We start from the raw sequence: 225,130 nt of genomic DNA, 5'->3' as shown, positions 1-225,130 counted from the left end.
TCTTGGCCTGTAAACATTCTTTTACTCAACAAGACCATCCCCCATATATTTAGTTAATTCTAAGTATACATAAAAGTACCCTATAGAGAGACTTTTTTTAAGTGTCTACTCTATAGGGTACATTTTAAACACTTGTCCAGAGCAGATGCTTTTTCTTTACTTATCTTTCTTCCGGTTTGACTTCTTTATCGAAATCCGCTTACCTGGGGCTTGCTTTTTCACCCATTTAAGGTACTTCTCCATAGTTGGGTGTTCAGACAGTCGCTCTATGGTGTTATAAAACCCAGCTAATTCTTCATTAGTAAAGGTGGCGTGGATTTGCTTGTGGCATGCTATACATAACTGTACCGTGGGACCATCAGCCCCGCCATATTGCTTTGGTATCAAATGGTGTATGGTCGTCTCTACAGAAGCTCTTCCGCATAACTCACATATTGTTTCCTCCACAATCCTCACCTCACTTAACGCGAATGGTCGCTGGTCCATTAAAGAAGTACAAATAGGTTTGGTGGACAGGCTGTTTCCAGATGCGTTCGAGTGCTTCCGCATACAAAGTGATTTGTGTATTGTAACGCTCTTTTAGCTGTTCTTTCACCTTATCTGTTACTTCGCCCGCTATCTGATCTGTTTTATAATCGACAAGAAGACACCCATCATTCGTTTGTACAATACAATCGATTACACCTTGAATAAATACCTTCTCCTCAGATTCTTCTGTCCAATCCGCATACACTTCATGAGCAGGAAGCGTAAGAGTAAATGGTACTTCCCTGTGAATATGCTCCGCTTCTATGAACAGCTCCCCAATTTCGCTTTCGTAGAACGCCTCAATCGCACTGATATCAATGGCGTCTGCTTCCTCTCTGGAAATGATTTCGCTCTCTACATAACGTTCCACATATTCCTCAATCTCATCCTTCGATAGTTTTCTTTCAAATGGAAGATGTTGCAGCACCGCGTGCATGGCTGTACCTTTTTCTGTTGCAGTCAGCTCTTTATTTTGCTGCATGAAACGCGGTCGCTGGACAATCGGACGTTTGATTGGCTTCATTAATGTATCAGCACTATATTCATCCTTTGCTTCTCGCTGCCTTTTCAGCTCTGTAACTGATTGCTTGGCGCGATGAGAGATGGCATGTTGGTGTGGATAAGTATAGGATAAACGCCTCTCCACCTCATCATTTATTTTCTCATTGGATTGAATAGGCTGCCATTTTGTGACTGCTTGCTTAAGCGTCTCGTAATCTTGCTCCTCTACCGTTTCAGTGTGTGCGAAATCACTCGCATGATGAATCGATATGCGCCAATTAGATGCATCGTTGTATATGTCCTCAGGTATCCGATGGACAGATGCTTCTCCCCTTAGAGCCTCATTCTGTTCATGACGAATGAGAGCAGGAGCAACCCAATCTATATAGGTCTTTGATTCCAATCGATATTGAGCTGGCAGCACCCAATTAGGGTGGTCTATCCATTCTTGCCACTTCTGGTATTTCTTCTCAAGGGAAGCAACTGTCCCCACCATGACAAGCTTTTCTTTAGCACGAGTTAAGGCGACATAGAGCACCCTCATCTCTTCGGCCAGAAGTTCGCGTTGCTTCTCTTTCTTTATCGCATGGTACGCTAGGGTTGGATACATAATTCGTTTTACAGGATCGATATATTTCGTTGCAAAACCTAAATCCTTATGCAATAAATAACGTGCCATAAGATCACGCTGGTTGAATTGCTTATCCATCCCTCCGAGCAGCACAGCTGGGAACTCAAGCCCCTTACTTTTATGAATGGTCATAATTCGAACAACATCTTCCTGCTCACCAAGTGCACGAGCAGCGCCAAGATCTTCTCCTCGTTCCTCAATTCGTTCAATAAAACGAAGAAAGCGGAATAACCCACGGAACGAGGTAGACTCATACGTTCGCGCTCTGTCATATAAAGCACGCAGGTTAGCTTGGCGCTGTCTTCCACCTGGTATGCCACCGACAAAATCGTAGTAGCCTGTTTCCCGATATATTTGCCACACAAGCTCAGACAAGGAGCCTTGTCGTGCACGAATACGCCATGCTTCCAGGCGGTACAGGAAGAGCTCCACTCGTTCGATTAATTTCTGATTCTCTCCAACACGACGATATTGCTTCAATGCATCGTAATAGTTCCCCTTTTGGTCCGCTAAACGAATGTTGGTCAACTGATCTTCATTGAGTCCGACAATTGGGGAACGGAGAACCGAGGCGAGCGGTATATCCTGTCTTGGGTTATCAACCACCTTCAATAAGCTGAGCATAATTTGGATTTCTATTGCTTCAAAGTAACCTGTAGACAACTCCGCATAGACCGGAATTCCTTGCTGCTTCAATTCCTCTACAATTGTTGGAGCCCACGTCATAGAGCGCTGCAATATCACAATATCGCGATATTGAATACTCCTCTTTGCACCTGTCCCCTTATCGACAACTTGCAGAGCTTCCTTGTCACCATGCCCGAGCCATTCCTTGATTTTCTTCGCATAGGCTCTTGCTTCTATTTGAGCCTTTTCCATATCCTGAAGGCCCTCCTGATTCCCTTCCTCCTTCTCATCAGAGGTCTCCCTGTCCACTATCATAAGCTCGGCTTCAGCATTATTTGATGTTAATTCATCGTAAATCGTATTACTGTAAATCAGCTCGGCATCCTTATCATAAGCCATATCTCCAACCTCTTCATCGAGTATTTGTCGGAAGATATAGTTGGTACCTGTTAGCACTTCAGCACGACTTCGGAAATTACGGGCAAGATCTATTCGCTCGGCAGGATGCTCTTTTGCAGCAAATTGTTTATATTTCGCAATAAACAACGAAGGCTCTGCATGGCGGAACCGATAAATACTTTGCTTTACATCTCCCACCATAAATAAGTTACCTGCATGCTCCCCAAACGATATAAGCTGTAAGATGGTCTCTTGGACAAGGTTTGTATCCTGGTACTCATCAATTAATAATTCAGAGAATTGGTTTTGATAATTCCTCGCTACCTCTGAAGGGACAATATGCTCTGGGGTAGAGCTTTCATCCATTAGTACTTGAAGACAGAAATGTTCTAGATCTGCGAAGTCAACTAATGCCTGATCCTTTTTCTTTTGCTGATACCTTGCGTGAAAATCTTTCACCAGTACCATCAGCTGCTCCACGACTGGTGCTAAGGCTTGCATATCCTGAAGATACGCTGGTAAGGAGCGAGAAAACCATTCCTGACTCATGGATTGCCATCGTTTTTTATAGCGGTCTCGTAAGGATTTCACTTGTTCCTTTTTGTCTGGATCACAATCTACCTTTTTCCCTGATAGCTTTTTGAAGCTCCCAGTCTGTTCCATAAAGGCTTGAAGGTCTTGCCAGGATAGCTCCAATAGCCCCAATGCCTCCTGCATTCTTGCTTTATCATCATCAATAGCATCCGCATAATGATAAGGACCGTCACTCTCTCTAGTCACATCAAGGGCTTGCTCAGCATCAGCCATCATAGCATGTAGCTGATTACGAACCTCCTTCTTCAAAATGTTCAGCCAATCAAGGTCCCCCTCCTTTGTATCAGGTGTTACCTGATACATCGCAACAACATCCTCCATCCATTTGTCTGGATAAGGGTTCTGCATGGCAAACTGATATACATTCATCATCAGCTGCTCTACCTCTACATCACTTCGATCGCTGGAGAAGCGATCGACAACTTCAAAAAAATGCTCCCGTTCTTCTCCTTCCTTCCCGTACCATTCCTCAAATAAATCCTCTACAATTTCCTGACGGATTAAATCTGCTTCAATATCATCGGCAATACGAAATTGCGGATCAAGATCAAGCAAATACGCATAATGCCGAACTACTTCCATACAAAAGGAGTGTAAGGTGGAAATAGAAGCTCGCTGCAGCAAGGAAAGCTGTTTTTGTAGATGGAGTGATTCTGGGTTTTGCTCCAAGGCTCCCTCTAATGCTTCTCCAACTCGATTACGCATTTCCTGTGCGGCAGCATTAGTAAAGGTTACAACCAGTAAGGAATCAATATCTGTAGGCTCTTCCTTGTTCAGCAGCTTTTGGATAATCCTTTCTACCAGTACAGCTGTTTTACCGGACCCTGCAGCAGCTGCTACTAGGACATCCTTGCCGCTTGTATATATAGCCCGTTCTTGTTCTGGAGTCCATGTAGGCATTAGTTTTCCTCCTCCCGTTTTGTGATTTCTGCCATAATATCTTCCTCTTTCTTCGCTTTAAGAGAGCGGTAGCTGTTCTCTTTCAAGGAAGCATCAAATTGACAGACGGACCGAAATTCACAGAAATCACATGCTGTCTGCTGATCTTTTTGAAACGGATTTAAATGCACTTTCCCCTCCGTAATGGATTGTCCGGCCTCTGTCATTAACTCTCGAATATATTGCTGTAAATGCTGGAATGAAGCTTCTTCCGCCGTTTTAGAACCGCTGCGGAACTCTCCATTCTTCTTTAAACCTGCAGGAATAATATCACTTGAACCCGTATCCAGAGTGGTATCCATCATTTTGACAATTTCTTCATCTTCAAGCAGCAGCCCTTGCATCTTGAATTTCTTAAACAATTCCTTTTCAATATCCAAATCGCTCAATAGCTTATTATCAGATATCATTGGATTATGGACATGGAAGTACAATACACCAGCAGGAGTAGCCTGAGCACCAAGCCACTGTTCAGCATTGGTTAATACGACATCCAAATAGGCAAGCATTTGTAACGCCAGGCCATAATACACCTCCATGAGATCAAGACCCTTGGCACTGGATTTATAGTCAATAATGCGCAATAACAAGCCATTATCCCCCATCGCCCGGTCTACCCGGTCAATACGTCCACGCAGCATCATCTCAAAGCCATTTTGTAAATCAAGCTTCATTGCTGGAATTTTTTCATTTGGGCCAAATCCTAGCTCTAAGCCAACAGGAGAAAACTGACTGCGCTTGGCTTGCTCTGATAACATATACGCAGCTCGCGCAACTACATCTTGAAGCTTCTGCTGAATGTACTGATAGCGATTAGAGCTGTGTAGAATTTGGTGCTGCAATACTGGTGACAGCTCGTGTACAGCCCGCTGCGCGTACTGAGAGGTATCTTGCTTGGAGATTGTCTGCCAATCCCGCCCTTCTGATTGAATCCATTCCGTAATTTGCTTGAGCGCTTCATGGAAAAGCGTCCCTATATCCGGAGCATCCAACTTATAAACGGATCGTTCCTTTAAGCCGAGCTCATACTTGGCAAAATGCTGATAGGAACAACGATAATACGTTTCCAGCCGCGAGACGCTTGCGTTCACCTGTTTAGGAAACAACTCCCTTGCAGTACTCTCTTGAAGATTGGAAGGAGTATTTTCATAGAATAGGCTCTCTAAAACCCGCTTCGTATCTAAATGGTTTCGATCGCGCTGAATGAACCAATCGAGCACATCCCACCAAACGTCCTTTACTGGATAGCCACGGAGATAACGAGAAAGCTGAGCTGTCAGGACGGACCTTGTTTTCTCAGGTGTCGTGATGAAGCGCTCTGTGTCCTCATGGTCGTCATCCTCTTGCAATAGCAGCTTCTCCTCGGCATGAGGAAACAATTCCTGTACTCGTTTAATCATGGAGGATGGTGTCTTGGACTTTCCTTCCTCATTACTTAATGGATAACTCACCCATAAGTAGTCTGATGGAGCGGTGAAGGCTAAGTACACATAGAAGTAATCATCTAGCAATTGACGCTTCGAGCTTTCTGCAAGCTTCATGCCATGGGTGGACAGAAGCTCTCGCTCCGTTTCGGAAAGCATTCCTTCTGCTGGAGGCTTCATTGGCCATAATCCTTCATTAACGCCTAACAGGAAGGCACACTTTATCCCTGTTATTCGGGAACGATCCACGCTTCCGACAATGACGTGATCCATACTTGGTGGAACGTGGGCGAAATGCAGCGACTCAAAACCAGTTTCTAACGTAGTACGGTACAGCTGCAAAGATAATGTGTCTTCTCCAATCATTTCTACCATTTCCTCAAAAAGCTGTATTACTGCATCCCAAACCTGTTCCTGCTCTCGGCCCTTTTCCGTTAACCCTTGATCATCATACTCGTCTCGCCAACTGTTCAGCGTTTCTGGTACACCAAGCTGTTCTAACCAGCTAAACAGAGCCTGACAACGTTCTTGGACTGTTTTCGCTTCCCGCATAGCTTCATCAAATGGAAGGAGGGCATTCGTTACCTGATGACGAAGTCTGTTCAAACGTTCCTCCTTCTCTTTCTCTTGATCCGTCTGAGACCCTTGTTCGAACCCACGAAAACGCTGATAGCGCCATCGATACTCACTGGTCCATCGTTTCTTCGTACGAATACCGTATTCTAAACAGTAGTTTTCCAGCTCATCAATTGCCTCTTGATTCAGCGGATGCTCTTGATCTGTTGCTGGTATGAAGTCTGTTTTTAGTAACCGAAACATAGCGTCATAGCGCCAATTCCCTTCTACTACATCCATAGCTGAGCGCAGAAATTCGATTAATGGATGATTCATCATGGTTCGCTTCTCATCGACAAACACCGGAATCTGGTAATCTTCAAACACCGTCATAATAATGTCATGATACACTTCTGGCTCCCGAATCAACAATGCCATATCCTTATACCGATATCCTTTATCCCGGACAAGCTCCATAATTTCCTGAGCTACCCCTTCGACCTCAGCCCTAGGGTGTACTGCCTGCGCTACAGTTATGGGCGCTTCTTCCGTGTAGGCAGGGGCAGGACGTGTGTGAAAATAGTGTTCCATGTGTTCAAATGCATGCCGCTCTTTAAAACGACCTACCTCTCCATATAAATGCTTAATTTCCGTCACAGGAACCTGTACTTCGTTGGCAATAGATTCAATGTCCTGGAAGGTGTGCGCTGTCTGATGAAAAATATCCAGTTCATCAATCTCCCCGTAGCGGGGTTCATCTAAAGTCAGAGCAATCGTGACACGACTAGCTTTTGTCATTAAAGCTTGCAGCACAAGCAATTCCTGAGGGGTGAAGCGGTGAAAACCATCCAGATAGATTTCTGCCCCCTCCAGAAAATCCGCCTTCTCTATTTTGTTTGCAAGCAGCTGTAGCTGATCCTCACTATCAATATACTGATCTCTTAATGCATATAACAGCTCTTCATATATGTAGGATAAATCCTCAAGCTTATGCTTCAGTGTTTCTTCCCCAGGCATTTTATGAACAAAGCGGTCCATATCTTGCATTTGCTGTGTTAACGTTTGCGGGGTCACTCGATATCGCTTAAATTCTGTAATCATCGTTTCCAGCTGTTCAATAAACCCTTGCTTCTCTATTGCTTTTTGGAAGACATTCCAATCCGATTTACGCTGCTCGGTAATCTTCCGAAGCATCATCTGCACTCCAGTAGAGGTGAGGAATTTTTTCGTACCGCCACCTGTTTCCTGAAGCACTCTCCAGGCTAATCTAGAAAAGCTAAAGACCTGCGCGCGAATACTCCCTTCTATCCCCTCTTGATTCAGCAATGCGTATTCCTGCTGGAAGGTCATTTGCTCTGGTACCATATATATAATAGGCGGACCGTCTGGAGAATCCTGCAATAAATCTCTCATTTCTGTTAAACATCTAGTACTTTTACCAGAACCAGCCCGACCAAGTAAAAATCGAATACTCATCTTCTTCCCCCAATCTTGGAACCATTTTATTCATTTGGCATAGGGTAACCCAAACGCATTCAAGGAGTGATTCCATGCAGCGGCACTTTTGGATGGGTATATCCCTTGTCCTAACCGGCATCTTCATTGCCAGCAATTTATATACGATGCTTCCCCTACAAAAGGAGCTTTCCGAAACATTTCATGTGTCAATAGCACAGGCATCCCTCGCCAGCACTTTTTTTATACTTCCTTATGCAATCGGACTTTTCTGCTTTGGATTACTGGCAGACCGCTTTTCCCACAAGCGTTTGTTACTTACAGGAATGGCCTGTCTCACCATTGTAACGCTGCTAGTCGGCATGGCACCATACTACTGGTTGTTCCTTCTCCTTCGAGGTTTTCAAGGTGTCCTGGCAGCAAGCTTTGCCCCTACCGCCTTTGCTTATACCTTTCAGCATTTCCAAGGAAAACAACAGGCCTTTGTCATTGCTATGATTAATACGGGCTTTTTGTTTGCAGGGATTTTTGGACAGATGATTGCTGTTTACCTGACAGGAGCGGGAGACTCGTACCAGACTGTGTACGTTGGATTTTTCTTCTTTTACCTACTATGCTTATGCAGTATGGCAGTAACACTCATCCAGTCTAACAAACCGATTAAGAAAACAAGGATTTCTATCTCTCCTATTTTATCATTTTTTCGGTTTCCACCCTTACTAAAACTCTATGGTATTTCCTTCTTTTTACTTATGGCCGTAATGATGTTCTATGGAAGCTTTGAAGTGTACATGACTACCGATCACATTTCCTTTCCATTTTCCTTGCAAACCTTTCGTCTCATTGGATTAATTGGTATCCTTCCTGCCTTTTTTGCAGGCCCGCTCCAGCAATTATATGGGGCAAGGAGTGTACTCGCAGCCTTCTTATTATGTATGACCGCTGGTATTCTTTTACCTCTTTGGACATTTGGGACCATCACACTTGTCATTGCATCCATTTTTATGATTGCTTCCACCTCGATTACAATTCCAATGGTCATCTTATTAATTGGAACCTTTGCAAAGGAGTCTCGAGCCAGTGCCGTGTCCATCTACTCCTTCACCCTTCTGACAGGAGCTAGTATTGGAAGTATTCTAGCAGCTATTATGCCGTTTCATTTTGTGCTAGCATGCATCGGACTTACCTTTGCTTCCTTATCCTTATTAAGCTTGACCATTGAAAAACCTCCCTTCCTATCGCAACAAACTAAACAATCGGAGCAAACCACCTTTTCCAAATAAAGAAGCCCTGCCACATACTAGCGCGGACAGGACTTCCCTTTTTATTTATGGTTTTAAAACGTTAATGCCAACTGGGATATCGGCCAGTAGCGTACATCGACTTTGCCGACAATGGTTTCGATAGGAACAAAACCAAAGTATCTGCTATCCAACGATTCTCTTCGGTTATCTCCCATGACAAACACATGCCCTTCCGGAACCTCCGTCATCTCTGTAACTTCCTCTAATCGGAAAGATTGTGTAAGTGGCTTTCCATCCTGTTTACGATACGGGTTTAAATAGTCTTCCTCCACTGCCTTCCCATTTAAATAAAGCGTATCGCTTTCATAACGAATGCGATCTCCTGGTAATCCAATAACCCGTTTCACATAATCTTCTTCCTGATTGGCATGAAACACAACCACATCAGAGTGATCGACATCTGTCCAATCATACACGACCTTATTCACCATTAACAAATTACCATCATAAAGCGTCGGCTGCATCGATTTTCCATCAACGATATAGCTTGCAAAAAGAAATGTACGAAAGGCCATTGCTAGAACAACTGCAATTAGAATCGTGCGAATCCATCTTCCAATGGTTTTTATATTCATGTTTTGTTTGCCTCCAGGTAGTACTAACAACATCTTACCCGGATTCCATAAGTCCTAATCGTGCGCCTGTACTTTTTCCTGTTCCTTCTGCTGCAGACGCTTCTCAATATATTTACCTATCAGCCAAAAAATCGCGATACACACACCGACGACAATAGTCTTCACTGGATTTTGGGCAAATTCCGTAATACTGTGCCCTACATACGCAATCGTAAAAATCATAACTGCCTTCCCTAGTACAACTGCAAGGACAAACTGCTGAAAGCTAATTTTAGACAGCGCCCCCACCACATTAATAATGGCAGAAGGAGAAAATGGAAAACACATAAGCAGAAACAACGGGCCAAAACCGTGCCGCTCCAGCCAGCTCATCACCTTCTGCACCTGTTTATGACGCCTCACAAAATGAAAAAATCGCTGCTGACCCAATCGCCGAATTACCCGAAAAACAACGATTGCCCCGAGAGACGCTCCAATCCAGGAATAGAAAAACCCCTTAAGCAGCCCGTAAGCTATGGAATTTCCAATTACAAATACGAATAACGGCAAAAATGGGAGAATAGCCTCCAAAAACGGTAGCACAATACCAGGTAACGGGCCAAGTTGTTCGTATTGATCTAATAGCTGCATAATAAAGTCATCAAATGTATCATCTTCCACCATTTGCTTTAACGATTCGAGGTCTAATTCTTGTAACCTTTTCATATGTATGCTCCTTACCGCTCCATTAGGATTATATCAACGTCTCCTGACCCATTACTGCTGTTTACATCAAGTATGGCACTATTATTGTAAATCAAAACGTACCTCTCTGCCTACTTCCTCTATTTTATTTCGTTAAAACCACATTCAATGTACTTGATGGAAGACCCATTTCGGCTACAGCAAATAGGACTATTTTCATAGAAGGAACGAAATTCCAGCATATATAGGTTTATTTTCTCATATATATCGGGTATAATAGAACATGCGTTCGGTTATGCAGGAGGGAAAACAATGCGTTACTTAAACGAAGAAGACCGTGAGCTTGCTTCTCGGTTTCTGTTCCTTTCCATGGCTCTTGTTGTAATGGCTCAGGACATACGTACCATCGAGAACGGGCCCCATAAGATAAAAGAACCGTATCTAGAGCTGTTACGGAAAATGGAACACAAAGGAAAGTCAGAGCGCAGCTATTTACGCCAAATAATGCAGCAAAAAAAAATACATGTCATCTTTTTAAATAAGAACGAGTCCTTTTCTTCCTACTTGTTTACTGCAGATGGCTATGAAGAAAAACGAAATTACTTCAATCCTGCCATTCGTAAAAACGTAGAGACAATTCTATTCGAGCTGATGCGAAAAGCTCTCCTTCCCGCCCAGGACCAGCGAGCTTCATCCTATATAGGTGACGCTCGTTAAAGAGAACGACTATAGAAGACCGAGCTTCTTGACACTTCTTTACCGATAATTTCAGAACTCCATCCTCAAGTAGATAAGTCGCAATCGACCTCAATTGCGACTTGCTTGCAGGAGCTAACTAATGGCAAAGCTGTTGTACCGCCAATTGCAATTTCTACAATCGGTACAACGGAGTCACAGATAACGATTGTTATCTGTGCCAACGAATAAATCAAGCTGTCATATCCATCGGCTGAGCTCATAAAAAAAGCTGTCAAATAAACGACAGCATGGAAGTTATGTTTTATTTTTCTCCTTCGACGTAATTTGACCTATACCTAGTTCTTTTCCTTCTTTATAAATTGCTTTAACAAAGCTGAACACCATTAGCAACATAATGATAGAAAAGGGTAGAGCAGCGATAATCATCGTGTTTTGCAGAGCTTGAAGACCTCCGGTATATAGCAAGGCTAGTGCCGTTGCAGATAAAAGGCCTCCCCAAGTTAATTTAATAGATGTACCTGGAGTCTCCGATCCTCCCGTCGTCATCATCCCTAGCACAAAGGTGCCTGAATCAGCAGAGGTTATAAAGAACGTTGCGATTAAACACATTGCGACAATAGAAGCAATCCACCCGAGAGGGATGTTTGAGAATACCCCAAACAATGACTCCTCTGTTGCCAATTTTGAAATGGTATCCACACCTGTATGCTCGAGATGGATAGCTGTACCGCCAAAGGTCGAAAACCACAAGAAGCCAATGACTGATGGGACAATTAAAACAGTAAAGACAAACTCTCTAATGCTTCTCCCTCTTGATACCCTTGCTATAAACACACCGACAAATGGTGACCAAGCAATCCACCAAGCCCAATAGAAAATAGTCCAGGAATTAATCCATTCCCTCGTCTCCTGATCTAAAGGAGCAATTCGAAAACTCATCTGCGGAAGGTGCTGTATATAGCTTCCGATAGAATTTGTAAACAAATTTAATATAAGCATCGTAGGTCCGACGATGAAAACAAGCAAAAATAGAACACTTGCTAGGGCCATATTCGCATTGCTCAATATTTTAATCCCTTTTCCAAGACCACTCCAGGCTGAAATCATAAAAAGAACTGTAACTATTGCTACTATAATAAATTGAACCAGGATACCTGTTGGTACACCGAACAGATAGGACAGCCCTCCGTTAATTTGAACCGCACCAAAACCAAGCGTGGTAGCCACCCCAATCACCGTTGCTATGACAGCAAGGATATCAATGACTTTTCCAAAAAGACCATTAGCTGATTTTTCCCCGATTAACGGCTTTAGCGTTGCACTAATTAAACCTGGTTGACCGTGGCGAAAGTTAAAATAGGCTAAAATAAGCGCAACAATTCCATATATAGCCCAAGCATGGATGCCCCAATGGAAATAAGTATATCTTAATGCATCTTTAATAGCTTGATCAGTACCCGTTTCTCCTGTTGGAGAGCTAATTGCATAATGACTTATTGGTTCGGCCGTCCCCCAGAAGACAATACCAATCCCCATTCCAGCACTAAAGAGCATCGCAATCCACGTAGGTCTTGAAAATTCTGGTTCATCTCCTTTTTTACCCAACTTGATTCTCCCAAGTGGCGTAAACAGAAAAGCCAGACACACTATAACAAACAATGTAACGCCAATTAAATAATACCAGCCTAGCTTATTTGCGATAAAAGACTTTATGGTGGTTGTCATTCCTTCCAGGCCATCTGGCCAAACAACACCGATAATAACAAGCACTAGCATGACGGCTGCTGAAATCTTAAATACCGTTGTATATTTACTTAACACCAATTCAAGCTCCTTTCTGAACATAGACATATCTTTAGTATTGATTACAAAGCTGTTCTTATGCGGAGCCTGTTCGTACTGCTCATATTGGTATTCCCCAATGCTAAAGTTGCTTGTATGGCGCTAATGCACAAAAATTCCCCCTTTAGAAAAAGGGGGAAGCAATAGAATATTGACTGGTCATAAATATTTTTAGTTACTTAAAAAAACAGAAATATATTTCTTTTCCAGCTACAGGAACGGTATGTCCTATCCTATATATATTAGTAATAATAACATGCCCATTATTAGTGAAATAAATAGGCTAACAAACAATTGTAACTTACCATATAAAGAATGTTTATTATACTTACCAAAACTGACAAATATACATATCAGAGAAAATACAAACAAGATTATGGTGGTAACCATTCTCACATCATATTGACCACACTTTAAAGACATAAAGCGAGAGCTTAATAGGTTCATTTGTATAATACCTAACCACAATAATACCCATGCTACATTAGGTTTGTTCGTTGAATACATAAATTTCATCCAAGCGTAATCAAATCCACGACGTTCTAACATTTTCACCAACTGATAACCTAAACCTAAAGAAATTACATACATTATCATTACAGTCAGTATGGATAACCAAAGATTTTGTGCTTGGAACACAATACCCGGAGAGTCATCATAAGGATTAAATCTAAAGAATATGTACTGCTTATTAGAATAAAAAGTGGTAATGGTATATGCTTCCACCCGGTAAAAGGGAAAGGGATATCCAAAACGGACTACTTCCCCTTTAATAGGAGAAGGAAAAAAGAAAGCTGAATAAAACACAAAAAAACATATCAATAGAGGAATAAACAACAATAACGTTCATTTTATTCTACTCATAATCTCCCCCCCCAAAACATGCATTGACTAAACTTTCTAATAAAGTGTAAGGTAAAACAATATATCCATCAACTAGATTCATCCCAATGCTTACAATGTAAAAAGACCCTCCTTCTAAACTAGGAGGATCTTATATATACATAATGAGCTATCCTGGTAAGAATGATTTCTCTCACCCAAAAGGCTCTGCTACCTGCTCATGGCTTCCGTGTCTTGGACTATACTGAAGTCGTTCATTGAGTTTATAGCGAAATTGAGCTGTTCGTTGTATCTGGTTACCGATAGAGCCCTGTGACACCACTAGTGCAACTGCTTTCTGGTTGGTAAACGCAATTATTGTCCTTAGGTTATCATCACTACGCTTAATGTAATCGATATGGGAATGCGCAATCCACGAGCACAGTTTATTCTGCGGGGAGGTCGTGGGGAAGAAATACATTCCACTAGCAGGGTCAATGGCAATAGGTGCTTTGTGTGTAATACCGCAAACGTCTTTAGTACCGTCCTGTCGTCCCCTTAAACTGCTTCCAAAAAACTTGCATGCTTGGTCAATAATCTTTTTAGGACTTTCCTTTACATAAAAGCTCTCGTTTTTCTCCACGATGAAGGAAATAAGATCCCCCTCGTCTGTTTCTTCTGCAAGAATGGCTAGTGTATAAGGTGATACTTCAAATTCCGTTTTCCATTGTTCCATATCATTCATCCTCTCCTATTTCCATTTACAGTTAAAAAGTAGCATACTATTACAGGTAATAGGAGATTTTAGGTAAAAAAATGCAGTTTTTTAATTTCTGCAAAGGCTATCTCACTTAAAAAATGGTCTCCCGGCCTCCTGCATCATTTGTTACACTAAGAGAAGGAAGCGGTTTCCTGTTTTAGTGGAGCCATGCCAGGTTGGTCTTTGGCATGCATAATCTCCCCTTCATCATTCATCCCAAAATCAGGATTTAAGATAGTGTATTTTTCGAGCTCTGCTTCCATCTTTTCTATTTGTTCCATGGTGTATGCCTCCTGTATGAACGCTTTTCCTTCTAGGGTGTGCGAAACAGCCAGAATTTAAACGCAGCACAGGATGCGATTGAGGAGAAAAAAAAGGAGGATATTTTATGTGGGGAAGAAAAAAGAAAAAGGAAACTAAGGATCATTCCCGTGATAAAAAACAGGATTTACCGATGAGAGATATTTCGTTATACGAGCTTCGCCAGGCTATTCAATCGTTCACAGCTAACCTTCCAGAGGGTATTGAGCTGCAAACGATTATTAATACGGATAATACGATTGACTATCATTTTCTAGCTCCTTATTTGAAGGCTATCCCTCATCAAACCTATTACATGTCTCGAGAAACGTACGATGTGTTTGAAGATAAGGACCGTCAGATCGCGATTGATTTAGACCGCATTCAGCAGGCGGTGGATAAGTATGTGCAGCAAAATAGTGAGCTGCCTATCATTGAGGGAGACCCCTATCGAAAGGTGAACTTTTTTAAATTAGAAAGAGCAGGTCTTCTTACGGAACGTCCCGACCGTGCTTATTACATCACAAAGGACGAATACATGATTACGTATCAGCAGCCTGGAAGCGAATAAGGCTGTTGTTTTTCGTCTATATCCTATTAGTTGTCTTGTAATGAGCTTCGACAAAAAAAGGACCAATGCTACAAGAGCATTGGTCAAAAAGAGACGACTGGTTAACTTTTGAGTGAGGGAATTACTCGTGAATAAGTGTTCTCATATCGAAAAGACCTATTCACCAATTGCGCTTATGACCCGTAGTCTAAGCACATAAGACGTATAAGCTCCAGCATATTCGAATTTCAGAGACAGGAAATCCGTAATATCTGTTGACTTATTTGCCTTAAGTTTATTTTAATATAATCTTGTACAAAAGTAACCGAAAAAGATTTGCGGGATACCGCAACCAATTGCGTTAATGTAACAAATTGTCAATGTTGTTAGAACAAGTTGATTGCCCATATTCTTGAAAAAGTCTGTCAATTCTTGTCGGAATTTCTTCCAATTTGATGTTATATTTGTATAACTTTATTCTTGTCGCTACTACTGGTCCTCCTTTTCCTTAGCCTCCCTAATCCTTTCTAGCCTCTCTTCAATCGGCGGGTGGGTGTAGCGCAGCCATTTAATCCATGAAGCGGGCTGCACATCACTGTGGGATTGTTTGGCGAGTGCTCGGTATCCCTTTAAAGCTGGTTCTAAATTGTCTGTTTGTTCTATCGCATATTGATCCGCTGCGATTTCCATCTCTCTTGAAACCCATAACGACAATGGCTGTGTCGCAAATAACAGAATAGAGGTTACTAGAAGTAATAGTGGTATGTGGGTTAAATGTGATTGCGGTATGCTGCTTCTTTTACGAGTGTTACGGACTACGACTGGAAATAGACGAGATAACACAAATAACAGCAGGAGACTAAACAGTAAATACCCTGCTATCCCAAGATACACATGATTCATGACGTAATGAGCAATTTCATGAGCCAGAATAAATAGTACTTCATCAGGCTCCATCCCCTGTAGGGTAGTATCCCATAACACGATTCGCTTCTGTGGTCCAATCCCTGTCACATATGCGTTAAAGGTGGTAACTTTCTCGCTCATGTTAACTTGATAGATTTGCGTCTCCGAAATTCCCGCTTCACTTGCAATGTCAATAATATCTTGTTTTATTTCGGAATCCTGCAGTGGTTGAAAATCTTCAAATAGGGGATCAATCCAAATTGGCTGCACATACATTAGAAAAACTACCACCGGCAATGAAATAATCCATACGGCTACCCACCAAAAACGTTGGTATCTCTTCATACACCATCTTGCTATGCAAATTACAGTGCTTATTGTCAGGACAAAAAATAGGGATTGTAACCCCCATTCACCTAACCAGTCCAACAATGACTGCTCTCGAACCCCAGCCAGTGTTGATAATCCATACCCTGCCAAATCAAGTGGTAAGGCAATAATTACATAGCTACCTGCAAGCATTGCTCCGAATAATACGGATCTTAGCCACTCCCTCCTGCATGCTCCCAGCAGCCAATTCCGCCATACCTCGGGATATTCGGAGGTGGACAATAGCCATAGGAATAGCCAGGGAAATGTTGTCTGTGTGAAGGAATAGGCATGCCAATATGCACCAAAACGTGAGTCAGCATACGTCTCTAATGGATACAAAAAAGCGAAATAACTCCATAGTATTAATAGAAAAAAACTGTACAGCCAAACACTCCGTCTCATGCTATCTCTCCTCTCCTCTACCTCTATTATAATTAGCCTCCTGTCCCTTATACAAAAAATAGCCACACTTTTGTCATCACTTGTTCATCATTTAGCACGAGAAAAGAACGTTTCCTGCTGTAATATGAAAGTAACAACTGGAAATATTTATTGAACCGGAGGGGAAGGACTCATGCATAAAAAATGGTATGTTCTCTTTATTTCTATTTTAGTGACTGGAATTGTCAGTGGTATAACGTATTTGGAATTCTTCCGCGATGCAGGGGTTAAGCTCCCAACAGATGTGAATATGACCACTGCTAGTGGAGAGGCGTATGACTTAGCTCAAATGGATAAGAAGGTTAGAATTGTTGAGTTCATGTACACAGCCTGCCCAGATGTTTGTCCGCTCACTTCCCAGCGCATGATGCATTTAAAAGAACAATTTAAGGAAGCTGGGGTATATGGAGAGCAGGTGGAATTTTTATCCATTACCATCGACCCGGAAAATGATACCCAAGAACGTCTACACAAATACATGGAGGTTTACGATGCCCACGATGATGAATCCTGGACATTTATAAGGGGTTCCCTAGAGGATACGAAGCAATTAGCCGAACCATTCCGATTTTTATTTAAGGATAATGGTACTGATTATTTGGTTCACACCTCCTACACATATGTATTGGATGAAAGGAATAGCCTTGTTGCCAAATTCCCTATGGGGGAAGGATTTGAGAAGGAGCGTGTGTACGCTCAGGTTATGAACCTTGTTCAATAGGCGAGAAAGCTCCTAATCCTCACAGCAGGATTAGGAGCTTTCTATGTGGGTGTGCTCATATTCAAAGGATCAGCCCATCGTTCATAGGAATCTCCTATACACTGAATGAGATTTCCATAGGCTTTCCTACTGATTTCGGAATGGTTGACGGTTATTAGTACACGCACGTTCTCTGAAAGAAAGCAGCATGTAGAAAACATTTTACTTCATATTGCTTTAGGTGATAGATACTAGGATTGTTGAACCGTTTCGCGCAGACTCTTACGCAATATCTTACCTGTTGTATTCTTCGGCAATTCCTCCAGAAATTGAATAGATGCCGGAAGTTTATACTTAGCTAGGTGGCCGGTGCAATAATCATATAACGCCTGCTCTGTTACGTTTGGATCATCTACTACGACAAACGCTTGAACTGCTTCTCCTAGATTCGGATCAGGAGCACCAATGACTGCAACTTCTGTAACATTCTCATGACGATAGAGTACCTCTTCTACCTCACGAGGATAGACGTTATATCCTCCGACAAGGATCATGTCTTTCTTCCGATCGACAATGTAAATGTATCCTTCCTCATCCATTCTAGCCATATCCCCTGTATAAAGCCAGCCATCTCGCAATGCAACAGCTGTTTCCTCAGGCATTTTATAATACCCTTTCATTACATTAGGGCCACGCACGACAAGCTCGCCAACTTCCCCAGCAGGAAGCTCCTCGCCAAGTTCATCTACTATTATATTTTCTACATTCCATATGTTTGTTCCAATCGACCCAGGCTTTCTAGGGCGATCAAGTGGGTTGAAGCTCGTTACTGGAGATGCTTCTGACAATCCATACCCTTCGGAAATAATAACGTTAAAGGTTTCTTCAAACTGCTGTAATAAAGCAACCGGCATGGAAGCGCCGCCGGAAATACAAAGTCGTAAGCTTTGTAAGGAGGCTTTATGTTCTACTCCACCTTGCAGCAAATAATTGTACATGGTGGGAACTCCTGCGAACACGGACGCTTGGAATTTTTCTGTTACTCGGAAAACTTCCTGTGGAGAGAACTTTGGCATGACTAATACCGTCCCACCATTCATTAATGGAGCATTTAACGAGACTGTAAGACAGAAGACGTGGAACATAGGGAGAGCTGCTATTACTGTGTCGTCATTATTCATTTGCAGGTAATCCGCTACATCCTTCGCATTGGAAAAAATATTTCTATGCGTCAGCATTGCCCCTTTAGGAGACCCTGTTGTACCAGAGGTGTACAGGATAACACCTATGTCTTCTGCATCGAGTTTTGGGCTGATAAAATCCAGACTGCCTTCACTGATCACCTTTGTAAACGATTTCATTTTACCAGATAGCGACCTTTTCTCCCATGGAATGCTAGAGTCTGTTTCTGCCACAATAATATGCTCGACCTTCGCTATAGAGCTCGACATTTTTTCGAACGTTTCTAAAAACAAATCCATTGAGATAACTGCCTTCACATCACCATTTTCCAGCATGTACCCCATTTCTTCAGCTGTATATGTAGGATTAACTGGAATTACAGTTAAACCAAGCCGAAGTGCACCGTATAGACCGATAATAAAATATGGACTATTCCCTGTCACCAGAGCAATATGGTCCCCTTTTTGAAGACCCATTTGTTCTAAGCCTGAAGCAAATTTGGTCACCGATCCTTCCAGTTCTTGATAGCTTGTTTCCTGATCCTGAAAAATATAGGCTGTCTTTGTTGGTATTTCTCTCGCTGTGATCGCCAATTGATCACTAATGTTCATGAATACCTTCCCCCTTACCAGTGAATGAATAGTCATTCATTTTATGGCAGCATTTCCATCTATATTATAAAATATTAAAAACTTTCTGACAAGCAATACTCTCATTAAGTCGAATTGCTGGAACAGAAAAAAGCCTACAGACTTCTCCTGTAGACTCTTCTTGCAGTATCCTTAATTTATTAACGCTTGTAAAGGAGCTGGAATACGTCCGCCCCGATTAATAAACGCTTCAGAGCTAAAGCCATTTACGCCCATGACTGGTGCTCTTCCTAATAATCCGCCAAATTCCACCATCGTTCCCTCTTCTTTATCCGGTACTGGAATAACCCTTACAGCAGTGGTTTTCTTATTGATCATGCCGATAGCTGCTTCATCTGCAATGATTCCAGATAGCGTTGCAGCAGTAGCTTTACCGGAAAGAGCAATCATATCAAGGCCAACTGAACAAACACAGGTCATAGCCTCGAGCTTTGGAAGAGTTAAGGATCCATCGTTCACACCTTGTATCATCCCATTATCCTCGCTGACTGGAATAAAGGCTCCGCTCAATCCACCTACGTATGAGCTTGCCATCGCTCCGCCTTTTTTCACTGCATCATTCATTAGCGCAAGAGCAGCAATGGTGCCATGGGTACCTACGCGCTCTAAACCAATTTCCTCTAGTATTTCTGCAACACTATCATTCATAGCATTGGTAGGTGCAAGAGAAAGGTCTAAGATTCCAAACGGAACACTGAGACGATCGGCAACTGTTCTGCCTATTAGTTCTCCAGCTCTTGTTATTTTAAATACCGTCTTTTTAATGATTTGCGACACCTCACCTAAATCTGCTTCAGGGTGGCGTTTCAATGCACTCAATACAACACCGGGTCCACTTACTCCAACATTTAGGACGGCTTCCCCTTCTCCGGTACCGTGGAAGGCTCCTGCCATAAAGGGATTATCCTCTACCGGATTGGAAAAGACAACCAGCTTCGCACAGGCAATACCGTCCTGGTCTCTAGTGCGTTCAGCGGCTTCTTTAATAATGGCCCCCATTTGTTTAACCACGTCCATATTTATTCCTGTCCTAGTAGTAGCAACCGAAACAGAAGCACAGACTCGTTCTGTGACAGATAAAGCTTCTGCAAGGGAGTCCAATAATGTCTGATCTCCTTTGGTAACCCCTTTATGGACAAGTGCGGAGTAGCCTCCTATGAAGTCAACCCCAGTATCTCTAGCTGCCTTATCCAGCGTTTTAGCTACCTCAATGGCTTCTTCTCTCGTCGCGCCACCAAGAATTTCTGCTATTGGTGTTACAGAAATGCGTTTGTTAATAATGGGAACTCCATACTCTTTTTCTACCTGTTCGGCATAGGGCTTCAAATCCTTGGCATAGCTGACGATTTTATCATAAATGCGTTCTTTCATCTTCTCCACATCGCTATCAGCGCAATCTCTGAGATCGATTCCAATAGTAACCGTTCGTATGTCTAGGTTCTCCATCTGTACCATGCGAATGGTTTCAGTAATTTCATTCAGTTCAATATTCATTGCTTATCCTCCTATACACGATGCATTGCCTGGAATACTTCTTCCAGCTGTAAATGGATTTGGACACCCACTTCGTTTCCTATAGTGTCTAAACTTTTTCTAACTCCATCTAAATCCTGTGCTGCCCCAACATCGACTACCATCATCATGGTAAAAAACTCTTCCACAATCGTCTGGCTTATATCCAACACATTAATATTCTTATCTGCTAGTACAGTAGTTACTTTCGCAATGATACCTACTTGATCTTTCCCTATTACACTTACTACTGCTCGACGTCTCTCCATCTTGTTTGTCACCTCGGTCGTGTTATTGTATATCTAATTAAATTTTGCTGGTCTTTTCTTCTAAAGAAAGCCAATTAAAAAAAGATTGGAAGCAGCTCCAATCTCTTATGAATCACTAATGAACACACATAATGCATGAGTTGTTGTGTTCTCTCGCGATTCTGTCCATTTGCCTGAGATTGTGAACCCTTCGGCGCCACTACTAAAGTGGTCTCTCCAGAATGTGCTCCTGCTATAGTGTTACCCACAGCAATCGTAGCCACTATTATTTTAATGTACTAAAGTCATCATACCAACCAAATAGTTGTCGGTCAACGGCTAAACAAGCTTATCTTTTGCCTAATTCATGAATGGTTAGTTCACTTCGGACAAGAAAGCGGATATTCAAATTCGATTGCCCTATCCCTTTGGAAATGTAGAAATGTCCTTTATCGTGAGGATGTTTACCCTGGTATTTACCAGAACGCGCTACACTTCCCATATTTACCAACTTAAAAAAATATGGGATATTTACTTGTTTTCCATGGAGGTGGCCAGCAACAAGCATCGTAAAAGGACGATCCAATTCTGTCATGATTTCAGGATCATGGGTTAAAACGATAACATCTTTTTGTTCAGGGTTAGAGAAGGAAAAGCTTGTTTCCATATCGTGCTGCCCCTCCCCAAAATCATCAATGCCGACTAGAAAGACATCTTCTTTTTCCACCCATTCGTTTTTTAACAACGTAATCTGATGGGAGCGTAACAAATGCTCTAAGTCATCCAACGATTGGAGATAACGGTCATGATTTCCCAGCACAGCATATGTTTCCACGCCAGTGGTTGCAATCATTTCGAGGAAGGAATCAAGCTTCAATAGTTCAGCTTCGTTTTCATCAATAAAATCCCCAGTTAGAAAGATGTAATCTGGCTGTTCGCTTTCAATGACCCCTTTAATAGTGGATAGAGGAACTCGAAGATGCTTCATATGAATATCGCTGATTTGTACAATTTTTTTCGTGACCTTTGTTTCCCAGCCTATACGTTCTACTTTTAACCAGCGCGTTGGAACAATAAATAACAGAAAGAAACTGCCCATTAAAGAGGCTACACCAATAATACTCCATAACAACTGCTTCATGCTTGTTCACCTACTATTTAGATTTCCTTTATAACATAATCTACCAGAAATGAAGGAAGATAGATATCATTGTTTTTGGAAAAAAGTAAAAAGAGCGAGCCTCTTGGTAGGTTCGCTCCTGTAATGGGTTTAATAAATGAGAGACAAGAAGTCTTCACGAGAAATACGTCCAAGATAGTGAGAGATATCTAAATCTTCAATAGCTTCATCAATAGATGCTCGTTCATAACGGGCACCAATGAGTCGGTCCTCAATCTCACTCACATCTCCAACACCAAAGAAATCACCATAAATCTTGGCATTCTCAATGATTCCCTTTTTCACGTCTAGACGAACATCCACCGTACCTCCATCGAATCGATGGGAGTGTTGAATATTTGCTGCAGGAGATTTTCCATAATTCCATTCCCACTGTTGATAGCGTTCGTTTGAAAGTTCATGAATCTTCTTCCAATCGTCCTCAGTCAATGTATATTGTGGTACATCTTCTACTGATTCCACATCAAAAATGTAGCGAAGGATTAATTGTTTGAATTCGTTCATAGACATCGATTCATCCATTAGTTCAGAAACATTAGCTACACGGCTGCGAATAGATTTGATTCCTTTAGAGCGAATTTTTTCGGACTTTACGCGAAGTGCTTGTACAACATTTTCAATTTCTGAATTAAACATTAATGTTCCATGACTGAACATACGGCCTTTGGTAGAGAATTGGGCGTTACCGGATATCTTTCGTCCGTCCTCTAATTGGATATCATTACGACCAGACATTTCAGCCTTAACTCCAAGCTTCTGGAGCGCATCTGTTACAGGCTGTGTGAACTTCTTGAAATCATTAAAGCTATTACCATCATCCTTCGTCAAGAAACTGAAATTCAAGTTTCCTAAGTCATGGTACACAGCTCCCCCTCCGGACAGCCTGCGAACTACCTTAATACCATTTTCATCTACATAATCGGTATTAATCTCTTCTATTGTATTTTGATTTTTACCGATAATAATGGATGGCTCATTAATGTAAAACAGTAAGTACGATGTATCATTATCAATTTCTAGGTTCTTTAACACATATTCCTCGATAGCGAGGTTAATTTGCGGATCTGTAATTCCCTCATTGTCTACAAATAACAACATTGCGTTATTCCTCCTTCAGTTTTCCAGCGACTCTTCTATATTTTAATGGAAAGTGAGGGCTTGTTCAATTGTTATGGGTTATCTGTCCTATGACGATTTACTTTCCCACATTAAGCCGTCTCCTGCTAAACGTATTGGCCCCTGGTAATGCTGCTGTGCCTGCTGCTGCAACTGTGATAACTCTCCGAAATGAGGAAGATGACTAAGCCACAGCTCTTTCACATTTGCAGCAGTTGCAATATGAGCACATTCAGAACTCGTCATATGACCAGGCTTCGACCCATCCATCCCTTCATAGAAATTGCTATCCGTTATTAATAGATCAGCATCTTGGCTAAAAGGAATAAATTCCTCTTTAAAGCTCGAGTCAGCAGTGTAGACTACACTTGCCTCATCATCAGAAATTTTCATTGCATAACATGGTACTGGATGATTCGTTTGCAGAAATTCTATACGAAATGGACCAATGGTTACACCCTGATCGGGATGATATTCCATACCTTTTGTATATTCATGTGTGAGAGCGGCAAACCCTGACTTATCCTTTTTATGACCATAGATGGGAAGTGTACGATTCGTATTGTGAAGGATATTCTGCACTTTCCACGCATATTGCATCACTCCAATATCTGCAACATGGTCAAAGTGATAGTGAGATATAATGACAGAATCCAGTTCCATCACATTCATTTTGGACTGAAGCTTTGACAGTGCCCCACTGCCAAGATCCACCAGCAAGTCAAAGCCATTTGAAGATATAAGATAGCTGGATGTTGCTCCTTCTGCGGCAGGGTATCCTCCCCAAAATCCGTTAACCGTTACTTTCATGTTTACTCCTCCTTCTGTTGTGGTACAGATATTCATTTCATAAAGCTACAAAGGTTGATGTAATGCGATTTGAAAAAAAGTACAAGTTGTTATAATACAAAAGGTTGTATTTTTCACCCTGTTGTAATACAATAAATGTAACAATTAATTGGAGGGATTTTCAAATGTTGAACGCTCTTGAATTCTTCAAAAACCTACCGGACAAAAAATGCTCTAAATGCGGAAACACCATCCAGGAACAAGCAGATTGCTACGGTAATCTTTGCGAAGAATGCGACGATCCAGCTCGTTAAAAAACCAACTGTCCTTCATATTGCCCCAACTAATTTTCTCTAAACACCCTACTCGACACATCAACAAGATTCGGTACTCTATGCCTACACTGTACGACTTCAGTAAGGAAAATGAAAGAAAAACTATTACTCTACTATAAATAAAACAGATAGCCTTATGCTATCTGTTTTATTTATAGTATAACAGTTTGAGTGGTGTGTTTTGCATTTTGTTGGCGATTCGTTTCTTTCTACAAAAAAGCAGCCTTCCTTTGGAGGGCTGCTTTTTCATTACATTGGCACAGCTATATTTCTCATCGTCGAGTTCCTTTGCTGTAATGTATGGTCAAACACATATTCTTCTCTCTTTTGACGAAGGTGTTGTTCAATGTGCTGAATTAATACTTCCACTGATTTATTGGCCATATCCACAATTGGCTGCTCCACTGTAGAAATGGATGGGTTCATCAGCATGGAGATGGTTTGATTATCAAATCCCACCACCGCCAAATCCTCAGGAATTGATATTCCTCGTTGTATGGCTTCATAGATAATGCCGGCAGCTACTTCATCAGATCCTGTGAATATTCCATCAATCTCCGGATCCTCCTCTTGTATTATGGAAAGGATTTCACGGCCATTATCCACATCCATCGCTTCTTGAAAGGAATCATGCTCCACAAATGCTACCCCTCTATTATGAAGCGCTTTCATAAAACCGCTTCGACGTGCCCTTGTGATGGAGCTTTCTGTATTGCCACATAGAAACGCCAGCTTTTTACATCCTTGTTCCACTAAATGCATCGTTGCATCGTATGCCGCTTGCTTTTGGTCTATGTGAATGATGGCTGTATTAGCTTCTTCCATATTTTCATTACACAACACAATTGGACCAGAAGCTAAGTATTCTTCAATCTTCGTCCAATCATTATGAACCGATGTCATTATTAGCCCGTCTACTTGCTTTTTACGCAGCAGTTCTAAATAATCTATTTCTTTATCGGCAGAATAGTGGGTTTGGCATACAATAACCTGATATCCCCATTCAGAAGCTTTCTTCTCCATTGCCTCCATCATATGGCTGAAGAACGGATTTGTTATTCTTGGAAGTAGGACAGCAATAGTCTCTGTCTTTTTATTTCGTAATCTTCGAGCCGAAGAATTTGGGACATATCCAAGATCACCCATGGAGCTTAATACTCGTTGCCTTTTTTCTTCACATACGTAAGGTTGATTATTAATAACTCTTGATACGGTTGTTCTCGAAAGTCCGGCATGCCTCGCTACATCTTCAATAGTTGGCATTCTAACTCCCCCTGCTATCTATATTTAACAAATTGAAACCGTTTTCATATAAAAGTTTACTAGTCTTTGGAAAATAACGCAAGATGAAATCGCTAATTCATAGTTGATGAACAGTCGCTGCATAATAAAAAAACTCTGGCCCATCACCAGAGTTCTCTTAAACAGATATTAGGTTGTCTGCAAAAATTGCTTCCGTTTTATAAACAGCAGGACGCTTAATACCAATATGCTGAGTACAGTTAAGAAAGAGCCGAGTCGTAATCCTGTCATAAAAAGAGTTTCAACTGTTCCATAGGAATAAATCGTCCAGCCCAACACTGCACATGCCCCTAACACCACATTCAAGGTTGCAGCTACAAACGAATGCGCCATCATCTGTCCAGTTTTCTTAATCATAAAGAAAGCGTACTGATACGTTAAAAGAAAGATAAGAACAAAACCACCAACATACAATACATAACTGACATCCGGGTTCATCGCATCGTCTCCTCTTTTTAAATTGGGCAACGCAAGACTTTCTCTATATATAAAAATAGTTCTTCCTCTAGTATCAATACCCTTCTACAGAATGAAAAATAGGCTAATGGAACTACTCGTTCTTCTCCAAGTCCCTAATCAGATTCATCAGCATGAAATAGCTCTCATTCACACATAACTAATACAACAAACTTTTGTAGTGGGGAAGGGACTGATGTGTTATGGTTTTAAGCTTTATTGGGTTAATTGGTGGACTAGCACTACTCGTATATTTAACATTAAAGGGGTTAAACCTGCTCGTTGTCGCCCCTCTTTGCGCATTGCTGGTAGCCGTATTGAGCAACATTCCTATTTTCCCACAGCTTACAGATGGGGATGGGGCAACGTTTTTACAAAATTATATGAACAGCTTTGCCAATTTTGTAGCAGACTGGTTTCCTATGTTTTTACTTGGTGCTATTTTCGGTAAGGTGATGGGAGATAGTGGAGCAGCTCAAAGCGTTTCTAAGTGGGTGATTGGGAAATTAGGGATAAAGCGGGCTGTACTAGCCATTGTTCTTGCCTGTGCTGTATTAACCTATGGAGGGGTCAGTTTATTTGTGGTAGCCTTCTCGGTGTATCCCATGGCAGTCAGTCTTTTTAAGCAAGCTAATCTTCCGAGACGATTTATCCCTGCCACTTTGGCATTTGGGTCGGTTACATTTACGATGACGTCCGCAGGGTCCCCAGAAATTCAAAACTGGATTCCCATTGAGTACCTTGGAACCAGCCCCTATGCAGGCTGGGAGGTTAGTATAATTGTGGCCATCTTCCTTGCCCTGACTGGTTATTGGTGGCTTCAGACGTTAATCTCTAAAGCACAAGCAAATGGAGAAGCATTTGAAGAAAGAGAGGAGGACCCGGCTACATCTAACCGCGAACTACCTAATCCTCTGTTTAGTATTATCCCACTTGTTATTGTGCTTATTTTATCTTTCACTTTACACGATGCTTTAGAGAAATCAGCCCTCATTGTTGCATTGTTAGGCGGAGTACTGTCTCTTTATATATTAAATAGAAAGTATTTTCAGGATTTCTCAACAGCATTGTCTGAAGGGACTACTGGAGCTCTCGTTGCCATAGGCAATACAGCTGCTGTGGTTGGCTTTGGAGGGGTAGCGAAGGCCTCCAAAGCATTTGAGCAATCAGTGGAGGCAATGACCAGCATTCCTGGCAGTCCTTTAGTAGGGGGAGCTATTGCTGTTAGTGTTATAGCTGGGCTTACTGGATCGGCTAGTGGCGGGCAGGTTATTGCCTTGCCTATATTGGCACCTCACTATTTGGATATGGGAGTAAACCCTGAAGCATTACACAGGACCATTACCATTTCCTCTGGGGCACTCGACTCCCTTCCTCACAATGGATATGTAGTAACTACCATTCGAGCTATTTGTGATGAAACTCATCAACGCGCTTATTGGGCAATGGGAGCATTGACGGTAATTTTGCCGCTCATTGGAGCAGCCATAGCAATTCTTCTTTTTTCCTTAGGCCTAGGTATATAAAAACCGCCTAATGTGGTTGATTAGGCGGTATAGTATTAATCTGTAAATATGGAGCTGATTGTATTCATTTCCTCTGTCTTTAGATTCACATCCAAAGCGGTGAGATTATCCACCACTTGCTCGCTTCGTTTCGCTCCAGGGATAACCGCATTAATGGATGGACGCGTAAGATACCATGCTAACACTACGTGTGGTACACTTACTCCTTGATGCTCAGCAATATTTTGAAGCTGTTCTACCTTAGCAAGATTTTTCTTGAACATTTTCCCTTGAAACATTGGACTATTGGCGCGAATATCATCCTCTGGAAAGGTTGTATTTTCATCATATTTACCAGCTAATATTCCTGAAGCAAAAGGAAAATAAGGAATGAATGAAATATTGTGTTCAGCCGTGTATGGGAGCATTTCCTTCTCCGCTTCCCTATGCAGAAGATTATAATGAGACTGGATAACGTCAACGTACCCATCTTTGTTCGCTTCCTTTAACTGGTCTAGAGAGAAATTCGAGACTCCAATGGAGCGAAGCTTTCCTTCATCCATTAATTCCTTGAGAGCCCCGACAGCTTCATCCTTTGGAGTAGAATCATCCGGGAAATGAATGTAGAACAAGTCAATGTACTCCGTACCAAGGCGCTTTAAGCTCGCATGTACAGCTTCCTTTAAAAAGGCTGGAGAATTATTATATACAACATTTTCTCCTGTCAGCTCATGGGCACCTTTTGTAGCCAGTACAACATCGTCACGATTAAACTCCTTTACGACCTGGCCTACTAGCTCCTCAGAACGCTCTGGCCCATAGATAAAGGCTGTATCAAGGAAATTCATTCCGTTCCGTAATGCTGTTCGCACCACATCCTTACCTGCTTCTTCATCTAGGTTAGGATAGATATTATGTCCGCCTACCGCATTTGTACCTAACCCTATCGGATTCACAAATAAATCAGATGCACCTAGTTGAACTTTACGCATTGCATTCACCTCTTTCTCTATTAAGAAAACACTCTAAAAATGTAATACCACATTTAGCAAGGGGAGAAACAACTAAAGGATGTATGTTCGTTTGTCTATACGAAAACCGTACTTTATATTACAATAAACTCATCATCAATAAGGAGGAATAAATATGGCACAAGGAACATTTGCTACTGCTATCAATTGCATGGACGGGAGAGTTCAAGACCCTGTCACAGAATGGATGCGAAGCCAGTATGCTGTGGATTATGTAGACATGATTACAGAGGCTGGTCCGACGAAATATATGCTAGAGGCAGATGGGGAAGCCCTGGAAGCCCTTCAGGCAAAAGTACGCATTTCTGCTCACAACCATGGTTCAGAGGTCATCGCGATTGTCGCCCATCATGACTGTGCCGGGAACCCTGTCTCTAAAGAGGAGCAATACATACAGGTACGCGATGTTGTTGAGATGATTCAGGCGTGGGACATGAACCTGAAGGTTATCGGACTGTTTGTGAATGAGAATTGGACGGTCGAAACCATCACAGAAGTATAATAGAGTACCATTTCCTAAAGATATAGAATTTCGATAGCATATGCAGCATATTAGTCACGATACTAAATGTAACCATATAGTTAGCACATACTAAAGCTTGAGATCTTGTCTCAAGCTTTTTTCCATTACTGTATTCCTTTGTCTCAGGACAAGCCTCCTAATTGTTAATGTTCTTATTTGTAAAAATGAAGTGATACAATATCCTCTTCAACGTGTTTTATTAATCAAGTCAATATATTGTGAATCTCCGTAGCCTACAGATGGAAACAACGTCATAAGCTTGTTGACTAAAGCTGTAGTTGACAACTCCTTATTCCTTTTAATATACGTTACAATCACATTGTCTTCTTTTAGCATATCTAAGTAAATATCTATCGCTCGATTCATAACCGGAAGCAATACATAAGAAGGTTTTTCATGACTTACCAATACTTCTTTATACACAGATTCATAATGACCTAGCTTAACTTCAGTTTGTTTCACCTTAAACTCTTCCTCTTTGAAGCTATGTACATACACAGTTCCTTTATAGCTTGATTGTTCTAGATAGGAAAGTATAGTAAGTAGGTTCATTTGGCAAAACATGTCTTCCCCAAACCATAAAACGAGACAGCTATACTCTTTATTAAAAAGACGAGCTAAAGGTTTAATCACCTTTTCCTTATATCCTTCTACAGAATCCCGATGTCCTGACGCTCTTGTGGTTATAAATTTTGGACCAAAAACGTGCTCTGTAGTCGCGTTCACACACATCGCTTCATTAAAAGGAGCATAATTAGAATCAGAAAGCAGGTTGTTAGCTTTCCATTCCTCGTACATACACTGACCATTCAAAATGTGAAGTACATCTTTGGTAAACAACTCACTCTTCTCCTGTTGTACTGTTTCCATCTCCTCTTTTCTAGAAACAATCATGTTTTCCATCCCCCACATTAGTGTAAGCTACGTACATAAACGGTCTTTCCATAGCACCCTCATTACAACGATGAGGTATCTTTATTATCATCAGTTGATTTGGGGGTGCTATTAGCTTGGAGAAAGTTCAGGGTTCACTAGACAAACGGAACCTATCAAGAACAAGCTAGACCTTTTTACTAGAAGATTTTCCTGATGTACTGTTCAAGGAATTAATCCAGCTCCATTTCCTTCCTTTGTTGGAGGAAGGCGGTTAATTCTGCATAAAGGTCAGGATCTAATTCCCTTGCCTTATATACTAGTTCCAACTGATCTGTTGCAACAGCTATTTCATAGGTTGCTAAATTTCGCCACAATTGCAGAATGGACTGTGTTCGTAGTATCGACTGTAGCCCCGGCCAAGGTATGACGACAATTTCCCTTTCTAATAATCTGCTTGACGTCACCATTTTTCCATCCACTGTTTGAATACCATTATCCCTATAGCGGAGCTCTGATAAGTAGGCTAGTAATGGAGTGACTAGAAGGAGCCACCATATCGGATTCCATAGAAACCCTGCACCCATACATAAAATGGTTGGAGCAATTACTCCACGAAAGTAGAAACGAATTCTTGCTCGTTTCGGGGAATGAACAAATCGCGGCTGCACATAGTATTCCGGTACAAGCCGCTCAATGAGACTCCATGTTCGCTGTTTTCTTACTAACGGGAGTAGCAAGGCTTTTTGAGTGTACTCATCTCCATCATAGCCAATACTATCAAATTCTACAGAATGAAATCCGAGCCAGCCTCGTAAAACACCTTCTCGAATGCGAATGGCTTGAATGCGATTGACCTCAAGCGCTACATTCTTCGTGCTCCACAAGCCATAGGCTATATGAAGTGTGTCCTGATCCCGGATTACACGGTAGTTAGCATAGCGCAGCGCTGTTATGATGGTTCCAGTCACCCACGAGATAAGAGCAGCAATACCAATCCAGGAAATAAACAGCAGTGGCTTCGTTACTATTATTTCACCAAGGTCTAGCTTATTCACTCCTGCAAATAGAGGAAATTGAATAAGGAATTCTCCAAAGGTATCCATGACTTGAGAGATAGACGAGGTTATTACCGTTAAAACAACGAACATCATCCTAGATGTTGCACTCATTACAAATAAATAACCCCATGGCAGCTTAAAATCAGGCTCTTCCTTCCTTGGTTTATCTTCTTCAGATACTTCGGCATTACCTTGTTTCTTTGCATAATAAACAATATTTTCTTCTATTACTTTAGCGTCTGATTCTTTCAGGAAAAGCTTGGCACTAGAGTCCTCTGACTTGCCTGCTGTTTCAATGGCAATGGTAGTAAGCCCTAGTAATTCCAGAATGCGATTAGAGCTATAGTTTACACCTGAGATTTTAATATGGGGATACGTTTCATACTTTTTAGCAAATACACCTTGATAGATATAAAATTGTTCCTCATCCATATCATATTGGAGAAAGTACCATCGTACCCAGCCAATAATCATACCTAGTACAATTAACCCTAGAATAAATAGAATGGGATACAGGTATTCTCCATTTCGAAAATCATTAAAAGATAGAATAATAAATAAAAAAATCGTACCTCTGATGAATTGAAATCCATAATGGATGAAGGCGAAGGGATGTTGTCTTTTCAATATTCCTCCCTCTCCTTTGCAAGATCGATGACTCGATCACGTATATCCTCTGCCTTATCCTCTTCCACAGCTGGTATATCATAAGAGCTTCCAGCAGTAAAAAAGGTTGTGTTGGCTAACGCATACATTCGTAACAGTGGTCCTCGTTTAACCGTAACGTGTTGAACACGAAACATCGGAATCGTCACATGGTGCTTTTCCCACACTCCTTTATGTATAACAAGTCTATCCTCATAAAGCTGGTACCATGTGTTTTGTCTTCTTCTCTCTGCGTACCATAACAAACGATAGCAGCCCCATATTATAATTAATGCATATAACCCATAGGCTACCGACGGCACCCAGTCGATTTGTCTAAAAATGAACCAGCCAAATGATACAGCTACTGCACTTATGACAATTTCTAACAAATATGTTATTCGAAAGTAAGTCGCGGCACGCTTTGGCAGCGAGACATAATCTAATTGCTCCATTCGTTATCCCCTTCCATACAAAACTATTGCTTTCTCCATTGTATCAATTGATTACAAGATTTGGTATGCATGAAACAAATACATATTAAAGAAAAATCCCTACTACAGCTAAAAGGGATAGTTATATGAAAAGCCTCAAATGTGTTAAACACATCTGAGGCTAAACAACTTCTATGCAATTAACTGTAAGACATATCCACCTGCAACACCAAGAATAACAATGAGCCATGCGGGAACCTTCCATATGTTCAAGAGACCAAATAAAATGATAGCTAAAGCGAAATCCGTCGCGTCCATAATCGAGCTTTTGATTACAGGATCATAAAATGCTGCTAGTAGAATTCCTACAACACTTGCATTTACCCCCATTAACACGCCCTGGAACGATTTCCTTTGTCTAAGCTCATTTAAGAAAGGAAGTGCAGCTATCAGAAGAAGAAAGGATGGTAAAAAGATGCCAGCTGTAGCAACAATTGCTCCTCCAACCCCTTCTATCATCGTCCCTAGATAACTTGAGAACGTAAATAAGGGTCCAGGTACAGCCTGCGCCATTCCATACCCTGCAAGAAATTCATTTGAGGTGAGCCAGCCTTGTGGTACAATTTCTCTCTCAATCATGGGAAGTACAACATGCCCCCCGCCAAATACAAGCGAGCCAACACGGAAGAATACATCAAATAGCTTTAAGAGAATCAGGTTAGAGGCGCTAGCAATAATCGGTAAAATGGCTAACAATACTACAAGTACACTTAAGGAGGCCACCCCTGCTTTTTTAGAGATACCTATAGCGAGAGGCTGCACCTTGGTGTCTGCTTTTTCTTTAAAGAGATACAACCCTATTGCTCCTGCTGTAATAATAATAGCAATTTGCATCCAAGCTGATGGGATAAGAAGCATAATGGTTGCCGCCCCGAGAGCCATCCCAATGCGAGTTTTATCCGGAGTTAACTTTTTGCCTAACCCAATTAGGGCATGCAGAACTACTGCAGCAGCAACTACTTTCAAGCTATGGATAAAGATGGCATCTTCTAATGAGAAAGTTTGATACAGCATAGCAAATAACACTAAGACAATAATAGATGGTACCGTAAATCCGAACCAGGACACTAATCCTCCTAATACTCCACCACGAAGCATACCGATTGATATGCCAACCTGACTTGAAGCAGGTCCGGGCAAGAACTGGCATAAAGCAATAATATCTGCATATGTTTTTTCATCTAGCCATTTACGTCGGTCAATATACTCCTCTTTAAAATAAGCAAGGTGCGCCACGGGACCACCGAATGAGGTTAGACCAAGTTTAGTAGAGGCTAATAATATAGTTAGTAATGTCTTAAAGTAATGTTCTTGTTTCATTCCGCTATCCCCTTTACTTAATTTCTTTAAATAGCTCATATGCCTTAGCTCGAGCTTCTGTTAGTACATCCTCCCCCTTAAGAGTAATGCTGTAATATTTACGAATCTTTCCTTCTACTTTTCGCTCCTCCATCCTTAAAAGCTCATCCTTTTCCATATTGTGCAAAATAGGATAAAGCGTACCCGGACTAATATCATACCCATGCTCCTGTAATTCCTCGAGCATCCAGGTTCCATAAATGTGTTCCTCTTTGGCATGATGAAGAATATGTATTTGAATAAACCCAAGGAACAATTTGCGTAATACTTTATTGTCCACCATCTTCCCCCCTTACCTTAATATCGAAATCCGTTATCGATTTTCGATATTAAGTGTATAAGAATCGTAAAGTGAATTCAATCCCTTGTTTGTTAAAAATGTGTAAAGGTTTTTCGATAGAGATTTCCTCTTTCGATTTTTTCCAGTATGTTGAAAAAAGATTCCATAAACGAGAGCGTTTTTCAGCAAAAAATAACAACAAGAATTAACAAACTCTTATATCAGAAATTGCACTTTCTTTAAAAAATGTTAGTGTTTCAATCATTTCAAGATTGAGTCCATTTTGATTTATGAAACAGTGTGCTAATCAGAGTGAAAAGCCAACGTAAAAAAGGACGAAATCATCTCTGATTTCGTCCGTGATTGGGATAAGTGAAGCTACTAAATATGTTGGCAAGTAACTCAATAATATAATCGTTCCATAAAGCTAGTTCACTGCGATGTGTGGTTCGGCATGCTGAAGGTATTCCAGCACCTGCTCCACAGCGGTTTCCCCTTGATCTATACAGTCGGGTACACCTAGTCCGTTGTAGGAAGCTCCTGCAAGAAAGACACCTGGCAGCTGTTCTCTCAAATGATGAGTGATGTGCTCCATCCGCTCTTTGTGTCCTACTGTATATTGAGCACGGGAGTTCCTCCATCGAGTAACGACGGAAAACTCCGGCTTATGATTAAGCTTCATTATTTTATTTAAGTCGTTCCAGACTATATCTACAATTTCTTCATCGGTTTTAGATACGACGTCCTGATCATCAGGCTTACCAACATAAGCTCGCATTAAGGCCTTGCCTTCTGGAGTTGTGTGCGGCCATTTTTTATGAGTCCAGGTACACGCGGTAATACGATAATCACTATTTCGAGAAACAAGAAAGCCTGATCCGTCAATGTCCTTTTCAATCGCTGATTGATCAAAGGCCAGTGCTACATTAGCAACAGAAGTGGCAGGCATGTCCCTCAATGGATTCAGGAAGTCATATTGAGACAGCATCCGCTGAGCTCGATAATGCGGGGTCGTCACAACTAAACTATCAGCCTTTAAAACTTCTCCATTATCTAATAACAAATGGTAGCCATCATCTTTTTTCTCAATATGATCTACCGCTGTATTCAGCCTAACTGTTCCATCTTCTAATTGTTCCTCTACTGCATGAACAAGAGAGCTGAGTCCACTACGGAGCGTTTTAAATACACTAGGTTTCTTATCTGATTTCTTACGCTTTGGAACTGTTTTCTTTAATCCTTTTACAATGCTGCCATGCTCTTGCTCTAATCGATAAAAGTTTGGAAAGGTAGCCATAAGGCTTAAATTGTCAATATCTCCAGAATAGATACCAGAAAGAAGCGGTTCAATTAAATTTTCTACCACTTCATCCCCTAAACGGTAACGGAAAAACTCTCCTAACGATTGATCATCTTTCGAAGTGCTTTTCTTCTTCATGAAATCTCCTGCTGCTTTGAGTTTCCCTGCTGGGGAAAACAGACTTGAGAAGAGAAAAGGGCTGACTTGTGTAGGAATTCCCATATAGGATCCATGAGGAATTTCATGAAGCTTCTCCCTAGCATGGACGTACGATTTACCAGTTGATACGGATACAAGCTCCTCCTCAAGACCAACGTCCTGAATTAGGCGAAAAACGCTCTCTTTCCGGGCAAGTAATGAGTCAGGTCCCCTTTCGATTGTGAACCCGTTCTTTTGTTCTGTGTGAATCATGCCTCCAAGACGATAACTTGCTTCAACTAATCGAACTGTGTACGGGAGTTTGTGTGCTTGTATTTGTTTTTGTAAGTAGTAGGCGGTGGATAGTCCAGTAATTCCGCCGCCTATAATGACAATCTGCTTGTAATCTTCCATGTTTATCCCCTACTTTTCAGCTTTTTTCATCACTACGTTGGCAAGGGTTTGAATGAACAGTGGGTGAACATTAGGCATTTCCGGACGATAATAGCTTGCGCCTACCTCATCACATACCACTTTACACTCATAATCATTGTCATACAGTACTTCTAAATGATCTGATACGAAGCCTACTGGTGCATATACGAAAGTGGTGTACCCTTTTTCGTTATACAAATCCCTCGTTAAATCCTGAACATCCGGACCTATCCAAGGATCTGGCGTATTTCCTTCACTCTGCCATCCAATTTCATAGTGTTGAATTTGCAGTTGATCGGCAATAAGCTTCGCTGTTGTTTTTAATTGTTCTGGGTATGGATCGCCATTTTGTAAAATTTTCAAAGGCAGACTATGCGCAGAAACAATTAGTACTGCGTTGTCTTTTTCCTTCTTTGTCATTTGATCATATACCTTCTGAATTTCATCAGACCAGTATTGAATAAAGCCAGGCTCGTCATACCAGCTTTCTACGGAATAGATAGTCGTTACCCCATGCTTCTCTGCTTCCTCCTGGGCACGACCGTTATAGGATTTAACACTAAATGTGGAGTAGTGTGGAGCGAGCACGATAGAGACAGCTTCTTCAATTCCATCCTGGGCCAATTGTTCCACAGCTTCTTCAATAAACGGTTCAATATGCTTCAGACCGATATACAATTTGAATTCAATGTCATCCTGCATCTCGTTTAGCTTATGCTGTAACGCTTCTGCCTGTTGGTCTGTGATACGAGCAAGCGGTGATATACCGCCAATTGCATTATATCGATCGCGCAGCTCCTCCAGTGCCTCAGTGGAAGGCTTTCGGCCTCTGCGTATATGTGTGTAATAAGGCTCTAAGTCTTCTTCTTTGTAAGGAGTTCCGTATGCCATTACTAGCAATCCCATTGTTTTCTTTGCCATTTGAAAAACACCTCTTTAGTAGATCATTTTAGATTAGTTTCGGCTGGAATATTCGTGCACTAATGAAGTTAGACGCTTTAAAGTTTCCGGTTTAATTTCAGGAAACACACCGTGGCCTAGATTGAATACGTAGCCTGGTTGTTTCATCCCTTGATCCAGAATCGCTTTGGCTTTAGTTTCTATCGTATCCCAATCAGCAAGCAGCACAGATGGATCCAAATTACCTTGAAGTGTTTTCTGGATACCTAATTGACGGGCTTCTTCAACAGAAGTACGCCAATCCAGTCCAATAACATCTATCGGGAGATCGTCCCATTCTTTTAAGAGGTGACCCGCTCCTACACCAAATGTAATTAATGGGACATCTTCCTTTCGTAACTCTGAAAAGATGTATTCCATTGTAGGCTTAATAAAGGTGCGGTAGTCCTCCACGTTCAATGCACCTACCCACGAATCAAAAATTTGTATCGCCCTTGCACCGGCCTGTATTTGAGAGCGGACATAGCGAATCGTCATATCTGCGAGTTTATCCATTAGAAGAAACCATGCTTTTGGCTCACTATACATCATGGCTTTTGTTTTCGTATAATTCTTGGAAGGTCCGCCTTCAATCATATAGCTTGCTAGTGTAAATGGTGCTCCACTAAAGCCAATCAATGGAACATTCAGCTGTTCTTCTGTTAACAACCGAATCGTATCCAATACATACGGTACGTCGCTCTCTGGGTCAATTTGTCCGAGCTTCTCTACGTCGTGGACAGAGCGAATTGGATTGTCAATAACCGGCCCTACCCCTTTTTGAATCTCTACATCTACACCGATAGATGGTAGTGGGGACATAATATCTTTATACAAAATTGCAGCGTCCACATTGTAATTCTCTACCGGTAAACGAGTTACATAAGCACATAATTCCGGTTGATGGGTAATTTCAAATAGAGAATATTTCTCCTTTAAAGCACGATATTCTGGTTGGGAACGCCCCGCCTGTCTCATAAACCATGCTGGAACGTGCTTTGTTTGTTCTCCCTTGAAAGCTTTTAAGATAGTGTCATTAAAATTAGTCATTCTGTCTCACCTTTCACATCGATCCAATAATTACTCTTTTTACAATATAACTGTTTCCGCTTGCAATGTATAGTGACGCAGGCATATTGTCATGAATTCGCCCAATTTATAATTCTTTTCTAATTAGAATAATTATTAATTACAAATTCTATTGTACACTTTTTGTATATAAAATCAATCACTTAATATGTTCCGATCTAGAAATGAAAAAAGCCACCCCTAGGTGAGGTGACTATCTCCATTTCACTTCTACTTCATTAGAAGGATTTCCTTCTATTTTAGTCAAAGAATTATACGGTACAACATAATAAGAGGCTTCACTGAAAAGCCCTACACCTTCAATAGCATACTCTCCTTGTCCCGTTACTTCTCCTACCAATTCATCCTCCGAAGACCCATTCTTATAAATACGATACACCACCCGATCATCTGGTGATGGAGTCCAGGTTAATTTCGCTCTCACCGAAAACACTCGAATATCTAATTCACCTTCTAAATCAGTAATAACTGGAAGCTCTATTGGACTTTGCAGTTCGTCCACGTCATCTGGCTTCACAAATTCAGATTGCAGCTCCTCAGACTGATTCATTCTCGTCAATATATCTTTCATTAAACGTGTAGGCTCAGAGCTTCCTTTCGTTAAATAATGATCTTTGTCAATTTGATCATACCCCATCCATACCGCTCCTACATATTGGGGGGTATAGCCTACAAACCATGCATCATTCGTCTTCCCTTCAGCATAAGGATGCTGCGTAGAACCTGTCTTACCAGCAAGAGCCTTGTTATAGCTGCCAGCTGTTCCCGTCCCTTTTTCCACTACTGCCTCAAGCATACGTGTCATATTCCATGCAGTCTGCTTAGTAAATACTTGCTGAGCTTTTGTGGAAGAATGCGAAACAAGCTCGTCTTCATCATTGTACACCTGTAATATGGTATGTGGTTCCACCACTTCCCCCTTATGAGCGAATGAACGGTAGCCTTTTACAAGGTCGATTGGAGTCAGCCCTTCCTCAAGCCCTCCTAATGCGAGGCTAAGTCCATTATCAGCAATGGATAATCCCATTTTCGATAAGTACTCTTTGGAGTAGCTGACCCCCATCTCATTCATCAGCCATACTGCTGATGCATTTTTAGACAGCATTAACGATTCATACATAGAAATCGATCCTGCATACTGGCCATCATAGTTAGCTGGTCGATATTCACCGTAGGATAGCTGTTGGTCGACTAACATGGAATAGGGCTCATACTGGTCTAATTCCAATGCAGGACCATAAACAGCAAGAGGCTTCATCGTAGAACCTGGTTGCTGTTTTTCATATAAGCGGTTCAAATTACCCTTTTGGAAATCCCGCCCTCCATGGGCTGCGACAATTACACCTGTTTTCTCATCCATAAGCACAAAAGTACCTTCTACACCGTTGGTAGAACCGTTAAAGTATTGATCATCCTGCAAGGCTTGATAGGAAAGCTGCTGTACGCCTTCATCAACACCGACGACAATTTGGTATCCACCCTCATACAGTTCATCATTGCTCAGTCCATACTCTTCCTTCGCTTCCTTTACCACCATATCCAGGTAGCTTGCTAAATAAGGCTTCTTATCTGGATTACCGAGGTTAAGGTTAATCCCTTTCCTTTTTAGCTTCACAGCGTCCTCAGCAGAAATCATGCCCGTGTCATGCATCCGATTGAGAACAATGTTACGCCTTTCCTTGGCACGTTCCGGATGATCGGAGGGATCGTAATAGTTAGGACCTTTTGGTAAAGCAGCAAGTAACGCTCCTTCCTCAACGGACAATTGACTAACTGGTTTATCAAAGAAATATTGAGAGGCTGTTTCAATTCCATATAACCCATTTCCAAAATATATAGTGTTTAAATAGAACTGCAATATTCGATCTTTGCTCACATTGCGCTCCAGATATATGGATGCCATAACCTCTTTCGCTTTTCTCGCCCATGTCTTATCATTGGTAAGAAATAAATTCTTCGCAAGCTGCTGTGTGATTGTGCTTCCACCTTCTACCTTTTCCATGGCTATTAAATCGCGATAGATAGCTCGCATAGTGGATTTAAAGTCAACTCCAGCATGCTCATAAAACCTACTATCTTCAATGGCGATAAATGCATCCTGAACATGAGAGGGTATTGCATCAATGGAAACAACGGTCCGATTTTCCCTGTACAGCTTTCCAAGCTCTTCCCCCTCTTCATTGACGATGGTAGTAGCTTCCTCCAGTACAAACAGTCGCTCATCTACTATCCGCTTTCCCCCATATAGCAACCCCATATAAGCTGCTATTGATAACATCCCAATAACTGCTATAGCAATAATCGGCCATTTCCAATTCGTTTGCTTCCACCAGTTAAATATCGTTTCTTTATTCCACTCCATGCTGTTCACCTCAAAGGAGTTATTTTTCGTTTGATACTCGCTCTATAATGATTATCCTCTTATTATACGATACAACACTATATCCGAGAAACCAGCATCTTCTAGCTTGCTTTTTATTTCTAGGAGTTGCTACACTATGGAATAAGTAAACCGCGTTCATTCACAAGAGGAGAGGAGCTAAAATAAATGAGTGTTTATATGACAAGTGGTACATATGATTATTTGGCAGCACTAAAAGAAAAACACCCTGAACAGTCTGTTTATCTACTTCAAGGCGAAGATAATACAATTGCTTATACAGAAGGTAAGAATATCTTCGATGAAGCCCGGGCATATGAAATCGTAGATCAGGAAGGGACGTTACAGAATGAAGGATATGTGGTCATGAACAATATCCCAGTAACAGATGAAGGCCGTCCCCTTTTTGAAGATCGGTTTAAACAGCGCGCAGGAGCTATTGAGGATTCACCAGGATTTCAATCCATCCGAATCCTCCGCCCTGTACAAGGTAATACGTATATTGTGTTAACCCTGTGGCAAAATGTACAAAGCTTTGAAGACTGGAAGAATTCCCAAGCCTTTCAAAAGGCCCACCAAAATAACGGTCCGCAAAGCAAAGAGAAACCCTCCTATGTTGCTGGACCAGCCTACTTAACAAAATATCATATGACCGAATAGGCGTTATTAGAACGAAACAAAGAGCGATACCCTTTAGTTAGGATATCGCTCTTTCTTTATGACTATTTACCAGCTCTTAACACTTGAACATGGAGAAGGAAAATAATCGTAAACGCCGTAAAGGACAATAACGGTATCGTAATAAAGCCCAGGAGATTTATGTATTCTCCAGAACAAGAAACAGGTCCACACCCACCACCAAAAGCAGGCTGTAAGGCGGGTAATTTCTGTAATCCATAATGGTATGCCGCAAGCAAGAATCCTATGCCGCTCATAATAAGTCCGGCACCTGCGTATCGACTATCCTTCTTTACTAAAGCCAAGCCATATAATAAAACGAGTGGATACATTAAGATCCGCTGATACCAGCATTTTTCACACGGGATAAACTCTAATACCTCTGAAAATATTAAACTGCCAATCATCGCAATAAATGCTTGGAGCCATGCAAAAAATAATAACCTCTCTACTTTTTTCGTCATAAACCAACACCCAGTTCCAGTTTATTATGCTAACAGTATAAATCAATTTTCTCGTTTTCTCTAGTAAATAGAGAAATCGAGACCTCTTACCAAAAAATTCTCGATAAGTTCAATGACAAACTTTTGTGGAAGACTTGCATTGGAGCTGTAAAGGGGCCGTTGCTTTAGTGTGAGGAAGTATAATTTGGAAGACGCTCACTTTCCTAAGGATGAGTGGATATGGCTACTATTATACCTCTCCATATTGCGTGTCTATATCATCATGATGAAACTACTAAGAAACATAAGGATACTAGCGTTTATAACGGATACATACTGTTCGCATGACAAAAGATTCATTTGGCTTAAAGTTGTATAATGCTAGAGCGTTCGCTTATACGTTGATTGTACTGAGCGCATTCAACTCTTCCTACTTTTCTCCACACTATCTCGAAAACATGCCTTCCACTGTCTCTACATGATATGTGACGTACCATATCAGGAGCATTTTCAATACCAAAGGAAAAACGGCTGCTTAATAGCGATTTTTGAATAAACCATTTTTGTGGGCGTACACGGCCGCTTGTGTGCGGTCCTGTACCCCTAGTTTACTTAAGATATTACTAACGTGGGTTTTAACTGTTTTAATACCGATATACAATTTATCGCTGATTTCCTGGTTAGTGAGGCCATCGCCAATACACATCAGCACCTCTAACTCACGGGTAGTTAGCTCTTCGTGAGCTAATTTCTCCATAGTACGGAATCTGGTCATCATCTTATTAGCTACTTTTTGCTCAATATACGGCTCCCCTTTTACAGCTTTCTTAATGGCAGCTGCGATTTGGTCTGCTGAAGATGTTTTTAACATGTAGCTGAAAGCCCCAGCCTCAAGGGCCGGAAATACTTTCTCATCATCATAATAACTAGTTAAGATGATTACCTTACACGATGGATGGGATGCAAGAATTTCTTCCGTCCCTTCTATTCCATTACCATTTTCCATCATTAAATCCATGAGCACCACGTCCACTTGTTCCTTAATTGCAAATGCTGCCCCTTCTTTTCCGCTAGACGCTTCTCCAACTACCTCTAACCCTGGCTCAGTCATTAGATAGGCTATTATTCCTTTTCGCACGACATCATGATCATCCACTACAATTACTCGAATCACTGATTCACTCACGATCATCACTCTCCTGCACTGGTATTCGAATATCAATATACGTACCTTCATGAGGTTTAGACCTAATAGTAAAAGTACCACCGATTTCTTCAGTCCGTTCCTGCATCGTCTTTAATCCGTAGGAAGTTTTCTTATCTTGATCTAGTTCAAATCCCTTGCCATTATCTCCTATGTGTACAAACAATTCTGTTCTTTCCTGTTTTAGTCTTACATCCACTTCTGTTGCTTCAGCATGTCGGAGAATGTTTGATAATGCCTCCTGTACAATCCTAAACAGATGATCCTCTGCGCTTTCTGGTATGTTTTCCATATCATCCATATGCACGTCAAAACGAATTTGGCATTTATCCTGCAATTCGCTTATTAGGTTATGGATACCTTGTTTAAGAGGTTCGCCAGATAAATGGACAGGGCGTAAATGTAACAATAAGGCTCTCATCTCCGTTTGAGCCTGCAGGGCCATTGAGGTTATTTCCTCCAGCTGCTTTTTCGCTAGTTCAGGCTGCTGGTCAAATGATCGCTGTGCAGCCTGTGCCATCATAGTAAGTGCAAATAACTGCTGACTGACTGCATCGTGTAAATCTCTTGCCAAACGCTGTCTTTCTTCTATTGCTGCAGCCTTGTGTGCAGATTTAGCAAACTCGGATTTCTCATCCGCCATGCGCTGTAACGACTTCACTTGACTCTTGAGCTTATTTCCGAGCTCGTTTAATTCAGAGCCAATCCTTGCTATCTCATCATCAGGTGTAAGCCTTATACGGGAATCATACTTTCCTTGGGATAAGGCTCGGATTAAAGTAGATAGTCCATCAATACGTTCTTTCATATCCCCGCTAGATTGAAACCCAACATACAACGATACGAAGAAGGATACGAGCAATAAACTGCCTACAAAAAGGAATATAGCTTCCTTTGACAGCCACTCCGGATTGTACATGACGAAAATGGCTAAAAAGAAAGAGAGCAGAATCATTGTAGTCAAGAACAACCCGTATATATGAGATCGAATGAACTTGTAGCGAACGCTATTTAGTTTTTTCAACACTCAGACCACCTACACTTCATCAACTTTAATGTCACCGAGCACGAAATCAATTTTTAATGTAAGCTTCCTTGTTGCCTCATCATAGCCTGGCGTTTTATACGTTAATATCCTGTTAATGCCATCTGATTTCTGCTTCAATATTCGAATATCTCCGGCCTTGACCTTCGCTTCTATCGCCAAATCCACGTTATCAGGTACAATTACCTTCACATCGCCTATCCAGCCTGTAATAGTCATAGATGTATTTTTATCTGGTATAAATGCTTTCGTAAAATCAATATAATAGTCACCAATAGCATTCCATGTCTTCATCGGCTCAACGGTCCAGTTTGGCTGGTCAAACCGATGGTCTCCAATGGTCATATGTTTGGTCATTTTAAACGATTTGTTGCTCTTCTCCTCCCAGTTGTCAGACTCATCATCCCAATAGGAGGAATCGTCCCATGCATCGTCCGATGAAACAAAAATGGAGGGACCGTTTTTTTTATACGGCAGAAAAAAGCTCACTCCCAAAAACACTAATAAAAGCGGCCAAAGTCGCCAAATATCAAAAAATTGAAAGGCTATTACCTGAAACCGATCAAGGACCAGCAAAATACCAAAAATCAAAAAGAACGAACCCGCTCCAAGTTCATCGCGCTTACCCGCTAAGCTCTCCAGTAGATAAAATAATGAGATTAGTACAATCGCAAACGGATAGGCATAATAGAATGCAGAAGATAGATCAAAGGAAACGATATTGAAATTAGTTAGTACGAGCAGTAATCCTACTACTATGAAGCCAAAGGCTACTATATAGGTTGAAATTCTCCTCATAAGTCATCATCCTTTAACAACAAATTTCTAAGTAGACATCAACAAATGCTCCCCTTTAATGTTGAGAGATTGGCATCCATGTTTTATACATCCATTATATAAAATAAAAATCCAAGCTCCTACAATCCCCAGTTGGTTTATCTATCGGTCTAGAGACGGATATCTTGATCTGATTCTATCCATGACCGAGACAACTGATCCACACCAATAACCACTAACAGAAATAAAAAGCCAAAAAGAAAACCAGCCAGCACATCTGATATATAATGCGCCTCTAATACAAACCTGCTTATCCCAATTAGAAAGGTTAGTATAAACCCTGCTATCCCAATCCAATATACGGCTTTTCTACTTTGTACATATCTCCTTAGATAATAAACAATTAACCCAAAACAGATCACGGATACCATGGCATGACCGCTAGGAAAACTATAGCCAAGTGCGTCAATAGCTCCATCTATCCTCGGTCTTTCTCTTCTTGTACTTTCTTTTATGAAAATATTTAGTTCATTGCCTAGCAGGACACCTATAAATAGCAGGAAGGATCCCAACCAGTCCCGTTTGAGGCATAAAAAAAGAAGGAAGATCATCATGAAGAAGATAATTCCATTCCGAGATCCAAGCTCGGTAATCATAGTAAAGAAATCTCTAATCCTTGCATGATGAAAGGCGGGCAGTATCGCTTCTCCCCACTTATCCATCCATAATGACTTATCTATCACAACAGCATACGTTAGATAGCTAGCCCCTATAATGGCAAGGGCAAGAATAATGAATAAATTACTCCTTCTTTTCATCAAGGATATACACCCTCTTTCTTCTTTATTTTACCTTTTATGGTCAGGAATGTTTAGATTCTTTTTTGTGGGGAAATTTATATTATGTGCCTAGCAGAATTCAAAATATTTATAGGGGTGAATTAAGATGGATAACAAACTTCAAGAACTCATTGATGGACTAAACGTAGACTTAGCACATGAATACGCAGCAAGTATTATGTACACGTATAACGCTGCTGTCGTTGAAGGCTTATATTATCAAGTCTTAAAGCCTTTCTTCCAAAGTGAAATTGCTGATGAACAAGGTCATGCTCTTTACTTAGCTGAAAAAATTAAAACACTTGGTGGTACCCCAACCACTAAGCCAGCAGAAGTGAAACAACTACAAGATGTTAAGGAAATGCTTGAAGAAGCAAAAAATGCAGAGGAAGATACCATCAGTCGGTATGAAACACGTAAGCAGCAAGCAGAAGAGCTTGGCTATACCGAACTAGTTGTTAAACTAGATGACATGATTGCAGACGAAACAACGCACATGGAAGAAATGAACCGTCTGTTAGCTGACCCACGTCTTCAATAATACACCATGCATGAACAAAATCCTGGCAGATTACTGCCAGGATTTCTTTATGTTCTAATATAGCCATTTTTTTATGATGGGGATGAAAACATCTGTTATAATATTCAGAAAAGAAGGGATGGATACTATGTGGGAAACGGTTATGAACGATATTGATCATTTATATGAGGAAATGGTACATATTCGAAGGCATTTACATCAGCACCCAGAGCTTTCTTTCCATGAAACAGAAACAGCAGCCTATATTGCCCAATATTATGAAGAACTAGGAATACCGTATGAAACAAATATAGGCAAAAATGGAGTCCTCGCTCGTTTAGAAGGTGGCAAGCCAGGAAAAACTGTAGCGTTACGAGCGGATTTTGACGCACTCCCTATTCAGGATGAGAAGGATGCACCTTACAAATCAACCGTTCCTGGGGTGATGCACGCTTGTGGACATGACGGTCATACTGCAGCGTTATTATGCCTTGCCAAGGCGCTCCAGCCCTATCAAGAGGATATACCAGGAACCGTAGTATTTCTTCATCAATATGCAGAGGAAATAACTCCTGGAGGAGCAAAACCAATGATCGAAGCAGGAGCTTTAGAAGGGGTTGATGCTGTATTTGGTACGCATCTATGGATCAACACACCGGTCGGAACTATTGAAACTGCTCCTGAGTCCTTTTTTGCAGGAGCTGATGCATTTGAAATTAAGATACAGGGGAAAGGCGGTCATGGTGCCCAACCGCATCAAACAAAGGATGCGATTGTTATCGGCTCTGAGCTTGTAACCTCACTACAGCAGATTGTCAGCCGTAAACTGGACCCTCTCAGCTCCGCGGTTGTCACAGTCGGAACGTTTGAAGCCGGAAAAGCTTTCAATGTAATTGCTGATACAGCGACTTTAAAAGGAACGGTCCGTACTTTTAACTCTCATAATCAGGATTTAATCATTCAAGAAATGGAGAAGCATATTAAAGGTGTCACTGCTACCCATGATGCAAGTTATGATTTCCATTATCAAAAAGGATACCCACCACTTGTAAACCACCGGAAGGAAGCAGACCTTGTGTTACAAGCAGCTCATGCGACTCCTGGTGTCGAGCAGGCTAATTATGTGGGACCTGTAATGACTGGAGAAGACTTCTCCTACTATATGCTGGAGCGTCCAGGGGCCTTTTATTTTACAGGTGCTCAAAAGGAGGGGCATGTTTATCCACATCACCATCCGAAATTTGATTTTGATGAACGAGCATTGCCGTTAAGCGCCAAGACATTGTTCCAATCCTATCTTGCTTATCAACAACAACCTTAATTTGAGGAATAAAGCTTACGGAGACGGTAGCCATTTTTAGCCGTCTCCCCTAACTGCTCTAATAATCGAGTATTTCCAATCGCCCCGACAATCGCTCCGAGCCCCGGCACAAGCTGGAGCATTTTCACCAAATCAATGGTGTCCCTATATTCCATTTGTAATGTGCGCCAATCCACTTCTTTTAAATGTTCCTTTTCCCTCTCCCAATGGATGACAGTCTGAAGAACTTCTTTTCTTTTTGAATCGCTGGAAAAGGCTAACATAAATAGATGCAGAATAAACATTCGCTCCTCGTATTTTGTCACATCGTATCCATATAACTGCCCTACATCAAACAAAAACTTCATCTTAATACTTAACAATAATGGGAAGTCGGCTAATCCTAGCATAATTCCTCCGGCACCTGTCCCCGCACCTTCTATAGCAGCCGTTCGTTTATACTGTTGCAGCCTCGTATTAATCATTTCTTCTCTTTCCTCCAGACTGGCTCCATCATGAATGGAAGTTGGATAAATGTACTTGGAGGAAGTGAGAGAAATTTGAATCATTTGCTTTACACTTTCTGTTACCACTTGATGGACACGGTCCGGAACACGTTTATTGATATTAGTTTGAATTTGTTTAGATGTTCGTTGTAATAGGGACGATTTACGATTCATCTGTTTAGCAAAACGACGTGCTTCCTTATACACCCGCTCTTCATAAGGTGTCTGTCTCATCCTTTCACCTCCATCCCTATTTGTTTAAGACCAACGTTCATGTTAGGTTAATCTAAATAATCGGAAGATAGTGGAATACTTGATTTCAAGATAGTTTTTATTAGAAAAGGCCCCCTTCTAATTTTAAGAGAGCCCTTAACCATTACACTGTCATTCGCTTTACAAAATAAGAATATACCATCCAATAGCTAAATAAGCCTCCACCTAACCATACGAGAGCTAAGCCTATAAAGTTTCCACTTATTAAGAAGGCAATCCCTAGCACAAACGTCTTACAAAGCATTAACTGAAACAGCCATTTTAACAAAGCTTGCTTCCTGTATGTAAATGGAACAGGATAAAGCTCCAGCCAGTCCAATTGACGATGGTGATGCCAAATCGTAACCATTTGGAACCCACTCATGTAAAGAAATAGGAAGGAGAACCCTAGCTGCATCCACAGGTTTGGCAGGAAATAGATGAGCGCAAACGCAATCACAAGTAAACGGAGGTATAGCCCTAAATAATCACTGCTTCGGATAAACGTTATGCGATATAAATAATCAAACGTTTTATCCTGTTGAAATGGAACAGGTTGCTTTAGCAAGCGAACAAGCCAGTGACGCTTCTTAATTGACTGCTTTAGATGAGGAACATCTGTAAATAAATTAGCAACCCTGTAAAAGGCTTGCATTCTTGCTTGTTCTTTCACAATTAAGAGATCCCAAGCCACTCCACGACGTTTTTTAGCGAGGCTGTAATCATACATCATCATCCCAAATAGTAAAACAGTTGTTATTGCAGCATATAGCCACGCCTCTCCAATAACCACAAAGTAAATCGTTAATCCATTCAGTAAGAAGCGGACACCAGCATCAATCCACCCACTGACACCATCGCGGCTGTTCAACTCCCACCAATGAGCGAGCACATTCCACGCCTTTAATACAACGATTACGGCTCCAATAACGATATATTGGGAAATACTTCTCTCCTCAAAGGAAGTAAAGTAAAGCGGACCTGCTGCTACAAATACAAAAAGGAATGGAAACATTTGCATAATGTAGCTGTAAATAAGCCCGTTCCGGAAAAACGGGGAAAGCTGAAATTCTGCAGGCAACAGGAACACTAAATCCGGTTCTTTCAGCATCGTTCGAATCGGACTGTACGTTAAAAGCAAACCGAAAAGCACAGCAAGTACAACAGCCGTAGGAAATCCATCAGGTAAGTCTTGCAGCCACTGCTGATACACATATGATAGGCCAGCTAGAAAGAAAAATAACGCAATGGAGAAATGATCATTAAACATGAGACGTAAATATCGGTTTAATTCCTTATAGTGACTGCCAAGCCGTTTCTTCCACAAATCCTTTGCATTAATCATGTGAATCTTCCTTCGTAAGCGCCACATAAATATCGTCTAATGTTGAACCGGGCATTTGAAAGGAATCCTGTAGCTCCTTCAACGTCCCCTTTGCCCTCACTTCGCCATCATGGAGAATAACAAAGCGGTCACAATACCGTTCGGCTGTAGCCAGAATATGAGTAGACATAAGTACACCAGCACCCTGGTCTTTCATCTCATTCATGAGTTGTAAATAGGATTGAATCCCAAGTGGGTCCAGCCCGACAAATGGTTCATCAACAATATATAAAGAAGGCTCCACTAAAAAGGCACACATAATCATAACTTTTTGCCGCATTCCCTTGGAAAAATGTACTGGGAACCAGTTGAGCTTCTTCTCCATCCGAAATTCTTTAAGAAGAGGCTGAAGACGCTGTTCAAAAACTTCCTCAGATAGTCCATATGCCATAGCCGTTAAGCGTAAGTGTTCCTTGAGTGTCAATTCATCATATAGTACAGGCATCTCTGGTATATAAGAAAATTGAGCTCGATATCCTTCCGGGTCTTCTTGGAATGTTTTCCCATTAATCTTAACCTTACCTTTTTTTGGCTGCATCAACCCGATAACATGCTTAATGGTTGTGCTTTTTCCTGCACCATTCAAGCCAATTAATCCAGTTATTTCTCCAGGCTTTATTTCAAAAGAAATACCATGCAGTACATTCTTGTTAGTATAACCTCCAACGAGTTCCTCTATATGTAATAATGAATTCATCTGTACCCCTCTTTTCCTAACCATTCACTTTTCTAAATTTTATCATTCCCCTTCTCCTTTTCCAAAAAAATTACCCTAAATTCGTATAGAAGCTCTTATCCTGCACATACTATCCTTGAAGGCGACAGGGGGAGCTGTCCAAAACGTCACTGCAAACTTTGTTGATAAGGTTATTAAGTTTAGGCTTAACAATCGAAATGAGGTGTCAGTGAAAGACCAGGCTGAAATCGATCTCCACCAATAGGTTTGAGGTTGCATCACACACATTTAATGGTTAAATGAGGTGTTCACAGCAGGTATTGTAAAAGCTTTGTTTACGTAGGTTGTGTTTCCCATCAAGAAATGCAGCCACATAGTGGTAACCCCGCGCGTAGCAAAGTAAACCCCGTATCTATCCTTAACAGATAGGTGGACGGCTTTCCCAAGTCTTCCCATACAGAGTACCTCTCCCTGAGGTACTCTGTTTTATTTATATTTATTGTTACATACCACAGCAGTAATTGGTATGTTATCCACGCAAGATCAATTTATGAAAGTTACGTTTCGTACACACCTCACGTAGTATGATGCAATAGGAAAGCGAATGTCTGCCCGAATAGAGTGGTTCCCACTAAAACCCTTATAAGAGAAGAACCTCATCCCTTATTGTTCCATTCACCTTAATCGTTCTGTTATGATAAACATAACCTAAGAAGAGTGGAGGAATGAAGATGAGTCAAGATTGTATCTTTTGCAAAATTATTGACGGAGATATCCCTTCGGCTAAGGTGTATGAGGATAAAGAAGTGTACGCATTTCTCGACATTAGTCAAACCACGAAGGGACATACATTAATTATTCCAAAGCAGCACGTAAGAAACATATACGATGCTGATGCTTCAGTTGCAGAATCCTTATTTGCACGTGTTCCAAAAGTAGCCAATGCGATAAAAGAAGCGTTTCAACCAGTTGGCTTAAATATATTAAATAACAATGAAGAAGCAGCTGGCCAATCTGTTTTCCATCTACATATTCATTTAATTCCTCGGTATGGAAAAGAAGATGGCTTTGGAGCAAAATGGGAAACTCATACAGAGGAATATAGTAATGAAGACCTGCAGGACATAGCTTCTACTATATCTCATCACATTTCATAGCAAGGATGCTGCCTCTGGATAGAACATGGAGGCAGCATATTTTAGGTTTTTAAATCAAAAATATTTGATTTAATACTCATTAGGCTTCATACTTAGATATATTACATCAACAATTTTTGATTGATATATTCAGGAGGAAGCTATGCTCTTGTACATATGATGCAACCTAACTGTTCAGAGGGTTTACTATGAGGTATAGCCGTAGACCAGTCATTGTACTTTCTTTAATTACGGCTCTTTGTATCATTGGAGATTCCATGCTCTACATTGCACTTCCTATTTATTACAACGAAGCAGGGTTATCGACACTGTGGCATGTCGGTCTCGTATTATCCCATTAACCGATTAATTCGAATACCTCTCAATCCTTTAATTGGGTGGATGTATAGAAAAATCTCCATTCGAACAGGTATGTTTCTTTCTGTGGCACTCGCTTCTTTGACCACGATAGGATATGCCATTGCTGGAGCTCTTCTATGCGTAGCTCTTTCAGTACTTTGGTATAAGAATAGAAAAATGTTTAATAAGTACCAGGATCTCCATGACCAAAAAGAAAACACTGTTTTTCAGTAAAGCATATGTACTTTTATTTACTTTTTCGAGAAATTTGCTACAATAGGACTAGACTTTCGCAGTTGGTCACAGGACACAGCTGGAATGTAGTCGAGATTAGTTTAGAAGAGGAGAGAATTAATATGAACAAACGTTTAGACACAAGAGTATTGGTATTGCTGTCGTTATTAGCTGGAATTGGAGCGGTGTTACACATATTTGCTCCGCCTGTTCTTTTCGGAATGAAGCCGGATATGCTGTTAGTAATGATGTTTCTAGGTATTATCTTATTTCCTAAGCTTCCTTATGTATTGTTACTATCCTTTGTCACCGGTGGTATTTCCGCACTAACTACTTCCGCTCCAGGAGGACAGATTGCCAATATTATTGATAAACCATTAACAGCATTCATTTTCTTTGGTTTGTTTGTAGTGCTCAGTAAGGTCATCAACACCACCATAGCAGCTTCCGTTCTAACAGCTGTCGGAACAATCATTAGTGGCTCTATATTTCTTACTGTAGCCGTCATGATTATCGGTCTTATGGAAGGGTCGTTTACTGCTCTTTTCCTAGCAGTTGTTCTTCCTGCCGCTGCATTCAATACTATCGTCATGACTATCATCTATCCTATCGTTCAAAAAATATTTGTTCGTACGAATATTGGCAAGAGCACCGTTACCTCTAAGGCCTCTTAATTCTAAATGTTCAGCCTCTGACTCAGTCAGGGGTTTTTATTTATTTTATATGGGGAACAGTAAGAATACCTATGTTTTACATAGACAGCATAAACTTTCATTAACCGCTAATTAGTCCTCTACAGGACAAGAAAAAACGGATATAATAGAAGTAAGAAAGGAGTTTTTTGATTATGGGAAAAAGTAAATCATTAGTGCTAGGATTCGTAGTTGGAGGCGTTGTAAGTGCGGCGGCTACTTTACTTTCCACTCCTTCTTCAGGAAGCCAATTTCGTTCGCAAGCAAAGGATTCAACAGAGCGGTTAAAACACACACTAGACAACTTGAGAGATCAGGGAACACAGTTAACGGAACAAATTTCTCAAACTTCCAGAGAAGGTGCCACATTACTAAAAGACCTTTCTACCGATGTAAAACAGTCCATTGAGAGCTGGAAGCAAACCATTGAGCCTCATCAGAGAAAAATTCAAAAGCATTTAGAGGAAATTGAAGACAGCTTAAAAGAGCTAGAAGAAAAGTCCAAAACCAACGATCATGAAATTCAGGTAGCTTCCGATGAAAAACCTGTACCTCAAGACGATGAGGACTCTAATCCCCTTCAGTAAATGTAGGATAGAGGATACCCATATATGGGTATCCTCTTTTGTTTGGCAATAAAAAATATCGAGTTATCAAGGAATGTAACATTGCTCTAAATACTCAAAAAACGTCCGACAAAATGAAAAAAGCCCCCATAATACATAAAACCTGCTCTCCATACTAGAGAGCAGGTTTTTGATAAAGAGGGTTGTTTTAACAAGAGAAATTATTCTTTTAAGTCTTCAATAGATTCGATGTCCATATATTCAGGAACTACAAGTCCGATTTTGGCACCTTCTAAATTCGGTCCAAGATCTGTTACTTGATCTTTAAAGTTCTCATAGTTCTCGCCATGGGTTCCAGGTAACCATGCAGCCACCATTCCGTCCGCTTCGCCTTCTGCAACTGCTTGCCACATTGTAGCATTTTGTACTTGTGTTATTTCCACTTCAAAGCCTTGCTGACGCAGTACTTCAGCAATTACGTTAGTAGATGCAATTTCTGAATCCCAAGATACATATACTAGCTTAGCCTCTACACCATCTACTTTCTCTGCACCTTTCGTCCATTCAGAAACTTGGTCTGCATTTTCTTCTACCCATTTTTTCGCTGCTTCTTCAATCGGAGTTCCATCTTTACGCTTTAACATAACACTTTCCATCTGACTGGCATCCCAGCTAAATTGATCCAGGATTTTGTTTAAGTTCGGCTTTTCTTCCTTTAAGCCCTGCTTAACCATGGTATGGATTTTCTCTTCACCACCAAATACTTCTTTAGGGTCTTCTAAATATTTCAGGTCATACTTAGCAAACTTCCAGTGTGGAGTCCATCCTGTTACAATGATTGGTTCTTCATCTTCAATAGCATTACTTAGCTCTTCTGTCATTGCACCGCCAGAGGATGTCTGTACCTCCCACTCCTCCAAGCCATACTCTTCTACAGCTTTCTCAGAGGCTTTTACTACTCCAGCTCCAGAATCAATTCCAGTAATCTCATGATTCAGAGATTCCCCAACTGAGGCACTGCTTTCACCTGACCCTTCATCAGAAGATCCTCCTTCTGATGAAGATCCGCACCCTGCTGCTACGAGCGATAAAGATAATCCTGCTATAAGCCCTACACGTTTCCAGTTTGTTTTCATCATTACTTATGTTCTCCCCTTTTTCTTTGTATATATTTGATCATTCCCCTTAGTTGATAGAAATGTTCAAACTAGCATTATTCCCCTTTTTGGGTATTTAAGCTTTGCGTAAAACGGTCGATGATAATGGCTAATATAACGATACTGACACCTGCTACGAATCCTAAACCAACATCATTACGAGAAAGTGATTCAATAACTCGCTGACCTAGTCCTTCTGCACCGATCATGGATGCGATAACAACCATAGATAGTGCAAGCATAACCGTTTGGTTAATACCTGCCATTATTGTCTTCTTAGCCATTGGCAATTGTACTTTATATAGTTTTTGAAAGCCTGTTGTACCAAAGGCTTCGGATGCTTCAATTAATTCCTTGGACACTTGTCGAATACCTAAGTTGGTAAAACGAACCGTTGGTGGTACTGCAAAGATAACAGATGCGAATACACCAGGTACCATCCCTATTCCAAAGAATGCAACAGCAGGGATTAAGTAAACAAAGGCTGGCATAGTCTGCATGAAGTCAAGAATTGGGGTAATAATAGCTTCCACAATTCTACTCTTAGCCATCCAAATTCCAAACGGGACACCAATTATAACTGATATTATACTGGCTGTTATTACGAGAGAGAATGTGTCCATCAAATCTTCCCAAAGGTTCTGGTTAAAGATGAACCACAGTCCAATTAAGGTGAAAGCAGCCAGGCCAACTTTTTTCCCTGTTATAAAGAATGCTGCAATAACGATAATAGCAATAAAAATCCATGGATTAATCCACTGCAGAGCGGAACTTAATCCCTCAATAAATTCTCCTAAGTTATCTTTAATTGGTTCAAATAGAAATTCAAAATTATCTGTAATCCAATCGGTTAATCCATCAATCCAACTCTTCATTGGTATTGTCTCAATTAACTTCATTAATAGACACCTCACTTCCGGCTAATGCGGCAATTACTGCTCCTCGAACGATAACACCTTGTAGTTTACCGTCCTCTACTACTGCGATTGGTACTGGAGAATCATGAATCAAGTCAAAAATCTCCTGCATGGAGGTATCCGGTGAAACGGTTGGCACTCCTGTTTCCAAAATCTCATTCAAATCTGTAATATTATTCTTCACAGCATCGGAAGCTTTGTCAGCCGACACTACCCCTTTAAGGTTTCTAGATCTATCCGTTACGTATATGCTGGACAGACCCTCTTCTCTCATTCTTTCTAGAGCTACACGCGGACCATGTCTGTCTATGTTCACCGCTTCTGGGCGTTTCATTATATGTTGAGCATTCAATACTTTTGAGCGATCCACATCTTCTACGAATTTCTCCACATAATCGTTTGCTGGATTCACAAGGATTTCCTCTGGAGATCCAATTTGTACAATTCCCCCATCCTTCATAAGAGCAATACGATCCCCGATTCTTAACGCTTCATCCAAGTCGTGCGTAATAAAGATAATAGTCTTCTGCATACGCTCCTGAAGATCGAGCAGCTCGTCCTGCATTTCTTTACGAATCAACGGGTCTAATGCGGAGAAAGCCTCGTCCATTAATAGTACTTCAGGATCATTCGCAAGAGCTCTTGCCAGTCCAACACGCTGCTGCATACCACCAGACAGTTGTCTTGGATATTGTTGAATCACTTGCCCTAAACCAACAAGCTCTAGTGCGTTTTTAGCTTTTTCACTTCTTTTACTTTTATCTATACCTTGTACTTCTAAGCCAAACTCTGCATTTTGTAATACCGTTCTAAATGGAAATAATGCAAAGCTTTGGAAAACCATACTCATTTTCTCTCGACGGACGCCTCTTAAATCGTTCCCACTCATATTAGAAAGGTTTTGTCCATCTACATATACGCTGCCTTCCGTTGGCTCAATTAATCGGTTCAACAAGCGAACCAGTGTAGATTTACCACTACCGGATAATCCCATAATGACAAATATTTCGCCTTCTTCTACTTCAAATGAAGCACGGTTAACACCGACTGTATTTCCCGTTTTGTCCAGTATCTCTTCTTTCTTTTTACCTTCATCCAGCATCTTAATAGCCTGAGAAGGGTTCTTACCAAAGATTTTTGATAAGTTCTCTACTTTGATGATCGGCACTCATGCTCACCCCTTGTATTTTTTACTATGATGTGTAACTTGATGTAGTACATAAGTCATTGAATCGAATTTACCTTTTTAACTATATAGGATTTGAATGAAATGAACAAACTATAAATACTTTAATATAAGAACATATAAAACGTACAGTTAAAACTGTACAAATTATAAACAATAATTGCTTCAAAATGCTCTCTTTTTCTTCAAAATACTACCCTTTTCGTTATTTCCTTTTTTTTCTGTAATGTTGTATGGTTGGTATTAGCCAACGACAGAAGGAGGATCCTTCCATGCCAGACATAGATAACAACACTGTTATAAGCGAAGTTCAATACAACGCTATTACCGAATTTTCTAAAACACTAGAGATGTTTAGCCTAACCCCATCAGAAGCGAGGCTTTTTGTTACCTTATATATTGAAGGTAAACCGATGACGCTTGATGAAATGAGTGAAGCACTTGCTAAGAGTAAAACATCCATGAGTACAGGTATTCGTACCCTGGTAGATCTAAATCTTGTAGAGAGGGTATGGAAAAAAGGAGTAAGAAAGGACCTTTATCAAGCCAACGAAAATTTATTTCAAAAATTCATGTCTTCTTATGTTCATCGTTGGTTAGATGCTGCTTCAAGGCAAAAAGAGTCCCTAGAAGAAACAAAAGCTATGTTAGACGAAGAAGCAGAGAATCAAAATCAAACGTGCGTTAAAGATTTACAGTCGCGCCTCGACGATATGATTGAATTCCACACTATGGTTACTAAGGCGTTTGAAGAAATTAACCCTTAGGCTCTCACAAGGTTATTATTCCTTCATCTATTTGAATCATTCCTAATGCGATGGGGTATTTATCTTAGGTAAATCCTACCAATTATATTTACCCTCTCCCCCCTTTGTTCAAACTTTTTTAACATTTGATGTATTTTTTGCACATCATTTCTTTCAACTTAGAAGTTTTCCTGAGATAATATAAGTGAATACATTACTAATAGGAGCGTTTAGCATGAAAAGGGGGGTACTAAATGAGTCATAACTCTTCTATACAAGAAGCAATTCTCTATAGTCATAAAATGGCACAATTAAGTAAAGCTCTTTGGAAAACGATTGAAAAAGATTGGCAGCAATGGATAAAGCCCTTTAATTTAAATATAAACGAACATCACATACTTTGGATTGCCTATCATCTCAAAGGTGCCAGTGTATCAGAAATATCCAAATTCGGTGTTATGCACGTATCCACAGCATTTAATTTTTCCAAGAAGCTGGAGGAAAGAGGTCTTCTCACTTTCTCGAAAAGAGAAAACGATAAACGGAACACGTATATTGAGTTAACCTCGAGTGGCGAGGATTTGTTGATTGAAACTATGAAATCCTATAATCCAGAAAATAACTCCTTACTAAAAGGAACGGAGCCGCTTAAACAGCTGTATGGGAAATTTCCAGAATTCTTAGATTTACTCGCGTTAATTCGTGAGGTTTATGGATCCGATTATCTTGAAATATTAGAACGCTCCATGAAGAATATTGAGGATGAATTTGACGAGGAGGATGAAATCGTCAGGACGACATCGCAATCCTTGGAATAGAACATATTACCTTTGAAGTTTCCTGATTGTATCAAGCTCCTCCATCAACTCCCGATGAAACCCTTCTTGCCATAAGGCGCGAATGGTTTCATCGGGATTTAATTTTATATTTAACATTCCAGCAAAGTGAAGTAATAGGCTAGTAAAGTCTAACAGCCCCTCTTCTTTTTGCTCCTTATATTTTACCTCTAAAGTTTCCAGCAGATCCACTAGCGCTATGTATTCTGATTCAGTAAATTCTTTTTCAATTAGCATTTTTGAAAACGGATACTGTTCTCCATCCACCATATAGGACAATAGCCTTATTTGAAAATCACATTTCTGCCGATTTTGGCCCTTCACATTCACTATAACTCTCTCCTCTAAAACCCTTTAAACTAACCATTCGCTAATGCTCGTCATGGCGCTTTTCGGTGACTATTATACTTTTTACAAAAACCCTATTGATTTCTTCTCCAAAACATCGTATCATTCCTAAGGATTAACCAATTAATTGATTCAAAAAACGTATGTACTATTTCATGTATATTACGAATGAAATCTAACAATTATTTTACTATACACCTAATGATATTGTCACAATAAAGGGGGTTGATGAGGATGAATCTAAGTTGCTGGAAATCCTTTAACATCACTAAAGAGTTTGGTTCAGACCGTATTTATTTAATGAGCCTGATACTTGGCACACTTTCGTTTATATTCTTGTATTTACCAGCATCCATGTACCATCAAAATCATACTATGGAAGAATACGGGCTTCTCCCTATCACAGTAGCTTTATTTATGCTACCTGCAGTGCATAAGTTAATGCACCTGCTCCCTTTGGTTTTGTTAAATAAAAGACTACGAATTCGTTGGAAGTTAAAACGAGGCATTTTTCCAACTTTCTCATATAGAACACAAGCATCTCTGTCTAAAGGCACTTCTATTCTTATGGCATTAACACCTACGTTGTTTTTGACCATACCGGGACTTGTAACTAGCTACATGTTTCCGAGCTATTTTGCTTATATCATCCTATTCACATCTGTGAATATCGCATTGTCTTTTACGGACTTTTTATGCGTTCGTCAATTCCTCTTAGCACCAAAGAAATGTATAATTGAGAACGCAAAAGATGGATACGACATTTTAATCCACAAATAAAAGAAACCTATTATTCGTTCAAGCTCAACACATGTTAAAATGTTTCTATATGCTGCTGATAAAGAAAAAACACCCTGCTTATAGGGTGTTTTTTCACTAGAGAACAGATTTTTAACTGTTCAAATATATGATTTTTTGATACAGTAATTCCATAGGTGCAAAAGGAGGTTCTTAATCGTGACAGTATTTTTTGTACCGTTTGCGCTAGTCATTTTGTTTGTTTTTAACTCACTAACCCATTCCTTGTGCTTAAAAACCGAAATGTCTAACGAAAAACAACCACGAGTATTTCGAACAATCAATATATTGATTACCATATTGCTAATTTCTTCTTATGTAGAAGTACTCTATACGTAACATTTAAATAGGAATTGCATTACGTTGAGAAGTTGATGAAAGCTTATTCGCCTCTTGCTCTTTATACTCTTTCATGATTAGTCTAAGGAAAAGCGAAAAGCGTCTTGCACCATCTAAAGCAGTCGCTAGAGCTTGCATCAAGAATCTTATTCTTTAACAAAAGAAAAGACATCAACTTCTCATGCTACAACTTGAATCGTTTATGTCTTTTCTTTTGTTTCAGAAGACTATCCCCGGATAGTCTTCTTTTTTGTTTATGGCTTTCCTCCGAAATATATGTGAATAACAATATTCCTTCCAGTTGTTCATTCTTTTACACAAATGTCTGCACATGCTTGTTTATTTTTCTGTATAACTCCCTTTTTTTAAAAAAAGAAGGGCTGAAACTCTCTTTACAATATCTAGAATCCAAATCTTCCACTATCTCCCCCCATTGGATGGATTACCTAACTATTTTTTACGGTATAGAACCTATACTTACATGTAAAAATCCAATGGAAGAAAGCTAATCAAATCATTTAGCATACATAAAAATACGACAAGCTGATTAGCTTGCCGATAAGATAAAATATTACTATTTATGCCCGTTATGGTATTAGGAGGGGTTTAGCACAACCAAGATGCACCTACAATGATCAACAAGATGAACAATACAACGATTAAAGCAAAGCCTCCGCCGTAACCTTTACTCATTAGAACACCTCCTTTACTTGGTAACTAAGATATCCTATGCACATGCCCTTGTTCCTGCTTAGGCATAAGCCCAAATCCTAGTAAAGTTTTGTTAAGTTGAGGAGGACACCTATTGCTTTCTGGCTAAATATGTTATATTATTTTGGAGATTAACCCGTCCTATCTTTACATAGGAAACCCAAATATAGGAGTGTTTTATGGATGAAAAAGATTGCTCTTACTACCACATTAGCTGCTGGCCTATTGGCTCTTACAGCTTGTTCAAACTCTGAGGGAAATTCGGAGGTAGTGGTGGAATCCTCCAATGGAAACGTCACTAAGGAGGAACTCTACACAGAATTAAAGGATCGTTACGGTGATCAGGTCGTGAAAGAAATGGTCATGACAGAAGTATTAAGCGATGACTATGAAGTTACCGATGAGGAAGTAGAAGAGGAAATGAATAAGATGAAGGAGCAATATGGTGATCAATTTGGTGCTGTCCTTCAACAATCCGGTTTTAAAGATGAGGAAGCATTTAAGAAATTCCTTAAAGATAGAATGTTAGAGCAAAAAGCAATGAAATCCACCATCGACGTAACGGACGAAGATGTCAATAACCGTTATGAGCGTATGCAGACAGAGCTTGAAGCAAGCCATATTCTTCTAGAATCAGAGGAAAAGGCAAAGGAAGTTGCTGAGATGGTTAAAAAGGGCGACAAAAGCTTTGCAGAGCTAGCGAAAGAACACTCTACTGGACCATCTTCCAGTAAAGGCGGCGAGCTAGGCACATTTAGCGCAGGTACTATGGACCCAGCATTTGAAGATGCTGCATACTCCCTAGATAAAGGTGAGGTTAGCGAGCCTATTAAGTCTTCCTTCGGCTGGCACATTATCAAGCTAACAGGCAAGAGTGAAAAAGAAGAGGCTAAGCCGCTTGATGAGATGAAAGAAGACATTAAAGAGGAAATCCGCTCCCAGAAGCTGAGCTCTATGTCTGAAGAAGAACGCCAGGCTATTTTGGACAAAGTATTAGAGGATGCAGATGTTCAAGTGAAAGACGAGCAATTTAAAGATCTATTTGAAGCAAGCTCTTCTGAGGAATCCGACTCAGAGAGTTCTGATTCAGAGGAGTAATCATTAAAAAAAGGCTGATTTGCATAGAAGCAAGTCAGCCTTTTCTCTTTGGTATTAAGACCCAGAAGCAACAGAATGCTCTTTTTTATCTTCTTCTTTTGCTTCTCGTTCTTTTTCAATTCTACGCATATACTTTTCGCCTTCTTGCTCGATAAAATGGCTTTCTATTCTTTTCTCTTCCCTGATTGCTCGAAACGCCATGTATCCACAAAAAATAATAATAGCTACTGTTGCTAGTACCCACCAGGGAAAACCTGCTATCATCATAACGAGAACCCCCTTGTCCTTTTTTATTACAATTTATGCTGCAGGGAGGAATCTTATGACTGAGTGCTACGTTGCTACCTGCTCTTTTTGCTTCTCATACAGACGAAAAGTCATATAATATGTAAAAGCACTTAACAGGGACAGCATTCCAAGCACAGCGAATACCATAGAGTAGGAAAGCCATTCTAATAACACTAAGCTTGCAGGTGCTAACAATCTTCCAAAAGTAAATCGGAGGCTTGCTGCAGAATAGTATTGTCCTCGTTTATCTTCTGGAGCAATTTTCGCAATAAAGCTTTCCTGAATTCCTGCAACCATCAGCTCAGCTAGAGTAAATAAGGAAATAAACATGATCATCAGCCAAAAGCGATCAGTTACACCATATAACGTAATGGCAGCCGCATAAATAATACTCGACGTAATAAAAATATGCTGCTCTTTAAAATTATTCATCTTTCTCGTTATGTACACAGTAAACAGGGCAACTAACAGGCCATTCACTGCCAATATAATGGAAAAGGCTCTCTCACCACTTACTGTAAGGGCAAGATTTCCCGCCTCGAAAATCGCTCTATCCTGGATAGCTTCACTCGTATATACTGCTATAAGCACATCTAGCTGCATAAAGGTTTGGGCTACCAATACCCCAGAGAAGATAAACAATAACAACGTGGTGTCCTTTGCAATTACTCGGTAATCATACAGCTCGTCCCATACAGCCATATACCAGCTCTTCTTTTCATTTTTATCCCGAAGTATTGGTGTACTTGTTTCATGAAGGAAAATTTGAAGCACCAGCGTTAGTACTATCGATAGAACGACCCCCATAAGCATCATTTCAAAACGATATGTAAAAAATATAAGCCCACCAATTAATGGCCCAACTACCACTGCAATATTCAACGTCGTGTAAAAAACCGCAAATACAGAGGATCGATTCTTTTCCTGTACGACGTCCGCCACCATCGCATGAGAAGCAGGCCAATAAAGAGCATGAAATACGCCTAATAAACTAAATGCAACAAAGGTAAGAAACGAAGAGGTAAGCCATGGTGAATTCGCATAGGCGAATAGAAGAAATGTGAGGCTTTCTCCAATCGTTGCCAGCACCATCATTCGTTTCCTCCCAAATCGATCGGCACAATACCCACCTATCAGGTTAGCAGCGACCGAAACTGCTTGAGATACCATTAATAAAAGCCCTGCTTGTTTCTCACCAAATTCATCGCGAAATATAATAGTCATAAAAGGAAAAAAGGACCAGAACATAAAGTTCATGACCCCTTCTCCATACAGGCGAATCTTTAAGTTCCGGTCCCAATCTTTCCACTTCATCCCCATCGGCCCTTCCTGAACTATTAATCTGTATAGTGATCGGTAAATAAAGGCTTGTAGAAGCTGCGATTATCCATAGCAAACATACGCTCAGTAAATTCACCAGGCTGCACTTTATCCAGCGCTCTGTTTAACATATTCATTTTAGCGTCTATTAAATCTATCAGATGGAGCATTTCCGCTTCCCTTAAAAGAGGAGGCTTAGGACTTCCCCATTCAGCCTTTCCATGATGGCTCAGTACCATATGTTGAAGCATAGTCACCTCTTCTCCTTCAATTCCTAATTCCTTAGCAACGGTTCCAATCTCCTCGACCATCATAGGTATATGTCCGATCAGCTTTCCTTCCAGCGTGTAGGAAGGAGCGGTTACTCCTGATAGCTCTTTCAGCTTTCCTAAGTCATGAAGGATAATACCAGCATATAGCAAATCTTGATCAAGCTCTGGATACAAAGCTTTAAATTGTTTGGCTAGATTCAACATGGATACAATGTGATGAGCTAGCCCTGATACGTATTCATGGTGATTCTTCACTGCCGCTGGATAAGTTAACAATGCTTCCTGATATACTTTGACAAACTGGCGAGTGATACGCTGCAGGTTTGGATTCTTCATCTCAAAGATAGCTTCCGTTATCCGTTCCATTAAATCTTCCTCAGAAACGGGAGCTTTTTCTACAAAATCAGAGGGCTTTACTCCATCTGTTGTTTGAGCCGGACGTATGGATTGAATCTTCAGCTGTGGCTTCCCGCGAAACTGGTTCACTTCTCCAAAAATTCGTGCCAGCTCTTCCGCTACAAACGTCTGCTCATCCTCTTTCGTTGCTTCCCAAAGCTTTGCTTCAATTTCGCCTGTCTGATCTCGTAAAATTAAAGTCAGAAAAGGCTTTCCATTACTTGCTACACCCTTCGTTGCTGATTTAATCAGCATAAAATCGTCAAAGGTATCCCCTATTTGATGATGTCTTATCCCTTTTTGATTCATACCCATTTCCTCCTCCCACTTCTTTACAGGTTTTTGCGTATAAAAAAGAAGAGCGTGTGGCCACGCTCTTACTTTTCGTCTTCTCTTGGTACGTATTTGAAAATTTCGCCCGTTTCCACAACTCTGATAAACTTCATTAACCAACGATAATAGCTTTTAGCATATTCTAAACGATCAATGTCTCTTTGTATGCTATTTCGCAAATCATCATCATCCGAGTTGTTGGCGATGGACTGCAGCTCTGAGATCGCTTCGTCAGCCTCTTCTATGTTAGTTTCTGTGTGATGTCTCCACCGATTTCCAAATAAAGACGTGAACGCTTTATACCAATCTTCTTCAGATTTATATAAGTCCTTCCTGATTCCTTTGCGGAAGGCCGGTTCTACCATTTTCATTTCGGATAAAGAACGTACTCCAGTTGACATGCTTGTTTTACTCATCTCTAGTGCATCACGCATGTCGTCGAGAGTCATTGGTTGGTCGGAGAAATATAACGTGCCGTATAAGCGACCTACAGAAGAAGTAATACCATAGACACTCATGTTCTTGGCTATTACTTGGATAAATTTTTCTATTGTTTCTTCATATTCTGCCCATTCTTGATTTTTATCTACCAATGGACGACCCTCCACTAGCTTTATTCGACATGTACCTAGAGTATTTTATCACTATTATTCCAAACATGCGAGGTCATGACAAATAAAAACTTAATTTTTATTGGATTTTTTATAAAAAAATGATTTGCTTTTTATTCAGAATATCCTGAATATGTTGTCGGCAAGATAGTAGAATTACCTGCTGAGTACTGGAAAGCTCTTGGATAAGATCTATAAATTCCCTTGTCCTATCCTCATCAAAGTTAACATAGGCATCATCAATAATAAATGGTAAGGAATGCTGAGAGCTCATCACACGACTCAACGCGAAACGCAATGCAATATATAATTGTTCTCTGGTGCCCTGGGATAGTTGGGAGGCCGAAAACCGATCCCCCGAATGATGTACCACGATAAACCCTTCTTCTGAATCTGGCAGAAAGACATCACGATACGTATTATTGGTTAGGATGGTAAAAAAGCGGCGACAATATTCAAGAACGGAAGGCATTCTTTCTTCTCTGAACACTGATTTAGCATCCTCTAGTACTCTGTTAGCTACTTGATACACAGCCCATTGCTTTGCTTGCTCCTTCAGTTTTGCCTTTTCCATTTCCAATTGATGCTTCATGCTTGAAATGGCTTCGTCCCCTTCGAGCATTCTTATACGTGAAGTTATGTCAGAAAGTGATTGTCTGGTGCTTTCTATTTCTTTAGCTACTGTGTCTAAAGTGGATTGCAGTTTTTCTCTTTCTTTCTGAGTAACACTTGGCACGAGAGGAGAGGAAATCATTTCTTCCACAATATCTCTATACTGAAAGATTGACAACAGTTGATGATAGTAATCTTTTTTCATTCTGTCTATTTCCTTGTTTCGCTCTACCTGCTTGCCTTTCTGTATATAAGCTTCCTCATTTTCCACGTTGGCAAACGTAAATAGACTATTAAATTCCTCTTGGTAAGGTTTCATTTTCACTCGCAGCTCTTGTTTTTGTTCTTTTATCGATTGAATCCACTTCGAGTAGTTCGCTGCTTCCTCTTGTATCATTTCACCTTTTTGCTGATATGCCTCTAAAGCACTTAAGATATCCTTACCTTCTGCTTCTTGGGATATATTTATTTTACCTGCAATCATATTGGCTTGCTTCTCTAGGGATGCTATCTCTGTCTGTAGTTGTCTGATGTGTTGTTCCGTATCTTGAAGCTGTACTATCTTCTCTTGAAGGGACGCCAATCGCTGATATGTCTTAGGCCAATACGCTACCTCTACCTGCTGCAGAAATGGGTATGCCTCCAGCTGCTCCTCAATTTGCTGCTCCCATCTACGCTTCTGATGATAGAGACTATTATCCCTTTCCTCTAATTTAATCAGCTCGCTATCTACCTGCTGTTTATTCCTCTTCATTCTCTCTCGTTCCTGCAAAGCTTTATCATGCCTTTGCAAAGCTTCGCGGAATTTCTTTATGCTTGAAGAATCAACCAATTCGGGTTTTTGCTTAAATGGAGAAGACGTTGCTGGAGTAGGAATTGATTGGCGAAGGCGGTAGACGGAAATAAGCGTAAAGACCACTGTCGCCACCCCAAATCCAATAAAAAGCCATTGAGACGTCCAAAACCCAACCGTTAAAAGTAAAACACTAAGTAGTATCCCGCCTGTCAGCAGCTGTTTAATCCATTGTGTCGTTTGGTGCTGAATATGATGATGGTATGATAGGTCAGACTGTTGTCCAGCCCCCATTCTTTCCCATAATTCCTGTTCCTGCTCCTGCTGAACGGCCATTTCTGCTTCTCTATACTCCGAGTCCGATAATATATCTTCTGAAAGTTTTTCTATTTCTTCCGTTAATTGACGATGCTGTTCCTTTGTAGACTGTAGGTGTTGTGTATGCTGCTCTTCTTCCATTTGCAGCTTTCTCTCTTGTTCCACCAGGTGACCCCAGTGCTCTTCAATATAAAATGGAAAAGAAAGCTCATTCATATCAGCTATCGTGAGACCCAGCCCCAGGGAAGCAAGCTCCTCTTCTATTTGCCGCTCCTTGTCTGTATAGAATTGCTGATGTTCATCTAACCGACTATCCTTCCATTGCAGGGTCTGTTTATCCTGTAGGATATTCTTCACTTCAGCAAGCATTTCTTCGTCCACCTGCTCCTGTTGATCCCATTTCCTTTGATACTTTTGTTCATTTTGCTCCATTACTACCCATTCGCTTTGAAGAGGCAGCCAGAGCTCCTTTACATGCTCATATCGATGTAAACCATCCTCTGGGAAATGAACGTCATCGGGCATCCTCGATTGTTCTTGTAGCAGCTGCTGATAACTTTCCAGCGGCTGTTTTGCTTGGGCAAGGCGTTCCTGCTCTACACGCTGTGCTTGAAGTCTAGATTCCTCCTCTTGCAGCCGTGTCAACTCCTCCTGATAATGCTGTTCTTGCTTTTTAAGCTCGTGATAGGATTCTTCCTTCTCCTTTGCGTCAAGATATGTCCTTTCCAGGTCCTTCACTTCTTGTAGCTGTTGATTCAGTACAGGTTTTTTTCCTTGCTTTTTAAATCGTCCTTCCAATTCCTTTTCCAGCTGTTTTTCAAGCTCCTGAATTTGATTGGAACCTGTCATCCCCACCCCAAACAATACATCACCTATATCATTCGTGTTCAGATTCTGAACAGCCTGTATATCTTGTAAATCAAATGAAAAAATAGACTCATATGTCGATCGGTCCACACCATTTAACAACTGCTCCAGAAATTCCTCTCCGTACTCCTCCCCATTGACGAGTGCACAACGTGCTTTTCCATTAGAGTGATCTGGTGTTCGTTCAATAGTAATGCGGCCATAGCGTTTATCCTCCACCACCAGCTTTCCTCCAATGCTGCCTCCTCGTTTGGGCTGATATTCTTTCACCTTCCTTGGTGGGAGGTTAAACAATATGTAAAGCATAAATTGATGAAGAGTGGTTTTTCCTGCTTCGTTTTTTCCATATACATAAGTTAATCCTTCATTGGTGAAAGGGATCGTCTCATTCATCCACTTGCCAAATCCGTATATGTGTGCTTCTTTTATTATCATCTCTACTCCTCCTTTAATAAATGAGGTAATAGAACCTGCTCAGCCAGTTGAATTATTTCTTCTTGTTCCTCTTTCGAAAAAGGGGACAGATATTTTCTAATTTGTTTGTGGTATAACAAATCGTGAATATCCTCTTGAATCCCAGAGCGATTATCCAACTGGCGAAGCACCTCTGCTACAAAATGCGAGCCTTCTCGGAGCTTATTTCTGTTCCATGCAGGTATTACATGTGCTTTCATATTAGTTATGTGTACCCATGGCTCCCCTTCCTCTTGTTCATTCCAAATTTCCTGTAGTTCTTCCAGCATATTTACTTGTTCCTTATCATGGAATGGAAGAGAGCCTGAAAGCTCAAGCTGAAGTAGCGTTTTAGTAGAAGTGGATTTACATTCCTGCTTCACATGATTCACCTGTTCTTCTAAATCCTGAAGCGTCCCCTCCTCTAAAGCGAGCTGTACAGAACGAAACCGTATGACATCTGTTTCCAAAAAAGTGAGCGAAGCATTGTGCTGAGATAGCTCAACTAAATAGCATCCCTTCGCTCCTCCTTCATTTCGATGACGTGCCTGTATGTTCCCCGGGTAAACGATAGGAGGGTCCTGATGGAGCATTTCTCGTTTATGAATATGACCTAGTGCCCAATAGTCCATTTCACGCTTCAACAACTCATCTACTGTAAACGGGGCATAGGTGTCGTGAACCGTGTTGGTAGCAAGGCTGCCATGCAGCATCCCAATCTGATAAGTATCATCCTGGATTTTGTTATATTCGGCATGTTTCGGCTGCAGGACCGAACGTCTTTCATAGCTGAAGCCATGGATATTCGCAACTTTTTCCCCTTTTTTGTAGACCGGAACAGACTGTACTTCTTCGGACGAAAATATAAAAACGTTACCTGGATACTGAACAGGATAATAAGAAGCATCTAAATAATCGTGATTGCCGTGAATGATATAGACATCAATATTACGCTGATCAAGCCGCTCTAGCTCTCTCTTAAAACGGATTTGTGCTTTTAGACTACGGCCATCCTGATCAAAAATATCCCCTGCCATTAAAACAAAATCCACTTCGTTCGTTATAGCATGCTCTACAATATTCGCCAATGCTTGAAAGGTACTATCCTTCACCTCTTCAAAATGGCTGCTGGGCAAATTATAATACCCTTTAAAAGGGCTATCTAAATGCAAATCGGCACAGTGGATAAATCGAACCTTCCTCTTCATCCAATATCTCCTTTCCTACTTTCTATTGATTTGATTGTACCAAATCAAGAACACGAATGCACGTTCGCTTCATAAGATTCGCTTAAGTGGTGAAGCTATACCTATGGAGGTGATACGATGGCAAAAATCAAGAAAAATCCATCTGAAAAAGGAAAGAGCGCCGCAAGTGTCAAAGGCTCACCAAATAGTGGTCCTGTTGAACGCTTCCGGGATGACCCTGACCATCAAACAACAAACATGCAATTTAAGAAGAATAACACCGCTGATCAAGGCTAATCGTATCAACAAGCTAAACTTACTCATCTTTCCATTCAAAAGAGCCCTTTCTTCTATTGAAAGGGCTCTTTCACATGCTCGTTATTTATTCTTTTTTCGATAGCTGCACTGCTTTCCGTATATCCTTTAGAGAGGACGAGCGACCGTACAGCAGCACTCCGCCTCGATAGACTCTCGCTCCAATAAAACCTAACAATGCGATAGTACCAACTAATAAAAGAATAGCTATCGCTGTTTCCCAAACCGGAACATCCAACATACCGACGCGCAGGAACATCAGCATAGGGGTGAAAAATGGAATGTACGATGTCACCGTAACAAAGGAAGCTTCTGGAGTGTTTAACCCGACCATTGCAAGCATAAAAGCAGCCACAATAAGTAAAATCATTGGGGTCATAACCTGCTGTGCGTCCTCCGTCCTGCTGACTATGGACCCTAGCATAGCTGCGATGGTGGCATATAGCATGTAACCGAGTACAAAGAATACTATGGCATATATAAGTGTACTTATTTGGACGTTGGAGAAACCAAAGTAACTTGTAAATGCATTCCCTTCCAGTTCACTCATGTTGCTTTTAACTGACTGATAGCCGACAGCAAGAATTAAAATAAACTGGGTAATTCCTAGTAAGGCTATGCCTAATATTTTTCCAAACATCTGCTTCACTGGAGACACACTGGATATAAGAATTTCCATTACACGCGATGACTTTTCTGTAGCTACTTCTGTTGCAATCATATTGCCATACATCATTACACCAAAATAAAGGAGAAATAGCATAATGTACACCAAGCCTCTAGTTTCATTCAACTCTTCAAAGGATTTAGCATCATCTTTCAATGCAATTTGCTCGAATCCTACTGGCTCATAAATCTGACTAATGGTTTGTTGATCCACCCCAGCATTCTCCGTAGCAACCGCAACCTTAAGCTGCTGCAATGCCTGTTGTATTGCTCCACTCCTGCTCATTTCACTTATTTGATTAGAGTATAGCTTACCTTCTGGTAATTGATTATTAGTTGTTGAAAGAACAAGCAGTCCTTCATAATCTCCCTCTTTCACAGCGGCCTTCGCATCTTCTTCCGTACCCTCATAAGATTCCAGCACCATTTCAGATTGCTGTGAATCCAGCTGTGCTTGTAATGCAGGCAGGTAAGCATCATTCTCGTCTATAACAGCAATCTTATCATCCTGCTCATCACCTGAGAATACATCAATGATTTTCTGAAAGTTGGATAATCCAAGGACCAATACTAGGGTAATAATAGTAGAAATAATAAATGCCTTTGACTTTAGTCGATTCATGTAGGTATGGGAAAGAATAATCCAAAATTTATTCATAGGACGCACCTACTTTCTCAATAAAAATGTCGTTCAGAGTAGGCTCCTCTAAATCAAAGGTTCTGACAAACCCTCTCCCAGCCAATGCTTCAAATACCTTGGAAGCAACGGACTCTGACTCAATTTGAAGCTCACAGCCCTCTGTTACTGCTTTGTATTTCATAACCCCGTTAATATCGTTAAGATAGGTTAAATCGAAGTCTGCATGGATGACAATATTCTTCTTACCAAATGAACGTTTAACATCTTTGAGACTCCCGTGCACAACTGGTTTCCCTTTATGAAGAATGCACAGATGCTCACATAACTCCTCCACGTGCTCCATGCGGTGCGAGGAAAACACAATGGACGTACCCGCTTCCTTTAACTCTACAACGGCTTGCTTTAATAGCTCTACATTGACTGGGTCCAGCCCTGAGAAAGGTTCATCCAATATTAGTAAACGTGGCTTGTGAATCACTGCTGATATAAATTGGATTTTTTGCTGGTTTCCTTTTGAGAGCTCCTCTACTTTCTTATTACGATATTCCGTCGCATTAAACCGCTCCAGCCACCGATCTAGCTCTGTTAAAATATCGTTCTTACTCATCCCTCTAAGCTTTCCTAAATATATAAGCTGATCTTTCACTGTTAACTTAGGATAAAGCCCTCTCTCTTCTGGCAGGTAACCAATGAGGTGGCTTTTACTGTAATCGATAGACTCATTATGCCAAGTTATCGATCCACTGCTATTATCCATCAATCCAAGAATCATGCGGAAGGTAGTCGTCTTTCCAGCCCCATTAGCACCTAGAAAACCAAAAATTTGTTTTTCCGGTATGACAATAGATAAATCATCTACTGCAGTAAACGATCCAAACTTTTTCGATACGTGATCTAATTGTAATGTCATATGTATTTCTCCCCTTTCTCCATTAGTATAAACGATTCAACTCCCCTAAAGGTTCCCAATTTCCAAAATCCGTTTTTAATTTTGCGTCATTTTCATAATAGGTAAGAAGGAAAAATCATGTCGAATTGCGAAAGTATACAATAGAGAAGAAGAGGAGGATTGAACGATATGAAAGCTTATGTGCTAACCGCATTCGCACCAGATGGAAGTAATTTATTAGATGAAACATTTGAGGCTCAAACTGATGACGATGCAAAAAAAATCGGGGAACAGAAGTTAAAGGACGAAGGCTTTGAGGAACATACCCATCGGTGCGTAGCACCAGATGGCCGGATGATTTTATTTCACAGGTAAATATAAACAAGGAGGCTTTATGCCTCCTTCTAGAAAGTCTATTATTCTCCCTTGAAAATCGGTTGTCGTTTCTCCATAAATGCTCGAACCGCTTCTTTATGGTCAGCAGTATAACGTAAATCATGCTGCCATAATCGTTCCTCCTGCATAATTTTATTCAGCTTGTGTAAATTATTTCGATGGTACACTTGTTTTGTACCAATCATCGCTTGGAGAGGCCGAGCTTGCCATTTCTGTGCAATTCTCATTGCCTCCTGCTGTACATCCCCCTCTGTATGAGCATCTACAAGGCCTTCCTGGAAAGCCTCCTTCCCATTGAGGGATTTCCCTTCCCAAGCAAATGTCTTAGCCTTATGTGTTCCGAGACGCTCCTGCAGCCAGAAATGCCCACCACCATCAGGTACAAGCCCCATACCAATAAAATTCATGGATAGCTTAGCATCCTCATGCGCAAGTACATAGTCTGTGGATAAGGCAAGACTTAATCCAAGACCAACAGCCGGTCCGTGAACAGCACTAATGACGAGCTTTGGCATAAGGTAAATCTGCGTCATAACATCTTCTATATCATCCATCACGTGTTGAAAGGAATGTTCGCTCCCAATGTCCTCCATAATAGACACATCTCCGCCAGCACAAAATCCCTTTCCTTCTCCAGATAGAATAACAATAGAGTCATTCGATTCCTCAATCGCCTGCAAATGTCTCTTTAATTCCTGGAGACTCTCATGGTTAAGCGCATTCATTTTTTCAGACCGTGTCATGGTTAAATGAGAAATTCCATTCTCGCTTGTTCGTGTGTAATAGCTCACAAGCACAACCCCTCCTTCAAACTGAAATCCTTGCTATTATGTATCATTCTCGTTTCAGCAGCTATATTCCTCCCTCCCAGATACATAAAAAAATCCCCCCGTAAAATACGGGAGGATATCGTCAAGCTTTTACTGTTGACCTTCTTGATCAGTGCCGTAAAGCTCTTCAAGAGGCTTAGTGATAATACGGCTAACGTCGTTGATGACTTGGTTAAGACGCTGTTCTTCTTCCATAAGTTTAGAGATTTGCTCGTGCTGTTGTACAGTTTCTACTACTTTACGAGCCTGCTCTACTTCTTCTTCAGAAATCTCTTCGCCTTGCATTTGTTTTTGTTGAAGTTCTACTTGAGTGTTACGGAAGTTATCGAACATTTGCTTTGCTTGCTCATCGTTCATAACTGCATCATAAGCTTGTTGTAAGCCTTGAAATTCGTCACTCTCGCGGATTGCTTTCTCTAGTGCATAAGCGTTATCGTAAATATTAGCCATTGTGTATGCCTCCTAAATTTTATTCCTTCATTAAGTCGCTCCCTAACACTATAACAAACGTGTACCGGTGTGTATAGGAATGCGACTAAATTGTTATCCAATCAACATTACAATCATACCCTGAACAAATCCTATTAAACCTCCAAGGAGGGCACCAAGGTACGTAATCATCTTAAATTCTCTTCTAGAAATACCTAGTACCATATGTTCAATGCGTTCCACAGAGAAGGACTCCACCTCTTGCTTAACAATGTCAGACAGATGAAGCTTTTCCATTATTTGCGGGATACGTTCGGACAGGTAGGCACCCATATAACTAACAAGCTCAGGAACCATCTCTTGCACAATATAGGGGCGGATTTTTTCCGAATGCTCCTTAATGGAACGATCCATCCAGTCTTTGACTGGAACAGCTTTCGTCACTGCTTTTGCAAGCCAATCTGATAGTGTATCTGCCCCTATTCTGCCTTCAAAGTAAGCTATGTCCTTTTCAGTCCATTTGTCATACTCCATCTCCAGCAATGAGGTCAGCCATTCCTTCGCTTCATCAGAAGTAATATACCTGCTGATGGCTGGCTGAATCCGATCTGCGATACCATCGTTTCCAAGGAAAGAAGAAACCATATTCCCTAAAAATCCTTGACCTTCTAAATATTTTTCAATAATACTAGTTAACTTTTCCTTACCTGCATCACTAGAGATATAACTATCTATTTGCTGAAGCACATAACCACTTATAGCTGAGAGGCTTTCTTTACCTCGAATAACCAGCCGGTCTCCCGCAATATCTTTTAGTGCTTCTTTACGGTACGTCTCCATAAGTTCGTTATAGCGTTGAATAGTCAGATCGTGCAGGTATCTTTTAATACGATCTTCCGACAGAGGAATGTGATGCTGCTTTGCAAACTGTTCCAAGGTTTGATCTGAAGTCAGCACTCTTTCTACTTCGGATTGCACCCATTTCTCCATTTGTTTTTGAAAGGAAGCATCCAAAAATTTCCTCCTCAATCCTTCCGGGGTAAGCAGATGCTCCACTACCATATCTCCGAGCTGATTTGCTAATTCCCCACGTCGTTTTGGGATGAGGCCGGGAGTAAACGGTAATCTCGTTTTCCCAATATATTTGGCATGAAAAGGCCTAAATAACATCTTAATGGCCAAAGAGTTTGTTACTCCTCCAATAGCAGCCCCTATTGCCATCATCAACACAATAATAAGTATTGTTTTTAACATCCTAATCGACCTTCCTCTATGTACTCAAGTCTCTCTTAAAGCATTAGTATATCCAAAACAAGCTTAGATGAAAAGGAAAAGCATTATTTGTCCAGCCCCATCATAGGATAATGATGAAATGGTCATTCAGGAGGCTAAACCTATGAAATCTTTCCACTTTCACCTTCAATCCTATCGAAGTCACAAAAAAAGATTAATTGTCCCTAAGTCTGTTTACCCTTACCTCAAACAAGTGCAAACTATCTTATATGGGAATAGATCCTGCCCTGTAGAAATTATGACCCACCAAAAAGACGAAGACCACCTTTTTTTCTCAAAAAAAATTATGGAAGACCTGCACTTATATGAGCAGGAGACTGTTTCTTGTTATGTGGAGGGAGAGGCACTATTAGTACAGCCCCTTTTAGGTGTGTTTACTGCAGGGTTTGAAAGTGAGACAGACACCCCGCTGGGGGATAGAACACAGGTATTTGAAGCAATGGCTGTCACAGGACAGTCTTACGGTTTTGACACTATATTCTTCGGTCATCAACATATAAACACTGAGGAAGATACTGTAACAGGACTCACCTTCCGGGACGGTTCGTGGCTTTTCCAGACCTCTCCTATTCCTTATGTAATCTATAACCGTGTACCGAATCGGAAGACTGAAAATCATCCTGCGATTAAGCACGTTAAACAGGTACTTCAATCCTCTACTATTTGGTTTAACGATGGATTCTTCAATAAATGGAAGACGTATGACCAACTGATTCAATCTGGTAAAGTAGCACACCTGCTCCCTCCCACCACATTGCATCCATCTAAAGAAAAGCTAACCTCATTATTACAGCAGCACGGCAGTATATATATTAAACCCATTCATGGCAGCAAAGGGACAGGCATACTAAAATGCACCCTTGTTGAGGAAGATGTGGTGGAATGTATGTACTATGTGCAAGAGAAAAAAATACATCAACGATATTATGATATGAACCATCTAATGGAGCAGCAATTTCCCAGCGGGACACAGGGGTATATTGCACAACCCTCCATCCCCCTACACACCCTACGCTCAAGCCCGATGGATTACCGGGTCCATACGAACAAAAATGAGCGAAATGAATGGGAAGTGACCGCAGTTTGCACAAAATTTGCCGGTAAGGGAAGCGTTACCACTCATGTGAAAAGGGGCGGATCTCTGCACACCCTTACAGAGCTATTTGATGATAAAGAAAGTCAGGTGATTTTTACGAAACTAGAGAGGGCGGCACTGTTAGTTAGTAAAGCATTAGAAGAAAAAACATCAGGAACACTCGGAGAAATCGGATTTGATTTTGGGATAGATAACGAAGGAAAGGTTTGGCTTTTTGAAGCAAATTCTAAGCCGGGCTTTGCGATATATGACCATCCTTCCTTTCACGAAGAGCAATCTGTAATCCTTTCCTATCCTTATCGATTTGCAAGACATCTCTACCTAGAGCGATTACAAGCCAAGCAACCACTGTCTCTCCACTAATAGGAGAGACAGTTTTCTTTTATTATCCAGCTCTATTTAGATAAAAGACAATACTACATTAGAACAGCAAATTGACTGTTATATGTAACATAAAGCTTCCTTCCCATTAGAAGAACGGTCTAATAGCTAAAACAATGCTGACTGCTGCTAAAAGGGTTAAAATAGAAAAAATAATGCGGTTGTTTCTTACCTTTAGACTATAGGCAATAAAAATCACAGCTGCTGCTAACTTAGAGACACTTTCGAGATATGGATTATTAGACAACGCGGAGCTGCTGAATACAATCGTTATAAAAAACATCGACAGGATTAGCACCTTAAACCAAATCGCCTCGATCATAAATGCTTTTACCATAAACTTAATACGATCCACCATATCCCCCCAGTATTAAATGACTTTTTTATCCGATTCCATTACAGCAAAGTAATTATCCTCATAATCAGAAAAGTTAAAAACTTTACCAGTAGGCATGTGGACAATTTCCCCTACTGTCACCTGTTTGGCTTTTAAATCCTCATGAAGAGACTCAATATCAAGGGAATAGAACATCAAAGAAGGGGTTCCAAGATTCAATTTCGGTTCCATCTTCGCTATTAATTCCTTATCATGCAGCACAATACTAGTTTCGATATCTTTCGAAGGTGCTAACTCAATCCATCTCATCCCTTGACCATCGTTCTGGTCAGAAATAACACTAAAGCCCATTTTCTCTGTCCAAAACGCAACAGCCCTTGTTTGATCGGAAACATATAGCATAACTTGCCCAATCTTCTCAATCATCCTCATCGCCTCCTATTAATTATCCTATCTTAATGCCTTTTAACTTCTATAATACTCTTGCAAAATCCTTTATTTATTAGAGCTATCATTTTAAAAGCGCTTTTAATTTTTAAAAATAGCACCTAACCTAAATGTTCAGGAATGGCTCTTAAATGTTGAATATCACTCTTAAGCCCTGCAGAGGCTAAACATAGAGAAAATCAGCTAATAAATAAAGAAAAGCTCCCTTCCCTATTAAAGGTTCAGGAGCATTTTTGGATGAGGAACCATATTGCATGATAAAACCACTATTCACATAGTAGTTTCTGTTTATCCAAAGAAGAAGTCTATTACATTCCCTGAGGCTGAGGCATTCTTATTATAAAATTCAGAGTACCCACAGCTTTTGCAGAATACGACTGTAAACTTATTATGCTGGACATCAAACATTTTGGAGAATCCTGACCCAGTCATAGCTACTTCTTTCGTACCAGCGTCTTTACTTCCACACTTTACACAGCCTTTTTCGCCACTCATATCTATTCTCTCCTTTGCTTCATTTCTATTAGGTAATACGGTCGGACCCCGTTTTCGGTTTCATCGGTAATACATATCCTAGAGGACCATGGCAACAATAACGGAAAAAGGAGGGATTCTCAGTGACAGATCCGAAAAAGGACAATCAGAAGGAAAGCCGAGAACAGTACGAAGTAGATGTAGATCGCATGATTAATGAAGGGCTTGCTGGTGGTACGGTTCACTCTAAATATGACCGCGAGCAATTAGAGGAAGCAAGAGATTTACCAGAACAATCTCAATAAAAAAAGCACCACCCCGCTTTTGCGAGTGGTGCCCATTTTCATTTATCTACTTTTAACAAGCATTTGAACTGCTTCTTGAATCAATTCGTCGGTTGGTTCTCCGTTTTCTTCGGAGTTACGGATACATGTCTCTAAATTTTTGGCCACGATATATCCAATAGATCGATCCATTGCCGATCTAGCTGCAGAAAGCTGTGTAATAACATCCTTACACTCTTTCTCTTCTTCCATCATTTTTAGGACACCGCGAATTTGACCTTCCACACGCTTCAGGCGATTTTTCATATCCTGCGTATATTGGTTCATTTCAGCTGTTTCCATCACGATTACCCCCTTTATAAGGTCTATCTATATTACAGTGACTTCGTATTCTACCAATTCTTCACTATATTATACAATACCAGCGCATGGAAAAAAAGGCTGAGGATTTAGTCTATGCGCTTCCCTTGTTATACTAGAGACAAAAAGAAAGAGGTTTTCCCTCCACATGTATGAAAAATTAAAGCAATTGTATCCAAACATGATTCTTTTGACACCAAACTTACATATTTCAATCGATCAGTACTATTGGTTTAAAACCGATGATCCTTATATTGTTGGATTTCTCAGGCAGAATTTATCTGAACAAGAGTACAATTTGTTATCTGCTTTTCTCGAACCGTATGAGCTGGATCGCTCTGGTTTATCAACGAGAGAACAACTTTGGCACGAGTGGATTTACCATCAAGGAGAAGAGAACTTACCAAGTATTAGAGAAACATTTCCATATCAGTATCGCTATATCTTCTTTTCTTTACGAGGCGATGAAGTGGACTATGAAGCGTTCTATGAAGCCATTCAATCCATGTTTCCACACAAAATGCCACTGCTCTGGGAAAATGATCATCAAGGGTTTATTATTGAGGAACGTTTTGAAAACAAGGAGGAAGAGGTTTCATTCGAGCAAATAATTGATGTGTTAATGAGCGATTTTTACATACGGCTGCAATTATACATATCTCCCTACTATTCCTCTAAATCCTATATTCAGAAAGGGTTTACATGGGGGAGCCGGTGCTTCCAGCTCAGCTCCTTTATAGCAAAGCCAGTGGTAACCTATCAGGAAATAATGCCTTTGATATATACCAATAGTTTGAATCAGATAGATAGAGAATATATTCACCATACTATTCTCCATAGCGTAATGGATGAACCAGATTTACTCCATACCATCCAAACTTTTTTAGAATGTAACTCTAACGCCACCTCTGCAGCGAAGCAGTTATTTATGCACCGCAACAGCCTGCAATATCGGGTAGACAAATTCACAGAAAAAACAGGTATAGATGTAAAACAATTCCACGGCGCTATCATAACCTACCTCGCCATCCTCCAAGTCCGAGACGCTTTATAAAAGATAGAGTGCACAAAAACGCAACACTTTCTTTGTGCACTTATACCATTTACCATGAAAGCGTTCTCCTATACACTATGGGTAATTGATAAATCGCTTACATAACAAGGAGGACATAACATGGCAGAGATTACGCTTAGCAACATTCAAAAGGTATATGATAAAAACGTAACTGCAGTACAAGACTTTAATTTAGATATTGGCGATAAGGAGTTTATCGTTTTTGTCGGTCCATCTGGCTGTGGTAAATCTACTACTCTACGGATGATTGCCGGTTTGGAAGAGATTTCAGACGGGGATTTCTATATTGATGAAACACGCATGAACGAGGTAGCCCCAAAGGACCGCGATATCGCAATGGTATTCCAAAACTATGCATTATATCCTCATATGAACGTATATGACAATATGGCCTTCGGCTTAAAGCTTCGTAAGTTTAAGAAGGATGAAATTGAACGTCGTGTAAACGATGCTGCTAAGATACTAGGACTAGAAGGATATTTAGACCGTAAACCAAAAGCGCTATCCGGCGGTCAGCGTCAACGTGTTGCTCTTGGCCGTGCCATTGTCCGTGATGCGAAGGTATTCCTTATGGACGAACCTCTATCTAATTTGGATGCTAAGCTGCGTGTACAAATGCGTGCAGAGATCCAGAAGCTGCACCAGCGTCTTCAAACAACTACTATTTATGTTACACACGACCAAACGGAAGCGATGACAATGGCTACCCGCCTAGTCGTTATGAAAGACGGGATAATTCAACAGGTTGGCCGTCCAAAAGAAGTATATGACGAGCCGGAAAACGTATTTGTTGGAGGCTTTATTGGCTCACCTGCCATGAACTTCCTTTATGGCAAATTGACAGAAGGGTATTTCGAAATGGAAAATACCAAGCTTAAAGTCCCAGAAGGCAAAATGAAACTAATGCGTGAGCAAGGGTATGTTGGCAAGGAGATTATTCTTGGAGTTCGACCAGAGGACATCCATGATGAACCTGTCTTTATCGAATCAACCCCAGATACCCAGCTTCAGGCAAAAATTGATGTAGCAGAATTAATGGGATCTGAAACCTATCTTTATACCTCTGTCAGTGGTCAAGAATTTGTCGCAAGGGTTGATTCTCGTACTGATATTGATGGCGGCCAAACAATTGACCTGGCATTAGACTTAAACAAAGCGCATTTCTTTGACAGCGAATCTGAACTGAGAATTCGCTAAATCATTAACTCTGTTTCCCCTTTTATTTATATATATATTCACAAAACCCCCTGAGGCCTATTTCTAACCTCAGGGGGTTTTGTGTGGGGGTTCCCAATTCAGTCATAAGGACGAACGAAAGCGTGCAAGACTTCCGTTGAAAATGGATGATGATCAGAAACTACGCATTGGGTGGGACAAGCAGGAAAGTAAGTGTTTTTATAACGTTTCCAACCTCTCACCTATATACATTTCTTCAAACCGCACCCCGCTGTTATGGATAAACCTTACATTAACATTGGTCTTTAACCAGCCCTCTAGTATAATGACCATATTCATTTAGTCGTTTTCAAACTTCATTTCTAACAAATTATAAAGAAATTCTTAATTTTTATATATAAGCCTATTAGAAAGATAGGATGAAATTAGAAAGAGAGGAAATAGCATGAGCAAACCTATTTTGTTAATAGAGGATGATCAGGAAATTGCAAGGATTATTAGAGATCACTTATCAAGAGAAGGGTTTACTGTAACCTGGGCTTCTACAGGGAAAGAGGGGTGGGAGGATTTTCGGGAACAATCGTATCACCTAGTTATTGTGGATTTAATGCTTCCTGAAATGGATGGTATTACAGTATTAAAAAATATCCGACTTCAAAGCGATGTTCCTATTATGATAGTCAGTGCTCGTCAAGAAGATGAACAAAAGATTCAAGGATTAAAGCTGGGAGCTGATGATTATGTTACAAAGCCTTTTAGCCTAAATGAATTAACAGCCCGGGTGGAGTCTCAGTTAAGAAGATATCACCAATTCCATCAACCAATCTCTAATGATGCTAATCAACACTTTTCTGATGGGTTACAGGTGAACCTGAAAGCACGAATAGTTCAGGTTCAAGCTAGTGAAGTTTACTTGACTAGTAAGGAGTTTGAGCTACTTCGCTTACTATCCACCTATCCATATCGAACATTTTCCAAAATTGAATTATATGAACACGTATGGGGTCAGCCGGATGTATCAGATAATAATACGATACATGTTCATATGAAGGGACTCCGTACCAAACTCAAAGACAGTGTTAAGTCACCGAAATGGATTGAAACTGTTTGGGGAACTGGATATCGTTTCATTGGGGAAAAGCTTTCATGAAAATTAGAACTTGGTTAATGGTTACGTACCTTATTGTTATGACTCTTCCTATTATTGCTGCTTATGGTTTTTATATTCTACTCCAGGAATGGGATAAGGAACAGGGGCTTCAGAATTCTTTTGAATTAACCTCTTATATACATGAACTCGAGGAGAAGCTCCAGGATCCTGACTTATATAAAGTTCAATCTAGCGAATCATTTATGAATAAGCTATTTCCTGCTTTCCAAAATGAAGATGTTGAATTGAAACTATATGAAAATACAGGATTATATTTATTCAATTCAAAGGAGCCCAATAATGCCATTACCTATGAAACAAACCGAGCTACCCTGTTCAAGGATTTATATCAATACGATTTCTCTTATCGAAGCGTTGCTATAAAAAAACCTGTATTCCTCGAAGATGAGATGATTGGTATTTATTCATTGAATGTAGAAAGAACAGAATGGATTGAAGGGGTTCAATCCAGAAGAACGTGGATAATTATCTCTTTTTTTACTCTTTTCATCAGTCTTTACTGTTTAATGATTTGGCTTCTACATAAAAGACTTAATCAACCTCTCTCTCAGTTAATGGAGGGCATGCAAGAATTTGCTTCCACCCATAAGCCCGTTACTTTTTCGTACAGGAAACAGAATGAAATCGGGGAATTAATACAACATTTTGAATCTATGCAGACTCAGATAGAAGAAGCACAACGCACCACAAGAATAGAACAGCAGGAAAAACAAACCATGATAGCTTCTCTTTCACATGATATAAAAACACCTCTTACCTCTTTACGCGCTTATGCAGAAGCCCTTGCATCAGAAGAAAGCTTGACCCAAGAGCAACGAAAGGAGTATGTACAAACTCTTATACGTAAATCCACTCATTTACAAAATATGATGGAGGATCTAACCATATTTACTCAACTACAGTCATCCACATATTCTTTTGACCTTCAACTAGTAGACGGTGCTGAGTTTGTAGATATGTTATTTGAAGGATATGATCAATGGGTTCGAAAAGAAAAAATAACTCTCCATACTCACAATTCTATAAAGGGTTCGTTCTGTATGAATGACCGCCAAATGATTCGATTTCTTGATAATTTATTATCCAATGCTCTTCAGCATACGCATTCTAAAGGTCATATTTGGATTGGTGCATTTCCTTCTGCGGAACATGCATTACCTGATTGGATATTTCCGGAATCTAAAGAATACATCCAAAATATTCCGGATCATCACTGCTTAATCGTTGTCCAAAATGAAGGTAAAGCAATTGCTCAGAAGGATTTAGAGCATATTTTCACTCCTTTTTATCAAGGGGAATCGTCCCGCACACAAAAAGGAAATGTGCATGTGGGGCTTGGTCTTAGTATTGCGAACAGAATTGTCGAACTGCATGGTGGAAGATTTCATGTGTGGTCTGTGCCAGGTAAAGGCACTATCATGGGAATGTCAATAAAGCAATATAAAGAAGGAGAAATGGACTATGAATAAATTTATCCTTTTCATTGGAATAGCGAGCATATTTATCGTTGGAGGATGCTCTACACAAGCCTCTACTTCCTATTCCCCTAGTGAAATTGTTACAAAAGCCGTAGAAGATAGAAGCAATTTGAAAGGGTTTTATATGAAAGGAACTTATAAGATTACTAAAGGAGGTAAGACAATAGATCGAACAGAGATGGAACAGTGGCAGGATTATGAGAGAGGTAACATTAAAGTAATATCAAAAAACAAAACTGGAGAAAAGACGCAATCGTTAAACGATGGAAGCAGTATTATTTTCTACAATTCTAGCCAGAATAATGCATTTAAGACAAGTTCTCCCCAACTATCGTCCGAATGGGTTGGCAGTAATCAACGGGAACAAATTCAACAGACTCTTAACCAAACGATGAAGAGTCATAATATGGAACTAGTTGGCGAAGAAGCCATTAACGGGAAAGATACGTATCATCTAAAAGCCACACCTAAAGAAAGCAATTCGATACGTGGGGAAGAAGAGTACTGGATTAGTAAGGAAAGCTGGATGATTATGAAATCCATCTCTAAATCAGGCGACGTTCAAGTTGATTATACCGTCTCTGAATTAACACTGAACCCTTCCTTTGAGGAGGGAACCTTTACTTTAGATATCCCTAAAGACGTTGATACTAAATCGCTTGATGAATCAAACCTTACCAAGTCCATTACACTCGAGCAAGCGGAAGAAGCACTCGGCCAATCCATTCTACAAGTAACAGATAAATCTTATGAGAGATTGAATATTGAAAAGTATGATTCTACAGGATTTAACAGGACCGAAGTTTCTATGGAATATATAAAAGATAATAAACTCCAATTCGCCTTAAGTGTATTTCCTGCCCCAGAAGAGGACGATGAGCCTTTGCCTAATATAGATCTAGTCGAGGTACGAGGGACAGAAGGAGAATATATGTCAGACGGTATTCAAAATTTAAGCTGGAATGAAAAAGGACTTCGCTACAGTTTATTAGCACAAAACAATAATTTAGCCAAAAACGAGCTCATTCAAATTGCTGAACAATTACAATACAAATAAAAATGATCTATTAAGGAGGACATTATGAAAAAAACTTGGCTAGCCGGACTACTATCCTTCCTAATTCCTGGGATAGGGCAATTTTACATCGGGAAAATAATAAGTGGAATCGCATTTATCATCCTTTACGTAGGTTGTGTTTTATTACCAACTATATTGGGTGAGGAAATGTGGTGGATTGGATTAGCTCTCGCTCCACTTATATGGATCATCAATGTTATTCATGCTATTTTCTCTTCTATCAAAACGAATAAGCTTGTGGCAGAGGCATAAAAGGAATGACCCGCCATTACATCTGTAAAGAATCACCAAAACATTGCATGGAACCGGGTTTTATTGTGTACAATGCAAACCATGAATTTGCCAACAAAATAATTCCATATTATAGTAATTCAGTACAAAAAGCAGCTGCCTTCGGTTTAGGGAAGGTGACAAACGGAGGTGCAGAAGTCTTTAATGTCAAAATCATTGAACGATTCAACACATTTTCCATAGAGAAACGACCATTTTATAAAAATGTTACTAGAAGTCACTGGATTGTCATGAACAATGGAACTCGTGTTGGAACATTACAAACGTTACTGCACCTCACCCATCACCAACTCGTTTTCCACGACGAGCAAACGGAAAGTGTTATTCATTTCTGGACAGAAAAACATTCACATAAAACAATTGGTGTATTTCAAGACGAGCTTATTTTAGGTGCCTCTATCCAAAATAGGAAAGACGACAGCGAGCATGAAATCATGATCCACTCGTCTTTCTACTATGATTCGTTACTCATTGGAATATATCATCTATTTTATATGTTTCTGCATAAATAAGTAAAAGGTGGCTCTTTGGGCCTCCTTTTGTTCTATATTCTACCTATCTAACTCTGAGATGGGATAATCCATATGGTCCTGACACGTTCTACAATAAAATAGGTGTACACATTCATGTTCCTCGGAAGAATCAGTGTCTCCATCTACAAGCTTTAATCCTTCATCATCTAAATAGGGACTATAGTCATCTAAGTAATCTACGGAACGTCCTTTCTCTTCCATCTCAGTACTACATGTCTTGCACCGAACCACAACCTGTTGCATTCCATTACAGGCAGGACAAATAAACATAGCTGATGCTCCTTCCTCTATCCTTCCCTTGTCGATATACCCTGCAATTCTTATGTAAAACTTGACTACGTGGAAAAGAGGAATGGTCGCCCATTCCTCCTTAAGCCATCATATGAATGAATTATTTTTGTCCACCGCTGTATTGTTGTTCAGCCATTTGAACAAGACGTTTAGTGATTTCTCCGCCAACAGAACCGTTTTGACGAGAAGTTGTATCAGGACCAAGTTGAACGCCGAACTCTTGAGCGATTTCAGTTTTCATTTGGTCTAGAGCTTGCTGTACACCAGGTACTACTAATTCGTTAGAGTTGTTGTAAGCCATGTGTCTCACCTCCTGTGTATGCTTATTGTGACCTAAAATAAAGCAATTATTTAAAAATTATTTTGGTAAATTTTATTAAAGTTTAAGCTATTTCCTAATTTTACTTCCTATACTTACGCTATTAGGTAAACATTGGCTGACATATATTTTTTTCTTTCTCACATAATAGGATTACTCACACCACAAACATTACAACAAGGGCTAGTAGAATTGGCTGGTGCAAATCCAGCAAGCCCACCAAAAACAAATAAGAGGTGAAATGTTATGGCGTATAACAACTCTAACCAGCTAGTTGTACCTGGCGTACAACAAGCACTTGATCAAATGAAAACTGAAATCGCTCAAGAATTTGGTGTAAATCTTGGGCCAGATACAACTTCCCGTCAGAATGGTTCTGTAGGTGGAGAAATTACTAAGCGTCTTGTACAAATGGCTGAACAGCAGTACAGCGGTAAATAATTTCATAAGAATGGCAAAAGCCCTCAAGACAGCTTGAGGGCTTCTTTATATTAAGAGCTTGGTTTAGTCATAGCCTTCACATCTATATACTCTTCAAATTGCTCCTCTGTAAGCTGACCAGTCTCCACAGCAGCTTCCTTCAAGGTTAGTTGCTTTTCAAAAGCATACTTCGCAATTTTCGCAGCATTTTCATAGCCGATGTAAGGGTTCAAAGCAGTAACAAGCATTAAAGAATTACGCAAATGCTCGTCTATCTTTTCTTGATTTGGTTCCAATCCTACAACACACCGCTCATTAAAGGAATTCATAGCGTCGGACAAAAGCTCGGCAGATTGCAGGAAATTATAAGCAATAACGGGCTTAAATACGTTCAACTCAAAATTCCCTTGACTGGCTGCGACACCGATTGTAGTATCATTCCCCATTACTTGCGTAGCTACCATCGTAACTGCTTCGCTTTGTGTAGGATTTACTTTACCTGGCATGATAGAGCTTCCAGGTTCATTTGCTGGAATAGTAATCTCACCAATTCCTGAGCGCGGCCCACTAGCAAGCCAGCGAACATCGTTTGCTATCTTCATTAAGTCACCAGCTAAAGCTTTTAACGCACCATGCGCATGAACCAGCTCATCATGGCTTGTGAGAGCATGAAATTTATTTGGTGCGGAAACAAAGGAATTACTTGTCACTTCATTAATGGCACGGCATACTCGATCAGAGAATTCCACGTGTGCATTCAGTCCTGTGCCAACAGCTGTACCACCAATTGCAAGCTCTCTTACATAGGTTAAACTATCCCGAAGCATTCCTTCTGTTTTTTCGAGCATACGATGCCAGCCGCTGATTTCCTGCCCCAAGGTTAACGGGGTAGCATCCTGTAAATGAGTTCTGCCGATTTTAACAACCTCTTCAAAGGCCTCCATCTTTTCTTTTAACGTATTCTTCAGATTTGTTAAAGCAGGAATAACATGCTCCTCTACTTTTAATACTGAAGCGATGTGCATAGCAGTTGGATACGTATCATTAGAGCTTTGAGACTTATTTACATCATCATTCGGATGTAATCTTGTATCATAATTTTGTCCTTCCAGCCATTCATTACCAACATACGCAATGACCTCGTTCACATTCATATTTGACTGCGTACCGCTACCTGTTTGCCAAACGACTAATGGAAAATGTTCTTCTAATTCTCCTCTTATAATTCGGTCAGCTGCATGTGCAATCGCTCTGGCTTTCTCTTGTTCTAATAAGCCTAATTCATAATTAGCTTGTGCGGCGCTTTTTTTCAAAATAGCGAAGGCATGTATTACCTCACGAGGCATTGTTTCATTACCAATAGGGAAATTCTGAACACTTCGCTGTGTTTGCGCTCCCCAATATTTATCCGCTGGGACTTTCATTTCTCCAAGAGTGTCTTTCTCCGTACGGTATTCCATTTCTATTCATCCTTTCCATTACAATCTATACCTAGTTATGTATAACCGTAAACGCTGTTTAACAACGCTTACATAAAAACAAAAATGAAATAGCATTAAAGAAGCTTCACACTATTTCTAACTTTCTATCATTATTATAACATTCCTAGTTCTGAAAAGAAGCGATAAATGTTAGCGTTTGTAGATAGAGTAGTCCATCTGTCCTGTGCTGCGTTCTGTTTCTAAAAACTCCATGCCGCATTGCTTTAGTTTACCGTTTGTCTCTTGGATAACTGTCCTCACCAATTCATACATGATTTGTCCCTGCTCCTTCTGATATTCTATTTTCTCCTCCTTTTTCACTTTCTGAATTTGTTCCTCACAAAACCGATAAGCAACAGCGAGCTTTAGCAGCTTTGGTGAGGCATATTGTTTGTTATTCATAATACAGGTCACCATTGCCATTGATGAAAAATCAATCGAATTATCTACCGGACACTGTTGTAAAGTGAGCTTATCCTGCACCTCTACAAACGGAAGATCCATGAATGAGAAGCTATGGTGAAGCCCATAATAATACTTTAAAAATTCAGATTGGGATACAATACCATATACTTCTAAATACAGCTCCTGCAGCTGATTGTAGGCATGCTCTCTTTGGAAAATACCAGATGCATGAAACCACTCAAACCTAGACCTCAATCGTTGGATGACGATATTAGCAAACAACGTTACAATAATAGAAATGACCGCAACCATTAACGAATTGGAAGCACTCATACTGTTCACCCCCATCCTACATATATAGATATACCTCAGAAATTATGCTCCCTTTCACAAGATAGTAAGATTTTTAATCGTAATAAAGGAATCATTTCTCTTATAATAGAAGTAGTCCTTATTAATGAAGGAAACAGGTCCATCAAAAGGAGGGAAAGCTATGCCTAATTTGTGGACACATATCTTATTTTGCGAGGAAATTATGGAGTCCGTAAACACGGAGAATTCCCAGGAGGAATGGAATACGGTTCAACCATTTTTGAACCTTGGAGCACAAGGACCAGACCCCTTCTTTTATCATCATTTCTTACCGTGGAGGAAACCTTCTGCCGTCAATGAACTTGGAAGTGTTTTACACTACTACCACTGCGGTCCTTTTTTAATGAGTCTGATTGATAAAGCCATCGGTGTCTCCACTGCAACAAAAGCATATATATTAGGGTTTGTTACTCATCATATTCTTGATCGGAATACACATCCATTTATACATTATTTTTCTGGTTACGAAAAAAACAAGCATCAAGTGCTAGAGGTTACTATAGATACGATTATGATGGAACGATACCGACATCTACAGACGTGGAAAACGCCTGTATATAAAGAAATCAATGTAGGTGCCTCCATCCCGCAAGAAATTGAAGATATGATAGATGAAGCCATTTCCATTTATTATCCAGATGAACACAACAGGACAGAGAAACATTATGTACAGGCTGCCTATAAAGATTTCAAGCAAGCACTACGCATATTATATGATCCATATGGCTGGAAGAACATTCTTCTTGGTTCTACCATAAACCCTTTTTCTCACCAGCCGATAACATCAAACCATGACTATTTGAACGAAGCAAGAGAACAATGGCGACATTCTGCAACGTACGAGACTCAGCATGAAAGCTTTATAGACCTTTACGATCAAGCCCGTGCGGAAGGAGTGGAAATCATCAATGAACTACTACACTATTGGAAAGAACCAACTGAAGACAAACGCCACTACCTTGAAACCCTTCTTGCAAACATTTCGTATGATACAGGAAAACCAGTAGAGGAAGATTGGTCTAATCAATATAGTAACCCTGTTGTATAAAGAAAAGCTGCTCCCATCGGATGGGAGCAGCTTTTCTTTGTTTCTGTATAGTTTACTAATACGAAGGCCTGGAAATAGAGGTAGTTTGAACTCCCCTCCTCAAACCAGTACATTCCTTTATCTAAACGGTGCTATCCTTTTCTTACTTATCAGGAGCTCTCCCAAATCCCTTATTAACTATGCACATCAAGAGGATTCTCGTTTCTTGTCGCTTGTTGCGCTTCTTTCGTACCTTTATCAATGTCCAATCGGTGGAGGAGGAATATTCCTGCAACAAAAAAGATGACAAGGGAAAAGATGCCTAACCGGCTGGACCCTGTCAGTTGTCCAACGAGGGCAAACAGGAATGGTCCGAAGATAGCTGCAAATTTTGAGGAGATACCATAAAACCCAAAAAATTCTGCATGACGATCGGCTGGAACCATACGCCCGAAAATGGATCTGCTTAATGCTTGTGCCCCTCCTTGAACGAAGCCCACACATGTGGCTAGAATGTAAAAATGGAGTGCAGAAATCATAAAAAACCCTAAAATTACGATACCGATATAAATGTATAATGCCAGTAATAATGCTCGTTTAGCAGTCCATTTCTTGGCTAGCCATCCGAAAAAGAAGGAAAATGGTATGCCGACAAACTGAGTAATTAACAAGGCTGTAATCAGATCAGAGGTTCCGATACCGATAGAAGAACCATAGCTTGTTGCCATTTTTATAATTGTAGATATGCCATCATTATAAAGCCAAAAAGCGACTAAAAAGAGAAGCAGCTGTTTGAATTGGTTCAGCTCCTTAAATGTAGTGCCGACTCTTTTGAACCCAATTTTCACATAGGAGCGAGATTTTTTAACAGGATGTTTCGGCTCTTCGATGACATTTTTGAACAGGGGGATGGAAAAGGCAAACCACCAGAGTCCGACAGAGATAAAGGAGATTTTCGTACCCATTTCTGTAGAGGGCAAGCCAAACCACTGATATTGTTGAATGAGCAATAGATTGAAAGCTAATAGGAGCCCACCCCCGATATACCCATATGCAAATCCCCAGGAGGAAACTTTATCCATATCCTCGTCCTTTGCTATTTCAGGAAGAAATGCATCATAGAAAACATTGGCGCCCGAAAAGCCTACTGTCCCAATAATAGTGAGCAATGATGCAAATAAATACTCACCTGAATCGACAAATGCTAACATGATACTAGCGATCATTCCCATGTAAGCAAAGAAACGAAGAAACTTTTTCTTAGCAGCTGAATAATCACTAATAGCACCGAGTATTGGTGCTAAAATTGCGACGATTAATACAGCAATAGATTGGGTATAGCCCCAATAACTAGTTGCTGTTGCTCCATCTACATTAGAGGCAGCTACTTGAGAATAATAAATCGGCAATACAGCAGCCATCATAGTAGTAGCAAAAGCAGAGTTTGCCCAATCATATAATGCCCAGCTTCGTACAAGTTTTTTATTCATGAGTTTAGACCACTCTTTCGTTTAGGTGTAATCTCAGAATAGCAAATGTGTAGAACAGCATGGGCTATTTTACGAAATTTTACAAAAAATTTATCCAAATATAAAGGAGCTATGTATGAACATTACTATTTTTGGCGCCACTGGCAGGGTCGGAAGTAAGCTAACTAACCTACTTCTCGAGCAAGGCCATCATGTCCGCGCCCTCGTTCGTAACCAAGAGAAGGCAGTGGAGGTCATTCCACATGCAGAGTTAATTATTGGGGATGTGAGGAATGAAGGAGACGTTCAAAAAGCCATTCGTTCTAGTGATGCTGTAGTCTCAGCTTTAGGTACAGATCGCACCACAACACTCTCCGAGGCGATTCCTATAATAATTCGACAGATGATGCAGGCAGGTATCAATCGTATTGTTACGATAGGAACGGCTGGGATATTAGATAGTCGTTACGAAGCTGATAAATATCGATTTCAATCTTCTGAGTCTAAACGAACGAAAACGTTTGCCGCTGAAGAGCATTTAAGCGTATATCAAACGCTACAGAATACTAATTTCGATTGGACGATTATTTGTCCCACCTATCTTCCTGATGGGGATGCGGAGGGCAGTGTCAGATTTGAAGAGAACCTTCTCCCTATTGATGGGAAGAAAGTGACCACAGGCGACACAGCAGTTTTTACCTATGAAACACTACTTAATAATTCCTTTTCACAAAAGAGAGTTGGCATATGCTACTAGTCACTGGATTGCACAACGTTCAGAATCAAATGTTACTCTCCCCTTTATAGGGAACAACTCAACATCAACGTTGGTTCGTAACAGCGTCATTTGAAACAAGCTGGTTAGGTAAATCACCTTCATAATTCCTTAGTGAATGTAAAGGATCAAGCTCGCACACCATGTATAGGCAATATTACACACTATAAGCCTTGCAGCCAAAAAAAGCTCCCAATCCTTCTGCCGGAATGGGAGCTTTTTTCACTATTCTTTAGACCCGAATATGTGTACCCTTTTAATAGTTTTTAGGAGTGGATCCTATACGTTTATTAGAGTAAGAAGTGGTCTGAAAAACACTCGCTTTTCAGAAACGACCTCTTAATATCTCGACTGGACATCGGACGCTATACGGAAAAAAGCTAGTAGTAAAACCAAGTTTCTACTAGCTGAACATCCTAACATGATGTAAGGAAGCTACCATTATTCCGGTACTATTCCAAAGTATTCCTCAAGGGTAGAGGTGCTGTTGTGTATTTCGGTGGCAAGCTCCTCCCCTACAAATCGTAAGTGCCATGGCTCATAACTATAGCCGGTGATGCTCTCTTTTCCTTCTGGGTAGCGGATAATGAACCCATACTCATGTGCGTGGTTCACTAACCACATGCCAGCCTCTGTCTTCCCAAATTCCTGTATTAGCTGAAAGGACACTTCTCCATTCGTGACGTCCATGGCCAACCCTGACTGATGCTCACTATGTCCAGGCTGAGCGGAAACCTGATTGGCTTCTTCTTCTCCCATGTTTTCTACATTTCCTTTATAAATTGTCTGCTGGCGATCAAAGGATCGATAGCCGGAAGCAGCTACTAACTCAATGCCTGCTTGTTCAGCATCTGAAAAGAGCGTCTCTAGATGCCTTGCAGCTTCCTTTCTCATCTGCTTCTTCGGGTGAAACTCTTCAAAATAAAAAGGCACATCTGGAACAACTAAATCGGATGGCACATAATCCTTGGGCAGCTGGCGTTGTTTGTTAATAACGGCAGTTACACTTTTGTGTTCTTGGAGAACTCCATTCTCATTTGTAGCAGAAGGTTGAGCAGCTGAATCTTCCATCGAGGATTGATCATCTTGCTCTATGGAATCATTCCCTTGTTTTTCGCTATCTTCTTCTGAATCATTAGAATTGGTATCATTTTCCTCAGATGACTCTTCTTTTGGTTGTTCCTTCTCTTCAGGCGTTGCTTCCCTTTCTGATGAGGGGGTTTCTTCTTTTTTTTCTGAACCATCCCCACCGCTCCATTGGCACGCTGAAAGGACAATAGCAACGACAAGAATGGAAGGCGCCAGTATTCGTTTTGTCATGTGGCAGATCCTTTCTATTCTATAAACTTATTCCTTAAACAATATAACACTTTCTAGCATTTCATAAAATATGTATCTCTTTAGAGCACAATAAAATCCTAGCACTCCCTACTAGAGTGCTAGGATGGATTCCCAGTATGTTTGCTACGTATGTCATCTGCTTCAGAATATGTGACCAGCCTACTATTCGTAGGTGTACGGCTTATATTGCTGACTTAACACCATGAAACGTTCTTGATCTCTCTTATCTATCGCTTCATTAATCTGTGTTTCCAGATGTTGTTTATTCCACATGTAGCACAATTCATCGAGAACTAAAGAGGACGCCAGCTTGACTTCAAAAGGTAATTCCTTCTTGGCATGGATTACTTCTCTTCCTTTAAATAGATAACATTTTAATTGAAACGACACCTTATGTCTTTCCATGGAACATACCCCCTTGTTCCTTTTTTATAGTATATTACATAACATCAAAAATTGAAACAATATTCTGAAAATACTTCTTGTAATTTTTATTCCCTTTTATCTTGGATTCAAAACAAATAGGGAGAAATATTGTCCATACCCTTGTCTTTATTAGAATTAATACCCATTTTCCCCAACAATCCTTTTTCTAATCATAAAAAATAATTTCAAAGTGATATTATTCCTACTAAAGAGAAGCATCGTTACTACAATATATGGGTTTCTTCTGGAAAACGATTATGGTCAACACAATCATGCTTCTAGAAATAGAACTTTTTCTCCTGAAAGCGCAGTACTAAGAGCTTACTATAAAAAAAAAGGGGGGGACCGCTCATAAATTCGAAAATTCGCTCATATTTTCTGATATCCGCCCATAAATAAGAAAATCCGCTCATATTTTTCGATATTCGCCCATAAATTTGAGAATCCGCTCATAAATGCTGCTGCCATACGGTTTTCCGTATGATAAAAATACAGCATGCAGAAAAACAGAGGTTTTTCTGCATGCTGAAGAGAGAATAGCTCCTCTCATTTTTCCTACACTTATCAATTATTAGCGATTCGATTTGTAATATCCACTGTTCGCTTGGCCTGATGTTTAACTGCTGCTTCCACATCTTCCTGCATATTGCCCTCTCCATCTACGGTGACACTAGTACCATATGGATTTCCTCCAGCTGCAAATATGGAGTCATCAGAATAGCCTGGAGTTGCTACAATGGCACCCCAATGGAACATGGTTGTGTAAAGGTTTGTAATCGTTTGTTCTTGTCCTCCATGGGAGTTCTGAGCAGAAGACATAGCGCTTACAACTTTATCAATTAATTTCCCTTGGAACCAAAGTCCACCAGCGCCATCTAGCACGCTTTTAACTTGAGATGGAACGTTACCAAAACGGGTTGGAACAGAGAATATATAGCCATCTGCCCACTCTAGATCATCATTAGTTACTTCCGGAACATGCTCTGTAGCCTCAAGGTGCTTCTTCCAAGCAGGGTTTTGTTCAATGGCTGCTTGGGGAGCATTTTCAGGCACCTTCAGTAGTCTTACCTCTGCACCCGCTTCCTTGGCAGCTTCTTCTGCCCATTGAGCTAATTGATAGTTCGTTCCTGTAGAACTGTAATAAATTATCGCCATCTTTGTCATCGTCATCGCTCCTTTATTCATAAGTAAAACAACCGTAGCCTTTCAACAGTAACGGTTACCTATGATATATACCCAGCTGCACAATATTTCAAAACCAAGAATTTCAAATTCAAGGTATTTTTTTGTGCATATATTTTATGGAATGCAGATCTATTCCCAATATTTTCAAATAATTCCACCTTCGCCTTATGAAAGTATTCCTCGTACGAAAAAAAGCACGTCACAATACTAAGATAAAGCAACATGCTTAGGAAGTATCTATATTCTTAATAAAAATGAATTTGACCATCTCATCTACTAGAACGCTCTAAATATTATGTTAGAATCATGACAACCCATCTAGAAAAATACATTAATAACCTATAGGTCTTGGAAGTAAAAAACTATATTAATTATAACCCAATCCGATTGACCGTAAGAGCGGCATTCATATATGTTGCATCTCCGTCTACCCTATTAATTACAACAGTGATTATTTCTTGACTAGCAAGTCGAACTTGAATAGTCTTCCCTGAGAAATGCGTGCTTTCAAAAGTAGTATAATAAGTGAAATTTGAATTGGGTATTGGTATATCATTATTCCTGATATCCAATTCACTGAAAACTTGGTTTAGCGTGGTGACTTCCATACCAGCACTTATTTCGTACACTCCACCTTCTAGCACCTCAATACCGTTTGAAGTATTATCGAAAGAAGTTCTTTCTAAAGGTCCACTTACATTAAATAAGACACGTCCTTCCTCTAATAACCCACCACTACTTAAATAAAGTGACCCAAATGCTGGAGGTACCCCAGGACCTGGAGGACCGGCTGGACCTGAGGGGCCCTGAGATCCTTCAGGACCAGCGGGGCCTTGTGGACCTGGAGGGCCCGGTGGGCAATCACATTTAGACGGGAAGTAATTACAATCCTCCGGAGGTAAGAATGAGCTTTTGGGTAAATACCCTATTCCTTTTTTTAACTCTGGTAACTTTCTATTCTTAACATTCTTTTTCATTATACATACACCTCCACTCCTGTAACTACACTACTTCACTTTATTTGTCATCATAACTGGATGTGCTAGGGTGCAGTAATATTTTTTTATTCAAAAGATAATAAGTTCAAGCACAGTCATTACACAAAGGTTTTATGCCTCCATCTGTCCTTTTGTTTTCTGGATTTTCAATATGAAAAACAGTTGTTAACTTATCTCAATTCTCCATGACTGTCTCAGACAGCAGACCCTTTTAGCTTTACATTATCAGTAAACAACAGAAGATAAAATTCAGGAAATTCGGTATGTGTATAGGTTTAACTCATTCAGTTAAAACTCACAACTTATACATGCATTGCTTCCAACCATTCTCTTACCTTTTTAGCAAACGTATTAGAGGTACACTTCAGTTCATCCAACAGATTGGAGATGATGCCACAAACGATTTCCATACTTTATAACGTATGGTCTCTAGCTTTACTAAACAGTGTTTCTATAAACAATATGGAAAAGCCAGCAGTTGTATTTAGGCCCTCTAATTTAATCGTTGAGAATTTAGCTAATAAAGGAAGGAGGTAAGGAACATGAGAGCAAAAAAAATAGCTGACTAAATAGCCAGCTCGATTTCTAGGATTAAATTACTAATTCATAATATTGTGGGAAGGTCCAATAGGAATCTCTCCAACCTCTTTGTACTGCTAATTCTTCAAATGAGTTCGCATGACTATCAAAAAATTTTATAATAGCTTCTTCAATTTGTTCCTCATTTGGGTTGTATTGAAGCAATACCGGTTTAGAAAACCTCATTCCTTGTACAGAGCCTTCAATGATAACTGTCTCTTTTAACATGAATGTCCACCCCTTCTAATTATTTTCTACACTCGGTTGCTTGTCATTATAAATATAAAGTAATAAATGATTTCTTAGTATGTGCTTACCCCTTTGTACAAAAAATAATCTTGATTTCTAGCTATCTGCATATCAAGACACTTATTTAGGTCTTTAGTTCTATATGTTTTCTCTTAGTATGTAAAGTTGCCCAAAGCAAAATTACTTTAATGCCCACAATACATATGGATGCAGCAATGTATGTTGCTCTAGACCCAGTTGATGTCCATTTGGTAAGCTATATATTGCTAAAGTGAGTTAACGGAGGTCTGTACAATGAATGAGTATGAACAACTTAAAAAAGGGGAACAGGGTGCGTGGATAAGTATAGGTGCCTATCTCGTTCTGTCAGTTGTAAAGCTCTTAATTGCTTACAGCGGTAACTCTGAAGCACTAAGAGCGGATGGATTGAACAATGTTACTGACGTCGTCGCCTCCCTAGCGGTACTTATTGGCCTGCGTATCTCCAGAAAACCACCTGATCGAGACCACCACTACGGTCATTTTCGTGCCGAAACGATAGGCTCCCTCATCGCAGCTTTTATCATGATGACAGTTGGCTTGCAGGTCCTTTATGAGACTGTCCGTCAGCTTGTTTCTGGGTATGAACAACAGCCAGCCATGCTGACAGCCTGGACTGCTCTAGGTGCTGCGGTTGTTATGTTTGCTGTTTATCGATATAATTTAAATCTTTCCAAACGAATTAATAGCCACTCTTTATATGCCGCTGCACAGGATAATCGGTCCGACGCCCTTGTAAGTATTGGCGCATTTATCGGTATAAGCGGAGCCCAATTCGGTGCATTCTGGCTTGACCCTGTAGCTGGTTTTATTGTCGGGGTACTCATTTGTAAAACCGCTTATGATATTTTCCGTGATGCTTCCCATGCTCTTACAGATGGGGTGGATGAGCAATTATTAGATGATGTCAAACAAACCATCGCTCAAGACCCTGGGGTGAAACGGGTAGAGGATGTAAAAGCACGGTTACTTGGGAATCAAGTGCTTGTGGATGCAACAATCCATGTTGCACCAGATTTAAGTGTTAAGGAGAGTCATGATATTACGGATCGAATAGAGGAGACGTTAGAGGAAGTCCATCATATTAAGCATACTCAAATTCATATCGAACCATATAACGAAACAGGCAAACCCGTTTAAATAAGAATAGAGCCCGTTTTATTGACTAAGCATATTTAATAAAAGCAGATTGCCGATTACCGGCAATCTGCTCATTTGTATGGAAATATAATCTCTTTGCTCTTAGTATCAGCCTTTTATAGAGAAATGTTATTCAGCCCCTTTTCACAGCAGAAAAGGACACTCATTTGTTCATAAGACTCCATGAATCATTTTTAACAAAACATCATTTACAACCAATGAAGTTAATTCGCTTTAGAATAATTGATAGTCTCCAGTAATTTGTCCATATTCTTCCACCCGTACGCTGTTTCTTCGTACGTTCCTTTCCCAATGGTTACTTTTTCAGCTTCAATAGGGGCTGCTCCATATTTTTCGTAAAATCGTTTGTATGGATTTTGAGTTAATACCCAAACCAGCAAGGATGTGTACCCTTCATGAGCCATATTGTACACAAATGCGCTAAATAATCCACTGCCTATTCCTTTACCCTGGTAGTCTTCCAACAAGTATATAGCATATATTTCAGCATCAAAGCCATAATTTTTGGTTCGCTCTTTTCCACCCGAAATGAACCCCACAATATGATCCTCCACTTCAGCAACAAAGACCATTTGACCATTAATTTTTTTCTTCAGCACTGTTTCCCACAGGGTGATTCTGTTCTCCAGCGTTAAATTTTGCATATCCTGTTGTTCAATTAAATGTTGATAGGCTGATTTCCAGCTTGATACATGCACATTGGCAATTGCTTTTGCGTCTGACAGTTGGGCCTCTCGAATAACCATCGCTAGTTCCCCTTTCTATCCTTTCTCTATCTCCTATATGTATATGCAGTGAAGAATACCAATTTTGTGTATAGTTTAGAATTTTCCCCCCTAAAAAATAAAGCGCTTACATACATTCCTTTCTCTAACATAATACCTCTCCCTGTCCTTTTGCAACTATTTCATTTCGACAAAAAAAGAAACGCCACCTGGTGATGACGTTCCTAAGCTTTAATAACAAGAAAATGAAGCTATTTGCCTCGTATCAATTCCGTAATAAACCCATCTTTGCTGTCTTCTTCTCCAACGATAGCCGGCTACAGAGGTTCTGCCAATATATGTTGGATAATACCAGAAAGTTCTTCCATTATTTAAACGAATCCATGTGTACCGATACAAGCAGCCGTATAGTGCTCCCGGGTCTACTGCTAATACATTTGGTTGGCCACCAACACCTTGCTGCCCGATTGGCGGAGTAGAAGGTGGTGGTCCTGGTGGTGGTCCCTGAGGGCCTCCTTGTGGTCCGCCTCCCCCTTGACCTGGTGGAGGTCCAGGAGGTTGTTGACCTGGAAATCCGCCTCCAGGTCCGCCAGGAAAGCCACCTGGTGAACCGCTACCAGGAAAAAACATTTGCCCTAAACCACCTAACCATTGCTGACGTGGATCATACATCGGTGCGTTTCCCCTTCCCGAATGGAATTCCCTATACTATATGCAGAAGCCCAATCCATGTGACAAACGTCTAGAAAACGCTGTTCATTACAAAAACAGAAAGGATAGCACCAAGTACTACAATAATGGTATTTACCTTTATTACTGCTAGCACTACCGCTACGATTCCCCCTAGGATTCCAATCAATGGTTTACCCTCAATTACCGTTGTGATCCAAGGAAAAATTAAAGCTCCGAGTGCAGCATAAGGTATGGCATTCAGCCACCGACTGACCCATCTAGGATAAACCCACTTACCTATAACAAATGCTGGCAGAACCCGTGGGATCATAGTGACGAGAGCCATACCAATAATAATTAGCATCATGAAGCATCCTCCTCAGGTAGAAGCCAGATTCCGCTTGCACCAGCGCCAATCGTTGCAATAACAATGGACCATCCCTGATTACTGGTTAGCTGATAGGCGGCTACATTAATAATCATGGCAAGAAGAGCTATCATCCCTATTCGCCACTCCGCTTTCACAGATGGAACAAGTAACGCAATGAACATAGCGTATAGTGCGATTCCCATACTCTGACTTAGAGCATCAGGAATTACTTCTCCCAGTACCCCACCGGCAAATGAACCAACAATCCAAGCAAGATAGGAGATGATAATCATGGTGCCATAAAACCACATTCCCTCCTTCTGTCTTGCCTCCGAAGAGTTTAAGGAGGCTACAGAAAAGGTTTCGTCCGTTAAACCGAGACTAATGGGCACCTTCCATTTTAAAGGAGCCAGACGGAGACGTTCCATGATGGAAAAGCTCATTACAAAATGACGCAGATTTAATATAAATGTGGCTAATACAATTTCAGCAAAGAGGGCTCCAGCATTCATCATGCTAACCGCAACAAATTGAGCAGCACCAGCAAAGACAAGTACACTCATACTGGTTATTTCCAATAGACTAAGCCCAGCCTGTTTTGCCAGCACTCCATATGTAATAGCAATCGGCACATATCCAAACACAATGGGAAGTCCTGCAACTATTCCACGTTGGATAGCCTGCTGGACCCCTGAAGATACTGTTCTTTCCACCGTTTTTGTTTCCACCACTCAGTCCCCCTTCCTATGATTTTCATATATTATATACTATTTTTTTACATACTGAGAAGACCTGTTGTGAGAGTACAAAATATTTATATGTTGAATCCCTACTATTGCGTAATGATGACATCGTGGGATAGGTTCACATGTAATCGTTCCCATTTCTACACGTTCACTAATTCGTGAAGACCAATAAAACAGGCTAGAGCTAATGCTCTAACCTGTTTTATTGGTTAATTATTTTTCTTCTTTCCCAAAATCCAATTCTTTTTCCACCTCTTCGTTTACTGCATTAGGTCCTCCTAAAATATACACGTTCTTTACTTCAAGAGAATCATATGCTTCTTTAATGCTGTTTGGAACCTTGTCTGGTTTCACTAACAACGATACACCGTTATGCTTAGCGGCTAAAACAGCCCCTGCAAGGGCATCGGCAAATTCATCTCCTGTTGAAATGAAAGCAGTAGTGCCGGTGTTGTTCAGACCTTTGGCAATAGCAGCAGATGTTTCGTAACGATCTTTTCCACTGTAGCGTTTCGCTAATGGGAGGGTATCAAATATTTCCTTACTTACTACCCCTTCTCCCCCAGCGACAACCGTTTGGGAAATGTTACGCATCGCATTCTTGGTTGCCTTTGGCAGTTTATCTGCTTTTGTTAACAAGATTGGGTACCCATTTTTAGCGGCGTATGGAGCAATAGATAGAGCATCAGGGAATTTACTACCATTTACTACAATGGCCTTCTCTGAATTTCCATTTAGCTGGGCTGCAATATTCGTCGCTGTTTCATAGCGATCTGCTCCATTAATACGTTCTACCTCTATCCCTAATCCCTGTAGCTGATACGTAGTGTAGGTGGATATTGCATTGTTTCCTCCAAGCACAATCGCTCGTTTCGCACCTAAACGTTTAATTTCTTCCTGGACGGTTGGTAATAGTCGATCTGTATTCGTAAGCAAAATAGGTGCATTCTCCTTATGTGCAAGAGGTGCGCCTGCAAGTGCATCTGCAAAGCTATCTCCTCGTGCAATTACAACAGTATCAGACTTCTTCCAGCCTTGTTTTGATATTTCTACAGCTGTTTCATAACGGTCATCTCCAGCCAATCGTTTGTCCTCTGAAGATTCATCGCCACCATCTTCTCCATCATTAGCTTCCGTAATTTCCATTGTAATGGTAGCGTTCAGCCCTCTATAAGTTGCCTTAACCGTTGAAGTTCCAGCTGATATAGCTTGTACCATACCATCTTCACTTATCGTAATAGTTTCGTTGCTAGACGACCAGCTTGCTAGACTACCATCCAATGCAAAGGAGTTTCCATATAAATCGATACCGGTTAGATCTAAACGTTGCTCCTCTCCTACTTCCATTGCTCCCTCACCCTGTACGGTGATTTTTCCTAGTTTTACATCTTGAGGGTCCATAGCCTTTATTGTAATCGTAGAAGATTTCTCGCCACTAGTTGCTGTAATATCGGCCGTTCCTTCTTTTAACACGGTCATTTCTCCAGTATTATTTATCTTTACAACAGATTCATCACTAGATTCCCAGTCCATCGATACGTTAGGGAATTGGGTTAGTTCAACCATATAATTACTCGTCACTTCTCGGAAATCGCCATACAAGCTTAAAGAACGCTTCGTGCCGATGGCAATATTCATTTCATTATCCCTTAATGATTCATCTGCAATATACACTTCTGTTAACAGTGGGTTAAACTTATATTCAACCGAATCATCGGTAACATGTAACATCCCTGATCCTAATAGATTTCCTTCCTCATTGGAAACATAGCCTTTTGCTGCCGCATTTCCTGTTACAGTATAAGTGACCCCTTCTACTTCCCACTCCTGTAATAGGTGTAGATGGCCAAATAACACTTGAATATGGGAGGACGGGTTTTCTTTCTTATGATCTCCTAAAATCTTCTCTAATCGTTCAGCATCTTTTGGATTCATTTCATGTTTTGTACCAAAATCATCTCTTGTTACTACGTGGTTGTTTACTACCACGTTCTGTTTATCTGTTTGATCTAACACGTTCTCTAAATAGTGAAACTGGGTAGAATCAGAACCAGAAATACTTTGCCCATATGCCGAATTCAAACCAATAAATAAGGTATTTCCATATTCCACATGATACGTCGGGCTACCAAAGTTCTCAAAATATAAATCAAGATTGCCTTGGAAGCTCTCATGGTTACCAGGAACCATTAACAGTGGTTTATTAAGCATGTTGGCATATTGCATAGCTTGGTCATATTCCTCTTTGGAAGCTATGTCAACGATATCACCAACATGAAGAGCAAGTGGTGTATCCTCTTCAGCTACTCTTTGGAAAATTTCATCAGCGTAACGATTCCCTTGTGTATCCGGAATAACGGATACCTTGAAATTATTAGGATCTTCTGGCTGCTGAATGGATTGAATAGTTATTGTTCGCTCTATCTTCTCCATCTCATTTCCAGCTGTATCTTTAGCTAATATCTGAAGCGTGTGCTCCCCGTCCTTGAAGGGTGATGCTCCTAAAGCATAGCCATGTCCAGTTGCATCGTCATAATGAACCTTTAATTTCCGATCGTCGATCATGACTTGAATATCATCTTGTTTCACACCGCTTTGCACATCTTCTAGTTGAAAAGATACTCGTGGCGTATTAGATTGAACATTAACTGTTTCTGTCGGCGTCACATCCTGAATCGAAGGAGGTGTTGTATCTTCGCTCAAATCTACTGTAATAGTTTTCTCAAGACTAGGGACCGACATATTCCCATCGTTATCTTTTGCTTCTATTTTAATGATGTGTTTCCCCTCTGACAGGTTGTCTAACTGGATGCTTACCTTCCCACTAGAAGCATCATACTGATGAGAAACTTTCTCTCCATCCACTGAAGCCTTAATAGTACTTGCATCAACTCCTGAAAGGTTATCCTTAATAGTAGCAGACACTTCAAATGTGTCGGTGTACACCGTATTTTTGGAAGGCTTGATATCCGTAAATTCTGGACCATTGTAATCCTGCTCTTCATCTGTATAAACGAATTTAAGATCATCCAAATAGATAGCACCAGAATAGTCCTCTACGTTTTTATTCGTTTCCACTGCATACATGTAGTTAAAAACGATCGGTAACTCCCAGCTTTGCGGGATATCAACTTCAACATATTTCCATCCTGTCCAGTCCACTTCTGGAACAGCGTCTAATGTTTTGTTTGAACCGTTCACTTTAAAAATCAAACGTACCCATGGTGCTTTACCATCACCATATAACCAAAAGCCGAATTTCTTTGGCATAATATCCGTTTTATATGTTTCATACATCTTATCAGCTAATTCGTCAGACCAATTACTCCCCTTATACCAGTGAGGAATAATGTTTATCGTACCATTATACCTTCTAGCCCACTCACTTGAATCATAAGCAACCTTCAAGCTATGCTTCCCTGACTTCACATGTTCTGTCGAAAGAGAAGGGTTCCCATCAATTCCTCCATACTGATTTTCGTTGAACATAAATCCCGAAACGTGATACCCACTTACATCATATTCCTCAAAATCATCTATCACCTGCTCGGTTAATCCAACTACTATGTGTGTAGAAACCTCTTGTCCACCTATCTTTGCTGTAAGGTCTCCCTCTGCATTTTCTGCCGTAATAGTTAAAACGCCATCCTCATTAACAGTTCCAATGGAGGAATCCACGTTCCATTCCGCTACGCTGTTATCTAACAAAATAGTATTTCCATTAGAGTCGTAAGCATTTAAGTTAAGGTTCACTTCATCGCCTTGCTGAACAATTAAGTCGCCATTATGACGAAATTCCAGCTTATCAATCTCATCGGTCACCTTAACCTTTGCTGTTCCTGCAACACCGCCAGCTTCTGCAGTCACCTTCCCTTCCACCGACTTATTAACAGCAGTAAAAACGCCATCCGGGTTTATAGTTCCTGCATCAGTAGTCCAAGCGATATTTGTGAAATCGGGATGAAGAGGATGACCGTTTTCATCTATTACTCTAGCTTTAAAGGAATACTCGGCTTCTTTATATATTGTGATATCTTCATCTACGTACACGTTTCCTACCCTAGGTGACCTTTCAATAGAGGATGCAAATAATATGGCATTCGTAACAGGACGGGAACTGCCATCGCTAGGGTTACTCACCGTTACCAGATTAGAAGTCCCTGCTCGTTTTGCAATCATTTCCGTTGAGCCACCACCATCTAACCCAACAGCACTAACTGCGCCCATATCCTTCATTATTCTAGCTAGTTGAGGAATGGGTATCCCATCACTTTTATCAAAATTAGTGCTTGGTTGATCAATAGTTACTGCAATAACTTCATTGTTTTCCGTAACTCCAATAGCAGTACGTGCTTTTTCAGATGTTACAAGCGCTTTGCTGTAACTCTTTAATAATTCTTCTTCCGTTAATGCTTTTCCATCTTTGACTAGCCAGTTGTAGCCAGAAGAAGCTTCCATAACATCATTTGTAAGGATTCGTTCTTCTCCTTTATACAAATTAAAAGAAAAAGTGATTTTCTCCCCTTCTTGAAGCGTCTTCCTGACGATATCTCTTTTTTCGTTAAAGCCTGCTATGACAACTCCATTACTAGGAATTTTTATATTTTCTACAGAATCATAGATTTTTTCAATGGTACCCTGGTAAGTTTGACCTGCTTGCAATTGTTTTGGACTGTTTATCCCTTTTACTACTGCAAGCGATCCATCGTTTACGAAGTTCTCATCGCGATCCTGAAACTGTAGCTTTTGTGTTTGATTTAAATTTGGTGTGTAGACTGCTAGTTTATTAGCAGCATTTTCATTACGATTAAGAGAATCAATCTCAAAATGTTCATCCTGGTATTGAAGAGTTCCTTCCATTGCTAGCGTATCAACGAAAGCATTATTGTTTCCATCAACTCCAAATACAGGAAAAATATCAACTTGAGAATCGTAGCTATGATTGATTAAGAGTGATTGATTTTGCACTTGAAGGCCCATGTTAATTCCCGTTTGCATATTAAACATGTCACCATTCACACCAGCAATCACTTCTGTTCCTTGTAGCTTTTCTCGTTTCGCTTGTTTTAGAATTTCTTCCCTGGCAACTACACTGTCAAGTGCTTTAGATGTCGCCATATGAACATTTTCTTGATTCAAATCTGCCTTTACTACATTCATTCTTTCATTAAGGTTCCCCTCTTCAAGGTTAGAAATTTGAACCTCTTTGTAAGTAATACCTTTAGAAAGTGTTTCTTCTGTTAGCGTATCTCTTTTTTCTGGAACTTTCTTTGGAATTTCTACTCCCGTAAGAGTTATCTCTTCGCCCAATTGATCCTTAGCAAAAGCGAGAGCTTCTTTACGCATGTCTTTTCCTGCATCATCTTGTGTTGGGTTTCCAACATAGACAATATAACCATTTTCTGGTATATGTATATCTTTGATGTATCTTGCACCAGATTCTAGAGCTTCTCCAGCCGGATTCTCTACGGAAACCTTATTCCCGAAATAATCAATGTAGCTTTGAAGCTTGTCATTCTTTATGATTAACGTGACGCCCCAGCCTGCAACATTTCCTCCCCCATCAACAATGGTTAGTGAATCTCCTGTTTTCCATGTAAACAACCCAGCTCGTTCACCTGGAAACGGCGTCTTGGGAGTAGGATCCACATCGGATATTTCTAGTGCAGCTCCCTCTGCATTCTGAATATATTGACTATATTCAGGTGTAGTCTCGTTTGTAACACTTACACTTTCATTCGACGGTTGGGCATAGACAACAAGTGACAAATTCTGTACCAATAGAAGAAAAACGAAGAACAGTGCCGTACCTTTTTTAAATCTTCTCATGCTTCTAACCTCCCATATGATTTAACACATCTTTAAGTATAGGGAGGAAACATTGACGGAATATTATAGTTTCGTGTCTATATGTAAATGTATTGTTAACAAAAAAATATATAAATATATAATTTTTACATTCTGAGTAGTAATGTCATAGGAATTGTGTGGTCTATGTAGACAAAAGCCCTATCATTTATTAATTTCAGACAATGGCTCAGCCGGAATTTTACAAACTTCATGCTTATACAACATTTTCTACTATTTGTACAAAGAGCTTGAAATCCGTTATTTCAAAAGTGTTTATACCCATATAAATCCTCTTATAGTGGAAAGGAAAGTCAACTACAAGCATTAAGAGGGCTTTTTATAACGAAATAATGCTTCCATCACTTAACATATTTAGATTGCTGATTCGAAATGAAAAAGCTAAGTAGTGTAAGGATTAAAAAAGAAAGGGTTATAGCTGCACCTGCCTCTACAAGCGGAACGGGTTTCGGAGAAAACAACTGAAAATTCCCTTGGAAATTAAATAATTGATGACCGAAATTAGCCAGCAAATTTCTAGGGTCATATACTCCAAGTATGGGAATCATGAAATTAAATACTAACAGAATAATAGCTGGAATTAGGGCTGATTTGACTATAAAACCTATACTCATACCGAAAATAGCGAATAATAGCATAACACTGAGTGCAAACATAACGATCCATAAGCTATGTGAATTTGAGGCAGGAATGCTACTAGCGAATTCATTGTACGGTAGTTGGCTTATTAATAGAGTTCGATAGATATAATGAGTACCATACGTAATAATGATAAGAAGAATAATGATAAGAAGTGCATAAAGACTCATAGCAAGTATTTTACCGATAAATATGTTCTTAAAGGAAAAGGTTACAGCTTTCATTTTTATTGTTTTATAGTGATAGTCATAAGTTGCGGTAATCAATCCATATAGAGCAAATATAATAGGAAAGAACACGAAGGAAAGCCACTCAAATGTATTGCTTAGGGCATCTTTGAATTGGAATGGTATAAGAGATGATACAAGGTTATTGTAATCATAAGCTAACACATTTTCTATAACCTCTGTTCCACCTTCCTTTTTAATCTCTGGTGTTTTTTGTAGTTCTTTTTCTATGTCATAGCCATCCGCCTCCATATTATCCTTTGTTTGTGTGAACAATTCATAATTCTGGATAGCATTGTTGTATTTATTGTGATAATTAACGATGCATAGGGCAATTAGGATGAGAGCGATAACCCATACTATCCCTGACTTTAGCTGATAGGAGAATTCATTTTTTGTGATGGCTTGAAGATTATTCAGCATAGGAATTTAGCTCCTTAATCTCTTTATCAAAATCATACACTTCCTGGATGTCTTTATCTTTTATGACAAATAGTCGGTCGACCATTGCTCTGTAGAACTCATAATGGTGTCCGGTTACTAGGATGGTAGTGTGCTCTGCCCATTGTGGGAGAAGGTTCTGCAGAAGACACATAGTGTCATAATCTAGACCATTAGATATTTCATCCAATATTACATATGAAGGCTCTGATTGAAAGGCTAACAATAACCCCAGTTTTTTCTTCTCACCATAGGAGTAATATTTAACCTTAGAGGATAATAAGGAGTAAATACCTAGTTTCTGGGCGAATTCCTCCACACGTTTCTTATTTACCCTCCCTTTAGAGAGCAATGACACATTCGAATAGCCTGATTGCGAAGGGAAGAAGGGGGTATCGTCAAATACCACAGCAATCTCATTCCTTCTATTAGATATGGACTTAGAATCAAAAGTGATGGTTCCATCGTAAGATTCTAAACCAAGCAGGCATTTAATTAGCGAGGTTTTCCCTGCACCATTAGCCCCCATTAAATAATGAATGCTATTTCCTTCAAAATGAACAGTTGCCTCCTGGAAGATATCTCTATCTTTATATGATTTGGTTAATTTAAAAATATCTATCATATTTATCACCTTATTATGTAGAAATTGCCCACCAGTATTGGTGGGCCTATGCATGTACCCTTATTATGCAGTGAGTAGTCTCTTTATCTCTATTAATTGGAGTATGCTGTTCCGTCCCCTTTTACATTAAGATAATCGGTATATCCCGTTTCATATACCGTAACATCTCCCCAAGGTGTAACAGTTCCAGCGCCAATCGTTGTCTCTGAGCGATATTCATGTCGAGTGTAAGTGGAGGTGCCCAATTTCGTAATCCCCTCTTCTCGTACGATATTCGGGAAAATGAAACCAGAATCCTGGGATCCATCACTTGCTGCTACGCCATAGCCGTTATAATTCCATGTAACAACTGCCTCAGACCAAGCTAACGCACTACCTCGCTTTAGGGTAAATCGGTTTGACGAGGTGGAAGCTGCTTTCTGAGCTCCTTTGACCGTTATCTCTCTAGTAGAAGAATCTTCCTTACTCACGTTGATCCGAGGAGTACTGTAAGACTCTAATACTTCTTGTCCCGTCTTATCCAATCGGTTCGGGTCATCAACTTTCTCGGCAGATACAGAACTGACAGCAGGAACGGCAAATAAACCAAAGGCACTTAAGGAAATGAGCAGCTTTTTCATTTTTTTCCCTCCATTACGTTTAATGTAATATCTTCCACCAAAAAGTAACATACTTTTAATGGATTGAAACACAATTATGTCAAAACAGTCATTTTCAACCACGCCTCTATAAAATTTACTATAATAGTCCTTCCGTAACTTTAACTGTTTCCAATTGGCAGCTCTTTCCCTCCATCTTTTTTACCGATGCGTAGCAGGGCTCTGTTATTTCATACACAAACAAGAGCACTATCCACGCTGGATGTGCTCTTGCTTTATCCATTATGCTGATATTTGCTCATTGCTTCTCTTCGTTTCCTTCAACCGAAATGGCGCAGTTACCAGAGCCAATATTAAAAATAAGCCCATAAATCCTATTACGGGATAGAATATAGAAATTAAATTGGTAAACCCTACAAAGCTTAAGCCAAATGCAATTACACCAATGGTCAATACAAATTTCTTATGGGTGGATGTACCAACTACAGTAAAACGAGCAGCAAGCGAAAAGAACATACTCACTGCGGTATTAAAGATCATTCCAAATAGGATTAGAGAATACAATATTCCTAGTACTGGAGATAGGCTATCTACGATTTTAAGCATCGGCATGGCAGCATCAGCTACGACATCCACCTGGGAGAATATAGCTAAATGGCTAAGCACTATTAACAGACCAAGTACAAATCCCCCAATGAGTCCTCCAATAGAAGAAGCTCGTTCGTCCTCTTCATTTCCTCCCATTAATAAGGACATGGAAGCACCGACAGCGATATTAAAGGATACGTAGTTTAAGGAAGAGACAAACCAATTGTTTATAAACCAGTTTGACATGGCTTGTGGCTGCTCTAGAGCAACTGAAACAAGGGATTGATAACTACTATCCATCGTGACCACACTATAAATGGAAATGATGATAACTGTCACTATTAAAAACGGAGTAATACTACCAATTACATTAATAACCTTTTCCACATTCATCATAATGGTTGCGATAACAATAATGCTCATAAGGATTACGCCTACTACAGGAGGCAATCCAAATTGCTGACTTGGAATAGAGCCAGCCCCTGCAATCATCACAACCCCAACACTAAATAGCGTAAAAATAATCACATAATCCACAATCGTACCAAGCCACTTATATCCGCTCACCCGATAAACAGCTTCCTTGTGAGACTTTGCCTTGGTACGGGTGCCAAGCTTTGTCAACATCATTCCCATATAAGCAAACAATGCTGTAGCAGCTATAGCTCCGGCAGTGCCAAGATATCCATAGCTAGTAAAATACTGTAATATTTCCTGTCCTGATGCGAAGCCAGCACCTACAATAATGCCAACGAAGGCACTAGCAATTCTAAGTATTTTGTTCAATGCGTAATCCTCCTTATGTAGCTTTGCACAAGCATGCGAAAACGCTACCAAAACATAAACTCCATCCAGTTTATCATGATGGCGCTTTCAATGATTTGGTTTAATACACAAATCACGTATTCTATATTCGTTGTTTTACACAAATAAATCAAGAGTAAATTGAAATCAAAGGAGAGGTGTGTTTCGTGTTGGAAATCAATGATAGAATAAAGGCAGCCAACAAAGAAGGAGAAACGCTATGAGTGAATCCATCCAAACCCCATTCCAAGATTTTTTTGATACACCTGAAGGGTTAGCAGATCGCATTGCTGAAGTGCTTGGCTTTCCTGTTACCATCGAGGATGCCAACCACCGCATCGTTTCCTATAGCAAACACGAGAAGCATGTAGATGATGCCCGTAGCGCTACTATCATGCAACGGAAAGTTCCGGATCATGTTGTGAATGGTTTATGGAAACAAGGGGTGATGTCCCAATTATTTGAAACAAGTGAGCCCATCATTGTCGATTCTATTGAGCATATTGGTCTTAGCAATCGTCTTGCTATTGCGGTACGAAAGCATAATGACATATTGGGATTTATCTGGGCTCAGTCGAATGATACTCCTGTTACACCAGAACATTTACAGCAAATGAAGGACGCTGCACAAATGGTCAGTCAGCATTTACTTAGACAACAGGCTAAGAAAAGGAAGACAGAAGAAAATCAGAAGGAGTTTTTCTGGCAGCTATTAAGCGGAACGTTACGGCACGAGTCAGAGATTCTTCACCATGCTAAACGATTTGATTTACAACTGGCTGGCCCCTTATGTGTGGTGGTATTTGCTTTTCCAGAGGATATGAGTCATTCTATTGAACGGCATGCCAACTACTTAACAAAAACCATGCATCAGTCCAAAGTAATCAGTCGCCTATTTGACGATAATCAGCTTGTGCTACTACTGAATACAAAGGATACCCTTCATGCCCCTACTGTTGTTCAAGGGTTCATTCGAGACTTTATCCAGAAAATGAAGGAACGGTTTGTCATGGAGGAAATGGCTGGAGTATATGGATTACTTTATCGCTCGCCAGAGTATATACGAGATAGTTACCGCCAGGCTTTAAAGGTGCTTGAGCTAAAGGAACAATTCCCTCACCCATTGGCGGATATTACAGGCTATGAAGAGCTCGGGGTGTACCAGTTTATTAATGAATTAGCAGCCCTGCAAAAACGGGAACAATATCGAAATGAAAAGCTAGAGCGCATAAAGCAATACGATATAGACAATCGCACGTCCTTGTATGAAACTCTTAAGACTTTTTTAATGCAGAACAGTAATGTACACCAGGCGGCTGCCCAAATGCACATTCATACAAACACATTAAATTACCGACTAAAACGCATTAAAGAGATAGGGAATATTGATTTTAAAAACCCTAATCAAAAAACAATGCTTTATCTTGATATACTGACAGAGCAGACGGAATGAGGTATTTGTGGAGTTACACAAATACCCTCTTGTATTTTTTCATTTTCCTCTAAACAAAAACACCTTCCTGTGCGCTATACTTCCCCTATAATACACAGCGAAAGGTGGACCTTCCCATGATTATCGGAATCCCAAAAGAAATTAAGAATAATGAAAACCGTGTTGCTATTACCCCCTCAGGCGTGATTACCTTGAAAAGCAAAGGACATCGTGTACTTGTGGAAGCGGATGCAGGACTTGGAAGTAATTTCTCCAATGAGGAGTATCAAGAAGCTGGGGCTGAGCTCATTACAAGTGCTGCCAACGTTTGGGCACAGGCAGAGATGGTCATGAAGGTGAAGGAACCCCTTCCAGCAGAATATAGCTATTTCCGTAAAGGGTTATATCTATTCACCTACCTTCATCTCGCTGCGGAGCCAGAGTTAACGAAAGCTCTTGTGGAAAATGAAGTTACCGCTATAGCATATGAAACAATTACCGCTAACAACAAACTCCCTCTTCTTACTCCGATGAGTGAAGTAGCCGGACGTATGGCTACCCAATTAGGGGCTCAATATTTAGAGAAATCCTCTGGAGGTAAAGGAATCTTACTAAGCGGCGTTCCTGGTGTATCAAGAGGCAATGTAGTCATTATTGGGGGAGGTATTGTTGGTACCAACGCAGCTAAGGTAGCAATAGGACTTGGAGCGAATGTAACGATGATTGACTTAAATCCTGACCGCCTAAGAGAGTTGGACGATCAATTCGGTTCAGATGTGCAGACTCTTATGTCAAACCCTTATAACATTGCAGAAGCAGTAAAGCAAGCTGATTTAGTTATTGGTGCGGTGCTAATTCCTGGAGCAAAAGCACCAAAAATTGTGACAGAGGATATGGTAAAGTCTATGGCTTCAGGCTCTGTCATAGTAGATGTTGCAATTGATCAGGGAGGCAATTTCGAGACGGTGGATCACATTACCACACACGATAATCCTATCTATGAAAAGCATGGTGTTCTTCATTATGCAGTAGCCAATATTCCTGGTGCTGTTCCACGTACAGCAACGGTCGCCTTGACTAACGTAACGATTCCGTACGCAGTTGAAATTGCGTCTAAAGGTGTAGAGCAGGCCATTGTCGAAAACCCAAGCATTGAACAAGGTGTTAATACCATGAATGGTCACTTAACGTATGAAGCGGTCGCTCGAGATCTTGACTTACCTTATCGCTCTGTTCAAGATGCGATGAAGCAGCAGCCGGTGCATTCGTAACACTCTCCGTTTATGAAAATAAGATTTAATAAAATAGAAAAAGGCTTCCCAGTAAAATACGTGGAAGCCTTTTTCATTATCTCATTTAGGATGGAAATCCAAGTATTGCTTTCTCTTCTAAATACTCTTCAATTCCGTAGTCTCCCCATTCTCTACCGATACCAGATTGTTTGAATCCTCCAAATGGAGCAGCAAAATCCATTTCAGCGTCATTCACTTTAATCCGTCCTGCACGAATAGCTAGAGATACCTTCCGAAGGGTTTCTTCATCTTTGCCATACACATACCCAGCAAGCCCGTATACTACATCATTAGAGATTTCAATTGCTTCCTCAATGGGATCATAAGTGATGATAGACATGACGGGTCCAAATATTTCTTCCTGAGCTATTACCATGTCATTACGTACATCCGTAAATATAGTTGGTTGTACATAATAGCCAGTTTCTAACCCTTCTGGTTTTCCTAATCCGCCAGCTAAAAGCGTAGCACCTTCCTCTATACCTTTTTCAATGTAGGATTGCACTCGATCAAATTGCTTTTCAGCAACAAGTGGGCCTACGAAATTGCCGCCACGTGGATCTCCTACAGGAAACTTAGGTAGAACTTGCTTCACTGCTTCTTCAAACTCTTCTTTTCTAGATACAGGGACAATCATCCTAGTTGCAGCGGAGCACACTTGTCCAGAGTTCATGGCAATATGGTTAACTGCAGCCTTTGCTGCCTGTTCCATATCAGCATCCTCCAGTATAACGAGCGGCGATTTCCCACCAAGCTCTAATGCTACATTCTTGATGGTTTCCGAAGCATTCTTCATGACTTTTTCCCCAACTCCGGCAGAACCTGTGAAGGAGACAAAATCAATGTCCTGATGGGAGCTTATGGCATTACCCACTGTTTCTCCTGAACCATTTACTAGATTAAAGGCTCCCTTAGGAACGCCTGCTGCCTCAAATATCTCCGCTAAAATAATAGCAGCAAATGGAGTTAACTCTGCAGGCTTTAATACCACCGGGCTCCCTGCTGCAAAGGCACTGGCAATTTTAGTAGAAGCCTGATTCGTTGGGAAATTCCAAGGAGTAATGAGTCCACTTACTCCAACTGATTGCTTAACTACAGTATGCTTCCCACGATCTTCTGTAAAGGAAATATTCTTCAGTGATTCAGCAGCTTGCGCAAAGTGGTTATACCCCATGTTATAATGCACCTTTTCAGAGATTTTCAGCGGAGAGCCTAATTCGTCAGTCATGACTTCAATTAACTCTTCCTTGCGATTGGCATATTCTTCAGCAATTCGCTCCAGCATCTCTATTCGTTCTTGTTTAGACGTTTGGGAAAAAGATGGAAAAGCATCTCGTGCTGCTTGCACTGCTTTATCAACATCTTTTTCTGTCCCCATACTAATTCTGCCCATCGGCTTTTCGGTAGCCGGGTTAATAACGTCATATGTCTCAGAACCTGTCGATTCGACCCATTCTCCGTTAATAAAATGTGTTAATCGTTCGCGCATAGTTATAATCTCCCTTTCAAAAATAAGATGTCTATTGCTAAGTGAGATTTCAGTGACTTTCCATATTTGGTTGTCTAAAAGATGTATCCTATTAAGCACCTGATTAAACATCTAAGGGAGAATATAGGTAACCTTACTCATGGTCTATTTTTGGTCAGCAGGGTACACAACGCCAATTTGTTTTCTTGCTGTTTCCATTACTCTAGCAGTCGTTAGAGACGTATCAAAGCTATTGATATAAGACATTGTTTCACCTGATTGAATGAGCTGAATAAATGATTTAACCTCATAATACATTTCTTCCTGCTCCCTATCCTCACTGATAGTTTCCTTTGATCCATCTCGATAATAAATCTCCACTTCCTCAGGAGAGGAAATGTTAGGATGTATAATCATAGTTCCCTCTTCTCCTTGAATTTCTGAAGGGAGGTGAGAATCATTAATTTTGGAATACATAATAACACCATCCATGTCTTCATACTGGGCAACCATGCTTCCAGAGCCATCTGCACCTGACTCCAATCGAATGCCACTTGCCTTTATACTACTCGGTTCTCCAAATAATGCGATCATTGGGTAAATACAATACACTCCTAAATCCATCAAAGCGCCGTTAGAATATTTAGGGTTAAAAGCATTGAGAATAGTTCCTTCCCGATATGCATCGTAACGGGATGAATATTTGCAATAGCTTGCGAAATAACGTCTCACTTTCCCAAGCTTCTCGATGTTGTTTTGGATTTTCTGGAAATTAGGTACCATGGTGGTGCGCATAGCTTCCATTAACAGCACTTGATTTTGTTGTGCGGCCTCAATCATACGTTTTGTTTCTTCTTCATTAGAAGCAAGCGGTTTCTCACACAATACATGCTTTCCATGCTGGAGAAAGACAACAGCTTGTTCACTATGTATAAAATTAGGGCTGGCGATATATACCGCATCTATTTCATCACTCTCCGCCATACCTTGATAATCTGTAAATGTCTTGTCTACTCCATATTGATGAGCAAACTCTTCCGCCTTCTGCTTGGTCCTAGAATATACAGCTGTAAGTGTAAAATCGGATAGATCCTTGACAGCGTACAACAGCCGTTCAGTTATCCAATTCGTACCAATAACTCCAAATCGAATCATGTTCATTTCTCCTTTATGATATAGATAAAGCCTAACTTGACTATTATAAAGTTAGGCTCCTTACGCTTATTGTATGCTTTTCACAAAATCATGCAAGATTCGAGCCGTTAACCCCCAGATAACTCGTCCTTGGTAATAATAAAAATACTCTGGATATCTACGCTTAGGCCATTGATAGTTCTCCCCATATGGTATTAAATCAAATGGAAAGCTCGCTTCAGGCGTTACCTCCATTTGTACATAATGAATCTCAGGTTCTTCCTCTAAGAAAAAAGAAAGTGGGACGGTAAACACCTCTGCAACCTCCGCCTTATTAGGCGTAAGCTCTTCCATCGTACACTGCAAAACCCCAGCATAAGCTTCCACTTTCATACCAAACGGAGATACCATATATCCAATCGAATGGACATCGTTGATTTGAGAAGCAGCAACACCGAGCTCCTCCGTTGCTTCTCGAACTGCAGTGTCTTTCTCATCTGCATCATCTGCATCCTGTTTCCCACCTGGAAAGCAAATCTCCCCAGGCTGGCGTCGCATCTCATAGGAACGCACTTCAAATAAGAGATGGAGACCATCCTCTCTTTCCATTAACGGCAATAAGAGAGCATAAGAATGTAGTCCATCATCACCAATGATGGAAGGGGTATGGTTTACTAGCATTTCCATCAGCGATTTCCTGTTCATCTAAATCCCCTCCAATCGATTGTTATGTCTTCTACTATATCAAAGAAGAAACAAAAAGCCTTAAAAAGTGCCTATTATGTATATCACATCTATGTTCAGCTCATAAACTGAAGAACTACAGCTGTAATTGTTGCCATTAGGACCCCTAATCCAAGAGAAAGGCCTACTTTATATAGGAAAGAACGCTTTTCGCCTTCCTCTCTGCCATCCTTCAAAAACATATACAGGGACACAAGAATCGTAATAAGTATCACATTCATGAACCAAATTAACACAACTATCCTTCCTTCCCATTTATCTAACAATACATCTCCCTTACAATATATAAGCATACAAGCCCCTGGCATAGGATGCTAGGATTATCTAATCATTACTGCCAGCAATAACCTAATTAGAAACTATCCAGGCTATGGAGATGTAAGAAAAAAGCATGTAGAAAAACAAAGGATTCTCTACATGCTTACTATCATCATTCATATATGAATGCTTGTCTTTTTTATGAGCTATCGCAAGAATAAGTGATTGCCAATAACTGTTGTAACCTCTTTATCTTCAAGGTAGTCACTTTGAGCTTTATCTGGATTGTAGAAGAACAAGGACTCTTGATCATACCCTTGATAATATACAGCTTCTTGAACGGCTTTCTTGGATTCTTCCCCTGCGGGCTGGTGAATAGTCCCATTTAATACTGGAGAGAATTGTTTTCCGTCGTGAATGACTCCATAAAGCGTATCTGGAAACTTACTACTCTCGACACGGTTAAGCACTACCGTTGCTACAGCTACCTTACCAGCATAGCTCTCTCCCTTTGCCTCCGCTTCTACTAGTCGAGCAAGCAGGTCTTTTTCTGCTGAAGATGGCAGAACCGGCAGTTGCAATGATTCCCCTGGTTGAATAGTTACATTTGATTTATTGTTCATCGCTTGCAGCTGTTTATAAGAAATACCATAGTCAGTTGCAATGCTATATAATGATTCGCCCTTCTGGACGTTATGGGTGCTTTGTTCGGCATAGCTTGTTAAAGGAAATGAAAATGCAAAGAAGCATACAGAAAGAATACCTGATACCAACATATTTCTAATCAATGAACATCTACCTCCTTTTTTATCTCATTTATTAACCTAACATAGAAGAAGGAGAGTCTCACTATTAATTCTTTCCTGCATTTCCAGTACTTTTTCTTCGTAAAACATGTTGATTAACATAATCGAAAAGATGATTTCAAGACGCACCAAATGAGGTACGGAGCTTTTCTGTACGCAGTGAAAAGAAGACTACCTTCACCGGTAGTCTGTCTCAGCTTGTAGAGAACCCTCCTTGTTTCCTACAAGCTTTTTACATGTATGCGGGCTGGCAAATACCACTCGCTTTCCGCGGACGAACGCCCGAGCCTCCTCGTGAAACCCACACTCGGGGGTCTCGGATCGCCCGTTTTTCCGCAGGAGTCTCCTGGTATTTGCCAGCCCTTCACCGAAAAAGACTCTCCTTCACCTAACACACCCTTGATAGGTGAAGGGCAATCTTCTTCATGTTCTGACAGGCAGCTGTCAGTAACGCCTGTGTCGCGCACATTTTCTTTTCCGCGCAGGCGACAATAACGGAGGAGATGGTCTTCAGGAACAAGCTCTTCAATCGTGACCATTTCGATTTTATTTTGACGCTCTTTTTTGGATTGAAACATCGAAACACCTTTCGTTAGAGAATATATAACTATTATAACAAATTAACGCGGTGAATAATGAAAGTAAAAAGAAAAAAATAAGACTGTCGAGACTTTCTCGACAGCCTGAGAAGACTACCTTTACCGGTAGTCTTCTTCTGTTTGAACAGTTACATCCTGACGATGACTGCTCCCCCTCCAGTGCCTTGGACGCATTTCGTTTCTTCCTGGTCATGCATAGTTTGAAGCAATTGATTATTTTGAGCTATTACCTGATTAAGCATATCTATTTGATTACCAAGGTTTATAATCAATTGCATTACATATTGTATATCAGATGCATCCCCTTGAAGCATCTGTGGTGGAATCGGCATGTAAGAAGTTTGACCAGGGAACGGCTGCGGGCCTCCGTTTGAGGAAGACTGATTAGCATGCATTCCTTCATTAGCCCCTTCTGCGTTAGAGGCACCATGATGCTCGGCACCTCCCCCATTCACTTGACTCGGGTGTCTATAAGCATGAATGTTCCATCCATTATAGTATGGATTATAATACGGCATACCCTAACCTCCTTTCCCTCTGCCCTTATTCTATTCATTTCATATCTTAACGGGTACATACACCCATTAATTGATTGAAACGCCCAATTCATTATCATAGTAGCCTTGCAGCTGCCATATGTGACCTAACAAAATAGGCATACAGCGGCGAATTGCTGTATGCCTATTTTTATATGCGTTCAATAATGGCCGCAGTTGCCATGCCGTGGCCAATACAAATGGTAAGCAAGCCATAGCGTCCATTTATTCTTTCTAATTCATGGACGAGGGAGGTCATGAGCTTTGTACCAGTTGCTCCTAAAGGGTGGCCTAGCGCAATAGCTCCACCATTCACGTTTACCCTGCTCAGGTCTCCGTTCATTTCACGCTGCCAGGCTAGTGGAACAGGCGCAAATGCTTCATTGATTTCGACGCGGTCCATGTCCTCAATGGAGAGCCCTGCTTGTTGCAGTACTTTTTGAGTGGCAGGAATGACACCATCCAGCATAAAAGTAGGGTCTGATCCCACGACAACGCGATGCAGAATCCTTGCTCTTGCCCTCAAGCCAAGATTTTCGGCTTTTTTAGCATCCATTAACAGGACAGCAGATGCACCGTCACTCATTTGGCTAGCGTTACCAGCTGTAATTAATCCATTTTCTTTGAATACAGGCTGCAGCTTGGAGAGTGCTTCCAAAGAAGTATCTTCTCTCGGTCCTTCATCTGTATCCACAAGGACTCTGTTCCCGTCCTTATCTTCTCCTTCAATAGGAAGGATTTCTCGCTGAAATCGTCCTTCTTTAATGGCATGAATAGCTCGTTGATGACTATTATAGGCAAATTCGTCTAACTCTTCCCTCGTCATTCTGTACTTATCTGCAATTAATTCTGCTGAAACACCTTGATGAACAATATCATAGGCTTCATGGACACTATCGGGAATGGTTTCTTCATTTCCGTCACTCAGGATAGGAACTCTCGTCATATTTTCCACTCCTGCAGCGATGGTTATATCCATGTCGCCTGCTAATATTTCTTGCGCGGCAAAATGGATGGCCTGCTGGCCCGATCCACACATTCGGTTTAATTGCACGGCTGGAACTTCAACTGGGAAGCCTGCGTCCAAAGCAGCTAGTCTGCCAATGTTATAGCCTTGTTCTCCAATTGGGGAAACACAACCCATAACAATATCCTCGACCATCCCTTTCTCTATACCAGCTCTTCGCACAACTTCTGTTAATATTTGGGACCCAAGGTGGACAGGGTGAACATTACGATAATATCCTTTACGCTTTCCAACAGGTGTTCTAACAGCTTCTATGATGACTACTTCTCTAGACATACTACACAGCTCCTTTAGGAATAATCATAAAACCCTTTTCCTGATTTCACACCATAATGACCAGCTTCCACTAATTTCACTAACAATTGAGGTGGACGGAACCGTTCTCCATATGCCTCGACCATCCCCTCACTCGCAAACAGCAACGTATCCAACCCGATATAGTCAGAAAGAGATAAGGGACCCATTGGGTAGTTAAGGCCAAGCTCTATCGCTTTATCGATATCTTGCTTCGATGCAATTCCTTCTTCATACATTCGCATACATTCTAACAAATGAGCTGATATGGCCCTTGTTGTCACAAATCCTTGCCGATCCTTCACAACCACCGTTTCCTTGCCAACATCCTTCGCAACCTCTTCTATATGTGATATGACTTCAGGGGCAGTATCCATTGCCCGCACTATTTCTATTAACTTCATTACAGGGGCAGGATTAAACCAATGCATCCCCACTACCATATGCGGTTTAGAAGTAGCTGATGCAATAGCGGTAACACTTAGTTCAGAAGTATTCGTTGCTAGAATAGTAGCCTCTTGGGTCAACTCGTCGATTTCCGAGAATAGCTCTTTCTTGATAGCAAGATTCTCCGTAACGGCTTCTATAACTAAGTGGCTATGTTCGACAGCTTCCTTTAAATGTAAGGTTGGAACAATGTTTTGAAGGACTGCCCGCTTCTCCTGTTCTGTAATATGGTTGGCTTTAACAAACCTGGACAGACTGTTCTCAATTGATTGCATCCCCTTGTGTAACGCCTCTTCCGTAATGTCATATAAAAACACCTGTTTATTGCCGTTTGCCATTGCCTGCGCGATACCGCTTCCCATAATCCCTGCCCCTATGACACTAACCTGATGAATCATCGAACTCCCTCCTTATGTATATATATCCTCACTTCCATTCATTACTGTAATGGAAGAGCAGAGTCCTTACCTTTCCTGCCCTTCCTTTTCGGTTATCTTCATTCTTATTTTCTATAATCCTAAGTTCTTAGCAATGATCGACTTCATAATATCGTTGGTTCCTGCATAAATGGATGCTACTGGTATATCACGGTACCTTCTGGCAATTTCATATTCTTCCATGTATCCGTATCCACCATGTAGCTGCATGCATTCTGTAATTACTCGCCTAGCCATTTCTGTATGCCACCATTTTGACATAGACACCTTAGTAGTCACGTCTTCCTGATTAATATGATGCTCGATTAAGTCATCCAAGAAGGAACGACCCACTTCAATTTCTGTCGCCATCTCCGCCATACGAAATTGAACAGTCTGCAGCTTACTAATTGGTTTGCCAAAAGCTTCTCTTTGCTTTACATAAGAGAGGGTTTGACTTAGCATTGTCTCCGCTGCGGCTTGAGCTGCAATGGAGACAATCAGCCGCTCCTGCTGCAGCTTTTCCATTAGATAATAAAACCCTTTCCCTTCCTCACCGATTAAATTACTGGCAGGAACTTCTGCATCCTCAAAAATCAGCTCTGCGGTATCTTGAGCGTGAAGGCCAACCTTCTCAAGCTTTCGACCATGGGAAAATCCAGGCGTTCCCTTCTCTACCATTAACAAGCTGATTCCTTTATAAGCAGGGCTGGCTTGGGGATCTGTTTTACAGACAACGATGACAAGATCACTTGCTATACCGTTTGTTATAAAAGTTTTCTCACCGTTTACTATATATTTGCCACCCTTCTTTAAAGCTTTGGTACGAATATTAGCAAGGTCTGAACCGGCGCCTGGCTCTGTCATGGCAATAGCAGTAATTAAATCTCCCTGTACACAGCCAGGAAGCCATTTGGCTTTTTGCTCTTTTGTTCCAAACGTGTCTATATAAGGTGTAACGATGTCGTTGTGAAGGCCAATGCCAATAAGAGAGGATCCAATGCGTTCTAATTCCTCATTTAAAATAACGGAATACGCGAAATCAGCATTTACACCACCATACTGTTCCTCTACCCACGCACAGAGAAATCCTTGCTCCCCAAGCTTTTTCCAAAACGAACGAGGAACCATACCATTCTTCTCCCAATCCAGGTAGAACGGCCTTGCTTCTTTCTCTAACCATTTCCGTAATGAGCTTCGGAACATATCGTGTTCTTCCTGTAAGTAACGTGCAGCCATTGGCTTTAGTCCTTTCCGCTTATGAGGAAGCTGATTCTTGTTTAAACTGTTCTCTTAGGAGGAATTTTTGAATTTTACCACTAGCGTTCCGTGGCAACTCTTCTACAAATACATAACGACGGGGACGTTTATAATTAGCTAGTGCATTACTTTCCTTACAATACGTGTCTAACGCTTCCTCTGTGAGTGCTGAGTCTTTTTTGACCACTACAGCCACTACAGATTCCCCCCATACCTCATCAGGCTCACCCAGAACCGCTACATCTAAAATTCCTGCGTGAGCATGTAACACATCCTCTACTTCCCGAGGGTATATGTTCTCTCCGCCACTAATAACCATATCCCGAACTCGATCAGCTACATACAAATAATGCTCCTCATCCATGTAGCCTAAATCGCCAGAGTAATACCACCCTTTATACAACACTTCCGAAGTTGCATCTGGACGTTTATAATACTCTCTCATCATAGAAGGACCTCTTACTATAATTTCTCCTACTTCTCCAGGGGGCATAACATCCTCTGGCTCCGCTCTTCCGTCTTCAACCGGTCGCACAACCCGTATGTCATGATTGAAAGCAGCTCTCCCTGCTGAACCTGCCTTATCCACCTGTTCGTCTTTCGCAAGGAAGGTAATGGCAGGTCCCATCTCCGTCATACCGTATGCTTGAATGAGGTCTATACCTAATGTTTCTCTGCAGGCTGTAACTAGGGCTGGTGCCATTGGTGCAGCTCCATACGTTCCAAATTGCAGGGATTCTATTTGATAAGCGCTGACATCTTCTTGAATAAGCATATTCCACATAGTAGGGGCAGCGAATACACTTGTTACCTTCTCTTGCTCTATACTTGCGAGTACCTTCTTTGGTTCAAAATGGTGCAATATAATGTTCGTACAGCCAGCGTGAACGCGAGGGATGAAATTGCAATGAAGCTCGGCGCAATGAAACATTGGGGCAGTAACAAGGCCACGTTCCTTTGGAGAAACTCCTAGGTGTGCGATACAAGCAATGCTTTGTTCCATCATATTTCGATGAGCGTGCACAACCCCTTTAGGTCTGCCAGTCGTTCCACTAGTGTACATGATGGCGTAATCATCATCCTCTGTCATCTCAACATTTATCCGCTCTGATGAAGCTTGTTGTACGCGTTCATGATAGTTTACTGCAAAGCCTGGTGTTTGTTCATTAATACACCAAAACGAAATATTCGTAAATTTCGAATATAAGGATGCAATAATAGGTTCCAAGGCGGTTTCAAACATAACGACCTTCGGTTCAGCGTCAGCAAGGATATACTCAACCTCTTGTGGTTGGAGACGGAAGTTAATCGGGTTAAAAATGGCTCCAAGCTGAGCACACGCAAAAAGAGTCGTACCTAATTCGTAGGAGTTAAACAATAATGTAGAGACCCGATCTCCCTTCTCCACACCAGCTGACCGTAGAGCGTTAGCTAATTGGTTAACTTCTACCTGCCATTCTTCATACGTCAACCGCTTATTCTTTGTCAGGTCCACTATCGCTTCTTTCTTCCCGTTGTTCTGAACAGTCAAATCAAACATACGGTCTAAAGTTAAGTACACACAATTCCCTCCTCAATAAGTAAACGCTTTCATAAATGAGCGCAAAGAAACTTCCACCTACATTATATTTTTATACTGAGGGTCTTAATTCCTGCTAATAAAGAATTATTTTCGATTTAATTACCTCTTTACAGACCATGTTGATGGTAGGTTAATCCAGATTCGCTACATCCTGTAGCAACGGTGTACGACCCCACGTCTTGTGGGGCCGCAGGAAAGCGTAGCTATTTCTGACCACTCCATTCGCCTCTCAGCAACAGACCAATGATATTAGGAATTTAAACCCACCACATAAGAACACTATTCAGCAAATTAACAGAGCCCTACAGTTAACCTAATTCTAGTAATACATCGGTATTGGGATAGGTTGGATAGCGGTCTGGATGAAGTAGATATGCCAGCTTCTGCAAACCGTATAGTAATCTAGGTGACGGGCGGCAATACAAGGACTCTTCTAGCGTATGAATCGTTGTATGCTTTTCGTCCAAACGATTCCATCCATCACGTTTTTGTATAAGCTCTGGTCTCATTTTCTTTTCCGCTACTCCGACCCACACCATACAAATAACGTCTGGCTCTTGTTCTACTACTTTCTCCCATTCCGTTTGCAAACTGGCCTCTTCTTCTGATGCAAAGATGTTTTTTGCTCCTGCTAGATAGCTTATTTCCGTGAGCCAGTTTCCCCCACCTGGTGTAAAGATAGGTTTCGGCCACCACTCCCAGTAAATACGAGGCTTATCTGCGATGGATTGGGCTATCTCTTCATACTGCTTCAAAATGCTCTGAAATTGGGATACCACTCTTGCTGCTTGCGCTTCTGTGCCGGTATGTTCTCCAACAGTAATTAAATCCTCTGCAATTCCTTGTAATGAATGGGGGTTTAATATAATATAAGGCAGATTTCGCTCTTGTAATCCTTCAATATTCCTCTCCATGCCTGGCACACTTAGGGAAGCAAGCACTAAATCAGGCTGCAATGCTTCTACCTTATCCATATCGATGGATAAATCTGGTCCCAAACGCGGCAATGTTAAGACAGAAGAAGGCCAATCAGAGAAATTATCAACCCCTACGAGCTGCTCCGTTAAGCCGAGGTATGCTGCTAATTCAGTATTACTAGGACATATGGAGACAATTCTCATTCCATACCACCCCAATGCTTCATCCTTTCTTTCAGGGAGCCTGTGTGCAGTTCTATATTTGCTCCGTCTGGATCAAGGAAATTAATTGTCCAGCCTCCACCCCGCTGTACAGGCCCTCTAACAATGGGTATGTTTTTTTCCTTCAATTGTTGAGCTGCATTATGAAAATTCTCTTCATTAATCGTGAAGGCGACATGATCGACACCAAGCGTTTCTATACGTTGGTCTGAGTAATCTCCTCGTTCCTGTAAACAAATCCATGCACTTCCCCACTCTAAGTAAGCATCCTTGCTACCCTTGTGCACAAGGTCCATACCTAAAGCATCCACATAAAATGGTAACGATTCATGTAAGCTCTTTACATTTATGGTTACATGATTAAAGCCTTGCACATTCATTGAAACACCCCTTCTTTTTCTTAATATTATAACATTTAAGTAAAAACCTGATAGAATGGTAGAAATATAGTAAGGAGGCAAAACAATGAATATCATCGCTATGGGTGGTGGAGGATTTTCTCAGGAGCCGGACAACCCTCTGCTGGATCGGTACGTCTTGAATCAATCTCCGCAGTTAAGACCTAAAATATGCTTTATACCTACAGCAAGTGGCGATTCAGAAGAGTATATCCAAAATTTCTACTCTTTCTTTCAAAAGGAAGAATGTGAGCCTACCCACTTGTCTTTATTACATCCAGAAGTAGCTGATAAGGAAAGCTTTCTATTATCCCAGGACATTATCTATGTAGGAGGTGGCAACACTAGAAATTTAGTAGCTCTTTGGAAGGAGTGGGAACTAGATAAAATTTTATATAAGGCGTGGGAAAAGGATATTATCCTCGCTGGCATTAGTGCAGGGGGGATTTGCTGGTTTGAAGAGGGTGTTACCGATTCAGTACCTAATCAGTTGACCAGGACTTCAGCTCTCGGTTTCCTAAAAGGCAGCTTCTGTCCTCATTATGATGGAGAGAACGAGCGTCAGAAAGCCTTCAAGCAGCTAATACAGGATAATACAATACAAGAAGGATATGCAGTAGATGATGGGGCAGCTCTTCACTTTGTAGGAGACTCTGTGCATAAGGCTGTATCCTCTAGAAAGCAAGCAACCGCCTATCACGTACATTTACAGCACAAATCCATAATAGAAAAGCCACTGGAAATGTACTACCTCGGTGATCATCAATAACACCTTTTTTCGACAGCCTCCCCTACCTCATAGGAGAGGCTGTCTATTTACGCTCTTCTTACATACGTACCTTTTTTCATCTTTTCCTTCGCTTTTTCTGTTTGTACCTTAATCGTATCACTCAATAAAGAGCTCCGTTGGTAAGTACCATCCTCCATTTTTACGAGAGGATCAATGTAACGAAGCTTATTTTGCTGATAATATTCAAAATGTAGTTCATCCTCTACTACAGCTACATTCTTTTCTAATTTAGCTAGCTCGTTGTCAAGGGATGGGTCATTGCTGCTTCTTATTTTGCACAATAACGATTCATCATCTAATCGAAAATCATCTTCTGCTATAAAGCCTTTCTCCCACGCAATACTCAACACATTAGTTAATTGCTTTGATCCATACACATTTAATGGGTGCATAAAGAAGTCAACTACTTCTTTATAATATAGATCCACAAACCATTCCGCTGCCGTAATGCTCTCAACACTCATAATAGGACCCTCCACGTCCAATTGATTCAGAAACCATTGTATGTCTTGATATGGGATCCTTTCATAATGGTACATATCCCTTAGCGTATAATCCAATCGGTCTGCACACAAATCAGGGAGAGGCTGCTCAAGTATTTTCCAATTCTTTTCATTGAAAAGTACCTCCTGGCAAAATCCATAACGGTGTAAAATTTCTGGAATTGTTGACTTCTCTATCATACTTTGAAAAATTTGCTCGTGATAGTTTTCTTCTTGTTCCTCTAGGACATAGTCTATGACATGGGAGAATGCTGTATGTGATACATCGTGCAGAAGACCAGCAATCTGCTCCGAAAGAGAGCCTCCCATTTTGCGGATAAATAACATGACCCCAACAGAATGTTCGTACCTTGTTCCATTCCATTGCGGGTTAACTAAATAGCTTGCTCCTCCCTGATGGACTCCTTTTAAACGCTGTATTGCCTCTGTATGTAATAATTCTTCTAGTACAGGCTCGTGAATGATAAACTCGCCATAAATAGAATCGACAATTTTCACATTAACATCCTCTCTGCCATGAATTGGATTTTTTTGCTATGATAGTAGAATATCATACTATGGTAAGAAATCAGAATGAGGTATATGCGTATTTCATACACCTCATGATGAAAGGCGGGTAACAATGATTGACATATCCAATGTTTCCAAAAGCTTCTCCTCTGGAACAAAGGCTGTGGAGAAGTTGAACCTAACCATTCAAGATGGAATGATTTTTGGATTTCTTGGACCAAATGGTGCTGGCAAATCAACAACGATTAAAATGCTGACAGGGGTATTACCAATTGACGAAGGAACGATAACGATTAATGGATTTAATATAGCAGATCATCCTATTGAAGCAAAGAAAAGCTTTGGTTATGTTCCAGACAGCCCTGATTTATTTTTACGTTTAAAGGGAATTGAATACTTAAATTTTATCGGTGATGTATATGAGGTTCCCCTTGAAGCTAGGAAAGAGAAAATAGAATATTTAACGAAGGAATTTGGCATTTACGAGGCTCTAAATGATACTATTCAAACCTACTCTCATGGAATGCGTCAGAAAATCATTGTAAGTGGTGTGCTATTACATGACCCTGACGTGTGGATTTTGGATGAGCCGCTTACAGGTCTCGATCCGAAATCCTCTTATACATTAAAGGAAATGATGCGAGAGCATGCCAGAAAAGGAAAAACAGTCTTCTTCTCTACCCATGTCCTGGAAGTTGTGGAGCAATTGTGTGATCAGGTTGCTATTATTAATAAAGGAAAATTAGAGTTCAACGGTAATATGCAAGAGATGAGGGAGCAGTTCGAATCAGATGGATCGTTGGAACAAATCTTTCTGGAGCTGACTAAGCATGAATAGAACGAAAATATTATTCAAGACGATGATGAAGCTGTACTTTTCAGCAATTTTTAAGACGGAGAAAGCAAAAGTAAGCGCCTTTCTCGTTTTTTTAGCTATGCTGCCAATAGGAGCTTTATTATTAGTGTCCCTATCCAGCTTGATGAGTGTAGCATACAGTATTCTTGAACCGGCCAATCAGCAATCACTCATACTAGCTATTGCTTTCCTGATAACAGGCTTGCTGCTGCTCTTACTTAGCGTGCCGGCTGGTTTAACTGCATTCTATTTCTCAGATGATATAGAGAATTATTTACCAATGCCGTTTCATCCATACCAGATTCTCATTGGCAAATCATTACCTCCCTTATTAACGACCTACGCCCTCGGTGCTCTCATGCTCGTTCCGGTCTTAGGTATTTATGGCTCGCTTGATGGTATAAGGATTTTCTACATAATTAATAGTCTTTTTATATTCTTGCTGTTTCCGCTCATTCCGTTTATTTTGTCGTCTCTACTCGTTATGTTCTTAATGCGTTTTGCAAACATATCTAAAAATAAAGATCGTATTCGAGTGTTGGCTGGGGTTTTCTCTCTTGCCTTTGTAGTTGGAATTAATGTAGTTGTACGACTGAACACAGATTCAGGTGGTGTGGCTCAGGAAACTGGTAAATGGATGGAACAACAAGACCATTTCCTATGGAACATAACGAAAATTCTACCTAATGTCTATATTGGCACGAAAGCTTTATCTACATCAGGATGGGTTAGCCTTCTGTTTCTCTTCTTGTTTATCCTCTGTACGCTAGTGTTAGTAGGGCTATTTATATGGGGAGGACAGAAGCTATACTATAAAGGTGTCTTAGGACTAAGCGGGAGTGGTAAGGGGAAGGTTGTTGCGAATATCGAGCAAACGTCCATCTCCAGAAGTGTCATCCGGACGTACACCCTAAAAGAAATCAGGACTATATTTCGCACTCCGGCATTCTTTATTAATTGTATCGTTCAAGGCTTATTCGCTCCGATGCTCCTTCTTATCATTTTATTTATGGATGATGGATTAGGAAGCATGGCACCTTCCTTAAGTACCATGGAAGACAAAAGTATCCTTCTGGCGGCGTTTTTCTTTTCCGTATTCGTTTTGGGTTCTAATCCAACTGCTTCCTCTGCTATTTCACGAGACGGGCCACGATGGTTTGTTAATTTATATTTGCCAATTCAACCGTTAACGATTATTTATGGGAAGGCCATAGCTGCAATGATAATAGAAGGAATTACAATCATTATTTTGACATTATTGTTTGTATTCTTCCTCCCTGTCCCACCCCTCGTCATTACGCTGTGGGCAATTCTTATAGTAGCAGCCAGCTGGTTCAGCAGCCTAATTGGTATCTATTATGATTTGGATGATCCAAAATTGGAATGGCTCGATGAACAGGAAGTATTTAAAACAAGATTTACACCATTAATCAGCTTTGTTGTTCAACTGTTCAGTCTAGGTTGTGTTGTATTAGTCGTGTGGCTGCTACCATTCATTAATAATGTATGGGGCGTTTTCCTTTTAATGGGAATAACACTCGCCGTTGCAATATGGATTGCTGACCATCGCTTACAGAAGAAGGTGAAGGAACAATATTGTTTGATTTACGAAAAACAGTAAATGGAGGTTACTATGGATTATAAACGATTAACTGAAGAAGACGCGGCATCCTATTGGCAGCTAAGGTTAGAAGCTTTAAAGGGTAATCCTGAAGCATTTCTAATTACGTATCAATCAGCATTACAAAAGAACAATCCCGTCCAACAAACAGCAGACCGCTTACAATCTCGAGACAACTATACATTTGGGGCATTTTACAACGATCAGCTAGTAGGTGTGGTTACATTGCTTCCACATACCCAGCACGAGAAGGTTCGTCATAAGGGGGATATTCTGGCTATGTACGTTTCTCCTGCTTCACGCGGAAATGGTGTCGGAAAAAAACTGTTAGACATGTGTACCTCTACCGGGAGGAATATTGAACTAGAGCAGCTTCAGCTATCTGTCGTTGCCAGCAATGCTTCTGCACTAGCATTATATGAAACATGCGGCTTCACTCAATACGGTTACGAATCGGGTGCTATTCGATTAGAGAATGGAACCTATCAAGATGAAATCCTCATGGCTAAGTACATCACTGATTAACTTAAAAAGCCCGCCTTCTTGTAGGAGGCAGGGCTTTGTTATTGATAGATGCAGCTAAAGTAGGGCAATTACTTTACAATCATTACAGGACAATGAGCACCATGGGATACTTTATGGGATACACTGCCGAGCACCATCTCTTGTAATGCATTTAGTCCTCTGCTCCCCATTACAATGACGTCATAAGCTTCCTCATTGGCATAGCGAATAAGCTCCGGACCTGGTTCTCCCTTTAATATTTTATAATCAAAGGAAACTCCCTTCTCCTCTAAAATACCCTCAACCGGACGGATCCGCTCATGTCGAAGCTCATTTAAATAAGTACTGCTTGTCCCTTCAGCAAGAACATCATGCTTGGAAGATGCCGCATCCACTACATACACAACGGTTACTACAGAATCTGTTTCCATAGTCGCCAAATAGGCCGCATGCTCCGCTGACTTTCTAGCATGATCTGATCCATCTGCAGCTAATAAAATCTTTTTATACATATCATTCACCTCACTACTTTTTTCTTATTTCCTTTATCATACCACGGATAAACATTTGTTTGTTTTTGGAAAAAATTTCGACAAGAAAATGTAACTTTTATGGTTTTCCCCTATATAGAAGAGAATAGAGGAGAATTTGGAAGCATACATGATATTTATGCGCTTTCATGACGTTATTTGATTTTTCGTGTACATGTTATAATCAATCTCGTTGCAATCGGTTAGGACTTCTGATAGGGTCGGAAGTCGTTCTTTTTTTCATAATTTAATAGAAAGAGGTGTTGATTTGAATCAGCAAACATTAAAACAACAGTGGTTTGGTAATGTGAAAGGGGATGTCCTTGCTGGAATTGTTGTGGCTTTAGCCTTAATTCCAGAAGCAATTGCCTTTTCCATTATTGCAGGCGTAGACCCGATGGTTGGACTGTATGCTTCATTTTGTATTGCCGTCGTAACTGCTTTTCTTGGTGGCAGACCAGGTATGATATCTGCAGCAACTGGAGCAATGGCCTTATTGATGGTGACACTTGTAGCAGAACATGGACTGCAATACCTACTTGCCGCTACAATATTGACAGGTATTCTACAGATAGTCTTCGGAGTTTTAAAGATTGGGAAACTGATGAAGTTTATACCCCGCTCCGTTATGATTGGGTTTGTAAATGCTCTCGCTATTTTAATTTTCATGTCACAGCTTGATTATTTTAAAGATGCCGGATGGCCTATGTACCTCATGGTAGCTGGATCATTAGGAATTATTTATTTATTTCCTTATCTTACAAGAGCAGTACCAGCTCCACTTGTAGCTATTATCGTTATGACCGTCATTGTGATGACGACTGGTCTCGGTGTCCAAACAGTAGGAGATATGGGGGAACTAACCTCTAAGCTGCCTATTTTCATGATTCCAGAAATACCTTTAAACTTTGAAACGTTACAAATCATCTTTCCATACTCTCTTGCATTATCCATTGTAGGGCTTCTAGAATCCCTGCTTACAGCGCAAATTGTAGATGATATGACAGATACTCCAAGTGATAAGAATAAAGAAGCTCGTGGACAAGGCGTTGCGAACGTCGTGACTGGTTTTTTTGGTGGAATGGCTGGATGTGCGATGATTGGTCAATCCGTCATTAACGTAAAATCAGGTGGCCGCGGTCGTCTTTCCACTCTTGTAGCCGGTGTATTTCTCATGGTGCTTATTATTGTGCTTCAAGATTTATTAATACAAATTCCAATGGCAGCGTTAGTCGGGGTGATGATTATGGTGTCTATCGGTACCTTTGACTGGTCTTCCCTTACAAAGCTTCACCTGATGCCTAAATCCGATGCTGCTGTCATGATTGTAACCGTAGCAACCGTAGTTTACACCCACGACCTCTCCAGAGGGGTGATCGCTGGGGTTATTCTTAGCGCCATTTTCTTCGTCGCAAAAATCTCAAACGTGCATGTGGAGAAAACACTCGACACTGAACGGAATGTTCGTATGTATATTGTAAAAGGGGAAATGTTCTTCGCTTCAGTGTCCAACATCCCTGAGCAATTTGATTTTCGTGAAGAAGGTGTTGAACGAGTCCTAATTGACTTTAGTAACACACATGTGTGGGACGATTCGGCAGTAGGTGCTATTGATAAAATTGCAGAGAAATTCAAGGAACAAGGTAAGGCTATTGAAATTGTTGGTCTGAACGAAGACAGTTCAACACTCGTCAGCAAACTAGCTACACACGATAAAAACTCATAAGCTGTTTATGTACCTCAGATAAGCTTAACAAATCCTCAAAATGGTCGGACAGAAAGAACCCCCAGCCTCACATTCAGGCTGGGGGTTCTTACTTATATATGACATTTTAGGAGGTAAACGAATTCGCACTTTCCTTTAATTAAACTAAATGATGTACAACTAATGCAGTAATGGTTACTGCTAATGTTCCATAGTTAAACCAAAAATTATTATGTTGCATTCCCTCATCTGAACCATGCCTGCCTACGTGAGCAAAAGCTTCCTTCCTCAACTTTGTCTCGTGTATGATAGCGATCAGCCCCTCAAGAAAACGCTTTCATTTAATACGATAACTATACCATACCCTGAATTTTCTGACAAGTGTACTTCAGGGTATGGTATAGCTACTCTTATTTGATTTTTGAATAGACACACGTATCCGTTAAATCCTGATGATTTTCTCCTGTATCATCATTTCGTAGAATTCCTTCCAATTGAAATCCAAGCCGCTCAGGAATAGATCGGCTTTTCTCATTTTTAGCGTCACACCGTATCATGATACGCCGACATCCTAACTCCTCCATAGCAAAGTCTGTTAATTTATCAATAGCTTCTGTCATGTAGCCCTTCCCACTATGTATTGTGGCAATCCAGTATCCAATTTCCATTTTCGGTACATCCCAATTGATGTCGCTAAGCCCCGTTGTTCCAACAAATTCACCTGTTTGTTTATGAAATAACAAGAAACGAAAGCTCTCCCTTTGCAAAAAAGCAATATGTGCTTCCCTATTGTTTATCTCTGTTTCTTCCACACTTGGCTCCTCTTGCGCAAACCCCAGCCAAGGTTTCAACTCATTAATGGATGCAATGACTGCCTCATTGATTACTTGTCCATCTCCAGGCTCTGGCCTTCTCATCATAAGACGGTCTGTTTCCATGTTTGTTGTAATATTTTTTAGAATCGGATTCATCTCATTTCCCCCTGTTGCTAAAATTGAAGCTTTCCATTCCGAACATATTCTTTGTGGATACACAAAATTCCTTCCTATCAACATGTGGAAACGAGAAGACCACTAGAGAAAACCCAATATGTTTAAGGGATAATCCAAAGGAGCTGAAGTACAATTCACTTAACTCCTTCATACCATTTTAATCATTCACTCTCCGAAAATCATATCTAGAGCGTTCAATTCTAACCGCTGCAGTCTGCAGCCTACCAACACCAAGCACATCCATCCCTAAGCGATAGTTCGTTTACCCTCCTATATTTTCGGGAATTCCATTTTATACAAAGCATAAAAGGAGGATGTTAATATGAGTAATAACCAATATTTAAATAAAATGGAACAAAAAGCTGCCGACATTAGTGAAGAGAAGAAAGAAGATATCCTAGAAAACTTTAATAAGTTTGCAAGCTATTTAGGAAGTAAAGTAGATAAAGCAGAGAAGGTTGGAATGAGTGAAGAAGCTCTTGCTCAAAGTGCTGAGAAAATGGCTAATTATCTTGCTAACAACGAAGAGCCTCGTAACCGTGAAGAGCATCTGCTTCAGGAGCTTTGGAAGCAAGGTACAAAGGATGAGCAGCATACGATGGCTCATTTACTCGTGCGTATGGTACAAGATTACAAATAATAAAGATAGCCCATTCGTGAAAGAATGGGCTTTTATATGGTCAATCTACTGTAATAGTAAATTCTAAGTCTTGTATATACTCGTGCGATTCCATTTGTGCTGTTTTAAAAATGAGCTCCTCTTCTTCCCCTACATCATAAAATGTTTGCTTAAAGGTATTAGCTCCTAATCGCTCTTCTCCTCTACTTCCTTCAATATAATTCCCCTGTTTGTCTTCCAGCCAGAAAGTAGAGGATTGAGTAGCGGCATCCTCTCCTTGCACTTCATAGATTACCTCGATGTCCTTCCCATTTCTAAGAACTTCCGTTACTGTTAAGCTTCCCATTTCCCCTTGAGATAATGTGACAGACTCTCCTTTCCATACAGCTTCACTGTTCTCTACGGCCTTATTTTGATTTGACTGAAAATCCATTATATACGGTTTAATGGTAAGTGTTTTAGGTGTCTCCCCATCAATTCGTTCCAGATTTACCTTCTCTGTGGTAGATTGTAATCCATTGGAGAGTCCGTACCCGCTTCCGCTTGCGCCACTGTGTCGGAGCACTCTGCCTTGTTCATCTTCCACCTGTAATAGCATTTGTTTTTCATTCGTTATAATATTCGTTTGCTCAGGATAAACGAGATTGTACTGAAGCCTTGTTGTAGTTGGGGTAAAGGAAACACTTGTAATATTCATGGTAAGCTCCTTATAGGCAGCCTCTTGATGTATAGGTACAAACGTTTCCTCCCCCTTCTTCTCTACTGGAATACTCACCTGCCAATCATCTTCCTTATGCTTTATGGCGAGGGTAAAGGATTCAGGCAGATTATTGATGGTAATCGATATCGTCCCGGCCTCGGTCGTTTCATCCATTCTCGAACCTCCTACTCCATAGCCATAGTTTGTTATTTCCTCACCATTCACCTCAAAAGATAGATCGTCAGAAAAGATCCCTTTGGATTGATCCGTTACTCCAGATACTACATAGCTTATATGCACTTCTGTACCATCATAAAAGGATTCTGTAAAGGTAATCGTTTTTCCATCTATGGCTACCTCCTCTCCAATGGATACTGTTAAGTTTTGTTTTGCAGCTTCTTTTTCCGTAATACTACCTACCAATTTCATGACGGATTCGACCATTGGGATGGTTTTAATAGATTGGGCTATAGTCGGAGATAAGGAGGCTGTTCCTACCATAAAGGCTAATAATACTGCTGCAACCGAAATTCCATACTTCCAAGCACGGCGAGGCTTTTTGCTGGTAAGGGATGATAGAGTAGAATCTATTTTTTCTTCTACCTCCTTAGGGAGTTCCTCATTGGTTTGTTTCTTTAAGATTTTTTCCCACTGTTCCATCCTGCATCCTCCTCTCCCTTACTTATAATTGAATGTGCTTGTTGTCTTGCCCTTCTCACCCTTGTTTTCACGGTGTTCTCAGAGACATCTAATATAATTGCTATATCCTTCATCGTTAAATCGTCCAGATAGTAAAGTTTCAACACTTCGGAATATTCTGGTGATAGCTGTTCCAGCATATCTTTGACTTCCACTTCTTTAAATCCCTGCTCTTCCGTGTATGGCTCATGATATGTATCTATATCGATTATCTTTTGCTTCTTTCTCAGGATTGCATAGCATTCGTTCATCACAATACGAAGTAGCCATGTTTTAAAATATTTAGGTTCACGTAACGATTCAATGGAACGAAACGCTTTAAGTATTGCTTCTTGTATAGCATCAGCACAGTCTTCCTCTTTAAAAAGCTTAGTCTTCGCCACTCGATACATGATCAACTGATGCTCTCGAATAAGCTTTTCAAACGCAGTTGCCTGCCCTTTCTGAGCTTTTCTTACCTCCTTTGTCACCTTCATCCTCTTTCCCCCTTGTTTGTACTCCATTCGTTAGAAGAGAAATCCAACTAAAAAGTTTCACCTTTTGTCATTTTTTTGTTTTCTCCAAACTGCACAACAAAAAAAGCGTAAATCAGATATCTGAATTACGCCATTCTGAGGTGTGATCATTATGTATAGTAGATACTATATGAGGAACTCCTGCGCCATGATATTGGCATAAGGAAGGGACTGGATTATGCCTTCGATTAACCAGCCCCTCCGTCCATATTCATTCCTGTAAGCGTTTGGTTCCGTTGATAGGGCATTACATCCCCCCCATATTTGTGCTAAATCATTACGATTAGGAACCATCGCCTGACTATTTTTAGGAAAGATGTCTGCATGATTGTCGTTCCATTCTATACCTTTTGCTACCATCCTTCTCCTCCTAGGCTTTATAATACTTATTGGGCTATTCTAACTGACTATTAAAATAATAATACCAGATATAACAAACGAAAAACCTATCACTATGATTACCGCTTTGACAACAGGCCATGGAAAAATCTTCAATAAGTAGAACATAGCGCCGATTTCCTCAAACACTTCCGACGAATCTGTCTTATTGCTATAATCCTTCTTTTTCATTTTAAAGAAAACAGAGTATAAAATGCCAAGCCCCCATAGAGTAATGACAATACCCAATATAATAAACATAAGCTCACCACCTTTATATACCATATTATTTCTTTATTGTACGATTCCCTTTTTTGAAATGTTTCAACAACTTGTACTCATATTTCTCCATTTCTATTCTGAATATCCTAACCTCTTCTGGGGATAATTCACAGAGTATCCAGTAAGGAGGGATTGTTATGGAAGATAAATGGAAAGTGAATAAGGACCGTCCTATTAATGAAAGTATGACAAATCGGCAGCGGCATCCCGTAACAGACAATCAGAACACTAGAACGGTAGGGAGTAGAGGTCCGACTACGGTAGAGAACTATGACTTTCTAGAAAAAATCAGCCACTTTGACCGAGAGCGAATTCCAGAAAGAGTTGTTCATGATAGAGGTGCAGGGGCCCCCGGATTTCGAGTCTTACGGAAAAGTAGGAGATGAACCAATATCACAATACACACGGGCGAAAAAATGCCCCCTCTCCATTTATAGGATTGGGAGCTTCTTTAGGAGCACCTGCTCCTACGTAAAATGGTCAATGGAGACCTACCATTGCTTGCATTTGTTTGAATATGCCAGAAACCATTGATAAACTTTTCTATCTATAAGCTGACATTGCATTCGTTGAACCCCAATCGATTACTACTGTATCGGAAGGTTGATGTGTTTGGCCATGATAACCATTTCTTCTCCATTTGGGATAATATACCCTTCTCTTACTTCCTCCCAGCCTAGCTGACTATAGAGCTTTCTGGCTTTTTGGTTAACAGCACCAGTTGTTAGAATAGACGTATGGTGCCTTGATTCATCCAGCAACCGCTTTTCTAAGGTAGAACCAATTCCATGGCCTTGGAATGACGGATGAACAGCTAATTCTACAAACTCGAAGCAGTTCTCCATCCAAGTACTGACTTCTTCCTCCTTCATTAGCATCTTCAGCCTCTCATTGTAAAACTGTCCTGCTAATGAGGTATATCCATAGGCAAACCCCACCACTTCCCTTTCGCAGACGGCTACCATGCCAATATAACCCGGATAGCTGGCATGTTTTTTAAAACGGGACCTTACCTCTTGATCTTCTTTATCGTGTGCTTGTAAATAAATCGGCACAATAGTATCCAGCGTATCCTCTGACATGACTAGAGGTTTATAGGAAATAATCATGTTTGTCGCTCCTTTTATGTTGATACCTGTTCCCATTCTTCGCGCAGCATACTCATTTCAATTAACGTCCAGTATTCCTCACCGAACTTTCTCGCATCCCTTAAAGTGCCTTCTTGAACAAAGCCTACCTTCTCATAAGCTTTCTTGGCGGAAACATTGAAATTAAATACGCCCAAGCTGACCCGATGTAAACCTAGCTCTTCAAAAGCAATTCTTGTTGCCTGTTTTACGATATCCTGACCATAGCCTTTTCCTAAGTATCGTTTATCTCCAATTAATACCCTGCCTATTCGGCCCGATTCATTAATCCAATCAACTCTCGCAATGGAAACATGCCCCATTACATCCCCAGTGGAAGAATCTAAAGCTTTATATATGTATTTGACAGCGCCTTCCTGGTTGGCACCTTCCACATACTGCTCTAGCTGCTCATAGGTTAGTGGATAAGTGAAGGAATGTCCCCCCCATTGGTATAAAAACGGTTCGGAAGGAATCCATTGGATAAGAGTGTCTATATCTTCTTCTGTAAATGCAACTAGTTCAACCACTATTTCAGCCCCTTGCTTTATCTTCTATTCTATCAAATCGGTGAGCATTTTTCTCTAATATGTAAATTAATGGTTCTAATTTAACATGTATTGTTATTATTAGATAGCATAAAGAATCCTGCCACCTAAAATGTGACAGGATTCTATACTGTTCTTCCTATAATAACGGGGAAAAAAGACGTGCAAATGATTCCTTCACTTTCTTATAGTTGGATCTTCGTTCAAAGGATTCCAGCTGAACTTTCATGGAAAACTGTAAATCCTCTTCATAATTCGCAACAAGCTTCTCCACCGGCTCTCCTTCATAAAGAATGGTATTGACCTCAAAGTTTAAATAAAAGCTTCGCAGGTCCATATTAGCTGTCCCCACCGATGCTGTATGTTGATCAATGAGAACAATTTTATGGTGCATAAAGCCTGGTTCGTATAAATAGATATTTATCCCGTCTTGCAATAACTCTGGAAAGTAGGAATGACTCGCATAATAAGTTAGCCAGCTATCCGAACGTTTAGGTACCATAATAGACACTTTCACTCCGCGCTGTGCAGCAATACGTAAGGCAGCGTGAATTTCGCTGGAGGGAACAAAATAGGGCGTTGCTATTTGGACACTTTCCTCGGCAGTATGAATAAGCATAGTGTACACATCCCTCATAATTTGGCGTTCATTATGAGGGCCGCTTGGTACTACCTGCAGCTGTGTATTCCATCCATCTGGAATGGCCATCTCTGCTGAACTATATTCATCTATCAAATATCGATTGGTTATATACCACCAATCAACAAGAAATATCAAGTGTAATTCTTTAATTGCCTTTCCTTTTATAATTGTATGAGTGTCACGCCAGTTAGGGAACTCATTGGAAATACCTCGATATTCATCGCCTACGTTCATGCCGCCTACAAAGGCAATCCTATTATCTATGACAATGATTTTGCGGTGATTACGGAAATTAAAGGTTTGAGTGAAGAAACCACTCCATATCGGAAGAAAGGCGTGTACTTCCACCCCTGCCTGCTTCATACGTTTTATATCTTTATTCTTCAACTTCAAACTGCCTGCTGAATCATACAGTAATCGTACAGTTACTCCCTCCTGAGCTTTTGCTACGAGGATGTCCATAATACTTTCCCCTGTTTGATCAGAGTTGAATAAATAGTATTCCATGTGAATAAAGTTTTTGGCTTCCTTCAGCTCCTCTTTTATTCTCGGAAATGCCTCATGCCCATTAGTAAGCACACTCACTTCATTATTCATTCTCAAGGGAGTATCTGCGTATGATTGTATCAAGTTATATATTTTCCTTTGCTGGTGTAGAAGCGGCAAATCCTCAGATGCGTAATCAATCGGCTCCTCCTCTTCAAAAACTTTAGTTGCCTTTTCCTTCTTCTCCTTAAATAGGATACCTTTTCTCGTAAGCTGTCCAGAATAAATATAGAAGAGATACCCGAATACAGGGATAAACCAAATAAAAAACACCCAAAGCATCGTATTCGTGGAGGATCTTCTTTCTAGAATAATATAAAAGGACACGAATAAGATAAAGATGGTGTAGATAGCTGTGAATACCATTTGTAGAACGAAGCTAAGCGGAACGATTACAAGCACAAATATGCTGGTAACTAATATAGATAGGATTAATATTTGGTAGGATGGTCTCATTCGATTTCTCCTTTTTGTAGTAAAAACTCCATCTTACTTACCCTTCCCCTACCTTCCTTTCATCAAACAGGTATAAGGGGAGGAGGATACATTCCCAGAAAAAAATCCTAGCATGCTATTTGCAGCCAGGATTTTAAACTTATATATGATTAAATTTGTTCGCTAGTTATAGTTTCCCTGGATAGCTCCATCAGTGTATCTGTTACATGTATCAAAGTGTGTATGGCTTCAGTAGATAATGTTATGAATCCGAGACGATTCAGACCCTGTTGAAGAGATGACGGCAGCTGTTGAAAATATTCAGTGAATGACTCCTGCTGGGAAGCTCGTAAAATGATGAGAAATGCTTCGCTATAACAATGCCAATGCAAATTAAACCACTGTTCCTTACGAACCAATCGTTCTGTCTTTTGGGCTTCCAGGTCTTCCTGTATTGTTGAAATTCCAGGTATATGTTCAAAGCCATGGTCTCGCAGATAAGCACGCAGGTCACTCAATGTACCTCGAATGCGATCTATATCAACAGGAGACTGTACGGTAAACGGTACAGACCTTCTTAATTCATTCATAATTGCGAGATTCTCTATATTCGGAATGACAGCGTCAGAGGAATTGGTGTGATACTTTAAAAATTGATATAAGAGCGCCGCTTCTGCCCATGCACCCATTGCAGCATGAGTTGCTTCAAAGAGCTCCCTCTTTTCTAATTGATCTTGTGCATAATACTTTCTTCCATTAACTATGTTCTCTACATCGTGTATGACGTCACGCTGTCCTTGTATAGAAGCATAATAGGACTTTGCCCATCCCTGAAGTTTACTTAACTCCCCATTGTTATCTTTTAATATAATGGATTCCGTTAAGTATTTAAAATGCCATGGATTGTAGGAAAAGAGTGACTTGTTCGGAAATTCCAATATGGATTTCACTTCAACTTGAACGATATCCCCTTGGAAATATAAATCATGCTCTCCTAGAAACTGTTCTCGACCCGTGAAACCAATAATGTCAATGTCACTAAATTCATCTGCTTCCTCCCTCGCGGATGAACCTGTTAAACAGACATACGTACAAAAGGAAAGCTTGTCTTGAGTAAATAGCTTCGCTTTTTCAACAAGTTCTATATTTCTTGGTCCCATGCACTTTCCCCCTCCCAAATTTGTCTATAATTGGATACCTATATACTACTTCGTCTAAATGTAAGGGCATTCCTGTTATTTTTAATAATTTTGTAAATCCTCTATCTAAATAGTGGCATGATTGGTTATAATATGTGTCAGTGTTGCATTTAGGTTTATCTTTTTAACAATTTTCTATATCCTGTATTTAGGATTGTCTAGCAGATATCCAATATACTATTACCTATACCCTTCCAGACAAGTAATAAAAATAGGTTTTGGTAAAAAGGAGTTACAGCATGCAAAAAATCCAACAAATATATGATCATTACTTAGGTAACAAACGAAAGAAATTCCAGTTTGTGCTGTATTTATTCGGAATTATCATTTCCAGTCTGGGACTTGCCCTTTTGTTTAAATCAGGAGTCGGGGTTGCTCCCGGTGATACAGTAGCGTTTGGTCTTTCTGAACGATTTAACATTAAAGTAGGGTATTTTCTTATCGCAGGGTTCATTGCCCTTGTATTAATCAATGCCAAGATTGAAGGAAAAAGGCCTCGGTTTGAATCTATTCTTCCGATTTTGTTACGGGGATTGAGCTTAAATGTATGGCTTTATACCATTTTAGGCGAAGAAAAGCTTGAACTTATTTGGGCGCAGTGGAGTGTTTTCAGTCTAGGAGTATTTTTACTTGGACTTGGTATTGCTGTTTATTTACGCTCCCCATTTCCTCATATTCCAGTGGACCACTTCATGGTCGTTGTCAACCAAAGAACAAACCAATCTAAACGATTTGTTCGAATCCTCTTTGAAGGCGGTCTGGCGCTGTTAGGCTTCTTACTAGGCGGCTGGGAGGTTGTCGGAGTGGGAACTCTGATTACTGCTTTATTCTTAGGCCCAATCATTCAATTCTTCTTTGAGAAATCAGATTTTATAGAACGATTAGGCCATACAAACAAAACAAGGTCTGATAGTGTATTAGAGTGAGCGCTTGCTACGAGCGTTCACTTTTTGTATAATCAGCCAAATAATTGCCACGATAATGAGAATACCGTTAATAAAAGAGAAAACATCGCCGTGATAGGTGGGATTCCAATACGAGATAGGTCCTCGTATAATAAGGTCACTAAATGGATAGAAGAGTGGTATCGCATCTTCTACATGGGTTAATAAATCAATGACGATGTGGCCAAGCCATCCATATAGGAAGCCTGTCCAACGATTTATCCTCCACCCTTTATAATACGCCACGAAACAATAGACTATTGCCCAAACAGCGATAGAATGTCCAGCCTGACGGAGCACTTCCACAACAGGATGAGCAAATAATGCATGAGCCATATCATGGATTACACCTGTCCATCCTATAGTATTAACTGCATCGGCTGTTAGGATATCTCCAAAAATTAATATATACAAAAACATAATGTAGTAAACGATATCAGGAAAAATACTGCCGACCATTGCGTATTTAACCGCTTCTTTTCGATTTCTTAGTACAACATACGTCCAAAATCCGTGGTGTAGAGTATTCACTGCAAAGACTCCTTGTTCATATTTATTATTTTTTATTCCTCCCATTAGGAAGCGAAAGGGACTGGGAGAAAAAAAGGATGGATTGCGCCCAGACGTTTGACAGAGGCCAAACTGTATCGGGCTCAATCCATATATCGTGTCAGCACCATCCAAGGTCACAGCCCTCCACAAATTGGGTAACTGGTTCCGCCTTTGGCTGGATTTTATATATGCGATGGTTTTCTGTGGTATATCCAGGTACTAGGACATATTCCTTCTTTTGGTTTACAAAAGTAACTTCCCCAATACGAAACTGCTTAAAATAGAGAAGTAAGTCTTCTCCATTCAGCTTTCCATACACTTGGTCGGTAATATCCACCTTTTCGGTCATCTTTTGTACCCTCCTTCATTAAAGATAGCAAGTAGTTTCTTTAATGATACCTTTATCATACAGATGACGTGTAGAAATTACTGTAATCCACATTACAAGCTCAATTATAAATTGAGCTTACTATATTCTTATAGACTATGCCAACGAAAAAGAACTGGAAATAGTGATATTACCTAAATTTTCTGATTATTTATATGTATATTCTTTAAGTGCGGAAGCTCAGAACAGGAATCCTCATAACCGAGATTAAATAAAGCTGAAAGAGAACCAGCTATTCTCCTCCAGCTTTTTAAGTTATTTATCCTCAAGCATTTTATCTGTGTAGCCAAAAGTCCAGGTTAATCCGAAGGCAACCGCAATAGAGACAATATTCACTAACAAGTAAAGCAATAACTGTTCATTTAGGAATAGTAAAATACCAGGGATTACCGTGATTGCCATACCTGTTGCTTCCAGCTGAAATAAGGAGGCTAGGAAACCACCTGCTGCGCCACCTATTAACCCCATGATAAATGGCCGGAAATAGCGTAGGTTCACACCAAATATCGCTGGTTCTGTTATACCAAGAAAAGCAGACAGGGAAGAAGGTAATGCTAGAGCCTTCATATTCTTTGATGATGACTTTAATCCTACTGCCAGCGCCGCCCCTCCTTGTGCCGCAATAGAAGCTGATATGATTGGGTTAAACGGGTTGGCATTTTGACTCTCCAGCAACTGGATCTCAAACAAATTAAATATATGATGCACTCCTGTTATCACAATGATTTGATGAACAAATCCAATGATGAGTCCGCTAATTCCAAACGGCAGCCCTAGTATTGCTTTCGTTCCAGACAATATTCCCTCTTCGACAATGTGAAAAATAGGTCCAATAACAAACAATGCAAGCGTAATCATAATAAGTAATGTTAAAAAAGGGGTCACAATTAAATCTAATGATTCCGGTACTCTTTTTCGTATCATTTTTTCTAGCTTGGCTCCTACCATCCCTGCGATAAAAGCGGGCAGCACAGAACCCTGATAGCCAAGAACAGGAATAAAACCAAGAAATTCAAGTGCCTCTGCATTTCCTGCTGCTACTTCCCATGCATTCGGTAATGCTGGTGTAACGAGCATTAATCCTAATACAAGCCCTATAATAGCACTTCCACCAAAAACACGAAAAGTCGACCATGCCACCAAGGCAGGCAGGAAAATAAATGCCGTATCTGTTAAAACTTGAGTAAACAAGATAAAGTTATCGGAAATATCTTCTGGTGCTAATCCGAAGAGAGCTAGTACCTGTTCCTGCAGCACAAGACCTCGAAGTCCCATAAACAGCCCTGTCGCTACTAGAGCCGGTATTATTGGAACGAAAACGTCCCCAAACGTCCGTACCGCCCGTTGGAACTTGTTCCCTTGTTGTGCTCCTTCTTCCTTCACCTCTGCTTTAGTAGAGCCTTCTACACCTAGTTTGTTGATTTCCTCGTAAATACGATTGACCGTTCCTGTCCCAAAAATAACTTGAAATTGACCAGAGTTGAAGAAAGCTCCCTTCACTTTCTCGATGCCTTCTATTGTATCAATGTCCACCTTCTCTTGATCGTGGACCATAATACGAAGCCTTGTTGCACAATGTGCTATGGATTGAATATTCTCTTCTCCACCAACTGCTTCCAAAACCTCAGCAGCAATTTGATTGTTAGTTGCCATGTGTAATTCAACTCCTTATCAGCGATATTTAGGCTATAGATTAGTGTTACCCAATTAACATCCGGTATGCTACTGCACAGAGGGAACCCCCATTTTCACCTCCTAATGGAGTGTACAGCTGCTAAGCTTAGACTACACCGAAAGTCGTAGCCTACTATCCTTCCATCTTCGTAAGAGAAGTTCAGCCTCTTCCCTGATGTTAGATAATCACCTGTATCCTACAATAATGCTATATCGAAAACAACAACTCGAAAGGAGCATTTTATAATGAATCAACGAAAAACAGCTATTATTACAGGTGCAACGAAAGGTCTTGGTAGAGCGTTGACTTTTGCATTCGCACAAGAGGGATATAACCTTGGTATCTGTGCAAGAGGCAAGGAGCATTTGCAAGAAATAAAAGAAGAAGTGCAAAGAATGGGAACGGAGATTGTCACAGTTCAGGCCGACGCTGCTAATGGAACGGATGTAGATCGTTTTATTTCTGTAGTGGAGAACCATTTTGGACGTGTAGATGTTGTTATCAATAACGCCTCTTCCTTTGGCCCCGGTCCAACACTGTTAATGGATTACCCACAAGAGTCCTTTGAAGAGGTTGTACGAACCAATACGTCCAGCGCGTTTCTTATGACGAAAAGGGCATTACCTGGTATGCTTGCCAGAAATAAAGGAACGATTATTAATGTAACCTCTGAGGTTGGTAAGACAGGATTAGCTGAATGGGGAGCCTATAGTGTTTCCAAGTTTGGTTTGGAGGGGTTGACCGCTGTGTGGGCTGACGAATTGTCAGATACCAATATCTCCATTCATTTAGTGGATCCAGGAGAAATGGATACAGAAATGCATCATATCGCTGTACCTGATTGTGATTATGAGCTAGCGAAACCGGAAGATATAACCTACGTTTTTCTTTATTTAGCATCAGATGCATCAAAGGAGGCAAATGGTTCTAGACATGAAGCACAGCATATCGGAGGTGACAACACATGAGTACAGCCCATCAATCCTTTCAAATACCGGATTCGTTAAATGCTTCCTTGCCTGCTGAATATCGGGGCAAACAGCGAGATGATGTTAAGATGATGGTAACAAAACCGGATAGAGATTCCTATCATAGCCATTTTCGTAACCTAACACAATGGCTGGAAGAAGGAGATTTACTAGTCTTGAACAATAGCCGGACCATTCCTCCGGTATTATATGGGAAGCAATATAAACAGAAGGTGGAAATAAGACTATCACGAATGGTTTCCCCTTTGGAATGGGACGCTTTAATTATTGGAAATGCCGTCCAAGTTAACTCCCCAATAAAGCTTCCAAATGGGGTGGAAATAAAGGTGCTGGGGCAAGGGGCTGAAGCACCACTTATGAGAGTAGCTTTTTCTTTACCTGAAGGAGAATTTATCGATTTTGTTTTACAGCATGGCTCCCCTGTTCAATACGAGTACATGGAGGAGAACTGGCCACTAGATATGTTCCAAACGGTTTTCGCCTCTGTCCCAGGATCTGTAGAAATGCCCTCTGCTGGAAGAGCCTTTTCCTGGCGATTATTACGTTCACTTAAAGCCCAAGGGATCAACACAGCCTTCATTACCCTGCATACAGGATTAAGCTACTACGAGAACAATCATTGGCCGACACCAAAGGGGCATCCGGAAATATTTGAAGTACCAGCTACTACTGCGGAGGTAATACAAGAAACGAAGGCTAAAGGGAGGAAGGTCGTTGCGGTGGGAACAACAGTAGTTCGAGCGCTAGAGACCGCTGCTCTGCCGAATGGTGGGATTCAAAAGGCAAGTGGAGTTACTGATTTGCATATTGATGGGAACACCCCATTATACGTAACAGACGGCTTATTAACTGGATTCCATGAACCAGAAGCAAGTCATTTGGATATGCTGAGTGCTTTTATCCCACAAGAAAGGTTACTCCAAACCTATCAGGAAGCGATTAAGAAGGGCTACCTATGGCATGAATTCGGTGATGTAAACCTGCTATTTAAGAGGAATAGCGAAGAATGAAATTGCATCATATTGGTTATGAGGTTCGTCATCTGCCTCAGTCCATTCGTTACTTTACACAAAATTTCGGATTTCAAATAGAAAAGGAACTATTCTTCCAAGGGGAGGAAATTACTTTTCTAAAAAAACAAAATACTCGAATCGAATTGATAAAACATTCATCACAACTAGTAAATCCAAACGTTCATTTCTGTTTTGAAATAGAAAATCTGCAGGAGGAATTACAAAGAACGGGAATCACTCCTTTAGAGGGCCCCTATTGGATTGAACAAGAAAAATGGCTGACTGTCTTTGTTGAAGGACCACAGAAGACAATATTGGAATTGCTGCAGCAAAAGTAAAAAGTACAGTATGAGCTACTGTACTTTTTACTGTATTTCTGGAATTAATCTATTTAAAGCTGCTTGTAAGCTTGGAAAAAACTCTGTATGTGGAAGAGGCTCACTCCGTTTCTGCCATTCTAAAGCTACAATCGGGCGAACACCGGAAATTCTAACCTTTATGCCTAACAGCTCTAATGATTTGATAAAGGTTTTCACTTTATCAATAAAGGCGTAATCCACTGTTGCTATACTAGAGAAATCAATAATCAGGTTATTTACCTTCATTCTAGCAACATTCTTAATTCCTTTATCCAGTATATAATGGAATTCTACTTCATCTATGATTGGCTGTAAGGGTAATAATGCGATGGAGTTTGTAAGCGGGATGACGTTTACAGCCATATCCTCCATACGATTAATAAGTTCCTTGTGCTGTTCTTCTGCCTTCGTCACATCATAGAACTCTACCATTGCACCAATAACATCATTTCTCTCACGAAGAAGCTTTGTCCTTATGGAAAAGTATTTATGATACCCTCCCCACATATAAGGAATTGCCTCTAAATATATTTCCTCTTGAGTATCTATGGTTCGTTCTACATACCTTACATCTTCTGGAGCGTCGGAGAATGTCTCATAAACACTTCTCCCCATAATATCCTCTTTTCTAACCTGTAGTAACTCTATTGCTGCGTCATTAATTGTTGTCACACGGTATTCTAAATCTATTGCCAATACACCTACCGACAATCCATCGAGCACTTTTTCTGATGTTGCAAGATTTATCACCGTATTCACCCTCGCTTGTTTTGTCTATTTTATCCTTTTTTATTTCATAAATATAAAGACTTATCCCTTCACCTTATATTCGACAAAAATATGCTATCCCCTTTTCTCAATTAGTTTACAAATAAAACAATTTCATGAAAGGTTGTAACATTTTTATAAAAAAGGGGCCAAAACTCTCTGTGAGGTTTTGGTCCCTACTCCATTATATACTTTTCTGTATCTTAAGCACGTGTAAAATACGATTTATTTTCTCAGTTCTCACACTGAACCCATTTACTTCCAGCCATTCTACCAATACACGGCGATTGCCATAATATTCATCCTCTATTGCAGCTATGGCTTCCTGATTCCCTTCCTTAGCAAAATCCGCTAGTGTTTTCTCCCGTTCCTTTTGATCTGTAAACATCAAATCAGCGATAACTATTATTCCACCTGGCTTTAACACTCTTTCCATTTCTTGAAAGGCTGTTATTTTCTTTTCGTCCGGAAGATGGTGGAGTGCATAACTAGACACAATGAAATCAACCCCTTTATCCATCACCGGCAAGGCTAGAAAATGGCCATGACGCAAATCAATTTCTGAATGCTTTTCCTTGCACACCTTAAGCATTTCTTCTGACTGATCTACCCCTATCATTTTATTCCCTTGATGAATAAATTTTTCGGCAAGATTTCCAGTTCCAATGCCAATATCCAATCCAACACAAGTTTCAGAAACATCCGCTAATACCTTCACTCTCTCCAAAGCTTCGTCGTACCCTTCATGGACATTAAAGCGATAGCCTGTTGTCTTTATCATAAGGTCATACTTCTTAGCTTGTTCGTTGAAATTCCACTCATCCTCCCACTTGTCCCGTAATTCCTTTCTACCCTTCAAACGATTTGCTAAGTAGAATAGATCCTCCTCTGACAATTGCGCTTCTTCCTTTTGAAGCATAGTCTCAATGGTATGAATGGTGTCCTTCAGCTGGAGCCACTCTCCATAGAGAGCTGAACGCTGCATGTTTAAGTATGTATGAATGGGCGATGCTTCAGTCAGGGCTTCTTTAATCCTGTCCGTTCCCATACCAAGCTCTCTTAAGGAAAGAATAGTTTGAAGCCTCCACAAATCTTCTTCCTTAAAATATCGATAATCGTTAGCACCCTTCTCTAGCGTCAGTAATCCCTTTTCCTCATAGAATCTAATAGTTCTAGGTGTCGTATTTAATTGCTTAGCTGCTTCTTTCATTTTCATACAATCCCCTCCCTTTCTAATAGGCTCTGCTCTGATATAGCTGAGGAAAACTGTTATCTCACCCCATATATGTTCCACCCATTTAGGAAGGCAGCGAAAATGGCTGGGCCATTCTCCTAATATAACTAGGACCCATTTCTAAATACTATCTCGAAACCAAGTCTTCCACTATCTCCTTATATAGATCAACCTAACAACAACATAAGTCTATAGCAGAGCCTTCTAATAAAAGCATAAGGGTTAACGTTACGTAAAGGTAAAGTACCTATTTTCATTTTTTCATTCTGCTATAAACATTCACTAGATAGTAGAAGGCTTATTTTCGAGATGATTATTGTGAGGTGAAGCTTTTCCAGTAGTATCCATAATAAGTTCCTTGTACACTAATCAAAAAAAGCTCCCCATTTATGATACAGAGTCTCTCTGAAAATAGTATTTAATTTCTCGGTTGAAGCAGTCCTTGTATAGGAAAGCTGAGCAATATACTCCTCTATTTCCTCTAACTGATCCTCTATGTATCGAAACAGACGCTCCTGATTTGGTACTGCTTCCTTTGAAGCACCGTTAATCTTTAATTCCCTAATTCTTTCAAGACTTAAATGGACATTTGTCGGTAAATTGAGCTTTCCTAACAAATCCTCATAGTTCAGTGCGGGAAATGTCTCATATTGTTTAATCCAAAGACACATCAATAAAGGACGCAAAATGAGCAGCATCTCTTTCAAGGCGATAGCATCTCCTTTGGCTCGAGCTTTCTTAGCGTTACGTCTCGCCATATTCATATAATGGTACAGCACTGATACTGGAGACATCATTTCAGGCAGCAAATCCAACAGAGGACCTGTGAACCATTCGCCTTTCCGATACTTAACCGGTGAATGCAGCCATTCTAATAGAGAAGGGTTTGATTTACGAAACAATCTTAAAGCCTTCCTAATTTCCCACCCATGTAAATCGAGGGAAGGGTGAATTTGCTTTTCAATAACATCCTTCTGTTCATCTATCGATAAATACCATTCTGGATGGGGAACATATATGAAACGAATATCATAATCGCTTTTGGAGGAAGCCAGCCCGTAGGCTCTGCTGCCCACTTCACAGGCATAGACAATTTTGACGTTATATTGCTGTTCAATACTAGATAGATACGGATATATTTCTTCATGCATTACTGCCAGTCTCCTTCCTCTTTTTCCCTATTGTATCATGGGACGAGCTTCCATCCCATCTCTCCCCCTACCCTTATATTCAATAACTTCCTCAAAATAGTGTCATTCTATGTCTATGAAGTAAGCGTTGACACAATCTATGATTTTACCGATAATAGAGTTGCATCATGACAAAAAATTCCGACAAAAAGCCAGCTATTTTGTAAGCGTTTCCTAGATTTTTTTACTAGTATTAGGAGGGACATTATGGCAGAACAAACCGTTTATAAACCCGGATTAGATGGAATCATTGCAACAGAAACGAATATTTCCTATTTAGATGTGGATGCAGAAGAAATCGTCATTAGAGGATACGAATTAATCGAATTAGCAGAAAACAAACAATACTTAGACCTAGTTCACCTTCTTCTCAGAGGGGAATTGCCAACTAATTCTGAGAAAGCTTCCTTAGAAGAAGAATTAAAACGAGAATATAGCCTTCCAGAGAATTTTTTCAACCTATTTGAGCTGCTCCCTGAACAAACACATCCAATGGATGCCCTGCGAACAGGCATTTCTGCTCTCGCTGGTCATGACACTGACTTAAATGAGCGAGAAGAGGAGCAAACTAAGCATAAAGCCATCCGTTTACTTGCAAAAATCCCAAACATCGTTGCCAACAGCTATCACATTCTACACCATAAACAACCTGTAGCTCCAAAACAAGAGCTGCCTTACAGCGCAAACTTCCTCTATATGATTACTGGCAAAGAACCGACCGAGAAGGAAGCAGCTTACTTCGACCAATCTTTAATGGTATATAGCGAGCATGAAATGCCAAACTCTACATTTACTGCTAGAGTCATAGCTTCCACTAATTCAGATATCTATGGTTCTTTAACTGGAGCCGTCGCATCTCTAAAAGGAAACCTTCATGGGGGAGCTAATGAAGCCGTTATGTACATGCTCCTGGAAGGAAAAACAATTGACGGCTTCCGAAACCTCTTATACGAAAAGCTACGCAATAAAGAAAAGATAATGGGCTTTGGACATCGCGTATATATGAAGAAAATGGACCCACGAGCAGCCTTAATGAAAGAAGCACTTCGTGAGCTTGCCGAAGAAAAAGGACGTATGGATTTATATGAAATGTGCGACGCAGGCGAAGAACTGATGCGAGAAGAAAAAGGATTGTATCCGAACCTGGACTACTATGCAGCACCAGTATATTATCTATTAGATATCCCCATTGACTTATATACACCAATATTCTATGCAGCCAGAACAGTCGGCCTATGCGCCCATATCTCTGAACAACACGCAAACAACAAACTATTCAGACCAAGAGTCCACTACACCGGCCCAAGAAACTTACATCCGTAACGAAAAGCGGAAGGGCCTTGTTCACCTCCGACCGGCATAAGTCAACCCTCGACGTGGCGTTCTTTGCCACAGCGAGGTTGGACTTATGACCCGAGGAGGTAGGCCCTGGAGCTGGACATAAACGAAAAGCGGAAGGGCCTTGTTCACCTCCGACCGGCATAAGTCAACCCTCGACGTGGCGTTCTTTGCCACAGCGAGGTTGGACTTATGACCCGAGGAGGTAGGCCCTGGAGCGAGCATAAGCTCACAGTTACAGTATATTATTCTATTAGGAAACGCCGGTCGGGTTCCGCTGGCCGGTTTGTAAGTACATATATTATACAAAGAGGTGGAGATACCAATGGCAGACGTGAAAGTAAATGAAGCTAAATCAACTGATCAAGTATTAGAACAGATTGCAGATTATGCAGTTTATGGCAATATAACTAGCAGTGAAGCATTGGAAACAGCACGATATGTATTAATGGATACTATTGGATGTGGATTATTGGCACTTCGTTATCCAGAGTGTACGAAGCATCTTGGACCCATTGTGCCAGGTACAGTTGTCCCAAATGGCGTAAAAGTTCCAGGAACATCTCACGAGCTCGATCCTGTTCATGGTGCCTTCAACATTGGCTGTATGATTCGTTGGTTAGACTATAATGACACATGGCTTGCTGCCGAGTGGGGACACCCATCTGATAACCTTGGTGGAATTCTAGCTGTGGCAGATTATGTGAGCCGTACACGCATTTCTGATGGTAAGAGCCCTCTAACGATGGATACTGTGCTGGACTATATTGTAAAAGCCCATGAAATCCAAGGGGTTTTAGCCCTTGAAAACAGCTTGAATCGCCAAGGTCTCGATCATGTCCTTTACGTGAAGGTTGCTACTACAGCGGTTGCTACTGCTATGCTTGGAGGGTCTAAAGAAGACGTGGTCAACGCGGTATCCCAAGCTTGGGTAGATAATTCCAGCCTGCGCACCTATCGTCATGCTCCTAACACTGGGTCCCGTAAATCCTGGGCCGCAGGAGATGCAACGAGTCGAGGTGTCCGATTAGCTATGATGACTATGAAAGGTGAGATGGGCTATAAAACAGCACTTTCTGCTCCAGGCTGGGGATTCCAGGATGTACTCTTCAATGGTAAGGAGCTGAAGATTGCTCGTCCTTTTGACTCTTATGTGATGGAGAATATTCTATTTAAAATATCCTATCCAGCAGAATTCCACGCCCAAACTGCTGCAGAGGCTGCCATTCGTTTACACGATCAGGTGAAGGACCGCATAGATGAGATTGAAAAAGTAGTAGTTACTACACACGAATCTGCCATTAGAATTATTGATAAGACCGGTCCTCTTCATAACCCAGCGGATCGTGACCATTGCCTGCAATATATTACAGCAATTGGACTCCTTTATGGATCCCTTACAGCTGACCATTACGAGGATGAGATGGCACGTAATCCGCAAATCGATCGACTTCGTGATGTTATGGAGACCTCAGAAAATACACAATACAGTAAGGACTATCTTGATCCTGAAAAGCGTTCGATCGCCAATGCGGTTCAAGTATTCTTCACAGATGGTACTTCAACAGAACAGGTTGAAATACAATATCCAATCGGCCATAGAAGACGCCGCGAGGAAGGTATTCCGTTACTATTGAATAAGTTTCATGATAACTTAAAAACTCGTTTTCCAATACGACAAGTGGAAAGTATTATCACGCTATGTGAAGATCATAATGATCTTGCTCGTAAGCCAGTTAATGAATTTATGGATTTATTCCATATTTAATCAACCTATAGAGGAGGCTAATTTATGACATGGCTTGTCGAACCAAAATCAACTCAACCGGAACGAGCAGAGCGTTTCAGACAGCTCATGAAAGAGCCGGAAATATTAAAAATACCAGGGGCACATGATGGGATGTCTGCTAAAATCGCCAAGGATGTTGGGTTTCAAGCTTTATATCTCTCTGGAGCAGCATATACAGCCAGTCGTGCTTTACCAGACCTTGGGTTGATCTATTCCAATGAAATAGCAGAGCGTGCTCAAGAACTAATTCGAGCAACTGACCTCCCTCTGCTTGTTGATATTGACACCGGCTATGGAGGTGTTATCAACGTAGCTCGAACCGCTAGAGAAATGGTAGAGGCAGGAGTAGCAGCTGTTCAAATTGAAGATCAGCACCTACCTAAGAAGTGCGGCCACCTAAACGGTAAGAAGCTTATTGAAGCAGAAGAGATGATGCAGAAAATACAAACCATAAAAGAAGTAGCTCCTTCTCTTGTCATCATTGCTCGAACGGATGCTAAATCAGTCGAAGGCATGGAAAAGGCAATAGAACGGGCGAATGGATATGTGGAGGCTGGAGCAGATGCTATTTTTACGGAAGCATTAACGAGTGAGGAAGATTTTCGATATGCCTCTGAGAAAATTGCTGCACCACTGCTCGCTAACATGACAGAATTTGGGAAAACACCATATTTCACAGCTCAGGAATTCGAATCCTTTGGGTTTGAAATGGTTATTTATCCTGTCACCTCCTTGCGTGTTGCAGCTAAAGCATACGAACGAGTATTTACAGAGATATTGGAGAAGGATACTCAAAAGGACATGTTAGATGATATGCAAAGTCGCTCTGACTTGTATGACACTATAAAATATTACGAATATGAAGAACTAGATGAGAAAGTAGCAAGAACAGTTTTACCACAGATCGGAAAAGAAAATAAGTAATATACAGACAGGGTGTTCCCATCAGGGATCACCCTTTTATTATGTCTTCAAATGCATTGATATAACCTGAGGTTATAGTAGTATAGCAAAATGGTATTACCACCTATCCACCTAACCCGTTTACACTATAAGTACATTAAGAAAAGGTGTTGAATAAATAAGCCAGCTTGGCTGCAGAGGTTGCGTATAAATACATTGTTCTTGTTAAAGGGGACCCTTCTATTGGTATAAACACAACACCTTTGTAATCAATTTGGGCTGCCATTACTCTTGGGATATAAGCAACTCCTATACCGAGCGATACAAGACCAACCATTGCCTGATAATGGGTCTCCACTATATCTCCCTGGAAATGGTAGGCTTTGTATATTTCTCTAAGTCTTTGATGAAGAGGAGACCCTGAAGCAGGTGGGATGATTTGCGTGAAGGTAAGGCAGTCCTCCATAGTCAGTACCGTTTGTTGTGCGATAGGAAGATTAGTAGGAACAGCTGCCACAAATTCATCCTGAAATAATTTTTTGGAATACAAATCTGGAACAGACTCTATATCCTGTACGATAGCAGCATCAATATCTTTTCTTTGCAGCAATGGAATGAGATCACGACTATCATCCTCGATAGCGGTTACGTGGAACTGCATAGATTCGAACTTGTGATAGTATTGATGCAAAAAATAAGAGCTCAGTAACGGGGTAGACCCGAATCGCAGAACATCCTGATGCTTGTGCTGATACAACAATTGTTCCATTCGCTGAAACAGAGGCTCCATATCCTGGTAAAGGGCCGTCCCCTTCTCTGTTAAAGTTAATCCCCTGGAGGTTCGAACAAATAAAGAAAAGCCCAGTTCATCCTCCAACAACTTAATTTGTTTAGAGAGTGCAGGCTGTGATATGTAAAACGTCTTCGCTGCTTTCGTGAAGCTGCCTTGCTTGGCTACTTCAATAAAGTATTTCACCTTTTGCAACTGCATAGAACCGAACCTCCTTTTCTACACTATACCGATACGTTCTGAGAGGTTCAAGTCAGGAGAGGATAAGATGTTGATTCGAAGAGGTATTATATATGTATTGGGGATGCTGATCACATACTTCGGCACAGCTCTTGTTGTCAAATCAGCACTTGGGGCAGGATTTTGGTCTGCTCTATACGTTGGAATGAGTCAAACAGTTGGCTTATCCGTTGGCATCTGGTTTGCGCTTATTCAAATAGGTATTGTGGTGTTGAATGCTAAGCTTAGGAATCAGAAGCCGGATTGGCTAGCCATTATACCTATTCTTATTGAGAGTGCTGCTTTTACTTTATGGCTCGAATATATCTTACAGGACGTCCAGTTCGAGGAAGCAACGCTGCTTGTGAAAACGGCAGTATTTTTAACTGGGATGACCATAGCCAGTCTCGGAATCGGCATTTATATTCATACTGGCTTTACACGAGCTCCGGTAGATGAATTATTCTTATCTCTAAGTCACCGTTTTCGGTTAAAAATGAGCGCCTCTCAATCACTAATTGCCGCCACCGTTACATTGACAGCATTGCTGCTTGGAGGGCCGGTAGGATTAGGTACATTTCTGTCTATATTAGTCTTTGGACCCTTTATCCAATTTTGGAGCGATTGTATAAGTAAACTGTTATCCGTGTACACTTCATCTACACCGTCTCATGCAGAAAATGGATAGGGCCATAGGTTTTTGCTGATTTTACCACTTCAATCAACTGTCTTTTTACAATTCAGCCCTATCTCTTTTCCATAAATGGCTTTATAATGAAAAAGCATAACTCAATGAAAGAAAAGGTGTTTAGGATATGAGTTTACTGACAGTGAAGAACTTAAGTCACGGCTTCGGAGATCGCGCCATTTTCGATGACGTTTCTTTTCGATTATTAAAGGGCGAACACATTGGATTGATTGGCGCAAACGGTGAAGGTAAATCCACTTTTATGAATATCATTACTGGTAAAGTGGAGCCTGATGCCGGCACAATCCAATGGTCTAAACGGGTCCGTGTAGGTTATTTGGATCAGCATGCTGATTTAGCACAGGGAATGTCGATGAGAGATGTGTTAAAAACAGCATTTCAATATTTATATGATATGGAACAGGAAATGAATGACCTATTTGCAAAAATGGGGGAAGTCGAGCCTGATGAATTAGAAGAGCTTTTAGAAGAAACAGGCAAGCTGCAGGATCAATTGAGCAGCAATGATTTTTACATTCTAGACGCCAAGGTGGAAGAAGTCGCCAGGGGTTTAGGATTAGATGAAATAGGACTGGATCGAGATGTTCATGACTTAAGTGGCGGGCAGCGTACGAAAGTATTATTAGCAAAGCTGCTCTTAGAAAAGCCAGACATCCTTCTCCTGGACGAACCAACCAACTACCTCGACGTAGAGCATATCGAGTGGCTTAAGCGCTACTTGCAAGAATACGAGAATGCCTTCATTCTAATTTCACACGACATTCCATTTTTGAACAGCGTTGTTAATCTCATCTACCATATGAAGGATCAACAACTGACACGTTATCCTGGTGACTATAATGAATTTGTTCGAGTGTATGAAATGAAAAAGCAGCAGCTGGAAGCAGCGTATAAAAAGCAGCAAAAGGAAATTTCTCAACTGAAGGACTTCGTGGCCAGGAATAAGGCTAACGCAGCAACAAGCAAGATGGCGATGTCTCGTCAGAAAAAGCTGGATAAAATGGAGAAAATAGAATTAGAATCAGAAAAGCCAAAGCCGGTCTTCCATTTTAAACAGGCACGCACACCAGGTAAGTATCTATTTGAGACGAAGGATCTCGTTATTGGCTACGATGAGCCTTTATCCAGACCATTAAATTTATCGATGGAAAGAGGGCAGAAAATTGCCCTGTCAGGAGCTAACGGTATTGGTAAAACGACACTTCTCAAGAGTATTCTTGGCGAGATTCAGCCAATTTCCGGAGAAGTAGCATTAGGCGATAACCTTCATATCGGCTATTTTGAGCAAGAGCTTAAGGAAAATAGCCGTAGGACTTGCATGGAGGAAGTATGGGAGGAGTTTCGCCACTTCACACAATACGAAGTACGATCCGCACTCGCACGCTGTGGTTTAACCCAAAAGCACATCGAAAGCCAGGTTCAAGTATTAAGCGGTGGAGAAAAAGCTAAAGTACGTTTATGCAAATTGATTAATAAAGAAACCAATTTACTCGTACTCGATGAACCGACAAACCACTTGGATGCCGATGCAAAAGCAGAACTGAAACGAGCACTGCAAGAATATAAAGGTAGTGTCCTACTTATTTCTCACGAACCAGAATTTTACCAGGATGTCGTCACAGACGTTTGGAATTGTGAAGACTGGACAACAAAAGTTTTCTAAATTAAAACCAGCACCCCCTTTATGGTGCTGGTTTTGTCATAACTAATCTTATTCTTTTGCATGGAATGGATTAATGCCCATTTTTCTATATTAAGGCATTGGTAAGGAGAAGTTGGCTGTGCCCTCCTCGAACATACCGCTTCCATCCTCAGCAACAAACGGACCAAACGTAAGTTCAATAGATTCGAAAGTCTCGAAATTTTTCTTCTCAAACAAAAACACGTGGTATTTCGTCCCTTCTTCTCCTGCCTCAAGCTCCCGTGGATTACGTGGCTCTGCCATTAAATTAGCATTGGCAATTCCACTGCCCTCATCTATCGTCAGTTCCGATCCAACATTCCAAATACTTAATGTCTGTTCACTCTGGTTGTCTAGGTTAACTTTAACTCCAACAGATACAATCCCGCTATCTCCAAAATTACTAAAACGCTGTTCATTTCCTTTTGTGGGAATAATTTCTGTGTATTGCACTCCCTCCACCGTTACATTCACATCACCTATTTGCTTTGATTCGTTTACTTTCTGATCGCTAATCATTTTCTTGTCAGCAAGATTATCATTTGTCATTCGATCAGGATAGAAAGCATCATTGGATGCATTTTCTTTACTCTGCTCCCCACTATAAGCGAAATCGAAGGTCGCGTCTTCTTGAAAGGCCCCACTATACTGCTTGTTATCTGCTACACCACCCTCAATTATGAATTTAGGGTTCACATTCTTTACAGCTTGAAACTCTTCCTTTGTTAGTGTAAAGGAAATGAGTCCTGACACCTTTTCTCCTGCTGCATATTTAGATGGCTCACTTTCCTTCTCGGAAGAGGGATATTGGTCATCCACAAAGGTTCTATTCGTATCACTTTGAATGTAATCTACTTCGTTGCTAAGCTGAATACGGTACATGTTGTTATAATACATTGCTTTATCCTTTGTATTATGTATAGTAACGTCTGCTGTTACCACATATCCATCGGCTTGGTCATCAAAGGGAATGGCATACTCATCACTCATTCCTGTTACTTTTACGATATCATACTGATTCACAGCAACCTTAAAACCTTCCATATCGTGTGAGTACTGCGGATCCTCATTCGTGTACACAACGTCGACTTCCCCACCAGATTTTTCTTTAATAGAAGGGTTAATCATCCCCTCTTTATTTTCGGACGAAGTATTCGATGCTGTTTCATCTTCTTCAATAGAAGTAGTGTCCGTTTCTACTGTAGTATCTTCGCTCTTTGTTTCCTCCTCTTTCACATCTGATTCTGATTCCTCCGTACCCGCAGCATCTTCCTCACTGCCACAAGCCGACAAGATAAGTAAAATAAACCATAAACTCACCATCAACATTAGAGTAAATTTCCTCATACATTCACAACCTTTTTCATAATAGTATCTGTTTCAACATGTGTACCTGCATCTTATGACGAATGGTGTATATTATTGTATGAATATGGTACATATGTAACAATATGTATCTACCCCAACTCTTCTCCCTAAAACCTATATAATGAATATTTTTTTATGTGCTTCTCTTCTAAGGAATTTTCGCACAAAAAAACGACGATGATTCCTCTCGAAACCATCGTCGTGATTACTCTTATTAGGGAAAGGTTCATCCATATCCCTTATCGTTTTTGATGAGCTCTTACACAATTTGGATGCCCTGTTTTTCAAAGTAGCTAAACGTGATGCATTAAGCTTATGTCTTCAAATTAGTTGCCTGTTGTATATCGAAAACAATCACGTTCACACAGTCTTTGCTGAATAACACTAGTTCTGTAGTGAAGAGTGAATGGTTGCTTAAGCTAGTATGCCTTTATCAACAGTATGGCCAATTTCTTACACTACTTTCCACTCTTGATTAATAGGAAATATAAGTTCGTCTCTGTTTTGTAGAGCTTCGGTAAGATAATTTTCCTTTAATCTTTCATCCTTATCAAATGAAATAACAATTCCCATAGAATTATTCTCTGCGGGGATAAGTCCTCCCCATGCTTGATAGTTGCCCAGCTTATCACCCTGGATAACTTCCCCTTGAAGTATGTGCAGGTACGTCGTGTGCTGAAGCTCATTGGTTAGATAAAAATCACTAATGTCCCAATTATTTTCTAAAATTTCTATAGTGATGTTATCGTAAGTGTCGCCTTGACCGCTCTGGTTGAATATTTTATCGTGAACATGCTCCATAAAGAATTGATAGGAATCTCTATCCTTCCAAAATGTCAGAATTCCTGCTTGTGATTTATCCTGAGAGCTCCATCCCCCTATTTGACCGATAAATCCATCAATATAGCGAAGTTTTTTCCATTGTGATTGAGCCTGGGCGAAGTCCTCTTTGTTTCGTTCTGGAACAGTACATACAATCCATTTAATTAACATGTCGTCATCACCCTGCTTCTTCTAATATCTATTTATCCTTCCGATCCAACGTTCCATTCCGTGTTGGTACCCTTCCTTATCGTCCATAGATGCCAAACATTATATAGAGGAAATTCGTTTCCAAACTTATTAGGTAATTTCCCTTCCCCCCTCCTTCCTAAAACCTTATTAGATCGTTTTTGTAATAAATACCGTTTTTTTTTTACGAATGTTACATAGGTTTTACGGGTGATAACCTAAAACGAGTGCCCAAAAAAATAAGCCCCCAATATAAAACAATTGGAGGCTTCCGTTGTATGCAAATATCACTTATTCTTCTTACGATTATAAATCATCAAATCCATTATCAGTGTAATTAACTTTTGTGTACTGACGTGATTTCTGCTCGAAGAAGTCTGATTTACCACTATTAACGTCTTCATATGCTCTTATCCATTTCAATGGATTTTTACTATACCCAGTAAATGGCTTCTCCGCACCGAGTTCCTTACAGCGCTTGTTTGCCATAAATTTAATGTACGCTTCCAGCTCTTCCATAGAAAGACCATCAAAGTTATCCCCAATAATGTAAGCGGCCCACTTTATCTCTAGTTCAGCTGCCTCTCGAAAGGTTTCCGTAGCAAAGGTAAGCATCTCTTCCTGAGGAATGGATGGATTCTCGTGGAGCGTTTCTTTAAATATTTTTACAAATAAGTTTACATGTAACTGTTCGTCCCGGTTAATATAATTAATCATCGTACTAGTGGAGACCATTTTCTGATTACGAGCAAGATTGTAAAAGAAAGCGAAACCTGCATAGAAGAACAGTCCCTCTAATACGACATCATATACAATAGAGCGAAGGAATGACGTCGGTGTAGGGTTTTCAACAAAATCTTTATATCCGTTAGCAATAAATTTATTCCGCTCCAACAAAACGTCATCGTGCTTCCAATATTCGAAAATAGCATCCTGTTCCTGCTTTGGTACAAGGGAGGATAACACATATGAATAAGATTGGTTATGGACTACTTCCTGGAACGATAATACTTGCATGAGCGCGACTAAACTAGAATCGGTTAAATAGTCTGCTATTTTACCGCTATAGTCTGTTTGGATGGAATCTAGAAAGGCTAACAGCCCAATTACCTTTTTAAAGGTATCCTGTTCTTTATCGCTTAATTGGTGCCATTGCTTCAAGTCATTATTCATATTAATTTCATTTGGAATCCAAAAGTTTGCCAGCATATTTTTATACATTGGATATGCCCAAGTAAAGCGAGCATCATCCCAATTCAATACGTTAGAGCTTTCGCCATTAATAATTCCAGTAGATTGGTTTGGTGCTTGGGTATCATATAAATTACGCTTTTGCATAATAGATTCACTCATCAGTACTCCTCCTTAGGATGAACAGCTCTCACAGTCTTCGATATCTTCTGTACTCGTGGACCTCATGTAATAGGTCGTTTTCAGCTTGTTACGCCATGCTTCAAGATGTAACTGCAGCAATTCCTTTGCCTGCACTGTATTCTTAACGTATATATTGAAGGAAACAGATTGGTCAATATGCTTTTGACGGGCTGCATTTTGACGGATGCTCCACGTTTGATCAATTTCATACGCTGACTTGTAATACCAATACGTCTGGGGCGTCAGGTCAGGCGCTGTAACAGGGATTTTATAATTTTTCTTCTCCTCCGAATAGAACTTCTGGAAAATAGGATCAATGCTTGCCGTGCTGCCAGCGATAATCGAAGTGGAAGAATTAGGTGCCACTGCCATCATATAGCCATTACGTACTCCGCTATCCGCTACCTCTTGTTGGAGTGTACGCCATTGCTCTGTATCATATTCTCGATCAGAGAAGTACGCACCACTTTCCCATTTGGACCCGTTGAAATGAGGATAAGCACCTTTTTCCTCTGCTAATTGTTTACTCGCTTTAACCGTAAGATAGGATATTTGTTCGTATAGATGATCTGCGTAATCAACCGCTTCTTCTGACTCCCAGCGAATTCCTTTAACAGCCAGCAAGTGGTGCCAACCAAAGGTTCCAAGTCCAATACCTCTATATTTTCTATTAGTCATTTCTGCTTGGGCAACAGGGATGCTGTTCAAGTCAATCACATTGTCGAGCATCCTTACCTGGATTGGAATTAATCGTTCCAGCACATCAGCAGGAACAGCTTTTCCTAGATTAATACTAGATAAATTACAAACTACAAAATCACCTGGGTGTTTCACTGTAATGATTTTTCCATCCTTGGTATATTCCTCTTCTACAGTAGTGGGGCTTTGATTTTGCGTTATTTCTGTACATAGATTCGTACAGTACACCATTCCTTGATGGCTATTCGGATTTTTACGATTCACTTCATCCCGGTAGAACATAAACGGTGTACCTGTTTCTAATTGACTAATCATTACTCGCTTCATAATGTCAATGGCAGGAACCGCCTGTTTATCCAAGGAGGGATGATGGACACATGCTTGATATTTTTCTCGAAAGCTACCATTACCTTCTTCTTCATCATAGTAATCTTCTAACCTAAATCCCATTACCGTCTCCACTTCATGAGGGTCAAACAGATACCAATCCTCTCTATTTTCCACCTTCTCCATAAATAAATCGGGTAAAGATACTCCTGTAAATAGATCGTGTGTGCGCTGACGTTCATCTCCGTTATTAAGCTTTGCATCTAGGAAAGCAAATATATCTTTATGCCATACATCCAAATAGACAGCTATCGCTCCTTGTCGCTGCCCAAGCTGGTCTACACTTACCGCGGTATTATTTAATTGCTTCATCCAGGGTATAACGCCTGAGCTTACACCTTTATACCCCTTTATATCACTGCCCTTGGAGCGAATCTTACCTAAATAGACGCCGATGCCGCCCCCGCTTTTGGAGAGGTTGGCAATATCGGTATTGCTATCAAATATACCTTGCAAACTATCATCTACTGTGTCGATAAAGCAGCTGGATAATTGTCCATAGCTTTTCCCCGCATTAGAAAGAGTAGGAGTAGCCACTGTCATATAAAGATTACTAATTGCCCAATACGCTTCTTGAATAAGCTCTAAGCGCATATTCCTAGGCTCCTCAGCCATTAGGGTCATGGCAATAACCATAAACCGTTCCTGTGGAAGCTCATACAATTCCCCGCTATGCCCCTTTGCTAAATATCGATCTGCTAGCGTACGAAGACCAATATACGTAAACAGAGAATCCTTTGTGGGATCTAAGTAACTTTCTAATGTATGTATTTCTTCTTTGCTGTATTGGTCCAGCAGAAAGGAACTATAAACGCCTTTGTCCTCTAGCTGTTGAATAAGCGGATAAAAGGGTGGGTATGACGTATCCGCCGTGTGACCCCTTCGTCCTGCTGCATCTTCGTATAACTGCCTAATATAGATACGTCCACAGAAGTAGGTCCAGTCAGGCTCTTGCTCATCCATCCGTTCTAATCCTTTTAATATGAGCTCATTATACACTTGATCTTTAGACGTTTCTCCTTTTCTCTCAAGAGATGGGATAACAGCCTGCACGAATTCCTTTATCTCTAGCTGCGGAAACTCCTCCTCTAAGCTAAATAAAAAATCTTTCATGCTGTCGAACCATGTATCCCAGCCACTCTCCATCTTAGCTCCTGCCACTGCGCTTGTCGGTTCCATCATTATTCCTCCTTATACCTTGCCTTCCTTTTTCGTAACCCTGATAAATATAAAAACACCGTTCTCCCATCAGAGGAAAACGGTGTAAAACGACAGAAAGGTATAGCAGAATAAACTGCTTGATCCACACTCTATCGTTTCCCAGCTTTCACCCCGAAGCACGGAGAAACTACTAACGAGTAAAGGCAGGTCTCCTGACTCATGCTTCTCCCTACTCTGAGACCTTCCCATAACCGTTGGATTATAGTGGCATTCTCATTTCGTAGCACTTACAGTTGCGGGGGCAGTTCTGGCTTCACACCAGATTCCCTTTCAAGCCTGCAATTAGGCACCTTTCCCTCGTTCATAAACTATATATAGTTGTTTTTTAGAATTAACTTTCTATATGTTGTAACTTTACCGAATATCGTCGACAATATCAAGCATAAATTAGGAAACCTTTTTCAGTATTTTTCCATAACCCTATTGGTGATGGTAACCTAATGAAGAAATTTTTTATAGACTTGACTTCCTTCCAAACTATAGGTAATGACCAATGCTCCTATTAGGATCCTCCAAATGTTAAGAGATAGTGGGAGACCTGATAAAGAAAAATTTGCTTAATATAGATAGAAAGGAGAGTGGAGTGGTCTGGAAGCTGCGTTTTCTGGCGGCCCCATTCGACGCGGGGGTCGTTCACCGTTTCTATAGGATGTAGCAACTTTAGGTGCCTTACATTGCTAAACAACCTCTAACAGAAAAAATAAACGCCGGGACTAGCCCAAGCGTTATGTCTGTCCTTTATTTTAATGCTCTAAAAACGTTCTCCAGGCTGTATAGGAATGAATAGTGATTCCTTTAAACCCTTGAGCCTTCTGATCCAGATAATGTTTTCTAACAAGAGCCACTTCTTGTTCAAGCTCCTTATTACTTTTACCGTCGAAAGTAACATTTTCTACCTCATATGGAAGTAATTCTACTCCTAATTCAACCTTTGGAGAATTCGCATAGAGTATTTCTTGATCTGAGATGGATGTAATGCTATTAGTACCTAATGCTTGATCTCGGTAGGACATAAGAGAGACGTAATCATGTAGATCCATCATTTCCTTATAAAAATGGTCGTGGATGCTTGTCACCTTTTCATTATCAAGCCAGAAAGGAAGGGCTGCCCCTACTTCGTAACCAAACGCTTTAGCATAGCTTGTGTACTCCTTGGTAGACTGCAACCATTCGTTCACGACTTTTTCCCTATCTTGATCCCATACGTCTAACGTGTAAGGCTCTACATCAAAATGAATACCTACAAACTGCTCATTGGCAGGCACGCTATCATTATATTGCTGCACTAAATCAATTCGCTTCTTTGCATCAGCGGTATAAGCAGCCAGCCCCCATTTAGGGGACCCGATTAATGCATGCACTTTCATGCCAGCTTGGGTAGCCTTCTTAATAAAGGATGGATACCCCTCTCCTAAATTGGGCTTGAAATGTACATACACATTTTGAACTCCTTGTTCAGATAAAAAAGTAACCGTTTCTTCAGCCTGATGTATCGGCTCTTCTTTCCAAATCCACACATTCTTTTCAACTTGATGTTCGTTCAGTGCGTCCTGAACTGCCATAACGTATTCCAGATATTCTTTATTCCCCTTATCCTCCAGCTGATGTACCAGAGTCTCAGACAGAATTAATTTGGCTTGGGGGGAAGTTATCTTCTTCTTAAAAGGATTCCATCTTGTGAAAAGCCCTTCTTTAGGAGCAGAATCTACCTCCACACTAAACTCCTGCATTTCTAGAAACTTAGCCAAGGTGGTTTTTAGTTGTTGATTGGTCCCTTCTATCCTTGTAACAGAAGAAGAATCCTCTGATGTTTCAATCGTTATATTTGTGTCTATGGCAGCGGATTTCGTAGATGCAGCAGTAATACTAGAGGAAGATGATTCTAAAGCTGAGATAGCTACAGTATTAGAAGATGCGTCTTGATCCTTAAAAACGTAATAATTATGAGTCGAGCCTGATATATCCTTCACAAGCTGTTTAGTGAAAGATGGTCTGTAGGAATCCTGCACCCCATCTAGCACAATATTGGAGCCATTCTTCACTATAGAAAGTTCCTGGCAGTCCTCATCACAAGGAACATAGTCCTTTAATGCGGGGCTGCCACCCTTATTGATTATTGGATATATTAAAAACCCTGCTAACACAACAGCAAACATCATAACTTTCGCCTTATGTTTGAGCATTATTCTCTCCCCTATGATTTTAGTATCAGTATATTATCCTCACTAATTATAATTATCGAACCATGGTTTGGAAAAGTTAAGTGGTTTTCGTTATTTTTTTGAGTTTTTTTACCCACAACTTGTGAACCATTTCGATTTGTTTTTTTCATAGGGCAAGAAGTTAAAGGAAGAGAAACGTTATAGCATAAAAAAAGTGCGACCTCTAAAGAGATCGCACTTTCTTGGTTTCCCTACTATATCAAACGGGTAGTAATGATAGTAAGACTAGATTATCTTTTAGTGTAAGCTTTTCGCTCCAAGGTAACGTGGGCTCCAGTAGCTATTGTCCATGCTTGAAACCTCAACACCGCGGCTATAACCAGCGTGGATAAACTTATTGTTTCCTACGTAAATTCCTGCATGGGATGGGCCGGATTTGTAAGTTTCAAAGAATACGATATCGCCTACAGAAGGGCTAGATACACGTTGTCCAGCACTCCATAAAGAAGAAGTGGTTCTTGGTACAGAGATACCTTCCTGCTTGAATACGTAATGGATATAACCACTGCAATCAAAGCCAGATGGAGAAGTTCCTGCCCATTTATATGGTGTACCAATGTGTTGTTTAGCTTCGCTAATTAAACCTGATGTGCTAGAAGTATTAGAAGTGTTAGATTTAGTAGTTTGGCTGGATGTGTTGTTGGAAGTAGAGTGTGATTGATTAGAAGTTGATCCAGATAATGATAGTTTTTGACCTACATAAATAATATCGCCTGAAAGACCATTTAATTGCTTAATTTTGCTAACGCTTGTTCCATGGCTGATAGAAATTCCCCATAATGTGTCGCCAGCTTTTACTGTATATGTATTACTAGAATGCTGAGATGAAGTGTTATGTGACGTTGCTTTACTAGAAGATTCACCAATAGTTATCGTTTGTCCAACGTAAATGATGTCGCCGCTCAAGTTATTCCAATTTTTTAGGGATGAAACACTAGTATTATAGTCTTTAGAAATTCCCCACAGTGTGTCACCGCTTTTTACTTTATAATTTTCTTCCGCTTGTGCTAAGTTTGGAAAAGTTAAGCTCGCTCCAAGTACTAGAGCTGGTAGTACCATCTTTTTATTTAATTTCACTGTCTATTTCCCCCTCGTAAGTTATGTTTTTCATTATAGTATATGGTTCCTATGGTTTCTATTACTTGCCAGGTATTTTAATATAACTGTAATAATAATGTCGGTTTTTGTAACATTGTCGTTACATTCACATCGAAATGTAACTGATTTAGAGTGAAAATAGATTAGTTTTAGCCTATATCGCACTGTTTTACAGCAACTTTTCAACGTTTTGTAGCACTAAAGTCCATCATTAGACACAAAAAAATCCTGTAACACTACAACAGTGTTACAGGATTTTTTCATAGATTAAGACAGAGCTTTTTTTCCAGAAGCAGAGAAAATAGACTGCTCTGCTGAAATGCGAGCATCTTCTTCATAAGCCTGCTGCAGTTTTTGCGTAATAGTACCAGGTGTACCTTCTGCCACCTGATCACCATCCACCTCTACAATTGGCATTACCTCTGCAGTACTACTCGATAAGAACATTTCGTCAGCAGACTTTATATCGTCGAGTGTAAAAGCCTGTTCATGAAACGGTATTCCTGCTTTTTTCGCAAAAGCCTCTACACGAATACGAACACAACCATGCAAAATATTTTTCGTTGCAGGATGCGTATAAATAGCACCGTCCTTTACGAGATAAGCGTTAGAAGAACTACACTCCGTTACGCTTCCATCCCTGTGCAGAATAGCTTCAAAACTGCCTGCCTCTGCAGCCGCCTGCTTTGCCATCACATTTGGTAACAGGTTCAAGCTCTTAATGTAACATAAATCCCATCGCACATCCGGTTGCGTAATAGCAGAAACCCCTTGCTTCATCCATTCCACTTTACGAGGTAAATCCATTACGTATGCATATAGGTTAGCGGTTACCCCTTCTGGAAATGTATGGTCACGAGGTGCTGTACCTCTCGTAATCTGCAAATACACTTTTCCATCACCTGTAAACTCATTCAATTGCAGTAACTGATCCAGCTTCTTATACATTTCTTCCTTCGTATAAGGAACCTCAATTCTCACAGCCTCTGCAGATCGATACAGTCTCTCCACATGCTCCTCGATTAAGTAATGCTCTCCATGATATACACGAATTACTTCGTACACACCATCTCCAAACTGCAGCCCTCTCTCTTCAAACGGATACATTAACTCCTCTTGATTCATAAATTCCTTCTCCGTTAATACATATGGCCGAATAGACAAAACGCTTCCTCCTTCACCTAAAAAGTAATACTACATTGTATTCTAAACTGTTTTTCCGTTGATTAAATAAATCGTATTCGTCCAATTTTATCAAACTTTCAGACAAAAGTGTATAGTTACAAATTACTTTATTACTGTAAAGTATTACTATATCTAGAATAAGGGTAGAGAGGTAGTTTTCTTGTCGGGGGAGCTCGTTGGAATTGCGCCATGCTAAGGCTGTTTTCTGGCGCTGGCTTGGTCGGCGCTTTCCTGCCAAATCCAAAAAACCACAAACTTAATGTTTGTGGTTAGCTGCTGATGGATTTACGCCTGTTTATCCACTTTTTTAGACCAAAGGCAATTAGCCTAATCAAGGTATATACCCCTAAGAAGGCAAAGAAACCTACTATCCCGATAGCTGCGTCATCAAATTCCATGTTCCCGCTGCCAGTAACGCCTTGTTGAATTTCAAGAGCGAATACAAATACGAGAACCATAGTAAATGTGTATATAAACGACAATACGGTGATACTGTATTGGGATACAGCGTGAAATAGTCGATCAATACATAAGAAGCTGATTATACCTAATATTCCAATGATCCAAAAATGGAGTTCCTTATCGGTCATATTTAGCCCAAAAGCTTGGGACATAGCCATTAATGCGTCATGAAAAAAATCGACGATTTGAGCTAAAAATAGTATTATTTCTTTCATCTTGTCTCCCCCATAACCTTATCTCTGTACTACTACATCGCTATTATAGTAGCATGTTCCCTTCCATATTACTATGAATGGCATGTATATTTTTTACATATTCTCAAGATAGTCTAGCTTGGTACTTTAGAATAGAGTCTCCGCTACGAGAATAAATCGAAAGAGGTACTCGCTTGTATGAGACGTTTTTGAATCAGGAAAGTTTCTTAAATCAAAAAAAGGCAGGATACCCTGCCCTTTCATTAGCAATCACCAATAAAGGAATCGGAACTTGCATCTGTAGCAAATGGCACGGTTGTTTCAAATGTTGTACTCACTCCATCGTCCGCTTGTATATTCCATGTAATCGTTTGTTCAACGAGGTTTAATGTTGCATCTATTGTCACCTGAAACGTCCGTTCCGGTCCATTATTTAATGAACCAGTGGCAAGGCCCTCTAATTGAATCGATTGATCTGTGCAAGTAAAACTAATCCGCTTCCCATTCGTCACTACGAAGGAATCCATATTTTCGGCCATAAATGTGAATTGGAAGGTGTCTACGGTAGCATCACATTCTTCCATTACAGCATCTCCACACTGCATTAGGCTAATCTCCATGTTACCCTCTAACACTTTTTCCATTCCAAACTGGATTACCTTCACTTCAGCTCCCTCTTGATTGCCATCTGTACAAAGTAAGCCTTGGCAGGAGCAGTCAGAAAATGGACAATTTACAAGGACATTTTCAGGACCTACTTCAATAAATTCGCCCCCAACCGTCGTAGAAACGCTGACTCTCACTAGTTCAGACACGCCTTGGGCAGGAATGATTTGTGTAGTAAATACTCCATTTTCATCTGAAATAGCGGGGTTTGGAAATGCAAAGACATTGTCATTAGTCGATTCTATTGTAATGAAAACAGCTGCATTTGGAACGAATTCCCCATCACATATCACTCTTCCGTCCAGTAAAGCCCCCTCACAATCCACTTCACAAATCGGCGAGTTAAAAATGATACAAGGGTCCTCACACTCGACACAGCCCGCTCTTACAAAGTTGGTTTCCTCCACCATAATTCCATTTACAGTAGCACTGGCTGTATATGGTACCCCTTCCTCTATAGGTGTCCCGAGCGGAACTGTGACAGTGCTTGAAAAATTTCCATTCGCGTCGGTGGTAGGATTAGGGGGATTGAACAGTAAAAAGGAAGTACTCGATAGTTGTACCTCTACATTCGGTACAGGTACACCATCACACGTTAATTTACCGGTAACTTCCCCTACACAGCTGATTGGACCTGGGTCATCTAAATGAATAGCAGGATTTCTACAATCAGTACAGTTTACCTCAATTTTGACCGTGTCAGAAGTCACCTTAAATCCGCAAATATATGTCGATACCGTAACCATAATCGTTTCCTGAATGTCCTTAAACGGAATTAATGTAGACATAAAGGTTCCATCAGGCTGTGTTAAGACTGGATTGGGACTTGCAATGATTTTACCCACAGCGTTAATCTCGATTGTAATAACTGCACCTTGAACAGGAATGCCATCACACGTAAGCCTCCCTCTCAGCTTTCCTCCACTACATCCAACAATCCCCTCTGGAGGTATGAGCGTAAGCAAAGGATTCTTACAAGCTATACATTCCACTCGCACACATATAGAATCCTCAATAGCAACTCCTTGAACGACAGCTTCGGCCCTAATGTAAACTTGTTGAATCTTAGTTCCCGGCGGTATGCTTACCCGGGTTGTAAATCTTCCTCTTCCATCTGTTACTGGTGTGGCATTGTCAAATTGCACGATAGGCGGCACACTGCTTAGTTGAACCACTACTCCAGCTTGTGGTACATAATCACATAGCACTTTACCACTAATAATTCCCTCACAACTGATTAATGTTACATCATCTAGTATAATGACAGGCTGATTACACTCTCTATCCGGAAAAAGAGACGGACACCCTTTCAAGACCGGACGAGGGCGACAGACATTAGATGGATTCACCTTGGAATGACACCTTTTGTTCGTCTTTATTTTCATATCGCTTTACCCTTCCCCAATTTAGATTTTAGCCTGTATTTATAGTATGAAGCATTACCTGTTCAGTTCGTGCCGGATGAGCCTGTTTGGGAATTGTGGTTGTAGCAAGGAGGGAAGGTATATTAATGCTTTGGTTGAAGCATAGGTTTTTTCAACAACGGTGAGGGAATATCATACTTCTTCCATTAAAAATGGCATCATCTTCTGATTGAATAAATCAGCTTGTTCCATATTCACCATGTGACCACACCCTGGTATGATGCTGACATCTGTGTACGGAAGAAGACCAGGAAGAATAGAGTGATCCTCTTCGCCGGATATAAAGAGGCGAGGTATTTCCAATTGATCTAAAGCCTCTAAGGGAAGAACCCTGTCTAATGTATGAAGGGCACGGACCCAGCCAATGAATGCCTTCCGCTTTATATTGCGCCCGCCTTCCCATATTTGTCTGTTCACAGATAGGTGGTGCCGTTTAGGCATCATGTAATACATAAGCGAGAGAAATACAAACCGATGGGATAGTACCGGAAATAGGAACAACGTCGCTGCTAAAATTCGATTCGATATAGTTGGAAAACGGATAACCGCTCCTCCAAGCACCACACGATTAACGCGTTCTGGATGATGCATCATGATGGTATGAGCAACAATGCTTCCTAGTGAGATTCCTACAAAGTGCGCTTTCTTTATCCCAACAGCATCGAGCACCTCCAGTACAAGACGAGTTGTGTGACGAAAGGGATCAGCATAATCTACCTCTACATCTCCAGAACCATAATGCGCCGGAAGATCAATTAGGAGCACATTAAACTTCTCAGATAAACAAGCAAGCTGTCCTTTAAAAATAAAATGCCCTGTGCATATAGCATGCAAGCAAACCACCCATTCTGGATTACCGTTATCATACTCAACATAATGGAGCATCATCCCGCCACTCTTCCCTCTTTTTTCCATAATTATAACAGAAATTATTTACTATAATTGTAATAAAATGATAGCACACCCTTATCAAATCCCCTCATGCCAAAAATGAAGGAAGCAAACTTCTCGTCTGCTTCCTTAACCTTTATATAAACTTCCGATTCACTTTCTTCCCTTCATACGTAAACAGGATATTCCGGTCCTCGACATTGGTCTCCAGATGAATCGGCCTTCCCCACAGCTGATACATGTAAGGAAGCACCTTCTCCAAGTAGTCTAAGTCTAATTCAATCCCCTCAAAATGATGCTTCAAATACAATTCACCACTTTTTAGGTAATCTCCATTTTCCACTGTAATATAGGGGAACCCTCCATTGACTCGCATCGTAACGAGCTGTTCTCGTATGGCTTCATGATCCTTATCGGTTATTTTATACTCGCGTCCTTGTTTTTGGAAAAGGTACAAGTCCTCTCGACCACACAGTTCCTTCGTTAAATAATTGCGAAGGAAGGATATATCCGATTCAATTTCCCGCACCTCAAACATTTTTTCTCTTCCAGAGCCTGCCTTCACACCTAATCGTTTCATTTCTTCATTTGGATTGTCATAGCGTCTCTCAATATCTTCAAACATCTTCAATCCTAAGTAATAGGGATTGATTTGTGTTTTTGATGGCTGCACTACTCCTGCATTCAATTTTGCAAATTCAATTGCTTCATCACTCGTTAAATGCAGTTCCCGGAGAATTCTTGCGTGCCAATAGGAAGCCCAGCCTTCGTTCATGATCTTCGTCTCCAGCTGTGGCCAGAAATACAGCATTTCCTCGCGCATCATGGTCATGATGTCGCGCTGCCAGTCGTCTAGTTCACGGCTATATTCTTCGATGAAGAGCAGTATATCCTTTTCGGATTGTGGTGGGAATTTCTTTTTTCTTTTCTTTGGTTTTTCTTTTTTCTCTTCGCCAATGGACCAGAGATCGTCGTATGGGGTAGCTCTTGGTCCTTCCAGTTCTTCTTCCTCTAGATCTTCTAGGGTCCAGGCTAGCTTTGGTCTTAATAGGGATGGGTCAATATGTTCGTTGATGGCGAGGACAGCGTCAATGAATTCTTCTACTTCTTTTCGGCCGTACAGCTTTTCGTAGTGTGCGATGCGTTCGGCGGTGGAGCTCATTTTTTCCACCATGTCACGGTTGGTATTTTCGAAACGGACGTTATTTTTGAAAAAGTCACAGTGGGCAAGAACGTGAGCAACAATTAGTTTGTTTTGAACGAGGCTGTTCGTATTTAATAAGAAGGCGTAGCAGGGGTCGGAGTTTATGACGAGTTCGTATATTTTACTGAGACCTAAATCATAATGTAGCTTCATTTTATGGTATTGCTTTCCGAAGCTCCAATGGGAAAATCGTGTTGGCATTCCATAAGCCCCGAAGGTATAAATAATGTCAGCTGGACAAATCTCATATCGCATTGGGTAAAAATCCAACCCAAAGCCTTCTGCAACTTCGGTTATTTCATCTATCGCACGATGCAGGTCTTTTTGATATTGGGTATTCACGGTCATCTCCCTTTCTTACGCGTCTTACTTCTATTGTATGAGCGAGATAGACGAGAATGACTGGAAGGATAGTTTCTATTTTAACGGGATGGATGTTTAGGCTTTGCATCCATTCTTTTTGTGCTGTTTGTACATAATCATCTGTTTTACACAGAAACTACAATGGACTTCGTTGAAAGGAGACAAGGGTATGTTAACCTTTCTTCCGCCTCTATTAATTATTTTTGTCTTGTACATTCTTGTTGTTCGTTTGCTTGGGAAGTCGGCACTTGCTCAGCTTACTCCACATGATTTTGCAGCGTTGTTCTTTCTTGCATATGTTGCCTTTCAGCCTATTTCCATTGATACGTATCTTCAAAGCTTTATTGGTTTAATCGGAATTGGCTTAACTCATTATCTTATAAGTAAATTAATGCTAAAGGATGGGGTAAAGCATTGGATTATTGGACAGCCTACTGTGCTGATTCGCCATGGTGAAATACTTCCAGATAACTTAAGAAAATCTCGTTTCTCATTAGTGGAATTGTTATCTGTATTACGTACTTCTGGTCATCCTCGAGTAGCGTCCATTGAATATGCATTCTTAGAGCCAAATGGTGATGTCAGTGTTATTCCTAAGCCTCAATACACCCCCCTTACCCCTGCAGATATGGGAATGGAACCACCTTATGAAGGAATTCCATTATCTATGGTGGTAGAAGGTAAAATTCAAAAGCGTAATTTACTTCTCATCGGAAAGGAAGAGCAGTGGCTCACTGAGGCTTTACTTCGGAAAGGGTACCGAGATGTTACGGAAATCTTTTTTGCTTATTGTTTAGATAAAGAGGAGTCTCTTGAAGTTATACCATACCAACAGAGAGACCCCGAGCATTAGCCCGGGGTCTCTCTTGTCATTATCTTACTTCTGGAAATAAGCGATTGATCATTTGGCCAAATTCTCTAAAGAATCCTTCTATCGGTTCACCGTTACGTACATCATCTGCGTAATCGCGGTTCATTTGTACGAAATTTTCGTTAGCGGAGACATATACGTTGTCTATGTCACGATCCGTGCTTTTTACCACTTTCGCAATTTCTGATTTAAGCTGATCGTCTACTTTATCGTTGTCATCATCATTCATAGTTACTGCTACGAATGCATTGTTACGAGTTTTCATCACATAGGCTCTGTCTACTTCTGCTACTTGCTTGGATACCTTTTGAGCTGCTTCTCGCGCAACATTGTACTGGCGGTTGCCATTATTATCATTGGTGGTATTACGGTAAGTATCTTCGTTTCCTACATTTTCCTCTTCATTTACATTGTTATAATTTTGACCATCCATCATGCCTTGATTTGGGCCATTGTCATAATCAACATTGTTGTACTCGTCACCCTGTGGAGAATAATCGTTATTATGAGCACTATTCTCATAGTTGTTGCCTTTCGTTCCCATTCTTGCTTCTTTATCATCTCCACCACATCCGAAAAGGACAAGTGCAGAAAGAGCTGTTACACCGATAATTTTCCAATTCATATTGAATTCCTCCTTGAAGAATAAAGTATGCTCTTAGTATGTTTTGCTAAAAGCCGTTTATTCCTCAGGGGTTATTCTAATTTTTACCATATTGTTAGTTTGGACTATGTTCAAGATAGAAAATGACTATTCCCGCGAGAACGAGGATCATCAACAGAATGGTAAATGTATTTCGTCTAATCCTTCCACTTCCTTCCATTTGTTCTTATGCTTCTCCTTCCCGCAGCTTTTGCCATAAAAACGTAAAAAGACTGCAGCACGTGTATGCTGCAGTGTGTATATTTAATGATTTTGCGGGTTTTTCAGCTGCGATTTGCTTCCTTTTTTAGAACGGTACACATTTCCTTTATTATTATCACCTGTGTGTATTTCCTTACCAAATTCTTCGTTCATTTTGCCGCCCTTTAGCTTACCGGTACGGCTTGGTGCATTTTGATTTTTGCTTCCTTCGCTTCCGTTTTTGCTTGTCATGCTGATCACCTGCTTTCCTTAGTTTGGTGCAGCATTAGTTTTTTACCGTTTGCACAAACTATACGAAGAACCTTTTTACTCTCTTCCCCATACTTTAACAAGGACACCATTAATCCTATAGCTTGTTAAATGGAGATGCGGTTACACTAGTAGTAACCCTTCGTGAAAGGGGTATGTAGAGTATGTCTGTATATATTGCGGATTATGATAAAGCGTTATATTTTACGCTCTGGGGACAATGGGATGATTTGTTAGTGCTAATGGTACGCACAAAGGATGACATCCTTTCAAAACGGATTGAATCCTTTCTACATGCATATCACTATTCCCCTCAGGATGAAGATGTTTTAACCTCACATCAAAACCTATTACAATATATTGACCATGCTATGGTCACGATTCCGCCATTCTCTGTGATGGATCAGCCGGAGTTGGTATAGATGGCATAAGGGAGAAGACCTAATCGGCTTCTCCCTTTCCAATGTCTACTTCATCTTATCAGCAAATTGTATAAATTCCTCTAACAGCTTTTGCACGTTAGCAGCAGCATCCTCTGTCAGGGTATCTTGCTCTCGTATAAAGCAATGGGGATCCAACACCATCTGATTTGGTACGACATGAGCATAAAGCGCCCTTCCAATGAGACGCATTTGATTCAGAGAATTGATGCCACCTTTCCCTCCACCAGCTACTGAAAACAGTAAGGTAGGTTTAGAACGAAAGTGATCTCCATTTAAAAAATCGAGACAGTTCTTTAATGCTCCGCTCATCCCGCCATGGTATTCAGGTGACAGCCAAATAAAAGCATCTGCTTCCGTAGCCGTTTCCTGAATTAGCTGTACATTGGTCAACTCATTCAGTTCTTCCTCTCCATTAAACATTGGCAAACCTAATGTACTAAGGTCGATTAATTTTCCATTCACTTTGCTTGCAATATGCTTCGCGGCTATACGAGTTCTTCCATATTTTCTTGGCGTTCCATTAATTACCACTATGTTCACTTTTTCTCCTCCTGCCGACAGATAGTATGTAAATTAAGATTTCAAATATTTAACTGCAAATAGGGCCGCCTGTGTTCTGTCATGAACTTCCAACTTCGATAATATATTGGAAACGTGCGTTTTTACAGTTTTTTCGGTTATAAATAGGTTACTTGATATTTCTTTATTGCTTTGACCTTTCATAATTTGTTTTAGAACATCCATTTCTCTTTTAGTTAGAGATTCCAGCTTAATTCTTTCTTCTTTATCTGTCCCCCCAGTCACATGATTCATTAAATGGGATGCGACCTTTGCATCAATCATACTTTCTCCCTTATAAACCTTACGGATAGCCTCCGCTAATTCATCTGGTTCTACATCCTTGAGCTGGTAGCCATTAGCACCAGCCTGGATGGCAGGGATAACCGAATCATAATCTGAAAAGCTGGTGAGCATTAAAATTTTTACCTTTTCATACGTTTCCCTTATGAATTTAGCCGTGTCAATTCCATCCATCTCAGGCATTTGCACATCCAACAAGGCAACGTCCACATCGTACTCCTTTAAAGCTGTAAGTACTTCCTTTCCATTTGCTGCTTCAGCAACCACTTCTAAATCATCCTGTGTCTCAAAGAAAAAAACGAGCCCTTTCCGAACAACATGGTGGTCATCTGCCACTAATAAACGTATTGTCATGCAAGACCTCCTTCCTTTTGAGTAGGAATTGTAACGGTAACCGTAGTTCCTTTACCAAGTGTACTCTCAATCATACATCTCCCACCTGCTAATTCTGCCCGTTCACGCATTCCCTTTAATCCATAGGAAGGTAGGGATTCACTCATAGCATGATCGAAGCCCCGGCCATCATCGTCAATTTCCAGAACGGCTTCTTCTATTCCCTTTGTTAACGTCAACGTTACTTGCTGGCACGCTGCATATTTACTTGCGTTGTGGAGCGCTTCCTGCCCTATTCTCCAAAGTACTTCTTCCACTCGATAAGGAAGGCTTGTCGTCCCATTCGATGCGGTCTTAACTGCTAGCCCAATTTTTTCAGCGTACCGTGTTAATCCAGCAAGTACACCTTCCTCCATACCTTGTGGCTTTAAGCGCTGTATTAGATTTCTCATTTCCTGCAATGCATCCGATGTGAGAGTTTGGATATGGTGGAGCTGCTCTTGCACTTTCTCCTCCATACTAATTGCCCTCGTCCCCTTAGCGGTCAAGAGAACGGAGAATAATAATTGATTTACGGAATCATGCAAATCCTGTGCAAGCTTTGCCCTCTCCTCAAAACGAGCCAATTCCTTTTCCCGCTCCTTTAGCTTCCTCTCTCTTATCCCTAAGGTTATATATTCAACAGCAAGATGAAGCATTTCCTCTTCCATATCCGATATATCTTCCCTGATAAAAAGAATGAGCTGATCCCCTTCCTCCGATAAGGTATAGGTGGACATAGCACTACTATCGGATACTTGGTCTCCATACGTATTACCTGCAAGACGCAACGTGACCCTCAAGATGGAAGACAGCTTTTTCAAATTACGCATTGAAACCTGACTAATATCAGAAAAGGAGTGCGCTTCTTGAATTTCTTTTGATAACGTATGTAAATGGCGAAGCATATGAACTCTTTGCTGCTCTACTTCATAAAGCTCCATCCTTTTCAGTGCCGTCCCCATTTGATACGCAACCGATTCTAATAAGTCCAATTCAGCCTGGTCATAATTATCTCTATATGGTGCAGCGACATTCAATAAACCAAACGATTGCGTTGGTGTTTTAAGAGGAACGGTTGCATGATGGGTTATACCGTTCGTATCGCCCTCTCCCTTTACAATAGCCTTCTCAATCCTTTTGCAGTTCATAATATTCGTGGCTCTTGTAAGCTTACCTTTTTTATATTTACTGACACAGTAGCAATCCTCCCCGCACATGGCAGCCTTTTCATGCATAGCCAAGGCTTCCGGTAGTGATGTATCTGCTACTAACTGTACATTACCGCTTTCTAAAAATACCCATCCACTCTCAAAATGCGTAATGGCAATAAGCTGATCAAGCACATCCTGAATCATACCCTCTCGATCCACAGACTCATTTAGTGTTTCAGCTATTGTTTTTAAAGCCTCCAGCCTTTGTTTCTCCTCTAGCATAATAAATCCCCCTATAAAGGCGTAAGCGCCTTGTCCACCTCCGACAGGCTTAAGCCAAACTCACAGTGGCATTTTTTTGCCACAGGGAGGTTGGCTTACGACCCCCGAAGAGGTAGGCGCTGCAGCCAGACATCCCCCTATAAAGGCGTAAGCGCCTTGTCCACCTCCGACAGGCTTAAGCCAAACTCACAGTGGCATTTTTTTGCCACAGGGAGGTTGGCTTACGACCCCGAGGAGGTAGGCGCTGCAGCCAGACATCTCCGAATGGCGTAAACGCCTCTCTCAATAGATGCTCTCACGCTCTTAGTCATTGGTTACAATTTCTGTGGACAGCTGCTTGTAATTCGTTTCAAATAAATCTTTTCTACGATCCCTTAGCTGGCGGACCGTTCCCGATCTGCGCTGGCGGCGTAGTACTTCTAGATCCACATCCCCTACTACGACCGTTTCTATATTAGGGTGACACTCTCCAACAATTCCATCTCTTGCAAATTCAAAGTCTGACGGTGTAAAGATGCCGGATTGAGCATATTGAATATCCATATTCTCTACTTGCGTTAAATTACCGACGGTACCTGCGATGACAGTGTACACTTGATTTTCTACAGCACGGGCCTGAGCACAGTAGCGAACTCTTAAATAGCCTTGGCGGTCGTCTGTACAGAACGGACAGAAAATAATATTCGCACCTTGATCAACTGCATACCGAGCCAATTCAGGAAACTGAATATCATAGCATATTTGGATAGCAATACGACCGCAGTCCGTATCGAATACTTTAACCGTGTCGCCTGCCTGAATTCCCCACCATTTGCGTTCATTTGGAGTAATATGAATTTTATATTGCTTCTCTATCGTTCCATCTCGGCGGAATAAGTAAGAAATGTTATATACTTTATGCTCTTCTTCCTCCACAAAATGAGATCCGCCAATTATATTTATATTGTATTTCACAGCTAGGTGCGTAAATAATTCAATGTACTCCTCTGTGTAGTCCGAAAGCTTTCGTACAGCTTTAGATGGGATTTTCTCATCAATGATGGACATCAGCTGGGTGGTGAATATTTCAGGAAAAACTGCAAAATCAGAGCCGAAATCACTAGCCACATCTACATAATATTCAACCTGACGGGTGAATTCTTGAAAAGAATCTATGTTCTTCATCATATATTGAATAGCGGTAATGCGCACAGGATAGGAGGTCTTGAAGTATCGTTTCGTCGTGGGACGATAATCTACATTGTTCCATTCCATCAAAGTAGCATACCGCTGGGACGCTTTATCATCTGGTAAGTAATTCGGATTCAATCGCATAACAGTAAATCCATTCATGATTTGGAAAGTAAGCACAGGATCGTATAGATTTTGATTCATGACCTCCTGCACATACGTTCTTGGGGACATCTCATCTTTATGCTTATAGTAATTTGGAATTCTCCCCCCAATAACGATACTCTTTAAATTCAATTGCTGGGCTAGTTCCTTTCTCGCTTCATACAAGCGCCGTCCTATTTTTAATCCTCTGTAATCCGGGTGCACCATTACTTCAATGCCATATAGATTATACCCTTCAGGATCATGGTTCGTTATATAACCTTCATCTGTTATGTCATCCCATGTATGCTGGTCATCGTATTCGTCGAAGTTCACGATTAAACTGGAACAGCTGCCGATAACTTCTCCTTCCAGCTCTACACAAAATTGACCCTCTGGAAATATATCAAGATGACTTTCTAAATGCTCCTTTTTCCAAGGCTCCATTCCAGGGAAGCAAATTTGCTGTAACTTAAGAATTTGTTCGATATCTTCCTTTTGGATGTTACGAACTTCAATCTTTTTTTCAAATTGAGATAAATCCAGTTTAGACATGTGCGTTAACCCTTTCTATAAAAGGTTTTAGGATGGTAAAACCTTTATGATGAATTTTTTTAACATTCTTACTCATTTGCTTCTCCTTTATCGTAATCAATAGAGATAAGGTCTGTCTAGTAACGTCTATGTATATCGTAACCATTTTCGCCCCAAAATAGAGAATAGCGCTACTGAAGGCGGGAGAGATAGTAAATGTACACAGGCTGGGAGCAAGATTATGCAGGCAGATATAGTACTATGATCATCATTATTCTTTTTCTATTGCTATGGCTTCAGGTAACAGCATGGCACCATAGAGGAAAGTTCCACCGGTGGCAAATGTGGATTCCAGTTGTCTTCTTACCTATTACTTGTATAGCTGGACTAATGGTAGTTGTCTATCCAGTAGCATGGACGGGATGGATGTATTCCATTGCCCTTATACTTGGCATAATTGCTGGTGGGTATGGAAGTCTATTGCACTTATTGGCGATTGGCAAACGCACAGGGGGTATGAATTATGAGAACATCCAATCTGGTCTCCCTTTCGCCCTGCCTGCCGCCGTGGCAATGTTATCCTTGCTAGGTTTTCTAATTATTTGGATGTAAAGGAGCACACTTATGGAATCAAATCACCCTCGGAAAAGCTATTACCCTACATATGATGTTCTAAGTAACAAACAGAGTTGGGATCAAGTAACAAGGAATATAATAGAACAACGAATGCACGGAGCAGAAGGAACCTTCTTTACCCCTGATCAAAAGCGAACATTAGTAGCTATTGCAAAAGCGCTTTTCCCATCACATGTTGGGGAACAATCTGTTAGTGTTTCTATTGTTTTGGACCGCAGAATGCTAGAAGGAAAGCTTAGCATCTATCCCAAACAATCGAGCATTTCCAAAGAGGTCATTATCGACCAGGGGTTAATTCTTGCTGATAAGGATTGTCTTTATCGGTATCATCAGCCCTTTTTCATGCTGGAAGAACAAAGTAAGCACGAGTTATTAGAGGAATGGCGACAAAATGACGGCAATCCGGAAGTATGGATGCCTGTAAAGAGTGACTTATTCTTCTCAACATTGGCGAGTGAGCTTGTTAAGATTGTCTATTCTGACCCTGGTGTTTGGTCAACCATTGGATTTGGCGGTCCAGCCTATCCTCGTGGATACTATGCATATGGCCCAAAGCAATTTGATTCCTGGGAGGCAAAACCTCATGACGAAAATGCACTGTGATGTGTGCATCATAGGAGCTGGTGCTGCTGGATCGGTCATCGCCGCTCACCTTGCTAAAGCAAATTTGGATGTAGTTGTCCTAGAGGCTGGTCCTGAGAGAGATCCACAAAAAGATTTCGCAAGCGATGAATTAGAGATGGAGACATTATTTTGGGATGAACCACGTATTAGTGAGGGACAAAATCCCATTGATTTATATAGGAGCACCTCTGGGAAAGGTGTCGGCGGAAGTGCAATTCATTATACCGCCCAATTGCTCAGGTTTCATCCTAGTGATTTTCAAACCTATACGGACGAACAATGTGGCGCTGACTGGCCCATTACATACGATACGCTGTCTCCCTTCTATGATGAAATGACGAAGAAGTTATCCCTTTCAGGTCCTGCTCCCTTTCCATGGCCTGAGTTTGGATCACGCTTCCCTTACCCCGCCCACCATGATTTGTCCAACAATACATTAAAATTCCGACAGGGTGTGGAGCAAGCTGGCTATCGGCACAGTGTTTCTCCACTGGCGATACTGTCCGCTCCAAAACATAACCGTGCCCCATGTACGAACCGTGGTTTCTGTGAAGAAGGGTGCATGCCAAATGCTAAAACAACGCCCTTAAATACGTTTATCCCTGAGGCTGTTAAGGCAGGAGCAACGATAATACCAAATGCTACTGCATTAAAAATAACGACCAATGATACTAAAAAGGCGAAAAGCGTTCTCTTTATGAAGGAAGAAAAACAAAGAGAGATTGAAGCTATTACGATTGTTATTGCAGCGTATGCAATTGAAACTCCTCGTCTTCTGCTTCAATCAGCAAATGAAGATTACCCGGAAGGCCTTGCTAATCAATCAGGTTTGGTGGGGAAATACATAATGACCAATACAAATGATAGACTGCTGGCAAAATCTCCTGAGGAAATTAGGATGTACCGCGGCAACCCCGTTCAGGCGCTGACACTCGATTTTTATTTGTGCGGCAGAAAGCATGGATACAAAAGAGGGTTTGTGTTAAACAGCTATGGAATGAGACCGATGCGGCTAGCAGGTTTATTTTTGGAAAGCGATCCCAACTGTCTCGGCGAAGCACTTCGCCGCAGAATGCTTGACTATAACCATTATATCAGTATGGCGATGCTAGGAGAGGTCATGCCCCAGAAACATAATGCTGTTACATTATCGAATAAGAAGGACAGCTATCATTGCCCTATTCCAAAGGTTACTTTCTCTCATCACGAAAACGACCAGCATCTTCGGAATTTAGCAAAGCAATGGATGCAGCATATTTCAAAGAAGGCTGGCTGTACCCCTATGTATCATCTACAAACCCACGCCCATCTGATGGGAGGGTGCCGAATGGGAGATAATCCAGCTGCTTCGGTAGTGAATAGCTTTGGCCAGACTCATGACATAGAAAATGTATTTGTTGTCGGAGCACCGACCTTTGTTACAGCACCATCTGCTAATCCTACCCTTACCATTTACAGCCTCGCTTCCCGTTCAGCTGCTTATATTGAGGCGGTGACTAAGAAAGGAAAGCCATACTAGTCGATCTTTTTGAAATATAAAAATTGATTTACTTCAAAACCCACGGTATGATGAAGGGTAAGAGGTGGAGCCAATGAACGGGTTTGAAAAAAGAACGAAGATGAAAAAAGATAACATTTTGTCCACAGCGTTTCATTTGTTTGCTAACCAAGGACTTCAACAAGTCAGCATTCAACATATAGCTAAAGAAGCAGAAGTATCTCAGGTTACCATCTATAACTATTTTGGCAGTAAGGATCAACTATTTATAGAAGCTGTTAAACATTACGCGATTTCGAAAATGGAAACCTTTCAAGAGATGCTGGAAAACGAGGAGCTCACTTTTGAGGATAAAATTAAAGAATTAATTGCCATTAAACAGGATAGTATGAGCCAACTAAACCTTGAGGTTATACAAGCATTGATTTCGGACAAGCCTGAGCTGGAAGAATTCATGCAGGAGTTCACAGAACAGTATTCTCTCCCTTCCTTCCTTACGTTATTAGATCAAGGGAAAGCAGAGGGCTATATTAAGCAGGATATTAGTCTCGAGATGCTTATGTTCTATATAGACATGTACTCTCAAGCTGTCAGAAAACGGCAGGATATGTTTGAAAGCCACGAAGCTATCCAGCAGTTTACCGAACAGACACTAAATTTGTTCTTCTACGGTTTAACAGGCAAATAACATTTGGTAAATGAAGGTAGGAACAGTACAAATTTCTACTCATGAAACAGGTTAATATCCCAATACTATAAATACTCTCCAGTACAGAGAGGGTTATTATATCGTAGTATAGCTGTAAAGGTTCCAGATGATAAACCATTGCTTATTAACGGAATCGAAGTATATAGCTACAACCTTCACTCCTAATTTCCCAGTCGCTTGTCCCTATTAGACAAGCGACTTTCTATATATAGGAAAGAATCTTCCCAAGCTCTGAAGAATAAGTCGACTGTTGTCCCTCTAACAAGTAAGAGCGTTGATGAAAGAACATATCCGTCTCCCCGCAAAATAGAATATGACCTTCGTGCATAACAATAAAATGATCACTTAAGGAAGTTAGCTCATGACGATCATGGCTAATATATACCAACGTCATCCCTTCTTGCTTATGCAAGGTCGATAACCAATACAAAATGTCTTCCTTTGCAGCAATATCAATTCCTGTGGTGGGTTCATCCAACAAACAGATGGTTGGCTTATGTAACATTCCTACACATAGATTAACCTTTCGCTGCCAACCTCCAGACAAATCTGATACACGTCTATGCATTACCTTATGAAGCTTTAAGGTGGTAACCATTTCCTCTACAAAGGCCTCATCTATAGTAGCAGGAGAAATTCGTTTCCAGAAATCAATTTGCTGCGTAACGGTAAATTCTTCAAACAAAGCAATTTCTTGTGGAATGTAACCTATGCCCTTTCTCACCTGCTTCACGACCTTCTTATAGGGTTTTCCATGATAATGGATCGTACCTTTTGAAGGCCGTTCTATAGACGCCAGCAGCCTTAATAACGTCGACTTCCCTGCACCATTAGGACCAATGACGCCATAAGCTGCTCCTGGTTTTAGTGTAAGCGATGGGATCGTCAGCACAATGTTTCGCTTGTATTTTTTGACAACTTTACGGAACTCGATCATATCTCCCCTCCTATGAAAGCTGGTTTATTCCATAACCAATAATGTGGTAATGCCTTTACAATAGAAATTGGAATTACTTCTGCACCCATTACATAGGTCATATGCAATATAAAGGAAGCTGCTCCAATCCCTGCTAACAGGAACATGGTCCGGTTTATACGGTTACTACTCGCCATCACAATAAAGGAGAAGGATACTCCTATACAAAGAAGAAGCAGCCCCCACAATACCCATTCCACGCTTTCATGCACCGATGACCTAACGATTAATGGAACACATGCTATGATAAAGGTCAGACTAGAGCTAACCAGCATAGCACTCCAATAGCTGCTATAAAATGGTACTGCATGTGATTGGGAAAGGGCAATTCTTGAAGGCATTTTATTAGCTTTATCCTTTTGCAGCGGCATCATCGATGCTAGCCCCATAATATAGGCATACAACATAAAAAGACCTAGTACTGTTTTGGAACCCTTCCCTATGTCAGCATCATTCTCTATTGGAGCTCCTGGCTGTCTTTCTGTATAGGACACTGTAAATAAAGGAGAGGGCTCCCAAAAGCTATCCGCATATTCGTATATCTCTACCCAGCTCTCACTTGAAGGAGAGGCATTATTCGTTACTGCATTTGCAGCTTTGGCATTTAACGCGATCCGCATTATTTCTGCTCCTATCTTCTCCTTCGCAAACACGTCAAAGTTAGATTCCGATGTTCGATACCAGATTACTGTATCTCTTACAGTTCCTGTGTGCAGCATTGAGGTGAGTTCAGCTGTTAACACAAACCCAGCTTCTACATCTCCTCGTTGCACAGCCTTCTCCAAGTTGTTCCTTGTCATAGTTTCTAGTCGTATTCGTTTTTCAGATTGAAGACGACTGATGATGATAGCACCATATAGACCGTCATCCTCATTGACAACAGCAACTGGTATAGCAGACTCCTGAGCCGTTCTTTCCACTAGCGGTGCGAGAATAAGAAAGCATATACATGGAAAAAGGAGAAATACGATGTTTCGAAACGGGTGCGTCATCCATCTACGAAGATGGAGTAAAAGGTAAATACCCATATCTCCTCTCCTTTCTTACAGCCCCAAGCCAGCCAATGAGCCATAATCCAATACACCATAAGGTAAGGATAAAGCTTTGTGCATACATAAAATCACTTCTTAGGAATAGCTGTTCCAGCATGTTATACATAACTGTGTAGGGATTCCAGTAAAACTGAATATATTCCGGTAAATAAATGGATGGAACGAATATCCCCCCAGCGCCAGCACCTATAATGAAAAGCAATAATACGACACAGCACCTCCACCATACGTTAGAAAAGATTCCCTCGACAGCTGCTAACAAGCAACCGGTAAACAGCCCAATGAAAGCAATAGTCGTTAAACCTTCGATGGACAGTGGAATGTATGGTGGAAATGCTTCACTAGCAATTAGGCAATAAAGTAGCAGGGCTGTTCCAATAGATGCAGCCAGCCATTTCCAAGCATGAAACATGTACATATGTATTTCCGTTATGTGAAAAGACCTTAGTCTATGCATAAGCTTGTGTTCATATCTTTTATTTTCCAACAGCTGAAATAACACACCAAACAAAAGAACATACATAACAAAACCGGCAATGATACCGTGGGAACGCCATCCAATTTGAGCACCTAGCGGAATAGCTTGCAGCTCAAATGCTTCATTACGAGTTAAGGCAAATACGGTATAGTTTACAATAACGGCCTCCAGCTGTTCCTTTCGTTCATGTAATGGCTGATCTGACAGCTTTTTGTCATATACTGTATTGACTGCACTTTGAGCAGCAGATATATAAGCAGCACCGCTTGAAAATAACGTCTCTATCATGGATTGAGCATACGCGTTCTCTGAATTCGTAGTTACACGAATAGGCGTATTCTCTCCAACTCTTAAGCTTTTGGTGAATCCTTGTGGTATATGCATAATGGCATCGACATCAGACTGACGAAAAGCTTCTTCTGCTTCATTCTCGCTCATCTTATCCAGCACCAGAGCATCTTTCATTTGTTCTTCTTCTGTAAGCTGATACAATAATGATTTTGTCTCAAAGGTATTATCCTTGTCCACTACTGCCACTTGAATATTGGAGGTGGTTCCTTGAAATAAAGAAGTAATGGTAATAAAGAGGAGACAAAGGAATGCAAATGGTATAAAGAGAGACAAAAAAAGAGGACCAGGCCTGCGACGGATGGCCCTCCACTCATTCAACCAAAATGAGAACCCATTCATCTGCCTGTTCCTCCTTTCTATTACTGGGAAGCCGTTTGGTTAAAGCCCTAGACTACTAAAACCGTTTAAGCCGCCCATCATATTTTGAATATACTGCTGGAAATTGCGTTGCATCTCTTCTGTAATTTGATTCCATTCATCCTCGCTTTTTTCCATTACCTGAATAGTACTTTCACCGTTAGTATCAGGAAAAGAGAGGTCATTAGTAAAGATATGCTGTTGATCTACATGGAACTCTACGTGTGCATTAGTAACCCCAATATTAGGGTCGTCCATTCCTATGTCAAAGCCTAAATCCAGCTTCTGCATATAGGAATCTGCTTTCTTTTGAGTAGTTTCCGAGTTAAAGAATCCACTGATGGAAGGAACCGATTCAGGGTCTATTGTTGTGCCCTTTACCTTCACATCAAATTGGGTGTTAGCACTCGTTTCTGTGTAATCTGTATTCAATACAAGCGTTCCTTGGAAATCTTCGTCCTCTTTTTGAACATCAACGCCAATCGTGTAATCCACATGGAGTCCATCCTTATTTGGCTTACCATTCTCATGGTAGGAAAGACTGTACTCCTCTTTACTATCGTCAGCTGTTGCGGTCATATCCATGGAGGAGTCGTAGCTATCTTTTCCTTCTTTTTTATAACTGCTATCCCATTTCACATGGTATAACGGACTATTTTCCAGTTGGAGGTCCATACTCCAAATTTCGTGAACTACAATCTCATCTTTAATATATGCCTCAATAGTAATCCCTTCTGGAAGGGACAATTGATCTACATTGCTTATCGCTTTATCAAGCTCTGCTTGAATAGTCTCTCTTTCTTCAGTCGGATTTAACTGCTGAAGCTGCATTTGCTTATCGACTACATTCCAAATACGCTCATCTTCTTTAAGCTTCTCCAGAACTGTCTTCACTATAGCCTGGGTCTTCTCTTCACTAATAGAAATGGTTACCTTATCAAAGGTATCTCCTTCATAGGAAGCACTCTTCTCTAAAGAAAATTGATCTTCGGAGAAATGTTTTCGTACAGCCTTCACATAATCAATCACAATGTCTTCCAGCTGACCAGATGTGAAAGCAGCTTTATTAGATTCTACAAAGTTTGGTATTTCTGTTACAGTCGGCTCTTCAGCATCTATCCGTTTTAGAAAATCTCCCAATTCGTTATTGTGAATTGCAAAGTAGTCATTGTGTAAAAATGGAATTTGTGCTGCTGTGGTCTCTTTATTTTGATACAAACTGGCTTCTGCCAAGCTAGTTCCTTGCAGTTGAACATCCAGCTTTCCAGACATCTCATTCGTGCTTGGATCAACCTGAGAGTCCACCTTCAATTTGATAGTAGATAATATACCTTGCACCATTGCCGCTTGCGGTAATGTCTGATTCAGCTGTTCCCCCTCCATGTCTGCATTCATAGCCAGGGTCGCTTCAGACGTGTGCGCCTCTTCCAACATTCTCTCTTGGAGTGTTGCCGTATGTTTGTTGTACTGCTGCATTCGTTCCAGCTGTTCCTCTATCGTATTCTTTTCTGCAATGGCATACAAAGCCATCGGATTATTTTCCTTTAGTACACCGTATGCAGTTGCTCCTATCCCCAGTACAACGACGAACACCAGTAGCATGACCAGCCATTTGTTAACGCCTCTTCGTTGTTGGCTCATCTTGTCCTCCCCTTTTACATATAAAGGCTCTATTTACCTACCTGCTTTCATAGGTTCATAGCGGTGTTAAAGAGCTCCCCACCCCTAGCAGGAGACTTTAGCTAAACCTATCGTCACGTATGTTTAAGCCTATTTCAGTAACATTCTTTATTTCTATTTATAATTGTAACGTATTACATTTATATTTCAATTATGTTAAGACCTACTAATTATACTATTTTGTCACCGCTTAGAAAACCTTTACTTTCATAAAATAGTAGCTGCCTCCCACTTTCCAATTTGTCCAATCCTTTAAATACTGTATAGTTCATGCGTATGTACTTGCTCTTATCTTTATGGCTATTAAATTCAACTTTCTTTCTATGCCTTTTCTTCCTTGTACATCCTGTTTTATGCTTGAATGTAAAATGATGTAAAATGGGAGCATACAAAAACCTCTTCTCCCATGCACTGGAAAAAGAGGTTTCCATTATCCCTGATATAACTTCCCTATTTCATCCATTCGCTGCCGATTCTTACCTAAATCTGAATATCCAGTTCTAGAGGCCGAGCGAAAATGCACTACCTGATTTTCCTCATCCAAATAGAACTCAACGTCATCGGTGAATTTCATTATTTTTGTTTGACATGTTGCATGGATATAATCCTCTGTTTCTTCCACAATCGTCGTTCTTGAATAATTGGTAATGACTTCCTTAAGCTTAGCCTTTGTTGACTCCATATCCCCTTGAAAAGGAAATGGTTCCATTTTCTTGTCAGCATTATCTGCTTGTGTTGATACGCAATTTGGAGAATTTGGACAGGGAGCCAATTTGCCATTGCGAATCCCCAAGTTTTCCTTTGCCATTCTATATCCCTTCCTCTCTATACTCATTGTACCCTAGATACGAGAAATCTTTCACATGTGAATACGCTAGAGTCTTGTCAATGAGGAAAGTGGGACAAAGATGACGGAATTTTCTTATTATTGTGGATAAAAATAAAAAAACCGAATTATTATTACAAACAAATATTCCCGAGGGGGTATTTACATGTCATTAGCTTTCCCTTGGTTACTGTGTATGTTAGATTTCGGATGTTCGGTCTGCTTCTTATGCCCGTGTTTCTTTCCCCGATGCTTACTGTCAGAAGGTGCAGCAGTATTATTATTGGGATGCTGTTTCTTAGTTAGCCCTTCTTTATTATCAGCCGTTCCCTTTATAGACGCTTGTATAGTGTTATGAGCTGTTCCATCATTATCATATGCTGATGGTTTATTCTGTTTCAGATGATCACGAAGTAACTGCTTGAAAGCTTCCTTATCTCCGTCATGAATCCATTTGTTTACAGTGCCAGGTGGAATCGATTCAAGTAGAGCATGAGGCTGCTCCAGTTTCTTCATAATACCTGGTGGTACTTCTTCCGCTACAATAGCAATTTCTTCTGTTGCTTTAGTTTCAGTATTCTCAGACTTTGTTACTGCTTCTTCCTTCTTCAAAGAAACTTCCGTTGGAGGTACTGTCGATTGTTTTGTGCCTTTATTTGATTCCGAATGACTGGAATCGTTATAAAATGAACGGATAATATCTTCTTTCTGAGGCTCCAATTCGCTAGTTGCCTTTACCTTCGTCTCTTGAGAGGAATTCGTAGTACCGTTATCTGATTCCTGGTTTGCCTGAATGAGGGTTTGAGCATATACTTCATTCATGGACTTATTGGTATCTTGCGCTTGTTTCCGTAATGCTTTCGGCACCTCAAATGTAGCATATGTTAAGGTTGCCGTATTTGATTGAAGATAAGCATCAATGGATTTCGTCAACTCTTTTCCGTCCTTAGAGTTACGATTGTAGCTTACTCCTATCATGACTTGCTGATTATCCTCCATAAAGCCTTCTGAACGACCCTTTTGGATTAGCGTAACCGTTACCTTTTCTACTGCTTTGTGTTTCCAATCATTTAACGTATTGACCAATGATGTGGCATCTTCATTTAAAGGTATAAGCTCAATTACGTTCATATTGTCATTTACCTTCATCTCAAGACTTGGGTTCATATCAATATTAACGTAAGCGTAGGCTCGGTTAGAATCATACCAAGTATAAAAAGGTAATATGGCAATCAATAGAGCAACAACCATTGCGATTAACTTCATTTTAGGCATCATTATTCTCGGAAACTCAAAGGGGAATGATTGTTTCTCCTCTAATGGCTCAAAGGAGACTTCATCCCCCGGATGACTTTCTTCCAGTCGTTTCGCTTTGTAGAACATTCCATCCTCAGTCATCACAACAGTGAACCGACGTTGCTGCTCCATGATTATACCTTTTTTCATAGGCCCACCCCCCTAATATAATCCTGTAAATATACGTAATCTTCACTCAAAATAATAAAAATAGCTAAGATAAATTTTCGATTACGTTCTAACGTTTTCTTACTTACCTCGACTTTTCCAGCCAAAAGTTTCATAGGAAGTTTACGCTTTTCTAGAACGAAGTCTCGTAGTTGCTCATCCTCATAGATGGTGCGAGCTACTTTTATTGCTGATTCCCGGGCATCCCGGTGCTTCGGTGAAATGTTTGTTAGTTCCTCAAAAGATAACTTATAGGTCTTTAGCTTTTCGGAGAAATCATGGATTTCTATTCTTCTATACCAGCTTTCTGTCTCCCGTTCATATCGATCTCTGGACGCACGTACCTCTTGAGGATTCTCCATTTGTTCCTCATCGTCGTACTCTTGATCAAGAGAAGCTACTACCGGGCTATTCTGTTCCTGGCGAATATAATCAATGACTTTTCGTTTCACAACGAGCTTTGCAAAAGAAAGAAATGAGCTTCCTTTTTCCCGTGAATACGACTTAATAGCTTCGTTAAAAGCCATTAACCCTATGCTAAATTCATCATCTTTCGTGGGATCTATATACCGTTTGCAAACTTCAGAGACACTTTTGGCGATAAAAGGTTGATATTGCTTCAAGAGATGATTTTGTGCTTCCTCATCTCCATTCTGTGCAAGATATACTTGTTCTTCAAGATTTTCATCTCGCTTCTGGTGAAAAAGACGTTTCATCAACCCTTATCACCTCCAGCTATTTATAGTTTTCGTTTTTGTCGAATTATTTTTGGGTGGCGGCACTTTACTTTTTTTCATTTCTGTTACAAAAAGATTGCACACCATGTCATATTTAATACATGTTTTTCCTATCATGGCGGGGGTTGAGCCATATTCAATATGGGTATCATACACCATATTAAAAAAGGAATCTACCGTTTTTTAAAACCATATTCTTACAAACTAAGAACAAGATACATATACCCATTGGGAGGCACCGTTAAGCGCGTTTTACAACAAATCATAACAATTATATTTCAAACGTCATCAATTTGGTAAAAGATACCTAGACACATAAAAAAGCAGGCCTTTTCTAGTACAAAGGCCTGTTCTTTATAGCAGCTCGTGTTTCCTTTATCTCATGCGGGGGCGTCCAGTCGTGTCGACGTTTTACGGGCTCATCCGCTTTCGCTCTTCCAGCTCCTTCGCCCAACTTCTCTTCGACTTCCTTCCCCTCCTTCCGATAAGTCAACATCGACTCGCTTTGCTCTTCGTGTTTCCTTTATCTCATATGGGGACGTCCAGTCGAGTCNGTGTTTCCTTTATCTCATATGGGGACGTCCAGTCGAGTCGACGCTTTACGGGCTCATCCGCTTTCGCTCTTCCAGCTCCTTCGCCCAACGTCTCTTCGACTTCCTTCCCCTCCTTCCGATAAGTCAACATCGACTCGCTTTGCTCTTCGTGTTTCCTTTATCTCATGCGGGGGCGTCCAGTCGTGTCGACGTTTTACGGGCTCATCCGCTTTCGCTCTTCCAGCTCCTTCGCCCAACGTCTCTTCGACTTCCTTCCCCTCCTTCCGATAAGTCAACATCGACTCGCTTTGCTCTTCGTGTTTCCTTTATCTCATATGGGGACGTCCAGTCGAGTCGACGCTCTACGGGCTCATCCGCTTTCGTAGTCCCATAAGTCTTTTCCTTTTGTAGCTTCGTGGAGGTAGGTGATGGGGACGGCTAGGCCTACTTTGCCTTGTTCTTCATTTCGAATTGTGGCGAAGACGACTGCAATTACATTTCCTTGTTCATTAATGACAGGGCTACCGCTGTTACCTCGATAGATTGGGGCATCTAGCATGAGTACTTGTTTATCCCAATTGTCTAATGTCGTGTAGCCGATAACTTCTCCATTATTTGCAATCCCACTAAAGCGTAATGGGTTACCAATAAAATGGACAGGTTCTCGTTCTGTGAATTCTGTTTTCTCAGCCAACGGCAAATAGGGCAGGTCTTTCGCTTCTTTATCCTTGACCCCTTTTGCCTTTAGTACAGCTAAATCAATATCCTCATATTCTGCAACCACTTCCCCTTGAAAAAGACCGGCTTCAGGAAAGGCTATCGAAACCCGCTCTCCGTTTTCAATAACATGATGGTTGGTAATAATGTAACCATCCTCTGAAACCGAAAAGCCTGTTCCCTTGGAATTACCTGCCTCTACAACGACTACAGCCTGCTGATCCTCTTGAATAACAGCGTTTTGTGATAATTCTGCGGAAGTAAGCAGGAAGTCTACTGCAGGTATGGAGAATGTTCGCGGAATAATGGCAATGACATTGATAAACATTGCAATGGCAATTAACCAAAAAGCCCATTTTGGGAAAGGTCGTTTTTTTTTCTCCTCTTCTTTTGTTGCTAGTGACTTTCTCCGTTCCTCTTCGACGAGTTCTAATAACTCCTCTTCGTCTAAATCCTCATATAAATCTTCATCTATAACATCATGATCATAGGATCGTTTATCCGACATATTTTGGTTCCTCCCTGCTCCGAGAGTTAGTGTATAACATTCTATTGTACCTACCCATCATACTACCGGAATTAGTGGATAAGAAAAAGATAGGCACACTAGGTACCTATCTTCTATTATGCTACGAAAATGCTGCGGCTTCCAGTCCGCGCTTTTGCATTTGATACATTTGGTAGTATATCCCTTCCTTCTCTAGCAAGGAATCATGGTTGCCATTCTCAACGATGCGTCCATGGTCGAGCACAAAAATACAATCCGCCTGTTGAATGGTCGATAACCGGTGTGCTATAACCAGTGTCGTACGTCCTTGCTTCAATACGTGCAGTGCTGTTTGGATGACACTCTCTGTTTCTGTATCTATATTAGCTGTTGCCTCATCCAAGATCAGAATGGATGGGTTAAACGCAAGAGCTCGAGCGAAGGAAATAAGCTGCCTTTCTCCAGCTGACAGGGTGCTTCCTTTTTCTTTAACTGGTTCATCATATTGATTAGGGAGCTGTTCAATAAAATGATGTGCCCCTACTTTTTGCAACGCCTCTATGGCGGTTTCTCTTGAAATAGAAGGATCCCCCATGGTTACGTTAGATACAATTGTTCCAGCAAATAGAAACGGATCCTGAAGCACTATTCCCATGTGACTCCTAACCTGCTGGCGTGACAAGGAAAGAGTATCGATGCCATCAATTTCTATCACACCATGCTGTGGATCATAAAAACGAAACAGCAAATTCATTATGGAGCTTTTTCCAGAACCCGTATGCCCCACAAAAGCAACTGTCTCCCCGTGCTTTGCTTGGAAGGAGATATCCTGTAACACATTCTCTTTTCCGTTATAGCTAAAGGAAACCTGACGGAACGTTATATCGCCTCGGTAGGATGGAATAGGCTTATTATTTACATCCTCCCCTTCATGGTCCATTAATTCAAACACGCGGCCAGCTGAAACACGTGCTTGTTCTAGCTGCGCTAACTGATTGACCACATCTGTGACTGGTTGAAATAATCTATTCAGATAATCCACGAAGGCATAAAGCAATCCAACCGAAACAATGTCTGAAGCACCTAGCGATGCCCCTCCGAAGTACCAGATAAATACGACGAAAGCAATATTTCTTAATGCATTGACGAGATTAAAGGAGGTTAGTGAATTAAGATGAAGCATCTTATTCTGGTAGGTAAAATGCTTCTCATTCATTTCCTCAAATTCCTCCGTGGATTGCTTCTGCCTGCGAAATGCTTGTATGATAGGCATCCCTTGGATAGCTTCATTAATATTGCCATTTATGTCACTAATGGTAGACCGGATTACTTCATTGTATTTACCTGCTAATCGCTTATATAGCTGCATCCATGCCCATATTATCGGAACCAGTATTAAGCAAATAGATGCAAGTTTAGCATTCAGTAAGAACAAAGCGATATAAATCCCTGTCATATAAATAGCACTCGTAACGAAGGTTGCTAATACTTTTTCATATAGCTCTCGAATTGCTTCTGTATCGTTTGTCACTCTTGCTACAATTTTACCGGCTGGACGATTTATGAAGTAAGGAATGGGTACCCGCTGTATATGAGCAAAAACATCCTTTCGCATCTTCTGAATAATTTTATTTGAGGCAATTTGAAGAAAAAAAGTCTGCCCATACTGAAAGCCTGCAGAGATTAATAGTAATATTACATATAAAACGAGTAACCATATAATGGCGTTTGTTTCCGGAGCAAAGAACGAATAGAGCTCCCCAACAGCGAGTTTCTCTGCTGGAACCTCCACCGCTTGTTCTGGTGTCGATATAGTTAGGATCCCATCCTCGAAATCCTTTTTTCCGGTCGTTGGAACAAATTCCTTTGTAAAATAAAAGCTCTTCCCAGCTTGAACAATCGTTGCCGCCTCTTCAGGTGGCGTTCCCTCTATACGATCAGCTCTAATATAAGCTTCTCCTTTATATGTGACTGCGTGCGTGCTGTCCGTATCCTCTACAGCGTACCACTGATCTTCAATTCCAAGGATGTGTTCATCAATTAATCGCTTGGCAATTAAAGGACCTGTTAACTCTAGAGCAACGGCTAATGTTAAACAAATCAATCCAAATGCAATTGTTTTTTTGTAATGCATTGCGTAATGAAACAAACGTTTCTCCGTTGACGCTTTCATTAGCTGCTCTCCTCCTCATCCCCCATTTGCTGTTTTGTAAACTGTTCATAATACCACCCTTGATCTTCCATCAGCTTTTCATGGGTTCCACGCTCCACTATCTTTCCTGCATCTAGTACAAGAATTTGGTCTGCATGCTGTACAGCTGATAATCGGTGAGCTGATATAAAGGTAGTCTTATGACTTCGCTCTTCTCTCAAATGCTTAATGATATTTGCCTCTGTTTTACCATCAACTGCTGATAAAGAGTCATCAAGAATCAGAATTTCAGGATCCATAATAAGGGCTCTTGCCAGAGAGACACGCTGTTTCTGACCACCAGATAAGGTAACCCCGCTCTCCCCTACCAGAGTATCCAGTCCTTTTGGTAAATGATCAATGTCATCTTTAAGGTGAGCAAGCTCTAATATTCGGTTAATCTGCTCATCTGAAGCATTTTCTAGTCCAAATTGTATATTTTCCCTAACTGTTTTAGAAAACAATACTTGATCCTGTGGAACATAGCCAATCCAACCTCTTGTCGTATCAAGGGCCAATTCTCTTATAGAAGCTCCCTCGATAGTAAGATTCCCCTCCATGTCACTATAATCTCGCAATAGCTGTTTAAAGAAGGTCGTTTTTCCAGCACCTGTTTTCCCAACAACACCTATAGTATCCCCTTGGAGAACCTTCACATTAATGCCCTCTAATTGCGGAGAAGTAGTCTCTGGATACCGAAAGGATACATCATCAAACACAATTGTCCTTGGGAGATCTACCTGTTTGGGAACTTCTGGATCCTGTACATCCAAAGGGTAATCAAGTGTTTCGTTAACGCGGTCTAGAGATGCATTTCCTCGCTGCATAACGTTAATGAGTTCCCCGACAGCGAACATAGGCCATATAAGCATTCCAAGGTAGACGTTAAAGGAAACAAGCTGACCTAGGGTTATCGCATTGGTAAATACCAAGTTAGCACCATAGCCAAGACCAATTGTATAAGAGAGACCAACTAACACTTTAATGGTTGGCTCGAACATTGCGTCGATTTTTGCTACTTCCACATTTTTGTTATACACGTCCTCTGTCATGTCATGAAAGCGCAGCTCATCCTGCTGCTCCTGTACAAATGCCCTGATTACTCTCACTCCTCTTACAGATTCCAGAACATTATCGTTCATATCACTAAAGGCGGATTGAGCTTTCGTGAACCGTTCGTGAATCGCTTTTCCGTAGCGATTAATAAGAATGGCCATAATGGGTAGAGGCAGTAATGCTGCCAGTGTCAGCTTCCAGCTTATAGTAAGGAACATAACACCAACAATCATAATCATGTAAAATGTGGAGTCTACTAAGGTTAAAATCCCAAATCCTGTCGTCATGGAAATTGCTTTTAAATCATTTGTAGAGCGCGCCATTAGATCTCCAGTTCGATATTTACCAAAAAATGCAGGAGTCATTCTTAAAAAATGCTCCATTAAGTTCGAGCGAAGTTTTCTTTCGAGAATAAAAGCTCCACCGAAAAGCATATAACCCCAAATATAGGAAAGAACATACCCTCCCACAATCAACAGAACGTACCATGTAATCAGCTCCATTAGCCTACTGCTAGTCAGTGTTTCAAATTGAATTTCGTCTATCGCGATTCCTACCAGCTTAGGAGGAATGATTTCCAGAAAGGACGCACACGTTAATAATACGATTGCAAATGTATACCGTAACCAATGCTCTTTAAAAAACCATTGTAACTTCCCTAAAACGGAGAACATGTTCTCACCCTCTTCCTTCGATATTCCGGCCATTTCTATCAAATCTCACAAAAAAAAGCACATACGTCCTGTGACGCATGCGCTAACTGCATACAAAAAAGCCACAACACTGTTGATGTGACTTCATACTTTCCCCCTATACGTATGTATGGGAAATGGAATTCGTAATCATACGAATACAGAGCAGAGGTCACACGTACTATTCAATTCATGGCAATCAAATACATTCTTCATCGTGTAACCTCCTCTCTATTGGATGTAAAGATTATATAATTTTCCAAATCTTAAGTCAATACTATTTACAAAACATTTTCTTTCTTCTAAAGCCCAATCCCTTTACCAAGAAAAATAACGGCTAATAATGAAACGACAATCATCAATACAAAGACAATGGACAAAGACCTTGAAACATTGGCTCGTTGAACTTCCTTCCAGCGGACAGGACGAATCCCTGTTAATGAAAAGACGATTACAGCCGAAAGCAAGATACACATAATGTTGACCAGCACGAGTAGAAGGGAGCCGTACATTTCTTGCCAAAGTCCCTTCCCAATCGACATACCTAAAGCTATATTTGGAGGTAATAAAGCAACAGCAACCATTACTCCTACAAGATTACCTGACTTTCTGTTCAGCGTCGCAATCGAACCAGCTGCTCCAGCAGCCAGTGCCAAAAAGAAGTCAAAAATGGTCACATCCGTTCTAGTAATATACTGTTTAGTACTGATATCAATATCAAAAATCATATTAAATAAAATAGCTATACATACAACTATCCCAACACCAATAAATGAGGTTAACGCAGCTTTCCCTAACAGCTTGTAATCGCCAAGAATGGCAGCAAATGCCGTGGCAATGACAGGTCCAATTAATGGGGCAATGACCATAGAACCGATAACAACAGCCTCACTATCTTTAATAAACCCCATTGTCCCAACGACTGCTGATAAAAATATTAATAGCGTATAATTTAACGTTGTCACACTATTTTTCTCAACATACGAAATTAATTCATGACGACTGGCACGAAGAAGCATCGCCTTCTCTTCCTTTTCTTCTATTTCCTTCTCTTCTTCTGCTTCCTCATTAATCGTAGCTCTTGATAAATACGTACGGACGGGAATAAGCATGGTCTCGAAGCCTTCGACCACGTTCGAGACACTTTCTAAATAATTCAATACTTCTTCCACCTCGTCTGTGTCCACTAATATACGGACAAGCATCCGCTCTTTCGATTCACTAGAAACCCAATAGGATGTATGTGGCAGTTCTCGCAAATTCCCATTTACAGATTCAAAATGCTTATTAGGAATATATGCTTCAATTAATTGGAGACTCATCTTCCATCAATCCTTTAATGACCGACGTCACTTTTCTTTCTTAATTGCTATCTAGTATGTAATAGAGCGTTATTTATTATGTGTAGCCTATTTCTTAAAATAGCTTGCCTATTGTTAATTTTTCTTTCTCCTCATAAATCTCCCAATTCCTCTCATACTAACACTAAAGCTAACGAATGGTGGTGAGTCCATGAGGAGAAAGAAAGCATCTTCCAATACTAGTAACAGCAGTCATTTCCCTTTTACTATTGATGCGCTCCATCAAAAGCTAAAGGATGTTTTTAAAGAAAACACAGATTTAAACATGGCTGAATTTACCATTCAGCAGAAAAAGGTTGCTGTTTTTTATATCACATATCAAATCAAAAAGGATCAGCTGAATAAGAGCCTATTACCTCCTCTAATTCATATCCAAGCATCTCCACTGGACCATACTGCGATTATGAACGAATTGCCGCTTGGGGGTGGCTCTACCCAGGATGATGTGAAAACCATCGCAGAAAAATTAATCCAAGGGTCTGTGTGTATTTATGTAGAGAATGATGAAAAAGCATTAACATATCTTATACCAGAATTAGAGCGCAGGGCAGTTGCGAAAGCAGAGAACGAGTCGCTTGTCTTTGGTCCACAGCTGGCCTTCACAGAATCCATCGTTACAAATCTGAATATTATTCAGTGGAGAATGGATACTCCTGACCTGCAAACAAAGAAAATCATCGTCGGAGAAAGAATTCCTACCGAGGTTCGAGTTATTTACTTAGACTCTTTAGCAGATCAGGACAACGTACAAACCGTCATTCAACGAATAGAAGATTTGGTAGTGGATGATGTGATTGATAGCACAATATTGGCACAGATGATTGAAGATAAATCGTCGAGTGTGTTCCCTCAGCTACTTCAAACGGAACTGCCTGACCGATTATGCTATTCCTTGAGTAAGGGGAAAGTGGGAGTTCTGCTGGATAAAAGTCCAAACGTTCTGATTGCACCTTCTACTGCCTTTACATTTCTTGAATCGACAGAAGATATATATATGCGCTGGAACATGGGGAGTTTTATTCGGATATTACGTGTTGTTGCTATGATTATTTCTATCATCCTTACACCAGCTTATGTTGCTGCTCTTACGTTCCATTATGAAGTAATACCTTCCTCCCTTTTAGTTTCTTTAGGTAAATCAAGAGCGAACGTGCCGTTTCCTCCGGTGCTGGAAGCTTTGCTTCTCGAATTACTCATTGAGCTGCTGCGAGAAGCAGGAGCCCGACTGCCGACTAAGGTTGGTCAGACGATGGGTATTGTGGGAGGTATTGTACTTGGTCAGGCTGCAGTTAAAGCAGGTTTCACCAGTAACATTCTTATTATCATTATTGCCTTGAGTGCACTTGCTTCCTTCACAGCACCGAGCTATATGATGGGAACTGCTATTCGAATCATACGATTCCCAACGATTATTTTTGCAGGATTATGGGGATTGATTGGCATTTTTTCCATGCTCGCCTTTCTGATTATTCATTTATTGAAAGTGACCTCCATAGGTCGTCCTTATTTAGCACCGCTTTATCCTTTGCAGCTTAGAGATTTAAACAATTCTCTGTTTCGAATGCCATGGAGCTACAGCACCACCAGACCGTTTGCTAATCAACCGAAAGACACAAACAGTTATTCAGCTAAAAAAGCCAAGGAGAAAAAAGACATAGATGAGTAGGGATTTATATGCATACATCGGGTCCAAACATAAAACCAAACGCACAGATTACAGCCTTCTATTTATTCTTCGTCATCCACACCCTGCAGATCGGCGCAGGGCTAATGGGTGTGCCGCAAATCATTTATAAGGAAGCGAAGAACAGTGCCTGGATTTCAGTGTTAATTGCTGGTGTTTTCTTGCATGTCACCATTATTGTCATGCTGTATATCCTAAGGCAGTATGAAAATGGCGACCTCTTCATGATCCAAAAGGATATTTTCGGAAAATATATCAGCCTCTTGTTAGGATCAATATATTTAGCATATATCTTTACAGTAACGAGCAGCGTCATTCTTAATTACACAGAGGTAGTCCAGGTGTTTATTTTTCCTAACATGCCAACCTTTCAAATTACCTTCTTCCTGTTATTTCTAGCGCTTTACGCTATTTTAGGAGGATTTAGAGTAGTAGTCGGAGTGGCGTACATCTTTTTCCTATCTACGATCTGGATGGTGATTGCGTTATATGAACCCATAAAATTAATTAATCTTGATTTATATTTTCCAATACTCCAGGCTTCTCCACAGGAGTTAATGGCTGGTGCATATAAGACCACCTTCTCCGTATTAGGGCTGGAAATCCTGTTCTTTGTTTATCCATTCATCACCAATAAAGAGAAGGCACCGCTGGCTGCTCATTTAGCAGTCCTACTCACAACCATCCTTACGTTTCTGGTTACTTTTGTTTCCATAGGCTATTTTAGCGGTCCCCAACTAGAAGAACAAATATGGCCTACTTTAGCGATGTTTAAAATTATCCAGCTGTCCATATTGGAACGATTTGATTTTCTAGCTGTCGCCCTATGGATGTTCGTTGTCCTGCCCAATATTGTATTATTCACCTGGCTAGTAAGCTACGGGGCCAAGCGCCTCTATCATGTAAAACAAAAACACGCTCTCTTTGTCATCGTTATTCTCTTATATATATTTGTCAATTTGTTTGAATACAGAATGAGCGTAAACACATTAACGGACATTACAGCCCAGGTCGGGTTTTATACTGTTTTTGTTTACCCATTCCTGCTAGCTATTTTAGTTACGGTAAAGAAATGGATAGCTAAAGGGAGGAACTCGTCATGAAGAAGCTTTTGTTACCTTTTTGCTGTCTAGTGCTCTTGCTAACGGCTTGTGTAGAAAAAAAGTACATTGAACGGCTTGGTATCATTACTGTTGTGGGGTACGATTTGATGGAGAACGGATGGGTGGAAGGAACACACGTATTGTTTCAATTCGATCCAAATGCAACGAATATTTCACAAATTATTACGAGTCAAGCAAAAACAGCTAAGGGATTAATGCACGATGCCAGTCTGAAAACAAGTAAGGAGCTTGTTTCAGGCCAGCTTCGGCTTATTATGTATGGAAGTGATATGGCTGAAAAAGGCATGATTAGACTAATGGATACCATGGACAGGGATGCCGATATTGCCGATATGCTTTATATCGCCATTAGCGAAACAACTGCAAACGAAGTACTAACAGCTAATAACTTTGAAGATGCCCCAAACATAGGGACCTATTTACATCAGCTGCTGGAGAAAAATATAAAGGATGAAAAAATTCCAGATACTACATTACATGAATTCTTATACAATTATTTCGACCACGGTTCCGATCCAATCATACCACTGATTAACGTTGAAAATTCAAAAGCGACTATCCGCAATCTTGCTATACTTCAAAATGACAAAATGGTTGGCAAAATTTCTGCCAAAGAGGGGTTCTATATTAAGCTCATCAATTCTAAATACAAATCAGGTCATTTAGAGCTAGTTATTCCCAAGTCCCCTTTTCTAAAAGTAAAGAGCGAAACAGAAGAATTCGAAGAATTAAAAGGCATTTATTTAGATATGGATCAAATACGAAGCAAAGCAAACATTGAAATGAAGGATCCAAAAGCACTAGAATTTGATGTGAACATTGAATTACAGGCAAGATTATTAGAGATATCCGAGGACCTTAAGCTCGACGACAAAAATACCGTCAAGGAATTAGAGAAAGCAATTGAAACGAATATTACTCTACAGTTAGAACAGCTATTGGGTAAGTTAATAGAAATGAAATCTGATCCAATTGGGTTTGGCCTCGAATATCAAAAGTATGCGGGGGTCGATGCATTAGAAGGTGACAAGTGGAGAGAAATCTATCCAGATATTAAAGTAAACTTCAACATTAATACAAAGCTTCTTCGTACAGGCATCGTCAACTAAATACAGAACCTCCACTGCTTCATCGTGCAGCGGAGGTTCAAAAGTCGACTTTTATGCATCATAATCAAATTCGTCTGGATGTGGTCCTAAACGCTTGTTCTCGTTCAAATTATCTAAACGAGCCATTTCTTCTGTAGTTAAAGCAAAGTCAAAAATATCCGCGTTTTCCTGCTGACGATGTTTTTTTGTAGACTTTGGTATAGTCACAACGTGATGCTGATAATCCCAACGTAATATAATTTGAGCAGGAGTCTTGTTATAGGTTGCAGCCAATTCTTGAATTGTTTCATCCTCGAAATAGTTACCTCTTGCGAGAGGAGACCAGGCTTCCAGTTGTATGTGTTTGTTCTGGCAATACTGACGTAATGTCGGTAGATTTAGCTGTGGATGAAATTCAACCTGATTGACCATTGGTGTAATGTTGGCCTCTAGTAATAAGTCATCTAGATGATGCTCCATGAAATTACTCACACCGATAGCTTTTACTTTCCCATCCTGATAAAGCTTCTCTAAAGCACGCCAAGATTCTTTATACTTACCAGGAACAGGCCAATGGATAAGATATAAATCGAGGTAGTCTAGACCAAGTTTGTCCATGCTACGTTCAAAAGCGTCTAACGTTTCCTGATACCCTTGTTCATCGTTCCAAACCTTTGTTGTTACAAAGAGCTCTTCACGTGGAATAGAGGTTTCCGCCAATGCAGCGCCAACCCCTTCTTCATTTTCGTAGAAAGAGGCGGTATCGATGCTGCGATATCCAACATCTAATGCAGACAATACGGCATCCTTCACTTCACCAGAGCCTTCTTCCATCTTATACACACCAAGACCGACCCACGGCATTTGCACTCCATTATGAAGAGTAGTCATTGTCGTTAAGCTCATCTTATCCTTACTCCCTTCTGTTATCTATTTCCACTTTTTATCCTACCTGAACATAAGGGGAAAGGACAACTAAAAAGCATAGCAAGAATTACTCGCTATGCTCCAATGTATTACATATTAGCAGGTATCTCTTGATGTTCTTCCGATTCCCTTACCGCTTCATCTCCTGTAAGCCCAGCAAGTACATGAACTCGGAGAATAAAGCCAATCACTCTACCTTCTTCATTGACTACCGCTAGGGGATATTTAGAATACAAAGCCTTCGGAATTAAATCGTGAACATAATCATCTGCCTGGACAATTTCAAACTCTTCTATTCTCATTACGTCCTGCAGCGTCTGTTTATTCCGCAGCCCTTCAATCGCATCATCAATTGTTACAATCCCTTGTAAATGACGTTGTCTATCTACTACAAACACACTGGAAATGCCATTCTCCTCCATCTCCCGAATAGCTACCTTCAAGCCATCCTTCACGGAGACAAGTGCATTTGGTTTTATCATTATATGGTTAGCCTGTAATACCTTTGATCGATCTATATCGGCAATAAAGTTAGCAATATAGTCATTTGCTGGTTCATCTAAAATATCCTCAGGAGTCCCAATTTGGACTACCTTCCCGTCCTTCATGACGGCAACACGATCTCCGATTTTAAAAGCTTCATTTACATCATGAGTAATGAAGATAATGGTTTTTTGTAATCGTTCCTGAATGTCTAACAGCTCTAGCTGCATTTCCCTTCTAATGAGTGGATCTAGAGCACTAAACGGCTCATCCATCAACAGAATATCTGGATCATTTGCAAGAGCCCTGGCAAGACCTACCCTTTGCTGCATTCCCCCTGATAGTTCATCTGGATATTTATCTTCATACCCTTTCAGACCCACTACCTCGATATTTTTTAAAGCAATTTCGTGCCGCTCTTCCTTCTCTACTCCACGAATTTCCAGTCCATATTCCACATTACCTAGCACCGTCCTATGACTAAACAGGCCGAAATGCTGGAATACCATTGCAATCTTATCCTGACGGTACTTCTTTAAATCAGCCTTATTATAATCGACAATATTTTCTCCATCGACATAAATAGCTCCACCCGTCGGCTTGTTGAGCATATTTAAACAGCGTATTAATGTAGATTTCCCACTACCTGAAAGCCCCATAATAACGAAGATTTCTCCCTGGTTAATAGACATAGAAGCATTATATACGCCGACTGTGTGACCAGTTTCGGCTAGAATTTCATCCTTTTCTTTCCCTTCCTGCACCATTGGGATGATAGATTTAGGCTTAGGTCCGAAAATTTTAGATACGTTCTCAATCTTCATTTTTTCACTCATTAGTTTGCCCCCCTATGTTTTTGGAAGCGATCTGCGATACCACCTGTAATTCGATCAATTAGAATAGCAAGGAATACGATGCTAATACCAGCCTCAAACCCTAAGGATAAGTCAATTCGGTTAATGGAAATCAATACCTGCTCCCCTAACCCTTTCGCTCCTACCATAGAAGCAATAACTACCATCGCTAACGCCATCATGGTCGTCTGGTTTACTCCTGCCATGATAGTAGGCAACGCTTGAGGAAGTTGAACCTTCTTTAACATCTGCCATCTGGAAGAGCCAAATGACTCAGCAGACTCAATGACTTCCGCGTCCACATTACGAATTGCAAGCTCTGTTAAACGAATAACTGGCGGTAATGCATATATTAATGTTGCAAAAACAGCCGCTACGTTCCCAAGACCAAAGAAGAAAATGGCTGGTATTAAGTACACAAAGCTCGGCATTGTTTGCATAGCGTCTAATATCGGCCTCATTACGAAAGAGAATCCTTTACTGAACGCCATCCATACGCCTAATGGCACTCCGATGACCAGGGATATAAATACAGACGTAATGACAATAGCTATGGTTGTCATTAGTACATCCCACAATCCAAAGGTTCCTACTAAAAACATAAAGAAAGCGTATAGAATACCAGCTCCAACTGATTTAAAACGCCACCCTAACAATCCAATTAATATGATAAATATCCACCACGGGATAAATAATAAGCCTTGTTCAATACCTAACATGGTTCTGGATGAAATAAGAAAGATAAAATCAAACAAAGGCTCAAAAAAATCATTTATCCATAATATAAAACTTTCAACATAATCTCCTAAGTTCCACTCAATACTTGGAAAATGCCCATTCATTGGTTTTCCCTCGCTTTTTTATAGTAATAAGCAGTTGGCTCTATTCTTAGAGCCAACCACTAAAGCTTCTCTTACAATGCTTCTTCTACTTTTTTAGCCACATCTTCGGATACCCAGCCTGTCCAAAGCTCCTTATTTTCTTTTAACCACCACAGGGCTGCTTCATCTGCAGAAGCATCATTTTCTTTCATGTACTTCAGAGCTTCTCCTGTTAATTTACTGCTCGTTTCATAATTAGATAGGAAATCGACTACTTCCGGAGCTTGATCAGGCATATCCTTATGCACCACGATAGTTACTTTATTCGGAGGGAATTCCGTACCACGATTTTTCTCCCATTGCTCTTGATTATATTCCGGCTCGTCCAGAAGCGTCATATCATATAAGGACGTCACCCATGTTGGAGACCAATAATATCCAACCCAAGGTTCACCAGACTCATAAGCATCAGCAAGAGAGGTAACAATTGCTGAGTCTGAACCTGGACGGAAATAATTAAACTTCTCCTCCAAACCATAAGTCTCTACTTTAGTAGCTAATATTTCTCCAACTGCCCAGCCAGATGGTGCACCAATTATTCTACCTTTACTTGGTTTTTCAGGATCTTGGAATACATCTGGATATTTCTTCAAATCTTCTACTGTTTTTAAGTCTGGAGCAATTGGTTCAATTCCTCTTTCCTTATCTCCTTCTATTACATACGTTGGCACCCAAAGCCCTTGTTTATTATCATCAAAGTTAACAGATACTTCTTCAAAATCCCCTGCTTTTATAGCTTCTGTATATACTTCTTTAATGTTGTCTACCCACATTTCCATATTCACATTAATATCGCCTTGGCGTACTCCTTGAACAGTAGCAGGAGTTGAGCCAGTCGTGACATCCGTGTTATAGTCATAGCCATTTTCAATAATGGTAGACGCTATACTGTTATGTACACGAATACTGTCCCAGCCAGCATCAGCAAAAGTAATCGTATCTATTTTCTTTTGACCGCTTGCTCCTTCATCTCCTCCGCATGCAGCCAGCAAAACTAACGTACAAATACTCACAATCCACAATAGTCTCTTTTTCATGTTATTTCCCCTTCGTCAATAATAAGATATATATTTTGTGAAGATTCTCACAAGATTTCATGCTTAACAAAGTTGCGAAAAACTACTTTTCCCAAAATAGTAGTTACTTATGGTATTAAGCGTGTTACCGAGTTGCAGGTAACTAATGTAGCGTGTATGAATAATAATCTTCTCGAGGATATGCTTTATACCAACACTCATATTTTATGGGTTGATATGAGTGCGAGAAAAAAGGAAGGTGTTTAGAACAGATAGTAATCTCTTCTTTGAGGGAGGACTCTATATTTATCTATTTTGCTGTTTCCTTCTTTTCTGGAATCGCCTCCTAAACGCATTGTTCTTTTTTTTCTGACAAGTTTAATTGTACAGAAAATTTGTAGCATTAATCAAAACGAATATAGTGTCATATTTTGTTATAACTTGCGGTTATATTGAAAGCAGGTATTTTATCATAAGAATCTTAACGTTTTCCCTCGTTTTATGTAAGATTTCTCTTAAATAATCAACATTTGGCTTCAACTTTATAAACTTTATAGAAAATATCAAGGTTTTCCCTTTGGTTTTATTCAATATGTTAATTATTCATTCACTATTATTCCTATTCAAATTTATACTGTACAGAATAGAATAGCTCACATATAATAAGAACATATGTTCCTTTATCGGAGGGTTTCTTATGAAAAAAGCTCATATAAATTGGAGTACCTACATGTCACCTGAGCACGTAGATCAATTGAGGAAAGGATGGAAAAATGACGAAAGAGTAACTAATGGTACACTGTCAAAAGAGCAGGCTATTGAAATTGATTTCAAGCTGCAAAGAGCGTTAAATGATGATCTGACTGTTTCCATTAAACAATTTGATCAACCGACAGCCTCCACTCTTAAATTGATATCTATTGTGAAAGAGACGCAGACTTTATATGGAATAAACCCATTATGTAGATCGGGAGAGGAGATTAATATTCTTAATATTACTCACGTTACTATTGAGTAGAACGACACCTCCCTTCAATAAGGGAAGTGTGTTAGTTAATTATTATTCGTGACTCTTCTTTCGTAAAGAAAATAAGAGATAACACGAAGAACAACTGGGTATAAACATAGAACTGCAATAACATTCCCTATCATACTCAATAGAGGAGTAAAAGCAAATAATAAAGCAACAGCCAACAGAACAAAAGCCGTTACATTTCCAGCTAGTCCATTGACTGGCTTAAAGGATCTTGTAAGAGCTATCGTCTCCTCTTCTACCTTTTCAAAACAGCGTCTATGATACGGCAGAATACGAAAATAATTTGTGGCCGTCACCAATTGCTGCCTTTCCTCTACATCTTTTGTACAGTATCGACAATACACCGAATCCATAGCATCCTCCTTAAACACCTTTGATAATTCTATTATAGTAGCTATCTTTAAAAAGGAAAGCCAGATGGATCATCTATACATCACCATGGATCTTAACAATGCCAAAAAGAAAGGAAACCTATTTTAGGCTTCCTTGATAATTTGAATGATTTTTTCTTTTGCTTTTTCACTTTTATACTGCTGCATAGTAGCTATCATTTCTTCTTTATGTTCTGCTAACATATCTAATTCCTGTTCTAAACGGTCTGTGTTCAGTTCCTCTTCCTCTACCATTCTGGCATACCCTTGTTTTTCAAAAGAATTTGCATTAAGGATTTGGTCCCCTCTACTTGCATGACGGGAAAGAGGGACTAGGAGCATAGGCTTTTGTAAAGCTAGGAATTCAAAAATAGAATTGGAACCAGCGCGGGAAACTACATAGTCGGTAATGGCAAATAAGTCATTTAACTCTTCGTTAACGTATTCATATTGAACATAACCAGGTCTATTAATTCCTTCATCCTTATTCCCCTTCCCACAAAGGTGAACGATTTGATATTTTTGCAGCAAGCTGTCCAGGTTATCTCGAATGGAGTCGTTGATTTTCTTTGACCCAGAGCTACCACCCATGACAAGAATTATCGGTTTATTCTTAGTGAATCCAGTCATAGCTAAACCTTTTTGTTTGTTCCCTTTAAACAGCTCCTCCCTTACCACTGCACCAATCCATTCTGCTTTCTTCTCAGGAAGGTATTGATTAGTTTCTGGAAAGGTGGTAAGTATTTTTTTAGCAAATCGCATGGCCAGCTTATTTGCTAAACCAGGGGTATAATCGGACTCGTGAATGATAGCTGGAACACGATTAAGCTTTGCTGCAGCAACGACTGGTACAGAAACAAATCCCCCTTTGGAGAATATTACTTGGGGCTTACGTTTTCGTATTATGGAAAAGGCTTGAGCTGTTCCTTTTAACACTTTAAATGGATCTTTTACGTTTTCTTTAGAGAGGTATCTTCTTAATTTCCCTGTTGATATTGAATAATATGTTACTCCTTGCAGGGTACCTATTAGTTCTTTTTCAATGCCATTATGAGATCCTATATAATCTACTTCCCAGCCATCCTTTTGGAAAACGGGAATAAGAGCTAGATTAACAATAACATGACCGGCTGTACCGCCACCGGTAAAGAGGATTCGTTTTGAAGTCATAGCGAGAGTCGTCCTTTCTACTAAACCATTTTTTTCTAATTTCCGTACGTTCTTGCTAATGTATGCTATAATCTCTTTTATCGTATTAGATACTAATCATAAAAGGAAGAGCTATATGTATCCTACTTCATCTTTAAAGCAAAAAAATATATTATTTCTTCACATTCTCCTCCCCATCCTTGTAACACAGTTAGGGATGTATGCCATGAACTTCTTTGACACTGTAATGTCCGGGAAGGCGGGGGCAGATGATTTGGCAGGCGTTGCGATTGGCTCTAGTCTATGGGTACCTATCTTTACAGGTATTAATGGTATTCTATTAGCCATTTCTCCTATCGTAGCACAGTTAATTGGAGGAGAGAAAAAGGAAAAAATCCCCTCAACCGTCAGACAAGGAATATACTTAGCCATTGCTCTAGCTCTTACCATCGTAATTGCAGGCTGGTTTCTCCTTGATCCTATTTTACGGTTAATGAGCTTGGAAGCTAATGTTAGTACCATATCCAAATATTATCTTATTACACTCATAACTGGAATCATACCTTTATTTATATACAATGCACTTCGCTGCTTCATTGATGCCCTCGGTCAAACGAGAGTCACTATGGTAATTACTCTATTATCCTTACCGGTAAACATCCTTTTCAACTATATCTTTATATTTGGAAAGCTTGGCGCCCCTGCACTTGGAGGGATTGGGGCAGGTATTGCATCGTCTCTTACCTATTGGTTTACGTGTATCGTTGCGCTGCTTATTGTGTGGAGAGTGCGCCCCTTCTCTACTTATTATATTTTTGGTGCTATTGAAAAGCCCTCCCTATCAGCTTGGTGGGAGCAATTAAAAGTAGGTGTCCCAATAGGGTTTGCTATATTTTTTGAGGTGAGTATCTTTGCTGCGGTTACGCTAATGATGAGTACGTATAGTACCTATACCATTGCAGCGCACCAGGCTGCCATTAATTTCGCATCTTTTTTATATATGCTTCCATTAAGTATCTCTATGGCTTTAACGATCGCTGTAGGATTTGAAGTGGGGGCAGGAAGATGGAAAGATGCCAAACAATATAGTGGATTAGGTATAAGCGTAGCTATAGTGTTGTCTCTGATAAGCGGGCTGGCCATTTATCTCTTTAATGATCCTGTTGCTCAATTATATAGTTCCAATGAAGAAGTGATTCAAATGACCAAGCATTTTTTATACTTTGCTATTTTCTTTCAGCTATCAGATGCATTCGGTGCGCCTATTCAAGGGGCGTTACGAGGCTACAAGGATGTTAACATTACATTAGTGATGGCGTTTATTTCCTATTGGCTCATTGGCTTACCTAGCGGGTATCTATTTGCGCAATATACGTTTTTAGGACCAGCTGGATACTGGGTAGGCTTAATTACAGGTTTAGCAGTAGGAGCAATCACCCTCCTCCTCCGTCTCATTACGGTTCAACGCAATGCATCCTATTCCAAAGAACTGAGTGCTTAGCTATTAATTACCTGGGAAATATCGTCGAACGTTGTAGAAGTAACCCCATTCCTAACCTATCCTATTGATCAAGTAGTAATTGCTTCTATTCGCATACACTTGAAGTCGAGATAAGGTTGGTCCCTTGCTGAAAGGCGAGTTGAGTGGTCGGAAATATCCCCGCTTTCCTGCGGCCCCACACGACTTGGGGTCGTTCACCGTTGCTACAGGATATAGCGCTTTTAGGTGAACTTCCTTACTTGCGGCTGAGCCTCCTCGGACATGAGCCGAACCCCAATATTTGGACACGCAACATCCAATTTTTGGGGTGCAGTACAACAGCAAAAGACGCTGTCCTATGGGGTCTCAGCACATCCGTATTTCCGCGGGAGTCTACGATATTTCCGACCACTCAACGCCGAAGGAAATGCTCCATCTTTATATAGTGTTAAACCAAATATGCTGAAAAAACTATTTCTTGAACCAAGCCAAGTGATGAAAGATAACACTTAACCATTGATAGGAAACAATTTCGTTTTATATAAATATGGTAATATTCCTCTTATACATTAAGTTGATTGCGAAAACGACGGTTCCGTTCTCCTATTACGGCAAAGGTATGGCCTGGAAAATGGGAGACTCCCGCTGAAAAATGGATGAGCCAAGACCCCACAGAAAAAGGGTGGAGTTTACTCCATCATTTTTCGAGGAGGCTTGGCCATTCATCAGCAGGAAAGCGAGCGTTTTCCAGGCCATACCTTTCTCTGATAAAGGGAAAGGAACCATCCCTGAAAACCATCTCGAATCCAAGTCTTCCACCTTCTCCCCGTTATGTGGAACAACCCAACAGTAACATTAGTTTTTAACATGGCCTATAAAAACCCCCAGCTGATTTTATCTTATCTCAGCTGGGAGTTCGTTTTACCCTTGTAAATTCATTACAACGAGCCGTTCCTCTGTCATATCCTCAATAGCATATTTCGGACCTTCTTTGCCCCATCCACTATTCTTCACACCACCATACGGCATAAGATCCACTCGATACTGAGAGGCATCATTTATCATAAAGCCGCCAACTTCTACCTTCTGAGCTGCGTAAAATGCTCGATTGACATCGCTCGTAAAGATACCTCCCTGTAGTCCATAATCTGATTTATTCACCTCTTTAATACATGCATCCAAATCAGTAAAGCTCATCATCGTCACAATAGGTGCAAATACCTCTTCACATACTACCTTCATGGCATGGTCTACGTTAGATACGATGGTCGGCTCTAGTACAGACCCTTTCCTGTTTCCGCCATGAATGACTTCTGCTCCCTGACCTTTCGCTTCCTGCAGCCATTCTTCAGCTCTTTCTGCTTCTTTCTCACCAATCATTGGCCCAACATCTGTGTCTGGATCAAAAGGATCGCCTACCTGCAGCTCCTCTGTAGCCGAAATGAATGCTGACTGGAATTGCTCTCTTACGTCTTCATGGATATATATTCGTTGAACAGAAATACAGACTTGTCCTGCATAAGCAAAGCTTTTCTGGGCTAATGTCTGAGCTGCTAATTCTACATCAGCATCTTTGTCCACAATGACAGGGGAGTTATTGCCAAGCTCAAGTGTTAATTTATTTAACCCCGTATTTTGTTTTAGCTTTTCACCTACTTCTGCACTGCCGGTGAAGGTATAATAATGTATTCGTTCATCCTCCATCATTTGGTTGCCTACTGTGGAACCAGAACCGATTACTACATTCAAAAACCCTTCCGGCAGACCTGCTTCTTCAAACAGCTCTGCTAATTTCAGGGAGGAAATAGGAGTTACACTTGCGGGTTTTAATACGACCGTATTACCAGCTGCGATAGCAGGAGCAATCTTATGGGCGACTAGGTTGACTGGAAAATTAAACGGACTTATAGCACCTACAACTCCTACAGGGACTTTAATCGTAAAAGCCATTCGATTCTCTGAGCCTGGGGCTGCTTGAACAGGTACCCCCTCGCCGTGAATTCTTTTGGCCTCTTCTGCAGCAATTTCGAAGGTCTGTGTGGCTCTGTCAATTTCTGCTCTAGCTTGCTTAATTGGCTTACCTGCTTCATTTGTAATAATACCAGCTAATTCTTCTTTGCGAGCCTGCAGCAGGTCGCTTACTCTATGGAGTACCTTATAGCGTTCATAGGGGGAAAAGGAGGTTTCCTTATAAGCCACCTCTGCTGAAGATATAGCATCGTCTACTTCCTTTTCAGAAGCCTTCGACACGGTTGCAAATAAATCACCGTAATATTTATTCAATACTTCATTATTCTCTTGTGTTTCTATCCATTTTCCATTAATAAACAACCCATAGTGCTGAGTCATGGAATAGCACTCCTTTATGATATAGTAATATCTTCTAGCTATATTTCCTTTATCATCCAGTACTAAACATTCACTCAGGCTGCTTTCTTTGGTTGGATGCCACAGCCTTATCCTACATTCATTTTCTTTAAGCATTAAAAAAGCTGAAGGAGAATGTATCTCCTTCAGCTTAACCATTTTGATTCAAATCTGCTTACCTCTATGTTTATTATAGGAATAAACCTGCGATAGTGGCAGATAGGATTGATCCAAGTGTTGCACCGATTAGAAGCTTAAGTCCAAACTTAGAAACGGTTGCTCCTTTTTGGGGATCAATTCCTTGCACAGTTCCTGCGATGATACCAATAGAAGAGAAGTTAGCGAAGCTTGTAAGGAATACAGAAACCACTCCGACAGTCTTCTCGGATAATGCAGAGTCATTAATAAGGGACTGAAGTTCAAGCATTGCTACAAATTCGTTTGTTACAATCTTCGTCCCCATCAGGCTTCCGGCTTGGACTAATTCATCCCCTGGAATACCCATTAAGAAGGCAATTGGAGCTAGAATGTAACCTAAAATCATTTGAAGGGTTACCCCTGCAAATACAGATTGAATAATAGCGTTTACTAAATTCAGAGATGCTATAAAGGCAATAAGCATAGCAGCTACGATTAGTGCAATTTTACCACCGTCTAATGCACCATTCCCCATTGCTTCGAAGAAACTCTTTGCACCAGAAACATCTTTAATATCTACTCTATCATCCTCTTTCTTAACCTTGACTGGAGCAATCATAGAGCCTAAAATCAAAGCACTAAACATATTCAAAGGAATAGCCACTAACACGTACTGTTCAGGAAGCATTCCCAGATATGCACCAACGATAGAAGCAGAGACAGACCCCATCGCTGAAGCACTAACAATATATAGTCTGTTGGAGCTTAAATGATGGAATTGAGACTTAATAGCTAGAAGTGCTTCGGATTGTCCAAAAAACATACTGTTTACTGCATTAAAGGATTCTACCTTTGGCAAACCAGTAATCCATGAAATAAATGCACCAATATATTTAATAATAAGTGGTAGAATTCTCAAATAAGTCAGGACGGACAGAATCGTTGCAAAGAAAATAATGATAAGTAAAACGTCAAAGAAAAAGACAGACGCTGGAGAACCATCCTCCATTGTTTTTGTCGCCACGTTACCTAATACAAAACCTACGCCGCCTTTACCAAATTCAATTAACTTGTTAAAACCAGCCGAAATTGCTGTTATAATTGTTTTCCCAATAGTAGTATTGAAGAAGAATGCAGTTGTCGCTAATTGGAAAACCAACATAACACCAATACCAACATAGTTGATATTTTTTCGGTCATTCGACATAAGGAATGCTATACCCAATACAAGAACAATTGCAAGCAAACCAAAAAGAATATCCACGAGCTTTTCCCCCTTAATAAGTATATATTTACGCCTAAAATAGAAGTTATGAAAATGCTTTCATCTCTACCTTCTTGAAGAATTGTACCAATTCGTCAGACGTCTTGCAATGGAAATTATTTACTATTTTTTAGTCCATCATAAGTAAATCCTAGAACCAAGCGACTTTATCAAAAAATAAATTTTTTTGTAGAATTATGTGTTCCGTGAATCCCCCATCATCATGGTAAAAGCTAGCTCTAACAGCTAGCTTTTCACCTCATATTATTTAGTGATAAATTGTTGTGTCCAATAGTGGCCGTAACTTCCACCCTTGGCGTATCCAACTCCAATATAGGTCAGGTTTTTATCTAGTATATTTTTTCTGTGGCCAGAACTATCCATCCAGGACTTTACGACTGCTTGAGGAGTGGTTTGTCCAGCTGCAATATTCTCTGCTGCCTTGCGATAGGATATATTAAAGCTATCCATCATTTGGAATGGTGACCCGTAAGTAGGTGAGTTATGAGAGAAATAATTATTGTCCCGCATATCTCTGGATTTATATCGAGCTACTCTTGATAACTGCCAATCCGCTTTTAAGGAAGGGAGTCCATATTTAGCACGCTCCTCATTCGTTAAGCGAATCACCTCTTGCTCAATAGACTTAATATTTTGCTTCAATGGAATCGTAACTCTATCCCCTGGATAAATCAAATCAGGGTTATGAAACTGGGGATTGGCATTAATGATTTCCGATAGACCTATTTTGTATTTCCTAGATATTTTCCAAAGCGTATCCCCTCGCTTAACTGTGTAAGTATCTGTGTTCTGCTGGGCATTGGTGTAGTCAGGGTAACTAAATGCCATTACTAACGCCACTAACAGTATCCCAGTAATAAGTATCATTCTTTTCATCCTTTTTCTTCCTTTCACAAGTTGATACATTTATTGTGTCATGATTCAGCATCTTTACTCATGAAAATCCTTTTCTATCTTAAAAAGTCTTACCTTCTTTTCATGAATATAGACCAGATGGAATATAGATAAGACGCATCCAATCATAAGGGGGATACACTCATGAAGGAAGCAGAAGGGTATACACATCCAACCATTGGGATGACATTTCCTAAAGTTACCGTTGAAACAACTAGAGGACGTAAAACCTTACCTGATGATTTCCAAGGCAAATGGTTTGTATTGTTTAGTCACCCAGGAGATTTCACACCAGTATGTACAACAGAATTCATTGCCTTTCAGCAATATCAAGAGGACTTTAACAAGATGGGGACAGAGTTAATTGGTTTATCCGTGGACCAAGTGTATGCCCATTTAAAATGGATTGAATGGATTCATGATAATACACAAATTGGTATTACCTTTCCTGTCATTGCCGATCCTTTAGGAAGGTTATCTAAAATGCTTGGTATGCTTCCAGAAGGCCAGGGTACAAGAACGGTTCGAGGTGTTTTTATCGTAGATGATAGCGGTACTATCCGCCAAACCTTATTTTACCCCGAGGAAATAGGTAGAAGTGTGCAAGAAATATGGAGATCTGTCCATGCTCTACAAACTGCTTCTTTATTTAATGTAGCTATGCCAGAGAATTGGCCTCATAATCAGATGCTTGGAAGCGATGTTATTCTCCCTCCTGCCGGGAACATCAAAGAAATTCAGAAACGCATGGAAGGGGAGAAGCAAGGCGAATACAATTGTCTGGACTGGTGGTTTTGCTATAAATCCCTATCTGCGTTCTCAGATAAATAACGCATAAAATTACGTACTCCCTCATATATTGTAGAGCTTATCTGTATATATGGGGGAATGTGGATATGGAAACGAAAATCAAGCACCTGGCTGAAACATACCTCCCAACCAAGATGCCTACCTGGGGTTATGATGTGTTCGATCAGTTTGCATCTGATTTATTAGCAGAGAACAACACATACTCCAACAATCTGGGGTTAGAAGGATTTAAACAGCGTCAATTACGATTAGCATTTATTGATTCTACTTTTCAAAAGAAAGATTTAGAGAGACTTGCTGTTGAATTAACCTCTTATGTGAAGAATTTTAGAAAATATGGTAAAAATACTGCTTTTGTTGCCCTTTTCCAGCCAGCTCGCAAGCCATTTACAATTGAAACGTATCACAAAATGTTCTGGCGTGTTCTTCATGAATTATATGAACTAGACGACCATAAATGGAATCCCTCTATCCCTAAACCTACCTATCACCATTTATGTGAATTTGCTTTTCAAGGCTCTGCCATGTATGTCACCAGTAATATACCATTAGCGTATGAGGACGGCTTCCCGACAAATCATTACTTTATGATGGTGTTTAAGCCAAAGTGGCTGTTTCTTCAGCAAACGCACCCACCTTTAATGGAACAAATACTAGCCTCTTCCACTCCGAATGTTTTTCGGCTTCAAGAGGAGGATATTCATTCCTTCTTCCCCGTTGCTCTAGATGAAAAGAAGCTGATGGACGGCAACAAAACTGCACTCATGAAACATGCCAAGGAATACCTCCCAGTGGAGGAGCCTTACCACCAATTAAAAAAGGGGGCTCTTGGCTCTATCATACAAGAGCTAATTGTTAAAGGAGCCAGTGATATTCTGATTCACCGCTCTGATGCCTTTACCTCCAAAAGCATAAGTAAACAGACAACCGCGCAAGTAGTACACGTTTTCGAAGGGAAAGGAACATTTATAACAGATGGAAAAGAAATCGAATGTAAAGCAGGGGAACGTGTTTATATTCCTGCTCATAAGGGAGGACAGCTACGTGTCGAACAGGCAGGCTGTTTATTTGCCGCTGCAAATGTAGATGGCATATTTCCATAGAAAAAAGGATGGGAGCTCCCCATCCTAACACTTGTAGAGAAACCTTCCCGTTTTCTACAGGTTTTTTTGTGTACACTTACTAAATGAAGTGCTGTTATCCTTTAACCGATCCGGCCAACAGTCCCCTTACAAAGTATTTTCCTAATAAAATGTAGACAAGCAATGTTGGCAGAGCTGCTAGAATTGCACCTGCCATTTGAACGTTCCACTCTACTACCTGGCTACCTGCAAGGTTCTGCAAGGCAACCATGACAGGCTGCTGGTCAGACTGAGTAAGAGAGACAGCAAACAAAAATTCATTCCATATATTTGTAAATTGCCAGATTGCCACGACAATAAATCCAGTGATGGAAAGAGGAATCATGATATGACGATATACCTTAATAAAGCTGGCACCATCAATTTTAGCCGATTCTATCATCGCATCTGGAATGCTGGCATAGAAATTTCGGAACATGAGTGTTGTAATAGGGAGACCGTACACAACATGAGTAAAGATAAGACCCGGAATAGAATTGTATAATCCTAAATCCCTTAATGTCACAATCAAAGGAATAAGAATACTCTGATAAGGAATAAACATCCCAAATAATATACAAGTAAACACGAGCTCTGAACCTTTAAATTTCCATTTTGACAATACATAGCCATTTAATGATCCCAGTAACGCAGATAACAGGGTTGCCGGGATAACAAGATAAAACGAATTCATAATATTTGGAGCAAGCTCTGCAAATGCCTTGCTATAGCTGCTGAAATCAACCGTTTGAGGTAAGGACCACATGGTATCTAGAGAAACTTCATCGAAAGGCTTTAAGCTTGTAACAATTAGAACGTAAACAGGCATTAAGTAAAATAAGCTAAAGCCAATAAGCAGTAAATAAATAATAGATTTAGTAATGTTCTTCATACCTAGTCCTCCCTCCTGTTCATTAACAGATACGGTATAATGAAAACAGCTACACTGATTAATAGAATAATGGCAATAGCAGCACCACCAGCATAATTGTTAGCCCGGAACGTTGTTTCAAACATGTATAGTGCCGGCACATCCGTTACAAAGTTTGCACCTGGTCCGGTCATGGCATAAATTAAATCAAATATTTTAAGAGATATGTGGGCCATGATGATAATAACGCTCATCGTAATCGGGCGAAGCTGCGGCATAATTACTTTAAAATAAACTTTCCATTCAGAAGCACCATCAATTCTAGCAGCTTCTTTTAACTCCTCCGGTACTCCCCTTAGTCCCGCTAAATACATTGCCAGAGAAAAACCAGTCATTTGCCATACGGCTGCTATAACAATTGCGATGATGGCAACTGGTATTCCAAATTCGATCTTACCTAGCGGGATGCCTGGAATAATTTCTGTACTAACATACCATTTAGGGCTTATACCGATTTTCTCTAAAAGCAAATTAACCCCTGTAGAAGGGTTTAAGAGCCATTGCCAAATGACACCTGTTACAACAAAGGATAACGCCATTGGAAAGAGGAAAATGTTACGGAATAAGGACTCTGCTTTAATCTTTTGATCAATTAGCACGGCCAGCAGCTGTCCGACAATAGCTACTGCCCCGATAAAAAGTATGGTGAAGAAAATGGTGTTACGGATATCTGCTTGGAAACGGAAATCCCGAAAGAGCGTGGTGTAGTTCTCCAACCCAGCAAACGAATAATTTGGAATTAACGATTGCCATTCACTAAGGGAAACATATCCTGTCCAGCTTATGAATCCATACACAAACACACCAATTAGTACAATTGATGGCACGATAAATATAAGCGACCATATACGATCAGAATATCTACCAAGCAAGTCATTACCTCCTTCCTACTAGAACGAATCATATAAATACTATAGATAAGCAAAAGTGTCTTTATTACTCTCGACAGCCTTAAGGTAAGCATCGCCGTGGTGTTATCACCTCTGCCAGAAAGGATTACCTGATGACCCCCGCGAGATTTGACGCTAGGAAAGGGAGGAGGTCCTCCCTTGTTTTTTTATTCACTCAAGGAGCTTGTAGCGTCTTGTAGTGATTGAATAAACGCATCTACTTCTTGTTGGGAAACGAAAACGTTCACAGCTTGATTCACCTTTGTTACTACTTGTTCAGGTGCAGCAGAACCATGAGCAAGGCTTGGTGCTAATGCTGCTTCACTAAAATCTTTAATAGTGTCGGTGGAATAAGGTCCGTATTTAGATGAATCTGCATCTGTTCTTGCTGGAATAGAGCCTTTAATTGGATTAAAGGTATCCTGTGCTTCTTTAGAACCTAATGTTGCAAGAAATTCTTTTACCTGATCAGGATTTTCGACGCCCTTTGGTAATCCAAAAGTATCTGTGATTACCATGAAGGTACCTTCAGAGCCTGGTGTTACGGCCCATCCATAGTCTTCTTCTGCTTTTAGCTCTTTGCTTTGGTAGTATCCATTAGCCCAATCTCCCATAATATTAATGGCAGCCTTTCCATCAGCCACTAATTGAGAAGCATCCTGCCAAGCACGAGCACTATGGTCTTCATTTACGTATGCTAAAACTTCTTTAAATGTCTCAGCGGATTGTACCACTCGTTCATCATCAAAACCGATTTCACCATTCCAAAGCTTGTCGTAATCCTCTGCCCCAAGGTTTGCAAGTAAAATACTTTCAAAGATCATTGTGGATGGCCACACATTTTTATCTCCTAATGCAAGAGGAGTAATATCTTTGGATTGCAGTGTTTCTGCAACCTCCAGGAATTCCTCCCAGCTCGTAGGGGCTTTCAATCCATTTTCTTCAAATACTGATGTATTGTAGAACATGACATTTCCTCTATGAATATTAACTGGAACTGCATATTGATTTCCGTCTTTACTTACCATATCGATTAAATCTTGTGGAAAAACATCTTGCCAATTGTTCTCTTCATATAGATCGTTGATTGGCTCCATTTTATCTGCTGCTACCCAGCCTGCTAACAATTCATCTCCACCATGTACCTGGAATGTGGAAGGAGGCTCTCCTCCTTGCATACGGTTTGCCAGCACTGCTTTTGCATTAGAACCAGCTCCACCCGCAACGGCTGCGTTCTCTACTTCAATATCCGGGTGTTCTTCTTTAAACTGTTCTATAATAGCCTCTAAGCCTTCTGCTTCTCCACCAGCTGTCCACCAGCTAAATAACTCTACCTTTCCTGTTGCGCTTCCTTCTCCATCTGATCCCCCATCGTCATTTCCTCCTGAGGCTTGATCATCTCCTCCCCCACTACATGCTGCAGTGAAGACGAGCAATAATAGAGCAAGCATCCAAAAATAGTGTTTATGCTTCATATAAAAAACCCCTCTCCCATAATTGTAATCGCTTTCAATTACAATGTATCATGAGAGATAGGGTTATTGTCCTAGAATCATCTTCATTTTTTTGTGAATGACCCGCATTATTTTGATGTGAGGTGGATGGAATCTCGAAAATCGCTAGGTGTTTGCCCTGTTTTCTTTTTAAACACGCGACTAAAGTAGTTCGGATCCTTATAGCCAACAAGAGAACATATTTCTTTCAGTGGTTTATCAGTTGCTCGCAATAATTCCTTAGCCTTTGCAACTCGCAATTCTGTCACATAATCTATAAAGCTCTGTTCAAATCGGTCCTTGAACAGCTTACTAAAATAATATGGACTTAAATTCACATGCTCTGCTATTTGTTCTAGCGTAATGGATTGGTCATAATGCTCTTTAATCCATTCTTCTGCATTCCATAACGCATCTTTTGATGTCACCCGCTTCCAGCTTTTCACCACACTGGCAGCATGGGAAAGGCGCTCCACTACGAACCTTCGATATGCGTCCAACGGCTTGCTTGAAAAATCTATGAATCTTGGTTCTTCTGTAAAACCCATTTCCTTCACGATAGCAGCTATGGTGTACAGTATATTTCTACAGCGCTCTGAAACATCATCCTGTTCTCGCATAAGAGCCCACCATTGTTCAAATTGATGAATGGCTAAATCAGCGTCTCCTGCACGGATAGCATCATATATATGTTTTTCCTGCACTACTTGATGAAATGCCCCTGGTTCCAGTTGAGATTTGGCTAACTCATAATGAATATACCCCTTCTTGCTTGGTATGGAGGATAAAGCAATCACCGCTTCATGATACGAATGGATTAATTGATCTGGTTTCTCACAAAAAGAACCAATCCCCATTTTTACTTGCTGATGAAATTGGGAGAAAAACAATTGAATGGCTGTCCTAACCCATTGTCCCAACGATGTTATCGATTCAGCAACCTGCTCGTCTTTGAAGGAAAAAATCCAAATCGGAATGTGTTGATCCTGAATGGGTCCCATTAAGCAATGGGTATGTCGTTCGAACCATTCTCTTAACCAATTATATTGAATGTCCGAATTTTCCTGATCCATTAAACGAATTAAAATGACACAGCCTCTTCCTTTAGCCATTGGAAAAAAAGAAGCTAGCTGGTCAGGGTAATACTCAAGGGCTCTCTCTGTAAAATAAGCCTGAAGCATATCTGATTGAATCATTGACAGCATTGTGGTATTGACCTGATGAACATGCTGATTCTTTGCTTCTACAGCCTTCATGGCACGTTGAAAGGTCTCTATTAGCTCCTTTTTTCTAGCAGGCTTAAGGACATATTCTTGGACTCCTTCCCGCATCACATCTCGTGCATACTGGAACTCGTCATATGCAGTCATCATGATAATTTCCACATCATTCCTCCAGCTTTTAATGTGGTGAACTGCCTCTACACCATCCATTACTGGCATTTTAATGTCCATGGTAATAATGTCAGGATTGGTCTTCTTAGCGAGCTCTACAGCCTCCTTGCCTGTTGTCGCTTCGCCAACTACTTCCAAATCCGGGAATGCTTGCTGCATTAACTTCTTTAGTCCTTCTCGTTCAATCTCTTCATCCTCCGCTATTAACCATTTCATGAGGAATATAGCCTCCTTCCCTGCGCCTCTTTGTTAGGCAGGGTTAGTCTAATTGTCGTGCCTTCCTCTGGGATAGAATGAATATCAACTAACCCACTTTCTTCATACAGCAAATCCAACCGCCTCATCACATTCACTAACCCAATACCGGTCGTATGCCCCGCACTTCCTACATTGCGCCCTCCATCCTCACCATTCATAATTTGTGTTCTCTTGTCTTCTGTAATACCTGTACCATTGTCTGCAACAGCTATTACTACACAGTTATCACTGTGGTAGGATTCCACCTTTATTACACCACCGAATTCTCTTCTTTCTATTCCATGGATAAAGGCATTCTCAATTAAAGGCTGGAGTGTTAATACAGGTATTTCTATTTCTTCTGTTCCTTCTTCAATTTTAGTTTCAAACAAAAAACGCTTACCAAACCTTGCTTGTTGAATAAACACATATTCCTGAACGCTGTCTAATTCCTCTTGCAGTGTCGCAGGCTTATCCAAACGAGACAAATTATACCGTAATAAGGAGGATACGGATTCAATCAGCTCTCCTGTACGATCAGCATTCTCTATATACGAAGTCTTTGAGATAATATTTAGTGTATTAAACAAAAAATGAGGGTTCACTTGACTTTGCAGGCTTTTCAGCTCCATTTCTTTGACTAAACGCTGCAGTTCTGATTTTTGTTTTATCTCCAAGATAGACGCTCTTATGTTTTCTCTCATACTATTAAATGTATTGGTAAGCAATCGTAATTCATCACTCGTCTTCACTTCTACTTTCTTACCATCAAACTTCCCCGCTGCAATTTCTCGTGCCGCATTAGATAAGTGATGAATGGGACGTGTAATTCCCTTCGAAAACCATAGAGCAAATAATATGGAAACTAGTAATGAAAACACAAATATAGTAATCGCCATCTTCTCAATATACTTACTGCGTTGGACGAGACTCCTGTAAAAAGTGTCATATTCTGAAAGCTCCTTGTTAATTAACGTTAACGTGGAATCCTGTATATAATTCATAATTTTCTCCGATTCTATCGTCCGAGCAGAATATGTAGAGATTTGTCCATTTTGGTATGCCTTCATAGCTCCATCCGTTTCCGATAAAAAGCTTTCCATCATATTGGCATAGTTGGAAACATCCAATCGATTAGCATCGAGTCTCGTCGTCACCTGATCCTCTAGCTCTTGTAACTCCTCTCTGCCTTGCTCATAATCCTTCTTTACATCCGGAGAAGTATTAATCATATAGCTGTTCATGTTACGAAAGACCATATTAGTGCTCTGTTCTACCTCATTTAAGAGAAAGAAGCGCTCCAGCATAGAATCATACTGTTGAATCGTCTCCTGGCTTGTGTGATATAGATAATAGGCCACTCCATTCATGAGGAAAATGATGGTTAAGAAAAATATCATTAGCTTTGTACGAATCTTCATTAACGAGTCCCTCCTTTCGGTAGGAGAAGTGACTCACTAACGGGTAGATCCTTCCTTCTAACAATATGAACGGTTGTATGTTGCACAGCATCTACCGTTCTCCCTTCGGCAAGGTCCTTCATAAGGTGGACGCTTTCATATCCCATTTCATATGGCTGTTGCGCTACAGTAGCATCAATAACTCCTTCTCTTATGAGCTTTACTGTTTCTGGTAAAGAGTCAAAGGTAATAATGTAAGTACTATTCGTTCGAGCCCGCTGTTGAACGGTCGAGGCAATACCAAACCCATCGAGCGCGCTCGTTCCAAAAAAAGCATCAATTTCTGGATATTCATTTAGTAGCTGCTCCGTCTTTTCCGCAGCTTGTATTCTAGTAATCTCTGATGACTTGATATCCATAATAGCTACTCCACTCTCTTCCTGCACAGCATCTCGGAACCCTTGAACCCTAAGCTTCATGTTTCTAGCTTCAAAGCTCCCCGTAATAATACCGACATTAGCTGTACCACCCGTGTCCTCAATGAGAGCTTTACCAGCCATGAATCCAGCTTCATAATTATCTGTACCAACATAAGCTGCCCGTTCACTAGAGGGAGCATCCGTATCAATAGTTACAACAGGAATGCCCATGCGAACAGCTTTATTTAGCACAGGGGTAAATGCTGATTCCTGTAACCCTTGTGTAATGATCCCATCCACCTTAGAGGCAATTCCTTTTTCGATCCATTCAATATGCTCTGTAATACTCGTTTTTTTAGGTCCATTATATTCAACAGCAACACCTAATTCCTGTTCCGCTTGCCGAGCGCCTTCCTCTATGAGCCTCCAATAATCATTTTCTGTTTCTTGAGGAATGAGGACGAAATGTAAATCCTGCTTTTCCCCGGCGTCTGCTTGCTGTATCTCAGCAGGGTGTTGAAGCGCTTTCATGTAATAAAATAATGCTGCTCCCCCTACCATAATGATTACGGCAATGAGAATACTGTATAAAAGACGGTCGGATTGCAATATGTCCATCCTCCTCTATGTAAGTAATTATTTGCTTGCAAGTTGCTTGTAAAGGAAACAACGTTATACAATAATTTTATTACGTATCCGTTAAGAAAAGAGGGAGTATTATGAGTAATAAGGAAGTAGAAGAAGCTTTAAAAGAAGGAATGTATGGTAAAAAACAAATTAAGCCATCTGAGCGTAAACGATTTCTCGGAACCATACGAGAACGCGTTGTAATCGCCTTAACGAAGGGCCAGCTTATGCAGGATAAAGCACTGCGAGAATTAGAAAGTGCTATGAAGCAGCATCCTGACACCGAACTACTACTAAACGGACACATCGCTTCCAAATTCATGAAAGAGGAGAAAGCTCTAGCTGACAAATATAACATCCCCTATACATCTGTATCGAACCAGGATGCAGAATCTGACTTAGGTGCAGTACTAACGTACGATTATGCAGTTGATATAGAGAACATCTTTGTAACGGAGGAGTTCCAAGAGGAAGCAAACGAAAATAACACATCACTCCTTGCTACGATAAAAAGCTGGTTTAAGCCTTCTTCTTAAGGAGGGCTTGGAAACCTCTCTACATAAATTGGTTAGTTCCATAATAATCCAAGCCGTTTCGACATGCAATTATATTTACATAAAAAATCTACCACATATAATGGTAGATTTTATTATCGATATGATTTAGGGTTCAGTGCATCCTTTAACCCTTCCCCAATAAAGTTAATAGATAGAATGGTTAGAGTTAACACGAGTGCTGGCGGAATCCAAATCCATGGCATATGCTGAAGTACTTCTGACTGCTGAGAAGCTGATAACATATTCCCCCAGCTTGGTACTTCCTGCGGTACCCCGAAGCCTAGATAGCTTAGAGCAGATTCTGCTACAATCATGGTAGCGAATGTGATAGTAGCGTACACAATAATCGTTGTGGATACATTTGGCAATAAATGCTTCCAAATTATTTTTCTCGGCTTACACCCAATCGAAACTGCAGCCATAATATATTCATTTTCTTTTTCAGCAAGAATTTTACTCCGAACAACTCTCGCTACACCGCCCCAGCCAAGCATACTAATGACAATAATAAGCAGCCATACACCAGATACGACTCCAAACAGTGCAGCATTTAAAACAATAACAAATACAAGAAATGGAAAGTTTAAAATAAAATCCGTAAAACGCATTAAAATATTATCAATAAATCCGCCAGCATAGCCGGCAATAGAACCTATTACAGTACCAAATAACATAATAAGGGTAGTACAGCACACACCTACTAATAACGAAACACGCCCTCCGTATAATAAGCGAGTGAACACATCTCTACCGCTCGTATCTGTTCCAAGCCAATGCTCCGCTGAAGGAGAAAGTGACATTTGTCCAATATTCACTCGTGAAATATCGGTCGACGTAATATAGGGAGCAAGTATCGAAAAGATAGCTACAATACATAAATACACTAAACTAATCATCGCTAGCTTATTCCGAAAAAACTTTCTGCGGGCCATGGCCCATGGAGACATGATTTTTTTCGGTTTGCTTAAAGGAACGTTTGTCTGTTCCTTTTTATTGTGTATGACTTCCACTGCCACCCCTCCTACTCTAATCTAATCCTCGGGTCCACGACACCGTACAGTAGGTCTGCAATTAAATTACCTATTAATACTAGCAAAGAGAACATAAGTGCCAGCGTCATTAACGTAGGATAATCATTTGTGCTCATGGATG

The 225,130-nt window shown here is 40.5% G+C and carries 217 protein-coding genes, 2 pseudogenes and 2 riboswitches (1 of these 221 running past the window's edge); of the genes and pseudogenes, 66 read left to right on the top strand and 153 right to left on the bottom strand.

From position 1 onward, the window contains the following. Positions 1 to 156: 156 nt before the first annotated feature. Genes ACFFGV_RS08070 through addB form a run of 3 tightly spaced genes read right to left on the bottom strand, consistent with a single transcriptional unit; the run spans position 157 to position 7,674 of the window. Positions 157 to 486 (bottom strand): HNH endonuclease, encoded by a 330-nt coding sequence (locus tag ACFFGV_RS08070; RefSeq protein ID WP_377346464.1) that lies wholly within the window; start codon positions 484 to 486, stop codon positions 157 to 159. Next, on the bottom strand, positions 458 to 4,180 hold the full coding sequence (gene addA / locus ACFFGV_RS08065) for a helicase-exonuclease AddAB subunit AddA (protein ID WP_377346461.1): 3,723 nt from the start codon (positions 4,178 to 4,180) through the stop codon (positions 458 to 460). Before addA ends, ACFFGV_RS08070 begins: the two co-directional genes overlap by 29 nt. After that, entirely contained in the window at positions 4,180 to 7,674 is a 3,495-nt protein-coding gene (addB, locus tag ACFFGV_RS08060) for a helicase-exonuclease AddAB subunit AddB (protein WP_377346459.1), read from the bottom strand. Before addB ends, addA begins: the two co-directional genes overlap by 1 nt. A 74-nt stretch (positions 7,675 to 7,748) precedes the next feature. On the opposite strand from addB, the gene ACFFGV_RS08055 reads away from it, so the two are divergent. After that, on the top strand, positions 7,749 to 8,936 hold the full coding sequence (locus ACFFGV_RS08055; RefSeq protein WP_377346457.1) for an MFS transporter: 1,188 nt from the start codon (positions 7,749 to 7,751) through the stop codon (positions 8,934 to 8,936). Positions 8,937 to 8,989: 53 nt separating this feature from the next. Here ACFFGV_RS08055 and lepB read toward each other — a convergent pair whose 3' ends face one another. Further along, positions 8,990 to 9,532: a signal peptidase I gene (lepB, locus tag ACFFGV_RS08050; protein WP_377346455.1), complete on the bottom strand. Its 543-nt coding sequence runs from the start codon at positions 9,530 to 9,532 to the stop codon at positions 8,990 to 8,992. A gap of 54 nt (positions 9,533 to 9,586) precedes the next feature. Beyond that, complete coding sequence (locus ACFFGV_RS08045) at positions 9,587 to 10,237, bottom strand: TVP38/TMEM64 family protein (protein ID WP_377346452.1); 651 nt, start codon at positions 10,235 to 10,237, stop codon at positions 9,587 to 9,589. A gap of 291 nt (positions 10,238 to 10,528) precedes the next feature. Here ACFFGV_RS08045 and ACFFGV_RS08040 point away from each other — a divergent pair, with 291 nt between their 5' ends. Then, positions 10,529 to 10,933, top strand: coding sequence for a YhjD family protein (locus ACFFGV_RS08040; protein WP_377346449.1), 405 nt, complete (start codon positions 10,529 to 10,531; stop codon positions 10,931 to 10,933). A gap of 65 nt (positions 10,934 to 10,998) precedes the next feature. On the opposite strand, the gene ACFFGV_RS08035 is transcribed toward ACFFGV_RS08040, so the two are convergent. From ACFFGV_RS08035 to ACFFGV_RS08020, 4 genes are all read right to left on the bottom strand, one after another. Continuing rightward, the gene (locus tag ACFFGV_RS08035; protein ID WP_377346447.1) at positions 10,999 to 11,148 is read right to left on the bottom strand and encodes a hypothetical protein; all 150 of its coding nucleotides are present in this window, start codon (positions 11,146 to 11,148) and stop codon (positions 10,999 to 11,001) included. A gap of 61 nt (positions 11,149 to 11,209) precedes the next feature. Continuing rightward, positions 11,210 to 12,736 carry a glycine betaine uptake BCCT transporter gene (locus ACFFGV_RS08030; RefSeq protein ID WP_377346444.1) on the bottom strand — a complete coding sequence of 509 codons (1,527 nt, stop codon included), beginning with the start codon at positions 12,734 to 12,736 and terminating at the stop codon, positions 11,210 to 11,212. A 1,057-nt stretch (positions 12,737 to 13,793) separates the two neighbouring features. Beyond that, positions 13,794 to 14,315 (bottom strand): competence protein ComK, encoded by a 522-nt coding sequence (locus tag ACFFGV_RS08025; protein ID WP_377346441.1) that lies wholly within the window; start codon positions 14,313 to 14,315, stop codon positions 13,794 to 13,796. Positions 14,316 to 14,470: 155 nt separating this feature from the next. Next, positions 14,471 to 14,620: a hypothetical protein gene (locus ACFFGV_RS08020; RefSeq protein ID WP_377346439.1), complete on the bottom strand. Its 150-nt coding sequence runs from the start codon at positions 14,618 to 14,620 to the stop codon at positions 14,471 to 14,473. A 107-nt stretch (positions 14,621 to 14,727) separates the two neighbouring features. Between ACFFGV_RS08020 and ACFFGV_RS08015 the strand changes: the two genes are divergently transcribed. Then, the gene (locus ACFFGV_RS08015) at positions 14,728 to 15,210 is read left to right on the top strand and encodes a DUF3939 domain-containing protein (protein ID WP_377346436.1); all 483 of its coding nucleotides are present in this window, start codon (positions 14,728 to 14,730) and stop codon (positions 15,208 to 15,210) included. Positions 15,211 to 15,678: 468 nt separating this feature from the next. Here the strand turns inward: ACFFGV_RS08015 and ACFFGV_RS08010 are convergent, their stop codons facing one another. Continuing rightward, positions 15,679 to 16,869 (bottom strand): M48 family metalloprotease, encoded by a 1,191-nt coding sequence (locus ACFFGV_RS08010; protein ID WP_377346433.1) that lies wholly within the window; start codon positions 16,867 to 16,869, stop codon positions 15,679 to 15,681. A 172-nt stretch (positions 16,870 to 17,041) separates the two neighbouring features. On the opposite strand from ACFFGV_RS08010, the gene ACFFGV_RS08005 reads away from it, so the two are divergent. Beyond that, a complete protein-coding gene (locus ACFFGV_RS08005; RefSeq protein WP_377346431.1) occupies positions 17,042 to 17,629 on the top strand; it encodes an SCO family protein in 588 nt (195 codons plus the stop codon). A 230-nt stretch (positions 17,630 to 17,859) separates the two neighbouring features. On the opposite strand, the gene ACFFGV_RS08000 is transcribed toward ACFFGV_RS08005, so the two are convergent. The 6 genes from ACFFGV_RS08000 to ACFFGV_RS07975 all read right to left on the bottom strand — a co-directional run bounded on the left by ACFFGV_RS08000 (position 17,860) and on the right by ACFFGV_RS07975 (position 24,306). After that, positions 17,860 to 19,401 (bottom strand): fatty acid--CoA ligase family protein, encoded by a 1,542-nt coding sequence (locus tag ACFFGV_RS08000; RefSeq protein WP_377346429.1) that lies wholly within the window; start codon positions 19,399 to 19,401, stop codon positions 17,860 to 17,862. A gap of 171 nt (positions 19,402 to 19,572) precedes the next feature. Beyond that, positions 19,573 to 20,934 carry a PFL family protein gene (locus tag ACFFGV_RS07995; RefSeq protein ID WP_377346427.1) on the bottom strand — a complete coding sequence of 454 codons (1,362 nt, stop codon included), beginning with the start codon at positions 20,932 to 20,934 and terminating at the stop codon, positions 19,573 to 19,575. 11 nt (positions 20,935 to 20,945) lie between these two features. After that, positions 20,946 to 21,221: an ACT domain-containing protein gene (locus tag ACFFGV_RS07990; RefSeq protein ID WP_377346424.1), complete on the bottom strand. Its 276-nt coding sequence runs from the start codon at positions 21,219 to 21,221 to the stop codon at positions 20,946 to 20,948. Between the two features lie 151 nt (positions 21,222 to 21,372). Beyond that, positions 21,373 to 21,451: riboswitch (glycine riboswitch) on the bottom strand. 98 nt (positions 21,452 to 21,549) lie between these two features. Then, the gene (locus ACFFGV_RS07985; RefSeq protein ID WP_377346422.1) at positions 21,550 to 22,341 is read right to left on the bottom strand and encodes a metallophosphoesterase; all 792 of its coding nucleotides are present in this window, start codon (positions 22,339 to 22,341) and stop codon (positions 21,550 to 21,552) included. 129 nt (positions 22,342 to 22,470) lie between these two features. Continuing rightward, positions 22,471 to 23,475 carry a lipoate--protein ligase gene (gene lplA, locus ACFFGV_RS07980; RefSeq protein ID WP_377346489.1) on the bottom strand — a complete coding sequence of 335 codons (1,005 nt, stop codon included), beginning with the start codon at positions 23,473 to 23,475 and terminating at the stop codon, positions 22,471 to 22,473. A 90-nt stretch (positions 23,476 to 23,565) separates the two neighbouring features. Beyond that, a complete protein-coding gene (locus ACFFGV_RS07975; protein ID WP_377346420.1) occupies positions 23,566 to 24,306 on the bottom strand; it encodes an MBL fold metallo-hydrolase in 741 nt (246 codons plus the stop codon). Positions 24,307 to 24,470: 164 nt separating this feature from the next. Between ACFFGV_RS07975 and yhfH the strand changes: the two genes are divergently transcribed. Then, positions 24,471 to 24,599: a protein YhfH gene (yhfH, locus tag ACFFGV_RS07970; protein WP_377346417.1), complete on the top strand. Its 129-nt coding sequence runs from the start codon at positions 24,471 to 24,473 to the stop codon at positions 24,597 to 24,599. 270 nt (positions 24,600 to 24,869) lie between these two features. On the opposite strand, the gene ACFFGV_RS07965 is transcribed toward yhfH, so the two are convergent. Together ACFFGV_RS07965 and ACFFGV_RS07960 are read right to left on the bottom strand one after the other, a co-directional pair. Further along, positions 24,870 to 25,883, bottom strand: coding sequence for a LacI family DNA-binding transcriptional regulator (locus tag ACFFGV_RS07965; protein ID WP_377346415.1), 1,014 nt, complete (start codon positions 25,881 to 25,883; stop codon positions 24,870 to 24,872). Between the two features lie 168 nt (positions 25,884 to 26,051). Continuing rightward, on the bottom strand, positions 26,052 to 26,360 hold the full coding sequence (locus ACFFGV_RS07960; RefSeq protein WP_377346412.1) for a hypothetical protein: 309 nt from the start codon (positions 26,358 to 26,360) through the stop codon (positions 26,052 to 26,054). A 221-nt stretch (positions 26,361 to 26,581) separates the two neighbouring features. On the opposite strand from ACFFGV_RS07960, the gene ACFFGV_RS07955 reads away from it, so the two are divergent. Continuing rightward, positions 26,582 to 27,904 (top strand): GntP family permease, encoded by a 1,323-nt coding sequence (locus ACFFGV_RS07955; protein ID WP_377346410.1) that lies wholly within the window; start codon positions 26,582 to 26,584, stop codon positions 27,902 to 27,904. 35 nt (positions 27,905 to 27,939) lie between these two features. On the opposite strand, the gene ACFFGV_RS07950 is transcribed toward ACFFGV_RS07955, so the two are convergent. After that, positions 27,940 to 28,875 carry an aldo/keto reductase gene (locus ACFFGV_RS07950; RefSeq protein WP_377346407.1) on the bottom strand — a complete coding sequence of 312 codons (936 nt, stop codon included), beginning with the start codon at positions 28,873 to 28,875 and terminating at the stop codon, positions 27,940 to 27,942. Between the two features lie 154 nt (positions 28,876 to 29,029). On the opposite strand from ACFFGV_RS07950, the gene ACFFGV_RS07945 reads away from it, so the two are divergent. Then, positions 29,030 to 29,416 carry a carbonic anhydrase gene (locus ACFFGV_RS07945; protein ID WP_377346405.1) on the top strand — a complete coding sequence of 129 codons (387 nt, stop codon included), beginning with the start codon at positions 29,030 to 29,032 and terminating at the stop codon, positions 29,414 to 29,416. Positions 29,417 to 29,623: 207 nt separating this feature from the next. Here the strand turns inward: ACFFGV_RS07945 and ACFFGV_RS07940 are convergent. From ACFFGV_RS07940 to ACFFGV_RS07900, 9 genes and pseudogenes are all read right to left on the bottom strand, one after another. Further along, positions 29,624 to 30,337 (bottom strand): annotated as a pseudogene (locus ACFFGV_RS07940) (AraC family transcriptional regulator); the annotation flags it as partial. A 206-nt stretch (positions 30,338 to 30,543) separates the two neighbouring features. Next, positions 30,544 to 31,998 (bottom strand): PH domain-containing protein, encoded by a 1,455-nt coding sequence (locus ACFFGV_RS07935; protein ID WP_377346402.1) that lies wholly within the window; start codon positions 31,996 to 31,998, stop codon positions 30,544 to 30,546. Next, complete coding sequence (locus ACFFGV_RS07930) at positions 31,995 to 32,471, bottom strand: PH domain-containing protein (protein WP_377346399.1); 477 nt, start codon at positions 32,469 to 32,471, stop codon at positions 31,995 to 31,997. The genes ACFFGV_RS07935 and ACFFGV_RS07930 overlap by 4 nt, the downstream gene beginning before the upstream one ends. Positions 32,472 to 32,642: 171 nt before the next feature. Further along, a complete protein-coding gene (gene chrA / locus ACFFGV_RS07925; RefSeq protein ID WP_377346397.1) occupies positions 32,643 to 33,830 on the bottom strand; it encodes a chromate efflux transporter in 1,188 nt (395 codons plus the stop codon). Positions 33,831 to 33,843: 13 nt separating this feature from the next. Continuing rightward, a complete protein-coding gene (locus ACFFGV_RS07920; RefSeq protein ID WP_377346395.1) occupies positions 33,844 to 34,149 on the bottom strand; it encodes a PadR family transcriptional regulator in 306 nt (101 codons plus the stop codon). 427 nt (positions 34,150 to 34,576) lie between these two features. Further along, entirely contained in the window at positions 34,577 to 36,001 is a 1,425-nt protein-coding gene (hemY, locus tag ACFFGV_RS07915; protein WP_377346393.1) for a protoporphyrinogen oxidase, read from the bottom strand. Between the two features lie 9 nt (positions 36,002 to 36,010). Next, positions 36,011 to 36,943, bottom strand: coding sequence for a ferrochelatase (gene hemH, locus ACFFGV_RS07910; protein WP_377346390.1), 933 nt, complete (start codon positions 36,941 to 36,943; stop codon positions 36,011 to 36,013). Positions 36,944 to 36,976: 33 nt separating this feature from the next. Next, positions 36,977 to 38,011 (bottom strand): uroporphyrinogen decarboxylase, encoded by a 1,035-nt coding sequence (gene hemE, locus ACFFGV_RS07905; protein ID WP_377346389.1) that lies wholly within the window; start codon positions 38,009 to 38,011, stop codon positions 36,977 to 36,979. A gap of 232 nt (positions 38,012 to 38,243) precedes the next feature. Beyond that, positions 38,244 to 40,412: a transglycosylase domain-containing protein gene (locus ACFFGV_RS07900; RefSeq protein WP_377346387.1), complete on the bottom strand. Its 2,169-nt coding sequence runs from the start codon at positions 40,410 to 40,412 to the stop codon at positions 38,244 to 38,246. Between the two features lie 186 nt (positions 40,413 to 40,598). Here ACFFGV_RS07900 and ACFFGV_RS07895 point away from each other — a divergent pair, with 186 nt between their 5' ends. Next, entirely contained in the window at positions 40,599 to 41,090 is a 492-nt protein-coding gene (locus ACFFGV_RS07895) for an antibiotic biosynthesis monooxygenase family protein (RefSeq protein WP_377346385.1), read from the top strand. A 62-nt stretch (positions 41,091 to 41,152) separates the two neighbouring features. Here the strand turns inward: ACFFGV_RS07895 and ACFFGV_RS07890 are convergent, their stop codons facing one another. The 5 genes from ACFFGV_RS07890 to ACFFGV_RS07870 all read right to left on the bottom strand — a co-directional run bounded on the left by ACFFGV_RS07890 (position 41,153) and on the right by ACFFGV_RS07870 (position 45,395). Further along, positions 41,153 to 41,572, bottom strand: a complete 420-nt coding sequence (locus ACFFGV_RS07890) for a disulfide oxidoreductase (protein WP_377346383.1) — start codon at positions 41,570 to 41,572, stop codon at positions 41,153 to 41,155. Positions 41,573 to 42,086: 514 nt separating this feature from the next. After that, positions 42,087 to 42,725, bottom strand: coding sequence for a response regulator (locus ACFFGV_RS07885; protein ID WP_377346486.1), 639 nt, complete (start codon positions 42,723 to 42,725; stop codon positions 42,087 to 42,089). A gap of 4 nt (positions 42,726 to 42,729) precedes the next feature. Next, the gene (locus ACFFGV_RS07880; protein WP_377346381.1) at positions 42,730 to 43,782 is read right to left on the bottom strand and encodes a sensor histidine kinase; all 1,053 of its coding nucleotides are present in this window, start codon (positions 43,780 to 43,782) and stop codon (positions 42,730 to 42,732) included. A gap of 9 nt (positions 43,783 to 43,791) precedes the next feature. Further along, positions 43,792 to 44,598: a cell wall-active antibiotics response protein LiaF gene (gene liaF, locus ACFFGV_RS07875; RefSeq protein ID WP_377346378.1), complete on the bottom strand. Its 807-nt coding sequence runs from the start codon at positions 44,596 to 44,598 to the stop codon at positions 43,792 to 43,794. Between the two features lie 149 nt (positions 44,599 to 44,747). Then, positions 44,748 to 45,395 (bottom strand): phosphatase PAP2 family protein, encoded by a 648-nt coding sequence (locus ACFFGV_RS07870; RefSeq protein WP_377346376.1) that lies wholly within the window; start codon positions 45,393 to 45,395, stop codon positions 44,748 to 44,750. 127 nt (positions 45,396 to 45,522) lie between these two features. On the opposite strand from ACFFGV_RS07870, the gene ACFFGV_RS07865 reads away from it, so the two are divergent. Together ACFFGV_RS07865 and ACFFGV_RS07860 are read left to right on the top strand one after the other, a co-directional pair. Beyond that, entirely contained in the window at positions 45,523 to 45,957 is a 435-nt protein-coding gene (locus ACFFGV_RS07865) for a ferritin-like domain-containing protein (protein WP_377346374.1), read from the top strand. A 127-nt stretch (positions 45,958 to 46,084) separates the two neighbouring features. After that, positions 46,085 to 47,257: an amidohydrolase gene (locus tag ACFFGV_RS07860; RefSeq protein ID WP_377346372.1), complete on the top strand. Its 1,173-nt coding sequence runs from the start codon at positions 46,085 to 46,087 to the stop codon at positions 47,255 to 47,257. On the opposite strand, the gene ACFFGV_RS07855 is transcribed toward ACFFGV_RS07860, so the two are convergent. From ACFFGV_RS07855 to ACFFGV_RS07845, 3 genes are all read right to left on the bottom strand, one after another. Further along, the gene (locus ACFFGV_RS07855; protein WP_377346370.1) at positions 47,254 to 47,976 is read right to left on the bottom strand and encodes an EcsC family protein; all 723 of its coding nucleotides are present in this window, start codon (positions 47,974 to 47,976) and stop codon (positions 47,254 to 47,256) included. The two genes, ACFFGV_RS07860 and ACFFGV_RS07855, sit on opposite strands and share 4 nt — an antisense overlap. 142 nt (positions 47,977 to 48,118) lie before the next feature. Continuing rightward, complete coding sequence (locus tag ACFFGV_RS07850) at positions 48,119 to 49,339, bottom strand: ABC transporter permease (protein ID WP_377346368.1); 1,221 nt, start codon at positions 49,337 to 49,339, stop codon at positions 48,119 to 48,121. Next, entirely contained in the window at positions 49,332 to 50,075 is a 744-nt protein-coding gene (locus ACFFGV_RS07845) for an ABC transporter ATP-binding protein (protein ID WP_377346366.1), read from the bottom strand. Before ACFFGV_RS07845 ends, ACFFGV_RS07850 begins: the two co-directional genes overlap by 8 nt. Before the next feature lie 704 nt (positions 50,076 to 50,779). Here ACFFGV_RS07845 and ACFFGV_RS07840 point away from each other — a divergent pair. Next, complete coding sequence (locus ACFFGV_RS07840; RefSeq protein ID WP_377346364.1) at positions 50,780 to 51,211, top strand: HIT family protein; 432 nt, start codon at positions 50,780 to 50,782, stop codon at positions 51,209 to 51,211. A gap of 188 nt (positions 51,212 to 51,399) precedes the next feature. Continuing rightward, positions 51,400 to 51,552 carry a hypothetical protein gene (locus tag ACFFGV_RS07835; protein ID WP_377346362.1) on the top strand — a complete coding sequence of 51 codons (153 nt, stop codon included), beginning with the start codon at positions 51,400 to 51,402 and terminating at the stop codon, positions 51,550 to 51,552. Here the strand turns inward: ACFFGV_RS07835 and ACFFGV_RS07830 are convergent. Then, the gene (locus ACFFGV_RS07830; RefSeq protein WP_377346360.1) at positions 51,541 to 51,672 is read right to left on the bottom strand and encodes a hypothetical protein; all 132 of its coding nucleotides are present in this window, start codon (positions 51,670 to 51,672) and stop codon (positions 51,541 to 51,543) included. The two genes, ACFFGV_RS07835 and ACFFGV_RS07830, sit on opposite strands and share 12 nt — an antisense overlap. Positions 51,673 to 51,906: 234 nt before the next feature. Here ACFFGV_RS07830 and ACFFGV_RS07825 point away from each other — a divergent pair, with 234 nt between their 5' ends. After that, the gene (locus tag ACFFGV_RS07825; protein ID WP_377346358.1) at positions 51,907 to 52,458 is read left to right on the top strand and encodes a tryptophan transporter; all 552 of its coding nucleotides are present in this window, start codon (positions 51,907 to 51,909) and stop codon (positions 52,456 to 52,458) included. A gap of 173 nt (positions 52,459 to 52,631) precedes the next feature. Continuing rightward, on the top strand, positions 52,632 to 53,063 hold the full coding sequence (locus ACFFGV_RS07820; RefSeq protein ID WP_377346356.1) for a YtxH domain-containing protein: 432 nt from the start codon (positions 52,632 to 52,634) through the stop codon (positions 53,061 to 53,063). Between the two features lie 200 nt (positions 53,064 to 53,263). Here ACFFGV_RS07820 and ACFFGV_RS07815 read toward each other — a convergent pair whose 3' ends face one another. The 3 genes from ACFFGV_RS07815 to ACFFGV_RS07805 form a co-directional block, all read right to left on the bottom strand. Further along, complete coding sequence (locus tag ACFFGV_RS07815) at positions 53,264 to 54,181, bottom strand: glycine betaine ABC transporter substrate-binding protein (RefSeq protein WP_377346354.1); 918 nt, start codon at positions 54,179 to 54,181, stop codon at positions 53,264 to 53,266. 74 nt (positions 54,182 to 54,255) lie between these two features. Further along, positions 54,256 to 55,098: an ABC transporter permease gene (locus ACFFGV_RS07810; protein ID WP_377346352.1), complete on the bottom strand. Its 843-nt coding sequence runs from the start codon at positions 55,096 to 55,098 to the stop codon at positions 54,256 to 54,258. Beyond that, positions 55,085 to 56,284: a quaternary amine ABC transporter ATP-binding protein gene (locus tag ACFFGV_RS07805; protein ID WP_377346350.1), complete on the bottom strand. Its 1,200-nt coding sequence runs from the start codon at positions 56,282 to 56,284 to the stop codon at positions 55,085 to 55,087. Before ACFFGV_RS07805 ends, ACFFGV_RS07810 begins: the two co-directional genes overlap by 14 nt. A gap of 290 nt (positions 56,285 to 56,574) precedes the next feature. On the opposite strand from ACFFGV_RS07805, the gene ACFFGV_RS07800 reads away from it, so the two are divergent. After that, positions 56,575 to 57,069 carry a GbsR/MarR family transcriptional regulator gene (locus tag ACFFGV_RS07800; protein ID WP_377346348.1) on the top strand — a complete coding sequence of 165 codons (495 nt, stop codon included), beginning with the start codon at positions 56,575 to 56,577 and terminating at the stop codon, positions 57,067 to 57,069. A 233-nt stretch (positions 57,070 to 57,302) separates the two neighbouring features. Then, positions 57,303 to 57,866 (top strand): HTH-type transcriptional regulator Hpr, encoded by a 564-nt coding sequence (locus ACFFGV_RS07795; RefSeq protein ID WP_377346346.1) that lies wholly within the window; start codon positions 57,303 to 57,305, stop codon positions 57,864 to 57,866. A gap of 6 nt (positions 57,867 to 57,872) precedes the next feature. Here ACFFGV_RS07795 and ACFFGV_RS07790 read toward each other — a convergent pair whose 3' ends face one another. Beyond that, the gene (locus ACFFGV_RS07790) at positions 57,873 to 58,214 is read right to left on the bottom strand and encodes a DUF1878 family protein (RefSeq protein ID WP_377346344.1); all 342 of its coding nucleotides are present in this window, start codon (positions 58,212 to 58,214) and stop codon (positions 57,873 to 57,875) included. Positions 58,215 to 58,466: 252 nt separating this feature from the next. Here ACFFGV_RS07790 and ACFFGV_RS07785 point away from each other — a divergent pair, with 252 nt between their 5' ends. Continuing rightward, complete coding sequence (locus ACFFGV_RS07785; RefSeq protein ID WP_377346342.1) at positions 58,467 to 59,012, top strand: DUF3267 domain-containing protein; 546 nt, start codon at positions 58,467 to 58,469, stop codon at positions 59,010 to 59,012. 177 nt (positions 59,013 to 59,189) lie between these two features. Then, complete coding sequence (locus ACFFGV_RS07780; protein WP_377346340.1) at positions 59,190 to 59,369, top strand: hypothetical protein; 180 nt, start codon at positions 59,190 to 59,192, stop codon at positions 59,367 to 59,369. Between the two features lie 606 nt (positions 59,370 to 59,975). Here the strand turns inward: ACFFGV_RS07780 and ACFFGV_RS07775 are convergent. Continuing rightward, entirely contained in the window at positions 59,976 to 60,062 is an 87-nt protein-coding gene (locus ACFFGV_RS07775; RefSeq protein ID WP_377346483.1) for a YjcZ family sporulation protein, read from the bottom strand. Between the two features lie 201 nt (positions 60,063 to 60,263). Here ACFFGV_RS07775 and ACFFGV_RS07770 point away from each other — a divergent pair, with 201 nt between their 5' ends. Further along, the gene (locus ACFFGV_RS07770) at positions 60,264 to 61,178 is read left to right on the top strand and encodes a peptidylprolyl isomerase (RefSeq protein WP_377346337.1); all 915 of its coding nucleotides are present in this window, start codon (positions 60,264 to 60,266) and stop codon (positions 61,176 to 61,178) included. A gap of 54 nt (positions 61,179 to 61,232) precedes the next feature. Here the strand turns inward: ACFFGV_RS07770 and ACFFGV_RS07765 are convergent, their stop codons facing one another. The 6 genes from ACFFGV_RS07765 to ACFFGV_RS07740 all read right to left on the bottom strand — a co-directional run bounded on the left by ACFFGV_RS07765 (position 61,233) and on the right by ACFFGV_RS07740 (position 68,649). Next, complete coding sequence (locus ACFFGV_RS07765) at positions 61,233 to 61,445, bottom strand: sporulation YhaL family protein (protein WP_377346334.1); 213 nt, start codon at positions 61,443 to 61,445, stop codon at positions 61,233 to 61,235. A 66-nt stretch (positions 61,446 to 61,511) separates the two neighbouring features. Then, positions 61,512 to 62,786 (bottom strand): MDR family MFS transporter, encoded by a 1,275-nt coding sequence (locus ACFFGV_RS07760; RefSeq protein ID WP_377346331.1) that lies wholly within the window; start codon positions 62,784 to 62,786, stop codon positions 61,512 to 61,514. Positions 62,787 to 62,803: 17 nt separating this feature from the next. Beyond that, the gene (gene yhaM, locus ACFFGV_RS07755) at positions 62,804 to 63,763 is read right to left on the bottom strand and encodes a 3'-5' exoribonuclease YhaM (protein ID WP_377346328.1); all 960 of its coding nucleotides are present in this window, start codon (positions 63,761 to 63,763) and stop codon (positions 62,804 to 62,806) included. Positions 63,764 to 63,831: 68 nt separating this feature from the next. Further along, a complete protein-coding gene (locus tag ACFFGV_RS07750; RefSeq protein WP_377346326.1) occupies positions 63,832 to 64,380 on the bottom strand; it encodes a GbsR/MarR family transcriptional regulator in 549 nt (182 codons plus the stop codon). A 109-nt stretch (positions 64,381 to 64,489) separates the two neighbouring features. Beyond that, positions 64,490 to 67,423: an AAA family ATPase gene (locus ACFFGV_RS07745; protein WP_377346324.1), complete on the bottom strand. Its 2,934-nt coding sequence runs from the start codon at positions 67,421 to 67,423 to the stop codon at positions 64,490 to 64,492. Between the two features lie 2 nt (positions 67,424 to 67,425). Further along, positions 67,426 to 68,649 (bottom strand): metallophosphoesterase family protein, encoded by a 1,224-nt coding sequence (locus ACFFGV_RS07740; RefSeq protein WP_377346322.1) that lies wholly within the window; start codon positions 68,647 to 68,649, stop codon positions 67,426 to 67,428. A gap of 117 nt (positions 68,650 to 68,766) precedes the next feature. Between ACFFGV_RS07740 and ACFFGV_RS07735 the strand changes: the two genes are divergently transcribed. After that, complete coding sequence (locus ACFFGV_RS07735; RefSeq protein WP_377346320.1) at positions 68,767 to 68,925, top strand: YuzL family protein; 159 nt, start codon at positions 68,767 to 68,769, stop codon at positions 68,923 to 68,925. Between the two features lie 85 nt (positions 68,926 to 69,010). Here ACFFGV_RS07735 and ACFFGV_RS07730 read toward each other — a convergent pair whose 3' ends face one another. After that, complete coding sequence (locus tag ACFFGV_RS07730; RefSeq protein ID WP_377346318.1) at positions 69,011 to 70,267, bottom strand: ABC transporter permease; 1,257 nt, start codon at positions 70,265 to 70,267, stop codon at positions 69,011 to 69,013. After that, positions 70,260 to 71,159 carry an ABC transporter ATP-binding protein gene (locus tag ACFFGV_RS07725; RefSeq protein ID WP_377346316.1) on the bottom strand — a complete coding sequence of 300 codons (900 nt, stop codon included), beginning with the start codon at positions 71,157 to 71,159 and terminating at the stop codon, positions 70,260 to 70,262. Before ACFFGV_RS07725 ends, ACFFGV_RS07730 begins: the two co-directional genes overlap by 8 nt. A 168-nt stretch (positions 71,160 to 71,327) precedes the next feature. Between ACFFGV_RS07725 and ACFFGV_RS07720 the strand changes: the two genes are divergently transcribed. Continuing rightward, positions 71,328 to 71,513 (top strand): YhzD family protein, encoded by a 186-nt coding sequence (locus ACFFGV_RS07720; protein WP_377346314.1) that lies wholly within the window; start codon positions 71,328 to 71,330, stop codon positions 71,511 to 71,513. Between the two features lie 41 nt (positions 71,514 to 71,554). On the opposite strand, the gene ACFFGV_RS07715 is transcribed toward ACFFGV_RS07720, so the two are convergent. From ACFFGV_RS07715 to ACFFGV_RS07705, 3 genes are all read right to left on the bottom strand, one after another. Further along, positions 71,555 to 72,325 carry an enoyl-CoA hydratase gene (locus ACFFGV_RS07715; RefSeq protein WP_377346312.1) on the bottom strand — a complete coding sequence of 257 codons (771 nt, stop codon included), beginning with the start codon at positions 72,323 to 72,325 and terminating at the stop codon, positions 71,555 to 71,557. 129 nt (positions 72,326 to 72,454) lie between these two features. Further along, positions 72,455 to 72,814 (bottom strand): YlbF/YmcA family competence regulator, encoded by a 360-nt coding sequence (locus tag ACFFGV_RS07710; RefSeq protein WP_377346310.1) that lies wholly within the window; start codon positions 72,812 to 72,814, stop codon positions 72,455 to 72,457. Between the two features lie 93 nt (positions 72,815 to 72,907). Beyond that, positions 72,908 to 74,047 carry a DUF445 domain-containing protein gene (locus ACFFGV_RS07705; RefSeq protein ID WP_377346308.1) on the bottom strand — a complete coding sequence of 380 codons (1,140 nt, stop codon included), beginning with the start codon at positions 74,045 to 74,047 and terminating at the stop codon, positions 72,908 to 72,910. Positions 74,048 to 74,189: 142 nt separating this feature from the next. Here ACFFGV_RS07705 and ACFFGV_RS07700 point away from each other — a divergent pair, with 142 nt between their 5' ends. Continuing rightward, complete coding sequence (locus ACFFGV_RS07700; protein ID WP_377346306.1) at positions 74,190 to 75,545, top strand: YheC/YheD family endospore coat-associated protein; 1,356 nt, start codon at positions 74,190 to 74,192, stop codon at positions 75,543 to 75,545. A 106-nt stretch (positions 75,546 to 75,651) separates the two neighbouring features. On the opposite strand, the gene ACFFGV_RS07695 is transcribed toward ACFFGV_RS07700, so the two are convergent. The 3 genes from ACFFGV_RS07695 to ACFFGV_RS07685 all read right to left on the bottom strand — a co-directional run bounded on the left by ACFFGV_RS07695 (position 75,652) and on the right by ACFFGV_RS07685 (position 76,842). Then, on the bottom strand, positions 75,652 to 75,918 hold the full coding sequence (locus ACFFGV_RS07695) for a hypothetical protein (protein WP_377346304.1): 267 nt from the start codon (positions 75,916 to 75,918) through the stop codon (positions 75,652 to 75,654). Positions 75,919 to 75,933: 15 nt separating this feature from the next. Then, complete coding sequence (locus ACFFGV_RS07690) at positions 75,934 to 76,326, bottom strand: VOC family protein (RefSeq protein ID WP_377346302.1); 393 nt, start codon at positions 76,324 to 76,326, stop codon at positions 75,934 to 75,936. 309 nt (positions 76,327 to 76,635) lie between these two features. Next, positions 76,636 to 76,842, bottom strand: a complete 207-nt coding sequence (locus ACFFGV_RS07685) for a zinc ribbon domain-containing protein (RefSeq protein ID WP_377346300.1) — start codon at positions 76,840 to 76,842, stop codon at positions 76,636 to 76,638. Positions 76,843 to 76,964: 122 nt separating this feature from the next. Here ACFFGV_RS07685 and ACFFGV_RS07680 point away from each other — a divergent pair, with 122 nt between their 5' ends. After that, entirely contained in the window at positions 76,965 to 77,126 is a 162-nt protein-coding gene (locus ACFFGV_RS07680; RefSeq protein WP_377346298.1) for a hypothetical protein, read from the top strand. Between the two features lie 42 nt (positions 77,127 to 77,168). Here the strand turns inward: ACFFGV_RS07680 and ACFFGV_RS07675 are convergent, their stop codons facing one another. Continuing rightward, on the bottom strand, positions 77,169 to 77,447 hold the full coding sequence (locus ACFFGV_RS07675; RefSeq protein ID WP_377346296.1) for a metal-sensitive transcriptional regulator: 279 nt from the start codon (positions 77,445 to 77,447) through the stop codon (positions 77,169 to 77,171). A gap of 166 nt (positions 77,448 to 77,613) precedes the next feature. Here ACFFGV_RS07675 and ACFFGV_RS07670 point away from each other — a divergent pair, with 166 nt between their 5' ends. The 7 genes from ACFFGV_RS07670 to ACFFGV_RS07640 all read left to right on the top strand — a co-directional run bounded on the left by ACFFGV_RS07670 (position 77,614) and on the right by ACFFGV_RS07640 (position 84,246). Continuing rightward, positions 77,614 to 78,519 carry a PucR family transcriptional regulator gene (locus ACFFGV_RS07670; RefSeq protein ID WP_377346294.1) on the top strand — a complete coding sequence of 302 codons (906 nt, stop codon included), beginning with the start codon at positions 77,614 to 77,616 and terminating at the stop codon, positions 78,517 to 78,519. A gap of 120 nt (positions 78,520 to 78,639) precedes the next feature. After that, positions 78,640 to 79,737: an oligosaccharide ABC transporter ATP-binding protein MsmX gene (locus ACFFGV_RS07665; RefSeq protein ID WP_377346292.1), complete on the top strand. Its 1,098-nt coding sequence runs from the start codon at positions 78,640 to 78,642 to the stop codon at positions 79,735 to 79,737. A gap of 424 nt (positions 79,738 to 80,161) precedes the next feature. Then, complete coding sequence (locus tag ACFFGV_RS07660; RefSeq protein ID WP_377346290.1) at positions 80,162 to 80,866, top strand: response regulator transcription factor; 705 nt, start codon at positions 80,162 to 80,164, stop codon at positions 80,864 to 80,866. Continuing rightward, on the top strand, positions 80,863 to 82,356 hold the full coding sequence (locus ACFFGV_RS07655) for a HAMP domain-containing sensor histidine kinase (protein WP_377346286.1): 1,494 nt from the start codon (positions 80,863 to 80,865) through the stop codon (positions 82,354 to 82,356). The genes ACFFGV_RS07660 and ACFFGV_RS07655 overlap by 4 nt, the downstream gene beginning before the upstream one ends. After that, positions 82,349 to 83,422 (top strand): LolA family protein, encoded by a 1,074-nt coding sequence (locus ACFFGV_RS07650; protein ID WP_377346284.1) that lies wholly within the window; start codon positions 82,349 to 82,351, stop codon positions 83,420 to 83,422. Before ACFFGV_RS07655 ends, ACFFGV_RS07650 begins: the two co-directional genes overlap by 8 nt. A gap of 24 nt (positions 83,423 to 83,446) precedes the next feature. Then, complete coding sequence (locus ACFFGV_RS07645; protein ID WP_377346282.1) at positions 83,447 to 83,695, top strand: hypothetical protein; 249 nt, start codon at positions 83,447 to 83,449, stop codon at positions 83,693 to 83,695. 5 nt (positions 83,696 to 83,700) lie between these two features. Next, positions 83,701 to 84,246: a hypothetical protein gene (locus ACFFGV_RS07640; RefSeq protein WP_377346280.1), complete on the top strand. Its 546-nt coding sequence runs from the start codon at positions 83,701 to 83,703 to the stop codon at positions 84,244 to 84,246. Between the two features lie 412 nt (positions 84,247 to 84,658). Here the strand turns inward: ACFFGV_RS07640 and ACFFGV_RS07635 are convergent, their stop codons facing one another. After that, on the bottom strand, positions 84,659 to 84,859 hold the full coding sequence (locus ACFFGV_RS07635; protein WP_377346278.1) for an alpha/beta-type small acid-soluble spore protein: 201 nt from the start codon (positions 84,857 to 84,859) through the stop codon (positions 84,659 to 84,661). Positions 84,860 to 85,123: 264 nt separating this feature from the next. On the opposite strand from ACFFGV_RS07635, the gene ACFFGV_RS07630 reads away from it, so the two are divergent. Beyond that, on the top strand, positions 85,124 to 85,318 hold the full coding sequence (locus ACFFGV_RS07630) for an alpha/beta-type small acid-soluble spore protein (protein WP_377346276.1): 195 nt from the start codon (positions 85,124 to 85,126) through the stop codon (positions 85,316 to 85,318). 50 nt (positions 85,319 to 85,368) lie between these two features. Here the strand turns inward: ACFFGV_RS07630 and fumC are convergent, their stop codons facing one another. After that, complete coding sequence (gene fumC, locus ACFFGV_RS07625) at positions 85,369 to 86,757, bottom strand: class II fumarate hydratase (RefSeq protein WP_377346274.1); 1,389 nt, start codon at positions 86,755 to 86,757, stop codon at positions 85,369 to 85,371. Between the two features lie 171 nt (positions 86,758 to 86,928). After that, the gene (locus ACFFGV_RS07620) at positions 86,929 to 87,516 is read right to left on the bottom strand and encodes a hypothetical protein (RefSeq protein WP_377346271.1); all 588 of its coding nucleotides are present in this window, start codon (positions 87,514 to 87,516) and stop codon (positions 86,929 to 86,931) included. A 160-nt stretch (positions 87,517 to 87,676) separates the two neighbouring features. Here ACFFGV_RS07620 and ACFFGV_RS07615 point away from each other — a divergent pair, with 160 nt between their 5' ends. Then, the gene (locus tag ACFFGV_RS07615) at positions 87,677 to 88,603 is read left to right on the top strand and encodes a zinc dependent phospholipase C family protein (protein WP_377346269.1); all 927 of its coding nucleotides are present in this window, start codon (positions 87,677 to 87,679) and stop codon (positions 88,601 to 88,603) included. A gap of 173 nt (positions 88,604 to 88,776) precedes the next feature. Here ACFFGV_RS07615 and ACFFGV_RS07610 read toward each other — a convergent pair whose 3' ends face one another. Then, positions 88,777 to 90,072 carry an MFS transporter gene (locus ACFFGV_RS07610; RefSeq protein ID WP_377346266.1) on the bottom strand — a complete coding sequence of 432 codons (1,296 nt, stop codon included), beginning with the start codon at positions 90,070 to 90,072 and terminating at the stop codon, positions 88,777 to 88,779. A gap of 115 nt (positions 90,073 to 90,187) precedes the next feature. Between ACFFGV_RS07610 and ACFFGV_RS07605 the strand changes: the two genes are divergently transcribed. Next, the gene (locus ACFFGV_RS07605; RefSeq protein ID WP_377346264.1) at positions 90,188 to 90,808 is read left to right on the top strand and encodes an NAD(P)-dependent oxidoreductase; all 621 of its coding nucleotides are present in this window, start codon (positions 90,188 to 90,190) and stop codon (positions 90,806 to 90,808) included. Between the two features lie 459 nt (positions 90,809 to 91,267). On the opposite strand, the gene ACFFGV_RS07600 is transcribed toward ACFFGV_RS07605, so the two are convergent. From ACFFGV_RS07600 to ACFFGV_RS07580, 5 genes are all read right to left on the bottom strand, one after another. Next, a complete protein-coding gene (locus ACFFGV_RS07600) occupies positions 91,268 to 92,146 on the bottom strand; it encodes a M15 family metallopeptidase (protein ID WP_377346262.1) in 879 nt (292 codons plus the stop codon). Positions 92,147 to 92,329: 183 nt separating this feature from the next. Beyond that, positions 92,330 to 92,572, bottom strand: a complete 243-nt coding sequence (locus tag ACFFGV_RS07595; RefSeq protein WP_377346260.1) for an IDEAL domain-containing protein — start codon at positions 92,570 to 92,572, stop codon at positions 92,330 to 92,332. Between the two features lie 585 nt (positions 92,573 to 93,157). Beyond that, positions 93,158 to 93,763 (bottom strand): NAD(P)H:quinone oxidoreductase type IV, encoded by a 606-nt coding sequence (gene wrbA / locus ACFFGV_RS07590; protein ID WP_377346480.1) that lies wholly within the window; start codon positions 93,761 to 93,763, stop codon positions 93,158 to 93,160. A gap of 386 nt (positions 93,764 to 94,149) precedes the next feature. After that, entirely contained in the window at positions 94,150 to 94,755 is a 606-nt protein-coding gene (locus ACFFGV_RS07585) for a hypothetical protein (protein ID WP_377346258.1), read from the bottom strand. Between the two features lie 612 nt (positions 94,756 to 95,367). Beyond that, entirely contained in the window at positions 95,368 to 95,583 is a 216-nt protein-coding gene (locus ACFFGV_RS07580) for a hypothetical protein (RefSeq protein WP_377346256.1), read from the bottom strand. Between the two features lie 315 nt (positions 95,584 to 95,898). Between ACFFGV_RS07580 and ACFFGV_RS07575 the strand changes: the two genes are divergently transcribed. Then, on the top strand, positions 95,899 to 96,783 hold the full coding sequence (locus ACFFGV_RS07575; protein ID WP_377346252.1) for a cation diffusion facilitator family transporter: 885 nt from the start codon (positions 95,899 to 95,901) through the stop codon (positions 96,781 to 96,783). A gap of 224 nt (positions 96,784 to 97,007) precedes the next feature. Here ACFFGV_RS07575 and ACFFGV_RS07570 read toward each other — a convergent pair whose 3' ends face one another. The 9 genes from ACFFGV_RS07570 to ACFFGV_RS07530 form a co-directional block, all read right to left on the bottom strand. Further along, entirely contained in the window at positions 97,008 to 97,550 is a 543-nt protein-coding gene (locus ACFFGV_RS07570) for a GNAT family N-acetyltransferase (RefSeq protein ID WP_377346250.1), read from the bottom strand. A 210-nt stretch (positions 97,551 to 97,760) separates the two neighbouring features. After that, positions 97,761 to 98,201 (bottom strand): hypothetical protein, encoded by a 441-nt coding sequence (locus ACFFGV_RS07565; RefSeq protein ID WP_377346248.1) that lies wholly within the window; start codon positions 98,199 to 98,201, stop codon positions 97,761 to 97,763. A gap of 70 nt (positions 98,202 to 98,271) precedes the next feature. Beyond that, positions 98,272 to 98,568: a branched-chain amino acid transport AzlD family protein gene (locus ACFFGV_RS07560; RefSeq protein WP_377346246.1), complete on the bottom strand. Its 297-nt coding sequence runs from the start codon at positions 98,566 to 98,568 to the stop codon at positions 98,272 to 98,274. Then, entirely contained in the window at positions 98,565 to 99,299 is a 735-nt protein-coding gene (locus tag ACFFGV_RS07555) for an AzlC family ABC transporter permease (protein ID WP_377346244.1), read from the bottom strand. Before ACFFGV_RS07555 ends, ACFFGV_RS07560 begins: the two co-directional genes overlap by 4 nt. A gap of 231 nt (positions 99,300 to 99,530) precedes the next feature. Further along, positions 99,531 to 105,146 (bottom strand): cell wall-binding repeat-containing protein, encoded by a 5,616-nt coding sequence (locus tag ACFFGV_RS07550; protein ID WP_377346242.1) that lies wholly within the window; start codon positions 105,144 to 105,146, stop codon positions 99,531 to 99,533. Positions 105,147 to 105,526: 380 nt separating this feature from the next. Then, complete coding sequence (locus ACFFGV_RS07545; RefSeq protein WP_377346240.1) at positions 105,527 to 106,474, bottom strand: ABC transporter permease subunit; 948 nt, start codon at positions 106,472 to 106,474, stop codon at positions 105,527 to 105,529. Next, positions 106,464 to 107,117 (bottom strand): ATP-binding cassette domain-containing protein, encoded by a 654-nt coding sequence (locus ACFFGV_RS07540; protein ID WP_377346238.1) that lies wholly within the window; start codon positions 107,115 to 107,117, stop codon positions 106,464 to 106,466. Before ACFFGV_RS07540 ends, ACFFGV_RS07545 begins: the two co-directional genes overlap by 11 nt. A gap of 92 nt (positions 107,118 to 107,209) precedes the next feature. Continuing rightward, the gene (locus ACFFGV_RS07535) at positions 107,210 to 107,737 is read right to left on the bottom strand and encodes a hypothetical protein (protein WP_377346236.1); all 528 of its coding nucleotides are present in this window, start codon (positions 107,735 to 107,737) and stop codon (positions 107,210 to 107,212) included. A 261-nt stretch (positions 107,738 to 107,998) separates the two neighbouring features. Next, positions 107,999 to 109,090 carry a YkvI family membrane protein gene (locus ACFFGV_RS07530; protein WP_377346234.1) on the bottom strand — a complete coding sequence of 364 codons (1,092 nt, stop codon included), beginning with the start codon at positions 109,088 to 109,090 and terminating at the stop codon, positions 107,999 to 108,001. 238 nt (positions 109,091 to 109,328) lie between these two features. Here ACFFGV_RS07530 and ACFFGV_RS07525 point away from each other — a divergent pair, with 238 nt between their 5' ends. Together ACFFGV_RS07525 and ald are read left to right on the top strand one after the other, a co-directional pair. Then, entirely contained in the window at positions 109,329 to 110,561 is a 1,233-nt protein-coding gene (locus ACFFGV_RS07525; RefSeq protein ID WP_377346232.1) for a PucR family transcriptional regulator, read from the top strand. Between the two features lie 116 nt (positions 110,562 to 110,677). Next, positions 110,678 to 111,811, top strand: coding sequence for an alanine dehydrogenase (ald, locus tag ACFFGV_RS07520; RefSeq protein ID WP_377346230.1), 1,134 nt, complete (start codon positions 110,678 to 110,680; stop codon positions 111,809 to 111,811). A gap of 85 nt (positions 111,812 to 111,896) precedes the next feature. Here ald and ACFFGV_RS07515 read toward each other — a convergent pair whose 3' ends face one another. The 13 genes from ACFFGV_RS07515 to ACFFGV_RS07455 all read right to left on the bottom strand — a co-directional run bounded on the left by ACFFGV_RS07515 (position 111,897) and on the right by ACFFGV_RS07455 (position 123,922). Then, entirely contained in the window at positions 111,897 to 113,321 is a 1,425-nt protein-coding gene (locus ACFFGV_RS07515; protein WP_377346228.1) for an aldehyde dehydrogenase family protein, read from the bottom strand. 144 nt (positions 113,322 to 113,465) lie between these two features. Then, a complete protein-coding gene (locus tag ACFFGV_RS07510; RefSeq protein ID WP_377346226.1) occupies positions 113,466 to 114,455 on the bottom strand; it encodes a Gfo/Idh/MocA family protein in 990 nt (329 codons plus the stop codon). Between the two features lie 66 nt (positions 114,456 to 114,521). Next, on the bottom strand, positions 114,522 to 115,139 hold the full coding sequence (locus tag ACFFGV_RS07505; RefSeq protein WP_377346224.1) for an NUDIX hydrolase: 618 nt from the start codon (positions 115,137 to 115,139) through the stop codon (positions 114,522 to 114,524). 95 nt (positions 115,140 to 115,234) lie between these two features. Further along, positions 115,235 to 115,444, bottom strand: coding sequence for a hypothetical protein (locus tag ACFFGV_RS07500; RefSeq protein ID WP_377346222.1), 210 nt, complete (start codon positions 115,442 to 115,444; stop codon positions 115,235 to 115,237). A gap of 198 nt (positions 115,445 to 115,642) precedes the next feature. Beyond that, a complete protein-coding gene (locus tag ACFFGV_RS07495) occupies positions 115,643 to 116,224 on the bottom strand; it encodes a cell wall hydrolase (RefSeq protein WP_377346220.1) in 582 nt (193 codons plus the stop codon). A 239-nt stretch (positions 116,225 to 116,463) separates the two neighbouring features. Beyond that, complete coding sequence (locus tag ACFFGV_RS07490) at positions 116,464 to 116,820, bottom strand: hypothetical protein (RefSeq protein WP_377346218.1); 357 nt, start codon at positions 116,818 to 116,820, stop codon at positions 116,464 to 116,466. A 149-nt stretch (positions 116,821 to 116,969) separates the two neighbouring features. Then, on the bottom strand, positions 116,970 to 117,359 hold the full coding sequence (locus ACFFGV_RS07485) for a hypothetical protein (RefSeq protein ID WP_377346216.1): 390 nt from the start codon (positions 117,357 to 117,359) through the stop codon (positions 116,970 to 116,972). Positions 117,360 to 117,528: 169 nt separating this feature from the next. After that, a complete protein-coding gene (locus tag ACFFGV_RS07480; protein WP_377346214.1) occupies positions 117,529 to 118,680 on the bottom strand; it encodes a thiolase family protein in 1,152 nt (383 codons plus the stop codon). Between the two features lie 14 nt (positions 118,681 to 118,694). Next, complete coding sequence (locus ACFFGV_RS07475) at positions 118,695 to 119,543, bottom strand: 3-hydroxyacyl-CoA dehydrogenase family protein (RefSeq protein ID WP_377346212.1); 849 nt, start codon at positions 119,541 to 119,543, stop codon at positions 118,695 to 118,697. Positions 119,544 to 119,654: 111 nt separating this feature from the next. Further along, positions 119,655 to 120,800, bottom strand: coding sequence for an acyl-CoA dehydrogenase family protein (locus ACFFGV_RS07470; protein WP_377346210.1), 1,146 nt, complete (start codon positions 120,798 to 120,800; stop codon positions 119,655 to 119,657). Positions 120,801 to 120,819: 19 nt separating this feature from the next. Then, positions 120,820 to 122,382, bottom strand: a complete 1,563-nt coding sequence (locus tag ACFFGV_RS07465; RefSeq protein ID WP_377346208.1) for a fatty acid--CoA ligase — start codon at positions 122,380 to 122,382, stop codon at positions 120,820 to 120,822. Positions 122,383 to 122,711: 329 nt separating this feature from the next. After that, positions 122,712 to 123,524 carry a cobalamin-binding protein gene (locus tag ACFFGV_RS07460; protein WP_377346206.1) on the bottom strand — a complete coding sequence of 271 codons (813 nt, stop codon included), beginning with the start codon at positions 123,522 to 123,524 and terminating at the stop codon, positions 122,712 to 122,714. After that, a complete protein-coding gene (locus tag ACFFGV_RS07455) occupies positions 123,521 to 123,922 on the bottom strand; it encodes a VOC family protein (RefSeq protein ID WP_377346204.1) in 402 nt (133 codons plus the stop codon). Before ACFFGV_RS07455 ends, ACFFGV_RS07460 begins: the two co-directional genes overlap by 4 nt. A gap of 85 nt (positions 123,923 to 124,007) precedes the next feature. Here ACFFGV_RS07455 and ACFFGV_RS07450 point away from each other — a divergent pair, with 85 nt between their 5' ends. Beyond that, positions 124,008 to 124,709, top strand: coding sequence for a Type 1 glutamine amidotransferase-like domain-containing protein (locus ACFFGV_RS07450; RefSeq protein ID WP_377346202.1), 702 nt, complete (start codon positions 124,008 to 124,010; stop codon positions 124,707 to 124,709). 47 nt (positions 124,710 to 124,756) lie between these two features. On the opposite strand, the gene ACFFGV_RS07445 is transcribed toward ACFFGV_RS07450, so the two are convergent. Then, on the bottom strand, positions 124,757 to 125,731 hold the full coding sequence (locus ACFFGV_RS07445; protein WP_377346200.1) for an HD domain-containing protein: 975 nt from the start codon (positions 125,729 to 125,731) through the stop codon (positions 124,757 to 124,759). A gap of 124 nt (positions 125,732 to 125,855) precedes the next feature. On the opposite strand from ACFFGV_RS07445, the gene ACFFGV_RS07440 reads away from it, so the two are divergent. The 3 genes from ACFFGV_RS07440 to ACFFGV_RS07430 are packed head-to-tail and all read left to right on the top strand — an operon-like array spanning position 125,856 to position 128,745. Continuing rightward, positions 125,856 to 126,581 carry an ABC transporter ATP-binding protein gene (locus ACFFGV_RS07440; RefSeq protein ID WP_377346198.1) on the top strand — a complete coding sequence of 242 codons (726 nt, stop codon included), beginning with the start codon at positions 125,856 to 125,858 and terminating at the stop codon, positions 126,579 to 126,581. Then, positions 126,574 to 128,220 (top strand): putative ABC transporter permease subunit, encoded by a 1,647-nt coding sequence (locus tag ACFFGV_RS07435; RefSeq protein WP_377346196.1) that lies wholly within the window; start codon positions 126,574 to 126,576, stop codon positions 128,218 to 128,220. Before ACFFGV_RS07440 ends, ACFFGV_RS07435 begins: the two co-directional genes overlap by 8 nt. A 12-nt stretch (positions 128,221 to 128,232) precedes the next feature. Then, complete coding sequence (locus tag ACFFGV_RS07430) at positions 128,233 to 128,745, top strand: GNAT family N-acetyltransferase (RefSeq protein ID WP_377346194.1); 513 nt, start codon at positions 128,233 to 128,235, stop codon at positions 128,743 to 128,745. Positions 128,746 to 128,813: 68 nt separating this feature from the next. Here ACFFGV_RS07430 and ACFFGV_RS07425 read toward each other — a convergent pair whose 3' ends face one another. Then, entirely contained in the window at positions 128,814 to 129,236 is a 423-nt protein-coding gene (locus tag ACFFGV_RS07425; RefSeq protein WP_377346192.1) for a universal stress protein, read from the bottom strand. A 286-nt stretch (positions 129,237 to 129,522) separates the two neighbouring features. Between ACFFGV_RS07425 and ACFFGV_RS07420 the strand changes: the two genes are divergently transcribed. Next, on the top strand, positions 129,523 to 130,980 hold the full coding sequence (locus tag ACFFGV_RS07420) for a SulP family inorganic anion transporter (protein ID WP_377346190.1): 1,458 nt from the start codon (positions 129,523 to 129,525) through the stop codon (positions 130,978 to 130,980). Positions 130,981 to 131,369: 389 nt separating this feature from the next. Here ACFFGV_RS07420 and ACFFGV_RS07415 read toward each other — a convergent pair whose 3' ends face one another. Continuing rightward, positions 131,370 to 131,930 (bottom strand): GNAT family N-acetyltransferase, encoded by a 561-nt coding sequence (locus ACFFGV_RS07415; protein ID WP_377346187.1) that lies wholly within the window; start codon positions 131,928 to 131,930, stop codon positions 131,370 to 131,372. A gap of 343 nt (positions 131,931 to 132,273) precedes the next feature. Here ACFFGV_RS07415 and ACFFGV_RS07410 point away from each other — a divergent pair, with 343 nt between their 5' ends. After that, entirely contained in the window at positions 132,274 to 132,591 is a 318-nt protein-coding gene (locus ACFFGV_RS07410; protein ID WP_377346186.1) for a DUF3243 domain-containing protein, read from the top strand. Between the two features lie 40 nt (positions 132,592 to 132,631). Here ACFFGV_RS07410 and ACFFGV_RS07405 read toward each other — a convergent pair whose 3' ends face one another. From ACFFGV_RS07405 to ACFFGV_RS07390, 4 genes are all read right to left on the bottom strand, one after another. Continuing rightward, positions 132,632 to 133,930, bottom strand: a complete 1,299-nt coding sequence (locus ACFFGV_RS07405; protein WP_377346184.1) for a DUF4179 domain-containing protein — start codon at positions 133,928 to 133,930, stop codon at positions 132,632 to 132,634. Next, positions 133,906 to 134,445, bottom strand: coding sequence for an RNA polymerase sigma factor (locus tag ACFFGV_RS07400; RefSeq protein WP_377346181.1), 540 nt, complete (start codon positions 134,443 to 134,445; stop codon positions 133,906 to 133,908). Before ACFFGV_RS07400 ends, ACFFGV_RS07405 begins: the two co-directional genes overlap by 25 nt. 165 nt (positions 134,446 to 134,610) lie before the next feature. Further along, complete coding sequence (locus ACFFGV_RS07395) at positions 134,611 to 134,844, bottom strand: hypothetical protein (protein ID WP_377346179.1); 234 nt, start codon at positions 134,842 to 134,844, stop codon at positions 134,611 to 134,613. Between the two features lie 39 nt (positions 134,845 to 134,883). Next, positions 134,884 to 135,123 carry a hypothetical protein gene (locus ACFFGV_RS07390; RefSeq protein ID WP_377346177.1) on the bottom strand — a complete coding sequence of 80 codons (240 nt, stop codon included), beginning with the start codon at positions 135,121 to 135,123 and terminating at the stop codon, positions 134,884 to 134,886. A 158-nt stretch (positions 135,124 to 135,281) separates the two neighbouring features. Between ACFFGV_RS07390 and ACFFGV_RS07385 the strand changes: the two are divergent. Further along, positions 135,282 to 135,558 (top strand): annotated as a pseudogene (locus ACFFGV_RS07385) (catalase); the annotation flags it as partial. 173 nt (positions 135,559 to 135,731) lie between these two features. On the opposite strand, the gene ACFFGV_RS07380 reads toward ACFFGV_RS07385, so the two are convergent. From ACFFGV_RS07380 to ACFFGV_RS07365, 4 genes are all read right to left on the bottom strand, one after another. After that, positions 135,732 to 136,253, bottom strand: a complete 522-nt coding sequence (locus ACFFGV_RS07380) for a GNAT family N-acetyltransferase (RefSeq protein ID WP_377346174.1) — start codon at positions 136,251 to 136,253, stop codon at positions 135,732 to 135,734. A gap of 14 nt (positions 136,254 to 136,267) precedes the next feature. Next, positions 136,268 to 136,801 carry a GNAT family N-acetyltransferase gene (locus ACFFGV_RS07375; protein ID WP_377346172.1) on the bottom strand — a complete coding sequence of 178 codons (534 nt, stop codon included), beginning with the start codon at positions 136,799 to 136,801 and terminating at the stop codon, positions 136,268 to 136,270. Positions 136,802 to 136,958: 157 nt separating this feature from the next. Further along, entirely contained in the window at positions 136,959 to 138,464 is a 1,506-nt protein-coding gene (cls, locus tag ACFFGV_RS07370) for a cardiolipin synthase (protein ID WP_377346170.1), read from the bottom strand. 149 nt (positions 138,465 to 138,613) lie between these two features. Continuing rightward, a complete protein-coding gene (locus tag ACFFGV_RS07365) occupies positions 138,614 to 139,603 on the bottom strand; it encodes a hypothetical protein (RefSeq protein ID WP_377346168.1) in 990 nt (329 codons plus the stop codon). 278 nt (positions 139,604 to 139,881) lie between these two features. On the opposite strand from ACFFGV_RS07365, the gene ACFFGV_RS07360 reads away from it, so the two are divergent. Beyond that, on the top strand, positions 139,882 to 140,568 hold the full coding sequence (locus tag ACFFGV_RS07360; RefSeq protein ID WP_377346166.1) for a YczE/YyaS/YitT family protein: 687 nt from the start codon (positions 139,882 to 139,884) through the stop codon (positions 140,566 to 140,568). On the opposite strand, the gene ACFFGV_RS07355 is transcribed toward ACFFGV_RS07360, so the two are convergent. The 3 genes from ACFFGV_RS07355 to ACFFGV_RS07345 form a co-directional block, all read right to left on the bottom strand. Beyond that, positions 140,560 to 141,117, bottom strand: coding sequence for a metal-dependent hydrolase (locus ACFFGV_RS07355; protein WP_377346164.1), 558 nt, complete (start codon positions 141,115 to 141,117; stop codon positions 140,560 to 140,562). The two genes, ACFFGV_RS07360 and ACFFGV_RS07355, sit on opposite strands and share 9 nt — an antisense overlap. A 139-nt stretch (positions 141,118 to 141,256) precedes the next feature. Beyond that, positions 141,257 to 141,487, bottom strand: coding sequence for a DUF2553 family protein (locus tag ACFFGV_RS07350; RefSeq protein ID WP_377346161.1), 231 nt, complete (start codon positions 141,485 to 141,487; stop codon positions 141,257 to 141,259). 294 nt (positions 141,488 to 141,781) lie between these two features. Further along, entirely contained in the window at positions 141,782 to 143,179 is a 1,398-nt protein-coding gene (locus ACFFGV_RS07345; protein WP_377346159.1) for a sucrose-specific PTS transporter subunit IIBC, read from the bottom strand. A 267-nt stretch (positions 143,180 to 143,446) separates the two neighbouring features. Here ACFFGV_RS07345 and ACFFGV_RS07340 point away from each other — a divergent pair, with 267 nt between their 5' ends. From ACFFGV_RS07340 to ACFFGV_RS07330, 3 genes are read left to right on the top strand one after another with little or no spacing between them, the layout of a single operon-like run. Then, the gene (locus tag ACFFGV_RS07340; RefSeq protein ID WP_377346157.1) at positions 143,447 to 144,169 is read left to right on the top strand and encodes an SDR family oxidoreductase; all 723 of its coding nucleotides are present in this window, start codon (positions 143,447 to 143,449) and stop codon (positions 144,167 to 144,169) included. After that, positions 144,166 to 145,200, top strand: a complete 1,035-nt coding sequence (locus ACFFGV_RS07335) for an S-adenosylmethionine:tRNA ribosyltransferase-isomerase (RefSeq protein WP_377346155.1) — start codon at positions 144,166 to 144,168, stop codon at positions 145,198 to 145,200. The genes ACFFGV_RS07340 and ACFFGV_RS07335 overlap by 4 nt, the downstream gene beginning before the upstream one ends. Next, entirely contained in the window at positions 145,197 to 145,541 is a 345-nt protein-coding gene (locus tag ACFFGV_RS07330) for a VOC family protein (protein ID WP_377346153.1), read from the top strand. The genes ACFFGV_RS07335 and ACFFGV_RS07330 overlap by 4 nt, the downstream gene beginning before the upstream one ends. Positions 145,542 to 145,568: 27 nt before the next feature. Here ACFFGV_RS07330 and ACFFGV_RS07325 read toward each other — a convergent pair whose 3' ends face one another. The 3 genes from ACFFGV_RS07325 to ACFFGV_RS07315 form a co-directional block, all read right to left on the bottom strand. Beyond that, complete coding sequence (locus ACFFGV_RS07325) at positions 145,569 to 146,312, bottom strand: PAS domain-containing protein (protein ID WP_377346151.1); 744 nt, start codon at positions 146,310 to 146,312, stop codon at positions 145,569 to 145,571. A gap of 202 nt (positions 146,313 to 146,514) precedes the next feature. Continuing rightward, positions 146,515 to 147,546, bottom strand: coding sequence for a MerR family transcriptional regulator (locus ACFFGV_RS07320; protein WP_377346148.1), 1,032 nt, complete (start codon positions 147,544 to 147,546; stop codon positions 146,515 to 146,517). A gap of 383 nt (positions 147,547 to 147,929) precedes the next feature. Further along, on the bottom strand, positions 147,930 to 148,715 hold the full coding sequence (locus ACFFGV_RS07315) for a nucleotidyltransferase domain-containing protein (protein ID WP_377346146.1): 786 nt from the start codon (positions 148,713 to 148,715) through the stop codon (positions 147,930 to 147,932). Positions 148,716 to 148,961: 246 nt separating this feature from the next. Between ACFFGV_RS07315 and mmgD the strand changes: the two genes are divergently transcribed. From mmgD to prpB, 3 genes are all read left to right on the top strand, one after another. Next, positions 148,962 to 150,077 carry a citrate synthase gene (mmgD, locus tag ACFFGV_RS07310; protein ID WP_377346144.1) on the top strand — a complete coding sequence of 372 codons (1,116 nt, stop codon included), beginning with the start codon at positions 148,962 to 148,964 and terminating at the stop codon, positions 150,075 to 150,077. 340 nt (positions 150,078 to 150,417) lie between these two features. Further along, positions 150,418 to 151,860 carry a bifunctional 2-methylcitrate dehydratase/aconitate hydratase gene (locus ACFFGV_RS07305; protein WP_377346142.1) on the top strand — a complete coding sequence of 481 codons (1,443 nt, stop codon included), beginning with the start codon at positions 150,418 to 150,420 and terminating at the stop codon, positions 151,858 to 151,860. A 24-nt stretch (positions 151,861 to 151,884) separates the two neighbouring features. Continuing rightward, positions 151,885 to 152,805 (top strand): methylisocitrate lyase, encoded by a 921-nt coding sequence (gene prpB, locus ACFFGV_RS07300; protein ID WP_377346140.1) that lies wholly within the window; start codon positions 151,885 to 151,887, stop codon positions 152,803 to 152,805. A gap of 136 nt (positions 152,806 to 152,941) precedes the next feature. Here prpB and ACFFGV_RS07295 read toward each other — a convergent pair whose 3' ends face one another. After that, positions 152,942 to 153,775 carry a LysR family transcriptional regulator gene (locus tag ACFFGV_RS07295; RefSeq protein WP_377346138.1) on the bottom strand — a complete coding sequence of 278 codons (834 nt, stop codon included), beginning with the start codon at positions 153,773 to 153,775 and terminating at the stop codon, positions 152,942 to 152,944. 67 nt (positions 153,776 to 153,842) lie between these two features. Between ACFFGV_RS07295 and ACFFGV_RS07290 the strand changes: the two genes are divergently transcribed. Further along, a complete protein-coding gene (locus tag ACFFGV_RS07290; RefSeq protein WP_377346136.1) occupies positions 153,843 to 154,481 on the top strand; it encodes a YczE/YyaS/YitT family protein in 639 nt (212 codons plus the stop codon). Positions 154,482 to 154,608: 127 nt separating this feature from the next. After that, a complete protein-coding gene (gene abc-f / locus ACFFGV_RS07285) occupies positions 154,609 to 156,165 on the top strand; it encodes a ribosomal protection-like ABC-F family protein (RefSeq protein WP_377346134.1) in 1,557 nt (518 codons plus the stop codon). A 90-nt stretch (positions 156,166 to 156,255) separates the two neighbouring features. Here the strand turns inward: abc-f and ACFFGV_RS07280 are convergent, their stop codons facing one another. From ACFFGV_RS07280 to ACFFGV_RS07230, 11 genes are all read right to left on the bottom strand, one after another. After that, positions 156,256 to 157,530 (bottom strand): DUF5068 domain-containing protein, encoded by a 1,275-nt coding sequence (locus ACFFGV_RS07280; RefSeq protein WP_377346132.1) that lies wholly within the window; start codon positions 157,528 to 157,530, stop codon positions 156,256 to 156,258. A gap of 474 nt (positions 157,531 to 158,004) precedes the next feature. Beyond that, positions 158,005 to 158,544, bottom strand: coding sequence for a YdbC family protein (locus ACFFGV_RS07275; RefSeq protein WP_377346130.1), 540 nt, complete (start codon positions 158,542 to 158,544; stop codon positions 158,005 to 158,007). 324 nt (positions 158,545 to 158,868) lie between these two features. After that, positions 158,869 to 159,915 (bottom strand): ribonucleotide-diphosphate reductase subunit beta, encoded by a 1,047-nt coding sequence (locus ACFFGV_RS07270; protein WP_377346128.1) that lies wholly within the window; start codon positions 159,913 to 159,915, stop codon positions 158,869 to 158,871. A gap of 12 nt (positions 159,916 to 159,927) precedes the next feature. Next, complete coding sequence (locus tag ACFFGV_RS07265) at positions 159,928 to 162,168, bottom strand: ribonucleoside-diphosphate reductase subunit alpha (RefSeq protein WP_377346478.1); 2,241 nt, start codon at positions 162,166 to 162,168, stop codon at positions 159,928 to 159,930. A 200-nt stretch (positions 162,169 to 162,368) separates the two neighbouring features. Beyond that, a riboswitch (cobalamin riboswitch) is annotated at positions 162,369 to 162,552 on the bottom strand. Positions 162,553 to 162,986: 434 nt separating this feature from the next. After that, positions 162,987 to 164,426, bottom strand: a complete 1,440-nt coding sequence (locus ACFFGV_RS07260; protein WP_377346126.1) for a poly-gamma-glutamate hydrolase family protein — start codon at positions 164,424 to 164,426, stop codon at positions 162,987 to 162,989. A gap of 276 nt (positions 164,427 to 164,702) precedes the next feature. After that, a complete protein-coding gene (locus ACFFGV_RS07255) occupies positions 164,703 to 165,542 on the bottom strand; it encodes a C40 family peptidase (RefSeq protein WP_512700584.1) in 840 nt (279 codons plus the stop codon). Positions 165,543 to 165,830: 288 nt separating this feature from the next. Further along, positions 165,831 to 166,727, bottom strand: a complete 897-nt coding sequence (gene dat, locus ACFFGV_RS07250) for a D-amino-acid transaminase (RefSeq protein ID WP_377346124.1) — start codon at positions 166,725 to 166,727, stop codon at positions 165,831 to 165,833. A 290-nt stretch (positions 166,728 to 167,017) separates the two neighbouring features. Next, positions 167,018 to 167,425, bottom strand: coding sequence for a hypothetical protein (locus tag ACFFGV_RS07245; RefSeq protein ID WP_377346121.1), 408 nt, complete (start codon positions 167,423 to 167,425; stop codon positions 167,018 to 167,020). Between the two features lie 242 nt (positions 167,426 to 167,667). Next, entirely contained in the window at positions 167,668 to 169,455 is a 1,788-nt protein-coding gene (locus tag ACFFGV_RS07240; RefSeq protein WP_377346119.1) for a transthyretin-like family protein, read from the bottom strand. Positions 169,456 to 169,626: 171 nt separating this feature from the next. Further along, entirely contained in the window at positions 169,627 to 170,382 is a 756-nt protein-coding gene (locus ACFFGV_RS07235; RefSeq protein ID WP_377346117.1) for an alpha/beta fold hydrolase, read from the bottom strand. Positions 170,383 to 170,521: 139 nt separating this feature from the next. Continuing rightward, on the bottom strand, positions 170,522 to 171,931 hold the full coding sequence (locus ACFFGV_RS07230) for a SpoVR family protein (RefSeq protein WP_377346114.1): 1,410 nt from the start codon (positions 171,929 to 171,931) through the stop codon (positions 170,522 to 170,524). Positions 171,932 to 172,121: 190 nt separating this feature from the next. Here ACFFGV_RS07230 and ACFFGV_RS07225 point away from each other — a divergent pair, with 190 nt between their 5' ends. Next, positions 172,122 to 172,805, top strand: coding sequence for a DUF421 domain-containing protein (locus ACFFGV_RS07225; protein ID WP_377346112.1), 684 nt, complete (start codon positions 172,122 to 172,124; stop codon positions 172,803 to 172,805). A gap of 19 nt (positions 172,806 to 172,824) precedes the next feature. Here ACFFGV_RS07225 and ACFFGV_RS07220 read toward each other — a convergent pair whose 3' ends face one another. Together ACFFGV_RS07220 and ACFFGV_RS07215 are read right to left on the bottom strand one after the other, a co-directional pair. Beyond that, positions 172,825 to 173,448 (bottom strand): YhcN/YlaJ family sporulation lipoprotein, encoded by a 624-nt coding sequence (locus tag ACFFGV_RS07220; RefSeq protein WP_377346110.1) that lies wholly within the window; start codon positions 173,446 to 173,448, stop codon positions 172,825 to 172,827. 282 nt (positions 173,449 to 173,730) lie between these two features. Beyond that, on the bottom strand, positions 173,731 to 173,919 hold the full coding sequence (locus ACFFGV_RS07215) for an imidazoleglycerol-phosphate dehydratase (protein ID WP_377346108.1): 189 nt from the start codon (positions 173,917 to 173,919) through the stop codon (positions 173,731 to 173,733). A gap of 182 nt (positions 173,920 to 174,101) precedes the next feature. On the opposite strand from ACFFGV_RS07215, the gene ACFFGV_RS07210 reads away from it, so the two are divergent. Then, a complete protein-coding gene (locus ACFFGV_RS07210) occupies positions 174,102 to 174,359 on the top strand; it encodes a YhdB family protein (protein WP_377346106.1) in 258 nt (85 codons plus the stop codon). A gap of 45 nt (positions 174,360 to 174,404) precedes the next feature. Here ACFFGV_RS07210 and ACFFGV_RS07205 read toward each other — a convergent pair whose 3' ends face one another. From ACFFGV_RS07205 to ACFFGV_RS07190, 4 genes are all read right to left on the bottom strand, one after another. Beyond that, entirely contained in the window at positions 174,405 to 174,920 is a 516-nt protein-coding gene (locus ACFFGV_RS07205; RefSeq protein WP_377346104.1) for an NADPH-dependent FMN reductase, read from the bottom strand. 33 nt (positions 174,921 to 174,953) lie between these two features. After that, on the bottom strand, positions 174,954 to 175,595 hold the full coding sequence (locus tag ACFFGV_RS07200; RefSeq protein ID WP_377346101.1) for a response regulator: 642 nt from the start codon (positions 175,593 to 175,595) through the stop codon (positions 174,954 to 174,956). Then, positions 175,592 to 177,049, bottom strand: coding sequence for a GAF domain-containing sensor histidine kinase (locus ACFFGV_RS07195; protein WP_377346099.1), 1,458 nt, complete (start codon positions 177,047 to 177,049; stop codon positions 175,592 to 175,594). The genes ACFFGV_RS07200 and ACFFGV_RS07195 overlap by 4 nt, the downstream gene beginning before the upstream one ends. A gap of 303 nt (positions 177,050 to 177,352) precedes the next feature. Next, the gene (locus tag ACFFGV_RS07190) at positions 177,353 to 178,918 is read right to left on the bottom strand and encodes a GNAT family N-acetyltransferase (protein ID WP_377346097.1); all 1,566 of its coding nucleotides are present in this window, start codon (positions 178,916 to 178,918) and stop codon (positions 177,353 to 177,355) included. A gap of 195 nt (positions 178,919 to 179,113) precedes the next feature. Here ACFFGV_RS07190 and ACFFGV_RS07185 point away from each other — a divergent pair, with 195 nt between their 5' ends. From ACFFGV_RS07185 to ACFFGV_RS07170, 4 genes are all read left to right on the top strand, one after another. After that, positions 179,114 to 179,509 (top strand): hypothetical protein, encoded by a 396-nt coding sequence (locus ACFFGV_RS07185; protein ID WP_377346095.1) that lies wholly within the window; start codon positions 179,114 to 179,116, stop codon positions 179,507 to 179,509. 12 nt (positions 179,510 to 179,521) lie between these two features. Next, a complete protein-coding gene (locus tag ACFFGV_RS07180; protein ID WP_377346091.1) occupies positions 179,522 to 180,136 on the top strand; it encodes a gluconate 2-dehydrogenase subunit 3 family protein in 615 nt (204 codons plus the stop codon). Next, positions 180,117 to 181,676 (top strand): GMC family oxidoreductase, encoded by a 1,560-nt coding sequence (locus ACFFGV_RS07175; protein ID WP_377346089.1) that lies wholly within the window; start codon positions 180,117 to 180,119, stop codon positions 181,674 to 181,676. The genes ACFFGV_RS07180 and ACFFGV_RS07175 overlap by 20 nt, the downstream gene beginning before the upstream one ends. Positions 181,677 to 181,749: 73 nt before the next feature. After that, positions 181,750 to 182,343, top strand: coding sequence for a TetR/AcrR family transcriptional regulator (locus ACFFGV_RS07170; RefSeq protein WP_377346086.1), 594 nt, complete (start codon positions 181,750 to 181,752; stop codon positions 182,341 to 182,343). Between the two features lie 223 nt (positions 182,344 to 182,566). Here ACFFGV_RS07170 and ACFFGV_RS07165 read toward each other — a convergent pair whose 3' ends face one another. The 12 genes from ACFFGV_RS07165 to ACFFGV_RS07110 form a co-directional block, all read right to left on the bottom strand. After that, positions 182,567 to 183,301, bottom strand: a complete 735-nt coding sequence (locus tag ACFFGV_RS07165) for an ABC transporter ATP-binding protein (protein ID WP_377346084.1) — start codon at positions 183,299 to 183,301, stop codon at positions 182,567 to 182,569. After that, positions 183,298 to 184,368, bottom strand: coding sequence for an ABC transporter permease (locus tag ACFFGV_RS07160; protein ID WP_377346082.1), 1,071 nt, complete (start codon positions 184,366 to 184,368; stop codon positions 183,298 to 183,300). Before ACFFGV_RS07160 ends, ACFFGV_RS07165 begins: the two co-directional genes overlap by 4 nt. Beyond that, entirely contained in the window at positions 184,337 to 185,560 is a 1,224-nt protein-coding gene (locus ACFFGV_RS07155) for an ABC transporter permease (RefSeq protein WP_377346080.1), read from the bottom strand. Before ACFFGV_RS07155 ends, ACFFGV_RS07160 begins: the two co-directional genes overlap by 32 nt. Positions 185,561 to 185,599: 39 nt before the next feature. Further along, on the bottom strand, positions 185,600 to 187,219 hold the full coding sequence (locus ACFFGV_RS07150; protein WP_377346078.1) for a hypothetical protein: 1,620 nt from the start codon (positions 187,217 to 187,219) through the stop codon (positions 185,600 to 185,602). 469 nt (positions 187,220 to 187,688) lie between these two features. After that, the gene (locus ACFFGV_RS07145) at positions 187,689 to 188,066 is read right to left on the bottom strand and encodes a DUF1499 domain-containing protein (RefSeq protein WP_377346076.1); all 378 of its coding nucleotides are present in this window, start codon (positions 188,064 to 188,066) and stop codon (positions 187,689 to 187,691) included. 180 nt (positions 188,067 to 188,246) lie between these two features. After that, positions 188,247 to 189,530, bottom strand: coding sequence for an anti-sigma factor domain-containing protein (locus ACFFGV_RS07140; protein WP_377346074.1), 1,284 nt, complete (start codon positions 189,528 to 189,530; stop codon positions 188,247 to 188,249). Continuing rightward, positions 189,527 to 190,264 carry an RNA polymerase sigma factor SigI gene (gene sigI, locus ACFFGV_RS07135; protein ID WP_377346473.1) on the bottom strand — a complete coding sequence of 246 codons (738 nt, stop codon included), beginning with the start codon at positions 190,262 to 190,264 and terminating at the stop codon, positions 189,527 to 189,529. The genes ACFFGV_RS07140 and sigI overlap by 4 nt, the downstream gene beginning before the upstream one ends. A gap of 628 nt (positions 190,265 to 190,892) precedes the next feature. Then, positions 190,893 to 191,117 carry a hypothetical protein gene (locus ACFFGV_RS07130; RefSeq protein ID WP_377346072.1) on the bottom strand — a complete coding sequence of 75 codons (225 nt, stop codon included), beginning with the start codon at positions 191,115 to 191,117 and terminating at the stop codon, positions 190,893 to 190,895. Between the two features lie 71 nt (positions 191,118 to 191,188). Then, positions 191,189 to 192,043, bottom strand: coding sequence for a S1C family serine protease (locus tag ACFFGV_RS07125; protein ID WP_377346070.1), 855 nt, complete (start codon positions 192,041 to 192,043; stop codon positions 191,189 to 191,191). 121 nt (positions 192,044 to 192,164) lie between these two features. Beyond that, a complete protein-coding gene (locus ACFFGV_RS07120; protein WP_377346068.1) occupies positions 192,165 to 194,195 on the bottom strand; it encodes an ABC transporter ATP-binding protein in 2,031 nt (676 codons plus the stop codon). Continuing rightward, the gene (locus tag ACFFGV_RS07115) at positions 194,195 to 195,943 is read right to left on the bottom strand and encodes an ABC transporter ATP-binding protein (RefSeq protein WP_377346066.1); all 1,749 of its coding nucleotides are present in this window, start codon (positions 195,941 to 195,943) and stop codon (positions 194,195 to 194,197) included. Before ACFFGV_RS07115 ends, ACFFGV_RS07120 begins: the two co-directional genes overlap by 1 nt. Positions 195,944 to 196,263: 320 nt before the next feature. Then, complete coding sequence (locus ACFFGV_RS07110) at positions 196,264 to 197,283, bottom strand: TIGR00341 family protein (RefSeq protein WP_377346064.1); 1,020 nt, start codon at positions 197,281 to 197,283, stop codon at positions 196,264 to 196,266. Positions 197,284 to 197,473: 190 nt separating this feature from the next. On the opposite strand from ACFFGV_RS07110, the gene ACFFGV_RS07105 reads away from it, so the two are divergent. The 3 genes from ACFFGV_RS07105 to ACFFGV_RS07095 are packed head-to-tail and all read left to right on the top strand — an operon-like array spanning position 197,474 to position 201,239. Next, positions 197,474 to 198,988: a spore germination protein gene (locus ACFFGV_RS07105; protein WP_377346062.1), complete on the top strand. Its 1,515-nt coding sequence runs from the start codon at positions 197,474 to 197,476 to the stop codon at positions 198,986 to 198,988. 8 nt (positions 198,989 to 198,996) lie between these two features. Further along, positions 198,997 to 200,109, top strand: a complete 1,113-nt coding sequence (locus tag ACFFGV_RS07100) for a GerAB/ArcD/ProY family transporter (RefSeq protein ID WP_377346060.1) — start codon at positions 198,997 to 198,999, stop codon at positions 200,107 to 200,109. Beyond that, positions 200,106 to 201,239 carry a Ger(x)C family spore germination protein gene (locus ACFFGV_RS07095; RefSeq protein WP_377346058.1) on the top strand — a complete coding sequence of 378 codons (1,134 nt, stop codon included), beginning with the start codon at positions 200,106 to 200,108 and terminating at the stop codon, positions 201,237 to 201,239. Before ACFFGV_RS07100 ends, ACFFGV_RS07095 begins: the two co-directional genes overlap by 4 nt. Positions 201,240 to 201,290: 51 nt before the next feature. On the opposite strand, the gene ACFFGV_RS07090 is transcribed toward ACFFGV_RS07095, so the two are convergent. The 4 genes from ACFFGV_RS07090 to ACFFGV_RS07075 form a co-directional block, all read right to left on the bottom strand. Further along, complete coding sequence (locus ACFFGV_RS07090; RefSeq protein WP_377346056.1) at positions 201,291 to 202,124, bottom strand: aldo/keto reductase; 834 nt, start codon at positions 202,122 to 202,124, stop codon at positions 201,291 to 201,293. A 110-nt stretch (positions 202,125 to 202,234) separates the two neighbouring features. Beyond that, a complete protein-coding gene (locus ACFFGV_RS07085; RefSeq protein ID WP_377346053.1) occupies positions 202,235 to 203,464 on the bottom strand; it encodes a quaternary amine ABC transporter ATP-binding protein in 1,230 nt (409 codons plus the stop codon). Beyond that, complete coding sequence (locus ACFFGV_RS07080; RefSeq protein ID WP_377346051.1) at positions 203,464 to 204,324, bottom strand: ABC transporter permease; 861 nt, start codon at positions 204,322 to 204,324, stop codon at positions 203,464 to 203,466. Before ACFFGV_RS07080 ends, ACFFGV_RS07085 begins: the two co-directional genes overlap by 1 nt. A gap of 71 nt (positions 204,325 to 204,395) precedes the next feature. After that, positions 204,396 to 205,400 carry an ABC transporter substrate-binding protein gene (locus tag ACFFGV_RS07075; RefSeq protein ID WP_377346048.1) on the bottom strand — a complete coding sequence of 335 codons (1,005 nt, stop codon included), beginning with the start codon at positions 205,398 to 205,400 and terminating at the stop codon, positions 204,396 to 204,398. 676 nt (positions 205,401 to 206,076) lie between these two features. Here ACFFGV_RS07075 and ACFFGV_RS07070 point away from each other — a divergent pair. After that, positions 206,077 to 206,397 carry a YolD-like family protein gene (locus tag ACFFGV_RS07070; protein WP_377346044.1) on the top strand — a complete coding sequence of 107 codons (321 nt, stop codon included), beginning with the start codon at positions 206,077 to 206,079 and terminating at the stop codon, positions 206,395 to 206,397. Positions 206,398 to 206,432: 35 nt separating this feature from the next. On the opposite strand, the gene ACFFGV_RS07065 is transcribed toward ACFFGV_RS07070, so the two are convergent. Then, a complete protein-coding gene (locus ACFFGV_RS07065) occupies positions 206,433 to 206,768 on the bottom strand; it encodes a hypothetical protein (RefSeq protein WP_377346042.1) in 336 nt (111 codons plus the stop codon). Positions 206,769 to 206,891: 123 nt separating this feature from the next. Further along, positions 206,892 to 207,956 carry an undecaprenyldiphospho-muramoylpentapeptide beta-N-acetylglucosaminyltransferase gene (murG, locus tag ACFFGV_RS07060; protein ID WP_377346040.1) on the bottom strand — a complete coding sequence of 355 codons (1,065 nt, stop codon included), beginning with the start codon at positions 207,954 to 207,956 and terminating at the stop codon, positions 206,892 to 206,894. 115 nt (positions 207,957 to 208,071) lie between these two features. Between murG and ACFFGV_RS07055 the strand changes: the two genes are divergently transcribed. Then, a complete protein-coding gene (locus ACFFGV_RS07055; RefSeq protein ID WP_377346038.1) occupies positions 208,072 to 209,436 on the top strand; it encodes an MATE family efflux transporter in 1,365 nt (454 codons plus the stop codon). A gap of 585 nt (positions 209,437 to 210,021) precedes the next feature. On the opposite strand, the gene ACFFGV_RS07050 is transcribed toward ACFFGV_RS07055, so the two are convergent. The 4 genes from ACFFGV_RS07050 to safA form a co-directional block, all read right to left on the bottom strand. Next, positions 210,022 to 210,225 carry a hypothetical protein gene (locus tag ACFFGV_RS07050; RefSeq protein WP_377346036.1) on the bottom strand — a complete coding sequence of 68 codons (204 nt, stop codon included), beginning with the start codon at positions 210,223 to 210,225 and terminating at the stop codon, positions 210,022 to 210,024. Positions 210,226 to 210,336: 111 nt separating this feature from the next. Continuing rightward, positions 210,337 to 211,764 (bottom strand): aldehyde dehydrogenase family protein, encoded by a 1,428-nt coding sequence (locus tag ACFFGV_RS07045; RefSeq protein ID WP_377346034.1) that lies wholly within the window; start codon positions 211,762 to 211,764, stop codon positions 210,337 to 210,339. A gap of 208 nt (positions 211,765 to 211,972) precedes the next feature. After that, positions 211,973 to 213,184, bottom strand: coding sequence for a NupC/NupG family nucleoside CNT transporter (locus ACFFGV_RS07040; RefSeq protein ID WP_377346032.1), 1,212 nt, complete (start codon positions 213,182 to 213,184; stop codon positions 211,973 to 211,975). 264 nt (positions 213,185 to 213,448) lie between these two features. Next, positions 213,449 to 214,081, bottom strand: coding sequence for a SafA/ExsA family spore coat assembly protein (gene safA, locus ACFFGV_RS07035; protein ID WP_377346030.1), 633 nt, complete (start codon positions 214,079 to 214,081; stop codon positions 213,449 to 213,451). 162 nt (positions 214,082 to 214,243) lie between these two features. Between safA and ACFFGV_RS07030 the strand changes: the two genes are divergently transcribed. Further along, positions 214,244 to 214,930 carry a peroxiredoxin gene (locus tag ACFFGV_RS07030; protein WP_377346028.1) on the top strand — a complete coding sequence of 229 codons (687 nt, stop codon included), beginning with the start codon at positions 214,244 to 214,246 and terminating at the stop codon, positions 214,928 to 214,930. A 65-nt stretch (positions 214,931 to 214,995) separates the two neighbouring features. Next, a complete protein-coding gene (locus ACFFGV_RS07025; protein ID WP_377346026.1) occupies positions 214,996 to 216,012 on the top strand; it encodes a YqcI/YcgG family protein in 1,017 nt (338 codons plus the stop codon). 94 nt (positions 216,013 to 216,106) lie between these two features. Here ACFFGV_RS07025 and ACFFGV_RS07020 read toward each other — a convergent pair whose 3' ends face one another. The 6 genes from ACFFGV_RS07020 to ACFFGV_RS06995 all read right to left on the bottom strand — a co-directional run bounded on the left by ACFFGV_RS07020 (position 216,107) and on the right by ACFFGV_RS06995 (position 223,412). Continuing rightward, the gene (locus ACFFGV_RS07020) at positions 216,107 to 216,922 is read right to left on the bottom strand and encodes a carbohydrate ABC transporter permease (RefSeq protein ID WP_377346024.1); all 816 of its coding nucleotides are present in this window, start codon (positions 216,920 to 216,922) and stop codon (positions 216,107 to 216,109) included. Between the two features lie 2 nt (positions 216,923 to 216,924). Then, the gene (locus tag ACFFGV_RS07015) at positions 216,925 to 217,833 is read right to left on the bottom strand and encodes a carbohydrate ABC transporter permease (RefSeq protein WP_377346022.1); all 909 of its coding nucleotides are present in this window, start codon (positions 217,831 to 217,833) and stop codon (positions 216,925 to 216,927) included. A 185-nt stretch (positions 217,834 to 218,018) separates the two neighbouring features. Beyond that, the gene (locus tag ACFFGV_RS07010; protein WP_377346020.1) at positions 218,019 to 219,326 is read right to left on the bottom strand and encodes an ABC transporter substrate-binding protein; all 1,308 of its coding nucleotides are present in this window, start codon (positions 219,324 to 219,326) and stop codon (positions 218,019 to 218,021) included. 107 nt (positions 219,327 to 219,433) lie between these two features. Further along, on the bottom strand, positions 219,434 to 220,954 hold the full coding sequence (locus ACFFGV_RS07005) for a response regulator (protein WP_377346018.1): 1,521 nt from the start codon (positions 220,952 to 220,954) through the stop codon (positions 219,434 to 219,436). Then, complete coding sequence (locus ACFFGV_RS07000; protein WP_377346016.1) at positions 220,951 to 222,396, bottom strand: sensor histidine kinase; 1,446 nt, start codon at positions 222,394 to 222,396, stop codon at positions 220,951 to 220,953. The genes ACFFGV_RS07005 and ACFFGV_RS07000 overlap by 4 nt, the downstream gene beginning before the upstream one ends. Further along, complete coding sequence (locus ACFFGV_RS06995) at positions 222,396 to 223,412, bottom strand: sugar-binding protein (RefSeq protein WP_377346014.1); 1,017 nt, start codon at positions 223,410 to 223,412, stop codon at positions 222,396 to 222,398. Before ACFFGV_RS06995 ends, ACFFGV_RS07000 begins: the two co-directional genes overlap by 1 nt. A gap of 101 nt (positions 223,413 to 223,513) precedes the next feature. On the opposite strand from ACFFGV_RS06995, the gene ACFFGV_RS06990 reads away from it, so the two are divergent. After that, on the top strand, positions 223,514 to 223,957 hold the full coding sequence (locus ACFFGV_RS06990) for a YueI family protein (protein ID WP_377346012.1): 444 nt from the start codon (positions 223,514 to 223,516) through the stop codon (positions 223,955 to 223,957). Positions 223,958 to 224,070: 113 nt separating this feature from the next. Here ACFFGV_RS06990 and opp4C read toward each other — a convergent pair whose 3' ends face one another. Beyond that, a complete protein-coding gene (gene opp4C / locus ACFFGV_RS06985; RefSeq protein WP_377346010.1) occupies positions 224,071 to 224,988 on the bottom strand; it encodes an oligopeptide ABC transporter permease in 918 nt (305 codons plus the stop codon). A gap of 11 nt (positions 224,989 to 224,999) precedes the next feature. Beyond that, positions 225,000 to 225,130 carry the end of an oligopeptide ABC transporter permease gene (gene opp4B, locus ACFFGV_RS06980; protein WP_377346008.1) on the bottom strand. It continues 835 nt past the right edge of the window, so only the last 131 of its 966 coding nucleotides appear in the window; the start codon falls outside the window, past its right edge; its stop codon occupies positions 225,000 to 225,002.

It is taken from the genome of Pontibacillus salicampi (assembly GCF_042434395.1).
Lineage (GTDB): Bacteria > Bacillota > Bacilli > Bacillales > BH030062 > Pontibacillus > Pontibacillus salicampi.
Note: the sequence above shows the minus strand (reverse complement) of the source record. Positions and strands in the feature narration are given on the sequence as shown.

Bases quoted from the DNA above. Each gene is read 5' to 3' on its own strand.
- ACFFGV_RS07800 (WP_377346348.1), top strand. From the start codon at position 56,575: ATGCCAGACATAGATAACAACACTGTTATAAGCGAAGTTCAATACAAC.
- ACFFGV_RS07045 (WP_377346034.1), bottom strand. From the start codon at position 211,764: ATGACTCAGCACTATGGGTTGTTTATTAATGGAAAATGGATAGAAACA.
- ACFFGV_RS07150 (WP_377346078.1), bottom strand. From the start codon at position 187,219: ATGAGCCAACAACGAAGAGGCGTTAACAAATGGCTGGTCATGCTACTG.
- ACFFGV_RS07675 (WP_377346296.1), bottom strand. From the start codon at position 77,447: ATGGAAACAGCTGAAATGAACCAATATACGCAGGATATGAAAAATCGC.
- ACFFGV_RS07865 (WP_377346374.1), top strand. From the start codon at position 45,523: ATGGATAACAAACTTCAAGAACTCATTGATGGACTAAACGTAGACTTA.
- ACFFGV_RS07095 (WP_377346058.1), top strand. From the start codon at position 200,106: ATGAAGAAGCTTTTGTTACCTTTTTGCTGTCTAGTGCTCTTGCTAACG.
- ACFFGV_RS07540 (WP_377346238.1), bottom strand. From the start codon at position 107,117: ATGATAGATATTTTTAAATTAACCAAATCATATAAAGATAGAGATATC.
- ACFFGV_RS07960 (WP_377346412.1), bottom strand. From the start codon at position 26,360: ATGAACCCGGATGTCAGTTATGTATTGTATGTTGGTGGTTTTGTTCTT.
- ACFFGV_RS07660 (WP_377346290.1), top strand. From the start codon at position 80,162: ATGAGCAAACCTATTTTGTTAATAGAGGATGATCAGGAAATTGCAAGG.
- ald (WP_377346230.1), top strand. From the start codon at position 110,678: ATGATTATCGGAATCCCAAAAGAAATTAAGAATAATGAAAACCGTGTT.
- ACFFGV_RS07760 (WP_377346331.1), bottom strand. From the start codon at position 62,786: ATGGGGATGAAGTGGAAAGATTGGGACCGGAACTTAAAGATTCGCCTG.
- ACFFGV_RS07180 (WP_377346091.1), top strand. From the start codon at position 179,522: ATGGAATCAAATCACCCTCGGAAAAGCTATTACCCTACATATGATGTT.
- ACFFGV_RS07795 (WP_377346346.1), top strand. From the start codon at position 57,303: ATGAGTCATAACTCTTCTATACAAGAAGCAATTCTCTATAGTCATAAA.
- ACFFGV_RS07950 (WP_377346407.1), bottom strand. From the start codon at position 28,875: ATGCGTAAAGTTCAACTAGGTGCATCTGATTTATTTGTGAATCCGATA.
- ACFFGV_RS07330 (WP_377346153.1), top strand. From the start codon at position 145,197: ATGAAATTGCATCATATTGGTTATGAGGTTCGTCATCTGCCTCAGTCC.
- hemY (WP_377346393.1), bottom strand. From the start codon at position 36,001: ATGGAAGATTACAAGCAGATTGTCATTATAGGCGGCGGAATTACTGGA.
- addA (WP_377346461.1), bottom strand. From the start codon at position 4,180: ATGCCTACATGGACTCCAGAACAAGAACGGGCTATATATACAAGCGGC.
- yhfH (WP_377346417.1), top strand. From the start codon at position 24,471: ATGTTGAACGCTCTTGAATTCTTCAAAAACCTACCGGACAAAAAATGC.
- ACFFGV_RS07720 (WP_377346314.1), top strand. From the start codon at position 71,328: ATGAAAGCTTATGTGCTAACCGCATTCGCACCAGATGGAAGTAATTTA.
- ACFFGV_RS07395 (WP_377346179.1), bottom strand. From the start codon at position 134,844: ATGGTAGCAAAAGGTATAGAATGGAACGACAATCATGCAGACATCTTT.
- ACFFGV_RS07070 (WP_377346044.1), top strand. From the start codon at position 206,077: ATGAAAAAAGCTCATATAAATTGGAGTACCTACATGTCACCTGAGCAC.
- ACFFGV_RS07185 (WP_377346095.1), top strand. From the start codon at position 179,114: ATGTACACAGGCTGGGAGCAAGATTATGCAGGCAGATATAGTACTATG.
- ACFFGV_RS07165 (WP_377346084.1), bottom strand. From the start codon at position 183,301: ATGATCGAGTTCCGTAAAGTTGTCAAAAAATACAAGCGAAACATTGTG.
- ACFFGV_RS07275 (WP_377346130.1), bottom strand. From the start codon at position 158,544: ATGTTAATTAAATGGATTGTATGTACTGTTCCAGAACGAAACAAAGAG.
- ACFFGV_RS07615 (WP_377346269.1), top strand. From the start codon at position 87,677: ATGCCTAATTTGTGGACACATATCTTATTTTGCGAGGAAATTATGGAG.
- addB (WP_377346459.1), bottom strand. From the start codon at position 7,674: ATGAGTATTCGATTTTTACTTGGTCGGGCTGGTTCTGGTAAAAGTACT.
- ACFFGV_RS07075 (WP_377346048.1), bottom strand. From the start codon at position 205,400: ATGAAAAAGAGACTATTGTGGATTGTGAGTATTTGTACGTTAGTTTTG.
- ACFFGV_RS07965 (WP_377346415.1), bottom strand. From the start codon at position 25,883: ATGCCAACTATTGAAGATGTAGCGAGGCATGCCGGACTTTCGAGAACA.
- ACFFGV_RS07090 (WP_377346056.1), bottom strand. From the start codon at position 202,124: ATGAGCTTAACGACAATGACTACTCTTCATAATGGAGTGCAAATGCCG.
- ACFFGV_RS07085 (WP_377346053.1), bottom strand. From the start codon at position 203,464: ATGAGTGAAAAAATGAAGATTGAGAACGTATCTAAAATTTTCGGACCT.
- ACFFGV_RS07020 (WP_377346024.1), bottom strand. From the start codon at position 216,922: ATGAAGAACATTACTAAATCTATTATTTATTTACTGCTTATTGGCTTT.
- ACFFGV_RS07200 (WP_377346101.1), bottom strand. From the start codon at position 175,595: ATGACAATACGTTTATTAGTGGCAGATGACCACCATGTTGTTCGGAAA.
- ACFFGV_RS07000 (WP_377346016.1), bottom strand. From the start codon at position 222,396: ATGAAGATTCGTACAAAGCTAATGATATTTTTCTTAACCATCATTTTC.
- ACFFGV_RS07685 (WP_377346300.1), bottom strand. From the start codon at position 76,842: ATGAGTGGCGAAAAAGGCTGTGTAAAGTGTGGAAGTAAAGACGCTGGT.
- ACFFGV_RS07810 (WP_377346352.1), bottom strand. From the start codon at position 55,098: ATGAAGTTAATTGAGACAATACCAATGAAGAGTTGGATTGATGGATTA.
- ACFFGV_RS07645 (WP_377346282.1), top strand. From the start codon at position 83,447: ATGAAAAAAACTTGGCTAGCCGGACTACTATCCTTCCTAATTCCTGGG.
- ACFFGV_RS07640 (WP_377346280.1), top strand. From the start codon at position 83,701: ATGACCCGCCATTACATCTGTAAAGAATCACCAAAACATTGCATGGAA.
- ACFFGV_RS07930 (WP_377346399.1), bottom strand. From the start codon at position 32,471: ATGGAGCAATTAGATTATGTCTCGCTGCCAAAGCGTGCCGCGACTTAC.
- ACFFGV_RS07870 (WP_377346376.1), bottom strand. From the start codon at position 45,395: ATGAAAAGAAGGAGTAATTTATTCATTATTCTTGCCCTTGCCATTATA.
- ACFFGV_RS07005 (WP_377346018.1), bottom strand. From the start codon at position 220,954: ATGAAATGGTTAATAGCGGAGGATGAAGAGATTGAACGAGAAGGACTA.
- ACFFGV_RS07280 (WP_377346132.1), bottom strand. From the start codon at position 157,530: ATGAGGAAATTTACTCTAATGTTGATGGTGAGTTTATGGTTTATTTTA.
- ACFFGV_RS07475 (WP_377346212.1), bottom strand. From the start codon at position 119,543: ATGATTCATCAGGTTAGTGTCATAGGGGCAGGGATTATGGGAAGCGGT.
- ACFFGV_RS07290 (WP_377346136.1), top strand. From the start codon at position 153,843: ATGTTGATTCGAAGAGGTATTATATATGTATTGGGGATGCTGATCACA.
- ACFFGV_RS07190 (WP_377346097.1), bottom strand. From the start codon at position 178,918: ATGTCTAAACTGGATTTATCTCAATTTGAAAAAAAGATTGAAGTTCGT.
- ACFFGV_RS07515 (WP_377346228.1), bottom strand. From the start codon at position 113,321: ATGCGCGAACGATTAACACATTTTATTAACGGAGAATGGGTCGAATCG.
- ACFFGV_RS07410 (WP_377346186.1), top strand. From the start codon at position 132,274: ATGAGTAATAACCAATATTTAAATAAAATGGAACAAAAAGCTGCCGAC.
- ACFFGV_RS07065 (WP_377346042.1), bottom strand. From the start codon at position 206,768: ATGGATTCGGTGTATTGTCGATACTGTACAAAAGATGTAGAGGAAAGG.
- ACFFGV_RS07335 (WP_377346155.1), top strand. From the start codon at position 144,166: ATGAGTACAGCCCATCAATCCTTTCAAATACCGGATTCGTTAAATGCT.
- ACFFGV_RS07315 (WP_377346146.1), bottom strand. From the start codon at position 148,715: ATGCATGAAGAAATATATCCGTATCTATCTAGTATTGAACAGCAATAT.
- ACFFGV_RS07945 (WP_377346405.1), top strand. From the start codon at position 29,030: ATGGCACAAGGAACATTTGCTACTGCTATCAATTGCATGGACGGGAGA.
- ACFFGV_RS07765 (WP_377346334.1), bottom strand. From the start codon at position 61,445: ATGATGATAGCAGGTTTTCCCTGGTGGGTACTAGCAACAGTAGCTATT.
- ACFFGV_RS07415 (WP_377346187.1), bottom strand. From the start codon at position 131,930: ATGAATCCGATTCTAAAAAATATTACAACAAACATGGAAACAGACCGT.
- lepB (WP_377346455.1), bottom strand. From the start codon at position 9,532: ATGAATATAAAAACCATTGGAAGATGGATTCGCACGATTCTAATTGCA.
- ACFFGV_RS07725 (WP_377346316.1), bottom strand. From the start codon at position 71,159: ATGACATTACAATTAGATCACGTATCGAAAAAGTTTGGATCGTTTACT.
- ACFFGV_RS07900 (WP_377346387.1), bottom strand. From the start codon at position 40,412: ATGGAGTGGAATAAAGAAACGATATTTAACTGGTGGAAGCAAACGAAT.
- ACFFGV_RS08020 (WP_377346439.1), bottom strand. From the start codon at position 14,620: ATGGAACAAATAGAAAAGATGGAAGCAGAGCTCGAAAAATACACTATC.
- ACFFGV_RS07505 (WP_377346224.1), bottom strand. From the start codon at position 115,139: ATGAACAGGAAATCGCTGATGGAAATGCTAGTAAACCATACCCCTTCC.
- ACFFGV_RS08000 (WP_377346429.1), bottom strand. From the start codon at position 19,401: ATGAACATTAGTGATCAATTGGCGATCACAGCGAGAGAAATACCAACA.
- yhaM (WP_377346328.1), bottom strand. From the start codon at position 63,763: ATGAATCAAAAAGGGATAAGACATCATCAAATAGGGGATACCTTTGAC.
- ACFFGV_RS07860 (WP_377346372.1), top strand. From the start codon at position 46,085: ATGTGGGAAACGGTTATGAACGATATTGATCATTTATATGAGGAAATG.
- hemE (WP_377346389.1), bottom strand. From the start codon at position 38,011: ATGACTAATTTTAATGACACTATCTTAAAAGCTTTCAAGGGAGAACAA.
- ACFFGV_RS07345 (WP_377346159.1), bottom strand. From the start codon at position 143,179: ATGGCAACTAACAATCAAATTGCTGCTGAGGTTTTGGAAGCAGTTGGT.
- ACFFGV_RS07745 (WP_377346324.1), bottom strand. From the start codon at position 67,423: ATGATAATAAAAGAAGCACACATATACGGATTTGGCAAGTGGATGAAT.
- ACFFGV_RS07340 (WP_377346157.1), top strand. From the start codon at position 143,447: ATGAATCAACGAAAAACAGCTATTATTACAGGTGCAACGAAAGGTCTT.
- ACFFGV_RS07320 (WP_377346148.1), bottom strand. From the start codon at position 147,546: ATGAAAATGAAAGAAGCAGCTAAGCAATTAAATACGACACCTAGAACT.
- ACFFGV_RS07295 (WP_377346138.1), bottom strand. From the start codon at position 153,775: ATGCAGTTGCAAAAGGTGAAATACTTTATTGAAGTAGCCAAGCAAGGC.
- ACFFGV_RS07820 (WP_377346356.1), top strand. From the start codon at position 52,632: ATGGGAAAAAGTAAATCATTAGTGCTAGGATTCGTAGTTGGAGGCGTT.
- ACFFGV_RS07700 (WP_377346306.1), top strand. From the start codon at position 74,190: ATGAAATCTTTCCACTTTCACCTTCAATCCTATCGAAGTCACAAAAAA.
- ACFFGV_RS07705 (WP_377346308.1), bottom strand. From the start codon at position 74,047: ATGTTAAAAACAATACTTATTATTGTGTTGATGATGGCAATAGGGGCT.
- ACFFGV_RS07125 (WP_377346070.1), bottom strand. From the start codon at position 192,043: ATGTCGGATAAACGATCCTATGATCATGATGTTATAGATGAAGATTTA.
- murG (WP_377346040.1), bottom strand. From the start codon at position 207,956: ATGACTTCAAAACGAATCCTCTTTACCGGTGGCGGTACAGCCGGTCAT.
- ACFFGV_RS07710 (WP_377346310.1), bottom strand. From the start codon at position 72,814: ATGGCTAATATTTACGATAACGCTTATGCACTAGAGAAAGCAATCCGC.
- ACFFGV_RS07360 (WP_377346166.1), top strand. From the start codon at position 139,882: ATGCAAAAAATCCAACAAATATATGATCATTACTTAGGTAACAAACGA.
- ACFFGV_RS07430 (WP_377346194.1), top strand. From the start codon at position 128,233: ATGGATTATAAACGATTAACTGAAGAAGACGCGGCATCCTATTGGCAG.
- ACFFGV_RS07490 (WP_377346218.1), bottom strand. From the start codon at position 116,820: ATGTTTCAATCCAAAAAAGAGCGTCAAAATAAAATCGAAATGGTCACG.
- ACFFGV_RS07110 (WP_377346064.1), bottom strand. From the start codon at position 197,283: ATGAGTCTCCAATTAATTGAAGCATATATTCCTAATAAGCATTTTGAA.
- ACFFGV_RS07990 (WP_377346424.1), bottom strand. From the start codon at position 21,221: ATGGAGAGACGTCGAGCAGTAGTAAGTGTAATAGGGAAAGATCAAGTA.
- ACFFGV_RS07485 (WP_377346216.1), bottom strand. From the start codon at position 117,359: ATGCCGTATTATAATCCATACTATAATGGATGGAACATTCATGCTTAT.
- hemH (WP_377346390.1), bottom strand. From the start codon at position 36,943: ATGGCAAAGAAAACAATGGGATTGCTAGTAATGGCATACGGAACTCCT.
- ACFFGV_RS07665 (WP_377346292.1), top strand. From the start codon at position 78,640: ATGGCAGAGATTACGCTTAGCAACATTCAAAAGGTATATGATAAAAAC.
- ACFFGV_RS07390 (WP_377346177.1), bottom strand. From the start codon at position 135,123: ATGTTTATTATATTGGGTATTGTCATTACTCTATGGGGGCTTGGCATT.
- ACFFGV_RS07155 (WP_377346080.1), bottom strand. From the start codon at position 185,560: ATGAATGGGTTCTCATTTTGGTTGAATGAGTGGAGGGCCATCCGTCGC.
- ACFFGV_RS07855 (WP_377346370.1), bottom strand. From the start codon at position 47,976: ATGAGACAGACACCTTATGAAGAGCGGGTGTATAAGGAAGCACGTCGT.
- ACFFGV_RS07100 (WP_377346060.1), top strand. From the start codon at position 198,997: ATGCATACATCGGGTCCAAACATAAAACCAAACGCACAGATTACAGCC.
- ACFFGV_RS07575 (WP_377346252.1), top strand. From the start codon at position 95,899: ATGAATGAGTATGAACAACTTAAAAAAGGGGAACAGGGTGCGTGGATA.
- ACFFGV_RS07815 (WP_377346354.1), bottom strand. From the start codon at position 54,181: ATGATGAAAACAAACTGGAAACGTGTAGGGCTTATAGCAGGATTATCT.
- safA (WP_377346030.1), bottom strand. From the start codon at position 214,081: ATGAAAAGAATGATACTTATTACTGGGATACTGTTAGTGGCGTTAGTA.
- ACFFGV_RS07550 (WP_377346242.1), bottom strand. From the start codon at position 105,146: ATGAGAAGATTTAAAAAAGGTACGGCACTGTTCTTCGTTTTTCTTCTA.
- ACFFGV_RS07215 (WP_377346108.1), bottom strand. From the start codon at position 173,919: ATGACAAGCAAAAACGGAAGCGAAGGAAGCAAAAATCAAAATGCACCA.
- ACFFGV_RS07605 (WP_377346264.1), top strand. From the start codon at position 90,188: ATGAACATTACTATTTTTGGCGCCACTGGCAGGGTCGGAAGTAAGCTA.
- ACFFGV_RS07985 (WP_377346422.1), bottom strand. From the start codon at position 22,341: ATGAAGCAGTTGTTATGGAGTATTATTGGTGTAGCCTCTTTAATGGGC.
- ACFFGV_RS07010 (WP_377346020.1), bottom strand. From the start codon at position 219,326: ATGAAGCATAAACACTATTTTTGGATGCTTGCTCTATTATTGCTCGTC.
- ACFFGV_RS07115 (WP_377346066.1), bottom strand. From the start codon at position 195,943: ATGTTCTCCGTTTTAGGGAAGTTACAATGGTTTTTTAAAGAGCATTGG.
- ACFFGV_RS07175 (WP_377346089.1), top strand. From the start codon at position 180,117: ATGACGAAAATGCACTGTGATGTGTGCATCATAGGAGCTGGTGCTGCT.
- ACFFGV_RS07585 (WP_377346258.1), bottom strand. From the start codon at position 94,755: ATGAAAAAGAATGTTAAGAATAGAAAGTTACCAGAGTTAAAAAAAGGA.
- ACFFGV_RS07055 (WP_377346038.1), top strand. From the start codon at position 208,072: ATGTATCCTACTTCATCTTTAAAGCAAAAAAATATATTATTTCTTCAC.
- ACFFGV_RS07580 (WP_377346256.1), bottom strand. From the start codon at position 95,583: ATGTTAAAAGAGACAGTTATCATTGAAGGCTCTGTACAAGGAATGAGG.
- ACFFGV_RS07130 (WP_377346072.1), bottom strand. From the start codon at position 191,117: ATGTTGACTTATCGGAAGGAGGGGAAGGAAGTCGAAGAGACGTTGGGC.
- ACFFGV_RS07535 (WP_377346236.1), bottom strand. From the start codon at position 107,737: ATGAAAAAGCTGCTCATTTCCTTAAGTGCCTTTGGTTTATTTGCCGTT.
- ACFFGV_RS07140 (WP_377346074.1), bottom strand. From the start codon at position 189,530: ATGAAAAAAGGTATAATCATGGAGCAGCAACGTCGGTTCACTGTTGTG.
- ACFFGV_RS08010 (WP_377346433.1), bottom strand. From the start codon at position 16,869: ATGAGACGGAGTGTTTGGCTGTACAGTTTTTTTCTATTAATACTATGG.
- ACFFGV_RS07105 (WP_377346062.1), top strand. From the start codon at position 197,474: ATGAGGAGAAAGAAAGCATCTTCCAATACTAGTAACAGCAGTCATTTC.
- ACFFGV_RS07565 (WP_377346248.1), bottom strand. From the start codon at position 98,201: ATGTATGATCCACGTCAGCAATGGTTAGGTGGTTTAGGGCAAATGTTT.
- ACFFGV_RS07405 (WP_377346184.1), bottom strand. From the start codon at position 133,930: ATGGAACAGTGGGAAAAAATCTTAAAGAAACAAACCAATGAGGAACTC.
- ACFFGV_RS07830 (WP_377346360.1), bottom strand. From the start codon at position 51,672: ATGGCATATCCTATCGTGGTCAAAGAAGCGAGTGCCACAGAAAGAAAC.
- ACFFGV_RS07460 (WP_377346206.1), bottom strand. From the start codon at position 123,524: ATGAGAATTGTCTCCATATGTCCTAGTAATACTGAATTAGCAGCATAC.
- ACFFGV_RS07225 (WP_377346112.1), top strand. From the start codon at position 172,122: ATGTTAACCTTTCTTCCGCCTCTATTAATTATTTTTGTCTTGTACATT.
- ACFFGV_RS07030 (WP_377346028.1), top strand. From the start codon at position 214,244: ATGAAGGAAGCAGAAGGGTATACACATCCAACCATTGGGATGACATTT.
- ACFFGV_RS07525 (WP_377346232.1), top strand. From the start codon at position 109,329: ATGAGTGAATCCATCCAAACCCCATTCCAAGATTTTTTTGATACACCT.
- ACFFGV_RS07740 (WP_377346322.1), bottom strand. From the start codon at position 68,649: ATGAAGAGGAAGGTTCGATTTATCCACTGTGCCGATTTGCATTTAGAT.
- liaF (WP_377346378.1), bottom strand. From the start codon at position 44,598: ATGAGGAGAATTTCAACCTATATAGTAGCCTTTGGCTTCATAGTAGTA.
- ACFFGV_RS07235 (WP_377346117.1), bottom strand. From the start codon at position 170,382: ATGATGCTCCATTATGTTGAGTATGATAACGGTAATCCAGAATGGGTG.
- ACFFGV_RS07690 (WP_377346302.1), bottom strand. From the start codon at position 76,326: ATGATTGAGAAGATTGGGCAAGTTATGCTATATGTTTCCGATCAAACA.
- ACFFGV_RS07145 (WP_377346076.1), bottom strand. From the start codon at position 188,066: ATGGCAAAGGAAAACTTGGGGATTCGCAATGGCAAATTGGCTCCCTGT.
- ACFFGV_RS07245 (WP_377346121.1), bottom strand. From the start codon at position 167,425: ATGAAAGAAATAATACTATTTTTAGCTCAAATCGTCGATTTTTTTCAT.
- mmgD (WP_377346144.1), top strand. From the start codon at position 148,962: ATGGCAGAACAAACCGTTTATAAACCCGGATTAGATGGAATCATTGCA.
- ACFFGV_RS07425 (WP_377346192.1), bottom strand. From the start codon at position 129,236: ATGTATAAAAAGATTTTATTAGCTGCAGATGGATCAGATCATGCTAGA.
- ACFFGV_RS07620 (WP_377346271.1), bottom strand. From the start codon at position 87,516: ATGAGTGCTTCCAATTCGTTAATGGTTGCGGTCATTTCTATTATTGTA.
- ACFFGV_RS07510 (WP_377346226.1), bottom strand. From the start codon at position 114,455: ATGATTCGATTTGGAGTTATTGGTACGAATTGGATAACTGAACGGCTG.
- ACFFGV_RS07450 (WP_377346202.1), top strand. From the start codon at position 124,008: ATGAATATCATCGCTATGGGTGGTGGAGGATTTTCTCAGGAGCCGGAC.
- ACFFGV_RS07770 (WP_377346337.1), top strand. From the start codon at position 60,264: ATGAAAAAGATTGCTCTTACTACCACATTAGCTGCTGGCCTATTGGCT.
- ACFFGV_RS07265 (WP_377346478.1), bottom strand. From the start codon at position 162,168: ATGGAGAGTGGCTGGGATACATGGTTCGACAGCATGAAAGATTTTTTA.
- ACFFGV_RS07655 (WP_377346286.1), top strand. From the start codon at position 80,863: ATGAAAATTAGAACTTGGTTAATGGTTACGTACCTTATTGTTATGACT.
- cls (WP_377346170.1), bottom strand. From the start codon at position 138,464: ATGAGACCATCCTACCAAATATTAATCCTATCTATATTAGTTACCAGC.
- ACFFGV_RS07630 (WP_377346276.1), top strand. From the start codon at position 85,124: ATGGCGTATAACAACTCTAACCAGCTAGTTGTACCTGGCGTACAACAA.
- ACFFGV_RS07635 (WP_377346278.1), bottom strand. From the start codon at position 84,859: ATGGCTTACAACAACTCTAACGAATTAGTAGTACCTGGTGTACAGCAA.
- ACFFGV_RS07895 (WP_377346385.1), top strand. From the start codon at position 40,599: ATGAGTGTTTATATGACAAGTGGTACATATGATTATTTGGCAGCACTA.
- ACFFGV_RS07400 (WP_377346181.1), bottom strand. From the start codon at position 134,445: ATGAAGGTGACAAAGGAGGTAAGAAAAGCTCAGAAAGGGCAGGCAACT.
- ACFFGV_RS07840 (WP_377346364.1), top strand. From the start codon at position 50,780: ATGAAGATGAGTCAAGATTGTATCTTTTGCAAAATTATTGACGGAGAT.
- ACFFGV_RS08005 (WP_377346431.1), top strand. From the start codon at position 17,042: ATGCATAAAAAATGGTATGTTCTCTTTATTTCTATTTTAGTGACTGGA.
- ACFFGV_RS07480 (WP_377346214.1), bottom strand. From the start codon at position 118,680: ATGTCTAGAGAAGTAGTCATCATAGAAGCTGTTAGAACACCTGTTGGA.
- ACFFGV_RS07220 (WP_377346110.1), bottom strand. From the start codon at position 173,448: ATGAATTGGAAAATTATCGGTGTAACAGCTCTTTCTGCACTTGTCCTT.
- ACFFGV_RS07730 (WP_377346318.1), bottom strand. From the start codon at position 70,267: ATGAATAAATTTTGGATTATTCTTTCCCATACCTACATGAATCGACTA.
- ACFFGV_RS07270 (WP_377346128.1), bottom strand. From the start codon at position 159,915: ATGAGTGAATCTATTATGCAAAAGCGTAATTTATATGATACCCAAGCA.
- ACFFGV_RS08055 (WP_377346457.1), top strand. From the start codon at position 7,749: ATGCAGCGGCACTTTTGGATGGGTATATCCCTTGTCCTAACCGGCATC.
- ACFFGV_RS08025 (WP_377346441.1), bottom strand. From the start codon at position 14,315: ATGGAACAATGGAAAACGGAATTTGAAGTATCACCTTATACACTAGCC.
- ACFFGV_RS07570 (WP_377346250.1), bottom strand. From the start codon at position 97,550: ATGGTTATTCGAGAGGCCCAACTGTCAGACGCAAAAGCAATTGCCAAT.
- ACFFGV_RS07845 (WP_377346366.1), bottom strand. From the start codon at position 50,075: ATGAATTCATTATTACATATAGAGGAACTCGTTGGAGGTTATACTAAC.
- ACFFGV_RS06995 (WP_377346014.1), bottom strand. From the start codon at position 223,412: ATGGACATATTGCAATCCGACCGTCTTTTATACAGTATTCTCATTGCC.
- ACFFGV_RS07380 (WP_377346174.1), bottom strand. From the start codon at position 136,253: ATGATTATTTCCTATAAACCTCTAGTCATGTCAGAGGATACGCTGGAT.
- ACFFGV_RS07650 (WP_377346284.1), top strand. From the start codon at position 82,349: ATGAATAAATTTATCCTTTTCATTGGAATAGCGAGCATATTTATCGTT.
- ACFFGV_RS07850 (WP_377346368.1), bottom strand. From the start codon at position 49,339: ATGATTAATGCAAAGGATTTGTGGAAGAAACGGCTTGGCAGTCACTAT.
- ACFFGV_RS07440 (WP_377346198.1), top strand. From the start codon at position 125,856: ATGATTGACATATCCAATGTTTCCAAAAGCTTCTCCTCTGGAACAAAG.
- ACFFGV_RS07735 (WP_377346320.1), top strand. From the start codon at position 68,767: ATGGCAAAAATCAAGAAAAATCCATCTGAAAAAGGAAAGAGCGCCGCA.
- ACFFGV_RS07600 (WP_377346262.1), bottom strand. From the start codon at position 92,146: ATGACAAAACGAATACTGGCGCCTTCCATTCTTGTCGTTGCTATTGTC.
- ACFFGV_RS07260 (WP_377346126.1), bottom strand. From the start codon at position 164,426: ATGCTCAAACATAAGGCGAAAGTTATGATGTTTGCTGTTGTGTTAGCA.
- ACFFGV_RS08040 (WP_377346449.1), top strand. From the start codon at position 10,529: ATGCGTTACTTAAACGAAGAAGACCGTGAGCTTGCTTCTCGGTTTCTG.
- ACFFGV_RS07195 (WP_377346099.1), bottom strand. From the start codon at position 177,049: ATGCTAGAGGAGAAACAAAGGCTGGAGGCTTTAAAAACAATAGCTGAA.
- ACFFGV_RS07210 (WP_377346106.1), top strand. From the start codon at position 174,102: ATGTCTGTATATATTGCGGATTATGATAAAGCGTTATATTTTACGCTC.
- ACFFGV_RS07560 (WP_377346246.1), bottom strand. From the start codon at position 98,568: ATGATGCTAATTATTATTGGTATGGCTCTCGTCACTATGATCCCACGG.
- prpB (WP_377346140.1), top strand. From the start codon at position 151,885: ATGACATGGCTTGTCGAACCAAAATCAACTCAACCGGAACGAGCAGAG.
- ACFFGV_RS07835 (WP_377346362.1), top strand. From the start codon at position 51,400: ATGAGGTATAGCCGTAGACCAGTCATTGTACTTTCTTTAATTACGGCT.
- ACFFGV_RS07435 (WP_377346196.1), top strand. From the start codon at position 126,574: ATGAATAGAACGAAAATATTATTCAAGACGATGATGAAGCTGTACTTT.
- ACFFGV_RS07470 (WP_377346210.1), bottom strand. From the start codon at position 120,800: ATGGCTGCACGTTACTTACAGGAAGAACACGATATGTTCCGAAGCTCA.
- ACFFGV_RS07365 (WP_377346168.1), bottom strand. From the start codon at position 139,603: ATGGGACCAAGAAATATAGAACTTGTTGAAAAAGCGAAGCTATTTACT.
- ACFFGV_RS08045 (WP_377346452.1), bottom strand. From the start codon at position 10,237: ATGAAAAGGTTACAAGAATTAGACCTCGAATCGTTAAAGCAAATGGTG.
- abc-f (WP_377346134.1), top strand. From the start codon at position 154,609: ATGAGTTTACTGACAGTGAAGAACTTAAGTCACGGCTTCGGAGATCGC.
- ACFFGV_RS07775 (WP_377346483.1), bottom strand. From the start codon at position 60,062: ATGAGTAAAGGTTACGGCGGAGGCTTTGCTTTAATCGTTGTATTGTTC.
- wrbA (WP_377346480.1), bottom strand. From the start codon at position 93,763: ATGACGATGACAAAGATGGCGATAATTTATTACAGTTCTACAGGAACG.
- ACFFGV_RS07025 (WP_377346026.1), top strand. From the start codon at position 214,996: ATGGAAACGAAAATCAAGCACCTGGCTGAAACATACCTCCCAACCAAG.
- ACFFGV_RS07955 (WP_377346410.1), top strand. From the start codon at position 26,582: ATGGTTTTAAGCTTTATTGGGTTAATTGGTGGACTAGCACTACTCGTA.
- ACFFGV_RS07610 (WP_377346266.1), bottom strand. From the start codon at position 90,072: ATGAATAAAAAACTTGTACGAAGCTGGGCATTATATGATTGGGCAAAC.
- ACFFGV_RS07240 (WP_377346119.1), bottom strand. From the start codon at position 169,455: ATGAAAATAAAGACGAACAAAAGGTGTCATTCCAAGGTGAATCCATCT.
- ACFFGV_RS07890 (WP_377346383.1), bottom strand. From the start codon at position 41,572: ATGACGAAAAAAGTAGAGAGGTTATTATTTTTTGCATGGCTCCAAGCA.
- ACFFGV_RS07305 (WP_377346142.1), top strand. From the start codon at position 150,418: ATGGCAGACGTGAAAGTAAATGAAGCTAAATCAACTGATCAAGTATTA.
- ACFFGV_RS07975 (WP_377346420.1), bottom strand. From the start codon at position 24,306: ATGAAAGTAACGGTTAACGGATTTTGGGGAGGATACCCTGCCGCAGAA.
- ACFFGV_RS07350 (WP_377346161.1), bottom strand. From the start codon at position 141,487: ATGACCGAAAAGGTGGATATTACCGACCAAGTGTATGGAAAGCTGAAT.
- ACFFGV_RS07455 (WP_377346204.1), bottom strand. From the start codon at position 123,922: ATGAATGTGCAAGGCTTTAATCATGTAACCATAAATGTAAAGAGCTTA.
- chrA (WP_377346397.1), bottom strand. From the start codon at position 33,830: ATGAAACAAGAACATTACTTTAAGACATTACTAACTATATTATTAGCC.
- ACFFGV_RS08015 (WP_377346436.1), top strand. From the start codon at position 14,728: ATGTGGGGAAGAAAAAAGAAAAAGGAAACTAAGGATCATTCCCGTGAT.
- ACFFGV_RS07545 (WP_377346240.1), bottom strand. From the start codon at position 106,474: ATGCTGAATAATCTTCAAGCCATCACAAAAAATGAATTCTCCTATCAG.
- ACFFGV_RS07825 (WP_377346358.1), top strand. From the start codon at position 51,907: ATGAACAAACGTTTAGACACAAGAGTATTGGTATTGCTGTCGTTATTA.
- ACFFGV_RS07170 (WP_377346086.1), top strand. From the start codon at position 181,750: ATGAACGGGTTTGAAAAAAGAACGAAGATGAAAAAAGATAACATTTTG.
- ACFFGV_RS08070 (WP_377346464.1), bottom strand. From the start codon at position 486: ATGGACCAGCGACCATTCGCGTTAAGTGAGGTGAGGATTGTGGAGGAA.
- fumC (WP_377346274.1), bottom strand. From the start codon at position 86,757: ATGGAATACCGTACGGAGAAAGACACTCTTGGAGAAATGAAAGTCCCA.
- ACFFGV_RS07785 (WP_377346342.1), top strand. From the start codon at position 58,467: ATGAATCTAAGTTGCTGGAAATCCTTTAACATCACTAAAGAGTTTGGT.
- ACFFGV_RS07995 (WP_377346427.1), bottom strand. From the start codon at position 20,934: ATGAATATTGAACTGAATGAAATTACTGAAACCATTCGCATGGTACAG.
- ACFFGV_RS07160 (WP_377346082.1), bottom strand. From the start codon at position 184,368: ATGGGTATTTACCTTTTACTCCATCTTCGTAGATGGATGACGCACCCG.
- sigI (WP_377346473.1), bottom strand. From the start codon at position 190,264: ATGAAACGTCTTTTTCACCAGAAGCGAGATGAAAATCTTGAAGAACAA.
- ACFFGV_RS07595 (WP_377346260.1), bottom strand. From the start codon at position 92,572: ATGGAAAGACATAAGGTGTCGTTTCAATTAAAATGTTATCTATTTAAA.
- ACFFGV_RS07080 (WP_377346051.1), bottom strand. From the start codon at position 204,324: ATGAATGGGCATTTTCCAAGTATTGAGTGGAACTTAGGAGATTATGTT.
- ACFFGV_RS07120 (WP_377346068.1), bottom strand. From the start codon at position 194,195: ATGAAAGCGTCAACGGAGAAACGTTTGTTTCATTACGCAATGCATTAC.
- ACFFGV_RS07670 (WP_377346294.1), top strand. From the start codon at position 77,614: ATGTATGAAAAATTAAAGCAATTGTATCCAAACATGATTCTTTTGACA.
- ACFFGV_RS06990 (WP_377346012.1), top strand. From the start codon at position 223,514: ATGAGTAATAAGGAAGTAGAAGAAGCTTTAAAAGAAGGAATGTATGGT.